The following is a 230,686-nucleotide window of genomic DNA, read 5'->3' on the forward strand; positions in this document are numbered from 1 at the left end:
ATGGATTTTACAAGTCGCCAGAAGTTTTAGCAGAGAAATATGCTGAAATTACAGGAGATAAAAATCCTGAAAATATAATTGTGCATTGCGGTTCAGGCGTTACAGCGTGTCATACTTTACTCGCGATGGATTATGCCGGACTTCCAATACCTAAACTTTATGTAGGTTCCTGGAGCGAATGGTCGAGAAACGATCGCGAATTGGCAACAAAAGAAATAGAATAAATTAAAAAACTTTCTATTTGCCACAGCTTAAAAAGATTAAAAGGATTCATCTTTTTAAGCTGTGGCAAAAAAATTATTAATCTGTCTACATAAATAATATTTTAAAATGCAACATTGGGATATCCTTTTATCAAATCACGTAAATAAAAAAGCTTTTATAGATACATTACTTTCTGGCGAAGCCAAAGGAGAATTAGCCATTTTTAACAATCAAAACGGCATTTTGTTTTCTGACATTGCCATTGAAAAATTCATCGAAAAAGAATATCAATACGATACTGTAGAAGCAGCTCCGGAATCCCACAGGCAATTAAGAACTTTTTCATCAGGAGAACGCAAAAAAGAGTTTCTGAAATACTGTATCAATCAAAAACCGGATTTTATCATTTTTGATAATCCTTTTGATCATTTAGATCAGGCTTCGCGTGTAATTTTAGCCGACTCCTTAAAAGATTTAACGCAAGATATAGCCATAATTCAAATTGTAAACCGTGTGGTCGATGTTTTAGCTTTTGTTCCCAACAAAGCACAGATTAAAGACAATACGTTTGAATTACATCCTCTTTCACAAACCCAAAATCATTTTAAAACCCTCAATACAGCAGCAATTCCAAAAGCGATTGAGCCACATTCCTTTCACGAAAGTGTATTAATAAAAATGGAAAATGTATCTGTTAGTTATGATGATCGCAAAATTGTGGACAACATTTCCTGGACAATAAAACAAGGTGAATTCTGGCAATTGATTGGCCCGAATGGTTCCGGAAAAAGCACCATTTTATCTTTGATTACAGGAGACAATTCAAAAGGTTTTGGGCAGAACTTACATTTGTTTGGAAGAAAAAAAGGAACCGGCGAAAGTGTTTGGGACATCAAAAAACAAATTGGAATCTTCACGACTTCTATGACTGATTTATTTCAGAAAGGACATACTTTAGAAGAAATGATCCTTTCCGGTTTTTTCGATTCTATCGGGCTTTATATTGAGCCAACAACGCATCAAAAACAAATCGTTACACAATGGCTCGAAGTAATTGAAATGACAAGTTTAAGAAAAAAACGTTTTATAGATCTCTCAATTGGTCAGCAAAGAGTTGCTTTGATTGTTCGCGCCGTTTTAAAACATCCGCCATTATTAATTTTAGACGAACCAGTAGAAGGCTTAGACGACGAAAATGTCGATTTGGTCATTCAGCTTATCAATACCATTAAACAAGAAACGAATGTTAGCATTTTGTACGTATCACATCGTATCGAAAGTGGCCTTGCTCCTACTTCGGTTTTTGAGCTTTTACCAAATTCAACAGGCTCAATTGGTAAAATAAAATACCATTCTGAGCTAAACTAAAACACAAAAATGAAAATTAAATATATCTTATTATTAGTATTATCACTAATAATCACTTCTTGTTGCGGAACAATTTCTACCGCAAAGAAAGAATATAATATAGACAAAACCACAACATTAAAATCAGAATGGAACTCAAATCCCAAAGAATGGTTTCTGGAAAAAGACACCTTAACAGGAACTGGCGGACCAATGCATTGGGGCGTAATAGAATCTAAGAAAAAACTCCCTGAAAATTATGAAATCGATTTTAAAGTAAACATGACAAGAGAATCTCTTTTTGAAGTAATGCTCAACATCGATAAAGAAAATTACATCAGAACATACCTTTATCAAATAGATCAAAATATTGTGATAGGCCGAGGTGTTTATAACAAAAATAGCGATGAATACGGCAAACGTGGCGGACCTACTTTGTTTAAAAAACCCATGAAATTAGAAAATAACAAATGGTATGCTGTAAAAATAAGAGTTACAAATAATCAACTATACTTTTCCGTCAATAACGAAACTTTCTTAGAATGTTCTCTTGAAAAAAGCAATCTCAGCCAACAAGGCAAACTAGGTTTCTTAACCAATGGCGAAGCAAAAGTTATAGATCTAAACATTAAAACTTTTCAATAAAAATTATTTGAACCATTAAGAAATTAAGAAAAATTAAGCTAAAATCTTAACTGACTTAATATCTTAATGGTAAAAAAGATAACACCAAATAGTAAACAAAAAAAGCTCCAAATTGGAGCTTTTTTATACGAGAAAATCTTTTTTCTATTCTCTTTATTCTAAAATCTAATTTCTAAAATTAGTTCTCCTCATCTTCCATATTATGCGTTTTTCCATAATTACGCCATTTCTCGATACAATCCTGAAAATCCTGAGGTAATTCAGTATCAAAACGCATCATTTCGCCCGTGTTAGGATGTACAAAACCAAGAGTCTTAGCATGAAGCGCCTGACGTGGCAAAGCTTTAAAACAATTGTCTATAAACTGTTTGTATTTTGTAAACGTAGTTCCTTTCAAAATCAAATGACCACCATAACGTTCATCATTAAAAAGCGGATGCCCAATATGTTTCATATGCGCACGAATCTGGTGTGTTCTTCCCGTTTCTAGTTTACAGGAAATCAGGGTCACATAACCAAAACGTTCCAAAACTTTATAATGTGTAATCGCAGGTTTCCCAATTTCAGGATCTGCAAAAACAGCCATTTGCATGCGGTCTTTTAAGTGTCTGGCAAGGTTTCCTTCGATTGTTCCTTCCTCTTCGGCAACATTACCCCAAACAAGGGCAATATACTCACGCTCAGAAGTTTTAGCTTCAAATTGTTTTGCCAAATGAGTCATTGCAGCTTCTGTTTTCGCCACAACCAAAAGTCCGGACGTATCCTTATCAATTCTATGAACCAATCCAGGGCGTTCGCTGCTGTTCATTGGCAAATTATCAAAATGATGTGCCAAAGCATTCACCAAAGTTCCGGTATAATTACCATGACCAGGATGCACCACCATTCCGGGTTCTTTATTAATCAGCAACAAGGCATCATCTTCATAAACGATATTCAACGGAAGATCTTCCGGAAGAATATGATTCTCAAAAGGCGGATGCGTTAACATAACCGTCACTACATCAAACGGTTTAACTTTATAATTTGATTTTACCGGAATATCATTTACGAAGATATTGCCTTCAGTTGCGGCGTTTTGAATTTTGTTTCGCGTCGCATTCTGAATCAAATTCATTAAATACTTGTCAATACGCAAAAGCGCTTGACCTTTAGGGACTTCAAATCTAAAATGTTCGAATAATTCGTCTTCCAGATCTAAATTTTCATTATTATTGTTCATCTTTTGGGGTTTCAGTAGTTGGCGCAGCTAAACTGTCTGTCGCCTGACTTTCATCTACATACGTTGCTTTTCCGTCTCCTAAAACCAAGTCGATTTTAGAAGCTTTAAGCACGCGGTCTCCTACTTTTAAGTTTCTACCTTTATAACGCATCTCCAGAACCATATCTTTTCCAAGATTTGGGATATAAGTAATCGTTCCCTGTTCAAGCCCTAAAGCCTTTAAAGTAGGAACAGCCTCACGATATGTTTTCTCGATTAAATCCGGAATTTTAACAGACGAAAATCCAGATGCATTAATTTTAATATATATTTTTCTTCCCACTTTTACCATGGTTCCCGGCAACGGATCTTGCTCAACAACACTGTATTTAGGAAATTCACTTCGGTAATCAACACTATCCAAAAGGACGTAATCCAAGTCTAATTCGTCCAATTTTGATTCTACCTGCTCCTCAGTTAATTTAGATAAATTAGGAACGGCAATTTCGTGTCCATGATCAGTTGTAAAAGTCAGCCAATGCATAAACAAATAACCTAAAACTGCAATGATAGCAGCCGCGATTAGTATTTGTACAAAAAATACACGGCTCGTTAAATACTTACGTAAACTCATAAATTTATTTTTAGTTGTGGCAAAGATAAAGCTATTTCGTTTCAAAAAAAATGATAATTTTGTTTTAAACAAGAAAGTCGCATGATTGTCATCCTGAGCGAAGTCGAAGGATAATTTTCAGGAGCTGTTTCCTGCTGTCCGCTGTATCTTTTATGCCGAACCCCGGCAAAAAAGGATGCCGCTCCCATCAGGGCTAGAAATTTAGGTTTCATGAAGATATTTTAAAACTCTCTTCACAATTTTGTCAGACTGAGCGAAGTCGAAGTCCCGCAAAGTGATTCAGCATAAGTAACTTCGACTCCGCTCAGTCTGACAAACAAAACGAATAAAAAACAAGTAATAAAACTTCATGGAATTCAAGGCAAAAACCCTGAAACCTGAAACAAAATAAAACTTTAAACAAAAATATAGAATGAAAAACATAGCCATTATCATGGGCGGATATTCAAGCGAATATAAAATTTCTCTTATCAGCGGAAACGTCGTTCACCAATATCTTGACAAAACAAAATACAACGGATTCCGTATTCATATTTTTAAAGAAAAATGGGTTTATGTAGACGAAAACAATGCTGAATATGCTATTGATAAAAATGATTTTTCTGTAACTGTAAACGATCAGAAAATTACTTTCAACTGTGTTTTCAACGCTATTCACGGAACTCCTGGCGAAGATGGATTAATGCAGGCTTATTTTGAATTATTAGGCATTCCGCAATCGTCTTGCGATTATTATCAGGCGGCACTTACCTTTAACAAACGTGATTTGTTATCGGTTTTAAAACCATACGGAATAAAAACAGCAATCTCTTATTACTTAAATAAAGGAGATGTTATCAATACAGCCGAAATAGTAAAAAAAGTAGGATTGCCGTGTTTCGTAAAACCAAATAAAGCCGGATCAAGTTTCGGAATCTCAAAAGTAAAATCTGAAGCCGAATTGCCAATCGCCATCGAAGTAGCGTATAAAGAAGATAATGAAATTATCATAGAAAGTTTCCTTGACGGAACCGAAGTTTCTGTTGGAGTAATCAACTATCAGGGAGAAATTAAGGTTTTACCAATCACTGAAATTGTTTCTGATAATGATTTCTTTGATTATGAAGCTAAATACGAAGGAAAATCACAAGAAATTACACCAGCCAGAATTTCAGACGAACTAACACAAAAAGTAGGAGAAACTGCCAAACGTGCTTACGAAGTCCTGAAAATGAAAGGCTTTTCAAGAAGCGAATTCATAATCGTAGACAACGAACCGTATATGCTGGAAATGAACACAATTCCGGGTTTAACTACAGAAAGTTTGATCCCGCAACAAGCAAAAGCAGCCGGAATATCTCTCGAAGATTTATTTACCAACGCAATTGAGTTAGCTTTAGTTTAAAGTTACTAAGGTTCTGAGATTCTAAGTTACTGAGATCTCAGAACCTTATTTTTTAACCCAATATTGTCAGACTGAGCGATCCCGAGTCTTCGGGAGAAAAGCCGCAAAGTGAGCAAACCACAAATGATCCTTACTCGACCAAACTAAAAAACTTAGCAACTCAGAACCTTAGAACCTTAGAACCTCAAAAAAAATGAAAGAAATCTTTGAATGGAATAGAGTATTTTACAACGATCTTCCGCAAAATTTTGCTCTGGAAGTAATATTTCGTTCTACAGTTATGTTTATTATTTTACTGCTAACCTTAAAACTGGCAGGAAAACGAGGTGTAAAACAATTATCAATTTTCGAAACCGTAATTATCATAGCTTTAGGATCTGCAGCAGGAGACCCTATGTTTTATGAAGATGTTGGGATTGTACCGGCAGCAATCGTGTTTACGGTAATTATTATTTTATATCGTTCCGTAACGTGGCTTACCGGAAAAAGCAAAAAATTTGAAGAATTTATCGAAGGTAAAACCGAATGTTTAATCAATAATGGTAAATTTTCGATTGCAACTTTCAAAAAGGAAAGCCTTGCGCAAGATGAGTTTTTCTCTGAACTTCGCATAAAATCTATTGAACATCTGGGACAAATAAAACATGCTTTTATAGAAACCAGCGGAGAAATAAGCGTCTTTTTTTATGAAGATCAGGAAGTAAAATACGGATTACCAATTCTACCCGGAGCATTCAATAAAAAAAGCAAAATCATCGAAAATGATGGTATTCACGCCTGTACTTTCTGCGGACATACCGAAGAACAAAAATCAGGAACTGCAAAATGCGAAGTCTGCCAAAAAGAAGAATGGGTTCCGGCTATAAATACAAAAAGGATTACTTAAAAATCAAATTCAAAAAAAAAGCTTTTGAATCTTAAAAGAAAAAAAATGAGAAAAGCCATATTTCCTGGATCATTTGACCCAATTACACTTGGACACGAAGACATTATAAAAAGAGGAATTTCTCTTTTTGATGAAATTGTAATCGCCATTGGTGTAAATGCCGAAAAAAAATACATGTTTTCACTGGAAGAAAGAAAACGTTTTATTGAAGAAACATTCAAAGACGAACCAAAGATTTCGGTTATTACTTACGAAGGTTTAACTATTGATTTGGCAAAAAAGCAAAAAGCCAATTTCATTTTAAGAGGTTTGCGTAATCCTGCTGATTTTGAGTTCGAAAAAGCCATTGCACATACCAACAGAAAACTTTCTAAAATCGAAACTGTATTTTTATTAACCGCTGCAAGTACATCTTATATAAGTTCAAGCATTGTTCGTGATGTATTGCGAAATGGGGGCGAATACGAAATGTTGGTTCCGGATGCGGTTAGGGTGAAGAAATAATAAACATACACATTGCGAGGAACGAAGCAAAAACACTACTCTATTTTGTTCTAATTAAAACCTAGCAAATGAGATTTCTTCGTTCCCCGCAATGAAAAAATCTGTTTCAATCCGTAAAATCCGTGGCCCAAACCACTTCAAAACATAAACTTGCCAGCGAAGCAAATTATAAGTAATTTCGCATTTTAAAATAAACACCAAATAATGAGCATCGAAAGAGAATTAAACAAACGCAGCGGATCTAAATGTGAACTTTGTGGAGCCGAAGAAAACCTAAAAGTATATCAGGTATTACCAACTCAAAAAGGCGGTCTTGATGAAAGCATAATGGCATGTAGTACGTGTATTGATCAAATTGAAAACCCGGATAATGTCGATTTAAATCACTGGAGATGTCTTAACGACAGTATGTGGAATGAAAACGTTGCTGTACAAGTTGTTGCCTGGAGAATGTTAAGCCGTATGCGTGCTGCCGGTTGGCCTCAGGAATTATTAGACATGATGTATTTAGACGAGGATACTCTGGCCTGGGCGCAAGCAACTGGAGAAGGTGAAGACGACGAAAACAAAATCATTCACCGCGATAGTAACGGCGTAATTTTAGAACACGGAGATTCTGTAGTTTTAATCAAAGATCTTAAAGTAAAAGGATCAAGTATGGTTGCCAAACAAGGAACTGCTGTTCGTAACATTCGTTTAGACCACGAAAATGCGGAATATATTGAAGGAAAAGTAGACGGTCAGCAAATTGTAATTATTACACAATACGTGAAGAAAATATAAGTTTTCAGTCGCAGTATTCAGTTTTCAGTCGCAGTTGTCGCAACAAACTGAAAACTGTGACCGGAAACTGTAAACTAAAAAAAAGGCTATTCAAGATTTGAATAGCCTTTTTTAATATTATTTAATGTTTCATGACAAAGATATAACTTGAAACAAATTAAACCTGAAACCTGAAACTAAAAAATTTATTTTTGAAATAATTTATTAATCTGATCTTTTACAAATGGCTCAGAAACACTGCTTGTAGCAGAAGAAGCTTCTTTAGAAGAAACCATAAACTGAACTGTAGCTTTCTCAGGAATAACACTTCCTGTGTAATGCAACCAAATATAGTTATTAGGTAATTCTAATTTAATATCATATAAAGGGCTTGCAGTAAAACCGTTTACAATAATACTATAAAGGCTATTATAATCATTATTTACATTTTTAAATGTAAACTTTCTTAAGCTTGAAGATTCGTCATCATTTTGAATACTAGTATAATAAACAGTATACTCATCTCCTATTTTTTGAATATAGTTGTTATTTACTTTTCCTAATCTTTCAACTGGAACGGTTTCAAGAACTTTGATTTGTGCAAAAGACACAAAACTAAACATCAAAATAGCAATCGTAATAATTCTTTTCATAATTAATTTGGGGTTTATTATTTACGGGCACAAGAAACGCAGAAAATATGATAAATTAAAGTCTTAGTCGTTAATTTATTAACAATAGATTAAGAAGTTATTTTAAAACCGTTTTACGACTATAACAACCTATAATTAAATTACTGAATTTCAATAATTTAAAACTTAATTCAAAACATAAAAAGTATAACCAAAATAATTCAAAATCATAAATTTAAAGTCTCAAAAACGTCATAAAATCCTGATTTTTGCACTACAATACTCGCTTTTAAACTATATAAAAGCGCATGTATGATAAAGATTTGCGACAAAAAAATTGAAAGCTTATTCTAAACGTAAATAAAATTTAAAAAAATATTATTTCTCTTCTTCCTTTTTTACCACTTTGCGGGCAACTTCAATTTTAAATTTCTTGCCTTTCATTTTCTCATCTTTAATATTATGAAGCAAGTCTTTTACTTTATTGAATTTTACCGCTGCAAACGAAATAAAGTCTTTTACCTCGATTAAACCTAAATCGCCTTTCTCCAGTTTTCCTTTTTGAGAAAAGAAACCAACAATATCAATTTTATTCAGTTTTGTTTTCTTTCCGCCACTAATATAAATAGTTTGATATTCTGGTGGTTTTGGTAAAGTTGTTGCGTTTTCAACCTTTAAAACTTCCATTCCATAGTCGATATAATCTAATTGTTTTTCACTTTCATGAATGATAATATACGCCGTTCCAGAAGCTTGCATACGTGCTGTACGACCGTTACGATGTGTAAATTCATCTTCTTTAAGCGGTAAATGATAATGAATTACGTGTTTCATCTCCGGAATATCCAGTCCACGAGCCGCTAAATCAGTTGTGATTAAGTAGCTCATACTACCGTTTCTAAACTGGATCAAAGCACGTTCGCGTTCATCCTGATCCATTCCGCCATGATAATAAGTAGCGTAAATTCCTTTTTCGTTCAAAGTATCACTAATACGTTCTGCCGCATCACGATGATTACAGAATATAATAGCCGATTGCGATTTCAACGAACAAATCAAATTAAACAAACTTCCTAATTTGTCTTTAGAAGGCGAAACAATCATTTTCATCGAAAGATTCGTTTTCTCTTCCTGCTCCGGAATAAAATCCAAAACCGTAGGATTTACGACTCTTGTATATCTTGGAATCTCAATATCTGAAGTTGCCGAAACCAAAACACGTTTGTTCAGTTTCGTCAATTTACCAATGATATAAGACATTTGCTCATGGAAACCCAATTGCAATGATTTATCAAATTCGTCCAGAATTAAAGTCTGAATTTTATCTGTTCTAAAAGTATCTCTGTCAATATGATCTGCAATTCTTCCCGGCGTTCCTATTAAAACTGCTGGTGGATTGCTAAGGTTTTTAATTTCAGTATCAATCGAATGTCCGCCATAACAAATGTTTACTTTGTATTGCGTTCCCATTTTTTTCCAAACCTGCTCGATCTGCAAACCCAATTCGCGCGAAGGCACTAAAATCAAGCACTGAACCGAAAGTATCTCAGGTTGTAATAACTCTAAAACAGGCAGTAAAAAAGCCAGTGTTTTTCCTGATCCTGTAGGCGAAAGTAGTAATACATTGTTATCGTTTAAAATTGCGTCTTGAGCAACTTCCTGCATTTCGTTTAGGCTTTCGATTCCTAAATTCAAAAGTATGTTGTTGGAATGGTGATTTTTATTCATTTTGCAAAAGTAGGTAAAAAAAGTTGTTTCAGGTTTTTCTGTTTTCAAGTTTCATGTTTATATACAAATAGTAAAAATGTTTCCCGTAGATTTTGCAGATCTGGCAGATTAATTTTTAATAAATAAAAAATCCACTCAATCTGCAAAATTTGCGAGAGAAAAAAACTCAAAGCATTTCAACCTGAAACCTGAAACAAATAAAACCTGAAACAAAATTTCTATATTTGATTTCTATTTAAAACCAAAATCATGAGATTTTTCACCATTATCATTTCACTTTTTACGCTTACCATTTTCGCTCAAAACAATAAAAAATACGATACTTTTTTTGAGAAAGGAAACGGAAATCAATCTGCTTCTTATGCAGAAACCATTGCTTATTTTAAACTTTTGGCAAATGATTTCCCTACGATTCAAATGAAAGAAATGGGCTTAACAGATTCTGGAGAACCTTTGCACATGATTGTTTACAATCCCGACAAGGAATTTGATTTTGAAAAAATCCAAAAAAACAAAGCAGTTCTTTTTATCAATAACGGAATCCACGCCGGAGAACCTGACGGAATCGACGCCACAATGCAATTTTATAGAGATCTTGCAACTGGGAAACTAAAAGCACCCAAAAATACGGTTCTGGTTACGATTCCGGTTTATAATATTGGCGGAGCTTTAAATAGAAATTCGACTACAAGAGCGAATCAGGACGGACCGGAAATTTATGGATTTAGAGGAAACGCCAGAAACTATGATTTAAATCGCGATTTAATGAAATCTGACACTCGAAATACAAAGAGTTTTGTCGAAATTTTCCAGAAAATAAATGCCGATGTTTTTATTGATAATCACGTGAGTAATGGCTCAGATTATCAATACAAACTGACTTATATTATGACGCAACATAATAAGTTAGGAACTGTTTTGGGTGATTTCCTGAATAACGAAATGATGCCGGCACTAGTAAAAGATTTACAACAAAAAAAGATTGAAACTACGCCATATGTAGATTCTTTTAAAGATACACCGGACAAAGGTTTTGGTCAGTTTGTTGATAGTCCGCGATATACAACCGGTTATACTTCGTTGTTTAATACAATTGGTTTTGTAGTAGAAACACATATGCTTAAAAAATATGCCGAACGTGTAAAAATGACGTACGAATACACCAAATCGACTTTGGATTTTACAGATGCTAATTATCAAAAAATCAAAGCGCTTCGTGTGAAAAATTTAGAGCAATATCAGCCTAAAAAGCCCTATACTTTAAAATGGGAATTAGACAGTACAAAAGCAACCACATTTTCGTTTTTAGGATATGAAGCAAGCTACAAAAAAAGCGAAGCCACAACAGGAAATCGCTTGTATTATGACCGAAGCAAACCATACAAAAAAGATGTTCCGTATATCAAGGAATTCAAATCAGTAAAAGATGTTGTTATTCCGTCTGCTTATATCATTCCGCGTGGTTATTGGAATATTATTGATCTCCTGAAGAATAACAATATCAGTTATTCTCAGCTTAAAAACGATACAATTATAGCAGTCGAAAGCTATAAAATTGCTGATTTTAAAACGGTTCAAAATGCTTACGAAGGACATTATTTGCATTACAATACAACCTTAAATTCTAAAGTTATAAAAATGGCTTTCGCCAAAGGTGACTATGTAGTTTCAACAAACCAAAAAGGGGTAAAATATTTAGTTGAAGCTTTTGAGCCAGAAGGTGTTGATTCGTTCTTTAACTGGAATTTCTTCGATCCTATTTTACAGCAAAAAGAACATTACTCAGAATATATTTTTGAAGATACGGCTGCAAAACTTCTAAAAGAAAATCCAGTCCTAAAAGCCGAATTAGAAACTAAAAAACAAAACGACCGCGAATTTGCTAAAAATGCTGAAGCACAATTAAGCTGGATTTATAAAAATTCTGTCCATTATGAAAAAGCGCATTTGCAATATCCTGTTTATCGTGTTTTGTAGGTTTTTGCAACCGGTAAGATTTTTTAATTTTTGATTGTGTTGAAAAACACAAAGCTTTATGTTTAGAGCTTTTAAAGTTTTAAACTTTGACAAAGATGGATGAGAAAAATTAAATTTAATTGTATTTCGGTTTATTACTGTGCGAAGTCTCCCGACTTTGTACACGTTCCTATATTCCATTCCGATCTTTTTATTGTACGAATATTGAAGTTCATTTAACGACATAGCCCCCACAAAAATAAGCTAATAGTAATCGGTAATATAGATGAAGTTTTTATTCATACAAAAAAATATCCAAACTTGGATATTCTTACTTGTTTACTTTTTTGCGTAATTGAATAATGTGTAATCTATTCCTTTGATTTTTACTGTATTTACTACATTTGTATTGTCTAAAATTATTCTGTCAATTTTTTCCTGTTCAAAGTCAGAATCTTTAATAATAACATTAAACTCATTCAATTTAGCTTGTTCCAACAATTCCAAATTATCAGCATTTACAAAATTATACTTCCAAACGTCCTCAATTATAAAATATTTTAATATAAAAGTGTTTGACTTATTAATAACTTCCAAATCATTTATTGAGTGAAGTTGTATCTTAGAAGCATTAAGATCATAAAAAAAGGCATCAATACCATCAATCAGCAAATAGTTACTGTCTTGTAGATTTAATATTTTAGTATTATTATCAATTATTTTAAACCCAGTCAATTCCAATTCACTAAGATGAGGTATTATTAAATTGTGTAATTTGATTTTAATTTTATCGATACTTGCAGGCGTATTACTCATCGTTTTCTTTTTTTAATTAGTTTTTACAAAATTACATTATTTTCAGTAAATTCAGACAACCCCATTCAATTGATATTTCTGTATTTGATAACAAACACCCTTCCACGAATTGTTCGCAATTGCTGTGCGAAGCCTCCTGACTTCGTACACGTTCCTATATTCCATTCCGTTTTTTTTGATCCTCTTTGTGAATTATTGTAGTGGGTACGAAGTCAGGAGACTTCGCAAAGCAATCAGCAAAGTGAACATTTTGTAGATCTGGGTGTTTAGAAACGCTTTGCTCGAAATGAAACTTTCGCCCTTACAGGGCTAAACAATAATCGTAATTTTATCATAGTGCTTTGCACCATGCTATTGCTAAAGCTCTTTCAGAGCAAAAAAATCTGATAGTTATTTTTAAGTACGATGGAGAAAACATAGTTTTAAATAATAACATTAAACTAAATAGCATAAAAAGCCCGATGAATACAAATTCATCAGGCTTTTTAAATTCTACAAAGAATAAAAAAACTTTTTATCCTTCAATATATTTTGTAAAAACTCATCCGATAGCGATAACCAAAACGTTGAGCCAAATAGCACAAAAAAAGCCTAATAAACGTAAACTCTTATTAGGCTTTTTTTTAAATTCTACAAAGAATAAAAAACTATTTATCCTTCAATATATTTTGCAAAAACTCAACTTTCTCTTTTTCAGCCTGAACTAAACGTTCGTACAATTTTTTATTTTCTTCATAAGCTTCAACTAACTTATCGAGTGGATTAAAATTACAAGTATTATTGGTTCCGAAATTAGTTCCATGACTTCCACTATTATCGTAGAAATTATTAAAAAAATTAATTGCAGCTTCGTCTGAAAAATTTTTAAGCGCTTCAACACTTACTCCCAAGGCTTTTGCTACTTCTGCAAGTCTTTCGTCATCGATGGTTTCGCTGTTTTCAAGAGCCGATATAGTTTGTTGGCTAGTTCCTAAAGCTTGTGCCAAAGCTTCTTGCTTCATGTCACGAAGTTCACGAATTCGGCTAATTTTTCGCCCTATATGATTTTGTTTTGTTAGTGTGCTCATAATTCAAAGATACTGTTAAGGGTAATAATAGGCAATAGATAAAAAACAAATTTTGTGATGTACGATACCAACAAAATGATTTGTATACTAACAATGTATTACTTATTGTACTAAACAAAAATACGATTTTTGAGACATGAAATAGTTAAAATGAGAAATTATAAAACGCTTGACTTCTAGCAAAAAAACCTAAAACGTGAAACTTTAAACAAATTTTCTACTCAAAGTGCAGCTTTGCGTGAGGGATAGAGCTAAGCTACCGAAGTAGCAGCGAAAGCCCGACAGCAATTAAAAAAAGACCTAATGAACGCAAAGTTCATTAGGTCTTTTTTTAATTGGTGGCACGCCCAAACTATGCTTCTAAGTCGCTAAGTCACTAAGATTAGAAAATCTGTATTCTATTTTTTATAATCTTGCTTCTTGATTCTTTCTTCTTCTTCTAAGAAACTGTATTCTCTTCTTCAAACAATAATTTAATGTTTTCGTAGGAGTTTTTTAAGGCTTCCTTGATTTGCTCGGGGTTTAACCAGGCTACTTTTTCGATGCCTTCTTCGGCTTGACCATGAGGAATTCCGTCAAAATCTGATTGCATTTCGAACCAATGTGTGATTTTGAGTTTGTATTTTCCGTTGCGTTTAAAAACGTGGTAGGTTTTTTCGAGTTTATTGGTGATTCTAAGCTTGCCTACTCCGGTTTCTTCTTCGACTTCACGCATTGCGGTGTCTTCAATTTCTTCTCCTTTTTCGATTCCGCCCTTTGGTAAATCCCATTTTCCGTTCCTGAAAATAAAAAGAACCTCGCCTTTTTTATTGTATACAAGTCCTCCACCCGCTTTGTTTACAGGGATTTTGGCCTTGAGCGTCTTCATAATTTCCTTTTCGTCAGGATAATACAAATAAGCCTTTTGAATTTTATTTTGAAACATTTTGACTATAAGATGCTCGATATCAATACTCTCTAACAAGAATAATTGAAAATCAGTCTCTCTCGAGATCTCATTTGTCAAAAAAAGTGGTTTGTCGTTCACAAAAACTTTATACATTTGTACTATGATTTTTAATAAAGATACTGCCGAAAAAACAGCCGAATTGCTTTTGCAAATAAATGCAATTAAATTGAATCCCGAAAATCCTTTTACATGGGCTTCTGGTTGGAAATCTCCTATTTATTGCGATAATAGGTTAATTCTTTCATTTCCTAGCATCCGAAACTATGTTCGTGATGAGTTTGCGAAAAATATTGAAAAACAATTTGGGAAACCAGATGTGATTGCCGGTGTTGCCACTGGTGCTATTGGAGTTGGGATTCTTGTTGCTGAAAGCCTTGGATTGCCATTTGTATATGTGCGTCCGGAAGCCAAAAAACACGGAAGGCAAAATCAAGTGGAAGGTTTTTTACAAAAAGGTCAAAATGTTGTTGTTGTCGAAGATTTAATAAGCACAGGAAACAGCAGTTTGATGGCTGTAGAAGCTTTACGTAACGAAGGCGCCAATATAAAAGGAATGGCAGCAATTTTTACTTATGGCTTTAATGTTGCCGAAGAGAATTTTAAAAATGCTAATATCGATTTGTATACGCTAAGTAATTACGAAAACTTACTGGACTTAGCGGTTCAAAAACAATACATTACAGAAGATCAGCAATCGACTCTTTTAGAATGGAACGAGAGTCCATCTACCTGGGGACAAGAAGAAGAGTAATTTTAGATTTTAATTAAACATAAAGCTTTCAGTCCCGATTGGGATTACGGTTAAAAAACAATAAAAGTTAAATAAAAAAAATATGAACTTAGAAAGTCCAAAAGTTACTGTTCAGAAATCAGCTCAAGATTTATTTGATTTATTGACTGATGTTAGGAATTATGAAAAATTAATGCCGGATAATATCGCTAAATTTGAAGTGATTGGCGAAGATGCATTTATCTTTGGATTAAAAGGCATGCCGGAAATAAAACTTAAAATGAAGGATAAAACAGCACCAAACAAAATTGTTCTGGGAGCTGCAAGTGATAAACTTCCTTTTACTTTGGTTTCGAATATCGATAGTATTTCAGATAACGAAAGTGCTGTACAACTACAATTCGATGGCGAATTTAATGCGATGATGGCTATGATGATCAAAGGGCCAATTAGTAAATTCATTGAGACTCTGGCCAATAACATGACAAAACTATAATTAATTATTAATGGTAAATTGTTAATTGTTAATTCTCGAATTACATAAAATTTAAAAGCCTGATTTTACAATCAGGCTTTTTTTATGATCGATTTTTTTTTAACGTAACAATTGTCATTTCGAAGAATGAGAGATGGAGGCGTTATTTGACTTTAATAGTAAAGGAAAAACCTTTGAACCTTAGTCACTTTCCCCCTTTGAACCTTTGAATGAACCTTCCTCTAATAAAGCATCTGAACTTCCTTGATTTCAAACTCTGAAATAGAATCATCTTCCAGTAAAATTTGAATTTTTCCAACGCTCGAAACGCCTTGAATCATTCCCATAAAGTTTTGCCCGTCTGAGTCTGGATGAAGGTTTTTGAATGGCATTGGAACTCCTTTTTTAAATAAAGTATTAAAATATTCTTTCCAGAAATCTGCCGAATTATTTTTCCAGGATTCAATTTTGTCTTGTATTTTTTCGACAATTAAAAAAGGCAAAGCATCTTTGTCAAAATCTTTTTTACAAATTGCTTTTAAAGATGTCGCAAGTGGCAAATGCTCATAATTTATCTGATTTACATTGAGCCCAATTCCGACAACTGACACGATCCTGCCATCACTTTTGATGGTATTTTCGATAAGTATGCCACCAATCTTTTTGTTGTATGACATAATGTCGTTAGGCCATTTTATACATAAATCAGGAATATTCAATGATTTTAAAGCATCGATTACACTTAAGGAAACTATAATACTTAGATTAAAAACCTGTTCGTTATCATACAGAAAATCCTTTACCAAGACACTCATAATTAAGTTTTTACCTGATTCTGACTGCCATTTAGAACCCATCTGTCCTTTTCCTTTTGTCTGATTTTCAGCAGTTACAACGGTAAAATTATCGAGTTCATCCTGACTTGCCAATGATTTAAGGAAGTCATTTGTAGAATCTATGGCATCGAGTTTGATTAGTTTCATTAAAGTAATTTAATTAACTTAATTTAATATTTTGTTAAGGTTCAAAAATAATCACAAAATTTGGTAACTTTACAAAATCATATAAAATAATTCATGGCGAAAAAGACTATTAATAATGATGTTCTATTGGCGAACATAATCAAAGGGATTGAAGAAGTAAAAGGAAATGATATCGATATTCTTGATTTACGAGATATAGATACGGCAGTTTGTGACTATTTTGTCATTTGTAACGGAAACTCAAATACCCAAGTTAACGCCATTGTAAACTCAATACAAAAAACAGTATCTAAAGACTTAAAAGATAAACCGTGGCACGTAGAAGGAACCGATAATGCAGAATGGGTTCTTATGGATTATGTGCACATCGTTGTACATGTTTTCCAGAAACACATTCGTGAATACTACAATATCGAGAGCCTTTGGGGTGACGCCAAAATAACTACAATCGAAAACAAATACTAAAAGAAACTTTCTCTAATGGCTAAAGATAATAATCCAAATCCGAGTAAATTTAAAATAAGTCCTTGGTTAATATACACCGCAATACTTCTAGTTTTTTTATTTATAAGTTTTGCAACCGGAGGATCTAACTTAAGCGAACCAGCTCAATTAACCTCTTCTAAATTTAATGTTTTATTAGAAAAAGGTCAGATTGAAAAAGTTATTGTTTACAATAAAGCTGAAGCTGAGGTATATTTAAATGCTGCTGCGCTTAAAGATGCAGCTAATAAAAAAGTAGCTAAAGATATATTCGAAAGACCAAATAAAGGTCCTCACTATACTTTGGAAATAGGTAACGACCAGATTTTTCAAACTAAATTAGAAAAAGCAGTTGGCGAAGGCAAACTGAAAGATTTTAATTTTCTTCAAAAAAATAACTGGAGCGATATTCTAATTAGCTTACTTCCTATCATCATCATTATTGGTGTTTGGATTTTTATTATGCGTAAAATGTCAGGTGGCGCTGGTGGCGGTGGCGGACAAATTTTTAACATTGGAAAATCTAAAGCTAAATTGTTTGATGAGAAAACTGACATCAAAACTACATTTAAAGATGTTGCAGGTTTAGAAGGTGCTAAAGAAGAAATACAAGAAATTGTAGAATTCCTTAAAAATCCTGAAAAATATACCAACTTAGGAGGTAAAATCCCTAAAGGTGCATTACTTGTAGGACCTCCGGGAACTGGTAAAACCTTATTGGCAAAAGCAGTTGCAGGAGAAGCTCAGGTACCTTTTTTCTCGCTATCAGGTTCTGATTTCGTAGAAATGTTCGTAGGAGTTGGTGCTTCACGTGTTCGTGACTTATTTAAACAAGCAAAAGAAAAATCTCCTGCTATTATCTTCATCGACGAGATTGATGCTGTTGGTAGAGCAAGAGGAAAAAGCAATATGTCAGGCGGAAACGACGAAAGAGAAAACACATTGAACCAATTACTGACAGAAATGGATGGTTTTGGTACAAACTCAAACGTAATCGTTTTGGCTGCAACCAACAGAGCTGATGTTCTTGATAAAGCTTTAATGCGTGCGGGTCGTTTTGACAGACAAATTTTTGTTGACTTACCAGACATTCGCGAAAGAGCTGAAATCTTCAAAGTTCACTTAGCTCCTATTAAAAAAGTAGAAGGTCTTGACCTTGATTTCTTAGCAAAACAAACTCCGGGATTCTCTGGTGCTGATATTGCAAATGTTTGTAACGAAGCTGCCTTAATTGCTGCCCGTAACAACAAAACTGCTGTAGACAGACAAGATTTCTTAGATGCTGTTGACAGAATCATTGGTGGTCTTGAAAAGAAAAATAAAATCATTACTCCAGAAGAAAAAAGAGCAATCGCTATTCACGAAGCTGGTCACGCAACTGTAAGCTGGATGTTAGAGCACGCTGCACCACTTATAAAAGTAACTATTGTACCTCGAGGACAAAGTTTAGGAGCTGCATGGTACTTACCAGAAGAAAGACAAATCGTAAGAACAGATCAAATGTTAGACGAAATGTGTGCAACTATGGGCGGAAGAGCTGCTGAAAAGGTAACTTTTGACAGAATTTCGACTGGTGCATTAAGCGATTTAGAAAAAGTGACACGTCAGGCTCGTGCAATGGTAACAATTTACGGTTTGAATGAAAAAATTGGAAATGTTACGTATTACGATTCAACAGGACAAAGTGAATACAATTTCTCTAAACCATATTCTGACGAAACTGCTAAAGTAATTGACAAAGAAATTTCAGAATTAATTGAAGGTCAATACCAAAGAGCTATTCATATTCTTGAAGAAAACAAAGACAAGCTAAATCAATTAGCTGACATATTAATTGAAAAAGAAGTTATTTTTAAAGATGACTTGGAAACTATTTTCGGAAAACGAACTTTTGATAAAAATTTAGAAGAAGTGGTTTCGTAAATATTCAATAAATATGTAATATTTTTTAAAATCTTAATTCAAAATAGCCTTTTGAATTAAGATTTTTTTATCTTTGAACGTTTTCAATTAACATGTAAAGTATTTCATATAAAAATGAATTTTTTCAAAAAAATATTTGGTTCAAGCGACACCTCTTCTGATGAAGAAAATGAAAGCGAGTATGGAGGGAATCACGCTCCGGACAGTCATTTATCTATAGATGAAAGATTCATTTTCAATTTCAAGAAAAATGGCGGTAAATTTTTGTATTGTGAAAACAAACAAGAAGTTGCAGAGCAATTTGAAAATATCTTAGAAGAAAATGACTGGTTCGAAAATGAAGTTTTATGTTATGAACCAGCTTTGTTTAGTTTATTAGAAGAAAATAAACTAACATATATTTCCCCTAGAAATCCTAAATTTTTACTGGCCACTTGCGAAAACCTAATTGCTGATGAAGGTTCTATCTTATTTTCATCAAAACAAATCAGGCAAGATAAACCAAACGAATTACCTGCAAATATTGTAATTATTGCTACGACAAGTCAATTGCAATTGATTAAAAGTGACGGCCTGAGCGCTATCAAAAGAAAATACGAAAGGGACTACCCTACTAATATTACCACCATAAAATATTTCGAAAAAGCAAAAGAGGAGGATTTTACACAATACGGAAGTGTTGCCAAAAATTTATATTTATTGCTCCTAGAAGATCTTTAAGATGAATGAAACACTTAAGAGAACCATTTCTGGTGCTGTTTATATCGCTTTACTATTAACTTCAATTTTGTTTTCTACAGAAAGCTTTATTATCCTTTTTGGTGTTTTTCTAGTGATTGCAACTTATGAATTTTCTAACTTGGCAGGAATCAATAAAGTTCTTTCTATTTTATTTGTTTCTTTATTTTATTCTACCGTTTCCTTGATTAGTTTTTACAGGATCGAAACCGAAAATTATCTTAATAAATTTTTAAAAGATAATATTGTATTTACTGTCGATACAGATCGATTATTTAGCATATTACTTATTATTACTTTATTTGTATCTATAAAATGTATTTTCTTTTTATTTGATGATACACAAACTATAAGCAGAGTATCTAAATACATTTATCTGATAGGATATATTATGCTTCCTTTTCTTTTTATCACTAAAATTTCTTTTGGTATAAAAGATTATAACCCAAAAATTATTATTGGCTTATTCATTTTAATCTGGACCAATGATACATTTGCCTATCTAGTTGGTAAATCGATTGGAAAACATAAGTTATTTGAACGCATTTCTCCTAAAAAAACAATAGAAGGATTTCTTGGCGGAGTCGTTTTTGCTGCTTTAGCAGGATTTTTAATTTCGAAATTTTATATTCAGCCAAATCCGGATTTCAGCAGCAAATCAATTTTAATCTGGACAATAATTGCTTTGATTGTAAGCATTTTTGGAACTATTGGAGATTTGATTGAATCAAAATTCAAAAGGATTGCCGGCGTAAAAGACAGCGGCGCAATAATGCCTGGTCACGGAGGTGTATTAGATCGATTAGATAGTGTTATATTTGTAGCACCAATTATATTTTTATTTTATCAAATTTTATATTATGTTTCATAAAGAAGGAGGCCCATCCATTTTATTAGGTACTGTTTTTGCAGTAGCTGTACTTTTAATTGCTGACAAATTCATTGATATTACATGGCTAAGAATGCTTGTTCAGATTGCCGGCGTAATAGTTTTGATTATTATTTTACAATTTTTTAGAAACCCTAAAAGAATTGCAATTAGAAACAGCGATCAGATTCTTGCTCCCGTTGATGGAAAAGTTGTAGTTATCGAAGAAGTTTATGAAGGAGAATATTTTAAAGATAAACGTTTACAGGTTTCTATCTTTATGTCTCCAATAAATGTTCACGTAACTCGTTATGCTATGGACGGAATTATAAAATTCAGCAAATACCATCCTGGTAAATTTTTAGTAGCCTGGCATCCAAAAGCAAGCGAAGAAAATGAAAGAACCACTGTGGTAATCGAAAATGAAACTTTTGGACAAATATTATACAGGCAAATTGCAGGTGCATTAGCACGAAGAATTGTAAATTATGCTCAGGAAGGCATGCAAGTTGTACAAGGTACAGATGCAGGTTTTATAAAATTTGGTTCAAGAGTAGATTTATTTTTACCTTTAGGTACACCTATTAATGTGGTATTAAACCAAAAAGCAATTGGCGGAAAAACTATTATTGCTACAAAAGCTTAATGATAGAAAAGGATTTAGATACTCGTTTTTCTGAGGCTGTAGAAACTGCATTAAAAATGACTCAGGCCTCACTGCCACAAGATGTGCAGTTACGCCTTTATGCCTATTACAAACAGGCAACTTTTGGAACTGCAGTCTACAATCAATCTGAAAATTTTGATTTAAGAGATGCTTTCAAAACAAATGCATGGATGCAAATTAGCCATATATCGATCGATGAAGCTAAAGAAAGCTATATTGAAATCATAAATTCACTAACAACAAAATAACTAACACTATGAAGAAAAACATTGTTCATTTCAGCATTTTGGCTTCATTTTCACTATTATTTTCTTGTAATGATAACAAGCTCACCGAAGTTGTAGAAGTTCCTTTACCAACCAAAGAAGAAAAGATAACGATAGGATCACCAAATGATGTCAAAGCAGATCCTGGTTCTTTTGAGATGACAAAGTTATCGTACTCTTATGATGGTTTAGCACCTGCAATTAGAACACTTACTTTAGAAACACATTATTCTAAACACTATTTAACGTATACAAACAATTTTAATAAAGAAATTGTAAATACTGAATTTGAAAATATGCCTATTGAAGATATCCTTAAAAAAATGGATCTCAGCAATGCAAAACTTCGTCAGAACGCTGGTGGCTATTATAATCATACTTTGTATTTCAATATTTTAACTCCTAAACAAGAAACTCCAAAAGATACTTTGGCAGGTTCTATCAATAAAGAGTTTGGTTCTTTTGCTAACCTTACAAATCAATTTAAGGGTCAGGCTACAAAGCAATTTGGTTCTGGATGGGTTTGGCTGGTTGTAGATAAAACAGGTAAACTACAGGTAACAACTACTGACAATCAAGATAATCCTTTAATGAAAAATGCCTTAATTCCCGGAACGCCAATTCTAGGAATCGATTTATGGGAACATGCATATTATCTGGATTACCAAAATAGAAAAGGAAGTTATATTGATGCTTTTTACGAACATATTAATTGGGAAAAAGTAAACGAAAATTACATAGAGGCTTTAAAGAAAGTCAAAAAAGTATATTTAAAGAGAAGCTGATACAAAACAAGTATCAGCTTTTTTTTGCTAAAGTTGCAAAAAATCATCATTATTAAACAAGCCATTATATTTTTATTTTCGTAATAAAAATCATACATTACAATTATTATATAAACACACAAAATTTTCTTTTCTAAAAATTTATGTGTTTAGTAAAATTGTAAAAAGCTTTGAAAACTAAAATTCTTCTCCTCTCATTTGTGATTCTTTTACTATTAGGATGCAAAAACAAAGAGAAATCTTTACCCGATTATTCGCTGGTAAATAAATCCCCGCAAAAGATACATTCTAATCCTTTTCTAGAATTTGATGTAAACGCAACTGCTGAATATTCATCTGAACAATTAGACAATGCAAATGGATTATCAAACAGTTCTGTAAATACTATTTTTCAGGATTCAGAAAATTTACTCTGGATTGGAACCTGGGATGGTTTAAACCGATATGATGGAAGTGATTTCAAAATATTCAGACCAGAATTAAATAATAAAAACAGCTTAACAAATCAGGTTATTGCTAAAATAGCAGAAGATGATGAAAACCAAATTTGGATCGTAACAATTCACGGAATAAATCGATACAATAAAAAAACAAATACGTTTAAGCAATATTATTTTGGAAGGGAAAATACTCCTCCCCTATCCGAATCTGAATTTAATATCGCTCTTAACTCTTCTAAAAAAGTATTTTGTGCTGTAAAAGATTGGGGAATTGGTTATTTTGATGGAAATAAATTTCAATTACTAAACTCGAATAAAATACCCAGCAAAGCTGTCGTTAAAATGGAATTCACGCAAACTGGTGATTTACTGGTTTTATTCGAAAATAATGAACTCTACGCTTTAAATTTTGAAAATGATAAAAAAGAAAAGAACAAAATTTCGTCTGTAAAATTGATTTCAGGCAAAATAAAATCATTTGAAATAATATCAAACCAAAAATTATTTGTTGTATCAATAACTGAAAATGCACATTTATATTCATCAGAAAACTATCAAATTGAAATATCGCTTAAAGAAAATGTAGAAAAAATTATTGGTAAATTTCCTGAAGGTATTGTAGCCTTAAATAAAACCGGCTATTTTATAATTGATTCTAAAGCGAATATCATAAATAACAATTGGCTTAAACATTTAAACCATCATAAAACAACCACATTAATTGCAGGAAACGAAAACATTATCTGGACTGGAACTGATGGTGATGGAATTTTTAAAATAAGTCAACATCAAAAAACATTTAACTTAATCTCTAAAACTCAGGTTCCAGAATTGAATGGCGCGATTGTCAGATCGTTTTTAGAGGCAAAAGACAACTCTTTTTGGATTGGCACTAAAGGAAAAGGTTTGTTTAGATTTTCTCCAAAATTTTATCTCAGTCGTGAAAAATTATTAGAATATAAAAATTTTAATGAAAGTAACAGTATTGTCAATAATGCTGTTTACTCATTGTGCGAAGGGCAAAGTAACTTGATTTTTATTGGTACAGACGGAAATGGCATAACCGTTTTTGATTTAGAAAAATCAGAAATAATTAGTTGGGCAACAATTATTGGGAGTGAAAATTGTGATGTTTTTAAATCGGTTTATTCTATTTATCAGGATAAAAATGGATTCATCTGGATTGGCACTAATGGTTACGGCATGATTAAGTGCAAGATTAACCGTTCAGGAGAAAAATTAAAAATCACTGAATTCAAAAAATATCTCACTACTAATAAAACAAATACATTAAGCAGCAATAATGTTTTTACAATTATTCCTAAAAATGAAAATCAATTGTGGATTGGTACACGATTGGGCGGATTAAATTTATTTGATAAAAAAACCGAGTCTTTCAGTACTTATAAAAATATTGAAAATGACCCGGAAAGCTTGTCAAACAATGATATTTTATGTTTAAAAACTGATGCTAAAAACAGACTTTGGGTTGGAACAAGCTTTGGCTTAAATCTACTGAAAAACATACATAAGGACGGACGGGCTGTATTCAAAAAATATACAACTGTTGATGGCCTTTCCAATAATACGATACACGGAATAATTTCTGATCAAAAAAATAATCTTTGGTTAAGTACTAATTTTGGTCTTTCGAAATTTAATTTAAGTGAATCGAAATTTACTAATTATACCAAAAATGACGGTCTTCAAAATAATGAATTTGCTGATGGGGCATTTTACAAAAATTTAAAATCTGAATTTATTTTTATGGGCGGAATAAAAGGTTTTAATTATTTTCTGCCACAAAAAATAAAAGAATCTACCATAATTCCCGATCTTTTTATTGATGAAATTAGTGGTCAGAACCAACCAATTCCTTATTATCAGGGATTAGTAATAAGACCTGATTCTAATACTTATCCTTCGATTGTTTTAAACCACAATCAGAACTTTTTTGACATCAAGCTGAGCGCTTTAACCTATATCAATACCGAAAAATGCCAATATGCTTATCAATTAATGAATTTTGATAAAAGCTGGAATACTATTAATAACCGACGAATTATTTCTTTTACAAATGTGCCTAAAGGAAATTATTCTTTATGGATAAAATGGTCGAATAGTGATGGCGTCTGGAGTAAACCCGTTCATGCTATTGATATTTGTGTTAAACCAGTATTCTGGCAATCAAATCTTGCTTTTATAATTTATTCTTTGTTGTTCTTAAGTTTTGCATTATTTGTACTTAGCTATTACAAAAAACGTCAATCGCTGACCCAGAATATTCTTTTTAGACAAAGAGAAAAAGAGCTTCATGAAAACAGACTTACCTTTTTTACCGATATTGCCCATGAATTTCAAACACCGCTAACATTAATTGTTGGACCTATTCAGAAACTTTCTGAAGCAACAAACCTCAACGAAAAAAATCAGAAGTTCATACAAATGATTCAACGAAATTCTTCTCGTTTATTATTCTTAACCCAACAATTACTTGAATTTAGAAAAGCTGAATATGATTATCTGGAAGTAACGGTGAAAAAATTTGATTTGGTCAATCTAATCGAACAAATTGCCGAATTGTTTGATGAATGGGCTTTAGATAAGAATATAGAATATAACCTCAACATCCCTCCTTCTTTACCGGGATGGTTTGACAAGGATAAGATTGAAAAAATAGTATTTAATATAATGTCGAATGCTTTTAAATATACGCCTGTAAATGGAAAAATAAATCTTAAGTTTTATATTAACAAGACTTCAAAAAAACTAAATATAACGATCACAAATACCGGAAAAGGAATTCCAAAAGAAGAATTAAACTCGTTGTTTACTCCATTTTTCTTAGCCGATACAAATACGAAGGAAACCGATAACAACATGTTCAGAACCGGAATTGGCCTGGCTTATGTAAAAAAACTAGTTGATGTTTTAAAGGGCGAAATACAGGTTACAAGTACGCTAAATAAAGAAACAACCTTTACGATATTATTGCCTTGCAGCAAAGATGCTTTTAGTCAAAAAGAATTAGATACTACAATAAGTCCTATTTTAATATCAAATCATTTAAAAAACATTCTTGAAGATAACCCAATTAATCTGGAACACATTCCAAATAAAGTTTTATCTCTGCAAGAGCTTGCTGATAATCGAAAAATAATATTGATTGTTGAGGACGAAAAAGACATTCATATACTCCTTGACCAGTTACTGAGCGAAAAGTATAAACTTATTGTAGCCTATAATGGTCTGGAAGCAATGCAAATCATAAAAGACGTATTACCGGACATCATTATTAGCGATGTAATGATGCCTTTTATGGATGGCGTTGAACTTTGCAAGAAAATCAAAACCAATCTTAGAACCTGCCATATTCCCTTTATTATGCTAACGGCAAAAAATTCTGTGATACATAGAATTGAAGGTATAGAAAGCGGTGCTAATTCATACATTCCAAAACCTTTTTACCCGGATCATCTCCTGATACGAATACAAAAGCTATTAGAAGAAAAAGAATTGATTGCAAAGTATTTTAAACAAGATACACTTACCGAAAATCTACCGAATCTTACTATAAATAACGAGGAAAAAGATTTTATAAAAAAAGTAATTGAACTGATTCGCCAAAATATCGACAATGAAAACCTCCAAAGTTTATTTATCGAAAAAGAATTAGGAATCAGCAACTCTCAATTGTATCGAAAAACGAAGCAACTTTTTGGTTTTACACCTGGCGATTTAATTCGTACTATTCGCTTAAAATATGCTGCCGAATTGTTAAGAAAAAATAAAGTAACAGTTTCAGAAGTATGTTATCAATCCGGCTTTAATAACCGATCTTATTTTTATCGTGAGTTTAAAAAACTATACGCTTTAACCCCAAAAAATTATCAGCTTAAATACAAATCAAAGAGCTGATAAATCACTAAACACCTGAATAACAATACCAAAAACAGCAGTGTACACTTTTGAAGAAATAGTGTACACACTTTCTTATACCTGCAAGTTAATTTTATAAACGATAATTAATTCAAACGTTATCGTAAAACCACAAAACAGAATTAACCTTAAAAAACTACACTAACTAGTAATTCAATTAACACTTCTTTATGATGATGAAAAAATTTATATTCAAATTATTCCTATTCGGAACAATTATGCTGGGCAGCTTTATGCATGCTCAAACTGTTAAAGGAACAGTCACTGATCTCGACGGTTTGATGCCACAAGTAAATGTAAACGAAAAAGGAACTTCAAATTACGCCATAACAGATTTTGACGGTAATTATACCATTAAAACTGCAAGCACAAATGCTATATTGATTTTCAGTTATATAGGATATCAAACTCAGGAAGTACCTGTAGCAGGTAAAAAAGAACTAAACGTTACGCTAACAACAGATACCAATACCTTAAACGAAGTTGTAATTGTAGGATATACAAGCGAAAAAAAATCTGCCATTACAAGCGCTGTTACCACAGTAGATATGGGCGAATTATCTAAAACAAAAGTTGCAGATGTGGGTCAGGCATTACAAGGTCAGGTTGCCGGTGTATCTGTTAGTTCCAGTTCAGGACAACCTGGCGATGGTATGGAAATTCGAATTAGAGGTGTAGGAACTTTAGGAAATAATGAGGTTCTTTATGTAGTTGACGGTGTTGCTACTCGTGATATCAATTTTTTAAACCAGTCAGATGTTAAGTCTATGACGGTTTTAAAAGATGCTGCTGCAACTGCTATTTATGGCTCACGTGCTGCTGGTGGCGTTATCCTTATCACAACCAAAAATGGATCAAAAGGAAAAACAAGTATTAATGCCGAATATTATACGGGAGTAAATTATGCAACAAACCTTCCTAAGGTTTTAAATAGCCATCAATATTTAAGTGTTTTAGATAAAGCATGGCATAATAGTACTGGGAATGCTTCTAGTGCAATAAGTCCATATCAAAAAGCAAAAAATGATGGATCTGTAAACGGAATTCCATTGGCGAATACGGATTGGCTGGATCAATTATTTACAACTGGACAAACAACAAATTTTCAACTTTCGGCCAGTGGCGGAAATGAAACTACTCAATATTTAATTTCCGGTGGTTATTTTGCCCAAAAAGGAATTATTGTTGGAGACAATAACAAATACGAGCGTATTAATTTTAGAACCAATGTCAATTCTACCCTTTCTGAACGTTTAAAAGTTGGAACAAATATCCAGATTACAAATAGCACAAAAGATAAATTATCATCAAGCGGTGATGAAATGGGTGTAATTCGTTTTGCCATGTTTCGACCTTCAATTTTTGGAGTTTATAAAGACATAAACGATCCTACTTATTCGGCAGCAAATCCCTATACAGATTTACCTTTTTATTTAAGTAAAGATGGCACAAACGGATGGAGTCATGATTATGACACAGCTATGAACCCAATTGCAATTGCCAACCTTATAGATAACAAACAGACTGCTTTTAGGGTTTTTGGAAATCTATACGCTGAATATGCTCTTTTAAGCGACAAATCATTAAAATTCAGAAGTAGTTTTGGAGCTGACATCATTTTTACCCATGACAAAAAATTCAGTCAGAATTTTGGTGATGATGATGGCGGAGATTCACTATATCCGGGACAAGGAAGAATAAACAGACCTTCGACGCTTACGGATGATATGGCGCAGGAAATGACTTTTACTTTTAGCAATACTTTGAATTATGTAAAAACACTTAACGAAAAACATAGTATTAATGCATTATTAGGGACTGAAAATATTATGAATAATCGTGATAATGTAGGAGGTTCAAGAAATAATTATGATAATACTACAGATGCTTTTCGTTATTTGGATTACGGAGGATTAAATGTAAATAACAATGCAAGCGGTACTAACTCTAGTTGGTCATTAGTTTCTTTCTTCGCTTCTGGTACATATGGGTATGACAACAAATATTATGCTTCAGGAACTATTAGAGCCGATGGTTCTTCTCGTTTTGGCCCAAGTAATAAATGGGGTTATTTTCCATCCGTTTCAGGAGGATGGGTTATATCTAAAGAGAAATTCATGGAAAAAGCAGATTGGATTACCAACTTAAAATTAAGAGCGAGCTGGGGACAATCCGGTAATCAGGAAATACCAAATAACACTTATCAAACACTGGTTTCTCAGGCAAATGATAATGTCAAAATTATCCGTTATGGAAATCCCGATATAAAATGGGAAACCACAACTCAAACAGATTTTGGTTTAGATTTAAGTATCTTAAAAAATAAATTATCTATAACCACTGATTATTTTGATAAAACAACCAAAGATATTCTATTAACCGTGGGCTTGCCCGCTGTGACTGTAGGAGTTATTGAATCTACCTATGTAAATGCGGGAGTAGTTAGTAATAAAGGATTTGAATTTGGAGCTAATTTCCAAAATAATGACAACGCTTTTAAATACAGCTTAAGCGGAAATTTCACGACACTAACCAATAGAGTTGAAGCTTTACAACAATATATCAAGAATATTGAAGACCTGAAAATGGGTACAAGAACCGTTGTTGGACAACCAATAAACTCTTATTACGGGTATGTATTTGATGGAATTTACCAAAACTCAGCAGAAATAAATTCCCAATTATACAGCAATACAAATGGTGTGGTTCCTGGAGATATGAAGTTTAAGGACTTAAATGGTGACGGTCAGATAAATGCTGACGATAAAACTTTTATAGGAAACCCTATTCCAAAATTTACTTATGGTTTTGCATTAAATGCCAGTTATAAAAACTTTGACATTTCTGCACTTTTTCAAGGTGTAGAAGGTATTGATCGCTATAATAATTCAAGACAAGTTACAACTTACAGCACAAAGTTACCACTTAACTCCAGTGCTGAGATACTAAATGCCTGGGACGGAGAAGGAAGTACTAATACAATACCAAGAGTAACTTTTAATTCGAATGGAGGCGGGCAAATGTCCAGTGCTTTTATAGAAGATGCTTCTTATTTGAGACTAAAAAATATTGAGATTGGATATACTTTCAATCCGGAAATAATGGGAACTGCCAATCTTCGCATTTACATGTCAGGACAAAACATCTTTACGGTTACAAAATATACCGGTTTTGATCCGGAATCTACTTCTTTGATTGACATGGGAACTTACCCGCAATCGAAATCATTTATTCTTGGGCTGAAATTAAATTTATAAAAAAATAATCATGAAATATTTAAAAATAGCAACACTGTTTCTTGGATTTGCAGCCTTAACGAGTTGTGATGACGAATTAACGATAGATCCTGTGGGATTACAAACGGATGAACAAATCAATACAACTCCTACTGTTAGAGCCGTAGAAAATTCCGTAAGTTCCTCTTATTTAATGTTATCCAATACATTGAACATAATGGGAAATTGGGATTGGATCAACGGACTTGTAACCAATAATGATATTATCCTGCAAGACGTAGCATCTGATGATATGCAAAAAACCTGGATTTCTAACTCTGACCAGCCCTGGATGGATGAATTGGATAATTTTACTTATACTTCTAGTAATGGCGGATTAAACGGAGCGTGGAAATACAATTATGAAGGGATAAAAAGAGTAAATATTGCGCTTGATTTTCTCCTAAATCCAAACATTGAAACCATTACAGGAATAAGTACAGAGAGAAAAAACCAATTATTAGGAGAAGCTTATTTTTTACGTTCTTTTTACTATTTCACCTTAGTGAATGATTTTGGAGATGTTCCTTTAATTCTGGAAACTGTAAAAACATATCAGGAAGCATTTGATAAAGCTGTTAGGGCTCCCAAAGCAGAAATATGGAAACAAATTGATACCGATTTGGCATTGGCAAAAGCATTATTACCTAACGAAAAGTATATTACAGACAGTGAAAAATGGAGAGTAACAAAAGGAGCTGTGATAACCTTACAGGCAAAATCAGCATTGTACAACCAGAAATGGACAGAAGTAATTGCAACTGTAAATGAACTGCAAGGACTTGGATTTTATTCTTTGAATGCTAACTACTTTGACAACTTTAGTACCGAAACAGAATTTAAAGATAATGAAGTTATTTTTTCTTTTGACCATCAAAGCTATGTAATTCCAGCAAGAGGAAACGGATATTGCGCATTATTAAATTGGGGATTTTTTGCCCCAACAACCAATTTCTTAAATTCATTTGAACCTAATGACCCCAGAAAAGCATACACAGTAAATGCAGATCAAAAATGGGTAAACAAAATACTAGGAACAATAAACGGAGATAATAGAGGAAATGATCAGTCACCTAGTAATAAAGTCTTCTTTCGTATGGCTGATGTGTTGCTTTGGAAAGCCGAAGCGCTGAATGAAACCGGAGACTATTCCGGAGCAATAGCAATAATCAATCAAATAAGAACAAGAGCGAGAACGACCATTACGGTATCAGGCACAATTCCTCCTGCAGGAACTTTGCCAAACCGACCATCATCATCAGATAAAAACACGATAAAAGACTGGCTAATATCTGAAAGAAGAGCCGAATTAGGTTTTGAAAACCAAAGAATGATGGATTTAAAAAGATGGGGAATCGTAAAAGAGGTTATGAAAGCAAATGGAAAAAATTTCCAGGATAAGAATATGCTGTATCCAATCCCGCAATCAGAAATCGATAAAACAGCAGGTAAACTAACACAGAATCCAGGATATTAATTTAAATAAAAGTTAACTTCTGTTCTTACAAAAGAAAATTGTGTTACCTTTTTATTTACAACAACTTAGCACTAAAAAAAATGAAAGATATAGCAAAACGTTTTACAGATAACCCCTTATTATCACCTAAAGATATTCCTGCAAGCACAGAAGGATTAGAAATTACCTGTTTATTGAATCCGGGTGTATTTCAATATCAAAATAAAACCTGGTTAGTGGTACGTGTAGCCGAAAGACCAAAGCAAAAAGACGGTATCATTTCTTTTCCTATATTAACAGAAACTGGTGCTATCAAAATCATTGAAATCCAAAAAGAAGATCCAGAATTAATAGCTACAGACGCAAGAGTAATTAATTATAAAGGTGTTGATTACTTAACGACACTTTCTCACTTGCGCCTATTGTGCAGCGAAGACGGACATAATTTTTATGAACCTGAAAATTACCCTTCTTTAGTGGGTGAAGGTATGCTGGAAACTTTTGGAATAGAAGATTGTCGTGTTGCTTTAGTCGAAGGAACGTATTATTTGACCTTTTCTTCTGTATCAGATAATGGTGTTGGTGTTGGTTTACGCACAACCACCAATTGGAAAGACTTTACAAAACACGGCATGATATTACCGGCGCATAATAAGGATTGTGCCATTTTTGAAGAAAAAATAAACGGATTATTTTATGCTTTACATCGCCCAAGCAGCGTAGATATAGGTGGAAATTATATCTGGTTGGCTTCGTCTCCTGATGGTATTCATTGGGGAAATCACCATTGTATTATTAAAACAAGAAAAGGACTTTGGGACAGTAAAAGGGTTGGTGCCGGAGCTGCTCCTATAAAAACAGATAAAGGCTGGTTAGAAATTTATCATGGAGCCAATGAAAATCATCAATATTGTTTAGGTGCTTTTTTAATGGATTTAAAAGATCCGTCGAAAGTAATTGCAAGAACGGAGCAGCCTATAATGGTTCCTACTACAGAATATGAATTAAGCGGATTTTTTGGAAACGTAGTATTCACCAACGGTCATGTTGTAGAACCAGACGGAGATACACTTACCATTTATTACGGAGCTTCGGATGAATTTGTTTGTGGTGCTCAATTTTCTATTAAAGAAATCCTTTTACTTCTAAAAACCAGCTAATGTTTAAAAAACTTATATCAGAAATTGACCATTTTAAAAGCCAAACCCATAATTTTCGTATCCTAATTTTCACCAATCTGGTTTATGCACTGGTATTACCTGTAATCGATATTTTTGTTGCCGCCTATATTATGAGGAATTCAAATGATACCTCAAAAGTTGTTATTTATCAACTCGCCATTTATACCGGGATTCCACTTACGTTTTTATTAAATGGTTTCTTATTGAAGCACTTTAATATTCGAAAACTATATTCAATAGGGATGATGCTTAGTGGTGTTTCCATGATTATCATGATGTCATTAAAAACATTAGATCTCACCGGTATTGGCATAGCAGGAATCACAATGGGACTTTCGTTTGGTTTGTATTGGTCTAATCGTGATTATCTGGCTTTAGCAATTACAAACGATGAAAATCGTAATTATTACTATGGTTTAGAAACTTTTATTTACACCATTATTGCCATTGCAATACCAGCAACAATTGGTTGGTTTATTCAGTCTAAAACGGGCGAAGACCAAAAACATCAGGCCTATGTTATAATCACCGGAATTGTTTTTCTGATTACGATCATGGCCTCAATAGTTTGTTATAGAGGGAAATTTGAAAATCCGATGCAAAAAAAGTACATCTTTTTTAAGTTTCATCCTTTATGGTATAAATTACTATCTCTGGCAACTTTTAAAGGTTTAGCACAAGGTTTTCTGGTGACGGCTCCTGCAATGCTTATTTTTAAAATTCTGGGAGAAGAAGGCGCATTAGGACAAGCCCAATCTATTGGAGCCATTTTGGCTGCCATTATTATTTATTTTATTGGCCGTTTTTCTAAACCGTCAGATCGAATCAAGACCTTTTCAGTGGGATTAATTCTATTTGCTTTAGGGGCTTGCATCAACGGAATATTGTTTGACAAAACAGGAGTTATCATCTTTTTATTGCTTTTACTTATCGCAAAACCTCTAATGGATTTAGCCTACTTCCCTATTCAGCTTAAAGTAATTGATATTGTATCTCGTATCGAAAAAAGAGGTGAGTTTACTTATATCCTGAATCACGAAGCTGGTTTATACATTGGAAGACTTCTAGGTGCAGGAACCTTTTTAACTTTATATTATGCCGTTTCTGAAGATTTTGCCCTAAGATATGCCATCGGAATTATTGCTTTGCTACAATTATGTTCCATTTTTATTAGCAAAAAAATTATCAAACAAGGAATCGAGCTTTCACCGGAAGAAAAGACAGAGCCAAAAGTTTTGGATGAGGTGGCAGTAAAATTACTTTAAAACAAAAAATCAATAAAATGAATACGTTTATAAAAATTATAACTTCGTTTCTGTTAGTATTTAGTTTAAATGCAACAGCACAAGTACAACAACAAAACATTCCTCGCGTAGACCAAATGCCGAATCTACCCCAGCCTTTAAAAATCATCGATTATAAAAAACTGGCTTTAGACTTTGATAAAACCATTTATGATTTTAATGCCAAAGGTAAATTTTGGCCAATGGTATGGATGGATGAGACCCAGAAAAATTTCCCGCAAAAAGTTGTGGGATTGTATACAGCTGTAGCCGATGTAAGACAAGGACCTGATCATAACAACGGAATGTTTCATGAAGCGCTCGCAACAATGGGAGCAACTTTAGGGGCAACATTGGTTGGAATCGACAAAAACCAGCCAAACCTTAACTATGTTGGAATGCTTAAAAACTATTTCAACAAAGAAACCAACTGGAATATTATGATGAATAATACTTGCCCGGAAGTTGCTTTGTTAGGCGGCGGTTATGGTCGTGATTGGTGGTATGACGTATATCCTAATCTTTTGTTCTTTGCCGTTTATGACCAATATCCTAACGAACCTGGATTTGCTGAAATTGCCCGAACTATTGCTGATAAATTTTATGAAGCTGATGTAATTTTAAATGGGAATTATGATTATTCTTATTTTGATTATAATAAAATGACGCCAATGACCAACCATATCTGTACGCAACCTGACGCAGCAGCGGGACATGCCTGGGTATTGTATATGGCGTATAAGAAATTTGGAGATGCTAAGTATTTAAAGGGAGCAAAAAGTGCATTAGCCGCTTTAGAATCGCAATCAAAAAATCCTACTTATGAAGTTTTAATGCCTTTTGGAGCTTATTTAGCCGCAAGAATTAATGCCGAAGAAGGCGCAAAATACAACACAAACAAAATGCTCGACTGGACATTTGACGGAACACCTATTTGTCGTGAAGGTTGGGGAGCTTTAGTAGGGAATTGGAATGGTTATGATATATCAGGAACTTTTGGAAGTACAGTAGATCACGGTGGTTATGGCTTCCTGATGAATACTTATGATGCTGCCTGGCCATTAGTGCCAATGGTAAGATACGATCAATCGTATGCAACTGCTATAGGAAAATGGATGTTGAACGCTGCAAATGCTTCTCGTTTTTTCTACCCACAATACATGCCAAAAGAACACCAGACTATTCCTGAACTTGCCGAAGTTACCAAAGGCGTAATTGGTTACGAAGGTATCATTAAACAATCTAGTTATAAAGAATATGAAAATCTAAAAGGCCCTGTTGCTCAAGGTGACGGTCCGCTTTGGGTATTGGGCGAAAATCCAAAAGAATCTCAATTTAGCGTTTATGGAAGTGGTCATGTTGGCATCTTCGGAAGCATTATTCAGGCTACAAATGTTACAGGAATTTTGCAACTTGATTTATTAGTAACAGATTTCTATCATGATAAAGCTTATCCTTCATACTTATACTATAATCCATATACAACAAGTAAAACTGTTACTATAAAAACTGAAAAGGGCAAAAAAGTAGATTTATACAACACCGTTTCCGGAGCTTTTATAGCCCGAAATGTTTCATCTTCCTCTAAAATAAAAATTGATCCATTAAATGCTGCTGTAATTGTAGTTATTCCGTCAAGTGGAAAAATAACATATGAAGGCGAAAAAATGCTAGTTGATGGCATTATCATAGATTATAAATCACAACAAAAAAAGTAGTTTATTGCTAAATTCTCGCGCAAAGACGCAGAGTCGCTAAATCAAGCATTACAAGCTATTTTCTTTGTGACTCTGCGTCTTTGCGCGAATAAACAATGCTATTATAACCTAACAAGACAATAAGTATTATGAAATATAAGCTATTCAATTGTACCTTCTTTTTTCTGCTAATGCTGAATATAAACACAATAAATGCCCAAAAAAAAGCAGACCAAAAATGGTGGAAAGAAACTGTTTTTTATCAAATCTATATGCCCAGTTATGCAGATAGCAATGGCGACGGATATGGCGATTTTAAAGGAATGACACAAAAACTGGATTACTTAGAAAATCTGGGTATAAAAGGTATTTGGCTTACTCCTTTTCTCAAGTCTCCAAAAGTGGATAACGGTTATGATGTTGCTGATTATTATGAAGTTGATCCTACATACGGAAACAAAGCTGACTTTGATACTTTTCTGAATGAAGCACACAAACGAGACATTAAAGTAATTATAGATATGGTTTTTAATCATACTTCTACAGATAGCAAATGGTTTCAGGAATCCAGAAAATCAAAGGATAATCCGTATCGTGATTATTATATTTGGAAAGACGAACCTAATAACTGGGAATCTTTTTTTGGAGGAACAGCCTGGGAAAAAGACACTCTTACCAATCAATATTATTATCATAAATTTGATAAAAGAATGGCTGATCTTAACTGGTCGAATCCAAAAGTAGTTACCGAAATTCAGAATGTTTTGCGTTTTTGGCTTGATGCCGGTGTAGACGGTTTCCGATTAGATGTAATTAACTTTTTGACCACCAACGGAATCACACAAGATAATCCGATGAAAGACGGAAAACAAGATCACATTAATGATATTGATCAGGAAGGCGTAAAAAATGCCATGCGCATTATAAAATCTACCGTAAGCGAATATGACAATCGTTTTATTGTGGGTGAAATAGGAAGCGATAAAATCGAAGTTTTAAAACAATACCAATCACAGGATTTATTAGATGTCGTTTTTAATTTTAATTTTGGAAGCATAAAAGAATTTTCGACACAACGCATTTTCGATGAATTGCAAAGCATGGAAAAAAACATGAACAATTATCCAACTCTGTTTTTTGGAAGTCACGATATGCCAAGAATGATCGATCGATTAGCAAATGGTAATGTGGACAAAGCAACAGCATTGACCGCTTTGATTCTTACTGCAAAAGGAGTTCCGTTTATTTACTATGGCGAAGAAATTGGCATGCACAATATTATCGCCCAAAACATTGGCGAAATGGTCGATATACAAGGAAGAACGCATTATCAATTGGCAATTGCAGCAGGCAAAAATGATAAAGAAGCACTTCTTGAAGGCAATGAACACAATCGCGATAAATCACGCAGTCCAATGCAATGGAATTCAGATGCTTTTGCTGGATTTTCTAAAGAAAAAGCCTGGATTAAAACCAACCCGGATTATAAAAAAATAAATGTTGCCGTTTTAGGACTCCAAAAAAATTCTATTCTTAACAGTTATAAAAAACTTATCGCTTTAAGAAATAAGGAAAAAGTTTTACAATATGGAACTTATGAAAGCCTTGAATCTTCAAAAGATCAAATTTCATTTACAAGATCTTTCAAAGGTGAAAAAATTACCGTTATTATCAACTTTGGTTTAAAAAAGGAAGTCCAAATACCCAAGAATGCTAAAATAGTAATGGGAAGTAAACTTCTAAAATCAAATAGCTTTATTATTTATAAAAATTAGCTCTTCGAAACCTTGTAAGACTAGAATTCACAAAGCAAAACCGACAGGTTTTAAAAACCTGTCGGGTTTAATCATTAATAGATACACTATTTCACTTCATAAATAAATGATTCTGAAGGCGCTATATCAACGATAACAGTTCCTTCTCCATTGTTTACAACCAAAACATTTTTCTTATTCAAATACAATTGATCTGTAAGCACATATTCACTATCTTTTAAATTCCATTTTAAAATAACATCAGATGGAATCTTCAAATTAAACGCACTTGTTTTTTCAGAAGAAAAATTCGCAACTACAATCAGTTTTTGATTTTCAGACCAACGAACATAAGAATAAAGTAATTCGTCATATTCCGCATTATTCTGGCGATTTACAGATTGGATTTCCTGAAAATCTCCCATTAAAGCCGAACTGTTAATCGAAAAATTTAGCAATCGTTTGTAAAAATCACGAAGACCTTTTTCGGAATCCGATAATTTTCCTCCATCAAATTTTCCGTCATTCATCCAGCGTTGGTGATTGGGAACCCCAATATAATCAAAAATTGAAGTTCTGGAATGCGTTCCAAAACCTGCATTTTCGTTTCCTGCCTCACCTACTTCCTGTCCAAAATAAACCATTGTTGGCGACGTACTAATTGTTGTTGAAACCACCATTAAAGGCTTTCCTCTTTCCGGTGTTCCAGCAAATTCAGGACTTGCTAAACGCTGTTCATCGTGATTATCTAAAAAGTGAAGCATATTGTGTTCAATATCAAACATTCCTCTCTGAATATCAGACAATCCATCAGGATTTGATTTTCCACGAATAATCTCTTTCAATTTATCATACGTTTCGACCTTATCATACAAATAGTCCATTTTTCCTAAACGAATATAATTTCGATATTCATTCGGGTTATATACTTCTGCCAATAAAAAAGCATTTGGATTTTTCATTTTTATAGCCGAGTTCATGTAGCTCCAAAACTCATACGGAACCATTTCGGCCATATCATAACGAAAACCATCAACACCTTTTGCGGTCCAGTACAAAGCAATAGATTTAAATTTTTTCCAGGAATCCGGTACATCTTTATCTTCCCAAAAAGCAAAATGTTCGCGATACGATTTCTGATCAAATCCTGCCGGGAGTTCCGGAAAATCTTTAGATCCGTCAGGGCGAATTCCATAATTTACTTTTACCGTTTCGTACCAATCATTTTGATCCGGTTTTACTTTACGCGAGCCGTTTCCTGTCCATTTTGCAGGATTTTCATCAAATACACCATCAACAAGCGGATTTTTTTCTCCGTTTAACGGAATATCATTGTCCGGAATTTCAAAATGCTGATTCGGGATATAATAAAAATTATTATTTCTATTATATTCAACATTCACATCGTCATTGGCGCCAAAATCCTTAATACCTTCAGGATTATTTTTTCCTTCATACTTTCGGGCAATATGATTGGGCACAATATCTATTATTAATTTTAAACCTGCTTTATGCGTACGCCCGATCAAATCTTCAAATTCCTGTAATCTATTAGCTGGATTCACTGCCAGATCAGGATTTACATTATAATAATCCTTAACTGCATATGGCGATCCTGCACGACCTTTTACCACTTCAGGATCATCATCAGAGATTCCGTAAGCTTTATAATCTCTTACCAAAGCGTGGTGCGGAACGCCGGTATACCAAATATAAGTAACGCCCAAATCTTTTATTTCGTGAAGTGCTTTATCTGTAAAATCATTAAATTTACCAACACCATTTTCCTCAATTGTTCCCCAGGGTTTATTGGTTGTATTTTTATTTCCAAACAAACGGGTAAAAACCTGATATACTACAATTTTCCTATCAGTAGAAGCTTCTTCTTTTGCTGTATTCATTTTAAAATCTTTGGTTTTACATGCAGAAAACAGCATGCTTGCAGCCAATCCCGTAATAAAAACTTTTTTGTTGATCATATTCATTTAAACTAATTTTTCCTGATTAAAGATTCTACCAATAATCCTTAAACTATTCTCTAAATTTAGACTTATTTTTATATTGGAAAGAACCTAAAATCAATTTTAACCCTATTTCAATTTAAAAAGCTAAACTACAACGAAAGAGTCCCTTATTTTGTTGATAAATTAAACATCAGCAGAATCACTTATCGCTACACATATTTTCATTTATAAATTAATCTTAATATCACTAAAGGTTGTAACCTTTTTCATAAATTTGACAAAAATTTAATCAATTGAAGAAATCACTCTTTTTCATATCCTCTTGTTTGCTTTTGTTAAGCGTTCAATTCATTTTTGCTCAAGCACCAAAGCCAAAAGTAATTAATATTGAAAATTCAGATTTAGTAGAAGTAAATCAGGATTTAGTACCTGACGGGGTTTTACTAACCGGAAATGTAAAAGTAAATCATGACGGAGTTGTATTAACCTGTAATAAAGCCTACTTTTTTCAGAAGGAAAATTATCTTAAGGCTTTTGGAAATGTACAATTAGTTCAAGGTGATACGCTATTCCTAAACAGTAAATATGCTGAATATAGTGGAAATCTTAAAAAAGCTTTCGCAACCGGAGATGCAGTAATGAGTTCTCCAGATGCTACTTTAAGAACAGATACAATTAATTTTGACCGAAATATTCAACAGGTTTTTTACAATACAAAAGGTACAATTGTAAATAAAGACAATACATTAGTGAGTAAATCGGGAAGGTATTTTGTATCCGAAAAGAAATTTCAATTCCTTACAGAAGTTACCATTACCAATCCTAAATATGTTATAAAGTCAAATCATCTGGATTATTACAGTAATTCCGGACATACTTATTTATTTGGCCCTTCGACCATTACCAGTAAATCGAATTATATTTATACTGAAAAAGGATTTTATGACACCAAGAAGAATCTTGCACATTTTTTAAGGAAATCATACATTAAATATGACGATCGACGAATAGAAGGAGATAGTTTATATTATAATCGAAATATTGAATTTGCCTCTGCAACACGAAATGTAAAAATTACAGATTCAATAAATCGAGGAATTGTAAAAGGTCATTATGCTGAAATTTACAAACTGAAAGATTCTATGTTTGTAACCAAAAGAGCCGTTGCAGTGAATCTTGTCGAAAATGATTCGGTTTATATTCACGGAAAAAAATTAATGGTTACAGGAAAAGAAGGCGAACGAATTTTGAGAGCGTATAATAATGTTCGTTTTTATAAAGTAGACATGAGCGGAAAATGCGATTCGATACATTCGAACTCAAAAACTGCTTTGACAAAACTAATTGGAAATCCAATTTTATGGAATGGTGAAAATCAAATCACCGGAGATGTTATGCACTTAATAGGTGATAATAATACCAAGAAATTAGACTCCTTAAAAGTGCTTAATAATACTTTTATAGTCTCGCGGGACACCCTTGGAACCGGCTTTAATCAGGTCAAGGGACTCAATTTGTTTGGCAAGTTTCTGGATGGTAAATTACATGATGTTGATGTTATCAAAAATACTGAGGTCATTTATTATATGCGTAATGACGCCAATGAACTTATTGGAATCAATAAAAATGTAAGTAGTAAAATCAATCTTATCTTAGAAAATAATGCGGTAGAAACCATCACATTTTTTAATAAAGTTGATGGTGATGTTTACCCTGAAGCAGATTTGCCGGAAAATGCACGTAAACTAAAAGGTCTTCGCTGGCGTGGAGACGAACGAATAAAATCGAAAGATGACATTTTTACCGCCGAAGACAATGAACTAAACGACAAATTAGTACAGGAAGGAAAAGACGAAGAAGCCAAGGATAAAAATACCCCAATGAAAGTTAGGAAAGAAACCCTGGATTATGACAAAAAGAAGCCTGCTGCGAAACCAAGCACCACGAAAGCAAACACTAAGACTAAGAAATAGTTTTCAGTCGCAGTTTTCAGTTTCTTATCTTTACCTAAAATTAGTTACAGTAGCAGTTTCCAGTTTAGAAACTTTGCCAACTTTGCATTTTAATAATATAAACTTGACTCCAGCTTTGCAACCATTGCGTAAAACTTTGCGATCTTTGGGGTTAAATTCAGTCACAGTATTTAGTCGCAGTATCTAGTCACAGTTTTCAGTTTCATACTGAAACCGAAAACCGAGACTGAGACTAAACTTGAAACCTGAAACTTTTAAAATAAACAACAAGTGAATCCAGATTTTATAAAATACCAGGCACAAACTTCTCCTTATCCGTTAGGAATGGAAGTTTCACATGCCATTGGTTCCTATATTTACGATACAACAGATAAAAAATATTTAGATTTTGTTGCCGGTGTTTCCGCTTGCACACTTGGACATCAGCACCCAAGAGTAAATCAGGCGATCAAAGATCAGCTGGACAAATATTCGCATGTTATGGTCTACGGCGAATATTCGCAAAGTCCTGCCGTTCAATATTGCAAATTACTGGCTTCACTCCTACCGGAATCTCTAAATAAAACCTACTTAGTCAATTCAGGTACAGAAGCAATTGAAGGCGCACTAAAATTAGCCAAACGCACCACAGGTCGCAGTCAGCTTATCTCTTGTCACAATGCCTATCACGGTAATACGATGGGATCTATGAGTGTTATGGGATTTGAAGAGCGCAAACAAGCTTTTCGTCCTTTGCTTCCGGATGTTGATTTTGTTACCTTCAATAACATAGAAGATTTACAAAAAATAACTACCAAAACAGCCGCCATACTTTTAGAAACTATTCAGGGAGGTGCCGGATTTATTCAGCCGGAGAATGATTATCTTCAAAAAGTCCGCAAACGTTGCGATGAGGTTGGAGCGATGATGATTGTAGACGAAATTCAGCCAGGTTTTGGAAGAACCGGTAAACTATTTGGTTTTCAAAACTATGACGTAGTTCCTGACATTGTAGTTATGGGAAAAGGAATGGGTGGCGGAATGCCGGTTGGAGCTTTTACGGCTTCGGCAGAAAAAATGGATCTCCTCACCGAAAATCCTAAACTGGGACATATAACAACCTTTGGAGGTCATCCTGTCATTGCGTCAGCTTGTCTGGCTACTTTGCAGGAATTAACTGAGACAAACTTGATGCAAGATGCCTTAGACAAAGAAAAACTCTTCAGATCACTTTTGGTACATCCTTTGATAAAGGAAGTTAGAGGAAAAGGATTAATGCTCGCCGCCATGACTGAAACTGCCGAAATAACCAATCAGGTTATTTTAAACTGTCAGGATAAAGGCCTCATCTTATTCTGGTTGCTGTTTGAAGGATGTGCAATTAGAATAACACCGCCATTAACCATTTCTGAAGAAGAAATAAAATCAGGTTGTGCCATAATCTTAAATGTTATGGATGAAATATTGAAAAAAGAACAAGTAGTTTAATTAGGAGCTATTTCCTGCTCCCGAAGTTTCGGGACGCTAAATCTTTTGTCCGCCGCGGCGGAAACAAAAGGATATCGCTGCCATCAGGGCTAGAACTCCGGATTAAAAACAAAATATAGAATAATAATTAAATTTAATCTTTTAAATATCAAAAGATTATAACTTAAAACAGAATAGGAATTCTGTCCATATTGTTAATTAAATTGTTCACAACAATTAATTCTCATTCCTCACAACAATAATATGGTTGCCTAAATTTATAACAGGCTAATTTCAAATAAAGACAAGTATGCAATTAAGCAACGAAGAAGAAGATTATAACCTATCCTTATCCAAATTTGAGTCGATGTTAAAAACTAACAAAGTACTCTTTTTTGATTCTGAAGAATTTGAAGAAATTATTCTTCATTATTTAGATATAGGCAAGGCTAATTTAGCAAAGAAGGCCTTGAAACTTGCATTAGACCAACACCCAAAATCTACGGGCTTAAAATTAGTACAAGTAGAAATGTTGGTTTACGACGACAAACTGGAGATCGCCGAGAAACTCTTAAATGAGTTATATGCAATCGAACCTAACAACGAGGAAATTTACATCCAGAAAGCGAATATCTGTTCTAAAAGAGATCAACACGAAAAAGCGGTAGAATTACTTAAAATTGCCCTGCAATATACTGACGACTACGCTGATGTGTACAACTTGATTGGAATGGAATATCTTTTCATGGATAACCTTGAAATGGCAAAAGATAGTTTTATCAAATGTCTTGAAGAAGATTTAGAAGATCAATCTGCCTTATATAACGTGGTATATTGTTTTGAATTTTTAGATCAAAATCAGGAAGCCATTGTATATTTAAACGAGTATATCAATAAAAATCCTTACAGCGAAATCGCATGGCACCAACTTGGCCGCCTGCATTATGGTGTAAAAGAATATGAAAATGCTATTCGTGCTTTTGATTATGCAACCCTGATCGACGATGAGTTTTTGGGTGCTTTCATGGAAAAAGCAAAAGCCTATGAGCGTTTGAAAAAATATGCTGAAGCGATCGAAAGTTACAACCGTACAATCGAACTGGACGACGCGACATCTTATGCGTTATTGCGTATTGGTAAATGTTACGAAAAATTAGGCAACGCCGTAAAAGCGCTTCAATATTATAATCAAACAGTACATGAAGATCCGCTTTTAGACAAAGGATGGATTGCCATTACTGATTTTTATGTTCGTCAGAAAAATTTTCAAAAAGCATTATTTTTCGTCAATAAAGCATTAGCAATCGACAATCAAAATAAGCTTTACTGGAAACGTTATGCGACGATCAACAAACAAATGAATTTCTTTGAAGAAGCAGAGTTTGGCTATAGGAAAGCAGTAGAATTTGGAGATTATGCTCTGGACACCTGGTTGTTCTGGGTTGATATTCTTCAGTTTTTAGGTGAATTCGAAAGTGCAATTCAAACTTTATTACAGGCTTCTGAATATTTTCCTGAGGAAAATGAAGTAGAATATCGTTTAGCAGGATTGTATTTCATGATTCAGGAAAATACAAAAGCAAAGTTCCATTTAAGCAATGGTTTACGTTTAAACTTTGATAATTACATCTTGATCGAAGACTTATTTCCGGTAGTATGGTCAAAAAAAATGGTTAAAAATTATATCGAAAAACATAGAAAACAATAATGATTGATATTTTAAGAAGACGTTTTGGCTTGTTAGGCCGTAATATTAGTTACTCATTTTCAAAAGGATATTTTACAGAAAAATTTAGTGATGAAGTTTTTGCCGGCAACAGCTACGAGAATTTTGACATCTCTGAAATTAATGATTTTACTGAATTAGTAAAAAACAATCCCGATTTAAAAGGGTTAAATGTTACAATTCCCTATAAAGAACAAGTTATCCCATTCTTAAATAAACTGTCAAAAAAGGCCGCTTTAATAGGCGCCGTAAATACCATTAAATTTACCAAAAACGGAAAATTAAAAGGATACAACACAGACTATTATGGTTTCAAAAAATCATTAGAACCATTATTAGAGCCACATCATAAAAAAGCACTTATTCTAGGCACAGGCGGCGCTTCAAAAGGTGTCGCTTTTGCTCTGGATGAACTTGGAATACCGTATACGTTTGTCTCAAGAGAAGCTAAAGAAAATATTATCGATTATAATTTAATAAATGCTACTACTTTTGACAATTTTCAAATTATAATTAACTGCACTCCTGTTGGAACAAGCCCTAACATTGAAGCATGTCCTGATCTACCTTATGAGTTTTTTACTGACAAACATATTGCATATGATTTAATATATAATCCTGCAGAGACTCAGTTCCTTAAAAACGCTAAAGAAAAGGGCGCAGTAATAAAAAATGGTTACGATATGCTTATTTTTCAGGCAGAAAAAGCCTGGAAAATCTGGAATAAGTAAAAAAGAATACTATAAATAAAAAACAATCTGGTTTTATTTGTAATTTAGACTACTCATTAATAAGTAGTTATGAATAAATTATACTTTTTTTATTTATCATTCTTTTTAATTACTTTTTCGATAAAAGCTCAGGATACTTTAGAACGAAAAAAAAATCCTTACACAGAGGCACGTTATCATTATTATCTAAAAACTATTTTATTTTTTAATGAATATCTCGATACCGATTCCGGATCATATAATACTACACAGCTTCGGTTTTTGCACCCTATTGCAAACCAAGCCTGGAATTTAAGAGTAGATCTGCCTCTTATATCTACAAACACTTCATCTGTAAATAAAACCGGAATTGGTGATATTGGTATTGGCATCAGTTATATCCCTTATTTAGATCACAGCAAAGGTATTGCCTTCAGAACGAGGGTAATTTCAAATTCTGCTGTAGATCCCGCATTTGGTACAGGAAAATGGGTTTTCGCCCCCGCATTATTTTATGGTACATATTTCATAGAAAAAAAGATGCTCTGGATTGCTTCGTTAGAAAACCAATTGAGTTTTGCCGGATCTGAGAATCGACAAAATATAACTACAACGGCATTCGAAAACTACTTTATGTACATCATTGGAAAAAACTGGATTGCTGCTGACGTTGCTTTTCGATATAATGCAACCAACAAAGGATATCCCAATAATGCTTTTGTAGAATTTGGTCGAAAATTCACTTCAAATAACATGTTTTACATTCATCCCAGCATTGCATTTGGTGGTCAGAAAACATACAATTATGGTATTGAAGTTGGATTTCTAACGTTGTTTTAGTTATAAAAATTTAAAATTCTATATTAGTTTTTGAAAAATTAAATACTTTAAAATTTAAATTAAATTCAAAAAAAACAGCAAAAAAATTCATATCATATTTGTAAAATTGTATAAAAAATAAGAATTTAATCGAAAAATAGTGTATAAACAAACGAATTATTTTGTATTTAGAAACACCTTTACTATCTTTCGCTCTGTTTAAAATAAAAACCTTATACATTTAAAATGTTAGAAGAAAAGAATGATAACCTGCAGGAAGCAGACGGAAAAGTAGAAATCGAAATTAACGATTCTGTACAAGAGAATGCAATTGAAAAATTGGAGCCTGAAACAGTTGCCGAAAATCCAGTTTCTGAAACTGAAAATGAAGTAGAAAATACAACTGAACCAACTGAATCCAACCATCAGACTGCATTAGACGCGATAACAAACTCGAATGCCGAAGAAAGTGAAGATGAAACGCTAAAAGAGCGTCATGATATTCCTATGCAGGATTATGATACTTTCTCTTTGGATGCACTTGTTGATGAGCTTAAAAAACTGATCAATACAGATAAAGTAATGTCTGTAAAAGATCATATCGAAGAAATTAAAAAGTCATTTTTATTACAATACAATCATCTTCTGGAGGAGAAAAAAGAAGAATTTAACGCTTCTAAACAAGATCCTAATGAAGAATTTGAATATCACTCTCCGTTAAAAAATAAATTTGACGAATATTACAATGTTTTCAGAGAAAAAAGAAATGCTCATTTCAAGCATTTACAAACCAATCTAAAAACAAATTTAGAAAACAGGCTTGCGATAGTTGAAGAGCTTAAAGAACTTATTAATCCGCAGGAAAACATCAAAGACACTCTTAAACATTTTAATGATTTAAGAGAAAGATGGAAAAATGCCGGAGCAATCCCAAAAGACAAATACAATCACGTTTGGAATAATTATCATTTTCACGTTGAAAATTTTTACGATTACCTGCATTTAGACCGTGAAGCAAGAGACTTGGATTTTAAATACAATCTTGAGCAAAAGCAAAAAATAATTACTCGTGTCGAAGAATTAGTAAATGAAACTGATATCAGTAAATCATTTAGAGAGCTACAAGATTTACACCGAATCTGGAAAGAAGATATTGGACCAGTTTCTAAAGAACACCGCGATACAATATGGAATAAATTTAGTGAACTAACTAAAAAAATCCATGACAAAAGAGAAGTTTTGTTTGAAAGCCAAAGAGCAAACGAACAAAAAAATCTTGAAGTTAAAAAAGAAATTATTGCCAAAATTGAGGTTTTAGGTACTGAAAAAGTAAACTCCCACTCACAATGGCTAGTACAGATTCAGAAAGTAGAAGCGCTTAGAAATGAGTTTTTTGCTGCCGGAAAAGTACCTTCTGAAGTTAATGAAGAAACATGGGCTGCTTTTAAAACTGCCGTTAGAAACTTTAATTCTTTTAAAAATTCATTTTACAAAGACATTAAAAAGGATCAAAACGACAATTTGAATAAAAAAATGGCTCTTGTTGCAAAAGCCAAAGAATTGCAGGAAAGTACAGATTTTGCTGCCACTACTCCAATCATGAAACAAATTCAGGAAGAGTGGAAACAAATTGGACACGTTCCTAAAAAATATTCAGATAAAATCTGGAAAGAATTCAAAGATGCATGCAATCATTATTTTGATAAATTAAAAGAGCACAAATCAGAAGAAAACGTTGATGAAGTTGCTGCTTTCGATAATAAAAAAGCATACTTAGACATTTTAAGAGCTTACCAATTAACAGGCGATCACAAAACCGATCTTGATGCTATTAAAGCGCATATCGAAATCTGGAAAGGCTACGGAAAAGTTCCTTTTTCAAGACGTCATATCGAAGGAAAATTCAATAAAATATTAGATGCACTTTTTGAAAAATTAAGTTTGAGTAAAAAAGAAACTGAAATGATGCGTTTCTCTAATAGAATCGATTCTTTATCTGACAGTAATGATACTCGTAAATTAGATAATGAAAAGATTTTCTTAATGCGTAAAATTGAAGAAGTTCAAAATGAAATTTTCCAATTAGAGAACAATATTCAGTTTTTTACGAATACAAAAAATGCCAAAAAAGAAAATTCTATCGTTCTTGAAGTACGCAAAAACATCGCTATTCATAAAGAAAGCCTTGAACTTTGGAAAGATAAATTGAAACAATTACGTAACCTGGGTCAGGAATAACGTTTTTAAGTTTCTAGAATAAATAAAAAGGTGTAATGATATATTTCGTTACACCTTTTTTATGTTAAAACGTTTTTTTTTACCGCAAAGAACACAAAGGTTTACGCAAAGTTAGCAAAGCTAAATACACATACAGCTTTGCGAACTTTGTGTTTTCATAACCGCAATGCAAAATAAAACCTTAGCGTTCTTTGCGGTAAAACTCACTCCAACATTTATCTCATTTCAACCTGAAACCTGAAACCTGAAATCTGAAACATAAAAATAAACCCCAAACCTTAACATTGCCAATTCAACTTCATAAAACTATTCTGTAAAATATTTATTATATTTGATAACCACATCATCTTTTGATGATCAATAAGATGAACAAATTCAATTATTAATCCTAATAACGACGAAAAATGAAATTTACAAGAAAAGCAAATGCCAACTGGAAAGGAACCGGTATGGAAGGAACCGGAAAAATCAGTACTCAAAGTACCACATTAGATAATGCACAATTATCATTTAAAACCAGGTTTGCAGACGGAGTTGGAACTAATCCTGAAGAATTGGTTGCTGCAGCGCATTCAGGCTGTTTTACAATGCAATTAAGCTTTTTACTTAATGAAGGCGGCTTTACTGCAGATGATTTAAATACAGAAGCTACAGTAACTTTTGAAGACGGAACAATAACTTTGATACATTTAGACTTAAAAGGCAAAGTTCCTAACATTTCAGCTGAAGAGTTTGAAAAAACAGCAGCAAAAGCAAAAGAAATCTGCCCGATTTCTAAACTTCTAAATACTACGATTACGCTTTCTGTTACTTTACTATAAGTTACTTAAATAAATTATGAGCATAAAAAAAACCATTCACCGCGGTGAATGGTTTTTTTTATTTTATAAAATCCTTTTAGAATTACATTGTAGCTTTTAAAGCTTTTGCTTCAGCAGTCATTTCTAACGCTTTATAAACACCTAATAATGTTTTAGAAACATCTTCGTTTTTAGGATCTAATTCATTTGCTTTTTTAAGGTAAGGAATAACTCCTTTAAAAACATTTTCTCTTTGTGCTTTCAACACATCGTAACGTTTCATATCTTTTGCAGAAGTACCCAATTTATTCATCTCATCAATAATTGGTTTTTCAGCTTCTAATTTCAAAGCTGCCAGGTTAAGATAAGCATTTGCATAGTTTGGATTAATCTCGATAGCTTTCAAATAATATTTCTCAGCATCAGCATTATTCTTCGAATTTGCACTAATAACTCCTAAATTAAATACTAAATCAGCATTGTTTGGTTCTTTTTGCAAAGCTTCACCAACTAATTTTTTGTAAGTTTCAAAATCTTTAGATTCTAAGTATAAGTTAGCTTCTGTAAGAATTAAAGAAGCATCATCCGGATTTGCTTTTCTTGCATCAGCGATAGCTTTTTTAGCATCTTCGCTACGTCCTTTTTGAACTAAAATTAAAGCTAAGTTTTTATAAATTTCACCTCTTTTAGAAGGAATAGCTTCAGTTTTAGGCTTTTCGTGAGTTCCTAATTTTACCGCTAAATCTCTGTCTTTAGCACTATTAAAACCGTCCTCGTTACCTGAAATTTTATTTACAGCAGTATAACTAGTTCCTTTTCCTGAATAGTTTAATTTTTTTAATTCTTCGTACATTGGTAATGCAAGATCAAAATCCTGAGCATTTACTGCTGTTGAAGCTGCGTAATATAAATTGATTGTATCATTTTTATCTAACAAATAAGCATCATACAATTTTTTTGCTCCTTCAGCATGTTTGGTAGCCTGAGAATCTGCAATAGCTGAGTTAATCAGTTTTCCTTTAATCTCAGTGATTGAAGCTGCAGCCTGAGTTGAATATTTCACTTTTCCAGATGCTTTTTCAACGTCGATTAGTTTTTTATAGCTTTCAGCTGCAAGAGACAAGTTTTTACTTTCTTCAACTTTTTTATTTGCTAATTCTAAGTAAGCATTTCCTTTTACAAAATAGTATTGTGCCTGCTCAACATCTTTGGCATTTACAACCAGGTTTTCAGCATCTTTCAAAATAGCAATCGCTCCTTGTGCGTCTCCTCCTTTTAATGCTTTTTCAGCACTTTTTATCTGATCTTTTTGAGCAAAAGTAGCTACTGAAATCAATAATGCTGACGCAAGTATTACATATTTACTTTTCATAGTATTCAATTTGTGGTTTTTAATTTTAATTTTCGTAATTGTTATTTTTATTCTTCAGATTCTTCTTCTTCAGAATCATCTTCATCTTCTACATCTTCTTCAGAATCATCATCCTCATCATCTTCTACAGTTCCGTCATCTTCAAGAACTTCTAAATCCGGTTTTACTCTTTCGATAGCAGATTCAATAACATTTCCATCTTCATCAACAACAACTTCTGCAACATCGTCTTTCATAACTTTTGTTACAGCAGCGATAGAATCTTTACCTTTTAAGTTAATCAATCGAACACCTTGCGTTGCACGACCCATTACACGTAAATCTTCAATTGCCATTCTGATTGTCAATCCGGATTTATTAATGATCATTAAATCATCAGCATCAGTTACGTTGCTAATAGAAATTAATTTTCCAGTTTTTTCTGTGATATTAAGCGTCTTAACACCTTTACCACCACGGTTTGTGATTCTGTAAACATCTTCTCCATCGTCATCAACTAATTTAGTACGTTTACCGTATCCGTTTTCAGTTACAACTAAAATCTGTGTATCGTTTACATTTTCTTTATCAACCGTAACCATACCAATTACTTCATCGGTATCGTCTTTTAAGGTAATTCCGCGAACTCCGGAAGCTGTTCTTCCCATCGGACGCGTTTTGGTTTCTTCAAAACGAACTAATTTACCGGATTTAACAGCCAGGATAATTTGGCTTTCTCCGTTAGTTAATTTTGCTTCAAGTAACTCATCACCTTCTTTAATAGTAATTGCAGCAACACCATTTACCCTTGGTTTAGAATACTTCTCTAAAGATGTTTTCTTAACCTGACCTTGTTTTGTCACCATTACAAGATTATGACTGTTGATATAATCTTTGTCTTTTAAGTCTTGTGTACAAATGAAAGCTTTTACTTTATCATCACTTTCAATGTTTACTAAGTTCTGGATTGCTCTACCTTTTGCAGTTTTGCTTCCTTCAGGAATTTCGTAAACACGCATCCAGAAACATTTTCCTTTTTGCGTAAAGAACATCATATATTGGTGATTGGTTGCAACGAACATATGCTCAAGAAAATCCTGATCTCTTGTTCCTGCGCTTTTTTGACCAACTCCACCTCTATTTTGAGTTTTGTATTCTGTTAAGTTAGTACGTTTGATGTAGCCAGCGTGAGAAATTGTAATTACTACATTTTCATCTGCAATTAAATCTTCGATACTTACATCTCCACCAGAATATTCGATTTGAGAACGACGCTCATCTCCGTATTTGTCACGAATTTCTTCAAGCTCTTCTTTGATTAAGTTTGTTCTTAAATCCACATCTGCCAATAACGCTTTCAAATGCTCGATTAACTTCATTAATTCGTCATATTCAGCTCTTAACTTATCTTGCTCCAGACCTGTTAACTGACGCAAACGCATCTCAACAATTGCACGAGCCTGAATATCTGATAAATTGAATCTTTCGATTAATTTCTCACGAGCTTCTTCAGTATTTTTAGAACCTCTGATGATCGCAATTACTTCATCAATATTATCAGAAGCGATAATTAAACCTTCTAAAATGTGAGCTCTTTCTTCTGCTTTACGCAATTCAAAACGAGTTCTACGAACCACTACATCATGACGGTGCTCGATAAAATAGTGAATCATATCTTTTAGATTCAACATTTGTGGGCGACCTTTTACTAATGCAATATTATTTACACTAAAAGAAGATTGTAATGATGTAAATTTATATAAGGTATTCAAAACTACGTTTGGCGTAGCGTCACGTTTCAGGATATAAACGATACGCATACCATTTCTGTCTGATTCGTCACGAATGTTCGCAATACCTTCAATTTTTTTATCGTTAACTAAATCAGCCGTACGTTTGATCATTTCAGCTTTGTTCACCTGATACGGAATCTCCGTTACGATGATACATTCTCTTCCGTCAACTTCTTCAAAACCAACTTTTGCACGCATTACAATACGTCCTCTACCGGTTTTAAAAGCTTCACGAACTCCTTCATAACCATATATTACACCACCGGTTGGAAAATCGGGAGCTTTAATATGTGTCATTAATTCGTCAACTTCAATATCGTTATTATCAAGGTACGCTAAAGTACCATTGATAACTTCAGTTAAATTGTGTGGAGGCATATTTGTTGCCATACCAACTGCAATACCTGTTGCTCCGTTTACTAATAAAGTAGGAACTCTTGTAGGCATTACTTTTGGCTCATATAATGTATCGTCAAAGTTCAATTGAAAATCAACTGTTTCTTTTTCGATATCTGCCATAATATCTTCAGAGATTTTACGCATTCTGGCCTCAGTATAACGCATCGCTGCAGGACTGTCACCATCAACAGAACCAAAGTTACCCTGACCATCCACTAATAAATAACGCATACTCCATTCCTGAGCCATACGAACCATTGCATCATAAACAGAAGTATCCCCGTGTGGGTGATACTTACCCAGAACCTCTCCTACGATTCTTGCAGACTTTTTGTGGGCAGATCTTGAAGTTACACCTAAATCATACATTCCGTAAAGAACTCTTCGATGCACTGGTTTCAAGCCATCTCTAACATCAGGAAGCGCTCTCGATACAATTACTGACATCGAATAATCGATGTAAGCTGATTTCATTTCATCTTCAATGTTAATAGGAATTAACTTTTCTCCTTCAGACATAAGTTGTTATGTTTAAATAATTATATTAGTTTCAAAGCGTGCCAAGATACGTTTTTTTGGAATTTTTTCAGCTATTTACTTACACTTATTTCAATGATTTATTAACAACTTTATTTTAGCTTTTAGTTAATAAATTAAGCACATTTTAACGCTTTTATTGCTATTTTTTTTGTCTCTTAGCTGTCAGGAGTTCCTTAAGGGTATGGTTTTTGTTTTTCAAACACTAATTCACTAAATTTACAATACCAATTATATATTATGGATGATAATTTTTCACCAAGAGTAAAAGATGTTATTACCTACAGTAAAGAGGAAGCCTTACGTTTGGGCCACGACTTTATTGGTACTGAACATCTAATGCTAGGCATTTTAAGGGATGGAAACGGAAAAGCTATTCATATACTTAATAACCTAGCAGTCGATTTAGATCATTTACGCAGGAAGGTAGAAATACTGAGTCCGGCCAATCAGAGCGTTGAAGTAAATGCCGAAAAGAAAAATCTTCATCTTACGCGTCAGGCGGAAAGAGCACTGAAGACAACTTTCCTTGAAGCTAAAGTATTTCAGAGCTCGTCTATCAGTACGGCGCACTTGCTATTATGTATCTTACGAAACGAAAACGATCCAACAACCAAGCTGTTGAATAAGCTAAAAATAGATTATGACATAGCTAAAGAACAATATTTAAATATGACTCCAAACGAAGAAGAATTCTTAGAAAACTTGCCAAGAAACGAATCGTATAATGATGATTCAGGACAAGATGACAGTCTTAAAGAAAGTAGTTTTAATAATCCAGCCAATAAGTCAAACAAAAAATCCAAGACTCCGGTTTTAGATAATTTTGGGAGAGATTTAACAGAAATGGCCGAGGAAGGAAAACTAGATCCGGTTGTAGGACGCGAGAAAGAAATCGAACGTGTTTCTCAAATTCTAAGCCGTAGAAAAAAGAACAATCCGCTTTTAATTGGAGAGCCTGGAGTTGGTAAATCTGCTATTGCAGAAGGACTTGCACTACGTATTATCCAAAAGAAAGTATCTCGTATTCTTTTCAACAAACGTGTGGTTACACTTGATCTTGCCAGTTTAGTAGCAGGAACAAAATACCGTGGTCAGTTTGAAGAAAGAATGAAAGCCGTAATGAACGAGCTGGAGAAAAATGATGATATCATTCTTTTCATTGACGAAATCCATACTATTGTAGGTGCTGGCGGAGCAACTGGTTCACTTGATGCTTCGAACATGTTCAAACCTGCTTTGGCAAGAGGAGAAATTCAATGTATTGGTGCTACTACTCTTGATGAGTACAGACAATATATCGAGAAAGACGGTGCTCTTGAAAGACGTTTTCAGAAAGTAATTGTAGAACCAACATCTGTTGAGGAAACTATTGCAATTTTGAACAATATTAAAGACAAATACGAAGATCACCACAATGTTACCTATACCCAGGAAGCTATTGAGGCTTGCGTTAAATTAACAAACAGATATATGTCTGAGCGTTTTTTACCGGACAAAGCTATTGATGCTCTTGACGAAGCCGGATCTCGCGTACACATTACTAATATTGATGTTCCTAAACAAATTCTTGATTTAGAGCGTCAGTTAGAAGAAGTTCGTGAAATGAAAAACATGGTAGTCAAAAAACAAAAATACGAAGAGGCTGCCAAACTTCGCGATGATGAAAAACGCATTGAAAAAGATCTTGCTGTTGCACAAGAACAATGGGAAGAAGATTCTAAAAACAACAGAATTGAAGTTACAGAAGACAATGTAGCCGATGTTGTTTCTATGATGACTGGAATTCCTGTAAACAGAATTGCACAAACAGAAAGCAACAAACTGGCTAAATTACCTGAATTGATTCAGAACAAAGTAATTGGCCAAAACGAAGCGGTTCTTAAAATTGCCCGTTCTATTCAGCGTAACAGAGCCGGACTTAAAGATCCTAACAAACCAATTGGTTCGTTTATTTTCTTAGGTCAGACTGGAGTTGGTAAAACTCAATTGGCAAAAGTTCTTGCAAAAGAATTATTCGATTCTGAAGATGCGTTAGTTCGTATTGATATGAGTGAATACATGGAGAAATTTGCTATTTCTCGTTTAGTTGGAGCGCCTCCGGGATACGTAGGATATGAAGAAGGTGGTCAATTGACTGAAAAAGTTCGTAGAAAACCATATTGTGTGGTACTTTTAGACGAGATCGAAAAAGCGCATCCGGATGTGTTTAATATGATGCTTCAGGTTTTAGATGACGGATATTTAACGGATAGTTTAGGTCGCAAAATCGACTTTAAAAATACTATCATTATCATGACATCAAATGTTGGAGCACGTCAGTTAAAAGATTTTGGACAAGGTGTAGGATTCGGAACTGCTGCGAAAGTAGCTCAGGCAGATGAAAACTCTAAAAGCATTATCGAAAACGCATTGAAAAAAACTTTTGCACCAGAATTCTTAAACAGAATTGACGACGTAATCGTATTTAATGCATTAGAAAAAGGCGATATTGATTTGATTATCGAAATTGAGCTTGCTAAACTTTATTCTCGTATTGCAGAGTTAGGATACAAGCTTAATCTTACTGATAAAGCCAAAGCATTTATTGCTGAAAAAGGTTTTGACAGGCAGTTTGGAGCACGACCTCTAAAAAGAGCCATCCAGAAATATGTTGAAGATTTGTTAGCAGAAGAAATCATAACTTCTAAAATACATTCAGGTGATGAAATCTTAATGGATTTAAAAGATGATTCTCAGGAACTTTCAGTAGAAATACACAAAGCTGAAGAACCTACAAATTTGTAAATAATTTAAATTTTATAACAAATATAATTTACCCGTTACGTTTTCATAACATAACGGGTATTTTTTTTAGAAAAATTACTATCTTTAGTAAAAGCAAATAGCTATTTTTGGCTATTAAATTCTATAAAAAACAAATAATAACGTATGCTTCAAAACAAAGTCATTTTAGGTAGCGAAGAATGGTGCTCATTTCCAGAACTAGGAATCCCAACAATAAAAGCTCGTGTGGATTCCGGTGCTAAAACTTCGGCAATGCACGCTATAAACATAGCTCCTTTTATTAAAAATGATGCCAATTGGGTGAAATTTGATATTAATCCAATTCAGAATAATATTAAAACCATCATTCATTGCGAAGCTCCGTTGGTTGACAAAAGAATAGTAAAAAGTTCAAGCGGTTTCAGAGAACATCGTTATGTTATTCAGACCAGTATAAAACTTGGCGATATAAAATGGCCAATAGAAATGACATTGACCAACAGGGATTCAATGGGTTTTCGTATGCTTTTAGGCCGCGAAGCGATGAGCGGACGTGTATTGGTTGATCCGCAGGAAAAATATTTATTAGGACAACCTTCTACTGAAACATTAAAAGAATTATATCAAAATTCAGAAAAAGCGACTTCAGGTTTACGAATTGGACTTTTAGCCAGTAATCCGGAATTGTACAGCAATAAAAGAATCATGGAAGCAGGCGAAATGCGTGGCCATGAAATGCATTTTTTAAACATCAAAGAATGTTACATGAAACTGGACGCTAAAACTCCGGAAATTCATTACCGTGGCGGAAAAATATTAAATCAATTTGATGCTATTATTCCAAGAATTCGACCAAGTATTACTTTTTATGGTTGTGCATTAACACGTCAGTTCGAAGCATTAAAAGTTTTTGTTTTAAACTCAGCTACAGCGATTACACAATCACGTGATAAATTATACTCTTTGCAATTGCTTTTGAATAGCGGAATCGATATACCAACAACAGGATTTGCCAATTCTCCTCTTGATACTGACAACTTGATCAAAATGGTTGGAGGTTCGCCTTTAATTGTAAAATTATTAGAAGGCACACAAGGAAAAGGAGTTGTTCTTGCAGAAACTAAAAAAGCAGCAGAAAGTGTTATCAATGCCTTTAAAAGCTTAAATGCCAATATACTTGTTCAGGAATTCATCAAGGAAGCAAACGGAAAAGATATTCGTTGTTTTGTAATTGATGGTAAAGTGGTTGCTGCCATTCAGCGTGAAGCGATGCCAGGAGAATTCAGGGCAAATATTCACCTTGGAGGAACTGCATCAGTTATCAAAGTAACTGCTGAAGAAAAACGAATTGCTATAAAAGCTGCAAAAGCTATGGACTTAAAAGTAGCAGGAGTTGATATTATTCGTTCTTCAAAAGGACCATTATTACTGGAAGTAAACTCTTCTCCGGGACTTGAAGGAATCGAAGGCGCAACAAATAAAGATATTGCAGGAGAAATGATCAGAGCGATAGAGAAAAATTTCAAAATAGTTCATTAGTTCATTCGAGCTTAATATCCTTTAATTATTTTAGCAGCTTTGTCAGAGTTTAAACTTTGACAAAGCTTTTTTTAATTCAAATTCTAAAAAAATGTTTGTATTTCCTTACTTAGATATTATTTTCAGAAGTGCTGCCGTTTATTTTTTCATGACAATTGCATTGCGCATTTTTGGTAAAAAAGAACTTTCGCAATTGAATACTGCCGATATTATTTTGATTTTATTGATTAGTAATTCTGTTCAAAATGCAATGGTTGGCCCAGACACAAGTCTTTGGGGAGGTTTGGTTGCTGCATTGGTTTTGTTCATTATCAACTTTATCATTAAAAAACTAACTCACAAATACAAAATACTAAACGATTTACTTTTAGATAAACCGGAAATCTTAATTCATGACGGAAAACTTGATTTTGATGCTTTAAGTAAATTAGATATTTCTCACGACGAATTAAAAGAAGCCATGCGCGAACATGGTTTAGAACACTTTACAGATGTCAAACTTTGTATGCTAGAAATCGACGGAACGATTAGTGTAATCTCTGAAGATAAAAAGAATCTTAAGCAAACTAACTACAAACGAAAACACAATCGCAAGAATCTGCAAAAACAATTTTAAAATTAAACGACTAAAAATCAGTTAGTTAATTATTTATATTAAAAAAACTTAGCTACATACTTTGTTATACTATGTATTTTGTTATACATTAGCATTATGAATGAAACTTTTGTAACAAACTGGAAATCACAGGTAAAAAAAGGCACTTTGACTTTTATTATCCTGAATGTACTCAAAAATCACGAGTACTATGGCTATGAGCTTATTGAACAAATAAGAAGACATACCGAAATAGAAATAGCAGAAGGAACATTATATCCTTTAATGAATCGATTAAAAACCGAAGAATTAGTAGATTCTAAATGGGTGGAACAGGAAACCGGAATTCCACGAAAATATTATTCATTAACCGAAGCCGGAATAGAAACTTTAAGTCAGATGAATATTTACTGGGAGAATCTGGAAAAATCAATTAAAAAAATCATTCAATGAGAATAGAAGACATCAAATTCGAACAAAAAGCTTCGCAACGAATTTATAATGATTACATGAAACGTATCAGGAAAGCAACAGTTTCATTATCAAAAATAAATCAGGATGACATTTATATGGAATTTAACAGCCATATTTTTGAAGCGATTCAACAAAAAAACGAGCAGAATGAATTAGATTCTCTTTTAGACATTATAGAAAAACTAGGTTTTCCTGAAGAAGTTTTAAAACCTCTTATTGCTGACAAAAAACTAGAACAGGCAACAAAAACTTTTAATCCTGTTCATGTGTTTAAAGCTTTGATATTAAACTTTACCAATGGCATTTCGTACATCTTTTTCTTTGTTTTATATCTTTTTCTATTTGGTTTCGTCTTCTTGATTTTTGCAAAAATATTTTATCCGTCCCTTGTTGGTCTTTATATGAAAAAAGATTCTTTTTCTGTTTTTGTACTGGGAATAATCAACTCCGAAGATCAAATTAAAAACCAGACTTACGAAGTTCTGGGCAACTGGTTTATCCCGGTAATGTTATTATCAATCGTATTTTTTTATTTTCTTATAACCCTATTACTAAAGTTCAAAAAATCAATCAATCAAAAAACGCTATTATGAAAAAAATTATTACTTGTTTATGCGCTCTTATAGTTACGAGCACTTTCTCACAAACTTTCAATACCAAAAGACTGGACAGTTTATTTGCTTTGCTGGAGAAAAATAATAAATTCATGGGAAGCATTGCTATTGCTGAAAATGGAAAAACAATTTACACCAAATCAATTGGTTTTGATGATATTGCCAGTTCGAAAAAATCCAGTATAAATACAAAATACCGAATTGGTTCTATCTCAAAAACATTTACTGCATCTCTTATTTTTAAAGCTGTCGAGGAGAAAAAAATCGATTTAAACCAAACTATCGACAAATATTTCCCGACTATAAAAAATGCAAAAACCATTACGATTTCCAATTTATTAAATCACCGAAGTGGTATTTATGATTTTACCAGTAATCCGGATTATTTAAAATGGAATACACAACCTCAATCCAGGGCTAAAATGACAGAACGAATAGCCGCAGGAGATGTTGTTTTTGAACCCAATACAAAAGGAAAATACAGTAACTCAAACTATATTTTATTATCTTATATTCTGGAAGATATTTACAAGAAATCGTATGGCGAAATTCTAAACTTGAAAATTATCAAACCTTTAAAATTAAAAAATACTTATTTGGGAGGAAAAATAAATTTAGAAAACAACGAAGCTTATTCTTATACTTTGTCAGGAAAATGGGAAAAAGAAACTGAGACAGATATGTCGATTCCACTTGGAGCCGGAGCAATCGTATCTAATCCTACAGATTTAAACCAATTCATTGAAGGTCTTTTTGCCGGAAAAATTGTTTCAATCGAACATTTAAATGAAATGAAAACTATAAAAGACAAATACGGAATGGGAATTATGGAGCTTCCCTACTTCGAAAGAAAAAGTTACGGTCATAATGGAGCAATCGATGGATTTAGATCTCTTTTGGATTATTTTCCGGAAGAAAAACTAGCATTAGCCATAACTTCAAACGGAGCAATGGGTTACGACAATAATAGTGTTTTATTATGCGCTTTAAGTTCTTATTTTAACAAACCGTTTACAATGCCGGTTTTTACCAGCATTACTGTCACTGCAGAAACTCTTGATCCTTATTTGGGAACTTATGGCAGTGCGCAAATTCCGTTAAAAATAGACATTACTAAAAAAGACAACATATTAGTCGCACAAGCAACCGGACAACCTTCTTTTCCTCTTGAGGCAACTGCCGCCAACATTTTTAAATTTGATGCCGCAGGAATTATTTTAGAATTTAATCCTGATAAAAAAGAAATGATCTTAAAACAAGGCGGAAAAGAATTTACATTTAATAAACAATAAACAGAAAATTTAAATGATAAAAAAAGCTGGTTTCTAAATATAGAACCAGCTTTTTTTATTTCTAAAGACGAACACATTCTTGTTTTAGGAATCTGTTTTAATCTTCTTAATCGTTTTATTATTTAAACCAAAAGGCTTTAATCTATGATTGAGATTTGCTAAAATATAATCTTGTTCTACAGGGAATTTTTCAGCTATAACTTTGTAATGCTTTAAAAGTTTTTTATCTTCTACTCCATTTAATGCCTGCAAAGTGGTATGAATTACTCTATTCGAACTATCATTAAGACCCGCAATAAAAGTATCCATATAATCACTTTTATTTTTCAATCCTCCCAACGAATAAAAAGCACTAATCCTGATACTTTCGTTTTCATTGCTCACAAACGGAACAATAATTTTACCATAATCAAGATTCATTTCTTTTAATAAATAAGTACAAAAAAGAAAAGTCTCATCGTCATTAATATTTTTAATATTTGATTTTATGGTATCCAGCCAATCTAAACTTTTATCTTTTGCATACCAGAATACTAATTGAAAAACATCTAATAAGCTTTTGTTTGCAAAATCCACCAAATAAGAATACGCTCTGTTATAATCAAATTTTACAAGAACCTGAAGTATTTTTTTCTGAATCTCATCAGAACTTAATTTATATTGTTCTTCTAAAACATCAAGATCACCTGACTCAATTGTTTCTTTTTTTAAGATTCCGGTCAGGCATTCCATTTTCGTTTCATAATCATCCGAAGAAAAATATACTTCCAAAATATAACTTACACTTCCTCCCAACGTGTATTGAAACAAATCTGGTTTATCTGTTATTTCATTTTCAGGGATAATTTCATCAAGCCATCTTTCGTACCAATCTAAAAAATTTGATTCAAAAGCAAAAAAAGGCTTTTGCCTGTCAAGATCCACATTAACAATTTTTCCTTTAAATTTACCATTTAAAACAAGCGCAGAACAATACGAACAACCTTGTGAACCAATTGGTAATAATCCTGAAAATATTTTACCTAACTCAATATTAAAATCTTCATTAGAGATATCCTCATCTTCTTCGATATTTTTATTTAAATCATCCCAAAATTCATTGGTCATATCCGGAAAAATTTTACAATCTTCCCTTAAATATACTTTGGTATTTTCATCGATAAACTCATCTGTGTTTTTTCCAAGAGGATAAATTCCATATGAAGGTCCTGCGGCAGAATCTGCATATGAAATACCTCCATTACCAATATGAAGTAAAAAAGCTTTATAACTCTCCGGAAGCTTTATATCATATTCATTTTCAAAACTTAAAATTTGGTTTGGAGTTACGGTATCTCCTAAAATATATTTATGGCTTTCAGCACCAAATACTTTTAAATTTTTATCTGTATTTTTTGCAATAAGCAACTTACTTTTAATTCTCTCTATTTGATTTAATTCATTCATTATAATTGTAAATCTTCCTTTAATATCCCGTAAATGTAAATACATTATATTTTTAAAACAATTAAAGATATCAAACAAAAAAGCCAGTTTCAAATAAAGAAACTGGCTTTTTTTATATGTTTAAAATATGATTTTTTACCTCTCACATTTTACAAAAATCATTTAACTATCCTATAAATATGCTTAAAATATAGTAAACCAAACCAGCTAATATAGCCGAAATAGGAATTGTCAATATCCAGGCCCAAATTAAGCTCACGGTAACTCCCCAACGAACGGCAGAAACACGTTTTGTCAATCCAACCCCAATGATAGAACCTGTAATGGTGTGTGTTGTACTTACCGGAATTTTTAAATGTTCAGTAAAATAAAGCGTTAAAGCTCCAGCAGTTTCAGCAGCAACACCTTCAAACGAAGTTACTTTTGTGATTTTAGAACCCATTGTTTTTACAATTTTCCATCCACCACTTAAAGTTCCCGCAGCAATTGCAGAATAACACGCTAACGGAATCCATCCCGGCATTACTCCTTTTATTCCTAAATCATCATTTGGCAATACAACATCTAACCACGAATCCATATGAACACCCGGATTTGTATTGATATAAACTGCTACAGCAGCAGCGATAATCCCCATTACTTTTTGCGAATCATTTCCTCCGTGTCCTAAACTAAAAGCAGCAGAAGAAAGTAATTGCATTTTTTTCAAAGCAGCATCTGCCTGATGTAAGTTTAAACTACTAAAGATCAAACAAAATGCACTTACTGTTAAAATAATAAAAGCAACTAAAAACCATTTAATATTGTGCGGATCGAAAGCTACACTCCAAAAATGAGAAGCGAATCTAGGCTTTTCAATATCAGCATAAGGAACCATTAAACTGCTAACCAACCAAACGGTAGCAATCATTAAAGCCACTGTAAATATCTTAGGACCAATAACTTTACGAGAAGCATTTAGCAACCAGATCGATATTAAATAAGAAGCAAGCGCTCCTAATAAGGGTGCCAGAACAATAAACGCAATAATAATAAGAACTCCTGAAGGCATTCCGCCATCTTTTCCTGCCTTATACCAGCTTACGATTTGATACCAATAATGCGTAGTTCCATCTGCGTCTACATAACCTGAAAAACCATGTACAGCAATAGCATGAGCAACTGCAGCTCCGGCAAAACCACCAATTAAGGTATGAGATGAACTTGAAGGAATTCCTAACCACCAAGTCAATAAATTCCAACAAATTGCTGCAATAACACCGGCAAGGATAACAACAAGATTAATCTCCATGGTGTGCGCTGTTTTTGCGACAGTATCTGCAACACCAAATCCGAAAACCCAATAAGCCAAAAAGTTAAAAAATGCTGCCCAAAGAACCGCCTGAAAAGGCGTTAAAACCTTTGTAGCAACAACTGTTGCAATAGCATTTGCCGCATCATGAAAACCGTTGATGTAATCAAAAATTAAGGCTAATACTATAATAATTATAAGTAGCGTCATAAATTATAACTTCAGAATGAAATAAATTGAATTTAAGAATGTTTTACAGAAATAGATTCCAGTATATTCGCAACGCTCTTACATTTATCTGTTGCTGATTCTAAAACAGACAATACTTCTTTATATTTAATAATATTTTTAGCATCTGTTTCGTTTTCAAAAATTTCAAAAACTGCTTTGTTATAAACGTTATCTGACTTGTTTTCCAGTTTATTGATTCTGGCGCAAGCATCTTTTATGACTTTGAAATTCTTTAAATTTCTTAATTCTTTTACGGCACTATCAATGTTTTGACAAGCTTCAAGATTAATTTCTGTCATCTTTCTGATTGATTTTGTAATCTTATCAACCTGATACAATCTCATTCTGCTTGCTGCTCCGTGCAAATAATCTGCTACGTTATCAATAGAAGTAATTAATGTATGAATATCCTCTCTATCAAACGGAGTAATAAAGTTTCTACTCAATTCCAGATTGGTTTGACGCGTAATGTCTTCTCCTTTTTGCTCTAATTCATCAATTCTTTGAAAAAGGACTTCTCTTTCTTTTAATGGAAGATTTACAGCTTCGTGTAAATTAGAAGCTAATTCAATTAAATTGCTTGAAGCTTCTTCAAAAAGTGGAAAGAATTTTTTGTCTTTCGGCACTAAAAATTGGAAAATACTGTTTATTGACATTTTTATATTTTTGATAGTGCAAAATTACTTCATTAATACTTTACAATGTTAAGCCATTGTTAACAAATCGTTTTCAATTTGGAAACTGTCCAGGAATTCCACAGTCTTTTTAATGTCGTAATGTAAGATTCTATCTTCCTTTACAAGAGGAACTACCTCCCTGTAACTGCTTAAAAACATCTCTATAAAATCACTTGATTTCAATGGTTCTCTATAAGCAATTGCCTGTGAAGCATTCAACAATTCAATTGCCAGAATACGCTCTAAATTCTCTAAAACACGCAATGCTTTTGTTGCTCCGTTTGCTCCCATACTTACGTGATCTTCCTGCCCGTTACTTGACACAATACTATCTACGCTTGACGGAGTTGCCAATTGCTTGTTTTGACTTGCAATACTTGCTGCAGTATATTGCGGAATCATAAATCCTGAATTTAATCCCGGATTATCTACTAAAAATGCCGGAAGATTACGCAATCCGGAAATTAACTGATAAGTTCTTCTTTCAGAAATACTTCCTAACTCTGCCAATGCTATTGCCATAAAATCTAAAGCTAAAGCCAAAGGCTGACCGTGAAAATTTCCTCCGGAGATTATCTGATCTGCTTCTATAAATATATTTGGATTATCAGTTACTGAGTTAATTTCGGTTTTAAATACTTTTCGAACATAATCGATTGCATCTTTTGAAGCTCCGTGAACCTGCGGCATACAACGGAAAGAATACGGATCTTGTACGTGTTTTTTCTCCTGAGCAATAATTTCGCTTCCTTCAAGAAATTCATTAATACGTTGTGCCGTAACAATTTGCCCTTTATGCGGACGTATATAATGTATCAATTCATTAAATGGTTCGCTTCTTCCGTCAAAACCTTCAAGCGAAATCGTCCCGATTAAATCAGCCAGATACGAATATTTATACGCTTTTATTAAAATATAAGCTCCGTAAGCACTCATAAATTGTGTTCCGTTTAATAATGCCAAGCCTTCTTTTGACTGTAAAACAATTGGTTCCCAACCAAAATGTTTCAAAACTTCGGCTGAAGCCACTTTTTTACCTTCAAATAAAACTTCACCTTCTCCTAATAAAGGCAAAGATAAATGTGCTAATGGTGCTAAATCTCCTGAAGCTCCTAAAGAACCCTGCGTATAAATAACAGGTAAAATATCATTGTTGTAAAAATCAACCAAACGATTTACAGTTTGCAACTGAATTCCCGAATGTCCGTAACTTAAAGATTGAATTTTAAGCAAAAGCATCAATTTCACAATTTCGGCAGGAACTTCTTCTCCGGTTCCGCATGCATGTGATTTTACCAGATTTTCCTGAAGCTGAGATAAATTTTCATTCGATATTTTTACATTACAAAGTGATCCAAATCCCGTATTGATACCATAAATAGGTTCAGAATGTGAAGCCATTTTTTTATCTAAATAATCACGGCACTTCTGAACATTAACTTTAGCTTCTTCTGATAATTCAAGCGTTTTTTGATTTACTATAATTTCTTGTAGCGCTTCTAAATTTAAGGTTTCAGTACTTATGTAATGGATTTCTCTCATGATGTTTGTATTTTAAGAGACCAAAATTCAACAAATCAATATTAAAAAGCAACATTTGTTCATAATAATTAAAATTTAGCCATTTTGGCTTCCTCTCCGTTACTTATTCCATAATCCTTATCAGGCAAAAAATCAGCTTATTATTTGTAAAAAATGAATATTAAATTTTATTGTAAAAACCAAAACATTTTTCCTACTTAACATATAGGATAAAATCTGTTATTTTTAATCGCTTTTACCATCAATCAAGGCTTTATTGAATTTAGTCATTTCATGAAACAGCCTTAAATATATGAATAAGTCAGATTTAGAGTTTTAATTTTAACAAATACTCAATATTAATTTTCTTATATTTAAAATATTAAAATATTCGTAAAAAGGTCTTTAGGTTTTTTAGCTTTTATAAAAAACTGTACTTTTGAAAAATCAAAATGAAAAGTAACAGCGCAAAATATCAATCTTCAATGACAGCTCAAACCAGAGTTGCAATTGCTGCTGCAACAATTTCTACTACTACAACAACTACTACCCCTTAGGGGTATACATTTTACATATAAATCCTGGTTATCTATACTTTTTTCTTTAAAAGAAGAGAGTTATTGGATACATAAAAAACATTCACAAAGAAAAAAAATAGTCGCAGTTTTCAGTTTCAGTTCACAGTTGATAACGTTTGAACCTTTGTTACTCAAAATCTTTGCACCTTATTAAAAAACACAAAAATGAAAGTATTAAAATTTGGCGGAACTTCGGTTGCCAATGCTCAAAATATAAAACTCGTTCTCGACATTATAAGCCAGAATTCTAAACAAGATAAACTAGTAGTAGTTGTGTCCGCTTTAAGCAAAGTCACTGATTTATTGCAGTTGGCAGCAGCAAAAGCAGCGGCAAACGATGAAAGCTTTAGAGATATCGTTGCCGAAATCGAGAAAAAACACCTCGATACCTTAAAAGATTTAATTCCGGTAAGCGAACAAAGCAGTTTGTTAAGTCACGTAAAAAGAATTATCAATCACTTAGAAACTTTATTGGATGGTTGCTTTTTATTAGGCGAATTATCTCCAAGAACCGCTGATACAATTTTAAGTTTTGGCGAATTACTTTCCTCTTATATCATAGCGCAGGCTTATAAACAGGTTGATAATAATGTTTCTTATAAAGACAGTCGCGAATTAATAAAAACCAATAACAATTTTGGTAAAGCAGTTGTAAACTTTGAAGTTTCGAATAATTTGATTCAGGAATACTTTGCAGAGAATCAATCAAAAATTAATATTTTACCAGGATTTATAGCCTTAACTCTTGACGGAATTACCACTACTTTAGGTCGTGGAGGATCTGATTATACTGCAGCAATAATTGCAGGAGCGCTGGATGCGGAACAACTTGAAATCTGGACTGACGTAAACGGAATGTTTACTGCAAACCCTAAAATTGTAAAACAAGCGCAGCCTATTGCAACAATTTCGTATCAGGAAGCGATGGAATTATCGCATTTTGGAGCAAAAGTGTTGTATCCGCCAACGATTCAACCCGTTTTAAGAAAAAATATTCCAATTTTAATCAAAAATACTTTTGAACCGGAAGCTGAAGGAACTTTAATTTCCAGTCAGGTTTCATCTACAGATACTGTCGTAAAAGGAATCAGCCATATCGATAATATTTCGTTAGTAACGCTCGAAGGTCCCGGAATGATTGGAGTTGCCGGTTCGTCAAGACGTTTGTTTGAAGTATTGTCTCAGGAAAAAATCAATGTTATTTTTATTACTCAGGCTTCTTCTGAGCATTCGATTTGTATCGGAATTTTAAATTCTGACGCTGAAAATGCCGAAGCTGCGATCAACAAAGCTTTTGAAGTAGAGATTTTACAAAACAAAATCGATCCGTGTATTGTCGAAAAAGACCTTTGCATAATTGCTTTGGTTGGTGAAAACATGAAAAATCACCAGGGTTTAAGCGGAAGAATGTTTAGTACTTTGGGTAAAAACAACGTAAATATCCGTGCTATTGCGCAAGGAGCTTCTGAACGTAATATTTCGACTGTAATAAACGAAAGAGACGTTAAAAAAGCATTGAATACATTGCACGAAAACTTCTTTGAAGAAAACACCAAACAGCTGAATTTATTTGTAATGGGAGTTGGAAATGTGGGCGAAAAATTCATCGAACAAATTCACAATCAAAGAAAGTTTTTAAAAGAAAATCTAAAAATTAATGTTCGTGTAATTGCTTTGTCAAACTCAAGAAAAATGCTTTTTGATGAAGACGGAATTTCACTAAAAGACTGGCAATCGGCTTTAGACAAAGGCGAACACGCGATTCCAACAGAATTTATCGCACGCGCCAGAGAACTGAACTTACGTAACAGTATTTTTGTTGATATTACAGCAAATGCAAGCGTTTCTGAAATGTATGAGAAGTTCTTAAAAGAAAGTATTGCCGTTGTAACTTGTAATAAAATTGCCTGTTCATCTGCTTACGATAATTATAAAAAACTTAAAAGTTTATCTCGTCAATACAACGCTCCGTTTTTATTTGAAACGAATGTTGGTGCGGGATTACCTATTATAGATACGGTAAAAAACTTAATTGCTTCTGGCGATAAAGTGCATAAAATTCAGGCGGTTTTATCAGGAAGTTTAAACTTCATTTTCAACAATTTTGATAAGAATAATTCTTTTCATGATGTTGTAAAAGAAGCCGGAGTTCAGGGATTCACAGAACCGGACCCGAAAATTGACTTAAGCGGAATCGACGTTGCGCGTAAAATCTTAATCTTAATTCGCGAAAGCGGTTACGAAATGGATATTGATGCCATCGCAAACGAATCGTTTTTACCAGCGGATTGTTTAGAAACCACTAATAACGAAGACTTTTTTGCATCTTTAATCAAACACGCCGCTCATTTTGAAGGAATTTATGAAGAAGCATTAGCCAAAGATTCAAGATTGAAATACGTTGCTCAATTCGAAAACGGAAAAGCAAGCGTAGGCCTTCAATTCATTGCAAAAGATCATCCTTTCTATAACTTAGAAGGAAAAGACAATATCGTACTTTTCTACACAGATCGTTACGTAGATCAGCCGTTATTGATCAAAGGCGCAGGCGCCGGAGCAGCCGTAACCGCTTCAGGAATTTTTGCGGATGTAATTAGAATTGGAAATAATTAAAAAAAGGTACAAAGGCTCAAAGGTGCAAAGGGACAAAGTTAAAAACCTTTGAACCTATGAACCTTTCTCGCTTAGAACCTTAAAATAAAAAATATCGAGCAGCAAAGCCTTTGTTCCTTTGAACCTTTGTCACTCTGAACCTATAACAAAAATGACACAAATAAAACTATTTTGCCCGGCTACAATTGCGAATCTTTCGTGCGGATTTGACGTACTTGGACTTTGCTTAGACAATGCGGGTGATGAAATGATTGTTCGAAAAACAGATCAAAAAGGAGTTCGTATTACTAAAATTGTGGGTGCCGATTTACCTTTAGAAACCGAGAAAAACGTTTCGGGTGTTGCGGCTTTAGCGATGTTAGAAGCTTATGAAAGAGATTTTGAATCGATAAATTTTGGGTTTGAAATCGAAATCTACAAAAATATCAAAGCCGGAAGCGGAATTGGAAGCAGCGCTGCAAGTTCTGCCGGAGCCGTTTTTGGGATCAATGAATTATTAGGACAACCTTATTCCCGTAAAGATTTAGTACAATTTGCCATGCAAGGCGAAAAATTAGCCAGCGGAAACGCTCATGCTGACAACGTTGCTCCCGCCCTTTTGGGTGGTTTTACGTTGGTAAGAAGTTATGCTCCGCTTGACATTATCAGGATTGATAGTCCGGAGGAATTATTTGCAACGGTGGTTCATCCTCAAATTGAGTTGAAAACATCTGATGCGCGTTCGGTATTAAAACAAACCGTTTCCCTAAAAAGTGCCATCATGCAATGGGGAAATGTGGGCGGATTAATCGCAGGTTTATACACCAAAGATTATGATTTGATAGGAAGATCGCTTCATGACGAAATCGTTGAACCTCTAAGAAGCGTTTTGATTCCGGGTTTTGATTTAATCAAAAAAACGGCTCTTGAAAATGGCGCTTTAGGTTCCGGAATTTCAGGTTCAGGTCCGTCGATTTTTGCTTTAAGCAGAGGAAAAAATACCGCAGACCAAATCGCAAAAGCGATGAGCGATGTTTACGAAAATATGAATTTGCCGTATGAAATTCACGTTTCGAAAATTAATCCGGATGGCGTAAGAATTTTGTAACACTAATTTCACGAATTTACACAAATTGGCTTGTGGAATAAATCGAAAAAAAGAATTAATTAAACGAATTTACAAGTCGCAATTGTCAGACTGAGCGAAGTCGAAGTCCCGCATAGTATGGCAAATAAAATTTGTCATTTCGACCGGAGGGAGAAATCACACTCGTAAATCGACAAAGATTGGCGACTTTCTGTGCGGCATTTCTAGTGCGATTTCTCCCTCTGGTCGAAATGACAAAAAAGCCGAATAATAATAATAATAATAATAATAGACATCACCACAAAGCCTTGCGATCTCTGCGTTTTCAAAAGAAACAATTTCCTTGCGCGCTCTGCGGTTAAATAAAAACAAACTATTGGAATTTAAAAAATTGAAAAATGATTACAGAAAAGTCTATTCTCTATACTCTATTCTCTTTTTTCTAAAATTTAAAATCTAAAGTCTAAAATCTAAAATAAACCATGAAATACTACAGTTTAAACCATAATGCACCAGAAGTTTCGTTTAAAGAAGCTGTGATACAAGGATTAGCGAGTGATAAAGGATTGTATTTCCCTCAGACTATTACGCCTTTAAATCCTGCATTTTTTAACGTAATCGAAAATCTAAGCCACAACGATATTGCATTTGATGTGATTCAGCAATTTGTAGGCGATGAAATTCCAGAAGAAAATTTAAGAGAAATTATCGCCGAAACTCTAAGCTTTGATTTTCCGGTGGTAGAAGTCGAAAAAGGGATTTATTCACTTGAATTATTTCACGGACCTACAATGGCTTTTAAAGATGTTGGCGCGCGATTTATGTCACGTTGTCTGGCGTATTTTAATAAAGACAAAAAAGACAGTAAAAATATCGTTTTGGTAGCGACTTCGGGAGATACTGGCGGAGCTGTTGCAAGCGGATTTCTTGGCGTCGACGGTGTTGATGTTGTGATTTTATATCCATCAGGAAAAGTGAGCGATATTCAGGAAAAACAATTGACGACATTAGGAAAAAACATAAAAGCACTTGAAGTTGACGGTGTTTTTGATGATTGCCAGGATATGGTAAAAAAAGCGTTTCTGGACGAGACTTTAGCGCATAAAAACCTCACATCGGCAAATTCTATTAATATTGCGCGTTGGTTGCCACAAATGTTCTATTTCTTCTTTGCTTACAAAGCTCTTAAAAGCCAAAATAAACCGTTGATTTTCTCTTGTCCAAGCGGAAACTTCGGGAATATCTGCGCCGGAATTATGGCAAAGAAATTAGGTTTGCCAATTGAACATTTCGTTGCTTCTACAAACGTAAATGATACGGTACCAAGATTTTTAGAAAACGGAAAATACGACCCAAAACCTTCTAAAGCCACAATCTCAAACGCCATGGACGTTGGAAACCCAAGTAACTTTATTAGGATTCAGGAATTGTACAACAATGATTTAAAGGCTTTCGAAAAAGACTTCTCTTCGTACAGTTATACTGATGAAGAAACACTGGAAGCTCTAAAAAATATTTATAACACAAACGGTTATATTGCAGAACCTCACGGCGCTGTTGGTTATTTAGGTTTGAAAAAAGAATTACAAAAACACGAAAATGCGATTGGTGTTTTCTTAGAAACGGCGCATCCTATTAAATTTCTTGATGTAGTTGAACCTGCTTTAGGAATTACACTTCCGATTCCAGAACAAATTGAAAGTGTTATTAATGAGGAGAAAGTTAGTGTGAAGATTTCTAGTTATAAGGAATTGAAGAGTTTCTTGGGCTAAACAATTTGTTTTATAAAAATTTAAAGTCACCGATTAAACAAATTACTTTGTATAATCGGTGCTTTTATAATTAAATTCCCCTCATTTTATAAATCATAATATTTTATTCTATCTGTTTTATTTTATAGTTCAATTGCATTAAAATCACAAAACAAACAATTATGCCTCTATTTAAAAACGACATAACGGATTATCTTAAAATGCATGAAATAAATTTTGAATATATTTCACATCTTCAAGATAAGACAATAACTTTTAAATGCCCTATTTGCAATATACGATTTTGTAATAAATGGAATAGCTTTAAAAAGAAGAGCAACTACAATTGTGAAAATTGTAAAAAAATTGCTGATTTTAATAATCTAAATTTAGGAACATTAATTAAACTCTATTCATTAGAAGGAACAGATGGTCGAACCAGGCCACATATCGATTTTAATTGTTTCAAATTAAATCATTTGAATGAAAAAGTTCGTTTGGAAAATCTATTTTCAAGAAAAGTTTGTCCAAAATGTAATTATGCGGTTATTACATGGACTCAAGATGAAATAATCAAATTAATATTTGATCACAAATATGAATTAATTGAAGAACTCATCCCTTCAACAAATGCAAATACTACAATCATAATACAAGATAAAAGCAATTATTATTACATTACAACTCCACACCAATTAAATCAAAACATAAAGAACAATATTCATTTAAGTCCATTTACACCAAACAAGTTTAAAGCTGAAAATATTAAAAATTGGATAAAACTAAACAAACCGGAATATATTATCTTAAATGATGATACAACACTTTTAAAATCAAAAGCAAATACAAAACTAAGATTTAAATATATTGGAGATCAAATTCCATTAGATATAGATCCTGAATTTGAATGTATGTTTAGTAAATTTAAATCTGGTCAGGTGCATCCATATTTTAGTGAAAGAAGCAGTGGAGAAAGATCTATCAAAAAAACATTGGAAGATTTAAAAATTAACTTTCAGTATCAATATCCTATTTATTATAAGAACCAAAATTTTAAATTTGACTTTGCAATTTTAAATGGAAAAAAAGAGCCTACTTATTTTATTGAATATCATGGTAAACAACATTTTAGACCTGTAGATTATTTTGGTGGAGAAAATACATTTATAAAACAACAAAAAAGTGATTCTTTAAAAAAAGAATATGCAAATTCAATTAAAGTTAAGTTTATAGAAATCAAAAAAGAAACATTAAATGAATTTCATACAATATTAGAAAATGAAGGTATACTACTAATTAAAATCGAAATTCTCCCCTGATATAAATTCAAAAACCACTTGGGATGCTCTCGATAGCAAGGGAAAGTTTTTTTAACTTATAATAATGATTAAAACAAAAAGGATATCTTGACTTTAGATATCCCTTTGTTTTAATAATTATTCCAAAGTCAAATCTTCTTTATCAACCGAAAAAATATCCATTAAATAATTTTCAATACTTGGAGCAAGGATTTTATAAAGCGGTAACTTTTCTTTAGGTATGTCGTTTTCTGAAATACTTAAAAAATGTATTACTGCTACTGGTACATTTAAAACTTCGCTAAGTTTTTCTAGTGTCTCTGATTGAGGCTTAAAAGTACCACTAATAATCTGTGATAACGCAGTAGGGCTTTTGCCAATTAATTTAGCAACTTCTACTTGTTTCATATTTCGTCTTTTGATTAAAAGTTTAATTACTTTACCTATTTCCATAATAAAATTATTTTCATTGAAACATGGATGCAATAGCTACACCTGTAGTTATTACGTCCAATAATTTAAACGCTATCTGAAGCTTTTCTTCCTTTGTTTTTGCTTTTGGAATTTCTTCTTTTAACAATATTAACAATTCTCTTGTAACATCATTCATCTCAACATTTAATAGAGCATTATCTATTTGAGATATAATCTCTTCATTACTATTTTTCATTTCTTTAATATTTTAATTTAAAAATCTAAAATATTAAGGTCTAGAAAACCATTCAAACCTTAATTCGCCTAAGCTGCTAAAGAAAATGAATGATATTCGTCATCTAAGTTTTTGAAATGAAAACTATTTATTTTTCTAAAAAAATCTCTTTTATTTAATGCACACTTTTTAAAACAATTGGATATAGAAATTATTATCTTGTTTAAGATTTTTAATTCAAAAACAGTGCGATTAATTGTCTCCTCTAATTCTTCAATTCTCGTGAAATGAGTCCAAAGTAAATCCTCTAAACCAATAGTATATTTGAAATCGAAATCACCATTTATAATATAGTTCTTCAGATTTTCTAAACTCTGTTTACGCTGTGAATAGTCACGGTCTACTACCTCTCTTGTAGATCTATAAATACTATCATAAATATCATTATAACAAACACTTCCGTTTATAATTCTTTCAACTTCATTACTTATTTCATCCTTGAGAATACGACTTTTTGCTACATCATATTCGGCAAAAGATTGCAAGGTTTCATAATGTTCTAAATTTTTAAAACTTTTATAAAATTTAAAATTATCAAATTCACTCTTTCTTGATTTTGGAACAAAATGATCCACATCCCAAGACTTTGATACCCCTAATTCCTTATATTTTGGAGTAAGTGGTAAATAAAATGAAGAATTAATCTTCTCGAAATATTTTTGTGAACGAACAAACTCTTGTAATTCATTCCAACTATTAGACATTCCGCTACTATTGACTGACGGAGAAAGTTTTAATGATTTTTCATTAATATTAAAATCGATAACTGTAGCCAAATTTTGCCATTTAGAAAACAAGTTATTTGATTCCTCAATTTTTGAACTTATTGAATTGTATTTCTTACATTCTACAGAGGTTTTACTAAATTGAGATTGAATTTTTATTGTATTAGAAAATTTCTCAGCTACTTTTAATTGAGCAGTAAGTCCAGAAGAGAAATTGATAATATTTTTAAATAAATTATTCATGCAGCAAATTTAAGTCAAACTTAAATAAAAAACAAATTTATTTAAGTTTATTTGTTTTAAGTAAAAAAAAAAACATCCAAATGTGAATATAACATTTAATAACGCGAGCGTCCCGGTCGTAAATACAAAGAAATTCAAAAACCAATTAGAACGGGCACGAGCGAGACGCTCATTATAGCAATAGAATACAAAAAAAAGAGACCTCAGCAAAGGTCTCTTCTCAATTTAATATATTTTCAAAAAAATTATTTCTTATCAAGTAATTTTTCCAAATACTCAACTTTATCTTTTTCAGCTTGCACCAAACGTTCGTAAAGTTCAACTACTTTATCTAAAGGATTAAAAGTACAATTGAAATTACCTGTCGTAGTCGAAAGCGTACCATTATCTTGAATGGTATTTCCAATAATATTAAAAACCGCTTCTTCCGAAAAGCTCTTAATTGCTTCAGCAGATACTCCAAGAACTTTTGCTATCTCAATTAATCTTTGTTCTTCTACAGTTTCGCTGTTTTCAATAGCCGAAATAGTCTGCTGACTTATTCCTAAAGCTTGTGCCAGTGCTTCCTGTTTCATATCTTTAAGCTCTCTGATACGGCTTATATTTCTGCCGATATGTTTTGGTTTTATTGCTGTACTCATAATTCAAAGATATTTAAAATTCTCAAACGAAAATTAGTTTAGGTAAAAAACAAACCCTTTTTGTAAGATACTCTTTTCATAATTTATATAAATTGACAAATTCAGCTTTATCCCAAAACACAAAAGATTAGGCTAAAGCTATTTTCTAATGTAATTTTACATTTTACAATTTACATTTTTCAAAAATATATGATTACAAAAGCAACATTACAAGACATTCCATCATTAACAACCTTAATAAACTCTGCATATAGAGGAGAAACTTCTAAAAAAGGCTGGACTACAGAAGCGCATTTATTAGAAGGAAAAAGAACCACCGAAGATGAATTAAAGGAAATCATTTTAGACTCTAAAAATACATTTCTGAAATTTACAGACGACGACAAAATTATTGGATCGGTTTTATTGGTCGAGAAAGAGCATCAATTATATGTGGGAATGTTAACGGTTTCTCCTGAATTACAAAATGCTGGAATCGGGAAAAAGATGTTGGCAGAAGCTGAAACTCATGCCAAAACTTTAGGATTGTTTACGCTTAGTATGACGGTTGTTTCGGTTCGTTCAGAACTTATTGCCTGGTACAAGCGTCACGGTTATGTGGAGACTGGCGAAAGAGAACCTTTTCCTTCAAGCGATATTCATATTAATATTTCTGATAAGCCTTTGGAATTTATCTTTTTAGAGAAGAAGATTTAAGCTTTTTTTTCAACCATATAAGTGATATAAGTTCATTTAAAAGCAGAAGTGAAAATGCATCAGGAAATTTGAAGTTATATTAAAATATTGAGTAAATGAACATAAGTCTTTTCACTAAAAAAAATACTACAGCCTCTATTTGGAGCGGCGGATTGACTTATGAATATATGATCTTTCCGGAAACAGCAAATTACATTGATAGAGATTTTCTATTTAGAATCAGCAGCGCTACAATAGAGAAAGTGCCTTCAGAATTTACCAAATTTATGGGTTATTATCGATATTTGGTTATGCTTGATAACAGCTTAGATATTGAGGTAAACAAAGAAAAAAAGATATATAAGAAATACGAAATCATGGAATTTAGTTCTAATGATGATGTGACTTCTTATACAAAAGGCATTGATTTTAATTGGATGGTTTCTGAAAAAATATCCCATCACAAACTGAAAATAGCCAATAGCAACCAGAATTGTAATGCTCAAATAATAATTTTATTCTCTATTGATACAACAGCTATTAAAATTAATGAGAAACCGTACAATCTAAAACGGTATGATTTATTAGTCATTGAAAATCCGGAAAAGAAAAATATAATGCTTGATTTGTCTAATAAATGTCTCTTTGGACTATTAGATTTTTAATCTACGCGAAGATTCGCTAAGTTTTTTTAATCTCGCAAAGTCGCAGAGTCGCAAAGAAAAATAAAACTTTGCGCCTTGGCGACTTTGCGAGATTGTTTAAATACTAAGTTTTAGACGCACGTTCTTTTAATCTTCGATAAAAATTCGTGCGAAACTCCAAGATAGGAAGATAAATTTCTGTTATTGATTTTATCCGCTTTTTGCGGGTGTTTCTCAATAAACTCCAGATATCTTTGTTTAGAAGTTTTGTTTAACACATCTATAAGTCTCTGTTGAATAGCAATGTTTGCTTTCTCGACCATGATGATGTGAAACTGGATTAACTTGGGTACTTGTTCAAATAATAATGTTTTGTTTGTTTTGCTTATTACCAGGATTTCGCTGTCTTCAATTGCCTTTATATTGTAGGTTGTTGGCTTTTGATGATAGAAACTTTCGAGGTCACACATCCATTCGTTTTCAAACGAAAAGAAAATTACACTTTCGGTGCCGTTATCATTCAAAATGTAGGTTTTGAAAGCACCTTTTAAAATAAAGCCTTCATAAGAACTGTTTGAATCCTGAATTTGCAGGTATTCATTTTTTTTGAGTTTGATAAACTCGGCTTTTTCAACAACAAATTTCCATTCTTTATCTGTTAACGGAATTTTGCGTTCAATACTTGATCTGAGGGTGTTGTACATGTGTTTTTACTTTTATTCTTACTCGGGGGCGTAAGTTTTGAATTAATTAAAAAATAATGTAATCGATTACGTAAAAGTACCCTTTTTATGCGTTTTTGTAAATTAACAACTGTTAAAAAAAGACTTTTAATCAATTTATTTTCAAATTATTGAACTTGTTCAACTTTTTAAAGTTTTTTTATAGTCAGTTTTGCACTGTTAAATTAATATAAACCCCCAATTTATTATTATGAAAATTAAATCAACACTTTCAATGTTCCTACTAACATTGATTTTAGGTTTTACAGCGTGTAACACCGAAGAAGTTGCTTCGTCAAACAACGAAAATGCTATTACTGAAACAACTACACCAACTTCTGGTAGTTCAACAGCAAAAATTGGAAACTGTTCTGAAGTTCCGGGATGGGCTTCACAAAACGGAAGTGTAACCGGTGGAGGATCTGCTGCTGAAACAACTGTTACTACTTACGCTCAGTTGAAATCTGCAATCGAAAGCAGTTCTGTAAAAGTTATCAAAGTTAGCGGTACTATTACTGTTACTACAAGATTATCATTGCAAGACCAGACTGGTAAAACTATTTATGGTGCAAATGGCGCTAAATTAGTTTCGACTAACCAAACGAAAGATGCGTCTGGTATTATCAACATCAAAAGATGTAAAAACTTAATCATCAGAAATCTTATTTTTGAAGGACCTGGTGCTTATGACACTGACGGATGGGATAATGCAATCTTAGACGAATGTACAAATGTATGGGTGGATCACTGCGAATTTAGAGATGGTGTTGATGGAAACTTTGACATTAAAAACAAATCTGATTATATCTCAGTTACTTATTCTAAATTTCATTATCTAAAACCGCCAAAAGCAGGAGGTTCTGGAGGATCAGACGATCATAGATATTCTAACTTAATTGGTTCAAGCGATGGTGCAACTGCAGATCGCGGAAAATTAAGAATTACTTTTGCTCGTTGCTGGTGGGCTCCCGGATGTAAGGAAAGAATGCCAAGAGTACGTTTTGGAAAAGTGCATTTAGTAAACAATTTCTTTAACAGTACAGTTAGCAACAAATGTATTGCTGCTGGTTTTGAAGCTGATCTTCGTGTTGAAGCAAACGTTTTTGAAGGTGTAAAAACACCAATCGATTTAATGACAGGTTATACAGCGGTAACTGCTGTTGATAACATTTTTACAAATACAACAGGAAACCAGGCAGGAAGCAAAACTGCTTTTACTCCTCCTTATTCAATTGTAAAACTTAGTAATACTGCTGTGAAAGCTGATGTTTCGGCTAATGCCGGAGCTACTTTAGGTGGTAATATTTGCGGATCATTTTAATGAATGACGAGCAGAAAAAAAACATGAGTTAGTTTAGTTTTTTTTTATTTAACCATATAAGTTATATAAGAAAATTTAAGTCATTGGGCTTATGATTTCTTAAATTACTTATATGGTTGTTTTTTTATTGGTGATTTTTTTGCCATAAAGACACAAAGACGCTAATTTTTTTACATATGTTAGACGCACTGCTGTGCGTCTCTACGGAAAAAACCTTTGTTGCTTTGAACCTTTCTTACTTTGCCCCTATTTTAAAGAACTAATTCTTCAAACAATCTTTGAATCGTTTTTTCTAAATCCTGAGATAATCCTGAATGTGGTCTGGAAGTTTGAATCGCCGAACTTCGAATCGCGGTTAACCAGCGAAAACGTTCGGGAATATCCATTTCGCCAATTGGTCCTCCATCTTTTGCCCCTTTTACAATTTTTTCTAGTGCGGTGATATTGCAATGCAATTGTTCTAGATCAAAATCGTTTGATAATGCCTCGATTTTAGCATCGTTTATGTGGTATAATACTTTTATAAATTTGGCTTTTTTGCAAAATAAAATGATTCCGATATTCAGGAATTCTTCGCGCTCTACTCTTGGTACCACACGAATTACGGCATACTCATATAAGTGACTATCTTGCATTTTGCGCTTGGTTTACAAAGATTTCTGAATTGTTTAATCTTGTTTGCAAAAACTGTAAATATACATTTCGCAATGCTTCGGGCGTTTCATCGGTATCTTCCCATTGCAGCCATTCGAGCGGAATAGTATTTACAATTTCTTCCAGAATTTCTGGTGTTAAAAGTGCTTTATATTCGGCATCGACTTCTTTTAATAATGAGGCTTGTGGCAATAAAACGTGATCTTTTATCAATGCAAAAGGACTTTTGGAGTGTTGCTCCCAATTGTTCCATGAATGGTGAAAATACAAACACGCACCATGATCTATAAGCCACAATTCTTTATGCCAAATCAACATATTGGTATTTCTAAAAGTACGATCTACATTGGTAATATAGGCATCTAACCATACAATTTGCGAAGCTAGTTTGGCATCTACTGTTGTAACTACCGGATCAAAAGTAATAGCGCCGGATAAAAAATGCAGTGCTAAGTTTAATCCCTGACTTCCTTGCAGTAAATCCTGAATTTCTTCGTCGGCTTCGCTTCTTCCAAAGGCTTCATCGAGATTGGCAAAAACCAATTCCGGTAATTGTAGCTTTAGAGCTTTGGCTATTTGTCCGCCAACTAATTCGGCTATCAGGGCTTTTACGCCGTGACCGGCTCCTTTGAATTTTAATACATATTTAAAATCGTCGTCGGCTTCTGCCAAAGCGGGTAAAGAACCGCCTTCGCGCAAAGGTGTTATGTAACGCGTAACGTTTACGGTTCTAAGATCGAAATTGTTTTTCATAAGCAGTATTTACTGGAATACAAACTTACTAATTTAGATTGTTAGATTTTTAGACTTGCTTAGACTTCTTAGATTTTTGTTTTTTTACCGCAAAGGGTGCTGAGGATGATTTTTCTTTAAGGTTAATTGTTGTGAAGGGATTGTAGAAAAGTACGCGGATGAAACGGGTTCGCTAAAGCGAAGACGCAGATTAACGCGGATTTTTATTTTAGTTTGTGTTTTAGCTTTTAGTTTGTGTTTTTTTGTCACCCTGAGCGATCCCGATCCCGAAGCTTCGGGACGGGAGAAGGGCGCGCCTATTGGAACGTGGGCTTCGACTCCGCTCAGCCTGACATTTGATGGTCGATAAAATTATAAAGCTTTCTTTGTCATCCCGAGGAACGAATCACACTAGAAACTCAACAAAGATTCGCAAATTTCTATACGGAGCTTCTAGTGTGATTTCTCCTTTCGTCGAAATGACAAAAAAATTCCTCGAAATGACAAAAAAACCTTGTAAACTTAGCATATAAACAAACTGCGTTAACCTGAAACAAAGAAAACATGAAACCTGAAACAATTATCTAATTATCTAATTGTCACATTTTCTAATTCAAGAAACGCTTTTCCCAGATTCTCAGTAATATCTGACGCTATAAACGATTGATAACCTGTTTTAGGCAAGGCAATATCAGCGGTTAATCCGTGGATGTAGACACCAAGTTTTGCGGCATATTTAGGTTCATAACCTTGCGCGAGGAAACTGGTGATGATTCCGGTTAGGGTATCGCCGCTTCCTGCGGTGGCTAAGGCAGCATTTCCTGTGGTGTTTTCGTAGATTTCGGTTTTATTGATGATGTAAGTTGGTGCGCCTTTCATGACGATTATTACTTTGTATTTTTCGGAAAAAGCGGTTGTTTTTTGAAATTTTTCAGATTCTGAATTCCATTTGCCTATTAAGCGTTCGAGTTCTTTAGGATGTGGAGTTAAGATGGTATTTTCAGGAACTAATTCAAGCCAGGATTGATTTTGGGATAAAATATTCAGAGCATCTGCATCAAGAACTAAAGGTGCTTTGTTTACTCTTAAAAATTCGAATACCGCTTTTTGTGTGCCTAACTCCTGCCCTATTCCGGGACCAATTGCGATTGCTTGTGGAATTATTGGAAAATGAATATTGGTTATGAAATTATTATTTTCATCTGTAATAACCATCACTTCGGGAATTGAGATTTGAAGGATTTGGTATCCGCATTTTGGTGTAAAAGTGGTTACGAGTCCGCAGCCAGATTTTAGGCAGGATTTTGATGCCAGAACTGCTGCTCCTATTTTGCCATAACTTCCGGCAATAATCACGGCGTGTCCCTGAAGTCCTTTGTGTGTATGAGGATTTATGGGTTTATAGAATTTTAAAATTTCTTGTTTGGTGATTAAAAGAGGATCTTTCATTTGGTTTATTTTATTTTAAATTTTTAATCACTTTGTTTTTTAGGCTGATGCTTTTTGACGCGGATGAAACGGATTTACTTTGTAAAAACGTGGATAAAAACGGATTTTTTAATTGGCTTATTTTATTAATTTTTTAATCACTTCTGTATTTTGGTCTGATATTTTTTTGACGCGGATGAAACGGATTTACTTTGTAAAAACGCGGATAAAAACGGATTTTTTAATTGACTAATATCTGTCTGTTTTATCTTAATTGTATTAATTATAAAATTTAGGTTATTAAAGTTACTAAAAAAATTGAAGAAGAAAGTGTTTCTAGTTATCTTAAATTCCTAGCCCTGATAGGAGCGATATCCTTTTTGTTTTTTCTTTAAAAACAAAAAGATATAGCGGATAGCAGGAAATAGCTCCTAATCATTGCGAAATTTATAATTTAGACTATCATTTTTAGATATTTTTTGAATAAATTTGCGACACAATTTTATAAAACAACACAATGAAAAATACTGCGCTTACGCACATACATGAGAGTTTGGGAGCGAAAATGCTTCCGTTTGCGGGTTATAACATGCCTATTACTTATGAGGGAATTAACGCTGAACACGAAACGGTTCGTACTGGTGTGGGCGTTTTTGACGTTTCGCATATGGGCGAATTTTTGTTGACAGGTCCAAATGCTTTGGCTTTGATCCAGAAAGTGACTTCGAATGATGCGTCGACTTTGACAATTGGAAGAGCGCAATATTCTTGTTTGCCAAACAATGATGGCGGAATCGTAGATGATTTGATTGTTTATAAAATGAAAGATGAGCAGTATTTACTGGTTGTAAATGCTTCGAATATTGAAAAAGACTGGAACTGGATTTCTCTTCAAAATGATATGGGAGTTGAGATGAAAAACCTTTCTGATGATTATTCTTTATTGGCAATTCAGGGGCCAAAAGCGGTTGAAGCTATGCAGGCTTTATCGTCTATAGATTTATCTGCAATTCCTTACTATCATTTTGAGGTAGCGGATTTTGCAGGAATCGAGCATGTTATTATTTCTGCTACCGGTTATACGGGTTCTGGCGGATTTGAAATTTATTGCAAAAATAGTGAGGTAGAACAGGTTTGGAATAAAGTTTTTGAGGCTGGTGCAGCTTTCGGAATTAAACCTATTGGTCTTGCGGCACGTGATACTTTGCGTCTTGAAATGGGATTTTGTTTGTACGGAAACGATATTAATGATAATACTTCTCCTCTTGAAGCTGGATTGGGATGGATCACAAAATTTACTAAAGATTTTACTAATTCTGAAGGTTTGAAAAAACAAAAAGAAGAAGGTGTTACTAAAAAATTAGTGGCTTTTGAAATGCAGGAACGTGCGGTGCCAAGACATGATTATGAAATTGTTGATGCAAATGGCGGTATTATTGGCGTTGTAACTTCTGGAACAATGTCGCCTTCTATGAATAAAGGTATTGGTTTAGGATATGTTACGGTAGATAATAGTGCTGTTGACAGTGATATTTTTATCAGAATCAGAAAAAATGATGTTCCGGCTAAAGTGGTTAAATTACCGTTTTATAAGAAATAATTTAAAGACATAAAATATTTTAAAAAATGCGTTGCTTAAATAAGTAACGCATTTTTTTTGCAACAAAAATTCATTTATAAATTCCTTATACTAAGCAGCTGATATTTTTTTTAATATGTAAAAATTCTTACCAAATTAATTCATTTATGTGTAAGATTTTTTAGAAAAAATATAACTTTAAATCAAAAAATTAAACGTAATTTTAATCTAAACGAAGATTTTCGATTCTATGAAAAAAATATTATTAGTATTATTGTTGGTTACGAACGTTCTATTTAGTCAAAATAGTAACTCGACATGCGAAATACTAAACAAAATAAATGCAGTTATTCAGGAAGAACATATTAGACCAAAACCGGTGGACGATAGTTTATCGGTTTTTGTTTTTGACAATTTAATTAATGAGTTAGATCCATCAAGAAATATATTATTTAAATCAGAATATACAGAACTGGTTGATAAATATCGTACTAATCTGGATGATCTCATCCTGAGTAATGATTGTAGTTTTTTAGCTGATATTACCGCAAAATATAGAAATGGCCTTTTGAGAACTAAAGCCGTTCTGGAAAAAATTCAAAAAGAACCAATTGATTATAATAAAAAAGATACGATTAGGTTTTATAAAAAATCCTTTGCTTTTTATCTTAAAAAAGAAGACCTGGAGAAAGTATGGTCTAAGAAAATACGCTATCAGATTCTGGACGAAATTGCCGAAACAAGTGACAATCTTGATTCGCTTAAAGCTAATTTTAATTCGATTGAATTAAAGTCTAAGAATTTAATTGTATCAAATGAAATCTGCCGAATAAATACTCTTTTAGAAACTAATACCAAACAAGAAGAAAAGCTCTATAATTTTTTCTGTACTTATTTTGATCCGCATACGGCTTATTTTAGTGATGATTCTAAAACAAGTTTCGTGGCTTCATTATCAAAAGAACATTTGTCTCTGGGAATGACTGTGAACCTGAATGAAAAAAATGAAATTATTATAGCCGAAATTGATCCAAATGGTCCTGCGTATCAAACAGGGCAAATTAAAAAGGGAGATCAGATTCTTTCGATATCCAATCAAAAAGAGACATTGCAGGTTTCATGTGCTTCATTAGAATCTATTTCGATAATGATTTTATCAGAATCTAATAAAAGTATTACGCTTACTCTTAAACGAAATTCAGGCAAAAGCTTCGATGTTTATATCGAAAAGCAGGTCATGAAAGATGAAGATAATTCTGTTTTTAGTTTCATTATTGGTAAAGACAGCAAAATTGGGTACATAAAAATTCCGAGTTTCTACGCTGATTTAGACGGAAACAGCCGTAAAGGTTGTGCTGATGATGTCGCACGTGAGGTCATGAAACTAGAAAGAGATAATATAAAAGGTCTTGTAATTGACCTAATCGATAATGGTGGCGGATCTATGGAAGAAGCCATAAAACTTGCCGGAATGTTTATTGATTATGGTCCGCTTTCTATTGTTGTAGATAATAAACAAGCTAAATCGATTATCAATGATCCGTACAGAGGTTTGATATACAAAGGTCCAATTGTAATTTTGGTGAATAGTAATACAGCATCTGCAAGTGAATTTTTCTCTTCTATACTCCAAGATTATAATCGCGCATTATTATTAGGCAGCAATACGTTGGGAAAAGCAACAATGCAAACTATTCTTTCGCTGGATGAAACTAAAAACACCGATTTTTTAAAAATTACGATTAATAAATTCTACAGGGTCACCGGTAAAAGCCACCAATATATTGGCGTAAAACCAGATGTAATTCTTCCTGAATTTTATGAAGGTGTGTATCAAAAAGAAAGTGATTTTCCTACTGCTATTAAAAATGACAGTATTGAACCACTGCAAAAATTTAAACCTTATGTAAAGAGGGCTTTGATCGATAAACTGGCTAAAAACAGCTCTGTAAGACTTGCTGATAATTACTTTTTTAACAATATAAAAAAGATCAATCTAAAAATAGACCAGCTTGTAAATACGCCAAAAGCGGAGATTCCGATGACATTGGATGCTATTTTCAAACAGAAAAAAATTGTAAATTCTCTTTGGACAGAAATCAACACCTTTAATGATGAAAACAATCCGTTAGATGTTTATAATTCTACTGTAAATCAGTTTTTATTAGGTGCTTATCCTAATGATAAAACGATAAACCAATACCAGATAGACAATCTAAAAACAAATCCGTACCTGAATGAAGCGGTGAATGTTATAAATGAGTTTAATGCGATGAAATAGTTTTTTTGTTTCAGGTTTCAGGTTTCAGGTTTCAGGTTTCAGGTTTCAGGTTTCAGGTTTCAATAAAAAGTTCAATTCATAACGAATTGAACTTTTTATTTTATCGATTTTCTAATCTCTCCAAAAAAACCTGAAACCTGAAACTTGAAACAAATAAAAAAAGAGTAGAATTGATTTTGCAAAAATAAGGAATAACCGTATTTTTGCATCTCAAAACTAAAAATTAGAAATGGGAAGAGCGTTCGAATTTAGAAAAGGAAGAAAAATGAAACGTTGGTCAGCAATGGCCAAAACATTTACCCGAATTGGTAAAGATATCGTTATGGCTGTTAAAGAAGGTGGTCCTAACCCAGATGCCAATTCTAGATTAAGAGCTGTAATACAAAATGCAAAAGCCGCTAACATGCCTAAGGACAATGTAGAGCGCGCGATAAAAAATGCAAGTAATAAAGATACTGCCAACTATAAAGAGATTTTGTTTGAAGGATATGCTCCTCACGGAATTGCTATTTTGATCGAAACAGCATCTGACAACAATAATAGAACGGTAGCAAATATTCGAAGCTATTTTAATAAATGTAACGGAACAATGGGAACTCAGGGTTCTGTTGAGTTTATGTTTGATCATACGTGTAATTTTAGAATTGCAAAAGGAAATCTGGATCCGGAAGAATTAGAACTTGAACTAATTGATTTTGGTGCCGAAGAGGTTTTTGAAGACGAAGACGGAATCTTAATCTATGCTCCTTTTGGAAGTTTTGGTGCTTTGCAAAAAGAACTTGAAAACAGAGGCCTTGAAATTTTATCTTCAGGTTTTGAGCGCATTCCGCAAATTACCAAGGAACTAAACGAAGCTCAAATTGCTGACGTTGAAAAATTAATCGAAAAAATTGAAGAAGATGATGACGTAATGAACGTTTATCATACGATGCAGGAAGCATAAAATTTCTTTTTATATTAATATCAAAAGCTCTGATTTTTTCAGGGCTTTTTTTTTGAGGAAATGTGGAAAACCGTAAAGAATAGAAATATAGATTCTTTATGTTTGGCAAAAAATTAATAAAATTAACAATTAAGACTAATTGGTTTTTAAAAATTACTTATTTCAATTTTAAATAAGCATTTTCTTACATAAAATAATAACTACAGAAAGTTATAGAAAATTTTATATCAATTATTTTCTTATTAAGAATTATATAATTTAGCTCAGCTTAAATTATATGTTCATTCAGTTATATAGTTAATATATTATATTTTTTTTATCAAATCAAACCTACTATAAATTGAAAAAAATTACTCCGAAGTTTCCCTCTTTCATATTAAGTTTAGTTTTATTACTTATAAGTTTTACTAGTTTCTCTAATACTACTCTGGATACGATTAGTAATACTAAAAAAAATAATCTCATAATTACTAAAGGTTCTCAAAAAGGATTAAGCACTTTTTCTCATTATCCGCAAAATGAAGAAAATCAATTTACGGAATCTTATATTAAAAAAAACTTTCCTGTTGCAGATCCAACGAATAAAGATTTGAACAAAGCAATGGAGCTTTTCAAGTCAATTGATATTAATAACAGTATTATAGATTTTTTAGAACCAAAAAATCTTGCAAGCTTACCTATAGGAGTAAAAAAAAATATTAATGGTGTACAATACATGTTGGGTATTAGTAATGCCAAATTTACACCTGAGTATACTGAACTAACAGCATTTATAAGAATAATACTTCCTCAAATAGATGCTACAGGTAAACAAAAAGAATTATTTTTTGGTGCAAATAATATTAAACTTTCTCATAAAGGAGGTTTAATGGGTGATAGTAATTTAGTACTATTAGGTGATGTTGCGATACCTATATTGGGAAAACAATCACTATTGATTTTAAAAGGTGGCATGAATATGTCCACCGGCAAAATCGAAAATAAAACCTATGTAACAATCGATTGTAGTGGATTTAAAGAACTTGGAATAGCAGCAGATGTTCAATTTTCACAAAACATTATAAAACCTGTAGATGAAAACAATAAAGTAATCCCGGAAAAGTTTGTAATGGGATCTTTTCAGACTAGTGCTTCTAACTGGAATGACATTTTAATAGAACTTTCTTTGCCTAAATTTCAAATTAGTTCATTTAACGGATTAATTTTTGAAGTCAAAAATGCTAAAATTGATTTAAGCGATGTTAGAAATCCTGATAAAATAAATTGGCCAGTAAATTACCAAACAGATTATTTGGTTCCTGGCAACGAACAATTATGGAGAGGTTTATATGCTGGTTCTGTCGATATAACTTTACCTGAAGAATTTCAAATAAAGGAAAACACGAAAAGAATCACTTTTTCTGCAAAGGATTTACTAATTGACGGAATGGGAGTTTCGGGTACTTTTTCTGGAAATAACATCTTAGATTTAAACGAAGGTAGTGCTAGCGGATGGTCATTTTCTGTTAGCAATATTAATTTAGGTTTTAAAGCTAATACCTTAGTTTCAGGTGGTTTTGGAGGATCAATCGTATTGCCAATTTCTGATCCGGATAAAAAATGTAAGGATGGAGCTAATATTGCACTTGCTTACACTGCCAGCATTAATCCTATAGATCATGAATATCTTTTAAGAGCCGATGTAAATAAAAATCTTTGCTTTCCGGTTTTTAAAGCAACTGCAAATATTGAAAAAGGTTCATATATTGAATTGAAGGTCAAAAATGGAAATTTTTTACCTAAAGCATTATTAAATGGAAATCTTACTATAGCTGCTGGTATTGTAGAACAGAGCGAAGTTGAATCAGAAAAAGATGCTAATGCTCCAAAAACCACTTTCATGTATGAAAATGGTGCAACTTCAGGAGCACTTTATGATATGAAGAACGTCACATCTGATACGGATAATAAAGAAACTCCGAAAACAGAAACTGATGACACAAAAAAAACGATACTTTTTGATGGAATTATATTTCAAAATTTACAATTACAAACTGTAACTCCTATTATTAAAGCTGATTATTTTGGTTACAAAAATAATTTTGATGAAGGTCCTAAATCTTCAAAAGTTGCAAATTTCCCAATTACCATTCATGAAATTGCATTAATTGCAGATGATAATTCTGCAGCCCTAAGAGTAGATTTGTCTATTAATTTAATGCAGGATCAATTTAATGGAAGAACAAAATTTGATCTTGTTGGAAGGTTTAATGAAAAAAGCGGGATTCAAAAATGGAAATTTGATTACGTAAAATTTCAAAGAATAGATTTGGCAGCTGATATTGGAGGGGCCAAATTTGAAGGAAGTATTACCATAATGGATAACGATCCTATATATGGTAAAGGCTTTAAAGGAAATTTGAAAGCAGAATTTAAAGGAGGAATAATTGTAGAAGCAAATGCAATTTTTGGAAAAATGACAACTTTCAGGTATTGGTATGTAGATGCCATGGTTGATGGTCTAAATATTCCTTGTAGTGCTTTTGTTATCAAAGGTTTTGGTGGTGGTGCATACTACAATATGAAAAAAGAAGGCTTTAGTTCTTCTTTTACAGCATCTGGTGTTCAATATGTTCCAGATGAAGAGTCATCATTAGGAATAAAAGCCATGATTCATTTTGCTAATGCCGCAAGTCCAAATGCTTTTTGGGGAGGTGCAGGATTTGAAATTGCCTTTAATGATCACGGAGGTATAAATAGAATAAGTATTTACGGTGAAGGACATGTGATGCAAGAATTTGGCTTTAAAGCTCCTCTAAGTTCTTTAAAAAAGAATCTTCAGCAAGTAAGCTTAAAAGAAGGTACTTATTCTAAGGAAGCTTTAGACAAATTAAAAGAAAGTAATTTAATTGAAGCTTCAAAAGAAGTCTACCCGGACAGAGTATCCGGTCAAGCAGGACTTAATGCATATGCTGCAATAGAATATGATTTTAGATCTAAGACATTACACGGATCATTTGATTTATATGTAGATGTTGCAGGCGGCATTATAAAAGGAAGATCCTCAAAAAATAGAGCTGGATGGGCAGTACTGCATTTTGCCCCGGACAAATGGTATGTACGAATGGGAACTCCTACTGATAGATTAGGCCTTAAGATGACTATTGGACCTGTGGAGGTTGAAGCTGGAGGATATTTTATGGTTGGAGACGATATTCCTACCAGTCCGCCGCCTCCTGATATTGTAGCGCAAATTCTTGGTTTAGATGTTGCGCAATTAGATTATATGCGAGATGAGAATAGTGTTGCATCAGGAAAAGGTTTTGCTTTTGGTTCAGATTTTAGTATAAAAACCGGAGATATGACTTTTCTACTTTTCTATGCAAATTTTCAAGCAGGATTTGGATTTGATATAATGGTAAAAGATTATGGAGAAGCTCAATGTAAAGGATCCGGACAGATTGGTATTGATGGTTGGTATGCTAATGGTCAATCTTATGCATATCTTCAAGGAGAATTAGGAATTAAGATTAAAATTTTTTCTATAAAAAAGAAAATCACCATTATAAAAGGTGGAGGAGCTGTTCTCTTACAAGCCAAATTACCTAATCCAGTATGGATTAGGGGATATTTAGGTGGATATTTTAATTTATTAGGAGGCGCAGTCAAAGGTAGTTTTAGATTTAAATTAGAATTTGGTAAACAATGCGAATTCGTTAATGATACCCCATTAGGCGGTATGAAAACTATTGCTGATATAACTCCGGCAGATGGAACGAAAGACGTGAGTGTATTTGTATTATCTCAAGTTGGATTTAATATGCCTATTGAAAAAAACTTTAATATTGAAGATGATAAAGGGGTTAAAACTTATAAATTGAAACTTGAAGAGTATACAATTAAAAAAGATGGAGTACCAATTGTAGCTGAAATATCATGGAATCAGACTAAAGATTTAGCAAGTTTTACATCTCATGACATATTACCTCCAAGTTCTAATCTAACACTAACGGTAAAAGTAAGTTTCTTAGAATATGTAAACGGATCATGGAAAGCCGTATATGACGATGGACAATTAGCAGTAGAAACCGAAACTAGAAACTTTACTACAGGTCTTGCTCCTAACAATATTCCAGTGAGTAATATTGCTTATTCTTATCCGGTATTCGATCAAAAGTATGTATACCAAAACGAATCAAAGCAGGCATATGTTGCTTTAAAAGTGGGACAACCTTATTTATTTGATTTAAAAGATGGACAATCTCAAAAAGCATATTATAAGACAGGTGATAATATAAGTACAGGATCTATAAGTTATGATAGTGCTCGCAAAAAAGTTAGCGTTAGCCTGCCTTCCCTTCAAACCCTAAAGCAATATAATATTTCTTTGATGACTCTGGAAGCAAAAAATGATGCCAATAGTAATCTAACAGAAAATTTCGAAAATCAGGATTTAGGTACAGATTCAAATTTAGAAGTTAAAAGCAATAAATTAACCGAAACAATTACTGGTGGTCAAGGTATTGAGCTATTGCAATATAATTTCAACACTAGTCAATACAATACTTTTCAGGAAAAAATGGCAGCTAAAAAAGCAAGGAAAATACATATAGAAATCATAGAGCCAGATGTTCATGCGATTTATTCAGAAAATGTACCAACAGAACCTTTTGATGAAATCGAAATAGTAGGTAATTCGAAAACTATGAATATACCATTAATAAATGCCGAAGCAATATTAGATGATAGTTACTATATAAATGATATATATCCATTGGTTTATAAAGGATATCCGTTAGAAGCTGATTTAATATTAAACAGAGATCTAAACATATTAGGAAATCCACCTGTAAAAGGAATTGAGCTTCTTACAATGTACCTTTCTGAATTAACATATAATCCGAAAAGTGCTTATTTACGGGAGAGACTCCCTTATCGTTATAATCAACCTTTTTATTACAAAGAAGATTTTGTAAAGATTCAATATAAGGTAATCAATAAATATTTGAATACACAAAATCAAAGCATGATCAATAAATATAATTATATCATTCGTGGAGTATTTCCTATGATAAAAGATGGTGCCTACAATATGAAGTTAAACTACGTTCTCCCAGGTGGACAATCAGGAACTAGTTCTATTTTCACATTCAATAAAACAAATTAACATGAAGTCTAGATTTTTAATTCTACTTTCTTTTATTATAATTAGTAAAAGTTATGCGCAAGAAAAAAAGAGTGCAGAAGATAATACCATAAACGATATAAAAACGGAAATACAAGTCATAGCCAGAGTACAAAAAGACAAAATTTTATTACGCTGGGCTGTTACAAATGCTATGGCCTGGAAAAAATTAAATACTTACGGATATTCATTAGAGAGGTACACTATAATAAAGGATAATAAAACTTTAGCAAATCCTGAAAAAGTAATTTTAGCTAAAGTTATTAAACCTGAACCCGCAGAAGCTTGGGAGACATTAATAGAGAGTAATGACAATGCTGCAATAGTTGCACAGGCAATTTATGGGGAAGACTTTTCAGTTACCGGAACAGATAAATTAGAAAATATTGTCAACCTTTCTGAAGAAAATGAACAAAGATTTACGTTTGCCTTATTTACTGTCGACAAAGATTTTGAAATTGCTAAAAAAGCGGGATTAGGATTTGAAGATACAACTGCAAAACTCAATGAAAAATATGCTTATAGAATTTCTTCAAATGTACCTCAAAATGAAATAAATATTGAATATGGCGGAGTATTTACTGGCTTAAAAGAATATCAACCTTTACCAAAGCCAATGGATTTTACAGCATATTTTACCGATAATAGTACAATGCTAAGCTGGAACTTTAAAATTTTATCTCATTCTTATGGCAGCTATTATGTAGAGCGATCAACAGATAAAAAAAATTTTCAACGACTAACAGATAAACCATATACCAATTTAAATCAACAGAACACTAATAACAACCAAATTTTTTATGTAGATTCTATAACCAATAATAAACCTTACAGTTATAGAATTCAAGGTATATCATCGTTTGGAGAATTAGGTCCTTACTCAGAAATTATTACCGGAAAAGGTAAATCTATACTAAAATTTGTGCCACATCTTACTGTTAAAGATTTTAAAGATGAGAATACTGTTACTTTATCTTGGGAATTCCCTGAAGAAGCAAATGGAGAAATATCAGGATTCGAACTTAATCGTTCTGATAATGATGATGAAAAATATACTACAGTAATAAAAAACATACCCGCCAAAAACCGTTCTGTAACATATAATAAACTTTCTGCAACAAACTACTTTACCATTACAGCTATAGGAAAACAAGGAAATAACAGAGCTTCTTTTCCTATGCTTGTGCAACCAGTTGACTCTATTCCTCCATCTAAACCTTTAGGTTTAAAAGGAGTTATTGATAGTTTAGGAATTGTTAAAATTACTTGGGATCGTAACAAAGAAAAAGACTTAATGGGATATCGTATTTATAAAGGACATACTGCAGAAGAAGAATTTAGTCAAATAACTGTAAGTCCTCATGAGTTAAATAATTACGAAGATAAAGTAATTATAAAAAGTTTAAATAGCAAGGTATATTATAAAATTATTGCTGTTGATACTCATTATAATATGTCTCCATCCTCAGATATACTAATTGTAAAGAAACCAGATGTTGTTCCTCCAACCTCGCCAGTTTTTACTAAATACGAAATAAAAGATGGCATTATTTTTTTAGAATGGATTAATAGTCAAAGTGAAGATTTGGCTTCTCATCAATTATATCGTAAAGAAAACGACCAGGAAAAATGGCAATTAATTTTTAATGATGCAACTAAACTAGAAACTTATCAAGATAAAAAAACAATAGAAGGTTCAACGTACAGATATGCCATTTTTGCGAAAGATGAAAGTGGTTTAACTTCTAATGCATCTCCTGAACTAGCTATATTTATACCTAAATACACTGTAAAACCAGCAGTAAAAGGATTTTATGCGCAAGCAAATATTGCAAAAAACGCCATAGAATTATCCTGGGATTATAAAGAATCCGATGTGGATAATTTTGAAATTTACAAGGCAACAAATCAGGAATCACTGCAATTAATACAAGTGGTAAAAGCAGAATCAAGAAAACTATCAGATCCAACACTTACTATAAATACAACTTATAAATATGGAATAAGAGCTGTATTTAAAGATGGAAGAATTTCTAAAATGGATTTTTACACAGTTAAATTTTAAAAATGAGACTAGAAATATAAATAGTATTAAAAAAACCTAAAAAACAATTTACAAACCAATTTACAATACAAATATCTAACGATGAAATCATACTGCTCCAGATAAAATAATTGTATTAATAAATAAATCGATGAAGAAAAAACTACTATTTTTTATATTTTTTTTAGGAAGCCTTTTAGCAAATGCCCAAACTGAGTATGCTGTATTAATTAAATCTCAGGTTAATCCACGTTCTGTTTGGCCACCGGACGACAATGAGGGATTTCATTATGCTTTCGCCGGTGCGAATGGCTGTACTATAGATCTTTACGGAAGAGTTGACAAAGTACCTAAATATTGCTTTTTTTATGTTATTGGTGACCCAACACAATTACTTTTTACCGAAGGTATGGGAGCATCTCAAATATGTGGAACAATACGAAAAACTGTTGCATACAATAAAGATACTTTTTCATACTACTACTTCAATGGATGTCTCGCAGATTCTGAAATAATGGCAATACATATACCCGAACTTCCACCAGGAGAAACAAATGGAAAATGTAGTGAAGAAATTATAACCTTGAAAAATGGATGGAACTGGCGCTATCAATTAGATAATGGAGGATGGGTAAATTTTCCTTTACAATTTCAGGAAAAGACATCAATTTCCTTTAAAATAAAAGATTTACCTGGTTATTCCAACCAGTCTCAAATTCATTTTCAAGCCGGCTATCAAACACAATTTACTAATATAAGAACTTATAATATTATTGGTTGCTCTCCTGAATTGCAGGAAAAAAAGCCAACTACTACAAATGTTAAATGTGATAATGAATCTTCAGGAAGTGCTACTTTAAAGTTTAAGACAGATCTAAATGATAACGATAAATTTCTTTTTAATTTATATGTGTATAATATAAATCTGAATAGTTTCGAGTTTCTAAGTAGTGAATTTGCAGAGAAAAATCAAATTTACAATAAGACATTTACATGGAACAACATTGCATATGGAACTTATTTTATAAAATATCAGGCTCAAAGTACCTCTGATAATAACAATCGAACCGGATCCAATGCAATAAGTACTGACCCTTTTATTATAGAAAATGTAGCGCCATTAACTTATACCGCAACAGGTGTGCAACCAAAATGCAGCACTGATACAGGTGGAATACTTATTCGGGCTGCTGGAGGAACACCTCCATATTATTATATTTTGAACAATCAAGCAAAAAAAGAACTTACTACAAATCCCTTTTTGATACCAATATCGAATGATGGAGATCATAAAGTCATAATTCTTGATAGTAATAATTGCCTAGAAAAATAAACTCAAAAATAAAGATATAGATTATGAAAAAACATTACATAATATTAGTGTTCTTTATGAGTTTAGCTGGCTATTGTCAAAAAGATCCTCAACAAGTTGATTCTAATGGAGCAAGAACTATTAAAATAAAAACACCTCCTATAATTAAAATTTCAGGTAATGAATTTCCTGCCAGTGGAGCTGGAGAAACAAACGGACGAATTGATAATTTTAAAATTGAAGGGGGGATGCCTTCTAGCCCTGACGTTTATGAAACTTCATGGACAAAAAATGGAATCACATTAAATTCAATCGATATTAATAATCTTGGTGCAGGTACATATATTGTGAGTGCAACAGATGCTAACAGTTGTTCAATAATTAAAACATTTAATGTAACAGAACCTGACAAACTTCTAGTAACTGTATCCGGAAATAATAATATAACTTGTTTTGGCGGAAAAGGAAGTCTTATAGCAGCAGTAAGTGGCGGAACTAAAAAAACAAATTATTCATATGTCTGGGAAATAAAAAATGGAGTAACATATGATATTCTTTTTGGTAAAAATGATAATAATCCATCTGGGTTGTCGAAAGGAATATATAGAGTTAAGGTTAGTGATAATGCGATACCTGTAAATACTACTATTTCTGAAGATATACTATTAGACGAAAATAAACAGATAATAGTTAATAATCCAATAATTAAAAATGTCCTTTGTAAAGGCGACTTTACTGGAGAAATCGATTTGAAAATTTCTGGTGGCTCTGGATCGTATTTAGTAACATGGAACGATAATAACACTATTACAGCACAAAAAAGAATTGGTCTAAAAGCAGGTAATTATTATTATAAAATTACTGATACAAATGGTTGTGTCAACTCAAATACAACTACATTAATTACAATTACAGAACCGAATGCATCACTGGTAATAAATACAACATCTCAAAAACAACCTACAGGACCAGCTATTAATGATGGACAAATCACTATAGATGCAAGCGGAGGAAAAACTAATTATACTTATGTTGTAACAAAAGATAATGGTATTCCTATTGAATATACTTCAAATATAATTAATGGATTAGGCAATGGAACTTATGATGTTTATGTAAAGGATGCTAATGGTTGTATTAGTAATGCAAAACAATTTAAGCTGGAAGCTTTGGGAATAAAACTTGTTAACCAGGAAAATGTTAAGTGCTATGGAGCAAAAACCGGTGTAATAACTATTGAATCTATTGGTGGTACAACCCCGTACTCATACCGTTGGTTTAAAATAGAAAATGGTATAGAAACTGAAATTTCCGGACAAACTTCATCTAGTATAACTGCTCTTTTTGCCGGAAAGTATAGAGTTGGACTTATCGACGATTACAGAAAAGAAATTTATGCTGATTTTGATATTTCTCAGCCAGCAGCGCCTATAACAGTAACCCATTCATCTACAAACGTAAGTTGTTTTGGTGGTGATAATGGAACAATTACATTAGATATTAAAGGTGGAACCGGTATTTACAAAGTAAATTATAAAGATGTAAACGATAATGCAAAAATAATAGATCCAACAAAATTAATTGCCGGAAATTATTCTTATAGCGTGACAGACGATAATAACTGTATTTACAATAGTCCTCAAAATATTATAATTGGTCAGAATTTGTCTGTACAAATAATAAATATTACCTCAACGCAGCCTACCATTAATACAGCAAATGATGGTAAAATAGAAATTAATGCAAATGGAGGTACTGAAAATTATACCTATACTCTAAAAAAAGATGGTTTTAGTACTGGTATTGAATATCAAAGTAATATTATTAACGGTTTAGGAGACGGAGTTTATGAAGTAACAGTTAAAGATAGTAATGGTTGTACAAAAAGTCAAATAGTTACTCTAAAAGCATTAACAATTGTCTTTGTAAATAAACTAGATGTAACCTGTAATGGGGCTAATAGTGGTAATATAGAAGTTTTTGCAAGCGGAGGAACTCCAATACCATCAAACCAATACAATTATAAATGGTATTACAAACAAAAGGACGTAGATAATTATACAATCATTAGTGATGGAACAGCAAATAAAGTCGAAAATTTATATGCTGGTTTTTATAAAGTAATTGTAACAGACAATGCTAATATTTCACGAGAATTAATAATTGCAGAACTAACTGAAAGACCTGCAATAACTTGCACTTTTACTCAAACTAATGTCAATTGTTTTAATGGGAGTGACGCAACTATTACCTTAAATATTCAGGGAGGAACAGGAGATTATCATGTTGTTTGGAGCGATGGTGTTATTACAAAAGACAGATCAGGAATTCCAATGGGTGAATATTCGTTTACGATCACTGATGATAACGGATGTTCTTACTTGGCAATTCCTGTTTTAGTTAAAATTACACAACCTTTAAAACCATTAATTATAAGTTCTGCCAACAAAATAAATGCAAGCGGATATAGTTTAAAAAATGGTAGCATTGATATCATTCCATCAGATGGAACATTTCCTTATACGTATCAATGGTATGAAGGCAATAACAAAACATTAATGCCAGGTAAAAACAATGCATTATTAAACGGAATTGGTGAAGGCAGTTATACTGTTATTGTTACTGATAGAAATCTATGTGAAACAGAAGCTACATATACTATTCTTCAGCCAGATGAACTCTTAATAACTTCTATTATTGAAACTGAATCAATAAAATGTTTTGGCAATAAACAAGCTGTTTTAAAAGCGATAATATCAGGAGGAGCACCAATTGGCGTCACTGATACAGATAAAGATTATAAATATAAATGGTATAATCAATTAACACCAACTGTAATTGCATCTACCACAAATCCTTCAGGGACGCTAGTAGCAGGTAATTATATTTTAGAAGTTTCTGATGGATATGGTAATAGCTATACTTCTACACCTGTTGCTGTAATAGAACCAAAACTTTTAAAAATCAACTACACTCAAAAAAATGTTTCTTGTAATGGTAATAATGATGCAGAGATTGCTATTACAGTTACCGGAGGCACAGGCCCCTATAAAATTGTATGGAGTACTGGTAAAAATACGGACGAAAATACAATTACAGATCTTTACGCATCAACCTATAATGTCACTGTAACCGATGCTAATTTATGTGAAGATACTCAGATAATTATAATTACAGAACCAAAAGTAATGGCAATAAAAGTAGAAAAAACTCCCCCATCAGCTTTAGGACTAGATGATGCAAGTATTAAAGTTACTGTTGTTGGAGGAACTCCTAATTATGATTTTGTATGGTACGATAAAGACGGAAAATCAATTTATACTGATAGTGACAAAGAATCTAATAGTATTTATAATATTTATGTAGGACAATATTTTATCACTATAATTGATGCAAATGGATGCAGGATAGAAAAAAGAGACTTAGATGAAGTTGACCCATTATTTATAAAATTAACTCAAATTAACGTAGTTAAATGTCATGGAGATGCAACAGCAAGTGTAAAAGCAATTACTTCAGGAGGCCTTCCTGACTATTACTACAAGTGGTATGATATAACTAATCCTTCGATAGTAATAAGCCAAGAAGAAACTTTAATGAATGTTAAAGCAGGAACTTATTTTGTTATCGCAACAGACTATTTTGGAAAATCAATTCAAAGTAAAAATATTACAATAACAGAACCATTAGTTCTAGAAAATTCTCTTTCCTCTCAATATACCCGTTGTGGAGATGGACACGATTGGACTATTACTTCTGCTGCATTACAAGGTACTGCACCTTATTCTTACTTATGGAGTACCGGTCAAAAAACTCCAAATTTAGTCGATGTATTACCTGGAAATTATTCTTTATTAGTTACAGATCATAACGGTTGTACAATTACAAAAACAATTACCGTGACTGCCCCCGCACATTTAGATGCAACCGAAATTACAAAAATCCCAACCTGTTATGGTGGTTCTGATGCAACGATTACTGTTAGTACTGTAGACGGTATTGCTCCTTATACTTACCTATGGAGCACAGGTGAAAAATCTAATATTTTAAGTAATGCTTCGGCTGGAGATTATACTATCCAAATAACAGATAGTAAGGGCTGCATTATTAGTCGTACCTATACTATCAAAAATCCACCTAAAGATATTATTAATATTGGCGAGGATGTAACATTATGTTTTGATCAAACCTTGACGATTAATGCCACTATCAATGATGATAAAGCAACATATTTATGGACATCAGACAAAGGATTTAAAAGCAACAAACCTATAATTACCGTTTCTGATCCAGCAAACTATACTGTAATTGTAACTAACAAATTAGGCTGTGAAGCTACAGATACAATCACGATATCAAGTCAAAATACTGCAATTAGCGCTGAATTTGCCGTTTCCAGTCAGGTATTCAAAAATGAAAAATTTATAATTGTAGATATTAGTAATCCTGATGCTGACCAAATCGAATGGATATTACCGAGTAATGCAACTATTGTCTCTAAAAACAAAGATTTTGCAGAGGTAAGTTTTAGCGAAGCTGGTGAATACGATATTACAATGAATACTAAAAAAGGAAATTGTACGGCGTATCAAACTAAAACAATTTTAGTTACTGAAGGCGAATTCGAAGAAAATAATCCAGATGATATTTCGAAAAAATTTGATTTAAAAGTTTATCCTAATCCATCAAAAGGAACCTTTACAGTAGATGTACTTCTTGATAAAGTGATGACCGCAAATGTTAAAGTTTATAATTTGACTAACAATTTACTTATTGATTCAAAAACAAAGGACGGTAAGGATAATTATCTATTCAACTTTAGTTTTAACGGACTTCCTTCGGGGGTTTATTTCGTTCTGTTTGAGTCGCAACAAGGAAGTAAATTGAGAAAAATTATCATTCAATAAACTTTAATTTATCAAGTAAGTAAAATTTATCAATTTCAAATAATAATAGAAATCAAAGAAAACTAATCTTTGATTTCTATAGTATATCAGAATGATTTTAAAAAAAATAATTTTAATCACAATTCTACTTTTTATAAGTGCTTTTGGTTTTTCGCAAAATTTTAATGTGCAGGAAGTAGGCAAAGCCAAATTAATAAATGTTAGTGGTGGTGCATCAGCCAATACTGTTTTCTATTCTGGTAATGCTTCAAGAGAACCTTTTAGTTACTTTTTGAATGGAAATATAAATTTTAACATTGCTAATTTATACAATGTTCCGCTTTCATTTTCTTATACCAATCAAAAATTTGGTTATAACAAGCCTGTTTTAATGAATAGATTGAGTATTCATCCCTCTTATAAATGGATTACTGCACATATTGGAGATGTTAGCATGACATTTTCCCCCTATACACTAAGCGGGCATCAGTTTTCAGGTTTTGGAGTTGATTTAACTCCTCAGGGAAAATTTAAAATTAGTGCTATGTATGGTCGACTATTAAAAAGTAACGAGTTTGATTCTGCTTATCCTGATATCCTTCCTAACTATAAAAGGTTTGGATACGGTTTTAAAACGTATTATGCTTTAGAGAAAATAAATCTTGGTCTTACTTTATTCAAGGCAAGAGACCAGATCAATTCATTGAATAATCCTGTTCCGTTTGAATTGGATGTAACTCCAAAGGAAAATGCAGCTATAAGTTTTGAAACTACTTTTAAACTTTTTCAAAAATTACAAGTTTACACAGAATATGCAAACAGCAGTATAACTGAAGATGTAAGAGTTAATGAAAGTGGAAAAGCACAAGGAATTTCCTCTTTTCTGTTAGGTCGAAATAGTACTACAACAAGTTATGATGCCTTTAAAAGTCAATTTACCTATCCTGCCGGAAAAGGAACTTTAGGAGTAGGATATGAAAGGATAGATCCAAACTATAGAACTTTTGGAGGGTATTATTTTAATAATGACTTAGAAAACATTACTGTTAATGCAACACAAAACTTGTATAAAGACAAAGTTACGCTTGCTTTAAATCTTGGGCTTCAAAAAGACAATTTAGAAAAACAAAAAGAAAGTCAGATGAAGCGATTAGTAACTTCTATAAATGCTGATTTTAGACCTAATCAAAAATTAAACTTAAATTTTAATTATTCTAATTTTCAATCATATACCAACAGTCGCAATCAATTTGATTATATCAATCAGGTTTCTAATTACGAATATTTAGATACTTTAAATTTTAGACAGGTTAATCAAAATATTGGTCTGACCGCAAATTATTTACTTAAAAATGATAAGAAAATAAAGAAAGCAATAAGTGCCAATTTCTCTATGCAAGATGCCGAAAATCAACAACAAGGTAGAACAATTGAAGGCGGAGCTTCTACATATTATAACTCAGCACTTACCTACTCTGTTGGTTATCCTGAAAAAGATTTAAGTTTTAATGCATCTCTAAATAATACCTACGGAAAAATTGATTCTGGTAAAAATCTAATTATTGGTCCTACAATAGGCGCTTCAAAATTATTTTTTGATAAAAAACTAAATACCAGTGCTTCTACAAGTTACAATACAAGTTATAGTAATGGAGACAAGCAAAATGATATTTTTAATTTTAGACTAAACGGATCTTATATTTATCTTGAAAAACACAATTTTAACATGAGTGTGATTTCATTATTTAGTAATTCGACAGGACGAAAAAACAACGATTTAACCGCTACTCTATCGTACTCCTATTCTTTTGATAAAATAAAAATGCGTCCAAAAAGAGAACTAAGAACGGAGGAAGATATGAAATTAAATGCAGCAAATCCTGTTTTAAAAATTAACCTTAACGGAAAAACTTTTGAAGCAACACGTGATCAGATTACATCTCAGCTAAAAGATATGCAACTTGCATTAAATCCTTTACCGGAAAAAGAAAATATCAATTTAGAACATTTATTAACATTGGCAACACTCGCCAATGATGATAAAAATTTTAAGGAGAAAGTTTTAGATTATCTCGAAGTTTATAATGTAGAAGCAGAAACGCTCAAACAATATAATGAATACCTTTTTGAAGCTGCTCAAAAACTGGAAAAAGAAATGAAGAATAAAGACGAAAGTCTTGAAAGTGCTTATGTAACAGCAATAGGAAGAGTAAACAGCCATAAATTAAACGGCATAATCGAGTCTGATGTGACTGATAAAGCAGCCTACAAATCATATTTAAAACTAGTTGAAAGAAGCGACAACAACCGTGATCAGTTAATGCATCATAGATGGATGTTGAAAGAAATTTCGGCATTGATTAAAATACCTGCGACTGAAATACAACAAAATCAATATATAACTGATTTTAATAAGCAAGAAATCGAAGAAGCTTTTAAATTAATAAAAGACAAAAAAACAGCTACTGAAATAACAGATGCTATCGAATTAAAAATGATTCCGTTTTATCATGAATTAGCCATTGAAAATGCAACAATTGATGAAATAGATCTAAAACATATTCAAAAATAAAATAGGACATAAGATACTAACCTAAAAAAATGGATAAAACTCAATTACCCAAAATGCTAAAAAAATTACATTTATACTTACTGTTGTTATGTTCCTTAATAGGATCTGGTAGCTATGCGCAAACCTTTCCTATATCGATCACAACTCAAATTACACAGCCCTCTCCTATTTATTTAACTAAATATGCAGATGCAACTACTATAAACAGTCCCCTAAAAATTCAGCTAGTACTAAACGATTTGACCATTTCAAACCGTCAGGTAAGGCTAAAAATTTATTTTCAGGGTAACGGAATAGCATTTAATACAAATGATTTTGTTGTAGGTGCAAAATCATTATATCTCGAAGGAGGATTTCCGCTTCAACTAACCAATGTTGATTTGGCACCTTATTTTGAGTATCAGAACTTGTTAGGATTAAATCAAAATCAATATGCACAACCTTTACCAGAAGGTATCTACAATATTTATGTAGAAGTATATGACTTTGCTACAGGAAAAAAACTGTCTAAAAAAACAGGTTCAACCACTATTATATTTCAAAATGAACCACCATTTTTAAATCTGCCTCTGAATAATGCTTCGATCATGCAACAAAATATTCAAAATATTGTGTTTAGCTGGACACCACGAAGCATTAATGTCAGTAATGTCGAATACGAGTTTTCATTAGTAGAAATTTGGGATAATTACACTCCCGTTCAAAATGCATTTGCTTATTCGCCGCCATTATATACAACAACAACAAAAATGACAACGCTGCAATATGGTATGAGCGAACCTCAACTTATTCCGGGTAAAAAATATGCCTGGCGCATAAAAGCAAAGGCAATTTTAGGCGCCGAAGAAATAGGTGTTTTTAAAAACAACGGTTATACTGAAATTTTTGCTTTTACATACGAAGTATTCTGTACCTCTCCATTGGCGATTACAACTTCTGGAGTAAGTCAGGATCAGGCTAAAATAACATGGAGTGGTAATATAGAAAACTATGATTATCAGGTAAATTACCGAGAAAAAAATGCCAATTCAGAATGGTATAAAGTAGTTACTCCAAGAGAAAACATTACGCTTACCAATTTAAAACCAAACACAACTTATGAGTATACAGTAGGGGCTTCTTGCGATTTGGGTAAATATGTTCACGGTACCATTAACGAATTTACAACCATTGCCAAAGACGAAATTGCCTTTGTAGGTTGTGGTATAAAACCTGACCCAAATGACTTGGCTAACAAAACTCCGTTGCCTAATCTTTACCCAAATGATGTAGTCTCAGCCGGAGATTTTCCTATAGTGGTATTACACGCTACAGGAAGCAATGGCAATTTTTCAGGTGATGGTTATGTAACCCTTCCATTCTTAGAAAAATTCAGAAAACTGATTGATGCAGCCGATGCCTTTGCAGGAAAAGACGAAGACGGAAAATCGAAAAGTAACATTGGTAAATATACCAGAATCCGAATCACATTTAATAACATTGGTCTTAATACTGATTTTAAATTAATTTCTGGGGAAATTATAGCCAGTTATGATACCGAAAACTGGGATAAGTTTCTCGATGTTGATAAATTGATGAATGATATTTCAGAAGAATACGATCCAATTATGGAATCTATTTTTGGCCCTAAACCAACACAAGAAGAGATCGATGCTGACATATTAGGAGAAAAGGAAAATGTTAAACCAGAGAATTCAATACTGCCTTCAGAAACTCCAATAGAATATAATCCTATCACTGTTGTCGCAGTCGATGAACCTACGTCTACGCCTCCACCAATTGTAAATGAGGTACCAACTGAAAAAAATAATACTAAAGAAGAGACAACGACAGTACCTAGTAATGGTGAAGTAACAGAAAATGGTTATTTTATAGAATACAAAGGACAAAAATATTATAATGGTGGAAGAATAAAAATACCTTATAGACGTTTCATGTTAGAAACTTTTGAAATGAAAACTGTACCAAGTGGTGCAGTGGTTAGTTATAGTATTCATAAACCCGGAGAAAAAGAAATGGTACGCGGATATGATAGTAGTACCAGCAAAAGTACTATTCCAATTGAAGATAATACTATAGCATATAATTTACTAAAACAAGATTTACAAGCTGAAGCAAATAGTCTTGAAGGTACTCCAAAAGTACGAGTAGAGGTCGAAAAAGTTGTTGAAAAATTTACACAAAATAAATTAACGGCTACTTATATTCCTAATTCTGTAACTATAGCTAAAACTAGGATTGCAAATGCCGGACAAACATTATATTATGTAAATAAACCAGGAAAAACAGATTATAGAAATACTGAAATAAAAGCTATTTTAAGCCAAACCGAACTTACCAAAATTCCAGAGAATTACATCAAATGGAAAATTAATGATATTGATGATGAAAATAAAAATGGAACAACACAAATAAAAATTCGTCTTGCAGATGATAATAAAGTTTTAAATTCTAAATTCACGAATATTTCAGGTTTTCCTAATATAACAACAAAAGAGGTAAGTGTAAAATGGGTTGATGAAGACGTTACAAAATATGCCTTAACAACATCAACTGAAAATTTTAAGGTACTTGAAAAGTTCTTAGAACTTAAAAAAACTATGGACAAGACTGGAAAAGTTCTCGAAAAAATTCCAGGAATTAGAAAAATCAAAAAAAATGAAAACTCAAGTGGTAGTATCAATTTTTATGCGGACGTTGCAATTGGAGAATTTGTACTAAAAAATGTCGAAGATAAAGACTCACGTTTATATTATAGAGAAAAAAGCATAAAATCTGGTCTTGAGGTAGGATTAAAGGGTACCGCAACATTAATGTTATGGAGTGGAAATCCAGCTTCATATTTTCCTGGAGCTCCTAACTGGGCTACGGACTTAGTCAAATGTGAAGTAAAAATAGAAGGATCAGCCTCAGTTGCTGCAGAAATAAAATACGAAGGAGTTCAAAAGAAATATATTGAAACTAATAAAATAGTAAAATCAGAAGGTATTAATCCGGCACTTGTAAAAGTAGGAATGGAAGTTAAGGCAAGTGGCGAAATTGGACTGGGAGCAAAAAATGAATATCTTTCTGTTGGAGGAACAGTTTCTGGAAAAGCTACTGCAGAAGTTTTTAGGGTTGGATATTCCGATGGAGATTGGAATTATGGTTTTTTTAAAGAAGGAGTTAAAATGACATTTACTGTAAATGGGTATCTTAAATTGCCCTTAGGATTAAAATTTGACACAACAAAAGAATACGAAATACAAGTTATACAACCACTAAAAGAATAATCTAATGAAAAAATTTTTTGCATATACTATTATAATATTTTCATCCCTAATGTTGATTATAGAAATGATTAATGATTTCTCTGTGCTCAAAACTGGGTATACAGTTGTGTTTTGTGAAAATGGTTTTGTAAAAGATACCCTCGTTGTTAAAGAATATGGTTCAGCAACCGGTACAGGAAGAAACTCATCCTCTAATTTTTTAAATGTTTATCATGGTTTTTTAATGTCTAATAATAAAAAAGCCTCAATAACAATGAGTAATTACATTGATCCATTCTCAAATGGTTTTAAAGATAAAAGGATAATAGTTTATCATTCTAAATTTACATCCTTCAATTTATTTTTTTCAAAACCTAATAGTATTTTTGAACTAAATTTAAAATATTTATTAGAACCATTTTTCTTTCTATTCTCTATCTTTTCAATATTTTATCTATTATTTAAAAAAAACTAAATGAAAAAAATCATTGTTTTAACAATACTTTTGGCTTACAATATTTTTTATAGTCAAAATGAAAATTCAAACGGATATGTATTAGAGTACAATTCATTAAAAAATTTCAAATATCAAATATTAAAGCCTGTAAAAATCAAATTAGTTGACAATAAAAATGAAATAGACTATAGTAAGATTGAAGGCTTACTACAATCTTATTTCTCTGCAAATAACATTATATGGGCAAAAAGTGACTATATAGATTCTAGTGTCGTTATAAGTAGAGATAAGGAACATTTTGAAAAAATAAAAACATTAGATAAAAATGAAAACTACATTGAGCTAGAAAACATTTATAATTTTAATTATGACAATAATGACATGGCATATGTTAAATTTAGTTTTACTTTTTCTGAAATTCCATTTCAGATATTAAATTTTCTTTCCTTAATAAAAAAAGATGAGAGATGGTATATATACAATCTACCTAATCAAATCAAAATAAGTATGTGTCTTACAAATTTAAATAACTTATTTTTAGGTGATATTCTCAATCCCAAATCTTCTAATCTTTTAAAAAATAAATCTTCTAGATATCAATATATTGATTTTGATTTACTGTACGATAATTATCAGGCATTAAATCAAAATGAAAAAAGAAAAATTGAAGATGAAAGAATCTGGAATCAAAATGTAGGATTTAATTATAATAAAGAAACAATTAATGTAACTATATCAAACAAAACTGTACAAACTTTTGCTTTTAACAGTTCGCTCTTTTTTAAATATGGAAAAAAAGACAAACTTTATAATGATCTAAAAGTTAAAGAAAAATATAAAAATGAACTTATTAGTTCCATAATTCCAAACAATAACGATACAATTAAACTTGTGCATAAGCTTGCTTTTCAATTAAGGAATTCAAAAATCGAGATCGTAAAGTATCAACTGAACAATAAATTCTATTCGAAATTACTAACAGATTCTCAACAACTTGATATTGCGAACATTGATAATTTATCTGAATTTATTAGAATAATTAAAAGTGAAAACCTTCAAGATATTTTAAGTAGAAATTCAGGAAAAGACTTCGAAAATATTATAGCTAAGTCTCTAGGAAATACAAATGGTTTAAATATTTCAAACTTATCGGATTTAGTAATTAAAGACAAAACTAAACTATCAAAATATTTAGATAATTAAAAACTATAAAAACAAAGGCAAGACAAAAACTTTCTAAAGTAAAACTTCAGAAGGTTTTTTAATATTAAAATCTTTTACGAAAAAAAAACATACATTACCAAGACTTTACAATAGCAGACTATAAATAAAATATAATTATTTTATATTGAATTATAAAAAGTAAACAAGGAAAAAATTGCAGCTTTACATATTTAATTACGTCACGCAAAACGAAAGAAATACCACTTAAAAAATAATATTATGATTGCTGTAGATATTTCTTTATTAATCTAAATTATGAGGGATTAAAGAATTTTCTGTCCCTGCTGATATTAAATTTACCCGACGAGTCTGATTTAAAAAAAGGGAATCTAGTTAAAAATTAATAATCAAAATCAGATCTATGTTTTTGTTATTACCCTAATTGCAAACGGATATTTGGAAATAAAAAAATATCCGTTTTGACATAATTTTTTCCAGAAAAAAACAACGAATTTTGTAGAATATTCTGCTATTTTGAATTATGTAAATGTATTCCTTCGTACGAAATTGACTATTTACCAGGCGAACATTCACGACTTTGTTTGCTTGAATTTCCTGACGGCAAAACTGACATTCTGAAAAATCTAGGATATTATCGATCAAAAGATCATGCCATCAACCAAGAGGAGTCGGAGAAGATAGTTGAAGGAGAAGATGTTACCTACGTTCATAGTATTTGGGAAGATCCACTTTTGACAGATGAAATTAGAGTAAAAATTAAAGGTAATAGCTAATAAAAATCATGATAAACTTTACGAACACTGTAAATCCAAACAACAGAATCTCTCTTTAATCGTATCATACCACTCTAAATCTGTTTTTTACATTTCGTATACTATTTTACTTAGTTATTCTTATCTTTGAATTATGAGCACACTTACAAAACCAAATCATATAGGGCGAAAAATTAGCCGTATTCGTGAACTTCGAGATATGAAACAGGAAGCTTTGGCGCAAGCCATGGGAATAAGCCAACAAACGATATCTGCCATTGAAAATAGTGAAACCATAGACGAAGAAAAACTGGCAGAAGTAGCAAAAGCACTTGGTGTAACGGTTGAAGCCATTAAGAATTTTTCTGACGAAGCTGCAATTAATTATTTCAATAATATTTATGACAATGATATTAGTGGTACAATTCTTAATGCTCCACAGTCAAATCATTGTTCATTTAATCCTCTGGATAAAGTAATGGAACTTGTAGACGAAAACAAAAAACTTTACGAACGTTTGCTCCAAGCTGAAAAAGATAAACTCGAGTATCTTGAAAAATTACTCAAAGAAAAATAGACTTTATAAAAACTTATATTAACACATAACCATTAAAAATGCAATCATCAAAATACACAAAATACGTTGTAATAGTTCTCGTAATTCTATTTGTAGTTCTTAGTGTTATAAACTAAAAATAGTTTCAACTATCAAATCAAAAAGCCTTCTTAAGTGTAACATTAAGAAGGCTTTTTTTTTATTTCTAATAAATAGTTCTATTCTATAAAAAATTGTTCAAACCTATTTTAATACAAATTAATTTAAAGGTTTAAAATGAAGATAAATAATGAATTGACTAAAATAACTCTGACTGTTTATATGTGCTCTAAATAGCCTGTATAGCTTTTAAAACAGACATTATGACCTATATTTGTAAATTCCAAAAACAAAAAAATAAATATAATTTTATGAATAAATCCAGATATACAAAAGTTGCCGTAATTATTATGGTAATTCTATTTGTTGCTATTAGTGTTTTAAGCTGCAGTACACATGTTCATAGTGGCCCAAGTGGTAACAGCAGCCAAAGCAGCAATAAAAAGATTCCTCCAGGGCAGGCAAAAAAAATGTCCGGAAGCAAAAGCGCTAAAGCTTATGCACCTGGACAACAGAAAAAACAATAACAAAAAAAAGCCTTCTAAAAATTATATTTTAGAAGGCTTTACCATTTAGAAATTGTAATATATAAATAAAATTGGAAGTTATTTTTTTGCGGAGTTATTGCTTACTTTCAACAAATAAGTCCCTTCTGGTAAATCACCAATATTAGAGGCATTCGCTCCTACTACTTTTGTCCCTTGCGAGAAAACCTCAACAATTTTTGAACCCGAATTTGTATCAGATCCAGTTCCTGTTTTTACTGGCGTTGGTACTTTTGCAACCGTAACCGTTTTTACTGGTGCAGCCGCTACTGTTTTTTTAACCGGACTTGAAGGCTGAACAGTTTCTGTTACAGCTACACCAGTTGGTTTCGAACTGTTATAGGATTCCATAACCTGTTCGTCTGTCATTGCTACATTATATATTTTAAGATCGTCTACATCTGCATTGATCCCAAGTGTGCCGTTTAATGCTCCTAATCTAAGAATATAACCTTTTGTCAAGCGTGAAATTCCGTCAGCAGATTTTAATAATTCTCCGTTACGATACACTTTTGAGTGTGTGCCATCATAAGTCACACTATATTGATACCAAACTTCTTTTGAAAGTGGCACTGAAGCTATAACATTGTTTGTATCTCCCCAACCCACCAAACTTAAGTCTGAATTACCTGCAGATGCAGCTTGTTGTAATAAACCAAAATACTGCGCATTTACAGCCCCACCATATCCCAAAATATAATTTACTGAAGTAATAGCATTAAACTTAACCCATATCGATATTGATCTTGGTTTATTATCCTGCGGAAGATCTCCAACCATACCTTGCAAAACTTTATTTGTGAGACGCTGAGCGCCTTTTGCAACTCCCATTCTGTCATTTACAAAATTAGGTGTACCTAAAAGTGAAATCGAATTATCGGTATTATTTAAAGTCCCGTTGAAATTGAATTCCTGAACTGGATTTTGGGCATTAGTAACTAAAAAACTTACAAACATTAATGTCAGTAATAATTTTTTCATATGGACAGATTTTAGGGTATTTAGAAAAGCGCATTTAAAAACACTAATCTATATTATTATATGTGTGAGCAAAAATTTATTCGGTAACAAACCTAAATAATCGTCAAATAACCAAAATTGATGATTAATTCCTCTTAATTAAATTTAGTTATACTTTTATAAATTTTGTTAAAACTATAAATTTAATTCAATACTACAAAAAATTTATTACTTATAAATACATTATTCTTACCAAAATCAAGAATAAACGCACTCAGTAAATTTTATTACTAAAATTTGTAAAAACATTTTTACAAAAAAAAACTCCATTCGTAAAACGAATGGAGTTGTATATCTAAAAGTAACTTAAATTTACTTTACAAATTCTATTTTTTGAACCTCTTCTTCATTGACACTGTCAAAGAAACCTTGTTCGTTCATCCAGTCATCGCTAAATACTTTACTCATATAACGCGATCCATGATCCGGGAAAATTGCGATAATATTACTTTCTTTAGTAAACTCTCCTTCTTCTGCATATTGTTTGATTGCCTGCATTACTGCTCCGGAAGTATATCCTACAAACAAACCTTCTTTTCTGGTAATCTCTCTGGCAGAGTGAGCACTTTCTTCATCCGTTACTTTGATGAATTTATCGATAATATCGAAATCTGTAGCAGACGGGATCAGGTTTTTACCTAAACCTTCTATTCGATACGGATAAATTTCTTTGTTATCGAATTCTCTTGTTTCGTGGTATTTTTTTAATACGGACCCAAAAGCATCGACACCTAGAATTCTAATATTTGGATTTTGCTCTTTTAAGAATTTTGCAGTTCCGGAAATTGTTCCTCCAGTTCCGCTACAAGCCACAAGATGTGTGATTTGTCCTTTTGTCTGTTCCCAAATTTCAGGACCTGTAGTGTTATAGTGTGCATCAATATTTAATTGATTAAAATACTGATTGATGTAAACTGAGCCTTTTGTTTCTTCGTGCAATCGTTTGGCGACATTGTAGTAAGATCTCTCGTCATCTGCAGACACGTGGGCAGGGCAAACATATACCTTTGCTCCTAAACTTCTCAGCATGTCAATTTTATCTTTAGATGATTTTGAGCTTACGGCCAAAATACAGTTGTACCCTTTTATAATACTTACCATTGCCAAACTAAAACCCGTATTACCGGATGTAGTTTCAATGATAGTATCACCTGGTGTTAAGATTCCTTTTTTCTCAGCTTCTTCAATAATATATAACGCTATTCTATCTTTCGAGGAATGTCCCGGATTAAAAGCTTCTACCTTTGCGTAGAAATTACCTTCTAACTCTTCGGTAATTTTATTTAGTTTAATAAGTGGGGTATTACCTATTAACTCTAAAACATTATTATAAGCGTTTATTTCTTCTTTCATAAAAAAATAGTTAATCGAAGGCATTTTTAAATAACCTTGATAGGTTGCAAATTTAACAAAAAATTTCTAATTAGCTTTTAATTTTTTCTAAATCTAATAAAAAACTAAATTCCTTTGCTAAGTCTTTTAAAGCCTCAAAACGTCCAGAAGCTCCACCATGTCCTGCATCCATATTGGTATCTAAAAATAAAAGATTATTATTTGTTTTTAGATTCCTCAATTTCGCTACCCATTTAGCTGGCTCCCAATACTGTACCTGCGAATCATGTAATCCTGTAGAAACATACATGTTAGGATAGTTTTGCGCTTTTACATTATCATACGGTGAGTAGGATAACATATAATCGTAATATTTTTTATTATTTGGGTTTCCCCATTCGTCATATTCTCCGGTTGTCAACGGAATACTGTCGTCCAGCATAGTTGTAATGACATCTACAAAAGGCACCTGAGCAATAACTCCTCTATATAATTCTGGCGCTTCATTTACGATAACTCCCATTAAAAGTCCTCCTGCAGATCCTCCTTCAGCATATAAATGTTCAGGAGATGTGTAATTTTCGTTTATTACAAATTTAGAGCAATCGATGAAATCTGTAAAGGTATTTTTCTTTTTTAACAGTTTTCCATCTTCATACCATTGTCTTCCCAGGTCTTCTCCTCCTCTAATATGGGCGATTGCATAAATAAATCCGCGATCTAAAAGCGAAAGTCGTGTCGATGAAAAATAAGTATCCATTGTGATTCCGTACGAACCATAAGCGTAAAGTAATAACGGATTTTTACCATCTTTATTTAATCCCTTATGGTAAATCATCGAAACTGGCACCTTTACTCCATCTCTGGCTGTAGCCCAAACGCGTTCTTCGATATAATTTTCTTTATCAAACTTTCCTCCTAAAACCTGTTGCTCTTTTAAGATTTCTTTGGTTTTAGTTTTCATGTTAAAATCAATTACAGACGAAGGTGTTGCAAGCGATTGATAACTATAACGCAAAACATCAGTGTCAAAATCAATATTTGTTGTCGTATAAGCATTGTAAGTTTCGCTTCCAAAAGGTAAGTAATAATCAGCATCGCCGCTCCATGGCATAATACGAATATGATTTAAACCGTTTGAGCGCTCTTCAACAACTAAATAGTTTTTGAAAATTTCGATATCTTCTAATAATACATCTTCCCTGTGCGGGATAAGATCTGTCCAGTTCTTTTTTCCTGTTTTATTTTCAGGCGTTTTCATCAATTTAAAATTGGTAGCCTTGTCTTTATTGGTTAAAATATAAAAAGAGTCCTCAAAATGAGAAATACTATACTCTAAACCACGAACGCGGGGCTGAAAAACTTCAAACTCACCATCAGGATTATCAGAATTCAGAATTCTATATTCAGTTGTCAAGGTACTTCCTGAACCAATTACAATATATTTTCTTGATTTTTCTTTGCTTACCGAAACATTAAAAGTATCATCAGTTTCATTAAAAACCAATTCATCAGCAGTCGAATCTGAATTTAGTTTATGTCTAAAAACTTTATCCGCTCTTAAAGTAACTTCGTCCTGCTTGGTATAAAAAACAGTTTTATTATCATTTGCCCAAACAGATCCTCCTGTAGCATTTTCGATTTTATCAGATAAAATTTCACCTGTTTCTAAGTTTTTAAACTGAATGGTATAAATTCTTCTTCCCACAATATCAACTCCAAAACTAGCAAATTTGTTATCCGGACTCACACTTAAACCGCCAAGTTTAAAATAAGCATGTCCTTTTGCCAATTCATTACAGTTAAACATAATTTCTTCATCTGCCGAAAGACTTCCTTTTTTTCTGGAAAAAATTGGATAATCCTGACCCGTTTCAAAACGAGTGATATAATAGTAACCATTATAAAAATAAGGTACAGATGAATCATCTTCTTTAATTCTGCCTTTCATTTCCTCATACAAATTTTCCTGAAGACCTTTTGTATGCGACGTCATGTCCTGATAATATGAATTTTCCTGATTTAAATAATTGATAACTTCAGGATTTTCGCGATCGTTAAGCCAAAAATAATTATCGACCCTGGTTTCTTTATGTTTTTTTAATGATTTTGGAATTTCTTTGGCTTGTGGAGCCATTATATCGTTTTGCATTGATTGAGCATTAGTTTTTAAATACGAAGGAGCAAAAATACTACAAAGACAACAGAACCAAATTAATTTTTTCATAAAATATTCTATTGTTATCAAACAGCAATATACTAATTTTGTATGAAATAATTTAAAATCAACAAAAATGGATTTAATGGGAATGATGGGTAAACTTAAAGAAACCCAACAAAAAATTGAAGATACAAAAAAGCGTCTGGATACTGTTTTGATTGATGAACAAAGCGCTGACGGATTATTAAAAGTAACACTAACTGCAAATAGAAAGGTAAAATCAATCTCTATCGACGACTCTTTACTTGAAGATAAAGAGCAATTGGAAGATTATTTAATCGTAACGTTAAATAAAGCAATAGAAAAAGCTACAAGCGTTAATGAACAAGAACTAGATGCTGTTGCAAAAATGGATATGCCGATGATTCCTGGAATGGATAATTTGTTTAAATAAGGTACAAAGGCTTAAAATAGGTTCAAAGGGACAAAGGTTTTTTCGCCTGACGCATAAACTTTGAATCCTTCTCAATCAAAAAAGAAAGACACACTAAAGATAGTGCGTCTTTCTTTTTTAACCTTTGTCCCTCTGAACCTTTGTAACTTTGAACCTTCTTCTTAAAACTTCTGCAACGTTTCAATCACATAAGTATGCATTACTTCCTTATAATCTAAATGCGTTACAAGTCTAAGCTTATTATGTCCCATAGAACTTATCAGGATATTTTTTTGTTTTAATTTTTCAATCAAAAGCTGATCACTGTAGCCTTCTGCAAGTGAAAAGATTAAAATATTAGTCTCGACAGGTTCTATTGCTGAAACCCACGGTTTTGTACTTAAAACTGCTGCAATTTCTTTTGCACGTCTATGATCTTCGGCTAATCTTTCTATATTATTTGCTAAAGCATACAATCCGGCTGCAGCCAAATAACCAACCTGACGCATTCCCCCACCAAGTATCTTTCTGATTCTCAACGCTCTATGAATATCAGCTTTTGTACCTAATAAAACAGAACCTATTGGAGCGCCCAATCCTTTTGATAAACAAACCGAAATTGTATCGAAAATAGCTCCAAACTCTTTAGGATTTTGCCTTTTTGCCACTAATGCATTCCAAATTCTGGCTCCATCAAGATGGAATTTCAAATTATTCGCATCGCAAACTTTTTTTATTTCTCTTAAATCATCTAATTCATAACACGCACCACCACCTTTGTTAGTAGTGTTTTCTACACAAACCAAACTCGTTAACGGACTATGATAAAACTCCGGATCATTAATTGCGGCGGCAACCTGACTTGCAGTTATCATACCTCGGTCTCCGTCTAATAAACAGCAGGAAACACCGCTATTAAAAGAAACTCCTCCTCCTTCATAATTATAAACATGCGCATATTTATCAGCAATTAATTGCTCTCCGGGCTGCGTGTGTAATTTAATCGCTGTTTGGTTAGCCATAGTTCCTGATGGAAAAAAAAGTCCTGCTTCCATACCAAAAAACTCAGCCACTCTGGTCTCTAATTCGATAACCGTAGGATCCTGCCTGTATACATCATCGCCAACATGTGCATTAAACATATACTGCAACATTTCGTATGTAGGTTTGGTAATAGTATCGCTAATTAAATTTATTTCCATATTCTAAAAACTATATCTTATTTTTGTGCAGCAAAATTACGTATTACTGTTTGTTAATTTTTGCAAGTTTCATTAAATTTTAACTTGTGAATTACAATACAACCAAATTAACGTAATATTTATAAAAATCATATAAAAAACTATTATTAATTTATGACAACTACCGAACAAATAAAAGGTATTGTGGAGCGCCTTGGTGCGTTGAGGAGGTATCTTTGACGTTGATGCCAAGCTAATCGAAATTGCCAACGAAGAAGAAAAAACCTTTGCTCCAGACTTTTGGAACAATGCAAAAGAAGCCGAAGTCATTGTAAAAAACCTCCGAAACAAGAAAAAATGGATCGAAGATTATAATAAAGCAATCGAACTTACGGATGAATTACAGCTTGCCTACGATTTTTATAAAGAAGGGGAACTTTCTGCAGAAGAATTAGACGGGCATTATAATACAACGCAAACTCATATTGAAAATATTGAGTTCAAAAACATGCTTTCTGACGAAGGAGACAGCTTAAGTGCCGTAGTACAAATTACTGCAGGAGCCGGCGGAACCGAGAGTTGTGATTGGGCAGGAATGTTAATGCGTATGTATATGATGTGGGGAGAAAGTTATGGCTACAAAATAAAAGAACTAAACTTTCAGGCCGGTGAGGTTGCAGGAATCAAAACTGTTACCCTGGAGTTTGAAGGTGATTATTCTTTTGGGTATCTAAAAGGAGAAAACGGTGTACATCGCTTAGTTAGAATCTCTCCTTTTGATAGTAATGCAAAACGCCATACTTCATTCGCATCTGTTTATGTTTATCCGCTTGTTGATGACAGTATCGAAATTGACATCAATCCTGCAGATATCGAAATTACCACTTCTCGTTCAAGTGGAGCCGGAGGACAAAATGTGAATAAGGTTGAGACAAAAGTACAATTAGTACACAAGCCAACCGGAATCCAGATCCAGTGTTCTGAAACGCGATCTCAACAAGACAACAGGCAACGTGCCATGCAAATGTTACGTTCGCAATTGTATGAAATCGAGCTGAAAAAACAGCAGGCACAACGCGCAGACATTGAAGCCGGAAAAATGAAAATCGAATGGGGATCGCAAATACGTAATTACGTAATGCAGCCTTATAAATTAGTAAAAGACGTTCGTACTGGTTATGAAACCAGCGATGTCGATGGCGTTATGAACGGGAATATTGATCCTTTCCTAAAAGCATTTTTAATGATGATGGGACAAAAAGAGGAAGAATAAATGAATAAATATATCAAAGGTTGTTTAGTTTTAATAGGTGTTATTATTACTATAATAGCAATAATAGCAGGTCTGTTTTTTTGGTCATCAAATAGTCGAAGAAAACAAGCTGAAATTGATGGAATTAAATTCTCTAAAGAATGCGATTTAGCCAAGTTTATTACTGAACAACCTGAGATTCAATTCGCAAATTTCAAAAAAAACGAAATCAATACCCTAAAGTTTCAGATCCTCAGAAAAGGGAAATTCATTCATGATACATTGATTAAAAATGGATTCGACAAGAAAACCAATTCCAGCGAATACAAATCTATTACTATTCCGTACAAAGAATTTTTAAAAACCGATACAATTGTAGTAATCACACAAAACAAACTACATTATTACATTTCAGGTTATCATCATTATGCTTACCTGCATTATGGCATGAATGGTTATTTGGGAAGCCATGAATGTAGATTTTCTGATTATACTACAATTAATAATGAAGTTTTTGCAAGACCTATTCTATTCAGGAAATATGGCTGGATTAATCCTGAAATATCCAAACATATTCATAAAATTAGCGTATCTGATAGTGTAGCCTATTATAGTTTTGCCAAAAAATGCAAAATAAAAATACAAGATGCCGAGCGTATCCTGAAAGAAAAAAGAAAAAATCAGGTTTTTAGATCTACCACAACTGACGGAATTGAAGTTGGTCCAAAAAATAGTTATTACATATATGGAGAAGAAACTGAATCCGGAACACTTCCTAATAATGTAGTTCCAAGAAATCTTCAAGAGTATGTAGTTAAAATAAATTGCGAAACAGGAGAATATAAGCGCTACAAAAATTATCCTTTTGACGACTAATTGTTTACTTTTAATAGTAATTGTAATTAAACTTATTGCTTTTTCCTTATCAGAAAGAATAGTAACTTTACAAAACAAGCTAATTTCAATCTTTTTTAAATTAAAAATACAGTTATGATAAAGTGGGCAGATATAATTCGATATACAAATAAAGGAAATCCGGTACCAGATAAAAGAGTCGACAAAACACCAGAAGAATGGAAACAACTTCTAACGCCGGAAGAATTTCAGGTAACACGCTTAAAAGGGACTGAAAGATCGTTTAGTTCTGAGCTTTGCAGTTTATTCGATCCCGGAATTTATGAATGTAAATGCTGCGGCACTTTACTTTTTGATGCCAGCGAGAAATTTGAATCAGGAACAGGCTGGCCTTCTTTTACGCAACCTTTAAAAGAAAATGCCATTGCTTACCACGCTGACAAATCATACGGAATGATTCGCGTTGAAGTTGTCTGTAATACTTGTGATGCTCATTTAGGACACGTTTTTCCTGATGGTCCTGAACCAAGTGGTTTACGCTACTGCATTAATGCAATTTCTCTTTCTAAAATAAAAGAATAAATATTAAAAGCGATTCAATTAATAGGAATCGCTTTTTTTTATCTCTAAACTTTAAACAATTACAAAAACAAAGCAAGTAAGATTTAACGCACTAATTAAAACATTTTTTAAAGTTAAAATACAAATTGAATTAAAAAATAAAAATACCCTCTTACATTTTTAATTATTTGAGCTGAAGAATTAGCAAAAAAATAAAAAAGAAATAATTCAAAAAATATGACCTTGATAAACCTACAAAATTCAACACTATAATTACAATCAATTACATGACCTTATATTATTATATACTTCTTTAAAATTATTTGATTTATAATAAGATACACATAAAACAATCTACTTGTAATTATCAATATAAAAGGAAATAGAAAGGCATTCAAAAACTTACAAATACGTAATTAAAAAATTAACAGAGGCCGAAGCAATCTCAAAACAAGCAAAAAATTAATAGATTTAATGTTAAAATTGTAATATTTAAACTATTATTTAAAAAAATATTTAAAAAACTTCAAAATAACATTAGGTAATTTAAATCTAATTGAGTTTATTTGGTGCGAAATAACCCCTAAATCATTAAATTCATTTCAATGAAATCCTATTCAATTCAAGAAATTAATGAAGTTATCAATGGCGTAATTTACGGCACAACTTCGCAATGCATAACAGCAACAGAACAATTAGAAAAAGCGTCAATTTCTGAAATTTCATTTATAGGAAATAAAAAATATGAAAAATTCTGGGAAGGTTCAAAAGCTTCAGTTGCAGTTGTTAACGAAGATATTTCAATTGAACCTGGAGACAATCGTGCTTTTATAAAAGTGAAAAATGCCGATTTGGCAATGTCACAAATTTTAGCTCTTTTTGCTCCTCCTCCTCCAATATTCAGAAATAACATTCATAAATCAGCAAATGTTGACGAAACAGCTGTTATTGGTGAAGGTGCAAGAATTGGTGCAGGTTGTTATATAGGTCCAAAAGTTGAAATTGGTGCAAATGTTACTATTTATCCAAATGTTACTATTTTAGATGAATGTACTATTGGCAAAAATACTATCATTTGGTCAGGAGCTGTAGTTCGAGAACGTTGTCATATAGGTAACGACTGTATCATTCATCCAAACGCCACTATTGGTGCTGATGGTTTTGGTTTTCGTCCTTGCAGCGAAAAAGGTTTAGTAAAAATTCCACAAATTGGAAATGTAATCATTGGAAACGGAGTTGAAATTGGTGCTAATACATGCGTTGACCGCGGAAAATTCAGCTCAACTGTTCTTGGTGACGGATGTAAAATTGATAATTTAGTTCAGATAGGACATAATAGTAAATTAGGTAAATTTTGTATTATGGCCGGAAATAGCGGTTTAGCCGGTTCTGTAACATTAGGAAATGGCGTTATTATTGGCGGAAGTGCTTCTATAAAAGACCATACGACAATTGGCGATGGCGCTATCGTTGGTGCAGGTTCTGGTGTAGTTGGCGACATTCCTGCCGGAAAAACAATGCTGGGATATCCTGCAGTTGAAGCTCGTGACGCTTTGAAACAATGGGCAATTCTAAAACGAATGGTTTGCGATTCTAAAAAATAAAAGACAATGATATATATTATAAAAAAAACAGAAGCTAGCTAGCTTCTGTTTTTTTTTGTTTTATAACACTTCGCACTCAAAGCCAATGACTTCCATTAAAAAAATTACTTTTTCGATAATATTATCATTACATTCAAATCTCAGGATATTATCACAATCTTCCAGGTCAAAATTCCATTTTGAATGAGGAAAAAGCTGATTCAGTTTAGGCGGAATCTTTTTTACTTTTGATAGACTATCAATATTTGTTTTAAATACAAAATCATAGCAATTACTGGTTTTTAATTTTACTCAAAATTTTAGAATCAATATAAAAAGTTCCAAACGGAATAACACATGCCAAAAGTACTTTCCAGGTTGTGTCTTTAAATTTCCAGTTCTCTTCTACTCCAACACTCAACGTATTAAAAATAAAAAGCAGAAATAAAGCACCGTGAACCGTTCCAACTGGTCGTGTTAAAAAAGGCATTGCAAATAAATATTTCATTGGCATTGCTATAAAAAGTAAAATCAAGAGAGAAGTTCCTTCAAGAAATCCAATGATTCGTAATCGTCCGGTATTGGTTTGTAATAAGTTTTTCATAATTATCTAAAATAAGGTCGGTTTGCTAGAAATGAGAATGGCCACGGAATCGCTATAAAAATGAGTATTAAAGCAATAGAAAACCAAACTAACATGGTTTTAAATTTATCGCGATCACTTTCTTTTCTTTTTGCCAAAGCTGAACCAATTGTTATTAAAACAATCGAAACCAACATGGATAAAATGTGAATCAATCCAAAAAAAGCGGCATCAATATTTTGAATAGCTGTCGCAAAATTTGCCCAGAGGTACTTTACAATCGGACTTTGCACATAAATTAATATTCCAAAAATTAGTTGAATATGGGCAATAGTTGCGGTCCAGTGTCGTAATAAATTATCTTTTTTGGTAAATGCCAATTGCAAAGAATATCCGCGATAGGCTATAAAAATAGAGTACAATAAACTTCCCAAAACAAACCATCGTAGCATCGAATGGCAAAATAATAGCGTAGTATACATTGTTTAAAAAATTAAGACAATGCAAATATATTTAAAAAACATACTAGTTAGTATGTTTTTGATTTTAAAATTTACTTCAAATTATCCAGATAACTTCTAAGTTCTTTTAAATAAACAATATAGCAGAAATTATTATCCTGAACTTTTCCGAAATTTCGTATTCCCCAATATCCTGACATCATAAAAAAGGCAACTTGTTCTCCATTAACCTCTTTTTTGATCAAGCCAGATTTTTGCGCATTTGAAATCGCTTTTTCGATGGTTTGCTTCCATTTGTTAATCAATTCTAACAAAGCCTCACTAAACTGATTATTCCAAGGCGTCATTTCCTGAGTTAAATTTCCAACCGGACAGCCATATTTTACTTGTAAAAAAGGATCTTCAAGTAGTAAATACGAGATCATATTGTACAAATCATCAACAGGATTTAGCGAGTTTTCCATAGGTTTTATAAAAGTTTCCAACATTGTAGGCTTTAAGATTTCTTCAATAATAGCAACTCCCATTTCATCTTTGGTCTTAAAATGGTAATAAAATGCACCTTTTGTAACTTTTGTCGTCGCTATAATATCATCAATACTTGTTGTTTGATATCCTTTAGAATAAATTAATTCAAATGCTTTCTGAAGAATAGTGAGTCGTGTATTGGCAGCTTTAGACATAAAAAATACTAATTGGTATGAACAAACAAATTAAAGCAAAAAATATCATTTAATATCAAACTTGTCGTTAGTTCATCCTCCAATAAGAGTTGAAGTAAGAAATATATAAATTCATTATTTCTCATTAAACCTATATTATTTTTAAAAGATTATTAATTACTTTTTATGATATCTAAGAAAACATTTTATTATGTGGGTTTCAATTGATTTTGTAAATTAGCCAACACTATTTTATAAAAACCACAATATATCATGGATTTAAACTTCAATAAAAACGAAGATCACAATAAACTATTACTTTCTGACTTAAAACAAAGATTTGCCAAAGTAAAACTAGGCGGAGGCGAAAAAAGAATTGAAAAATTACATGCCGAAGGCAAAATGACAGCTCGCGAACGTATCGCTTATTTGCTGGATGAAGGCTCAAAAAGTATTGAGATTGGAGGATTTGTAGGAGACGGAATGTATGCTGAACATGGCGGATGCCCATCTGGTGGAGTTGTTATTAAAATAGGATACATAAGAGGTAAACAATGTATTGTTGTTGCCAATGATGCTACGGTAAAAGCCGGTGCTTGGTTCCCTATTACCGGCAAAAAAAATCTTCGCGCTCAGGAAATTGCAATGGAAAACAGATTGCCAATTATTTATCTGGTTGATAGTGCAGGTGTTTACTTGCCACTTCAGGACGAAATTTTTCCGGATAAAGAACACTTTGGCCGAATCTTTAGAAACAATGCACAAATGAGTAGTATGGGTATTACCCAAATTGCGGCCGTTATGGGTAGTTGTGTTGCCGGTGGCGCTTATTTACCTATTATGAGCGACGAAGCTTTAATTGTTGATAAAACAGGAAGCATTTTTCTGGCAGGAAGTTATCTGGTAAAAGCAGCAATTGGGGAAACAATTGATAATGAAACCCTTGGCGGTGCTACAACACATTGTGAAATTTCAGGTGTAACAGATTATAAGGCTAAAGATGATAAAGATGCTTTAGATAAAATAAAAAATATTGTAGACAAAATAGGTGATTATGATAAAGCGGGCTACAGCCGAATCAAATCTGAAAAACCTGCCTTAGAACCCAAAGACATTTACGGGATTTTACCAAAAGCGAGAAACGAACAATATGATATGATGGAAATCATCAATCGTTTGGTTGATAATTCTGAGTTTGAAGCTTATAAAGATGGTTACGGTCAAACTATTATTACCGGTTATGCCAGAATCGATGGCTGGGCCGTAGGAATTGTAGCCAACCAAAGAAAAGTGGTTAAAACCAAAAAAGGCGAAATGCAGTTTGGCGGTGTTATTTACTCTGATAGTGCTGATAAAGCAACCCGATTTATTGCCAATTGCAACCAGAAAAAAATTCCATTAGTCTTTGTACAGGACGTTACCGGTTTCATGGTTGGATCAAAATCTGAACATGGCGGAATCATAAAAGACGGTGCCAAAATGGTGAATGCTGTCAGCAACTCAGTTGTTCCTAAATTCACCGTAATTGTTGGAAACTCTTATGGAGCAGGAAACTATGCCATGTGTGGAAAAGCCTATGATCCAAGATTAATTTTTGCCTGGCCTAGCGCAGAACTTGCTGTTATGGGTGGAACTCAGGCCGCAAAAGTTTTAGCACAGATCGAAGCTTCTTCGCTTAAGGCAAAAGGAGAAATTGTAGATGAAGCAAAAGAAGCTGAATTGTTCAATAAAATAAAAGCCCGATATGATGAACAGACTTCACCTTATTATGCTGCTTCAAGATTATGGACAGATGCTATTATTGATCCTCTGGACACTCGTACCTGGATTTCTATGGGGATCGAAGCTGCCAATCATGCTCCCATTCAAAAAGCTTTTAATTTAGGTGTAATACAGGTTTAAGATTTAAAAACTTTTAAAATACGTTAAATAAATATAAAAAACTTATATTCAGGCACTTAAAACTAAATTTATCATTAAAATTTACTAACTTTATATGTAATTTTTAATCACGTAGTATCATGGAAAATGTAAAAAGCTTAAATAAATGGGCAAATTCGCACACTTATTTACCTGTAGATTTAGTACGTATTGTTTTAGGTGTTTTTTTATTTATGAAGGGAGTTTCATTTGTTACAAACGTTCAGTATTTACATGATTTAATCTCTCCAATTGATCAATTTGGCGGCGGAATGTTTCTTTTGCATTACATCGCACCAGCGCATATGATTGGAGGAATTATGATTGTTTTCGGATTACTTACTCGTTGGGCAATTGCTGCTCAATTACCCATACTATTTGGGGCAATTCTCATCAACTTTATGGGACATATGCATTCTGAAAGTTTAATTTTGGCAATAGTAATTCTATTGGTTTGCGTATTCTTTTTATTTTATGGAAGTGGAAAACATTCAGCTGATTATTATTTCAAAATGCAACAATAATACACTTCTTTATCCTCAATAAATCTTACCTGAATATTGAGGATAAAGAATACCAGTCTTTTAAAAGTTAATTAATTCTTTAAAATTTCTTTAATTGTATTTTATGAACTAAATTCGCCACCATGAATTGGATTCGTAAAACTGTTATTTTTGTATCACTTTTGATAATTGCTTTTTTTGCTGTTCAGGCAAACGATTCTGTTATTCAAGTAACTGATACTCAAAAAACAGATACTAATTTCTCTATCGATCATGCCGATTCATTAGCTTTTATTCAACCACAAGCAAGTTATCAATTTGCAGCCAATATAAAAACCAACCCATCTATATTAATTAAATGGTTTGATTCTTTATTAATGGTTTTACCTCAACATAAAGCTGTAAAATCAACTTCAAATTTTGCAAATCAATTTGCAGCACAGAGCAAAAAAGTCCTTTTGATGCTCTACCCCTTTCATTTTTTTTGGTAGACAATTTATGAATGTTTAATGAGGAAAATACTTTTTTCCTAAACAAGACGATCCGTTTTCTACACTGGAAATGACGTCACATTTCATAATTTATCAAATTTTAAAAAACACAATGGAAACAAGTGTAACCATAATTGGTATTGTGATCACAATCATAGTAGCAATTCCAATCTATTTTTCAGCAAGAACGAGCGCTGCAAACAAATCAAAAATTTTAAACATAAAAAAGAAATTCAGTCCAACACATCCGGAGGATTTTGATTTAACTGAATCTCAAAGCAATAAAACGCTTACGATAGATCAAAAAAACCGAAGATTTATTTTGATGAATTTCAATCCAAATCAACAAGAATCTACTTATCTAGATTTAAAAAGTGTCACATCTTGCAAATTAGTTCCAATAACAGAGGGAACTTCAGACACAATTGTGAAAATTGATTTTGAATTTCAGGAGAAAGAAACTTCTAAAAAAATTATAATTCCATTCTATGATTTTGATGATGACCGCATTAAACAAATAAGTGTCTATCAAGATCATCAGTTTGCTAAAAAATGGCTTAAAATCATCCAAGATTCTATTTCACGTTAGTTATTTAATTCAGAAAAGAGGCTCCTAGTGAGTCTCTTTTTTTTTGGTCAATACATGATATTTGTCATTTTATATGCAGTTAGTAAATTCTAATTTTGAAATAAACAAAATCCGACTTTATGAAAATCTCACTGACTCAAAAGTACAATGTCCCAGGTCCCAGATACACGAGTTATCCAACAGTTCCTTATTGGAACGAGACCGATTTCACAAATCAAAAATGGATAAAGTCTTTTCAGAAAGCATTTTCAGAAAGCAATTCTCAAAACGGAATTAGTTTATATATTCATTTACCATTTTGCGAAAGCATGTGTACTTTTTGCGGATGCAACAAACGAATAACAAAAAATCATTCAGTTGAAGAAACCTACATAACAGCTCTTCTTAAAGAATGGAATCTTTATTGCAATTTATTATCTGAAAAACCAATAATAAAAGAGATACATTTAGGCGGAGGAACTCCTACTTTTTTCTCTGTAAACAATTTGGAAATGCTCATAAATGGCATCCTTTCTAAAGCGGATAAAGCTGCTAATTATGAATTTAGTTTTGAAGGTCATCCTAATAACACCACATACGAACAGCTTAAAAAACTTTATGATTTGGGCTTTCGCCGAGTAAGCTTTGGAGTTCAGGATTATGCAGAAAAAGTTCAAAAAGCTATTCACAGGATCCAACCATTCCATAATGTTGCAAAAGTAACTTTTTGGGCAAAAGAAATTGGATATACCTCTATTGGCCATGATATTATATTTGGCTTGCCTTTTCAAACAATTGAAAACGTAATTGATACCGTCGAAAAAACTAATTCTTTAAAACCGGATCGTCTGGCGTTTTACAGTTATGCACATGTACCATGGATAAAAGGAAACGGCCAACGCGGCTTTCATGAAGAAAACCTTCCTAAAGACGCCGAAAAACGAAAACTATATGAAACCGGAAAACAAATGCTTTCTAAAAATGGTTATCAGGAAATAGGAATGGATCATTTTGCATTAGTATCTGACAGTTTATATAAAGCAACAGCGAACAAAGAATTACATCGAAATTTCATGGGATATAGTGCCTCAAAAACTCAGCTGATGATTGGTTTGGGCGTTTCTTCTATTAGCGATAGCTGGTATAGCTTTGCTCAAAACACAAAAAGTATCGAAGAATATTATCAATTGTTAGAAGAAGACAAATTACCTGTCGTAAAAGGTCATATTCTTACCGTTGAGGATTTAATTATTAGAAAACACATATTAAACTTAACATGTGAATTTGAAACTTCCTGGAATAATGAATTATATTTTGAAGAAATTACAGACGTCTTAGAAAATTTAAAAGAAATAGAAAAAGACAAATTGATTGTGATTGAAGAAAACAAAATCAAAATTACCGATGCCGGAAGACCTTTTGTTCGAAATATTTGTATGGCTTTTGATTTACATCTAAAAAGAAAATCACCAGAAACCAACTTATTCTCGATGACCGTTTAATGACAATTTGGAGTTTCTTGTACAAACAAACTCATGTTTGATGGAGAAATATAAGGAATTCCTAAACCAAGTCCTCTAAGGATAAATAATACACCAATCACTACAGCAACATACGGAATTGCCTTTTGGATTTTATTTCTGAAAGGTAATTTTATTAATGAATGTATGTAAACAACGATTGTCATTAATGGCACAGTTCCTAATCCGAAAAGCATCATGTATAAAATTCCATATCCTGCACTTTGCATGGCAATTGCACCAAATAAAGCGACATAAACCATTCCGCAAGGCAAAAAACCATTCAATAATCCTATTGTAAAAAGTGATTTGTAGGTTTTCTTTTTAAACTGACTTCCTAAACTTGATTTTACTTTTGAAATAATTTTATAAACCGGCTTAGAAAAATTGTATTTAGAAAAAACTTGTTCAGGTATTAAAACTACAATAATCATTGCTACACCAATAAAAATAGACATTTTTTGTTGTAATCCAGCCAGAAAAAAACCTCTTCCCAATAATCCAAAAATGAGTCCTATAGTTGCATATGCAGTCAATCTTCCTAAATGATAGGTAATAATCTGGCTAACTTTCTTAGCTTCATTTTGATGATCTACAGGTAACATCATAGCAATTGGACCACACATTCCAATACAGTGTAAACTACTAATCAAACCTAATATAAAAGCGGAGTATAACATCATGTTTTTTTATTTTTGCCACAGATTAAATTAAATGATTTAAAAAAATGGCTTTAAAAAATCCCTATAATCTGTGGCATAAAAATATTTTTGACGCAGAATTTAATTTACGTAAATAACCTCTTTTGAAAGATATTTTGTTCCTTTATATTCCCATTCCATATTAACATCCCAACGCCCTTTAATCAGTTTCTTTTGTGGAATAAGTAAAGATGAATTCGTTAAAGTAATTTGCGTATCAAAATCAAATTTCTTGTTTGAAGGTCGGTATAATGATACATTTCCTTTTATTTTATCATTTTCAAAAGTTGCAGGAAAAGCTATTTTTACACCATTTTGAGTATAAATTATTGAAGGTCCTTGCTTTAAATCATGAGCGTTCTGAATTCGGACCATTTCATCCTGAAAATGCGAATCATGTTTATAGTATTCTTCAACAACTAAGTCATTGTCGTATTTACTATTTGATTGTACTTGAAAAACAAAATATAAAATAAAAGTCATAAACAATGCAAATGCAATGACAATTCCGGTTCCCCAATTTATTTTCATAATATTCTATTTTTTAATTAAAACTTCGCGGCCCTAAAAAATTAGTTGTGGTAGTTTCCAGCAATTCTTTACCATTATAAACTCCAATTTCAACTTTTGTTTTATCACTTTCAAGAAGGGCCTGATCTATTTCTATAAATAACGTTCCTTGTGAAATTCCTTCTTTTAAAACTTTAAAATGTTGTTTTCCAACATTTCTAATATTCCCTTTTTGATCAATTAATTCAAAATGAATATCATGATAATCTTTTATTGTTTTGTTGACAATCTTATACGTATAAACATTACTGATCATATCTCCTTTATGCTGAAACAACTGTCCGGGTAAACGTAAAACGACAGCCTGAACTTCGGTTCGCAAAAACAACATTCCAACAAAAACACTTAACAAAATGAACAGAACAGCTGTATAGCCTTTCATTCTGGCTGTAAATTTAAAAGGTGCTTTCTTTACGATTTCATCTTCAGATGCATATCGAATAAGACCTTTAGATAAACCTACACTTTCCATAATGGTATCGCATTCATCAATACAGGCGGTACAATTGGTACATTCTAACTGCGTTCCGTTTCTAATATCAATTCCCATTGGACAAACATGAACACATTGATGACAATCAATACAATCTCCTTTTCCAGTTGTTGCTCTTTGTTCTTTTTTATTAAATTTTGCACGACCTGCTTCTTTTTCCCCGCGAACAAAATCATAGGCTACATTGATAGATTTATCATCTAAAAGCACGCCTTGTAACCTTCCATAAGGACAAGCAATGATACAAACCTGTTCACGAAACCAAACAAAAACAAAATAAAAAACTCCGGTAAAAATTAATAAGGCAATAAAATTACTTGATTGCTGAATTGGTCCTTGTTCCACAATTAAAAACAATTGATCACTTCCTACCAGATAAGCCAGAAAGACATTTGCAATACCAAATGAAATCAGGAAAAAGATGGTCCACTTGATCAGCCTCTTTCTTATTTTTTCTGTATTCCATTCCTGTCTTGCTAATCTTGACTGCGCTCCACGATCTCCATCAATCCAATATTCTATACGACGAAAAACCATTTCTAAAAAGATCGTCTGTGGGCAAATCCATCCGCAAAAAATCCTGCCAAATACAACGGTAAATAAAATTATAAAAACAATGCCCACGAGCATTGAGATTACAAAAAGATAGAAATCCTGTGGCCAAAATGGAAATCCGAAAATATTAAAACGGCGTTCCATAACATTAAATAGCATGAATTGATTTCCGTTTACCTTTATAAATGGATTTGCAATTAAAATAGCCAATAATATATAGCTAACTATTTTTCGATATTCATAGAACTTACCAGACGGTTTTTTAGGAAAAATAAATTTTCTGTTACCTCCTTCATCAATAGTTCCAATGGTATCTCTAAAAGCTTCGTCTGGTAAATTTGACATGTTTTTTTTGTAATTATTTTTTAACTTCAGTACTATCTGCTGATGTACTTGCTGTGGCATCTTTTGTTGGAACACTTTCATCTACCCAAATTTCTCCTTCTGGTTCTTTTGGATCTTTTGGATTACTTCCTTGTAAGGATAGAATATAACTTGCTACTTTTTGAATTTCCTTAGGTTTTAAAGTTCCTTTCCAGGCAATCATTCCTTTTCCGTCTCTACCTCCATTTGTGATGGTATGGAAAAGATTTTTGATTCCTCCACCCAAAATCCAGCGGTTATCAGTAAGATTAGGACCAATTTGCCCGCCGGCATCAGCGCGGTGACAAGCCGCACAATTGGTTGTGAATATTTCTTTACCAGCAGCTAAGTTTTCAGGATCATTTAATAAAACAACCGTTTTTTCATCCATCAGATCAGGTGCTGTTTTAAGGTATTCATCGACATCAATTTTTGCCTGGGCCATTTCTTTTTTAAGCTCCATTTCCTGATCATCTCCACCAAAAACTTCATAACGTGCAAAATAAATCACTCCAAACACAATACAGATATAGAATAAATACACCCACCATGGCGGTAAATTATTATCCAGCTCCTTGATTCCGTCATAATCGTGATCCATTAACAAGTCGCCTTCTCTTTCTATAGGTTCTGTTTTTGTCAGCTTGTGCATTAAATCCTTATACCAGGTACTTTCTGTTAAACTCAAACTATTTTCATATTCGAGTTTTGCTTTTTCTTCCGGTGACATCAATTGGTACATAATGCGATTAACGGCACTTAATGTAATTTCGATGGCAATCAAAATAAACAGAAAAACAAACAAGAATACTGACACCATTGGGTACTTTATAAAAGCAGCTCTGTCACCTGAATCTATAAAATATTCCATTAAACCAAATACGATGAAGAAAATCAGCGGTACTCTTACATATACTGGGAAAAACTTTTTCATTTTAATTATCTTTTGAAATTATACTATGCCCTTCATCTAAAGGTATTTCACTCATTTCCTTAATCTTTTCTTTTCTATATGTAAATACCCAAAAACCTAATCCTACAAAAAAGAAAAAGAATATTAAGAGAGAAAGTATCGGGTATACTTCAATACCCGAAATAGTCTCCATATTGTGTTTTATCTGTTCAAACATAATGTTGTTATTTAGAAGTCTCTTTTACTTTAATATCAGTTCCAAGTCTTTGTATATAAGCGATCAAAGCAACAATCTCTCTTTCGTTCATTGGGGTAAATTTTTCACCTTTGGCAACTGCTTTTTTCTTGCTTTCCTCATAACTTTTCACAAAATCAGGATCGTTTTCTAAATTCTTTTCGATTGCGATAGCCTGAGCTCTTAACGCTTTTTGAGCATTTGCCACTTCAGCTTCTGTATAAGGAACTCCAAGAGTAACCATGGCTTGCATTTTCTTTTGAGTCAATGAGATATCCATTGGTTCATTATCAAACAACCATTTATATCCCGGCATAATCGAACCTGCAGAAATACTTTGCGGATTCCAGAAGTGGTTAAAATGCCAATTGTCATTATACTTCCCGCCTACTCTTAATAAATCCGGTCCAGTACGTTTTGATCCCCATAGAAACGGGTGATCATAAACAAACTCACCTGCTTTTGCTTGTGGTCCGTAACGTTCTACCTCACTTCTAAAAGGACGAACGGATTGCGAGTGACAACCAACACAACCTTCTCTAATATATAAATCACGTCCTTCAAGTTCTAAAGGTGTATATGGTTTTACACTGGAGATTGTTGGAATATTTGATTTAACCATAATAGTTGGCACAATTTGAATAACCCCACCAATTAAAATAGCTATTGTGGCTAAAATGGTCAGTTGAATTGGTCTTCTTTCTAACCAGGTATGAAATTTTTCTCCTTTTAATCTTCCGGTGCTTATTCTTTGTAAAGCTGGAGCTTGTGCTAACTCATCTTCAATAGTCTCACCCGCTCTAACAGTCATTATAATATTATAAACCAACGTAAACATCCCTATTAAATAGAAAGTACCTCCAATTGCTCTCATCCAGTATAATGGCATAATTGCAGTTACTGTTTCAAGAAAGTTACCATAAGTTAATGTACCATCCGGATTAAATTGTTTCCACATTGATGCTTGCTGAAAACCTGCTACATACATTGGTACAGTATATAAAATGATTCCTAACGTACCAATCCAGAAGTGGAAATTTGCTAACTTTTTAGAAAATAAAGCACTCTTTGTCATTCTTGGAATCAACCAGTAAATAATACCAAAAGACATAAATCCGTTCCAGGCTAAAGCTCCCACGTGAACGTGTGCAATAATCCAGTCTGTATAATGCGCAATAGCATTTACGTTTTTTAAAGAAAGCATTGGACCTTCAAAAGTCGCCATTCCATAACCTGTAATGGCTACCACAAAGAATTTTAAAACCGGTTCTTCACGAACTTTGTCCCAGGCTCCTCTTAAAGTAAGAAGTCCGTTAATCATACCTCCCCAAGATGGAGCAATAAGCATTACCGAAAATGCAACACCTAAATTTTGAGCCCAGTTTGGCAAAGCTGAATATAATAAATGGTGTGGTCCTGCCCAGATATAAATAAATATTAAAGACCAAAAGTGAATGATTGATAATCTATAAGAATAAACAGGACGGTTAGCAACCTTTGGAATAAAATAATACATTAATCCTAAAAATGGAGTTGTCAGGAAAAATGCAACTGCATTATGTCCGTACCACCATTGTACTAAAGCATCCTGAACACCTGCATAAACAGAGTAACTTTTTAAGGCAGATACCGGAATTTCAATATTATTAAAAATATGCAAAACAGCAACTGTAACAAATGTGGCTAAATAAAACCAAATCGCTACATATAAATGTCGTTCTCTACGGCGCAACATTGTTCCTATCATATTGATACCCATAACTACCCAAATAAGTGCAATAGCAATATCAATAGGCCATTCAAGCTCAGCATATTCTTTTGATGAAGTGTATCCTAAAGGCAATGTAATTGCTGCGGCAACAATAATAAGCTGCCAGCCCCAAAAATGTAAATTACTTAAGAAATCACTATACATTCTGGCTTTTAGCAATCGCTGGAGAGAATAATACATTCCCGCAAAAAAGGCATTACCAACAAAGGCAAAAATTACAGCATTCGTATGCAAAGGTCGTAATCGACCGTAGCTAAGCCACGAAATACCATCTGTGATGTTGGGGAAAAGGTACATAACCGCGAGGGTCAGACCTACTAACATACCTACTACTCCAAAGAGAATAGTGGCGTAAATGAACTTTTTTACAATTTTGTTGTCGTAATAAAACTGTTCCATTTCCATAATTATAGTTGTTTTTCTTCTGTTGTTGATTTATTATTGTGGGGAGTAATTTTTGTTTCATCATCAAAAAGCATTCTGACGGAGGGAGTATAATCATCATCGTACTGTCCGGATTTGACAGCAATAATGAAAGCAATAAAAAAACAAATTGCGACGAAAATACTTACTGAAATCAATAGATAAATGACACTCATACCTTAAATTTATGTTAACAAAATTAGAATGTTACAGGCTTTTAAAATATGATAATTATCATGATTGAGGATATTTATTAAATATATAAAAAAATTCCTTCAAAATTATTCATAATCATTATAAACTACTCTTACTGAAATAGTTAGACATTAAAGTAACGAAACTCACTATTGTGATGGTACTTAAAGGCATAATAATCGCTGCTACCAAGGGAAGCAGGTTACCAGTGACGGCAAATGAAAGTCCTATTATGTTATACAGGAGTGATAAAACAAAGCTCATTTTGATTATTAAAATTGATTTCTGAGATAATTTTAGAAAATAATCTAATCGTGAAAACTCTGAGGCATCTAAAATTGCGTCACATGCAGGAGAAAAAACGTTGACATTTTCTGAGATAGAAATTCCAACATTACTTTGCGCAAGAGCACCTGCATCGTTTAATCCATCACCTACCATCATTACATTTTTACCTTGCTCCTGCAAATATCTAATAAAATCAAGTTTTTGCTCAGGCTTTTGATTAAAAATCAATTCTGTTCCTTTTGGTAATATGGCTTCAAGATTTTCTCTTTCTCCGTCATTATCTCCGGAAAGTACTTTTATAGTATATCTATTACTAAGCGTTACAAACAACTTTTCGAGACCTTCTCTATATTGATTCTGAAAAATGAACTTACCTAAATATTCATTATCAATCTTAACATGGAGTGCAGTTCTCTCAATTTCAGATTGCTCTAAAACAGGATTATCCACAAACGCCGCTGATCCTATTTTAATAATCGTATTTTCAACTGATGCCTGAATCCCTTTTCCTGTTATCTCCTGAAAATCATCAATTTTTATTCTTTTGGATTCCTCTAAAAAATCATATAACATTCGGCTTAACGGATGATTGGATCCGCGCAATACATTCTTTATCAGAATATAGTTTTGATCAGAAATTATATCTCCTTCATAGGTAATATTCGATTTTTTATTGGTAGTAATGGTTCCGGTTTTATCAAAAACTATAGTGTCAACTTTTGCTAATTGTTCTATTACCAATGCATTTTTCAGATACATTTTTTGTTTACCCATTATTCTTAAAATATTTCCAAAAGTAAACGGAGCTGTAAGCGCCAGTGCGCATGGACAAGCGACTATCAGAACAGCTGTAAAAACATTAAATGCTGTATTAGCGTCTATAAATATCCAATATCCGAAACCTGCAAACGCAATCAGTAATAATATAGGAGTGAAATAACGACTTATGGCATCAGTAATTGTTTTATGTTTTTGAAGTACTTTTTTCTGAAAGATCTCATTACTCCACAATTGTGTCAGATAGCTTTGTGAAACCGAGTGCAGTACTTCCATTTCAATAACTTTACCTATTTGCTTTCCGCCTGCAAAAACTTTATCTCCTGATTTCTTAGTAATAGGAACTGCTTCGCCAGTTACAAAACTATAATCAATTTCAGCTTTTTCACTTATCAAAATACCATCTACAGGAATCAGCTCCTGATTTCGAATCAATAATCTGTTTCCTTTTAAAACATCATAAATAGGAACACTTTCTTCTGATGTGTCTGAATTTATTCTGGTAACAGCAATTGGAAAATAGGATTTAAAATCTCTCTCAAAACTTAAAAAGCTATACGTTTTAATTTGGAACATTTTTCCGAGCAGCATAAAGAAAACTAAACCTGTTAAACTGTCAAAAAATCCTGATCCATAATTCATTACAATATCAAAAGTACTGCGAACAAACATTACGATTATTCCTAAAGCAATTGGTATATCAATATTAAGCATCTTTGATTTGATACTTTTATAAGCAGAAACATAGTAACCGCTTGCTGAATATAAAAAGCTTGGCAGTGCTAAAACAAGAATTAAAATCCTAAAAAATGGCTTGTAATTATCCAACCAGAATTCTTTGATTTCGAAATATTCAGGAAAAGATAACAGCATAATATTTCCAAAACAAAAAAATGCAACTCCTAACTTATAAGTCAAAGTTCTGTCTACGTTTGTTTTACCAGTTTCATAGTTTTCTAAACTAATATAAGGTTCATAACCTATTGAGCTTAATAAGTATACAATAGTTTTTAATGAAACAAGATCTGAGTTAAAGGTAATCCTAACTCGCTTTTCCGGAAAATTAACCTGGGAAATGCTTATTCCGGATTGAATTCTATTTAGATTTTCAAGGATCCAAATACAAGAGCTACAATGAATATGAGGAATATTCAATGAAACTATCGAAGTATTTTCTTCCTGAAATTCTAACAATTTCGACAAGATTGCCTCATTATCCAGAAAGTCATATTTACCCTGAATATCTTGCGGAGTAGCACCTGGCGATTTTTCAAAATCATAGTAGCACGTTAAATCATGAAGACTAAAAATTTCGTAAACGGTTTTACATCCGGTACAACAAAACTTTTTTTCATCAAAATTGATTTCTTCATTTTTATCAATGGTTAACCCACAATGAAAACAATTCTGCTCATTCATAAATTTGTTTTTTTGATACCGCAAATGTTAAAAAAACGAGAGATTATAAAAATGATATTTATCATATTATAATGAAATCGGATTCTAAATTTAGTCAAATAAAAATCGGCAAACAGAAATAATAGTTTTTTTGTGTGTTTTTTCCAATGATAATAGCGCCTATGAATTGAATAATGGTTAATTTTGCACCAAATATTTTTGCCATGAATAAATGTGATCAATGTATCGTACGACAACTTTCATCTCTTAAAGCTCTTAATAAAGACGAAGTTGTAAAATTGGCTAATAGTAAAACTACCTATAAAATAAAAAAAGGCGAAGCTATTTTTGAAGAAGGCGAAATCACTAATGGTGTTTTTTGTATAAAAGATGGCGTTGGAAAACTCTCTAAATTAAGCGCCAACGGAAAAGATCAGATAGTAAAACTGGTGCAGTCAGGAGAACTTTTAGGACAGCGTTCTATGATTAGCAATGAACCAGCAAATTTATCTGCAAAAGCTGTTGCTGATATGGAAGTTTGTTTTATTCCTAAAACCGAAATTTTACATTTTTTCAATAACAACAATCAATTCTCCATGAATTTGATGCAATCTGTCTGTGAGGATTTAAAGGAATCTGAAAATGATAAAATTGCTTTAGTCCAAAAAACTGTAAAACAACGTTTAGCCGAAACATTATTGCATTTACACGACGCTTTTGGTGAAAACGATGATAAAACTTTGAAAGTTCAACTCACAAGAGAAGAATTAGCCGGAATCATTGGTACTGCTACAGAAAGCTGTATTAGATTATTATCAGATTTTAATAAACTGGATTTAATTGAATTAGTAGGTAAAAAAATAATGCTTAAAAACGTTAAGGCATTAAAAAAAATGGCTGAATAATTACAGTTTTTTAGCTTCGTTCCAAAACACATCCATTTCTGCCAGAGTCATATCCATTAATGGTTTACCCAATTCGCCTGCTTTACTTTCCAGGTATTGAAAACGTTTAATAAATTTTTTATTCGTGCGTTCTAAAGCATCTTCAGGATTTACATTTAAAAAACGGGCGTAATTTATCATCGAAAATAAAACATCTCCAAATTCAGCTTCAATTTTATCCTGATCTCCAGATTTTACTTCGACTTGTAACTCTTCGAGTTCTTCCTGTACTTTATCCCAAACCTGATGTGGTTCTTCCCAATCAAACCCAACACCTTTTACTTTATCCTGAATTCGGCTTGCTTTAACAAGTGCCGGCAAACTTCTAGGCACGCCTTCAAGAACTGATTTTTTACCTTCTTTCAGTTTTAGTTTTTCCCAATTTTGTTTTACTTCTTCTTCATCTTTAACTACAGTATCACTATAAATATGTGGATGACGATGAATTAACTTATCGCAGATTTCATTACAAACATCGGCAATATCAAAATCATTGGTTTCAGAACCTATTTTTGCATAAAAAACAATATGCAGCAATAAATCACCAAGCTCTTTTTTTACTTCATTCAAATCATTATCTAATATAGCATCTCCTAATTCGTAAGTTTCTTCGATTGTAAGATGTCTTAAAGTTTGAAGAGTCTGCTTTTTATCCCAAGGGCATTGCTCACGAAGTTCATCCATGATAATTAATAACCTTTCGAATGCCTTAAGTTGAAGTTCTTTGCTCATTATTTTATTTTATGAGATCAAAAATAATTTATTTTATTGATTTAAATCTATATAAATTAAAAAAGGAAGGTTGTTAAACCTCCCTTTCTAAAATAAATTATATTGACTCCTTAATTATTCGTCCGTTTAATTGCTGGATATTCCTAAAATTATTAACTGGCATTATTTTTCTTAGGTCTTCAATCATTTTTAAAGAGACATCAACAGAATTTTTAAAAATAAACCATTGAACTCCTTCTGTACATGGTGGTGTTGTAAGTGAGCCAGTATATGTGTAATAGGTTTGATTTTCTGGCAGAACGTTATTTAAATTAAAAACATCTTTTACTTCAATACTCTCATTTACTTTTATTGGTAAAAATTTATCAAGAAAGTCAAAAGTTTCATTATTATCCTTGCTCTCTTTTGCCATTATTGCAACTACTGCAAACTTTCCTTCCTTATTCATATGCACCATATGAATCACTAATGGGTATCGAACTCCTCGAATAGTATGTTCTGCAGGTTCATGAAAATGAAATTGTACCAGATTATATTTTTCTTCATTCAGAATAATATAATCACCTTCTTCAAAATCAAACTGAATAGAATGCCCATTATTGACAACATCATGTATTTTAGTTTCCTGACTGTAATGAAAATCAATAGGCTTCAGAGTTTCATCTTTTTCAGTTTCTACAATATCTACAGGTGATTGCGCGCTTCCTCCACAATCGTTCTGATCAATTTCTGACCAATGTTCCGGTCCTGTTTCCCCATCGTAATTCCAGTGCTTTTTGGGTTCGTCATTTGCTTTTTTATCAGATTTGCTGTTATCGCATCCCATAAGAATAATAATTGTGCAACCAAGCAAAATTTTTGTGATAATCTTTTTCATTTTTTTGTTTAAATTAATTTTTATGAAAAATATCCATATATACTCTTTGCGTAACTAAAAGAAGCATACAAGAAATAAAATTCTTGCAAACAATATAATAAATATTTTCTTACAAAATTAATTTTTAATTTAATTTCACGACTAAAAAAAATCATAAAAGATTACAAACGGGTAAAAAAAAATCCTGTCAAGAAAAATCTTAACAGGATTAATATATTTAAAGGTAGTAACTACTATTCTTCTTTTTTAGCTTTTGCTTTTTTAGCAGCTGGAGCTTTTTTTGGTTTTTCTTCAACAACCGGAGCTTCTTCAGTAGCTTCAGCAGCAGCTGGAGCTAAATCTGTAACTAAACCTTTTGCCTGAAGTGTATTGTACCAGTTTAATACTTTTTTAATATCAGAAGGATAAACTCTTTCCTCATCATAATCAGGAAGAATTTCTTTGAAATATGCTGCTAATGTAGCATTATCTTCTTTATGAGAAATTGCCTGACCTTTGTTTTCTTTCGCAGCAATACGCTGCATTACTTCAGTCAATGGTTTTTCTCCATCGTAAGTATAAATAGAAATCTCTGATAATAAACTTACGTTACTTTTTAAGTTAACAGTAATTTTTTTCCCGTCTGTCAATGATTCTGCCACAAAGCCTGTACGAGTTTGCACTTTCAATACATATAAACCCGGTTTCCCGGAAATGGCTAAAATTTTCTCTAAATTCATGTTTATTAAAATTAGTATTAAGAATTTGATTTATTATATTTTTATTGATCGCAATGTCTCAGATCAATTATCTCCCTTTTTTAGCAGCAGCAAATTTCATTCTATATTCCTGAAATGTTTTGCCTTCGGTAATGTTTTTTAATTTCTTTTGAATCAAACGTTTTTTCAAAGAAGATATTTTATCTGTAAATAAAACTCCTTCGATATGATCGTATTCGTGTTGAATAACCCTTGCGATTAAACCATCAAAAACCTCTGTTTTCATTACAAAATCTTCTTCACAATATTCGATTGTCACGGTTGGTTTTCTATAAACATCTTCGCGAACATCCGGAATACTCAAGCAACCTTCGTTAAAACTCCACTCTTCTCCTTCTTCTTTCAAAATCTTAGCATTGATAAAAGTTTTTTTGAAACCTTTTAAATCTTTTTGTTCTTCTGAAGGCAGATCATCATCATCGCTAAAAGGAGTCGTATCAATAACAAACAAACGTATTGGTATGCCCACTTGCGGTGCGGCCAATCCAACTCCGAAAGCGTTGTACATGGTTTCATACATGTTTGCTATTGTTTCTTTTAAGTTTGGATATTCTGGCACAATTGCCTCACCCACTTTCCTTAAAACAGGATCACCATATCCTACAATTGGTAAAATCATTTGTATTATTTTAATGTATTATCTACTGAAACTCCTGAATTTAGTTCTCATAATTCAGCTGGCAAAAATAGTAAAAAATAGTCAATGAATAATTCTAAAGATATATTATATCGCATTTTTTGCTTAGTCTTTAAAATCTCATCCATAATTATGCCAAATTAATTCGTACAATTCGTACTTTTGTTTGTAAACCTTACAATATGTTCGATCGTATCTCTAAATTTACTAACAGTACCTCTTTTTTAAACGCCTCTAAAGTAACTATTGCTTCTGTTGTTCCTGTTATAGTATTGAATTTCCTGGGACATTTTGAAATAGGTTTTACAATAGCATTAGGTGCTTTTTTTACTTATCCCAGTGATGTTCCCAGTTCGTTAAGCCATAAAATAAAAGGACTAATCGTTGCCTCATTTATTGTATCAGGAGTAAACTTACTGGTAAATCTGGCTTATCCATATCCGTATTTATTTTATCCGTTTTTATTCTTTTTGCTTTTTATATGTTCTATGATTTCAGTTTACGGACAACGCGCTACTCTGGTTTCATTTTCTGCTTTACTTTCTATTTCATTATCATTTGGACATCTACACCAAGGTTGGGAAGCGTTTGAGTATTCCGGATTCATTTTTATCGGAGGTATTTTATATTTAATCGTATCTCTGGTATTTCATTTTGTACAACCTTATAAATATGTCGAATTGCAAATTGCTGAAGGCATAAAATTAACGGCAAAATATTTAAAATTAAGAGGTGATTTATGGAGTCCTGAAGCCAACAGAAAAGCCATCATCGAGAAACAATTAAGTGTTCAGGTTGATCTTAATTTAATTCATGAAGACTTAAGAAAAATGCTTATTGGTAATCAAAATGCATCCGGAACCACAAGTCAAAACCGCAAAATGCTTCTTGTATTTATTACATTAGTAGAGATTCAGGAACTTGCCTTATACACATCGTTTGATCACAGTAAACTTCATGAAAAATTTGCTAAACATCCTGATGTTCTGAGAACGTATCAAAATGTAGCATATAAACTGGCTTCGACATTAAAAAAACTTTCTAAAAACGTACATCATATTAGTGTATATGTTGACAAGAATGATTTAAAAAATGAACTTGACGCTCTGGAGTTTGCTATTTTTGACTATGAAAAAAACTTAGGCAAAGACGAAGCTGCTGAAGGTGTGTTGATGTTGACCAATATGCTGAAATACGCTAAAAATCAGGTTGGAAAAATTAAAATTATTCAACGTGCTTTTTCGCTTGCCATGCAATCTTTTAAACTAAAGGATAAAGATAAAGAGCTGGAGAAATTTCTAACTCCTCAATATTATCCCTTACGTACTTTAATAGAAAATTTAAGTTATTCGTCTTCTATTTTCAGACATTCGTTACGATTAACGATTACAATCCTGATTGGATTAATTATAGGCGGATTATTAAATGTTCAAAACACGTATTGGATTCTACTAACAATTGTTGTTATAATGCGTCCTGGTTATGGCTTAACAAAAGAACGGTCTTATCACAGAATTTTCGGGACTATTTTAGGAGGAGTAATTGCGTTTGGAATTGTTTTGGTTATTCAAAACCACTTTGCACTTAGCATATTATCAATCGTCTGTATGTTACTTGGGATATCTTTTACACAAATCAATTATAAAATCAGTGCAACTTTTGTTACCATGTATGTGGTTTTTATTTATGGAATCCTCGTTCCTAATATTGTCGAGGTGATCCAGTACAGGGTTATAGATACACTTGCAGGAGCGACATTGGCTTTTTTGGCTAATCAGTTTTTATGGCCGGCCTGGGAATTTATAAATACGCCTATTCATATCGAAAATGCAATTCGTGCCAACAGAAATTATCTGAGAGAAATTGCTGATTTTTATAATAAAAAAGGAGAAATCCCAACATCATATCGATTAGCGCGAAAAAATGCTTTTGTTGAAATAGGTAATTTGATGACTTCTTTTCAACGTATGATGCAAGAGCCAAAATCGAAGCAAAAAACACTGCCATTGGTTAATAAACTAGTAGTTTTAAACCATTCGATCTTATCCGCATTAGCTTCTTTATCGACTTATATTCAATCACACCAGACAACATCAGCTTCAGAATCGTTTAATTACATTATAAAAACGATACTTTCAAATTTAGATCATTCGATTTCTGTTTTACGAAATGAAGTTATTCTAACTGATACTTTTTTTGATAAAGAAGATGTCACTTTACAATTTGAAGAACTCAAACGCATTAATTTTACCCGTTTGATTAAAGATGATGAACTGGATAAAGAAACGCGTCAGGCCAAAATGCAGGAAGCTCAAATGGTGATCGAACAATTGATATGGATGAGCAATCTGGCTGAAAAGATTTTAAAAATTACGGAAGAATTTAAAGCAACAAATCCAGATTAATTCATCTGGATTTGTGTTATTCTGTATGTAAATTGAGCTTAATTATTTAGTTTTAAAACTTCAGATGTATGTTTTCTAAGTTCTGCTAAAAGCTCTGGTTTGTCATTTAAAGTTTGACCGTAAGAAGGAATCATCGCTTTCATTTTTGCTTCCCATTCCGGTGTTTTAATCTGATTTGTAAAACATCTGCTAATCAAGTCAACCATAATGGCAACTGCAGTCGAAGCTCCTGGAGAAGCCCCTAATAAAACCGCCAAAGATCCGTCATGTGTATTGATAACTTCAGTACCAAATTCTAAAACACCACCACCTTTTTCATCTTTTTTAATAACCTGAACACGCTGTCCTGCTTTTTCCAGTTTCCAGTCTTTAGAACGTGCAGTTGGCAAGTATTCACGAAGTGCATTCATTCTGTCTTTTGGAGACTGACGAACCTGCTCAATTAAATATTTAGTTAATGGAATATTGTGAAATCCCGCTGATAACATCGGAATCAAATTATTTGCTTTTATAGATAGAGGCAAGTCTAAATACGATCCGTTTTTTAGAAAACGAGTCGAAAATCCTGCAAAAGGTCCAAAAAGTAATGCTTTTTCTCCATCAATAACGCGAGTATCAATATGCGGAACTGACATTGGCGGTGCACCAACACTTGCTTTACCGTATACTTTTGCCTGATGTTTAGCAATTACTTCAGGATTTGTACATTTTAACCATTGTCCGCTTACCGGGAAACCTCCATAACCTTTTCCTTCCGGAACATTTGCTTTTTCAAGCAATGGCAATGAACCTCCACCAGCACCAATAAATACAAATTTAGTATAGGCTTTTCTGGTTTGACCTGTTGTTAAATCGGTAATTTTTATACGCCATGATTTATCCTCACGTTGTCTTAACTTTTTAACTTCATGATTAAAGAATAAAGAAACACCATCCAGTTTTTCTAAATAATTAAACATACTTCTGGTCAGAGCTCCAAAATTCACATCAGTACCAATTTCCATGTGAGTTGCAGCTAATTGTTCATTATTTTCTCTGCCTTCCATAACAAGTGGCATCCATTCTTTCAGTTTTTCAAAATCAGAACTAAATTCCATTTGAGAAAAAATAGGATTGCTTTGCAAAGCTTCGAATCTCTTTTTAAGATATTCTACATTTTTATCACCCCATACGAAACTCATGTGAGGAACACTTTTAATAAAATTATCTGGAGACGGTACTTTCTTTTGTTCTACTAAATACGACCAAAACTGTCTTGAAATCTCAAAAGATTCAGCAATACTTATTGCTTTTTTGGGATCAATACTTCCGTCAGCCTTTTCTGGGGTGTAATTTAGCTCACAAAAAGCTGAATGTCCTGTTCCTGCGTTATTCCAAGCATCAGAGCTTTCGGCTGCAGCAACATCTAATCTTTCGTAAATTTCAATTTTTATATCTGGTTGCAGCTCTTTTAAAATTAATCCGAGAGTTGCACTCATAATTCCAGCTCCAATAAGCACTACTTCACTATTGGAACGTATTGTATTGTCAGGCATAACAGTAATTTGTTTTTAAAGTGCAAAGGTACTTTTTATAATTGCAAAAAAAAACTAAAATTACATGATAAAAGTTATGTTTTTATAAAAAATAACAGACAATGAGTATGTCACACCTTAAAATTAAAAACGTTTTGAAGAAAGATAATCCTGAAGCATAATCGTCGCTGAGATTTCATCAATTAAGCCTTTGTTTTGACGTTGTTTTTTGCTTAATCCGCTATCGATCATCGTTTTAAATGCCATTTTCGAAGTAAAGCGTTCATCCATACGAACTACTTTCATATCCGGAAAAATATTAGAGAAGTGTGTAACAAAACCTTTAATTATCGAAGCACTTTCTGATGGCTGACCATTCATTTGTTTAGGTTCTCCAATTAAAACAGCCTCTACTTTTTCTTTAGCAAAATAATCTTTCAAAAAATCGATTAAAGTAGCGGTAGGAATCGTCGTTAATCCTGATGCTATAATTTGCATTTCGTCTGTAACTGCAATTCCGGTGCGTTTTTGTCCGTAATCTAAAGAAAGTATTCTTGGCATTTTCTAATTTTTATTCAAAGATAGGAAGGAAATTTCAGAAATCTAAGTAGAATTTTTTCATAATAATTAAGGTATAACCAAAAAAAAAAAATCCCAAACTATTTTCTGAGAATACTTTACAGATTAAAGTATGTCTTATTTTATTATAAAAATGACTTTTGTAAGATTTTTATGTAAAATAAACACACTTCCTTTACAAGGAATTTTACCCTTTAGTATACATAGATCACTGCTGATTTAGAACATTACACTCCTAATTTAAAAAACCATATTACATTAAATTCTAATGAATAACTACAAAGAATGTATTGTTTTGTTTTTAAAAAGATTTCTTTTAATCTTTCTTACGTATCAATTTAGCAGATTTTTTTTCTACTTAATTAATCTAAATTATTTCGATTCTTTTACGTTCCAAAATTTTCTTGGAGGGGTGTTTTTTGATTTTTCTGCGATTAGTTATGTAAATATTATATTTTTAATCGCTCACTTAGTCCCAGGCAATTTCAAGTACAATCTACTTTATCAAACTATTTTAAAAATTACTTTTTATATCGTTAATCTGTTATTCATTGCTACTAATTTTATCGATATAATTTATTATCGTTTCACAGGAAGACGCAGCACTTTTGCAATGATAACAGCAAAAGGTATGGAACATGAAGCTATAGGATTAATTCCTTCTTTTTTAAAAGAATTTTGGTACATCTGTGTTATTTTTATGATAATGATTTTTTTATTATGGAAAGCACTTCCTGATTTCAACAAAAAAACAGTTCGTGAACATTTAAAAATAAAAGACTATTTAAAAAAATACAGTTATTTTATAATCTCACTAATGATAATAATTATTTTAGGCCGTGGTGGATTACAAGCAAAACCCTTAAAAATTGTTGATGGAATTAAATATGGATCATCAACCAATAGTTCACTGGTTTTAAACACCCCTTTTACTATTATAAAGACATTGACAAAAAAAGATGATATTAAAAAAGTAAATTATTACAATCAAAAGGAACTAAATGCTATTTATAACCCAATTATATCATTATTACCACAACAAGATGCAGTCAAAAAAAATGTGGTTATTTTAATCCTGGAAAGTTTTGGAAATGAAAACATTGGACGCGGGCAAACTCCGTTTATTGATTCCCTTATTACAAAATCTTACTATTATAAAAATGGATTTGCAAACGGAAAGGTTTCTATTGATGCTGTACCTTCTATATTTTCAAGTATCCCAAGCTTAATGAACAATTCTTTTATCTCATCAAGCTATTCATTGAATAAAATAAATGGTTTACCTAAAATTTTAAAGAAAGAAGGTTATCATACTTCATTTTTTCATGGTGCTTTTAATGGAAGTCAAAACTTTGAAGAATATTCCAAAATTGCAGGTTTTGATCAATATTTTGGAAAAGATCAATATAAAGGCAAGGAAGCGTTTGACGGAAAATGGGGGATTTTTGATGAGGATTTTTTACAATTTTATGCTTACAGACTAAACACTTTCAAACAGCCATTTTTTAGTTCGTTGTTTACTATTTCATCTCACAATCCTTACACAATACCGGAAAGATATAAAGGAAAATTTCCAAAAGGAACTACAGTTATTCAGGAGAGCATTGCTTATACCGATTTTGCATTGAAAGAATTTTTTAAAACTGCCAAAAAGCAAGATTGGTACAATCATACTCTTTTTATAATTACTGCTGATCATACTTCATCTGAAGGAGATAAGGATATTGATAAAACAAATATTGGAAAGTTCAGAATTCCAATTTTATTTTTCGATCCATCCAATCCGGAACTTATTGGTATTGATGAAAAAAACTTTCAGCAAATTGACATTATGCCCAGTATTTTGGATTATCTAAATATAAAAACCAAAATGGTTAGTTTTGGAAAAAGCTACAAATCCTCAGAAAATTTTGTTGTTTATTATCTTGAAGGAACCTACCATTATATTGAGGATGATTACTATTTAGCTTTTGCAAATGATCAGGCTATTGGATTGTATAATTGGAAAAAAGACGTTTTACTGAAAAACAATTTATTACAACAGGAAAAATTAAGAGTAAAAAAATATGAGAAATTTTTAAAAGCTTACATACAAACATTTAACCAAAGAACCATCAACAACAAACTAACAATTTAATACAAAAAATCCGTTCCGAAAATTCGAAACGGACTTATCCAAATATTCAAAACCTAAAAAAATCTATCTATTAAATAACCTTCTAAAAAAACCTCTTTCTTCTTCCTCTTCTTCCTCTACTACTTCTCTTTCTTCATATTGAGCAAATTTTGCCTGCCCTTTTTCATGTTCAAAAATCAAATCCTTAATATATTCAACATACGTTTTCTTTTTTTCTTCTAAGAATCCAATAAGATATTTTTCGCTAAATTCCATTCCGCTTGCGGCTTCAATCTGCAACAGTTTTTTATACAAAGGCTCAATATGCAATGCTATTACTTCTTGAGGAACTGCCTGACGTCTTCCAAAATAATTTACAATAACATCGTTCTCATCTCTCGAAATTTCAAAATCAGTAATTACCCAATAGTATCTGCCTGATTTAGCTAAGTTTTTTACAATAGCATGAAAATTTTTACCATTTTTAAGATTCTCCCATAATACTTTAAAAATTACTTTTGGCATATCCGGATGACGAATAATATTATGTGGCTGTCCCATTAATTCATAATCTTCATAACCTGAAACGTCTACAAAAACTTCATTGGCATATTCGATAATACCAAAAGCGTTTGTTTTACTCATAATTACCTGAGTTTTGTCCCATGAGACTTCTTTATCAATAATAGTTCTTTGTCCGTGAGGTTGATTTTCCTGATTCATATCTTGCTTATGTAATTTGTTTTGGAATGGTATTTTTAATTCCTGGATATTCCCAGAAATTAATGGCGCAAAACTAATTAGAAGAAAAAACCAAAAACCTGATTTTTGTCATATTTTGATAGTTAAAAAACTTTTAGAGGACTTTTGGGTAAATAAAATTCGGTAAGGCGATTAAATTTATTTATCAAATTATAAACAAAAAGTTAAATATGTAACATTTTCAAAAGCGTTTACCTTTTTGCATTTGCCCAAATACGCTATCTTTGCAAAAAATTAAAACTTATGAATTCTTTACAGACTATAATTGAACAAGCTTGGGAAAACAGAGCTTTATTACAAGAAACTACTACAACTGATGCTATTAGAGAAGTTATCGAATTGGTTGATGCAGGAAAATTGCGTTGTGCTGAACCAGTTGGTGACAAATGGCAAGTAAACGAATGGGTTAAGAAAGCGGTTGTAATGTATTTCCCGATTCAAAAAATGGAAACATGGGAATCAGGTATTTTCGAATATCACGATAAAATGTTGCTGAAAAGAGGTTATGCTGAAAAAGGAATTCGCGTAGTACCAAATGCTGTTGCACGTTACGGAGCCTATATTTCAAGTGGCGTAATTTTGATGCCAAGTTATGTAAATATTGGTGCTTATGTAGACGAAGGAACTATGGTTGATACCTGGGCAACTGTTGGTAGTTGTGCACAAATTGGTAAAAATGTACACTTAAGCGGTGGTGTTGGTATTGGTGGTGTTTTAGAACCTTTGCAAGCTGCTCCGGTAATTATTGAAGATGGTGCTTTTATAGGTTCTCGTTGTATTGTTGTAGAAGGAGTTCACGTAGGTAAAGAAGCTGTTCTTGGTGCTAATGTTTGTTTGACGGCTTCAACAAAAATTATCGATGTTACTGGTGATGAACCTGTTGAAATGAAAGGTTTTGTTCCTGCTCGTTCAGTAGTGATTCCTGGAAGCTATACTAAAAAATTCGCTGCAGGTGAATTTCAGGTTCCATGTGCTTTAATTATTGGTACTCGTAAACCATCTACAGATTTAAAAACTTCATTAAACAATGCACTTCGTGAATATGATGTAGCAGTTTAATTAGAACTTTTATACTTTACAAAAAAAAAGGAATGACATTACTCATTCCTTTTTTTTGTTCTATATTTTTATTTATTCTTTTTTTGAAGTTTTAAAAGTTTGGCATATTTCATATATGAAAAGAAACTCTGAATCATGGCTATCGATAATCCGTCTACGCCGTTAAAAATACCTTTCTTAAAAAAATAACAACGTATAAAAGCAACTGTTCCGTTAAGAATTGGCTTAAAAGCATTCACTCTTTTTCCCTGATCAAATAATTGTTGCGCATGCCAACCTGAATACTGGTTCTTTTTTGCAATAATCTGATCTAAAGATTCCCAGCCATAATGCAATATATGTACAGCAACTTTTTTCTCGTTTTGAGTAATTATTTTCTGATGCACTATTGAATCTGAAGGATGTGCGGTTTGTTTATTAAAAAAACGAACTTTATGATCCGGATACCATCCTGAAAAATCAATTAGTTTATCTGCCAGAAAGTTTTTTACCCTGAAACTAAAAGCATCATGGTTTCCTTCTAAATATTTTTTCTTTAAAATAAAATCCTCAGCATCTTTATCCAGAAATTCGTCAGCATCAAGATTCAAAATCCAGTCATTTTTACAGTAAGGCAAACCGTGTGTTCTTTGCGGTCCATCTCCTAAAAAAGCCTGTTGGATCACTATAGCGCCTTTTTCTTTGGCAATTTCAACTGTACGATCTTTACTAAAAGAATCTACTATGATTACTTCGTCACAAACTTTTAATAAAGCATCGATGCATTTCCCTATGTTTTTCTCTTCATTGAAAGTAATAACCAGACCACTAATTTCCATTGTAAAATTTAATTTATTAGCCACAAAAATATAACTTTTTTATTTTAGTTTAATCTTAATATCATCATACGGTTGCACACTTGATAAAATAGTTTGTAATTTAGCCTTTAAATTGAACTTAAGATAAATGAGGATATTAGTCATTCAGCAAAAAAGAATTGGAGATGTATTAACAAGTACAATAATTTGTAACAACTTAAAAACAAAGTTTCCGGATGCCGTGATAGATTACATGTGCTATCCAAATTCTGTTGATGTACTAAAAGAGAATCCAAATATTGACAATATAATTCCGTTATCTAATAAGGTAAGAAAATCAATCCCTTCATTATTTAAATTTATTTTTCAGATTCGAAGAAAAAAGTACAATGCCGTTATTGATGTATATTCGAAATTAGAAACTAATCTTATTACAGCATTTTCGGGAGCAAAATATAAAGTTTCGTATCATAAATGGTATACTAAAATATTCTACAATTATACTTATGAGCGCTTTGATGCCATAGCATCTAAACACGGATTGGCCATCGAGAACAGATTACTGCTTCTTAAACCCTTTATATCTGAAAAAATTACAGATGTAAAACCGAAGATTTTTTTAAAAGAATCTGAAATCAATGAAGCCAGACAACTTCTAAAAAGCCACAATATCGACAGTGAAAAACCACTAATTATGTTTGGAATTTTAGGAAGTGAAGGCTACAAAACATATCCTTTAGAAGGAATGGCAAAAATTATAGATTTTACCGTTGCAAAAACTAACGCTACAATTATCTTCAATTATATACCGGACCAGAAAGAACAAGCTCTCGAAGTATATAATTATTGTACTGAAGAAACAAAAAAACATATTGCATTTGATTTGTATTGCACTGAATTACGACCTTTTTTAGCATTACTTTCTCAATGCGAAATGCTGATTGGTAATGAAGGCGGCGCGGTAAATATGGCAAAAGCACTTGAGATCCCAACTTTCTCGATATTTACGCCTTCTGTCAGAAAAGAAACCTGGCAATTATTTGAAAATGAAGCAAAAAATGCTTCGATTCACTTAAAAGATTTAAAACCTGAAATATACGAGCAACATACAGAACAATATATTAAGGAACATACATTTGAATATTATGCTGAATATCCTTTGCCTCTAATGCTTGAAAAATTAGAAACTTATTTTCAGGAATATAAAAATTAACTGATACGATATTATAAAAAAAGGACAGATAATTTATCTGTCCTTTTTTTTGTTACTTATCAATATTTAATTCGGTTTTGCATCTAATGACGCAAAAGAAATATTTAAAAAAATTATTTCTTCCAGAATTTAAGTTTCTTTTTGAGACGTTTTTTTCTATAAAACTGTTCCTGAAAATCAGCGGTATATTTCCACAGCGTATCAAATGTTTTTTGCTCAGATTCAGGGTATAATTTGGCATATTCATTACTCATTACAGCAACCATTTCTTTTAAGGGAGTTAAACGGCACAAATTTTTCATTCGCATTTCGAAAGTCATTGATTCATGAAATTCCATTCGGTTTAAATCAACCAGAAAAAAGGAATAATTCCCATCTAAATTCTTCCTGATCAACGTATTTCCGGGTGAATGATCCAGGAATTCTATTCCTTTTTCATGTAAATCAAAACTAAATCTGGTAAACTGTCGCAATATATTTTCACGATCCGGATAATCCGGAATTTCTACCAGTTCTCTAAAAGTAAGTTCTGTAACTAAATGCTCGCTTACATAATAACTGTCTCTTAATCCAAGCCAGTTAAAATTTTCAAGAAAAGCAATTGGCTGCGGTGTTCCTACACCTTTATTTAATAAAATTGTAGCGTACTCAAAAGAACGCCTTGCTTTTGATTTTCGAAAATATTTATAAGCGATTTTATTTATCAGATTAGGTATTTTAAACGACTTAATATTAATTGTTTTATCCTTTAAATCAAATAATTTTATGATATTGCGCTGTCCATTACCAAAAAGAATTCCTTTGTTGCTAAATGCATTAATTGTATCAAGTATTGATGTAGTCTCTGTAGTAAAAATGGGATTTACTTTAAAATTCATGGGAATATCTTTATGAACAACAAAAATACACATACAATTTAAGACTTCAAATTAATATTGTATTTTCGTGAAAAATTAAATCAAATGGCATATCAAAAAAGTGTTTTTTTAGAAACTCATAATATCAACAACAGAGCTGGCGGTTTGGGAACTTTTAATTATGAACTAATTAAAGGTTTATCTGAATTGGAATTTGATGATCTTAAACTAACATTGAATGCCTCTGATATAAAACTTCTTGAAAGTGAATTTGGCAAAAAATTCAACTACAATAAATACAGCAGTTTATCGAGAATGAAGTTTTTTAGAATTCGTAAAAAATACGACTTATGGCATTCTGTAAATCAAAATATAAAGGTTGAACCTTATACGTGTAAAAAATACCTATTGACGATTCATGATGTAAATTTTACTGAAGAAGTATCTGCAGATATAAACCATAAAAGGAATAAACTTTTTTTAGAAAAACTGAATAAAGCAACTGCAATTACTTATATATCAGAATTTTCAAAAAAACAAACACATCAATATTTTGATGTTCCAAATGTTCCGGAATATGTTATCTACAACGGAAATCCGATTACAAACTTAATCGACACATCTTCATATGTGGCAGATGTTCCGGTTGATAAGCCATTTTTTTATACTATAGGTGATTTTATCGAGAGAAAAAATTATGAATCTATTATTAATATGATGAAATTAATAAAAGACTACAATTTGATTATCTCCGGTAATAATAACAAAAAATATGGTGAAGAAATAAAAAAGCTAATAAGCGATAACGGATTAACAAATCAGGTTTTTTTAACCGGAAAAGTGACAAATGAAGGCAAACAATTTTTCATGAAAAACTGTACTGCATTTCTTTTTCCATCTATTAGAGAAGGATTTGGTTTACCGCCAATTGAAGCAATGAGCTTTGGAAAACCAACTTTTTTGTCTGATAAAACTTCATTACCGGAAATTGGTGGAAGCGCCGCTAAATACTGGTCTAATTTTGACCCTGAATATATGAAAACGGTATTATTTGATGGATTAAACAATTTTGAAAATAATAAACAGGAACTGGAAACAATATTTAAAGAAAGAGCTGCAAGTTTTAATTGGAAAACTGCTGCTAGTGAGTATTTGGAAGTCTATAGAAATATTTTACAATAATATTTCATATTCGTAATCAAACTAAACTGGCATCAAGTATTTAGATCACTAAAATACCGTTTAATGATCTTCAAATCATTACAATACAATACAAATTATGCATATAACCCTGGTAAGTCTCGATAATTTAGGCATGAATGCCTATATTGCCACAACTCTTGAAAAACAAGGACATATTGTACATCATATTAATTTTAGAGATTATAAGTACAAATATCCTTCTGTATTTCACAAAGCCTATAATTTTATTTTAAAAGCTTTTTTTAAAACAAATTTAAAGCACCAGCATCACGGGAAAGAAATCATAAAAGAATTACAAAAAAACAATCAAATTCAAGATGTAATCCTAACCATCAAAGGTGATTTTATAGATCCAAAAAGCATCTTGGAATTTAGAAAATATGCTAAAAAAACAATCGGTTTTTTTAATGATAACATCTATCGCTGTCCTAACATAAAACGAGTTATTCCTTCTTTTGATGAAGTTTATTCATTTGAGAAAGAAGATTGCGAAAAATTTGATCTTAAGTTTGCTCCCAATTGGATTTATACGAGCAATAATGAAATCGCTGACAAAAGCAATTTTGAATATGATGTTTTTACCATTGGTTCAATCGATAATCGATTACCAATCCTGGAACGAATAGCGGAAGAATTAAAATCGAAACAAATCAATTTTAAGTTTATTACCTATTCAAAAAAACATAAACCTACAGATGGCGCTATAACTTACATCAATAAGTTTATACCATTATCAGAAGTAGATCAATATATAAGCCGTTCAAAAGTTTTATTAGACATTAACAGAGCCGGGCAAATTGGTTTGACTTTTAGGGTTTTTGAAAGTTTAGGTTTAGAAAAAAAGCTTATTACAACAAACTCTGATATTAAAAATTATGACTTCTACAATCCTAAGAATATTTTAATAATCGACGAAAAAAATCCTGTTATTCCTGTAGCTTTTTTCCAAAACGACTACGAAAAAATACCGGATTCCATTTTTAATAAATACACTTTAAAAGGCTGGATCGACAATGTTATATTCAAAAAATAACATTTAAAAAGCGTTATCAAATAAGTAAAATCTTCAAAAAAATCAAAAGTTATCTGATTTTTTTGAGGATTTTTTTTATGATATATCAACCTAAAAATGACAATGCATTGATTAAAAGACACTTACAACTTGTTAATGTTCTTAATGAAATTTTCAGGATAAGAAATATCAATTTTACACTATTATTCTTTCAATTATAATACATCATTCAGTATGTTTGCAAAAAAATAAATACCACCTGCTTACTTTTACAAACACTGTACTTTGGTGCTATTCAATATTGTATTCAATGAATTTCACCATTACGGCTTTTTTGCTTCCTATAGTAGTTGTTCTAATTGTATCAGTTTTGCTTGTAAATAAAATTGTAAAAACAGATTTAACTGAGATCCGTTATCCCGAAATTGATGGATTAAGAGGTTATTTAGCATTTTTTGTTTTCCTGCATCATAGTTATATCTGGCAGGCATTTTTAAAAACTGAAAATTGGGAGGATCCAAAATCTAATTTGTTCAATCAATTTGGAGAAACAACAGTTGTATTCTTTTTTATTATTACAGCTTTCTTATTTATCTCTAAATTAATCCATAATAAAACTGGAGAAATCGATTGGTCAGATTATCTTAAATCGAGGTTTTTCAGGCTTTTCCCGATGTATATATTCTCAGTAATTATCATTTTTATTTTAGTTGCCTGTTTAACTCAATTTACAATACGAGTACCTTTTATTGAAAACCTAAAAAGTATATTTTCATGGATATTTTTTAACGTAAGCAAGAACAACTCAAATTTAAACGGATTAGAAGATACTTTTATATTAAATTCAGGAATAACCTGGACATTACCTTATGAATGGACTTTTTATTTTTTATTACCACTTATTGCATTGTGGTTTAAAATAAAAGTAAACTTAAAAGCCGTATTAGGTTTTACTGCAGCAGCAGCCATAATCATGATTATAAACAAATCATCTTTAAGACATTTTATGCCATTCGTGGGTGGTATTGTTGTTGCTTTCTTAGTTAATACCAAAAAATTTGAAGCCGTTTTAAAACAAAAAAAGTATACCGTTTTAGCCATTGTATTATTAGCATTATCTGTTTATTTCTTTAATGGCGGCAGAAAACCAATTCAGATTGTTATATCGTCTATTGTATTTTTGATCATTGCATCAGGAAACAACTTTTTTGGCATTTTATCAAGCGGATTTTCACGTAAATTTGGGCAAATAACATATAGTTTATATTTGTTACACGGTATTTTACTATTTATTATATTCTATTTTATCATAGGTTTTGAAAGAGCAAAAATGCTAACCAATGCAGAGTTTTGGCTGATAATTACAGCATCGGTTTTTCCTCTTACACTTATTTGCCAACTTACTTTTAAGTATATCGAATTGCCTTTAATGGCACTTTCGAAGAAAGAAAAAATCAATAAAATCATAGCAATTAATTATTCTGCTAAGTCTGAAAAATAATTCATCATCTTTTATTTATACCTTTGCACCATAATTTAGCATGCAAAAACAAGTATATAATTTACAGAATGAACGAAGAAATAATAAAAGCATACGAGGTCATCAAAGAAGGCGGAATCATTCTTTATCCTACTGATACTGTTTGGGGAATTGGTTGTGACGCTACAAATCCTGAAGCTGTGGCCAAAATATACAAACTTAAGCAGCGCGCAGAAACGCAAAGTATGATTGTATTGATGAATGGGGAGAAAATGATGTATAATGTGTTTAAAAACATCCCGGAAGTAGCCTGGCAAATTTTAGATTTATCCGAAAAACCAACAACTTTAATTCTGGATGAACCTAGAAATGTGGCGCCAAATATTATTGCTGCAGATAATTCATTAGGAATTCGCCTGGTAAAGGAGCCTTTTTGCTTTAAATTATTAGAACGAATGAAAAAACCTTTAGTTTCTACATCTGCAAATATTTCAGGACAGCCTACTCCTATTGCTTTTAAAGATATTAGTCCTGAAATCGTTAAGGGAGTTGATTATGTAGTTAATCTGTATCACGATAAAGTAGCCGGAAAACCATCAACTATTATAAAACTGACAAAAGATTCACAGGTAAAAGTGATTCGAAAATAATTTTAGATTTGCAGATTTTAGATTTTATATTATTTAAAATCTGCAAAAAAAACTTTGAAACTCAGAAACTTTAGATAGCTTTCAAACTCTCAATCAGCCAGTCAATATCTTCTTTTGTATTGTAATGACTAAATGAGATTCTAAGATTTGGAAGTTTTAAATCTGTTTCAGAGAGCATTTCTTTCAAAACATGCGAAGGTTTAATGCTTCCTGATTGACATGCACTTCCTCTTGAAACAGCAATTCCTTTCATATCCAGACTAAACAAAAGCATCGAAGTTTTATCTGCAGAAAAAGGTAAAATGATATTGATAATATTATAAAAATCATCTTTTTTTCCATTGATCCTAAAGCCTGAAAAATGTTTTTCTAACTGATCAATCAAATACATTTTCAACTCAGCTATATAGGCTCTTTCCTGATCTAAATTTTCATAAGATAGCGATAACGCTTTTGCCATTCCTGCAATTTGATGCACCGCCTCAGTTCCTGCACGAAGTCCTTTTTCCTGTTCTCCACCAAAAATAAGAGGCTGTAAACCTGAGTTTTTTCGAATAAAAACGAATCCAACTCCTTTTGGACCATGAAATTTATGTGCGCTTGCCACTATAAAATCAACCGGAATCTTTTGCAAATCGATCTCTGTTTTACCAACAGACTGTACCGTATCTGAGTGAAATAAAACATTATATTGCTTGCAAATAACACCAACCCTATCCAGATCAAGAATAGTTCCTGTTTCGTTGTTTACATGCATTAAGCTTACAATAGTCTTTTTTTCCTGAGCCAATAAATTAGACAAATGCGTTAAATCAATACTTCCGTCCGCATGTATATTGACATAATCTACCTGAATATTATACTCAGATTCTAATACTAATACCGTATGCAAAACGGCATGATGTTCTATTCTGGAGGTAATTATGCGTTCTATTTTAAGGTCTTCAACTGCAGAACGCAGAATCCAGTTATCAGCTTCAGTTCCTCCTGAAGTAAAAATAATTTCTTGTGCAGAACAATTTAAATGTTTGGCAATACTTTTTCTGGAAAGTTCTAAAATAGTCTTTCCGTTTCTTCCAAAACTGTGAGTAGAAGAGGGATTACCAAAATCTTCTGCCATAACTTTAGTCATTTCCTGAATCACTTCAGGACGCATAGCAGTTGTAGAGGCGTTATCGAGGTATACTTTTTTCATTGATGCAAAGTTATGAAATATCAATTGTCTAATCTTAAATATCATTTGCGAAATTTTTCACTATTTTTGACGTCAAATAAAATTACGATGAAAAAATATGCAAGCCTTCTATTATTCGCGCTATTACTAAACGGCTGCGATGACGGTGATTTAAAAGTAGACACGATTGATTTTGATGATACGAGCATTGTATCTCAAAGCTGTGATCCGCTGACCAATAATCTAATATACAGACTAAAATCTCAGGAATCTTTGCTGATTCAATTACCAAACGATAAAATTATCAATGATCCTACACCAACAAATACACCATTAATCTATAACATTGACAATACAACTTATCGTGTTGTGTACAGAGCTTATGATGGTACTGTCGCTACGGCAAATATTTGTGGTGCAATACCGCCAACATCGCCTAAAGTAACAGAAGAATGGCAGGCAACTGCAGGACAGATCGTGATCGTAACTACGCAGCAAGCTACTACTGCAGATGACGGTAGCACTAAAATTACAGGATATGCTCATAACATCTCTTTTAAAAATATCACTTTTTTAAAACCTTCAGGGCCACAAGTTGAGGAAGAATTTAGTTTTGGTACTTTTAATACAACAGTTACTCCGGTAGTCGTAAGTTTTAGCGATGAAAATGCAGATTATTGTCCGGATACAAAGAAAATTTACAACGATAATACGGTATCTTCTTTAGTTCTTGAAAACTTAGCCGATGGTTTGATTGTAAATGAGGCTACTCCTACAGGTACACCAAGAACTAGTTTAATCAATGCAAACGGTGCAAATAAACTTTATTACAGAACTTATAGCGGTGCTTTGCCAGCTGATACAAAAAGTTATTTTTGTATAGAAAAAACACCAACAACACCTGCAATATTAGATACATGGTTTGGTCAGGACGGACAAGTAAATGTAAGTGGAATAATTGAAGTTACGACGACAAACGACCTTAAAGTTTTCAGACATAAAGTGGTGCTTAGAAATGCAACTCTTCAAAAAGGAAACAGTACTTTTAAACTTGCAACTACATTTTTATTAGGAACGGTAACTACAATAGCACCATAATATTTTAAAATTTCCAATTTATTTCCACTTGTAAAGAAAGGAATTTATTCTTACAAAAAACGTCCGTTTTTCGAGCTGATTTTAATGTGAAATCAGGATGAAAAACGGACGTTTTTTTATGCTTTAAAATAAACAAATCAAGCCTTGAAAAAATATTTTATTTATTGTTTTGCCTAAAATAAACTTCGGTGGCACCTAAGCCATATTTTTGATAATTGGCATCCTGAAAATCTATTCCGTCATAACGGCCTAATAAAAAATCAAGTTCAGCTTTTAGAATTCCTTCACCAACACCATGAATAAAAACAATTTTTGGAATCCTGTTTCTGATCGCGAATTCAATGTGTCTTTTTGCTGTTTCAGTCTGCAGAGTCAGGATATCATAATTTGACATTCCGCGTTTATTGGGAACTAGTTTTTCGATGTGCAAATCAAATTCCGGAGCCGCTATTTCACGTTTATCCTTCTTTTCCTTGACAAAACTTCTTGGTTTTGGCTCGGTTTTCTCTTTTGTAACTTCATCTAAATCAATTCTTTTAATAGAATTCATTAAATTACTGGAATCCTGTATTTTAATCAATTCGTTGACAAAAAATGTCATCGTAAATCCGTCTTCAGTTTCAATCAAAACTTCCTTATCTTTCACAGAAACTACTGTTCCGTTTATGGCTTCGTCCAGGACGGAAACCTTATCTCCTTTAGTCAACATCTTGTTCTTCTTTTTCTTGATTTTTACTTGGTGTTTTTGCACTCAACTGCATCATTCCATACATGAAAACTGCAATTGCAATTACCATTATATAGATATTTTTTTCTGCTGAAACCTGCTCGTATAACGCAACCGAAATCGCAAGAATCATTATTAAAATTTTAAAAGCTTTCATATTTAAATAGATCAGGATTCAAAAGTATGAAACTTTAAAATAGTAGTTCTACTCTCTTGAAATCATAACACGTTTTTTTTTATTGCTTTAAATAAAAACGAACTTCTAAAATTCAGAAAAACACAGCAATTTACTTGTCTCAAAAAAACTTAAAAAGATGAAATTCAAAAGCCTGTTTTTACACTTTTTAATTCTTACTTTTTACACCACTTTTTTATAGTGCTAAAATTTTAAATTCTGAATTAAAATTTTAATACTTTCAATACTAAATTTATTTACGATTACAGTACAAATAAAAAAAACCTCTTCAAAATCCTGTTCCCTAAAAATATCCTTATTGATATTGGGAACAAAATTTAAAACAGGTTTTAAATGCTATTTTTGTAAGAATTTATTTTTTAATCTGATTCAGAATATCATTCATCATTTCGATTTGTACTTTCTGGATTTCAATTAATTCTTGTTGCTGATGCATAATCAAATGATCAATTTTATCATGGATCATTCTAATTTCTAATTCGGATTTCAGGTTAATCATATAATCCTTTTTAGCACGGTTTCGATCTTTTTCTTCCTGACGATTTTGGCTCATCATAATTACCGGAGCCTGCAATGCAGCAATACAGGACAAAATCAAATTCAGCAAAATAAACGGATAAGGATCAAAACCTTTATTAACCAAAATATAAACATTGGCACCAATCCAGACGATGATAAAAAGCAAAAATGAAATAATAAAAGTCCAGCTTCCGCCAAAGTCAGCAACCTTATCGGCTATTTTTTGACCAAAGCTTCTTTTCTCTTCTTCATCCTCAACAATGCTGACTATAGACTTATCTTCTTTAAGTGATGTTATCACACTTTTTTCAAGATCAGAAAGTGTTCCAATTTCTGTAGACAAATAGTTCGATACGTATTTTTGGCGGTATTCATTCAGCTCTTTTACTGCAATACAATCGCTATCATTAAAAGCGGGATAATCTTTAATGATAAGCCCTAAAATGGGATCATGAATAGATTTTCCCCAAATTTTCTCACTTTCAGGAAAAGAAAGATTAGAAATAGCACTTTTAAAAGTTGAATTATTTTTCATTTTATAATTTTTACCGGCTAAATTACGCATTTAACTTCTTAAGAATCATATAAAAAATACTGCCGCATATTTCTTTTATTTATCACAAATACAATTCTCACAACAAAATTTCTTTAGATAAATCGTATCCTTATTTACAAAAAACGCATTACTTTTAACGTTTTAAATTATCCACTCAATTTTACAATTGTGACAAAAGAAATTATCATACAAAATATAAAAGCTTTAAAAAGCCATTCTAATATAAACTACGGGATCAAGACCAAAACAGAAGATTTTACCGAGAAGCTTTTTTATACCCTTTTTGATTCGAATGCAGATTTAGACAAAAGTATAAATGAACTTGAAATTTGCTTTAAAGAAATTGCCGTTTTAGCCTGCAAAAAACCAGAAAACTTATGCGAATCGATCTGGGACAGATTTCTGGAAAAATTACCCGGTGTACTCGAAAAATTAAATAACGATGCAGCGTATATTTTAGAAAATGATCCGGCATCAAATAGTATCGATGAAGTTTATTTGGGGTATCCCGGTTTTTATGCCATTGCAATTTACAGACTGAGTCACGAATTATACCATCTCGATTTATTGCTGTTTTCGAGATTGATGAGCGAATACGCACACAGGATTACCGGAACAGATATTCACGCCGGTGCTCATATCGCTTCTCCGTTTTTTATCGATCATGCAACCGGAATTGTTATTGGAGAAACGACCGTAATAAAAAAACATGTAAAAATTTATCAGGGAGTTACTCTGGGCGCTTTAAGTGTAAGTAAGGAAATGAAAAACGCCAAAAGGCACCCTACCGTAGAAGCTAATGTTTGTATTTATGCGAATGCTACAATTTTAGGAGGCGAAACTATTATTGGAAAAAACAGTATTGTGGGAGGAAATGCCTGGGTCACGAAATCGATTCCCGAAGGTTCTATTGTAACCAACACAACTACAACTGAAGTTAAAATAAAAGAAATAAAATGAATACACAGAAATTGCTTAACCTGATTGGAAATACTCCTTTGATGGAAACTGTCAATCTGGTTAAAAATAAAAATGTAAAGCTTTTACTGAAATTAGAAGGAAATAATCCCGGCGGAAGCGTAAAAGACAGAGCTGCCTATAATATGATTGCTGCTGCCCTTGAAAGAGGCGATATAAAAAAAGGTGATAAACTAATTGAAGCAACAAGCGGTAACACAGGAATCGCGCTGGCGATGATCGCACAATTATTTCAAATCGAGATTGAATTGATCTTGCCGGAAGATTCGACAAAAGAAAGAACTCAAACAATGCGTGCTTATGGCGCTACAGTGATTTTAACGCCTGCTAGCGAAGGAATTATTGGTTCAAGGGACTACGCCGACAAAAAAGTGGCAAAAGGCGGTTATATCATGCTAAATCAATTTGCAAATGATGATAACTGGAAAGCACACTATAAAACTACAGGTCCTGAAATCTGGAATGATACTGATGGTACTGTAACCCATTTTGTATCTGCAATGGGAACAACGGGAACAATCATAGGAACATCGACTTATTTAAAAGAAAAAAATCCGGCAATTCAAATTGTTGGCGCGCAACCAAGCGACGGATCCCAGATTCCCGGAATCCGTAAATGGCCTCAGGAATACTTGCCTAAAATATTTGATGCCTCAAAAGTAGACTCTGTTATAGATGTCAGCGAAGAAGAAGCACGTCAAATGACCAAACGATTAGCTCTTGAAGAAGGTATTTTTGCAGGAATGAGCAGCGGAGGTTCTGTTGCCGTTGCCCTGAAAATTGCCGAAAAATTAGAATCAGGTGTAATTGTTGCCGTTATCTGCGATCGCGGCGATCGTTATTTGTCTTCGGATTTATTTGATTAAGGAAAGGTTCAAAGACGCAAAGGTTCAGAGGTACAAAGTTTTTTTAAATTAATACCAGAATCTTTGCGTTTTAAAAAAATCACCGGATATAAAAAAGACGCACTGCTGTGCGCCTCTACAGAAAAACGTTTGAACAAAAAAACTGCGATTATAAAAAAGACGCACTGCTGTGCGTCTCTACAGAAAACCTTTGAATCTTTGCCACTCTGAACCTTTGAAACTTAAAAGAAATGCTCTACAGAAAACTAGGAAAAACAAACTTCAATATATCTGAAATTTCACTTGGCACATGGCAAGTTGGAGGAAAATGGGGATCTGCTTTTGACAATAAAACGGCAGATGAGCTTTTGAATACTGCAATTGACAATGGCGTGAATTTTATTGATACTGCAGATGTTTATGAAAACGGATTAAGCGAAACAGCCGTTGGTAGAGTTGTCCGTTCCCGCTCTGAAAGAATTTATGTGGCAACAAAATGCGGGCGTCATATTAATCCGCATGTCAGTGAAGGATATCAGCCAAAAGTGCTTCAAAAATTTGTTGAAGACAGCTTAAAAAGAATGGGATTAGAAACACTGGATTTAATTCAGCTGCACTGTCCTCCTACTGAAGTTTTTTACCGACCTGAAATTTTTGAGCTTTTTGATCGCTTAAAAGATCAGGGTAAAATTTTGAATCTTGGTGTTAGCGTAGAAAAAGTCGAAGAAGCCCTGAAAGCTATTGAATATTCGAATATAACAACAGTTCAGATTATTTTTAATTTATTTCGTCAACGTCCTTCTCAATTATTTTTCTCTGAAGCCAGAAAGAAAGATATTGGGATTATTGCGAGGGTTCCTTTAGCAAGCGGACTTTTGACAGGTAAGTTTGATGCTAAAACTACTTTTGATGTTCAGGATCATCGAAATTTTAATCGAAATGGAGATGCTTTTGATAAAGGAGAAACTTTTTCAGGAATAGATTATGAATTAGGACTAAAAGCTGTTGAAAAACTTAAAGCATTATTTCCTGAAACCACAAATCTTGCGCCTATCGCTTTACAGTGGATTCTTAGCTTTAAAGATATTAGCTGTATTATTCCGGGAGCTTCGACTGCCAATCACGTAACGTCTAATTTATCAGTTTATGATTTACCGGGATTAACTCCTGAGAAAATTGCCGCAATGAACAACATTTACGAAGAATATATAAAACCTTCTGTACACCAGCTCTGGTAGTTTTTAAAAAGACTGATTGTATAAGATAACGGTTATTTGGCTTTTAGCACGCAACCATTTCTAAATCAAATCATCTAATAATAAAACTAACTATAAATCACTACCATGAAAAAATTAAGTTTTATATTATTTGCCATTTGCGTAACATTTGCATCATGTTCCAACGATGATAGTAACATTCAGGAAAAAGATGCTCAGGAATTAGAAAAAATGCATCAGGAGATTATCACACTTTCTTTAGTGAATTCAGAACCTTGTACTGATTCAAAAAACTGGGATTTTACCGCTCTTGGCACTAAATCATGTGGAGGTGTTGCCACTTTTATTGTCTATTCTAAAAAAATAGACAAAAATGCATTTATTGCTAAAGTAAAAGCATATACAGATGCAAAAACTGCATTTGATAAAAAATACAACATATCATCGACCTGTGAAATTATATTGCCGCCAAGTAGTATTGAATGTATGGATGGCAAACCCAAACTAATCTACGGAAGATAGTATACAAAATATTTTAAATAAAAAACCTCGTTTTAATTCATATAAACTAAAACGAGGTTTTTTATTTTTTATTCCGTATTACATTTCAAACTCAATCCTAAACTCAGCACCTTTATTTTTGCCTTCGCTGGTTGCACTAAGTTTTCCTTTGTTTTTTTCGATGATCTTTTTACATAAATACAAACCAATTCCTGTCGAAGATTCGTTTGCAGTTCCCAATCGGCTCATTTTAGTAAATTTCTTGAACAATTCATCAATCTGATGTTTATCAAAACCAATTCCTTTATCAGCAACAGTAATTATTAGTTTAGAGTTTTCATTAAAAATCCGAACCTTAACTTCGCTGTCAAAATAAGAAAATTTAATGGCGTTACTAATTAAATTTACCAATACCTGAATCAGCAAACCTTCATCAAGCCTTAGTTTAGCTTCGACAAGTTCTAAACTCAAATTCAGTTTTATATTTTTATCTATCAAACGCTGTTCAACCTGTTCATTTATAAAAGGCAAAATTCCCGGAAATAAAATCGTTCTGATTTCCTGATTTCCTTTTACAACACGATCTTGTTCCTGCAACAATTTGATAAAATTCTCGATGTATCGAAATTGTAAATTTGTCGATTCACAAATTAGCTCTGCCAATTGACGGATTGAATCAGAAGGGTTTTCGCTAATAATTAAGTTTGCCAAACCTTGCGGATTTCCTGCAAAATTTTTTAAATCATGCGAAAGCATATATATCAAATCCTGTTTCTCGTTTATAAAACTTTCGGCTTCATAAATAGATTCCTGAATATTACACAACAACAATCCGGCTTCATCAGTATATTCTGTTGGTAAAATCGATAGTTTTCTATTATTCCTGTAATCATCTAATGCTTTTGAAGCAATTGAAATTGGTTTAATAAGCTGATTTAAAACCAAAAGTGTTATTAAAGTAGCCAACAAAGTCATCATTAGGGAAAAAACCAGAATTGAAGTAGGCGAAACACTATGATTATAATAAAGGACAAAAAACAAAATCCCGATAAGGGGAATATGTATTCCTATAAAAGCAACAAATAAAAATTTGAACGCATAACTTTTTTTCAAAAAGCTAATTTGTGAAAGATTATGATACAACTTCATAAAAATATAACAATCTATAAATTAAAAATAGCAGATTTGGGCTAATTGCTAAAAACAAAGTTAACTTTTAAAGTCAATTAAAATAATAAATTAGACAATTTGATAAAATATTTGAAAAATTAAATTTGAAAAAGTTTACAAACCCTTATTTTTGCGCTATGGGAAGAAAAAATACAGACAAAGTTGTCTTTCATCAAATTCAGGTTCTGGATGCCGGAGCAAAAGGAGTATCAGTAGCAAAAGCTCCTGACGGAAAAGTAATCTTTATCCCGAACGTAGTTCCGGGTGATGTAGTTGACGTGCAGACTTTCAAAAAAAGAAAAGCCTATTATGAAGGTAAAGCCGTAAAATTTCATGAATTATCAGAACATCGCATTGAACCTATTTGCGATCATTTTGGAATTTGTGGTGGATGTAAATGGCAAAATATGAAATACAGCCAACAGTTGTATTACAAACAAAACGAGGTAAAAAATCATTTACAGCGCATAGGAAAAGTTGAACTTCCTGAGTTCGAAACTATTTTGGGTTCAGAAAAACAGTTTTTTTACAGAAATAAAATGGAATTTTCGTTTTCTAACGCTCGTTGGTTAACCGAAAAAGAAATAGAAAGTACCGAAGATTTAGGAAACAGAAATGCATTAGGATTTCATATCCCAAAAATGTGGGATAAAATTCTTGATATTCAAAAATGTTATTTACAGGAAGATCCTTCTAATGCCATTAGAAACGAAATCAGGGATTTTGCAAACGAACATAATTTAGCTTTCTTTAATCCAAGAGAACAATCTGGTTTATTGAGAACTTTTATGATTCGTACGGCTTCGACTGGTGAAATCATGGTTTTGATTCAGTTCTACGAAAATGACAAAAAAAATCGTGAGCTACTTTTAGATCATCTTTACGAAAAATTCCCTCAGATTACCTCTTTGCAATATGTCGTAAACTCGAAACAAAACGATACAATTTACGATCAGGATATCAAACTATATAAAGGTAGAGATTATATCCTTGAAGAAATGGAAGGTTTGAAATTTAGTATTAATGCTAAATCTTTTTACCAGACCAACTCTGATCAGGCATATGAATTATACAAAATAACACGTGATTTCGCCGGACTTTCAGGTAACGAAACCGTTTATGATTTATATACAGGAACAGGAACTATTGCTCAGTTTGTCTCTAAAAAAGCAAAAAAAGTAATTGGTGTAGAAAGTGTTCCTGAAGCAATTTTAGATGCTAAAGCTAATGCGGAACGCAATAATATAACGAATTGTGAGTTTTTTGTAGGTGATATGAAAGTCGTGTTTAACGAAAGTTTCATTGCACAACACGGCAAACCGGATGTTATTATTACAGATCCGCCAAGAGATGGTATGCACAAAGATGTTATTGATCAAATCTTAAAAATTGCTCCTCAAAAAGTAGTTTATGTAAGTTGTAATTCAGCAACACAAGCACGTGATTTAGCTTTAATGGATGAAAAGTATAAAGTTACACGCGTTAGACCGGTTGATATGTTTCCGCAAACGCATCATGTCGAAAATGTTGTACTTTTAGAACTTCGATAACAAAATTTAAATGAAAAAAATAATCTCTCTTTTATTAGTCTTTACTTTTGGTTTATCCAGTTGTGAGAAAGATGATATTTGTGATGCAAATACACCCACTACTCCCAGGTTAGTGATTTCGTTTTTTGATATTACAGCTCCAACAGTGGCAAAAAATCTAACTAATTTAAAGGTAATTGGCGAAGGACAAACTAATGGAATTATTTTTAACGAAAGCGGTACAGATATTACTAAATATTTAACCAGCGGCAATACCGTTTCAATTCCGTTAAAAACTGATGCAGATACCGTTACTTATACTTTTATTTTAGACTCGGGGAATGCTAATCCGGCTGCAATAAATACAGATGTGATTAAATTTAATTATACACGTCAAAATGTATATGTATCCAGAGCTTGTGGTTTTAAAACAATTTTCACATTAAACCCGGCAATTACTGAGCCGCCATCAGCACCATTTGAGCAAACAGATCCAGGTAATGATGGACTTTGGATGCAAAGAGTTATTGTTCTACAATCTAACGTCGAATCTGAAAATGAAACACATATTAAAGTATTATTTTAGTTTTTTCTTATTGTTTACAATGTTTTTGGGTCAGGCCCAGGAAACATCAAAAAAAACAGTAACAAAAGAAGTTGTTAAGGAAAAACCAAAACCTGAAACTGCGAAACCTGCTATCCAGGAAGTACAAAAAGACAGCATCAAAACAGATCGCTATGGTCTTCGCGTGGGAGTTGATTTATACAAACTGACTCGTGGTTTATATGATAAAGATTATAAAGGAATTGAGGTTGTAGGTGATTTTCGTTTAACGAAAAAATACTATATCGCAGCTGAACTTGGTTTTGAAGATAAAACTACAGATGATGACAGATTAAACTCTACAGCAACCGGAACCTATATTAAAGGTGGTTTTGATTACAATACGTACCAAAACTGGCTGGACATGGAGAATTTAATCACAATAGGTTTACGAGGTGGTTTTAGTACATTTAGCCAACAATTAAACAGCTATAAAATTTACAACCCAAATCCGTATTGGGGAGAACAGCCGGCAATTGCAGCCGGTCAAAAATATAACGGACTTACGGCGGGATGGCTTGAATTTGCCGCAGGATTAAAAGCAAAAGTTTTTAATAATGTCTTTGTAGGATTTGGCGTTCAGCTAAAACTTTTGGTAGCAAATTCTAAACCTTCCGGTTTTGATAATTTGTATATTCCAGGCTTTAACAGAACTTACGACGGAAGTTTTGGAGTAGGTTTCAATTATACTGTTTCTTATTTTATTCCTCTTTACAAGAAAAAAACCATCATTCCTGCCATTATAACGAAGGACGCCCCTAAAAAGTAATTTTTACTAAATGAAAAAATTCATCTTTCTGTTACTCATTAGTCAAATTACTTTTGCGCAAAAAACAATCGTCAAGACGATTTTACATTTCTCCGGAAAAATAGACAAATATCCTATAGAAATGACCGTTGAATTTATTCAGGGAAAAGATTCTGTTTCAGGAAGCTATTATTATGTAAAAAGCGGTAAAGACAGATCTATTTTTACAAATGGTATTTTAAAAAATGGGGAGATCAAACTGGAGGAAACTGCATATACATCAACCAAAACAGGAAATGTCGCTAAAAAAACAGGCTCTTTTTTATTACAGCTTAATAAGCAATATGGATTAAGCGGTATTTGGGAAAATGATAAAAAAGACAAAAAATTTGATGTCATCCTTACCTGTCTGGAAGATTTGTCGTCATTTAATCCTAAAAACTACAGCTACAAACTAAACCAGTATAAAGGAAAAGCCGAAAACACAAATGGTGAATTAGCCGATAATTTCCTGATCAGCAAACTGGATATTTACAATTCTAAAAAAGAAATAGTACAAACGCTTTCCCGTTTTAATAAAGTGATTTACGAAAAAGACGGACAAGTAGAATTAGAAGACCTGAATTTTGATGGCCTTTTAGACATCAAAATTCCAATCTATTTCCCGGACCGAATAAAGTATGATGGTGGTTTTCTTTATTATATTTATGATAAAACGAAAAAGCAATTTATCAGAAACATAAAACTTGAAGAATTAGAATATTTATTCTTCGATCAAAAAAATAAGGAGTTTATTAAATATGAAGCTGATGGAAGCGGAAACGAAACTGATAACCACTATAAATGGTCAAATAACAATTTCTATTTGATTAAAAAGGTTCAAAGTTTCGAAGACAATGACAAAACTACCTATACTGAATACGAGATAAAAAACAATAAATCAGTAAAAGTCAAAGAGTATCAAAAATAAAAAAAGCCATGAATTTATTCCTTTAAATTCATGGCTTTTAATTTATATCTTAATTTTTTTTATGACAACTGAAATTCAATAGCTGCATTTGAATGTATTAAAGCAGTATCAAAAACAGGAACAGTTAAATCTTCTGGTTTTATTACCAAAGGAATCTCTGTACATCCTAAAATTATTCCCTCTGCTCCTTCTTTTATCAATTGATTTGCAATTTCTAAATAACGTTTCTTAGTTTCGTGTGTTACAAGTCCTTTTCCTAACTCTTCAAAAATTGTTGTGTGAATAAAATCCTTATCACTTTCGCTTTGCGGTATTATAGCTTCAATTCCCTGATCGATTAGTTTGTCTTTAAAAAAATCAAGTTCCATTGTGAATTTAGTGCCTAACAAACCTACTTTCTTCAATCCTTGTTTCTTAATTGCTGTAGCCGTTGCAGAAGCGATATGAATAATAGGTAAATCAATTTCCTTTTCGAGTCTGTCAGCAATAAAATGCATTGTATTGGCACATAAAACTATCGCTGTTGCACCGCCTTGTTTAAGAAACTGGCAGCCTTTTAAAAGCATCCTGAAAGTAGCATCCCAATCGTTGGCTTCATTATTCTTTTTTATATCAGCATAATTAAAAGAGTAAATCAAACATTCTGAAAAGTTAAGACCTCCCAGTTTATCATTTATCCCCTCATTTATAAGTTTGTAATAATCAGCAGTAGAAACCCAGCTAATTCCGCCTATAAGTCCAATTATCTTCATAAAAAATCAAATTAATTATCCTATTTCCCTAATTCCTTTTATAAAAATCCATTTCATAAACAGCTTTTCACCGTCTTTGGTTTTCACTGCCTGAAATTTAGGCGAAATCAAAGTTGCTACGATAAAAGCCGTCATAGGAATCCAAAATCCCGTTAATCCTGTATACATAGCCACCAAATATCTCCCTAAAATAAATAGAATAGCGAAACATCCTAATTGGTATAAAAAAGCTCTTACTTGTAATTTTGACATCGTCTTAAAGTTGCTAAGGTTCTGAGAATCTAAGTTCCTAAGTTTTTATTTAGAAGCTTATTTTTACTGAACCCGAATTATTATTATTTGTTATTACTATTGAATGCAAAGCTAAAAAACTTAGCAACTCAGTATCTTAGTAACTTAGAACCTTATTCATTAACCTGAAACTTCGTTCTTTTACTTCCTTCGTACATTTCGTATTTTACCAAACGTGCCTCAAGACTTGCGTTAAAGAGTTTGATTTTTCTTGAAGGTTTTAATCCCACAAATTTCAATGCTTCAAGATTTGCAGTAATAAACCAGGCATTTGTTCCCGGATAGCTTTTCTTTAAAGTATCTCCAATGTTTTTGTAGAATTCTTCCATATGAATGTCCAGACGTTCATCATAAGGCGGATTAAAAACCATATGCAACTTTCCTTCAACTGCTTTTTCAGTGTCAAAAAAGTTTTCTTCCTGAATGGTAACATAATCTTCTAAATTGGCATTTTTAATATTGTCTTTTGCTTTGTTTACAGCACTTGGCGCTTTATCAAAACCTTTAATCGTATAATGAAACTCCTTTGTTTTTTTCATTAAACTGTTTATAATCTGTTCAAACAAATCATTATCCCAGTCTTTCCATTTTTCAAAAGCAAATTCTTTACGGTTAATATTAGCCGGAATATTACAGGCAATCATAGCCGCCTCAGCCAGGAAAGTTCCTGAACCACACATTGGATCTAAAAAGTGACTTTGACCTTCCCAACCTGACAACAATAAAATCCCTGCTGCCAAAACCTCGTTGATAGGTGCAATATTTGTAGCTGTTCTGTAACCACGCTGATGTAATGAATTTCCGGAGGTATCTAATGCAACCGAAACCTGATCTTTATCGATATGTATATTAATCCTTAAATCAGGAAAAGCTTTATCAATACTTGGGCGCTGACCGGTTCTTTCTCTAAACTGATCTACAATCGCATCTTTACATTTTTGAGAAACAAACTCAGAGTGGTTAAAATAGGTAGAATGCACCGTTGCATCAATAACAAAAGTTTGATTGGCATTTAGCAATTTAGACCAGTTCACGCCCGAAATCCCTTTATATAATGCTTGTTCATTATTAGCCCTGAACGAGTAAATAGGTTTTAAAACCTTAAGTGCAGTACGCAACGATAAATTAGCTTTATACATAAAACCTTTATCGCCTTTAAAGCTTACCATTCGCACTCCTTTTTCGACATCCTGAGCACCAAGATCACGCAATTCTTTTTCTAATATCTCTTCAAAACCAAAAAAACATTTGGCAATCATTCTAAAATTTTCTTCCATCTTTATTTTTGTATTAAAAAACAACTCCAATCGCAGACGCAATCTGATTATTCAGGTATCGTAACGAAATAGTTATTTTTCGGCAAAAATACACTAAATTTGCGGGACTTTGAATTAATTGAAATAGAATAAATGTCTGAAGCACCAAACTCATCAACACCAAATCAGGAGCGTAACACCGAAAATTGGTTTACTTCATGGTTTGATACTCCTTATTATCACATACTATATAAAGATAGAAACTACCGCGAAGCACAGATTTTCATGGATAATCTAACGCATTACCTTAATCTGCCTGAAAAAGCAAAAGTTCTTGATTTAGCTTGCGGAAAAGGACGTCATTCTATTTATTTAAATCAATTAGGGTTCAATGTCTTAGGCGCAGATTTATCCGAAAACAGTATTGCCGAAGCCAGTAAAAACAGCAACGAAACCCTGCATTTTAAAGTGCACGATATGCGCGAGCCTTTTGAAGAAAAGTTTGATGCTATTTTTAATTTGTTTACCAGTTTTGGCTATTTTGAAAGTGACGAAGATAACCTGACAACGCTAAAAGCCATAAAAGACAGTTTAACTGAATATGGTTTTGCTGTAATCGATTTTATGAACGTGGCGAATGTTATCGAAACCCTTGTTCCTGAAGAAGTAAAAACTGTTGACGGGATTGATTTTAAAATCAAAAGATACGTTCAGGACGGACATATCTTTAAAGAAATAGATTTTGAAGACCAGGGACATCAATATCATTTTACCGAAAAAGTAAAAGCTTTAACCCTTAAAGACTTTGAAGAATTAATGGCCGAAGCCGGAATTTTTCTTCTAGATATTTTTGGTGATTATAAACTAAAAAAGTTTCACAAAACCGAAAGCGAACGATTAATCATGATTTTTAAGTAACTGTTTAATTGTTGAACTGTTAATTTGTTTAATCGTTTTTTAAACAACTAACAAAGCCGATTAAACAATTAAACAAATTAACGATTGAACTAAAAAATGAACTATTTATTACCCTTATTTTCTGTACTTTTAGGTTATGGTGTGGCTTTGTTTTTAAAACCAAAAAGCAAAACCAATCTAAAATTATTGCTGGCCTTTAGCGGTTCATTTTTATTGTCGTTAACTGTAATGCATTTATTGCCCGAAGTTTACGAAACACACAATCACAATATTGGTGTTTTTATCATGGTCGGGATTTTGTTCCAGATTATACTCGAATTTTTCTCAAAAGGCGCAGAACACGGTCATGTTCACGGACATGCCCAAATGAGCCAGATTCCGTGGCTACTTTTTATCAGTTTGTGTATTCACGCTTTTTTAGAAGGTTTTCCGGTAAGTCATCATCATGGTTTGGCACTTGGGATCGCCATTCATCACTTGCCAATTGCGGTAATTCTGACCACTTTTTTCATTAATGCAAACCTTAATAAAAAAGCCATTTTTGCCTTCATGCTTACCTTTGCCCTTATGACGCCACTTGGTACAATTGCATCTGAATATCTTGCTTTTTTAAATGACTATTATACAGAGATCACCGCTATTGTTATCGGGATTTTATTTCATATTTCGTCTACGATTATTTTCGAAAGCAGCGAAGGACATAAATTTAACGTTGCCAAAGTTTCCATGATTGTTCTGGGAATTTTATTGGCATTTATGTTATAATCAGGGCGTGACCCTATCCCGTAAGCGGGCCAACTTTATTTACGGTTATTCGCCCTCTTATCGGGATACGGTCGGGCTATCCGCACTACTTCGGTAGTTTACTCCTATCCCTCACGCAACAGCACTTTAAGTAAAAATCATTTTCAGGAGATTCAAAAAACTTTGTAACTTTGAGACTTTGCAACTTACAACCTAAAAAACAAAAATGACATTTACTAAAACCACAGAACAAGCCTCAAAATACGAACATTTAGAAAAAATGTCTGTTCATGATTTGCTTACCAATATTAATAATGAAGACAAAACCGTTCCTAACGCAGTCGAAAAAGCCATACCACAAATTGAAGCTTTGGTTGCAGAAGTTGTCGCTAAATTAAAATTAGGCGGACGAATTTTTTATATCGGAGCCGGAACTTCAGGACGTTTAGGCGTTGTTGACGCCTCAGAATGTCCTCCTACTTTTGGCGTTCCTTTTGATTTAGTAAACGGAATCATTGCCGGTGGAGACACAGCGATTCGTCGTGCCGTAGAAAATGCCGAAGATAATCCAACACAAGCCTGGATCGATTTGCAAAACAATAATATTGGTGCAAATGATGTAGTAATTGGTATTGCAGCTTCAGGAACAACTCCTTATGTTATTGGCGGTCTGGAAACTTGTAATCAAAATAATATTCTTACGGGTTGCATAACCTGCAATGCAGGAAGTCCATTGGCACTTACAGCTCAATTTCCTGTAGAAGTTGTTGTAGGTCCTGAATTCGTTACCGGAAGCTCCAGAATGAAAGCCGGAACAGCTCAAAAATTAGTGCTTAACATGATTTCGACCGCCGCTATGATCCAGCTTGGTAAAGTAAAAGGCAACAAAATGGTTGATATGCAATTAAGCAATATAAAACTGGTAGATCGAGGTGTAAAAATGATTATGGAAGAAATTCCCGTTTCATACGAAGAAGCTTCTGAATTATTGAAAAAATACGGCAGCGTGAGAAATGCTGTCGATAATTATAATAAGTAAAAGGTTTTCTGTAAAATGTAAAATGTGGTTTAACCGTAAAGAACGGTACGTTTTACGCAGGATTAGCAAGGTTCGCAAAGGTTTTTCATTTCGAAGAATGAGAAATCACACTTGTAAATCGACAAGATTGCGATAAACCTGAAACTAAAAAAACCTGAAACTAAAAAAACTTGAAACCTGAAACCTTTCAAACCTGAAACAAAAAAATTATGGCAACAAATAAAGAATTACTAGGAAAAGGAATTAAATATTTATCAGGTTCGTTGCCTTTATTATTTATTGGACCTACTTTGATTTATAATGCTTTTATGAATCAGCATACCAACTGGCATTATTTAGTTCTGGGAATTGGAATTGTGGCTTGCTTAAGTTCTATGTTTTTAATTTTTTACGGATTAAAAACTATTATGAAAGGTTTGTTTAATGACTAAATTAGACGCTAAGCAAACCCGACAGGTTTTAAAAACCTGTCCGGTTTAATTCAATCTTTAAATTAAAAACTCTTATTTATTTGATACAATATGGAAAGTCTAATTCACATTCAAAAAACCTTCGAGAAAGTCGTTTATATCGACAAAAAAATAAACAATCGTGAGTTTGAAGATTGTGTTTTTAAAAACTGTGACTTTTCTAATAGTAATTTCGCTTACAACACTTTTTTAGACTGTGAATTTATCGATTGCAATTTATCGATGACCAGTTTGTTTGGGACGAATTTAAAAAATGTGACTTTTAAAAACTGTAAACTTCTGGGAATTGCTTTCAATGAATGTGACGATTTTTTATTTCAGGTTTATTTTGAAGAAAGCACTTTAGATTATGCTGTTTTTTCCAATAAAAAAATGCCTAAAACTAAGTTTATCAATTGTTCCGTAAGAGAAGTTACTTTTATTGGATGCAATTTAACAAGCTCACTATTTGATAATTGTAACCTTGAAGGTGCCATTTTTAATGATACACAATTAGCTTCAGTAAATTTTAAAACAGCCTATAATTATAAAATAGATCCGGAATTTAACCCCATGAGAAAAGCACAATTTTCGAATGACGGAATTGTAGGTCTTTTAGATAAATACGATATTAAAATTGTATAAAAGCAAGCATTAGATAAAAAACACTGCCACGAATTTCACGAATGTACACTAATTTTTCAGACATTAAAACATAATTTTAATTCTTGAATATTCGCGAGATTCGTGCAAAAAAACACAAATATGAAGGCAACTGAATCTTATTTAGAAAGCGTTAAAAAGCAATTTTTATATTATAAAATGCTGGGCGAAAAAGCCATAGACCAGTTAGAACCCAATCAGCTTTTTGTTGCTGTAAACGAAGACACAAATAGTATTGCAGCCATAATCAAACATATTTCAGGCAATATGCTTTCGCGTTGGACAGATTTCCTGACTTCAGATGGAGAAAAAGAATGGCGCAATCGCGATGCCGAATTTGAAAATGATTTGCAATCTAAAGAAGAAGTTTTACTAGTTTGGAACAAAGGCTGGGATTGTTTTCTAAGTACTTTAAACAACTTAAAACCAGAACAACTTTCAGACATTATATACATTCGTAATGAAGGTCATACTGTTATTGAAGCCATAAATCGTCAATTGGCACATTATCCTTATCATATTGGGCAGATTGTTTTTTATGCGAAACAATTAAAGAACGGCAGTTGGAACAGTTTATCGATTCCCAGAAATAAATCCGGAAATTATAATGCTGAAAAGTTTGCCAAAGAAAAAGAAATCAAGAACTTTACCGATGATGAATTAAAGAGATTAAAATAACAATTTTAGTCTGAGCCAAAGTCTAGAGCTTATGACATTTATTATATTTATTTTGGAACTATAAATATGAAAAAAAACAACAACGAAACACATCATTTCCTGCCAAGTGGAGAATGGGAAGGATTTTATTGTTATTCTAATTCACCTCAGCAACATAAAATGTCTATTGAACTGAATTTTGCAAACTCTATTGTTTCAGGCTCAGGAAGTGACGATGTAAACTCGTTTCGATGGAATGGCATTTATAATTTAGAGCATTTTAAAATTAAAATGGTTAAAAAATATCCCACACATATCATTAATTATAATGGAGATATTGACGAAAATGGTATTTGGGGCGTTTGGGATAATCCCGAAGATTTGAGTGGATTTGATGAATTTGGCCCTGCCCTTTTACAAAATATAAAAGCAATGACTCACGGAGGTTTTCATATCTGGCCTAAAGCATCCAACAGTGAATCTAAAGAAGAAATCAGAGAGGAAGTACAAGAATCTAAAAAATTAAAAGAATTTTATATCCGAAAAATCTAAACATAAATATACCAGCCCTGATTGTCCTGAAGTACCTGGAGATATAAGAAATTAGAATAAAAAGCAGGAAAGAGCCCAAAAAACAAAACAGTTAAAATGAAAAAAATTATATTCTTATTACCTTTATTAGCCTTAGTATCCTGTTATGATGCAGAACACAATTGTAAAGATTTTAAAAACGGAAAATTCAAATTTGAATTTGATGTAAATGGCGTAAAAAAAACAACTGTTTTTGAACGTAAAGATGGTATCGAAATCGAAACTTTTGAAGGAAAAACAGATACCTCAACAGTTCGCTGGGTTAGTGATTGTGAATATGTGCTGCAAAAGAAACATCCTAAAAATATGGCTGAAGAAAAAGCAATCAGCATGAAGATTTTAACGACCTCTAAAAATTCATATACGTTTGAGTTTGGAATGGTAGGTTCTGATCAAAAACAACGCGGTACGGTTGTAAAGTTAGACTAACACCTGTTTATTATAAAAAAAGAAGTCCTGTTTGGGACTCTTTTTATGAGTTTTGCCATAAAGGCTCAAAGACGCAAAGAAATAAGTACTTTGTGCCTTTGAGCCTTTGTCGCAAATAATTAAAAGTTTCTTTTACATTTCTATTTTAAATCTTACATTAGGACCTAAATCTTACGCATGAAAAATACCATTTCGCATAGAGTTGCCGACTTTTTAAAGGGCTTCCCTCCTTTTAGCTTTTTACATCAAAAGGATTTAGAAAAACTATCTGAACAAATTTCTATTGTTTATAAAGATAAAGATGCCGTAATCTTTGCAGAAAATGAGCAAACACATGATTCTTTTTATGTGGTTCATAAAGGAGCGGTTGCGCTTAAAAAAAGCTCAAAGAGCACGGTTTTAGACATGTGTGACGAAGGGGATATTTTTGGATTGCGTCCGCTTTTGGCACAGGAAAATTATATAATGGAAGCCGTAGCGCATGAAGAAACCATTTTATACGCCATTCCTATTGCGGTTTTTAAACCTTATGCGCTTGAAAACAGAACCGTTGGTAATTTCCTGATCGAAAGTTATGCCTCTAATACCCGAAATCCGTATTCAGACATTCATAAGGATAAATTATATGGTGATGATTTGCTTCATGAAAATCATCATGCCGCAAAAGATTCCTTTGATTTACAGCCCATCAAATATTCGAAGAAAATTGTGACTTGCGAGCCATCGACAACTGCGAGAGATATTGCAAAAATCATGACAAAGAAAAAAGTCGGAGCGATATTAATCGTAGATGAAATGCTGCCAATAGGTATTATTACTGACAAAGATTTGCGCAATAAAATTGTTACTGGAGATTATTCGATCCTTACTACTGCAGAAACCATAATGACCAAACCTGTTGTTACTTATCCTAAAAAAATGACGGTTACAGAGGCGCAAATGGCAATGATGAAAAGCAACATTAGTTATTTATGTTTGACAAAAGACGGAACAACAAACACTAAAGCTGTCGGGATTTTATCTAAACATGACGTAATGGTGGCTTTAGGGAATAATCCTGCCGTTTTAATAAAAGCGCTTAAAAGAGCTAAAAAAACGAAAGAAATTAAACCTATCCGTGCGCGAATCATGCAATTGCTTCAGGGATATTTAGACCAAAATATTCCGATGACTTTGATTTCTAAAATCATAACAGAGTTAAACGAAGCCTGCACAACACGCGTCATCGAAATTTCATTAGAAAAAATGAGCAGTCCGCCACCTGTAAAATTTGCATGGCTGGCTTTGGGAAGTCAGGGACGAAGCGAGCAAATGCTGCATACAGATCAGGATAATGCGATTGTTTATGAAAATGTTTCTGATGTTTTTAAGGATGAAACCAGAGTTTACTTTTTAAAATTTGCAGCTCTTGTCAATAAAGGCCTTTTTGAAATTGGTTATGATTATTGTCCTGCCGAAATGATGGCTTCGAACCCAAAATGGTGTATGAGCCTGGACGAATGGAAAAATCAGGTAAAACACTGGATTACCAATCCGGGGAAAAATGAAGTTTTATTGTCGTTTATATTCTTTGACTACAGCCTTACTTACGGTGATGCAGCCATTGTTGACGAGTTATCAGAATCTATTTTTGAGAGTGTAAAAGCAAATCCGGTTTTTTATGTTCATTTGGTAAGTGGTGCTTTGCAAAGCCCGTCTCCAACGGGGTTTTTCAGGCAGTTTCTGGTAGAACAAGACGGAGCCAATAAAGATCATTTTGATATTAAAAGAAGGGCTTTAATGCCTTTGACAGATGCTGCCAGAGTTTTGATCTTATCACACTCTGTTAAATCAATCAGTAATACGGCAGAACGATTTGAAAAACTTGCTGAGCTGGAACCTAATAATAGAGAATTGTATTTGTCATGTTCCTACTCTTTTAAAGCGTTATTAAAATTCAGAACCAAGCAAGGTCTTTTGCATCATGATTCCGGACAATTTATTGCATTGGAATCCTTATCAAAAATGGAAAAAATAAAACTAAAAAGAACTTTTAAAACCATTAAGGAACTTCAGGAATTAATTTCGGTTCGTTTTAATATTTCAAATCTGGTTTAACTATGAGTTTATTTAATTTTTGGAAAAAAGAAGAAAATCTCTTTGATGAAACCATTTCGATTGAAGAAACCCGATTTGTCGTTTTAGATACTGAAACAACGGGTTTTGATTACGAGAACGACCGCATATTATGTATTGGCGCTCTTGCGCTGCAAAACGGAATAATCGCCATTCAGGATAGTTTTGAAGTTTATATAGAACAGGATCATTACGACAAAGCCACTGCTCAGATTCATGGCATACTAAAAGCATTCGTAATTCAGCGCCCTACAGAGTTAGCAGCTTTACAGCAATTTTTAGCTTTTTTAGGAGATTCCATTATTATCGCACATCATACTATTTTTGATGTCACAATGATCAATAAAGCCCTGGAACGAAACGGATTACCAGAATTAACGAATAAACGCTTAGATACCGCGATATTATATAAAAAGACTTTAATAAAATCACATTTATTCGAACGAAAAGACCATTACACGCTCGACGATCTTGCTGATAAATTCGATATTTCTAAAAAAGACCGCCATACTGCTTTAGGGGATGCTTACATAACCGCAATTGCTTTTTTGAAGATCGTAAAAAAACTAAAAGAGAAAAAACATATTAATTTGAATTCTTTGTTTAAGTAAAAAGGATGTTACTTAAATTTTATCCATTACATTATTTAATCTAACATTTAAAGTTTCTTTCCACTCTACACTAGGACAATTTTTAATTAAATCTTGATATTTATTATTATCTATCTTTCCAAATAATGATTCTACTAAATGTAATAATGTCCATTGTAAGTCATAAAATGAATTCTCAGGAAAAATTTTAATTAATACCTCTCCTTCTTGTAATGAAATTGGCTTTACTATTGATTGTAAGAGTTCATCATATTGTTCTATTTGCTTATCTATAGATGCGTCATCATTCAAACTTTCATTTGGCATTCTGCCCATTTTTTCTATTTTTTTTATTTCCTCTCTAATCATACTATTTTTTATTTAGACATTACTATTATAACCTGTTTAAATTACTTGTTCTTTGGATGTAGATTATATATTTCAATTTAAACCTACATTACATTTTAAATTAAATCAACTAATTCACCTTCGGTTTCTAATAAATTCCCATACGGTAAAACACCTTTCTTATATTCTAACCATAGAGAATTTAGCCAAAAATCATTTTGTTTCGTTTCTAGTGATTGTACGATCATTCCAAAATCATCTGATAAATAAGAGGATAAATCAGAATTATTTGTAATAGAATAAACTAGTTTGAAAACTTTTTCTCTTAAACTATCACTTATATTTTCTATTTTACTTTTTTCAACTTTTTCTTTTAAAGTATTAAATATTTCCATCCACCTTTCAGAGAAATCATCGTTATCTCTTTCATCTAAAATAATATCAAAATCATCTTCTGTATAATTTGACAGGGTTATTGGCAAATTATTTTCAATGAAAAAGTTTAGTTTATTTAAAATTTGCTCCATTTTATTGTTTAACATCTAAAATTATATTAATCGAGTTCTGCCCTTGAAAACAAATCAAGTATCAATGTTTTGTTTTCACAAGCTTCTTTAAACGCTATAATAAATGTCTTTAATGCAGCTGTATCTGAAGAATAAGCACAAAACATACTGCTTTCAGGATCAAACTTAACGACATTGATAAATTCAGGCTTTTGTTCCTCTAAAAAAACTTGCGCTAAAGATGCCCAATCATATCCATTACCTTCAAAACCTTCATCTTCTCTTGTTTCGAAAATCTCTGTTTTATATTCTCCTACATTCAAACATACCGAAGCGCTTTTCTCATGTTCTGTCCAAAAAAAAGGGGCAATTAATTTATTAATGTCCATATTGCTGTAACTCATCAAAAAGTTCATCACCATTAGCTTTTATCCCATCTCGATATTTTGCTGGTATTTTACCTCCACATCTCTCAAACCATTCGTTAAAAACTGATTTCCAATATTGAACCTTATCTTTTTTAATTAACAAGTTAGCATCAGTTGGATACTTTTTAGAAATCATTATTAATAAATCTATATTTGCCAATAAGGGTTGAGCTACTTTATCATTTTGTTTCATCCAATCACATACACTTTCTATTAAAGAAATGGAAAATTTGATATAATCTACACCAACATATTGGGCTATATCATTGCCTTCTGGCTTTGTACTAAATATTTTCATAATTATAAATTTATTTACATTTTACCTTTTTAGGTTTTTTATGCATTTTATCTGCTAAATCATCTAAAGGATTATCTGACAACCAACGTTCTTTAACTCTTCCTCCATTTTTATTTGCTAAACCAGCTTTATCTAATTGTTCTTCGATCGACAAATTCATACGATCCATTAATGTTAATCTTTCGTCCATTCTTTTTCTAATTAAAGCACCTTCAATGGATCTTGCTTCATCGTGGGAAAGATTGTCTGCTAAAACCTCCATGTTTTCGAAAATTTTACCATTACTAGTATGTTCTCCCATACGCGTTAAAGCATCTCTGCTTGTAATTCCATAATAGTTTACGTTTCCGCTTTCGTCTAACAATTGATAAACTAATTCTCCACTAAGTCCAAATATATCTACCCAACTATTACTATCAAATACATAAGCATATAAATTGGGTTCATGACTTAATAGACCAATTGGATCTTGAGATAAATAAGCACCAGTATCAGGATTATAATATCTAAACCTATTATAATACAAACCTGTCTCTACATCTTCATATTGACCAAGTTGCCTAAATGGAATGAAATTTCTATCGCCTTTTAGATTTCTTAAACCTCCATAAATATCATAATCAGTTTCCCATACTAACTCGCCAAGCTCATTATAAGCTTGTACAGGACGACCAATATAATCATTTACAATACTAAATTTATGCTCACCAATTATTTTAGCACTTGGTACAAAAGAACCTCCCTCATAAACCCATGTTATTAAATTGTCAATTTGGCTCTGGTTTATCATAAACCAAATCATCACCATCAACAACTAGTTTTGGTCTCTCTTTTAGATTATACTTCCATTAGTGAAAAAGAACATTACTTCTCAAACATAATGATTTTTTTCTATAAAGCATTAAAAAAAATAGTATAAATATTACAATTTTATTTAAAGATTTTTAAACTCCATTAAAATAAAAAAGCAGAGAATAATTCCCTGCTTTTAGCTTTTCATTTATAATCTCAAACTAATACTACTTTGCTATATTAAATAGATATTTATCATATTAGGCGTAATTGATATCCAACGAATTATATTCTTTTTCAAAAAAAGCATTCTTCCCAATTTGTTTAAATGGATTATTACATGCTTTAATCAATATTTTATTTATTTTCTTGTGTTCTAATATTTTTTCAACATTAATAACATTTTTAATGTTTAATAAATTTAACTCCTCTAGTTCTTCTAAATCCAGTAAGATAGCGCAATCAAAAACAACAGAAATATTATTTATATACAAACTTTTTAGACTTTTAAATCCAATTATTTTTTCAATCGGAAAATTTTTACCGATACATGCAAATAGTTCTAAAGTCTCAATTTTATGATCGAAAAAAAAAGGAAAAATATCTAAATTTTTCGCATGGCCAAATATAAGATGTTTTAGATTATTTAATTTTGACAATTCATTAACTCTATTAGTATTTTTTTCTGGAGCTAAATCATAATCTATCCATTCTATATTTGGAAAGTTTAAAACATTAAACAAATATGGCTTTACAAGTTCAGGGATAACTAAATATTTTAAATTTTTAAAAATTAAATCACTTGGCCATTTATGCTGACCATCAAAATTAGATACTGGAGAAGTTAATTTTAAGACTTCAATATTCAGCGGTATTTCAATTTTATCTAACCAATCTATTGGAATAGTTAATGATTTTAAATTTAAAAGTTTCCCAATAAAATTTGGATATTCTTTTATCTTATCTTCATCACTTGAAGTAATTGAGAAGGTGATTGATTTAATATCTAAATACTCATTTTCATTTGGGAAATCTAAATATTGTCTATATTCAACATTACCTCCAAAATCTTGTTTTTCAATTGAAAAATACCAATTTGTACTATCTGCATTTATAATTACTTTTTTAATCTGTGTATACATATTAATTAATTACACTTTATTTTTATTCCTTTTGAAGCTTTTTTATCTTTTACAATACCAGCATTTCTAGTTTTTTTTAACTGATGCCTCTGGATTATTTGAATTTAACATATCAAACTGTCCTGTATTTTTAACACTTTCATACTCTTGTTGTTCAAAATGTCTTAAAATTCTATTTTGATTTTTCCAATCTTTCGCATCTCCTAAATCTACTGGGGTAAACTGAACTTTTGTATCAGGATGAGACAACATTGATTGCGCTTTTGTATGACTAGTCTCAGACATTCTACTATTAGCATTTAAACCAGAACCTACGTATGCTTCCCCAGTCGTTGTATTTGTCAAAGTATAGACTCCTGAAGAATTTGGAACTGTAATTGGTGCTTTCACTAAACCAAAGGGATCAATCCAACCGTTACTGTCATTGACATATGCATAAAATGCAGCTCCTCCATCTAGTCCAATTGGGTCTTGAGATAAATACGTCCCAGTCTCAGGCGAGTAATAACGATGTCTATTATAATATAAACCTGTCTCTACATCTTCATATTGACCAAGTTGTCTAAAAGGAATAAATGATTTATCACCTTTTAATTCTCGTAAACCGCCATAAATATCGTAATCAGTTTCCCAAACAACATCTCCAACTTCATTATAAACTTGTATAGGACGACCAATATAATCATTTACGATACTAAATTTATGCTCACCAATTATTTTAGCACTTGGTACGAAAGAACCTCCCTCATAAACCCATGTAATTAAATTCTCAATTGGTTCTGGTTTATCATAAACCAAATCATTACCATCAACAACTAGTTTTGGGTTCTCTTTTAGATCATACATCCACTCATGTATAAGAACATTACCATCCCAAACATAACGATTTATTTCTATAAAGCATTAAAAAAAATAGTATAAATATTACAATTTTAATTTAAACATTTTTAAACTCCATTAAAATAAAAAAGCAGAGAATAATTCCCTGCTTTTAGCTTTTCATTTATAATCTCAAAACTAATACTGTCCGAAAATAATTATCAAGCAGTCTATTTATTATTATCTTTTAATATCTAAATTATATTAATCTAATTCTGCTCTTGAAAACAAATCAAGTATCAATGTTTTGTTTTCACAAGCTTCTTTAAACGCTATAATAAATGTCTTTAATGCAGCTGCATTAGAAGAATAGGCACAGAACATACTTCCTTCGGGATCAAATTTAACCATATCTATAAATTCAGGCTTTTGTTCCTGTAAAAAAACTTGCGCTAAAGATGCCCAATCATATCCATTACCTTCAAAACCTTCATCTTCTCTTGTTTCGAAAATCTCTGTTTTATATTCTCCTACGTTCAAACATACCGAAGCGCTTTTCTCATGTTCTATCCAAAAAAAAGGGGTAATTAATTTATCAATGTCCATATTGCTCTAACTCATCAAAAAGTTCATCACCATTAGCTTTTATTCCATCTCGATATTTTGCTGGTATTTTTCCTCCACACCTCTCAAACCATTCGTTAAAAACTGCTTTCCACTCTTGAACTTTATTCTTCTCAATTGAAAGGTTAGCATCAATTCTAAATTTTCTTGAAAGCATTAATAAGATGTCTATATGAGCCAAAACAGCTTGAGTTGGCTTATTTGTCGTTTTTAACCATTCTATATTTTCTTCAATCTGTCTTAAGGATAAATTGATATATCTTGCATTTGCAAGTTCTGCCATCTCATTTCCCTCAGGAGCTGTACTAAATATTTTCATAGTATATAAATTATTTACATTTTACCTTTTTAGGTTTTTTATGCATTTTATCCGCTAAATCATCAAGTGGATTTCAAAGAACTATTTATGCTACTAAATAAAACCCGCTAAATCAACGGGTTTAATTTTTTTTATTCTGTTATAATAAACTAAAAACTGAAGCAAATAAATTATCTAAAATAAGTATTTAATATACTTTCTTTTTTTTCAGCATTACCTCCTGCCGACATAATATCTATGGCTACATTATATTCTTCAGGGATTTCTCTATTGAAAACTAAATCTTTATAAGGATCTACATTTTTATCTAACTTATAACATAAATAAAGTCTTTCATTTAATGAAGGATAAACTGCTAAATTAGTTAAATCATGTGCATCAATAATATCATTTGCATTTAATGGAATATCTTCCAATACTAAAGCATCAATGACACCGCTTGGATGAGGTCTTGTTGTGTTGCCAGGTGTTGGCGACCACCATAGATTTTTTTTAACTAAACTACCTCCAGCTTCTTTTCCTAAAATTATAAATTCTTTTTCTTTCTCTGTGTTTTCCCATACTCTAACAGTTCTAGTTCCTTTATTTTGATCAATCCAAGTATCTGGATCTTCTCTAAGTATATCTGGTATTGCTCCTTTTATTTCTGTTATATTACTTGATTTCAAGAATTGTCCTGTTACTGCACTAACAGTTAATGTATCAAATATACCTGTATCGACTTTTCCCCAATTTTCATCTTCTCTAAACACTTTATAAAATCGTAAAAAAGGATCTTTTAACATTTGAGCTAATGTAAATATTCCTTTTCTTGTTTCTACACTAACAATTTTACCTTCTTTCCAAGGTGTTGCTCTTTTTGACATATTAAATTTAAATTAATGACACTTTATTTTTGTTCCCAAATGCTCATCGGCAGCATCTAAATATTTTTGCCTGTTTGCATTATTAGGTCCAACAGGATTTTGAGCATTGGATGTACCTTTTAATCCTCCATCCGCTTCAAATCCTCTTTGTTCTAGTCCCCTCGCAGTTTGTTTTCCTTTTTTACCTTCTCCTGAATAATCTACACTGGGAGCAACGTCAAAATCATCAAAATTACCTCCATATCTTCTGGAAACTATTTGATCTGGTGTTAATCCATCACTTGTTGGTGCGCTTGCATAACCATGATAAGGTTTTCCATCTTTTACTCCCGAATATTTTACATGTGATCTCCCTTCTCCGGTACTTATATTATTTAACCCAAAAATGTCAATCCAATTATTTGTATCTTTTACATATGCATATATATTTGGATTATTCCCTGCGATTCCTATTGGGTCTTGGCTTATGTACAGTCCTATATCAGCACTATAATATCTGAATCTATTATAATATAACGAGGTTTCTACATCTTCATATTGTCCAAGTTGTCTAAACGGAATAAATGATTTATCACCTTTTAATTCTCGTAAACCTCCATATATATCGTAATCAGTTTCCCAAACAACATCTCCAACTTCATTATAAACTTGGATAGGGCGACCAATATAATCATTTACGATACTAAATTTATACTCACCAATTATTTTAGCACTTGGTACAAAAGAGCCTCCTTCATAAACCCATGTTATTAAATTGTCTATTAGTTCTGGTTTATCATAAATCAAATGATCACCATCAACAACAAGTTTAGGTCTTTCTTTTAGATCGTATTTCCATTCGTGAATAAGAACGTTAGCATCCCAAAAGTACCTAAAAATTTCTTTGTTTGCAATTTTTGCGGTACGTCTTCCAAGTGCGTCATATTCAAAACGTACTTTTTTCCCATCAGGGTTTGTTACACTTTTTAGCATTCCGTTAGCCAGCCATGAATATGCCGTATCCCCTTGCTGCCATTGTTCGTGTTCGTATTGTAAACTTTTTTCTTCGGCTTTATTGCCTATCAATTTATCAAAAAAATTGGTTGGTTTTTCAAAAACAAGCGGTTTAGTAATATCACGCGGGCTTTTGTGCACCAAATTCCCCAAGTCGTCGTATTTGTAATAGTATTTTTCGTCCTTAAGCAGTTTACCGCCTTTGCCGTATTTGCGATCACTACGGTCTGCGGTTTTGTATAAATTACCTACTGCATCAGGGGTTTTATACAAATCTTCTTTTCCGTCATAACTGGCTTTGGCAAGGTTACCAAAATCATCATAATCAAAATAGGTCAAACTTTGGGTCATTTGGTTTACCGCGCTTCGCAACTGCTGGTTGGTATCCCAGTTATAGTAGCGGGATCCCGTGCGTTTACCATTAGCAAATACTTCCTGCTCTTTTTGTTTTCCGTTGTTGTTATAACTCGTTTTTATATGCAGTCCGCCTGTGGCAAAACGCTCTATTTCACGCCCTAGCTCATCTCTTTTTAATGTAGTTTCCCAAGCTTTGTGCTGTTCTTTTAGTTCGTTACTCTGCGCTTCTATACGTTCCAGTTGTCCTTTCTGGTTGAAATGTGTATTGATATCAGCTCCAAGACTTGTACTTATGTTGGTCCGTTGCCCTAAGGTATTATAGGTCGATATAAGTGTTATACCATTTTCGTTGGCATCAAGCTGTTGTTTTTGGGTTTCTTTTATAATACGTCCTACAGCATCACGCTCCAGATAAATGCTTACGTTTTGGTTGGTAGCTTCTACGAGCTGTCCGTTTTTGTTATAGGTATAGATTTCCCAGGTGCCATCATGATAATCGGCTCTGGTAATGCGCCCTAAGGCATCCTGCTCATAATCTGTATATTTTCCGCCTCCGTGGTCTATACGGGTCACTTCTCCGGCAAGGTTGCGGTTGTATTTTTTTACGATTCCGTCAAAAGCCGTTTCACGAATGATATGTCCGGCTTTGTTTCTGGTAAAATAATAAGCTTCGTGGTATTCGTTTTTAATCCCTACGAGCTGCTCCATCTTATCATAATCAAAACGCACTTTTACGCCGTTTTGTTCCCGCGTAGAAAGGCTTCCTAATGGGGTATACGTAAACTTAATGTTGTTTTTATTGTCTTTTAAAGCTATTACATCATCATAATTATCATAGTCAAATTCGATGATATTACTGTCTTTTTCAATAATTTGCTGTACCCTGTCAAGCGCATCATAACTAAAATAATCTGCCATTTGCATTGGGGTATAAACAGCCTTCACGCGTCCTCGATAATCGTAATCCCAGGATTTTAGTTTTTGGTCATTCTCCCGCCATTCTATCAGGTTGTATTGCTGATCATAGACCAGTTCGAGTTCGTTTTTATTTTTGGCCACGCTCGCCAATAATCCGTTTGCATAATAAGTAAAGTGCGTACTGGTTTTATCAGGCGCTATAATGGTTTTAAGCTGGTGTGGCTTTTGGTCTTTGTATAGATAGATGGTTTTATGTCCCTCCGGATCTATGGCAATCGATGGGCGGTTTTCGTCATCGTAAAGCATCATTTCCTCGTTACCGTCAGGATAAGTGGTGCTTATTTTATTGCCCTTATCGTCATAATTAAAACCCAGAATGCGTCCTTCCTGATCGATCTCACGATACAGTTCCATAAACTCCGTGTAGTCATAAAATACACTGTTGCCCATAGGATCTTTTACCTGTGTTACGAGCTGGCTTGGTTCATAATAGTAGGTGGTTACGGCTCCGTTGGCATCTGTTACCAGATTATAGCCTTCATAAGTATGGTATTCGATCCAGCCTTCCTGCCAGCCTCCATCGCCCCAGGTGTGTACACAACGGTTCTCTGAGTCGTATTCCCAATAAAAAGCCTGACCGTTACGATCTGTTTTTTTTACCATCAGGTGGTTTTGATATTCGATCACGGTTGGTTTGCCTAAAGCATCTATAATGGCAGTCATGTTCTGATTTTCGTCATAATGATACATGATCAAAAGTTCGTTCTGTTCAGGACCTACCAATTCTAAATTGTGTATGAAGCCGTCTTTGGTATTTACCATGATGGTTCTGCCCGCGGCATCGATGATACTGTTTAGGGTATAACCGGTAAATTTAAAAACTATGGATATTCCGTCATGATTGGATATTTTTGTCAGCTGGTATTTTTTACCGTTAAAAAGGGTAAAATCATAAAAAAGCCTGCTTTTATGATCGTAAGCCTGATATCCGTCTTCGGTTCTTTTCAGGGTTGTTTTTTCCTGACGCAGGTAAAATTCTTCCTCTGGCATCAGCGCAGGAAAAGCTACAATTCTTCCATCGTCCATGCGAAGTCCTAGCGCATCATCTTCCGGATATAACTCTACAGCCCTATCATATACGCAATGTACGCCATGACCCAGCCAGCCCACATATTGTGAGTCTGAGTACCAGCGGCGCTCCCAGTTAAGTGTGATGGGACTTGCGATATCAAAATCGCTGCCTTCGTATATCACGGCTCCGTTAATAAGGTTTACAGGTTCGAAACCTGCCTTACACAACAATTTACTAAGCCAGTTGGGACCAACGGATCCTTTTAGAAGTTTATTGAATGCTTTTTTTCCATATTTCATCAGGGTACTAAATCCTATACTGGCGAGTAATCCGGTTAGCATACCTCCCCAATCAGGCGGATATGGACCTCCAACCATAACAGGTTTTCCAGTAGGAATAGGCAAGGAAAATGATGTTGGGGCAAAAAGGGTTGGGGCAAACGGTAACATTTTCTTGCCTATTTTGGTTTTACCAATGGACATGGATAACGGAATCCCAATATCATTACAAGTCATCAGCATATGTCCTTTGGGACTCATTCTGGTACTGTCTGAGAAAACGGTCTGGGATGCAAAAAAGTTCATGCTTTCATGACCAATAATTGGGGTCATAAGCCAGGGCGGTGTAAAAAGCGGAATATGTACCAGTGGAATTATAATTCCGCCGGTGTCTGAGTTGCCTCTCTTAAAGCCATTTACATGCACGCTGGTGCCTAAAAACGGAATATAATCGGCTGGATCAATAACAATACCTATATAAGGATGAAACGGATTAAATGGCGGTAAGGTCGTAAAATGGATATCTATACCCACGACCATAGTCAAATGATTATCGGTCAATAACATAATTAATAGGTGTTGTTTAATTGATATTCCTTCTCTATTTGTTTTGCAATCTGTTTTGGATTGTCTTTCCAGTTTTCTCCAAAAATGGCTACCATCCTATTGCCAATAGCTTCTTTTTCTGCATACGTTATTTTAGGGTCGTTCTCTAAATAGCTGTTGGCTATAAACGTAAAATTGATTATTTTCAGGCTTTCATCTGTTAAAGCATATCCATACTCAAAAGCATCGTTTAAAATTTCGGTATATTGGTCATTACGTTTTTTTGCTGCCAGTAATAACGCATAATTATAACCATTTATAACTTGCATTTCCTGCCCTATTTCTTTAGCAATTGCTACTTGTTTTAAAAAATACTGTATTGCTAAATCCGAATTTCCGGTAATGCTGTAATGAGAACCTTTATAGGATAATAATTGTATTAAGATCCCGGCAATATCTTCTTTCTCTTTATAGAAAGGTGTCGTTATCTTTATTCCCTTATCCAATAGTTCCTGAATAAGTTCTTTTTCGTCTTTAAACTGAAATAAAAAACTGGCATAAATAAGAAACGATGAGGCCCAAAAACTGGTTTCTCCTGTACTCTTGCTAATATCAATAAGTTCATTGCCCAGTTTTTTTACTTTCTCTTTTTTTTTGTCTTTTGCAGCTTCACCAATTTCAAACAGGCATTTTCTATAGCGCACCTGTGGATCATTTGGGTTGCCTTGTGTGGCTATTTCTTTGTATGCTTTGTTTATTTCCTGATTGGGGATTTCTATTATGATTCCTTTTTGTTTTACAGAATCAATTAGTTTATTATATAGTTTTCTTTCCTGATAATCCAGAAACAAAAACCCTATATTTTCCGGCAGTAAGACTGCAAGCTCTTTTATACTTTCTAGTAATAAATCAGGATCACTGGCTTTTTTTATTAAAAAACTAACGATTAAAAGGTTGTCGGTTTTTGCCTCAAACTCTTTAAAACTTACCAGCATTTTAATATAAAAATCTTTAAGGTTTTGGATGTTTAGCTTCTTTATTTCAGGTAATATTTGTTTAAAAAAGTCAAAGTCTTCCCATTTCCAACTGGGATTTTTTTTGAGGTCTTCTTCAAAAGTCAATATCCATTGTTCTATAATGGTGATGTAAAAATCTTTTTTATCATAAAAATCAATCATAAAGGCAACAAATGAATCCTCTGATTTGCCATATGCAGAAGATTCCAAGCGAATAAAGCCATCCAGTAAAGGAAAATCTTCTGTAGAACAAACCATACTGAATATTTGTGCTTTTGGTTTCTCTCTTCTGGTTTTATTCCAAATCTTTTGAATGTTTTCGACCCTTACAGCAATAGGATTATGAGCATTATTCATTTTTGATTTTAATTTAAATTTACAACTCCACCTTTGACATTAGTCATTGTTTTACCATCTATATCAACGACCGTTCCTTCTGCCAAAATGGTATTTTTCCCTTTTATATTAATACTTGGTGCTTCATCTGTAATTTGTGTGTCACTTTTAACCGTCACCTCATCTGTGCCTGAAACGAGTACTTTTTTACTATCAACACTTACTTCATTTACGCCGCTGATGCTTACTTTTTCATCTGCAATTAGATTTATTTCTTTTGATTGTATGTCGACCTTATTTGGTGCATAAATAGTCATTGTTCCGTCTCCGTTAAGCATTATCATATTACCACTAGGATCTGTAGCTGTAAAGGTGTTTTTTTCTTCGTCGAGAACAAGTGAAGTTCCTCCTCTGGTGGCAAAGCTTCTTTTATTATTGTCTTTTCCGCCGCCTCCGCCGCTTTTACCGTGAAAAACACTACCCAAAATAAAAGGCCTGTTAGGATCGCCATAACGAAAGTGCACCATTACATGATCTCCAACATCCGGAATAAAGACCATTCCTCTATTGGTTCCTACTTTATCACTACTACCGGCATCAGGGGTCATGACACGCAGCCAGGCAGTTTTCATTTGAGTTCCTTGCTGCCAAAGCATTTGTACTCTGATTCGTCCTTTATTTTGAGGATCGGTATTACTTTCTACTAAAGCTTGCTGTGTTTGCGCAATTGGATATGCTACATCCGGTTCCGGCAAGCTCAATACTTTTGAAGGTATAGCTCTGAAATTATTTTCATACTCTCCTAAATGTGTAGCATAATGACTAATTTCTGTAATTATAAAAGAACCTACTTCTTGTGTTATCAAACTTTTATTTTCTAAAACACTCGATTGTATAGTTACAATACTTCCTATTCTTAATTTGGAATTTTTTGTTGTTGCTGAAACAAAATTAGTATCGGCAGCTGCACTTTCCTGTTTCTTTTTTAAGAAAGATTCTAAAACCAGATCATCACCTGTACTCACTATACCGTGTGTATACGCAGGCGTTGCAAATACCTCTTTTGAACTCGCAAAAGCTTCATTACCTAATTTTGGCAAACCTCCTACTGTATCTTTCGATTTTGCAGTATAGCGTTTATCAGCACTTTCGTTGTAGGTGAAAGCGCTAAATTTATTAGGCACTGCCTGAACCGATATTTTTAGTTTAGAAATCTCACTATTATAAGTTAACGATATAGGACTATCAAAGCTTTTAGGCTTACCAAAAATTAACTTTTCACCATCATAATAAAGCCATTCGTTGAATTGTTTTGCCAATCTCTGAATAAACTGAAAATCTGTTTCAAGGTATTGATTCTGATAATCCATCTTACTGGTATACTCAGGGTTAATCTCGTTTTGCAATTGCTCCCCTGCCCCATTTTTTACCACTTCTTTTACAATATCTTTTAAAGTCAGTTCTTCCCAGGAATGTAATTTTTCACCGGACTCTAATAATATGGTTTTAGAATATCCTGACACTATAATTTGATTGCCTGAATGTCCCATTTCCTGATCGAAATCAATATTGGTAACCACACCCAGAAAATTATTCTTTTCTTCCAGCACTATATGTACGACTTTGCCCAGCCATGCCTGTGCATTTTCCAGTGTATATGCCAATGGACTTTCGACTGCAGCATGTGGAACAAGAATTTCAAATCGGTGATGGTCATTTATTACTTGTACTAACTCAATACTGGTAAAGTGACTTATTTTTTTAGAATCTATTCCAAAAATTATTGTTGGTGGTGTCATAGTTTATTTTTTTTGTATTAGTAGCTGTTCTTAAGGAATATTATTATTGTCTGCATTCAAAAACTTCGAGAGCACTTCATTACTTTCAAGCATCTCAGGAGTTAAATCTAATTCTTTAGTCCCTTCATGTTTTATTAGGCTTTTACCAATTTTATAATAATGAACAGTTGTTTTTCCTTCATAATTCAAGCTGTTTGTGCTTACAATTATGTTGGTTTTTTCATTAAAATAAAAAGCATTTATAGCGGTTGTAATTATATCTGATGTGTCATTAAATTGATAGCCAATTATCTTTTTAATTTTTAAATCGATTGCAAATAAATTTATTCTATTATTCACCTCGTTTAAGGGTAATAAAAGGATCTGATTGTCTGTGATATAACAATCTGCAGATTTATCATTTACAATAAGACCATTTACAGGAAATGGATTATCTAACCGATTTAAATACCCTATTTTTACGATATTTTTTTTACCCTGATCTACATAAATAGTATCATTAAAATACTTTATGGTATATAAAACCCCTTTTTTGTCTTTAACTTCTAAACTGTCAATTTCAAATTTTTCCTGTTTATTTTTGATTACAGTATTTGAAACCGCATTTTCTTTGTTTTTTGTATTACATGCAAGGCATATAAAAACAATTAAAATTATTTTGAGTTTAAAAAAGTTAGTTAATTTCATTTGAAATAGAATTGAATTTTTCGTTTTGACTAATAAGTAACCTTTTTTCATCCTCTAGTTTAATTTTTCCCGGATCTGTAAATAAAATGGAATTGTTTGTTAACAGTCCGTTTATTTCCTTTAACCTCTCTTTATTAACTTCAATTTGATACTCTAAACTTTTTTTGAAACGTTTTTTAAAATCACCTATCTGTTTTAATAAATGTTCTCCATAATGATTCTTTCCCGCACTATCCTTATCAGCATTATAGGTATATTTACCAGCATGTCTTTCTTTGTCTGTTGGATAATATTTTCCTGTGTTAAAAGCTTTGTCAATATCGTCTGATGTTATAGTATCCTGAGTTATTATGGTTGAAAAATAGCTCCAGTTTTTATTTATTTTATTAAAATAATCCGTTAATGCGGCCTGATATCCTCCCAATCCTGAATAGTCTTTAACAGAACCATGTGAAGTACTTCTTTTAGAAGGTTTTCCCATTACTCCAAATAAATTATAATCATCATTTTTTATTGCAGATACTCCATATCCACTTTCTAAACTTGCCTGTGCTAATACAAGCAATGCTCCCTTTGCAGATGCTCCTTTTGCTTTTGCAAAATCATAAATATCAATGGCAATTGTTGTCAAAAATTGATGGTGAACAGGTTTTTCTTTTTTAACTGACGAGATTATATTTTTAGATTTAGCATCTTCTGCAACACGATAGCTTTGCACGCTTCTTCGTTGCATCATTGCGTCCAGCTTATCTGTATTTTCCCATTGACCAGTTTGCCGATTGTATTGAGGGCCTTTGACTCCCAACGAACTGGCATTTTTATGTTTTCCTGAAGATGAAGATTTAGCCATGGTATTTATTAATTTGGTATAAGTCAATACCCTTAAAATAAGATCTCTTTTTAAGGTCTGTGCTGAAAATTATTTTTAGTGGTATCATCGAAGACTATTGCTTTTATTTGATTGTAGATATATCTAAAAATTCCTTAATTGAAATTATTTTTTAATATAAATCCTGTATAAAAAGTATGTTTAGGACATACTTAATTTCTATATGAAGAAGAAGAAAAACTGACCAAACCATTGTAGTAATAAATCCTGAAGCTTAAATAAGCAAAACTGCTTAAATCAATGGTGCAAAGCATAATCTCTTTTACTTTTAAAAGAAATAAATACAAGTTCAATATTATTCAATAATTAATATCACAAACAACATTAAAATATAATATATAGAAAACAAGAAGCGGTAAAATACCGCTTCCTGCTTAAATGGGAAAAATTAGATTTTAGCCCAATTGTTATCTAATGTTGCATTACCTAATGTAATTTTTTCTGCTGAGAAAGTGATCTCAGTAGTCATTGGAGTTTCTGCCATAGCGTCAAGTTGCTCGCTGAAGAAAACAATAAAAGCATTTTCAAAAGAAAGTTCTTTCATTACTTGTTCAGAATCAGCTTTGAAAAACTTTACTTTTCCGCTTACTGGTTTGTGTTGGCTGTTTACTGCCTGCTCAATAACAGTAGTATTGTCTGTAGATTTTAATCTTAGGTTTAATCTACCTCCTTTAATTTCAGATGAAACTGCTCCTTTACCGTCAGTATGTCTTAACATATCAACTTTTGAGAATAATACTTGGTACTCGTTTCCTTCGAATTCTAAAATTGCTTTAAATGCCATAATAAAAATAATTAAGTTGTTAAAAAAATGTTTTTTTAGAATCCTCTTTTATTTTGTATGACTAGTATAAACAAAAAAAAGAGGTATTCTACATGATTTTAGAATACCTCTTTTTTGTACTAATGTACTTTTTTTTAATTGCTTCTTGTAGGAAGATGAGGGTGATTCGCAATCAATTTGTTTGTACGAATATACAAATATAAACGAAACAAACAAGTCTATTCGTAATCTTTTTCATCAAAAAAAGCAAAATATATTTTTTAATATAAATGCAAATATGTAAGAATACAGGATTTACTGGGCTTGCAGAGAATTTTTATGATTTTAATATTTAAATAAAATCATAAAATTTTTATTTAATAATTCTGTAGTGATATACTAGCTTTTAACAAAATCGCTTTATACTCTCTAAAGCTATCTATTTACAATTACAAAAAATACAAGTCCTGCAAATAAGAAAGGACCAAAAAAAAGTAAATTAGATAAGATTATTTCTTTTGTAGATACAATATAAGTATAATCTTGATTTTCTTGTCTCCATTTACTACCCTTTGACGCAAATAAAAGGCTTGGTTTCTTATAGGACTTATCAAAATCTTTATAAAATAAAAACAGCAAAATTCGAAAATAAAGAACATAACACAATGGAAATACTGTAACTATAAAATCAAAAAAATTACTTTTTGCTGTAATCAATAAAATAGTATTTAAAAAATAATCAGCAGCCCAAATAAAGCAAATTGCTTAAATTGATTTTTGTTAATCATTTGTTGCGAATTCATATAAAATACAATCCAGCAAAATCCTACTATACAAAATGAAAACATCCTAAAATCAAAGAGCCAACTTTTATAAAAGGATATAAGATTATACCATAAATTGCAAATTTTGAATTTATAAGTTTTTTTAGATTGTTCCCTATTCTTGAATTATCCTTGCATATAGTATATTCAAAATTTAAATTTGTTTTCACGTTAGTTTCTTTACAGGATAACTCTTCTTCTACTATATTGAAAATATTTTGTTTAATACAATCAAACCGTATAAAATTTTATATTTTAACAAGATAAATAGGTAATATTAGTTTTACTTTCTGCTAGAATATTTTTTGCTTTTAATTAATTTTCCTTCTTTATTGTAATATTTCCATTCCCCTATAGAATCTAATTCATTTTCATACAAGATGTAATTATTATATCTTTCAATAGATTTAATTGTTCCATTATTGTAAAATCTTTTTTTCTCAATGAAATCTTTTCCATATACAGAATTGTTATAATAAATAGTTGAATCTAAATTTTTATTAATATCATAATAAAACCATGTTTCTAATGACGCTCCAGTACTTATTTCTTTATTACTAATATTTCCTTGTAATCCTTTGTATTTTAAATTGTTATTTTCATAAAATGATAGGTGTAATTCTTTACTTCCTAAACTATCCTTAGCAAGTATTAGATCTTTAATCATACCATTTTTATATAATGTTTTTGATAGAGTGTCCTTTTTTTTACCTAAAACATCTTTTGCTTTATCTAAAGTATCAATATTTGACTGTTCAATTATTTCCTTTTTACTATCGATTTCAGATTTACTTTTAATCTCTTTGTTCTTACATTGAATAAAAAATATAAACACTAAAATTATATATAGGTATTTCATTTTTAAAAATTTTTATTTATATTTTTCACTAGTCCATCATATAATTGCTGGGCAATTTGGTTAATATTCGTAAACAAAGCTTTTGAATCTTTTGGAGTTGTGACAAATCCTAGTTCAACTAATACTTTTCTTTTGATTGTATTACTTTTTTGACTTAATACTTGTAAACCTCTAACATCAGATTTTGGAGATGTAGATTCGACTTCTACAATATTATAGGAACTGAATATATCGGTTGCTAACTCTACACATTCGCTATTATCACTTGAAGGGTATATAACGTGAGAACCCGAAGAAGTGTAACCAGTAGCACCATCTGCATGAATAGATATAAAATAGTCAGCTTTATTTTCAATTGCCAAATCAATTCTTGCCTTTCTTGTTGTGGGGTCATCAGCTCCTGCTATAGGTCCTCTCTCTCTTGTTATTAAAGTTGTATAGCCATTATTTTCCAGAAGTTGCTTCAATTTATTTGAAACATCATAAACTAGAAATCTTTCAGATCTATTAGGATCTTCCTTAGTGCTTATTATCCACTCAGTTGGACTATCAATAACATATTGTGGCAGTTGTTCTACATTGTTCTTTTCAGTTTTTGGTTGTTTTTTATCATCTAATATTATTTTTCCCTCTTTATCTTTTAATTTATAAGTGTAAATCCAACTTACAGCTCCTGTATTCCCTTTTGTATATCCATGTCCTGGATCAACAACAATTGTTGGATTTTTTCTTCTTAACTCAAACCATTTTCCCTGAATATCCAACCAATAATTAGATTTTTCTGATTTTTCAGAAGTTTTATCATTATTGGAATTTTTTCCATTATATGTTATATTTAAATTGGGATTTTGTTTACCTGCATCAACCAAAATACACAAATAAGCTTTTTTATCTGCAGAAACCGCTATTTTATTTCTCCATTCATCAATCTCTTTATCATTCTTTGAAGGTTTTAATTGCAACTTAAATACTGCCAGATTATTTGAATCAACTACAGCACTAAATTTTCCTTTTTTATCTGAATCATCTTGTAAAAAAGGAATAATTCCATATTTCTCATTTGTTATTATTCCATCTTTATCTTTTAAATTTATTTCAATTACCTTTCCAATTAATCCAATTGTTTTAACAACAATATATACTTCATCATTAATACCTGACCATGAAATTTTCTTATAATTATTATCAATTTTTTTTGCAAAATAAGCATCCGTTACCATGGCTTCTAAATTTGGTACAGGCGCCCCTGTAGTATCAATCTTTTCAACCTCATTGCGTTGTGCAGAATCTGTGATTTTAACATCAACTCCTCCATATTCGCATTTTATGGTACTTTTAAGAAGCAGCGGAAATTTGTCCTGAAAGTATACTGTCCCTACATCTTTCCAGTCAGCAAGTTTCATTACTGAAGCACATGGACTGGCACTATTGGGACTTTTTTTGCAATTGCCTTTAAAGATCAAACTCTTTTTGTCTTTCTCAACAACTGTAGCTACTTTTTTATCTTGTATGGTTGGTGTATCAAAATTTACTTTTAAGTCGCCTTCCGGAACGGTACATAAGTCACATTTGAGTTTGGCTCCGTTAATTACAAATTTCAAGCCATCCTCAGCATCTTCTTCTTTTTTATTTTCTTTTCGGGCTTCTTCAATTCGAGATTTACCTGCTTCAAGATGTTTGTCAATAAGAATTTTTTGTTCGATTGATGAAACATCAACAACTTTTCCCTCGTCGCCACCCATTAAAAAATTATCCAGCCAATCGCTTATCCTACCCATGATAGATTATATTTTATGTTTGTTTCTTTACTTTCAACTTCTATAAAACCTACTAACAATTGATTGTATTCTGTTTTATAGATCGCCTTATATTTTTCTGTTTTTTGTTCTTCACTTTTTTCCTTTACTGTAAAAGTGTAGTTGTTATTATTCTCTTCAAATATTATTTCTTCCTGAATTTCAAGTTGACCAAAATCATCTAATACTCTTGGTTTTACGATTAGATTTGGTATAGATTCCTGAAACCTTTTGCGCAATCCATTAAAATACAATCCAAACATTTTAAAAGATTGTAAAAATGCAATTACCTTTTTTTCGTCTTGCAATAATGCATCAATGCCATTTAAAAAATGTAAAAATACTTCGCCATAATGATCCTTTTCTAAATGACTTTTTATCTCTTGCATTCGCAATTTTAAATCATGAAGGTTAAAAATTTTCTTTATAAACCCTTTATCAGTTACCCCCACTTCTATATTATCAAAAACATATCCTATTTTTATTAATAATGCTTTGTTAGGAAATGCTTTATTTGATGTCAAAATAATTTTAGTTGTCAATATTTGATAAAAACGAAAGTCTTCTTTTTTGCCTAGATAAGTAATCTCTACTTTTCGTTCTGTCTTTTGCCAGTCTTTCTCTACTTTTTTCAAATTACTGGTTTCTGTACTAAAATGATACTGGCATATTTTACCAGGTATGGGTAAATATTTCGCTACTTGTTCTGCAAAATTTGAGGATGTTATCTCCATTATCTAACTTTTAAGCATTTAATGAAATTCTCTTTTACGATTTTCTGTAGGACTGGAAAAGAAACCTCCATTTGGATCCATACCAAACCAATCCCTGGTTGATGACCAATGGCAATAATCATGTCTCAGTGTGCGTAATGCTTTCTGAACATCATAACCATATACTATAACTTCCTCCAGTAAAGTTGGTTCTGGTTCTGTAGGTTCAATTTTAATCTTCGGAATTATTTTATCTATTGTAGGCCTATAATCCATAGGATTTAAATTATCATAGGATGGTTTATTATAACTTTCGATTTCTTCATTCCTTTCAAATTCTTTTAGTTTTACATCAAGCTTTTCTCTTTCTTCCCGTTCGCGCGCTAATTGTGCATCTGATTTAAATTCCCATTCTTTACCATCTTCAAAAACATAACGATGCAGCTGCTCTTCTACATTTCCTAAAAAAGAATCTTTTGCTATTGGATATTTATCTTCTGTTTTTAAGTTAAAATATTGTTCCATGGTAGTGGTCCTACAAAACTCTTCCATAAAATGAACAAAAATCCAACTATAATCTTTTCTTACCATCTTTTTTGTTCCTGTAAGTTTTTTATAAGATAAAGCTTCTGCTACTATTCTTGTAATAGGATTATAAAGATGTGGTATATATTGCTTCGTTATTGCTAATTCTTCTGGTCTATACCAATATTGTTCTACAAGTGATTCTTTGAGTTCCTCAAGTCCTGTTTTTGTAAACAGCATAACAATTGGTGCAATAGGTCCCCATTTTAAATCTTTCTTAAAATTAGTATCTTTTAAACTTGTCCCAATTTCGTCAATAACTTCAGGACCATGTTCATAAGCACCGCCAATATCACAATGTACTCCGGGAAAATTTTTTTCGATCGCTTTTTGCGATTTGTGAATGCGGGTGAGCGCAAAATTTGTGCGGTGCTCATCTTTAGCCGTAAAATGAACCATTTTTTGAAAGCTCCCTGAATTCAAATGCAATTCGCTAACATCATTATCAAAATCGTAACTTAAAATCCAACCTTCTTCATCATAAGACGAAACCGTATCATATACCCCAACAAAGCGTATGATAACTTCGATATCTTTTAATTCTTTTGGTGTAATAATTTTTTGTTCGAGTAAATAATAGCCCAAATACCCGTATTTGGGCAACTGTCCCTCTATGAGCAAATCGGGGCTTATTTCTATAAGATCATCATCTGCAGCTACTTTTTTGTATTTTTTTCTAGGCAAACTTTCTCTATATGGATTTATAGGATAATAACCGTCCTCAACTTTTTTCTCTTTTGGGTCATACGCCCATTTGGTTACCTCATAAATAAAATTTCGAGCCGAGGCAGCACCACGGCTAAAACCAAAAACATCGACAGTAATTTGAGAAATTATCTTCTTTTTATTTTCTTTTTTGTCCTTCTCTATTTTTATTTTTTCAGCTACCCTTTTACATGCTTCCCGTACCCTGCCACGTATACCTGTTGGTCCTTTGCCAAACATAAAGCCATCATCGTCATCATGCATCAAATCTATAGAACCCATACCTTCTACATAAATTTTATACTCTTCTTTGCAGCACATCCACATTCGGGCAACATTGGTATAATCGTTACTGTAACTGTTATCAGTACCTAATTGTTCCGTAAAGGTTCTATGAACTCCTTTTAAGTATTTGGTATAATCTTTAGGATTTTCCAGTCTTTTATCTTCTAAAATTGCTCCGTCCAGAACGGCTTTATGCTGTAAAGCCTCTTGTTTTAGATTATCTTTATAATGCTTAGAGTCTCCATCAATAATAACATGTTCATCAGTCTCGCCACGTACTATTTTGCGTATTTTGGTATTTTCTTTATTATTGAGCGTACCATCTATAAAAACACCAAATTCTAAACGTAATTCATCTGTCTTTATATCATCGTTTGATATGCCGTCGTTATATACAAATGATTTTCCCATGGGTTACTTTTTTTCAATTGTTAATTTTCGGGATTTAATAACTTCTACCTTTGTTTTGGGCAGTCTTATTTTTTTATCTGCACATTTAAGCATTACGGTTACATAATTGTTAGCATGGTTTATGGTAAAATAAAGTTCCATTTGGACTTCCGGATTGTCTTTATGCATCTCCTTAAAAGCATCCATTATCTCTTTCTCATCAAAATAAACATCAGCACCATAACCTTGTCCTTCACTATCTCGCCAGCCTATGCTAATTCCTGAAGGAACGGCTCTTTCTTCAAATTTATTTTCAAGTAAGGCTTTACCAAATAAGCCCTCATTTTCTCCATTAAACATTCCTAAAGACACATCAATTACTACTGCATCATCTTGCACTTCTAAAACAGGTTTCCAAGTATATCGGGTTCTGTAGCTATCCCACAAGCCATAGGGAATGGGCTTTGGGTTGTTTTGCATTTCTATAGGAACGATATTGGGCGAGGTCATAATCATTTTCCTGAACTTTGGGTCAAAAATGGTGTAACCACTGGCATCCAATCCGGCTATTTCTTCTTTTGGTACCTCGTATTTTTCTCCTTTATAACGACCTATTTCTACTTGTCTGCCTGCACCTGATGCCCAGATTACAACCACGCCACCTGGTGCAAAACCTACTATAATGGAGTTGTAAGTTGTTTTTTTATATTCACCATTTCCATTAAAATAAAACCCCCAGTCCTGATATCCTTCTTGAAAAACTTTCAAAAGTCTATTGTAGTCTATAGGGCAATCTATTTTGTACACACAATCCTCAGCATAAGATACCCATATACAGTTAATATGACCGGGCAATTCTTTTGGACCATGGCTACTTCCACTTCCCGTTGCTCCCCAGCCGCCATTATTACCTGCCGAGAGCCCATTAGCAAGTCCTGCGCCTGTAATGCCTCCTTTGTATACTTCTATAGGATAACCAAGTGGAGCGTTGCACATTTCTTCCCATTCAAATTCCGGTCTCTTTTCATCATCCATTATTGAATATTTTTTCATATCTTCTTTTTTGTTTTGGCACGCAGAACTTAGAGTGAGTAACAGTATTACAGCCAGAGTTTGTATTTTTTTCATATCTTATTTTTAAGCGTAACGTCTACAAAACACCAAATTCTAAACGTAATTCATCTGTCTTTATAATTAATCTTTATAGATTGATTCTGTATATTCTACTATAATATTTTGAACTTCTTCTAAACTTTTTACCTCTGATTTAACTATTTTATTTTCATGGTAAATGTTATATATGCCATTTTTATCGTCTTTTTTAGTCCAAATTATTCCATTTTTAATTTCACTTACTTCATTCGTTTGCACAAAGCTTATAAATAGAGGAATGGTCTCTTCTTTATGTTTTTCCTGATACTCTTTAGCGTATTGCTGGGCATATTTTGAAGAATAAATTTTCAATAGAGCATCTTCTTTTGAGAAAAAATCAGCAAATGAGTTAAAAATCAACTCAATGGTCGTTGGTTTATAAGATATATCCAGCCTTCCAAAGAGTTTAAAGCTTTTCTCAAAATCCCTATTATCGTCGTATGCTATGCTTTCTAAATCAGATTTAGAAACATAACTTTCTACGACATTATTTGATAATTTGCTTATAATTGAACTACTTGGAGGTAAATTATTAAGATCAAAATCAATGCTTCCCACATAAAGTAGTTGCTTTTTTTTATAAATCAGCTCACGGGTTTCCTTATTGTTTTTGACAAATACTTTAATTATAGCATTAGATTCATCAGCATTTTTAATAAATATGGTGTCATTTATTTTTGAGAAACTCAATACATTACCATAATTCATAGCATACATTTCTACATCAAAACTTTCAATTTTTTTGTTAACAAATTTTTTAATGGTTTTTCCACTTTCTATTTTCTCTACCACCAATGAATCTGGTTCTTGCCCAATGGAAAATGAACTTTTTAATAATATTACAAATAAAATAAGTATCTGTTTATATCTCATTTTGTATCTTTCACAAGATTGCCAGTAACATTTTGATTTTAGCAGGCTGTGCTTAGAATTAGTAATTGGATATTTTTTTTTCATAATTTTCGTATGTTTATCTCCTGTTCTTTTTAGGATATTTTTTACTTTGTTACAATATAAATTAGATATTGTGTAAGAGGCAGGGTGATAAGCAGTAACAAAAAGAAGCAAATTAGTAATTGATCATTTGTTAGTTTTTTAGTTCGTATTGAATTAATCAATAAAAGCGCACTTATTGTTGCAAATGGATAGCCAAGCATACATAATGCAAAAAAAAGATATAGACCATAGCCTAAATTATCAGCATTATTTATTGACCAAATAGAATTTATTAGTCCTATAAAAAAAGAAAGGAGTATTATCTTTAAAATCATTTTCCAATTAAACTCAGTTGTTTTTTTTGACATCTTATTTTTATTATTGTTGCTTTCACCCGTTTCCAGGCACAAAAAAATTATAAAAAGGAATAAAAATATAAACACAAGGTTTGTTGATATCTCTCATTCTCCTCATTCCTGCAAGAATATATGATAGCATAAATATACAACCAAGATAATATAGATAATCATCGTATAAAGCTTCTGTATCAAAAAAGCTAAAAATCAAGACGATTATTAAATTGATTGAATAAGTAATACCGATAAATATCCAAAAGCTCTTTTTACACAAAGGTTGGCCTATGGCAAATATTAAACGCCAAGTCGTTAAATATTCTTTTAGCATTTTACCCTTTATTTACTTTAGCATCAACAGCTCCCAATACTTTTGAAATTCCGGAACTTTTTATCAAAATATCTCCTCCTATGGCTTTGTGTGTTGTTGTAGATGTGGTTTTATTTAAATCACCATTTATCTTTACAGTTTTATCTCCTGATACTTTTTGCTCATACATATTTGTAATAAGCTTATGTAATTCTGTTATGTCAACCGTATTGTCTTTTCCAACTTTTAAGTTGTTATTGCCATCAACAGTTGTTTTTTTGTTACCACCTACACCTACAGTCATATTTTTTCCAACCGTAATATCCAGATTATCTCCTACGTTTATCGTCATATTTTTAGGTGCATTTACGGTAATATTTCCTTCACCGTCTAAGTAAATACTATTGTCTGATGGGTCTTTAATCAGGATACTTTTCTGTTTATCATCAAAAGTGATAGTTGAGCCGCAACGGGTAAAAAAACTTTTAATATGGTTATCCAGTTTACCGCCTTCTCCTGTTTTTCCGTTAAAGATACTTCCTATTACATAAGGCCTGTTTGGATCATTATACCGAAAACTAACCATTACATGATCTCCTACTTCCGGTATGGTAACCCAGCCACGGTTTTTATTTACAATATCACTTGTTCCTGCGTTAGGTGTTAATACATACAACCATGGTGTACGGGATTGTTGTTTTTTCTGCCATAGTAATTCTACCCGAATCCTTCCATTTCCACTAGGATCATCATTTGCAACCACTACAGCTCTCTGTTCTTGTGCTGCTGGCATGTTTACTTCAGGTTCAGGAAGTTTTTTTATTTTGGCAGGAAGTGCTTTAAAATTATTCTCATACTCCCCAATTTCAGTAGCTTTATGTGTAATTTCGGTAATAATATAGGTACCAATTTCATTAGAATCATAATGAACTTTTTTACTATCTAATCCTTTTTTAAAAACATCTGATTTATCTAATATTTGCTGAGATTCTATATTAATAATGGAGCCTATTCGAAGTTTTGGATTACCGCTTGTTGCTAAGATGTAATTACCATCAGAGGCTGCACTTTCTTGTTTCTTTTTTAAAATAGTTTCAAAATATACATCATCTCCAGTACTAAACTGACCATATTCATACGAAGATGTTTTATATAATTTTCTTGAAGCCTCAAAAGCATCTTTACCTAATTTTGGTAATCCTTCGACTACGCTGTCATCTGTCTGAGCCTGATATAGTTGATCACTATTTTCATTATAGGTAAAACCACTATATTGGTTGGGTTTTGCTTCTACTGATATACTTAAATTAAATAAATCTTTGTTATAAATTAATTTTATGGGGCTACTTTCCTGCTTTGGTTTCCCTATAAATAATTTTTCTCCATCATAAAATAACCATTCATTATATTGTTTCGCCAATCGTTGAATATATCTAAAATCCGATTCAAGATATTGCGTTTGATATTCTATTTTTGAAGTAAATTCAGGGTCAATTTCATATTGCAATTGCTCACCTGCAGCAGTTTGTATTACATCATGAACCATGTCTTTCAAATTAAAATCTTCCCAGGAGTTCAATTTTTGACCTGCTTCTAATAAAATAGTTTTAGAATATCCGGAAATAACAATTTGACTGCCCACATGTCCTAATTCTTGCTGGTATCGTACGTTTGTGATAATTCCTAAGAAATTATTATTAGCATCCAGTCTAATATGAACCACTTTTCCAAGAGCTTCTTGTGCACTTTCCATGGTGTAAGCTCTGGGTCTTTCTATAACAGAGTGCGGAATACTAATTTTAAACTCGTGATGAGTATTGATGGTTTGTTTTAAATCGATTTTAGTAAAGTGAGAAATTTCTTTGCCGCCTATACCAAAGATTATTTTAGGAATGACCATAATATATATACTTTTAAGTTTAATTCTTTTTTAAATTTTAACTTAAATAGAGTATAGTCTAAAGTTCTTCTTCCTAAAGTTCTTTACGCCGAATTCGATTTTAAGCTAAAAAAATATCAAGTCCTGAAAACAGAACAATACTATTCAATGTTTTTTTGAAGAAATTGTATAAAAAAACAAGAAGCGGAACATTACCGCTTCTTGTTTAAGAAAGGGAAAAAATTAAATTTTAGCCCAATTATTGTCTAATGTTGCATTACCTAATGTAATTTTCTCTGCTGAGAAAGTGATCTCAGTAGTCATTGGAGTTTCAGCCAAAGCATCTAGTTGCTCGCTAAAGAATACAATAAAAGCATTTTCAAAAGAAAGTTCTTTCATTACTTGCTCAGAGTCAGCTTTGAAAAATTTTACTTTTCCACTAACTGGTTTGTGCTGACTGTTTACTGCCTGCTCAATAACAGTAGTATTGTCAGTAGATTTTAGTCTTAAATTTAATCTGCCTCCTTTAATTTCAGAAGAAACAGCTCCTTTACCATCAGTATGTCTTAACATTTCTACTTTTGAAAATAATACTTGGTACTCGTTTCCTTCGAATTCTAAAATTGATTTAAATGCCATAATAAAATAATTAAGTTGTTAAAAATTGTTTTTTTTAGAATCCCCTTTATTTTGTCTGACTAGTATAAACAAAAAAAGAGGTATTCTATGATTTTAGAATACCTCTTTTTTGTACTAATGTACTTTTTTGATTTGCTTCTTTTAGGAAGGTGAGGAGGATTCGCAATCAATTATGTACGAATATACAAATATATTCTGAATAAAAAACATTAATTAATAATATTTTTCATAAAAAACAATAAAATAAACCCTAAAAGCACAACTGTAATATGTAAGATGATAGAGTTTACCTGAGGTTGCAATGAATTTATCTGAGTTTTAATATCCAAAGTTGCATTCGTATGGATTTCGTTTATTTTATTTACTTGTTTCTGTAAAGAATCAATTGTTTTATTCAGATATAAAATGTTTTGGTGCTGGTTAGAAAACAAGCGCTTTACTTCCTTGTCTGATAAGGCTGCTTTTTTCTTAATTACTCCAGTACGCGGTTCTTTAAGCGTTAACTCACTTACATCTTCTATTTTATTGTTATTGATTTCAAAACTGTTATTTAGCTTGTTTACCAAAAAAAAGATAAAAACAATATAGGATAGCAAAAATGTTGGCAAAATATACTGAACAATTATCTCTATTGGTTTTGGCCTCGCCGCGCTATGAATGTTATTTATAGTACTATAATTGGTAAAAAAAATAGGTTCTTGTTTTTTTTCTTTATTCAATCTTTCATTTTTAAATTTTTCTTCTAAATCTATCAGTTCAAAGCGATCTAAGGAATAAACCCCCAAGCTTTCAGTTAATTTTTTATGATGCACCATCCAATTAAGTACTTCTTCTATTTGATATTCGGTAATACCCGGATCTTTAAGCCTCCATAAAATTTCTTTTTTTGTTAGTTCACAAGGTTTCCCCTTACTTTCAAAATAAAATATCTCTAAAATTATTTCATGTAAAGGTTTTGCCATTTCTATTGTATTCATAATCTCCATAATCGTTATTTTATAATAGAAGTTTTTTTGATATGTAATAATATTTAACCTGAGATTCATCGTCAAAAACCTCAAAAGTATTATTGCGCTGCATTTTTTCTAAAACTTCAACCTTAGTATTTAAAGCTGTAAAAATTGCTCTGAATTCATCAGGTTTTTTCTTAAACTTCCTAATATCCTTAATTCTTATTTCATGCAACTCAGCACTATTTACAAATACTCTTGTTTTGTAATAAAGTAAATCTGCTAAAGAACTTCTGTTTTTTATATACTCTGTTTGTCTAATTTTACTGGCAAACATTTTACATCTGTCCCTAAAGCTCAAAATCTCGACCTTGTCAATATTTGCATTTGTATATTCTTTGCTTATTAATTCTCTGTAGTTTTCGATAAGCTGTCTGATTTCATCCTCAGTGAGTAAAATGTTTACCTTGTTTTCTAAAGTACTGCTCAGTGTATCTTTTGCATTGATTATGAACGTTTCGCCTTTATAGTTTTTAGGTATATCTGTGCCTATACTATCTTTTCGTGGATTATTTTGAATAAGGCTATTAATTGTTCCGCTTGGCTGGCTTCTTAAAAAGCTGAATTCGTTTTTGTATTGCGTTAATGATTTTAATAAAGCATTATTCGTTTTTATAGTTTTACTAATAACGCTGTCAATGGCCTTATTGATAGTTTCCGGAGTTAACTCACCATTTAATTTAGGAAAGATAATACCTCCGTTAAAATTACTTTTTAAGGGAGCATTGTAGATATAATCATTATCAACATCTCCGTTATAGGTAAACTCATCATTCTTTGCAACTAGCTTTGGATCTACATAATAGTTCTGAATATTTCTTTTATTTGCATTGCTGGCCTCGCTTAAATACATTTTACTTTGAAGAATAAAATCCTGATTATCGGAGTTATTTTCATTTTTAAAAATTATGTATAGTATTTTAGCATTGTTTTTTGCCAAAATACTAAAACTATCCGGTAACACATTATTAATAGTGCCTTCTAACCCAGTGAGAATAAAAAAGTTATTTTCGAAATTTGTATCTGAATTCAGAAATTGGCTAATACTTGTATTGTTATTAGGTAAAATATTCTCTTTCAAAATTTCATCCGGTGTCTTGATACTTTTCTCTATTAAATCAAACCACTTCGAAAAAGATTGCGATTTTATCAAATAATAACTTTTAGACTTTCCCTTTGCTATAAATGAATATGTAAAATTATAATTCGCATACAATTCACTATTTGTCGTTAGTTTAAGATTTTGTAATGCCGAGAGTGTTTTTTTTAAGTATTGCTTACTTGAATTGTTGTTCTCAAAAACGTAATAAAAATTAATATTCTTACTTTCTAAAGCGATTTGTTCAATCGTTTTAATCGATATATCATCCCCTTTTAGATTTGTAATTTTGTTTTTGTCGTGATTCCAAACATTAATTGGCAGCGAAATACTAGTTGCGTTTTCGAACTTAATTGGATCACTTGACTGGTTTTCATTTACAAAAAAAGTATTCTTGTACAATTCATTGGCCAGAAAATTAATTTTTCCTGAAGAAAATTGCAGTGTATCTGCAGGATTAAGTTTTACAACCATATTATCTTCAATAGGATTCAGATATTGCAAAGGAACCCATCCATATTTAAGATTGGTTGTATCTTTTGGCATGACGTCATCAAAATTAGATACAAAAGCAGAATTGGTTGTTTTGTTTATTTTATATACATATACAAAATCATTAAGCTTAATATTTTTTTTAGATACTGACTCTAAATTGGGATCATTCTTTAATAAAAGCGCACTCTTTTTGACATTTTTACCACTAGAAAACAAGTTGTCTAAGGTATTGGAAGCTACAAAATATTTTACATATTTTAAATTGACCTGGTTTTGCATTGCCCTGCTGTATTCAATCACATTATCTTTTTTAATCCAACCCAGATATTGTACTTCTTTTGCATTAGAAAAGTGATTTTTTTTACTGCGTAAAACTGCAAATGTTCCTTTAGGTTTTCCTATAAGTTTTTTGTCCGCAACTACTACTTCATAATAATTTTTATCTTCATTGATTACATACATTGGAGACAAAATTTTCGCTTTATTTTTTACTCTGGCGCCATAAGGTTCTTCATAGATATTATTATCGTTTCGATCTGAAAAAACCAATTTTAACTCTGATTTTTCATTTTCTTTTTGTTTTTCGTTATCATAAGTATTTACTGTTTTTTCTGTTTTTTGGATAACGCTTGTACTATTTTTAACCTGCGAAAAAACAGCACTTGTAATCAATAAGCACATCAAAGAGGTATAGCGAAGTAAAATGCTAATTTTCATTTATTTACTTTGTTTTTTAGTTTTTTGGGTAATATTCATTTGCTTAAAGCATTTTATGGTATCTAATTTTACTTCCTGAATTATAGTAGAATTTCCATCTAAATAATGAAGCCCCTGACAATAACTTAAAAAATCATTGTATTTTTCTTCGTTTACCACTACTACCACATCAGACAGATCATTGCAGATGTATTTATTTTTCAAGTAATTAACCTGTTCTTTATACATTCTGGTGTCCTTGGCTCCAAGATTGGCAATAATCTGCAATCGCTTTTTTATATCTGTCAATACAATACCAGCAGAATCTACAACTTCTGGCTCTTTGAATGGTTCATACAACTGAAGTATCTCTATTTCTTTTGTTATAGGATATCTGGTTTTATCTGTTTCCAGTTTTACAGTATAAATACCAGGTTGGGTAAAAATATAGATAGCTTGTTTCTCATAAGAATCGATCGTTCCGGTTTCACCAAATTCCCAATACCAGTTGTTTGAACTGGGAGAATATCCTGTAAAAACTACTTCTTCGCCTACATAACCAAACTCCGGACAAAATATTTTAGGAATAGAATCTTTTGCCGTTAATGCTCTTCCGTTAACAATATTGATTTGTTTTGAAAAATCGAATTTGTTATCAATTTTTAAGGTTACTAAATATTTACCAACTCTGTCGTAAGTATACTCTACGCTTCCTTTGCTAACAATTGAGTCGCCATTACCAAAATACCAAACTGCTTTTTTATCTGATATTAAAGTGCTGTCATTTATTTTAAAAGATAATTTCTCATTTAATTCATATTGATGATTGTCGTTATCATCTAATATCGAAAAATCAAGACTGCTCAATCTTTTATTATAAGGAAATAATAATGCCACTATCACTAAAATTACCGTAATACAGAACAAAACGATAACTACTGTTTTACTTTTAATGTTCATTTTTAAAATTTGCTTTACATTCGTTAAGACTTGTTTGTACAAGAGTATCGTTTTTCTTGACGGTACTTTCTTCAAGGTTTATCTCTAAAAAAACATTTAATAAGTTCCCGCCAATTAGGCAAAAATTATATGACGAATGAAATTCGTTGTCCTTATACAATTGTTTGTACTCAGATATCTTTCTTTTTACTTCATCTATACGCTGCACTTGGTTGATGTCATACTTAATTGTATCAATTGTCTTGAAAATTTGTCTCGATTTATTAGCATAATCTACTTTAATCTTTTGCATTTTTTCATATTCATCGATTCTGTTGAGCATATCTGCATTATTAAAATTGGGTGTCTTTAATAAAAACTTGGTCACAACAATAAATATAACGCAAGCACTTATGACAAATAATAAATTGAATTTTACTTTTTTCCAATATGTTTCATCAAATTCTATTGCCTTCTTCATAATATGGGATTATTTTTTTTTATTTTCCTGATCGTGTTTATCAATACACTTTTTAAGCTGCGTTTTATTGATGTCGTAATTTGTTTCTGCTTCTTTCAAAACATCAATTTTAGTCTGGATACGTTGCAGTTCAACTAAAAACTCCTCGTACAGACCAAATGAATTCGTCAAATTGGTTTTTGATTTTTGAATCTCATTATTGATCGCAAATCTTTTCTCATTGATCAGGGACTGAAGGTTTTTTCGCTCGTTTAAGGTTCTGTCTTTAAATCTTAAATCGTTGATTTCAATTAATATTTCGTCTAAAAGCAGGTTCATTTCACCTTGCTTTACTGCAATATCATTGTAGTATTTATGTTTTTGCTCCAACTCGGCAACACCTTTATTGGCAGTTATAAGCGTAATATACAGGCATCCAAAAATAAAAGCGAATGTTATAAAAAACACGATAAAAAACTTGCGCTTTTCACCCTTTATGTCGGCATGATTAGTTGGTTTCATAGTTGTATGTTTAATCTAGTATTGACCACGTATTACTTTTTGGCGCTGACACTTTGGTTTCTTCGCTAATAACAATATTTTCTTTTCTGATTCCTATATATTCTAATTCGCTTAATTTTTGCCATAAGCGTTTTAAAATTCCCAGGAACTGATTTAGTTTTTCAAGTGTTTGCGCGATATCATTATGGTCGTAAACAGCACTTTTTGCTTCAAACAATACACTAAGCAATTCTGATGGTTTTACATCAATCCATTCATAATAATATTGTAAAAGCATTTCCTTCTCTTTGTCATCCATCAAGGTTAATGTAGAAATGAGGTGATTGGCCAACACAATTATTTTATCAAACGCGTACACCGGAGATTCTTCAAAAGCAATGTTTTTAAGATAAAAACAGTGTTCTGCATAATAATCAATTATTTTAGTACACAAACTAAATGTGTTCGATACTAGTTTGTTATTACTGGAACTATGTGCGTTTTTTTTGTGGATTTTTATCGAAAAATCGTTTAACTGATATAATTCAGTATTTACTTTTGCTACGAATTGATTTAAAATTTCATTGTTTTTTGTTTTTACAACCGGAGCTATGTAGTTACTATCCTCAATAAATGTCCCATTTTGAAAAGCTATTTTTTTGACAATTAAAAAGTAACCTGATAGAAAATTATCATTTACCGCATTTTTTTTGATAATATGCAGCTTTATCTCAGGAAGTACATGAGGATGATGTAACGGAATTATCTCAGGATCAGGAATACCTACAGGAATTAGATTATAAGGATTTATAGAAACAATAACATAATAATACTCAAAAGAATTCCTGTCTAAATCATTTGCATTGATACTTGCTTCCGGATGTTTTGTGCCATAAATATCCTGATTATAAGAAATCACATATCCATTTTTTGCAATTACATCGCATTTTTTTAGATAGGCAACTAATTGTCCTCCTTCGATTTTTATTTCAATGTCTATAGATTTATTACCGGCCGGTTCTATAGAGCCATAATTAAAATCGTTGAGCTGAACTTTATTATAATCGCTGACAATTGTAATAAAGTTGAAATAATTATTGATAAAATGGTCTTTAGTCAGTTTTACACCATCTGTCCAGTTAATTGGTAAATGTATGTTTGATTTCATAATTGGATGTTGTTATAGTCTAGTATTAGTTATTTTTTTATTCTTCTAAAACAAAGATTTAAAGAAAAATATTAATCTTAATTATTGCGCACTTTCATTTAGCTTTTTCAAAGTGACTCTTTTAGCAAAAATGGTTTGTTTATTTTTCAGTTTACTTTCAGAGATGGTTTCATGAGGACTCAGATTCCTGATAAATAAAGGAAAACTAAAATATTTTGCGGTGTAAAAAGTCCACCCCGTATCTTCAAGCTGAGCACCGGATTCGATAGCATCATTAGGAAATCTGTGATTTTGGTCTTCAATAAACTTATCAAACCAATTACCCAATTTGATATCCTGGGCAATTTTTACATCAAATTTTGAAAAAATATCAGAATCCTCTTTTTTCTTAATATTTATAGATACCTGCATTAAACGAAACTTATCAATATTGTCCCAATATTCAATGTCATTACGTTCTTTGCCTACAAGCCAGTGTTCATAAAATGCTTCTTGAATTTGTAAATATTTTTTCTTTGATTCCTGAAAAAATATGGGTACAAATAACCATAGAATATTAAGCATGCTAATATGTGCATAACTGGATATCGCGATATAATTAAACGCCAGATAATAAATCCAGGAGGAGAGAATGGCTACAATTAAAAAAACAAATATTTTTGCCGGAGCACTATTTTTTATTTCTATCTTTTGAAATAAGGCACCATCCATAAAATAGACCAGTATAACGCCAAGTATTAAGTAGTATAAGACTGAAAACAATAAGCCAAACCAAATAAACTCATTGTTAAAAAAAGCAGATAAACAAGGTGCAGCTGCTATTAAAGAAAAGCATAAAATAAATATTATGGCCGCTTTTGTTTTGATTTTTATACTTGATAACTGACTCATGATAAGCGTTATTATAAGTATTAAAAACGGCGCTAACAGGTATTTTAAAAAAAATGGTAGTAATGTATTCATAGCTGAATGTTATCTCTTTTATTATGGTTTAAAAATTATAAAATGGTATTTATACCTAAATAGTTTTCGTTTAGTTTTATCCCCAGTTGATAGTTGTTAAAAAACACGATATCAACTTTTCGATTACTGATTAGAAAAAACTCCAATACTTTTCTTGTAAGTTCCATCTTGTGTTCTAAAATGGGATAATCAATATTTCCTTCAAAATATAAAGTCACCTCTACATCATCGATCTCACTTTCTACAGCTCCGCTAAGCCCTAGATCAAAGCCTAAAATTCCCTGGCTTAATTTTAGAAAAGGAGATGTGGTAAATACATGTTTTTTATATTTTAGCTTTACTACATTGCCCAATAACATTTCTAAAACTTTTTCCAGCTCCGGAAGATTTTCTTTTAACTTTTCGGCTTCACATAAATAAATAAAGAGATTCTTCTTTTGCGTTTTGGTCAAATCAAATTCAATACCCACTAATTCATCTACTATATTTAGAAACAAATCAATTTTATCCTGAAACAAGTGCAGACTTCTAATCGCATAATTTGCATTTGCAGAAAAAATCTCATTGTCAAAAGGCATAAAGAAATCCAAAGCATTATTCTCTGTTTCTTTATTCTCTTTTACAGCTTCTACAATCTCTTTGTTTGACATTGTAGAATTACTAACAGACAAGGGATGAAAAAGTAATTCAGGTAAATTATGATAAATACTGTTTTTCGCTAAATGCAAAACAAGTGCTTCCTTGGTAAATCTTGAATCTTCCTGATACAACATCGACGAGATATCAATAGCATCTCTGGAATTGTTTCTCTTTGAAAGTCCTTTATGCCTGACAAAAACTTCGGTATCATCTTTTAGAATATTCTGCAATTCATAAAAAAGAATTTCGCCTCTTAAATTAAAATTAAGCTGTTGTTTTAAAACTGAAATATCTTGCTCCATAACTTACTTTTTTTCCCAAATAAACTCATCTTCTTTTATATCTAAAACAATAGCTTCATTCTCAAGAATGGCTTCTGATATAATTAATTTTGAAATTGTTTTTTTAAGATATGTCCTTACGATTCCCGCAATAGGTCTCGCCCCATATTTTTTAGAAAATCCTTTATTTGTGAGGTATTCTAAAGCACCATCTGACAGATCAAATGAAATATTTTTAATACTTATCAATTGTTCTTGCAGGCGATGTAAGTGTAATTTAAAAATAGCTTTGGCAATTTCTATGTCTATAGGAGCAAATGGAACAACCTCAGTCAAACGGCCTAAAAATTCAGGTCTGAAGTGCTGGCTCATAATCTCAATCAATTGATTAGAAGTTGGTAAATGACCGCTTTCTATTTGTTCCTGAATCCATTGACTTCCTATGTTTGATGTAAAAATGATAATTGCATTAGAAAAATCACCTTCACGGCCTAATTTATCATGAATTTTACCTTCATCCATAATTTGTAAAAACACATCATAAACAGAGCTGTGAGCTTTTTCAATTTCGTCAAAAAGTACAACTGAATACGGTTTTTGTCTAATTTTATTAACCAGCATCCCTCCTTCTTCATATCCTACATATCCGGGAGGAGCACCATATAATAAAGCTGCCGAATGTTCTTCTTTAAATTCTGACATGTCAAATCGAATCATCGCATTTTCATCATCAAACAACAATTCAGCCAGTGTTTTTGTTAATTCTGTCTTTCCTGTTCCTGTTGGTCCTAAGAAAAAGAAGGATCCAATGGGTTGTTTAGGATTGCTTAATCCGCTTCTGGATTCGATAATAGCTTCGGACAGCGTTTTTATAGCATGAGCTTGTCCTTTTACCCTTTCTTGCAATTTGTCTTCGATCGTTAAAAGCTTCTCTTTTTCACCCGCACTTATTTTACCAAGCGGTATTCCCGTTGCATTAGAAACAACTGCCAGAATCTCTGATTTTGTTACAACCGTAATTTTTTCTTTTGCTATATTTTCAATATTCAATGCTAATTTCTCAATATCTTCAAAAGTTACCGGCTCATTTTTTTGTCTTTTCGAATTTTCAGTAACATCAATTTTACTGGTTACAACACAGCTTATTCTATTGTATATTTCTTTTTCAAGCAAACTCATTTTTGATTCATCAGCGGGATCAGATTCTTTTATCTGCTCTTTTATTTTTACAATTTCCACTAATGAATTTGCATTAGAAACAATGACTGATGAAGCTGTTCTGTCTAACAAGTCAATTGCTCCGTAAGGCAGTTTTTTTTCTTTATAAAATCGTTTAGACAAATGAATTGCTTCCTGTATTACCTCTTCATTAATCGCTATTTTATAATGCTTTTCTAATTTATTTTTATAAATATTCAAACATTCAATCAATAGAGAATAGTCTAACTCCTCGATAAAAATATTTTCAAATTTTCCGTTTATTGTTGTTCCCTCAATCGATTTTCTATAAGAATCAGCATCAATAGAAGCAATAATATTAATACTTCCCTGAGTTAATTGTGTATTAATAATATTGATTACAGCGTTTGATTTAGAGTTTGACGAGTTTAATAATACCTGTATGTCATCAATAAAAAGTATACTTTTTCCGTTTTTGGATAATTTTTCAAAAATTTCAATCAGCTTTTTTGAAATCTCATTTTCATTACTGCAGTTTGCAACGAGTTTAGATACATTTAAAGATAAAACAAGTGTTTCTTCAAAGAAATTAGGATCTGTTTCGTGCAAGTTATGAATGAGGTTCTTTATAATACTTGTTTTTCCAATACCAGATTCCCCAATCAATAAAATACCATGATTTTCATATCGTTCTATGTTTTCAAGTATTAATCGAACTTCTCTGTTTCTGCCAATTATACTGCTTCCTTCTTCAATAATATTTTTTTTATATAAAGTGTCGCAATAGTTAATATCGATTGTTTCCTGCTCATCAGCATTATCAGCCAGACTAAAACTTTTTTGAGTATTTCTTAGCCCAAAGTGCTTTAAAAGTTCTTTATCACTTAGATTTAATCCATCAATTTGTTTGTCGCTATAAACTAATCCAGGTTTAATAATGGCTATAAAAACACAAAATGCATCGATGGCATCTGCTCCTAGCCTGATTTTATTGAAATTTGATTCTGTAAAAACATTCTCAACTTCACTATCACTTGTTACACTATTATCGTTGTTTTGTGAAGAAGTATATACCTCTTTTCTCACATCAAACCATTCTTTTATGTAATCTATATCTTTAGACAGCGATCTTAATACCTCTACTAATCCTGTTGGTTCAAATAATAATGCATAAGCCAAATGAGCCACTCCATAAGTGCTGTGACCATCCTGAATTGCTAATGATTTAGCAGATTTAATTGCAGATAATAAGCTTGGACTATAATCTAATTCGTTCATAAGTTTAGTTAATTGTAATTTGAAATGGAATGTTCATAACAGATTGTTTTTCTAAAGTTTCTTTTAAAAACATTTCTATTTTTTTCTTATTATCTATCTGCAAAGCATATTTTTCCTGTAAAACAACTTTTACATCAATGGTTCTGAATACTCCTTGTTTTCTATTGCTGCTTATCCCAACTCCATCTGTAATTAAAACATCTTTAGTAATATTTCTTAAATGATAATGTACTGCTGATTTTATATCTTGTTTTGTAACTAAGCGCTCTTTAGACAAAAAACCGTATCGTAGATTGATTAGCTTTTCGATTTTATTATTCCTGTAAATTCCCCCAACTGAGTTTGCCTGAAAAATGGTAGAATCCTGAGCTAACTCAGATAAAGATGTTTGTTTTAAAATAGTGCCTTTTTTCAAATTGTTGGCTACCTGCCCATTAGAAGTCCAATAAGAGTAATATAAAATTTTAGATTTCTCCGTTTCATGAATTAACGCATACACTTCTTCTTCATTAACCTGACTGTAACTGCTATTAATTTTGTTTTCAATCGAATTAAGTTCTTCGTTGATTCTGGTCATTGTAGCATCTATATAATCCGCATTTATATTAGAAAAAGAGCTAATATCTTCTCGCAATGCCCTTGCTAACTTCTTAAGAAAAAATTTTGCATTTCGTGAATCATAATTTTCTAATCCGCCATAAAAAATAGTAAATGTATTTGAGGTAAGAGAATTAGCTTGCTTTATACCATTTGTAAATTCAATATTTTTTTCGTTGAAGATTTTCATTACATCAAGAAAGTGGGTGTTTTTTTCTGCTTTCATCGGGAAAAGACGTCCTTCTATCTGAGCATTATGCACTCTGTTGTTCAACTTTCTATTGACAATTGGAAATGTATTTATTTTTATTTGAATTTTATCAAGCTCGGATTTAGTAAAAATTTCAGGAAATATAAATTCCAACCAAATTAACCTAGTATCTTTTTTACCGGATTTTAGCTCTTCTTTCTCTATTTCAAATTTGTCTAATATCGATTCGTATACCAGATTTTCTAAGTCTAGTTTTAATTTGTAAATAGAATTTTTATAGAATGACTTTATATTCTCGGCATAATGTTTATTGTCCTGAACTTCATCAAAAGTTTCGTTTTCAATTTCAATACTATTTCCTAAAGAATCTTTTACTGTTATAAATTGCAAAAAGGCATCTAATGATGAATTCTCTGTTATAAATGTAAATTTCAACGAATTAAGTTTCTCCAGATTTTCTTTTGTAACATCTAACCCAACCCAAACACGATGATCTAAAACCTTATGTTGTACAGGTAAATGCTTTATATTTTTTGAAGAATCTATCAAAAATGAGTCATACATTTGAAAACTAATCTCTCCTTCTACAATACTTTCATTAGTGAAAGGTGTAAAATAAATATCATAATCAACATTAGTTGCCATTCCTGATTTTACCACAAATTCGGTATCATTATTTAGCATCACAATACCTTTAGTGGCAGTTGTACTTGCTAAAGTGTGGGCTGGCATTGGTAAATTCCATTGGCTTGGTACAATTTCCTGTGCAATGCGTTCAATAATTTTATTATCAGATTCTACTCCTTCCTGATACAAATAGTAAAGTTCATGAACAAAAACATCTAATAACATCATCACTAAAGGATCTGCCATATTGATATCTTCAATTCCCCAAATTTCCAGGCATTTTTTTTGTATCCTGTTCTTTATTTCGATAAACTTAACGTCTTTCATATTTTATTTTATTGCGAAATTGGGCTTATATTCAACTTTGTGTGGAAATTAAACGGTATTAAACTTTCGATAATCGAACCTTTTACGACTATATTCGCTTTTCTTCTAATACTTGATCCTAATTCTTTATCATTAATTTCATCTAAAGAGATCGAAACTTCGCTTAGAATTAATCTTTTTTCGAATGCATTAATTGAATCATATAATGATTTTCTGACCAAATCTTCCCAGTCTCTTTTTTTAATATGTTGATTAAATTCTAAATCCCAAATAATCGTCCCATAGCTTGGTGTCTCTGGAATCTCTCCAAAAGAAGTTGTAATTATCATCATGATATTGTACGCAATCGACTCGTCAATCTTACAAAAATTCTCTTGCGATCCTCTTAGCAAAGATTTAAAATTAACGGGGTATTTCAGATATTTCATCTTAAAAAAAATATTACGTTGTTTTTTAACAAAAATAGGCTCTTATTGATTTTTTAACATACTGCAACAAAAATCCAAATAAAATACTTACAAATCAATATTATTTAGAACTTTTTTTTTATTAGTTTTACAAAATTAACTAAAAATCTTATAAAATTATGAGCATGTTCAATTATGGTATTGGTGGCAATGAAGTGAAGGTTGATGCCAATGAGTCAATTTTAGAAATTCCTTCAAACAGAACATTACTAATTCAAAAACTTACAAATGAGCAGCCGGTAGGACCCGAAGCTGTGTATGATTTGCAGACAGTAGAAGCAGTGTTTGAAAAGTACAAACCAAGTGTAGATTTTGAATTTACTACTGAAGAAGGTTCAGATTTAAATGAATCTATGGTATTTCAAAACTTGGGAGATTTTGGAGCAAAATCAATTAAAGAAAATAGTCCTTTTTTGAATAAATTAAACACCGAAAAAGAACAAGCTTATAAAATTGTGCGCCAACTTTCCAGTAATAGAGGATTAATTAAAGCCATACAGGACCCCGCTGTTAAAGAGGCTATAATCGAATTACTTGAAAACGCTAAGAATGAAATTAATAATAATAAACAATAAATATGGCAACTCAAACCAAAGAACAAAAAAGTCATGGTTCTTCAACCGAACAATTGCTGCAAGAACAAGGTAGCAGCAAAATAAATTTATTAAATGAATATGGCGGTTTTGCCTTTTTAGAAAATGTAATTGACGGATTGTCAAACTTAAACCCTACCAGAAAAGCGAGAAAAAATATTTTTCTTAATGACGCGCAATGGGAAAATGAAAGAACAACGCTAACCAATAGACTCGAACTATGGTTGGATTTACTAAAAGGCAATGATTCTGTTGAATCGATGATTGAAGTGGCAAATACAAAAGCTACATCTGCAGATTCTACATTAAACAGAAATTTAAAATATGCTTTGAATGTTTCCAGAGAGTTAGAAACATCTTACCGAAGCGTTGCATTATTCTATAAAAATGCAGAAAGCGATAAAATTAAAAATGTAACGATCGTAAATGCAGATATATCTCAATTGAAAGATTTAGATAATACTTTGTTTATTGATTACGTTTCAAATGAATTAAAACAAAATTTTGACAGATTAGATTTGAGAAAAAACTACTCAATCCTTTCAGTACCTGGGTATTTAGGTTCTAACGCCGTTTTAGACAAATGGTCTAAAATAGCACACGAAAACAAAACAGTATTATTAACTGATTTTCAAGATCTTGAAACTCCGGATGATGTTATAGATATTTTCTTTAATGCAAATCACACAGGTGGTGATGTATTTAAATCGAATACAATCATGACTTGTAACTATTTACTGGGAAGAAGTAAATATGACGAAGTTGGAGAAGAAGACAATTTATATATACCACCATCAACTTCTTTAGCCGGTAAAATATACAAAACATTAATGTCTCAGGTTGTTGCCGGTAAAAAATTTGGAGGTCTAAACGAAGTAGAAAGCGTTCGTTTTGATTTGAAAAAAAGCGAAATTTCAGAACTAGAAAAAATGGGTCTTGTACCAATGGTGAATGAATATAGTAAAATTATGGCTTTCTCTGCTAAAACGTTATTTAACGGAGATAACTTAGGTTTACAAACTTATTCTGTAGTACGCGTATTTGATCACATTACAAAAGTACTTTTTGACTTTTTAAACAGAAGAGCTTTTGAAAACTGGACAACAAGAACAGAAGCTGATTTAAGAAGCCAAATCATTAAGTTTTTAGATGGAATTAAAGGGCCAACTAATCTTATTGAAAAATTTACAGTAATGAAAATTGAACAGGATAAAACTCAAAAGGACAGAATTTTATTAGATATCCATATCACACCATATTTTCCAGCTAAAAGTTTTGTAATTCAATTAGATGGACACAAAGGAGATGGTCCTGAAGAGGCTGTTTGGCATAGTGATTATAAACAAGTATAATTCTTCCAAATACCAGGTTTTATCCTAAAATCAATTACTTTAGGACAAATTTTAATTCTGGCAGATTAATTATACCATTGCATTTTAATGATTTTAAAATGCAATAATTAGTTACAAAAAAACGCTAAGATTATCTTAGCGTTTTTTGTTTTTATATTAATCCAGTACAAGACCAATCTGGCCGTCATCATCTAATTCTGTTTCAACCGAATCATCTTCTTCTAATTCCGGTTTTTCAGGAACTTCTTCGACAGGTTCTTCATAAGGTAACGGATCCAATAAATTAACTTGTTTTAATTTATCTGTTGTCAATTGATTTCCTAATGCTTTAAAGCCTTTTACAGCAATAAAATCTTCGACATCGATATGTAGATCTTCTTTTTGAACTCCTTTTACTTTTGCAAAAATTAATTGCGCCACCGGACGATAATCTGTTGACACGATTTCTAATTGCGAATTTGGATGGTCTGTAATAAAACTTTCTTCTTTTCCTTCATTTTCTACAAGGAAACGTTTCAGATAATAACGTTCTTTTTCTCCATCATAATAAATTGCCGAAATTGGTTTTTTAGGTTTAAATTTCTCTAAAACGATCATATCTTCATCAAAATGAGTCGATAATTCCGGAATTATAACCTTTAGTTTACCACTTTGACTAATGACTAAGATTTTATCACTTGGTTTAAATTCACCTAATAATTCGCCTCTGGCATCAACATTTAAACGTTTTACAGTATCATCAAACCAAACTTTTCTTGGTAATAAAGTCGAAATTCCTTTTTCTTTAAGTTCGATTTTCTTGATTGGATATTTGGTAACCAAATTTCCTTTTGAAGCCCTGCCTTTAATAGCTAATTTGGCAAAATCAATATCAAATTTCAATTTTTTGATCGTTCCTACCTGACGTAATAAAATAGTAATTACTTCTGCTTCTCCGTTTGGATTATGCGAAAAATAAACAACTTGCGAACCTGCAGTTTCATTTGTTAAATCATAAGGTTTATCACGTGTAACACCAGAAACATTGAAACGTTTGATATAAGATGGTCCGGATTTTCCGTCACGATACATCATGTTGTAAATCGTTCGTTTATCACTCTTATCAAAAATAGCAACATGAATAATATCTTTACCCACAAATGTTTTGGCATCTACTTTTGTTACGAGCATTTTTCCGTCACGTAAAAACACAATTACATCATCGATATCAGAACAATCCGTAAGATATTCATCTTTTTTAAGGCTGGTTCCAACAAAACCTTCTTCTCGGTTTACGTAAAGTTTAGTATTACGTAAAACTACTTTTGTAGCTTCAACATTATCAAAAACACGAAGTTCTGTCTGACGTTCGCGGCCTTTACCGTATTTCTCTTTTAATCTGGTAAAGTAAGCAATTGCAAAATCGGTTAGATTTTCTAAATTATGCTCTACTTCTTTCATTTCATCTTCTAACTTCGAGATAAAATCATCGGCTTTATCAGAGTCAAAACGAGTAATACGAATCATTGGGATTTGAGTTAATCGTTGTAAATCATCATCGTTGATTTCTCTGACAAATGATTTTTTGAAAGGCTCAAACCGATCGTATAAATATTTATACAGCGATTCTCTATCTGAATATAATTTGAAATCAATGTACATTTCTTCACGAATGAAGATTTTTTCTAAAGTAGAAAAATGCCATTTGTTTTTTAATTCTTCTAACTGGATTTCTAATTCCTGACGAAGTAAATCTTCGGTTCTGTGTGTCGAAATCCTCAACATTTCAGAAACTCCAATGAACAGCGGTTTATTATCCTCAATTACACAACCTAAAGGTGCTACAGAAGTTTCGCAAGCTGTAAAAGCAAACAAAGCATCAATTGTTTTATCAGGAGAAACACCAGGAAAAAGATGTATTAAAATCTCTACATCAGCAGCTGTATTGTCTTCGATTTTCTTGATTTTGATTTTACCTTTATCGTTGGCTTTCAAAATACTGTCAATCAAAGTTGTGGTATTGGTCGAAAACGGAATTTGCGTAATCACCAAAGTATTTTTGTCTAATTGCGCAATTTTAGCACGTACACGAACACGTCCGCCACGAAGTCCGTCATTATAATTCGACACGTCGGCGATACCTTGTGTCATGAAATCAGGATATAACGTAAAAGGTTTTCCTTTTAGAATCTTAATCGAAGCATCAATTAACTCATTGAAGTTATGAGGCAGAACTTTAGTCGAAAGACCAACCGCAATTCCTTCTGCTCCTTGTGCCAATAGTAACGGAAACTTTACCGGAAGATTGTTTGGCTCTGCACGACGGCCATCATACGAAACACCCCAATCGGTAATTTTTGGAGAATATAAAACCTCTAAAGCAAATTTAGATAAACGTGCCTCGATATAACGAGAAGCCGCAGCTCCATCGCCAGTTAAGATATTTCCCCAGTTTCCCTGACAGTCAATCAATAAATCTTTTTGACCTATTTGTACCATAGCATCACCAATACTCGCATCTCCGTGTGGGTGATACTGCATAGTGTGACCTACAACATTGGCAACTTTATTATAACGGCCATCGTCCAACTCTTTCAAAGAGTGCATAATACGACGTTGAACAGGTTTAAAACCATCTTCAATCGCCGGAACTGCACGTTCCAGAATTACGTATGAAGCATAATCCAGAAACCAGTCTTTGTACATGCCCGTTACTTTGGTAATAACGTCCTCTCCTTCTTCTTCCTGATTTTCGTAAAAATGCTGTCCTTCAAAATTCTTAGCATTTACGCTTATAATTTCTTCAGAATCATCACCTTCCTGATTGTCATCAAGCTGGTTTTCCTCAGAATTATTCTCGTCGTCGTTTGGAATGATGTTATCGTCTTCTTCGTCTTTCATTTATTTATATTCGAAAATTATAAATTTGTATTTTAATTCTGAAAACCTGATTGTCTAATTAAATCAAAGTTAGTATATTCTTAATCCTAATTATAGTTATCCAGAATCGTGTTTTTTAAAATATACGGTTTTAATTCTTCATAACTGAAAAAAATCTCAGGTTCTCCACCTGCAAAACCAACAAGTTCATATGGAGCATAAGAAAAAGTAATACCTGTTGGCAAAATATAAAAAGTATTGGCCATTTCTATTTTATCTGATAATCCATCACCATACTCTGACTTAATTCTATTTTCATAAAAATCAATAAAATTTTGATTTTTTGTATTTAGAAGATGTTCTATTTCTATTTTTCTTCCGGTACTTACTTCATAATTATCGTATGATGTGCGGTACAAACCGTGTGCTCCGCCCATATAGTTGTACCAATAATGATAAACTACATAAATATTTGAATCAATAAAAATAGGCCAACTGACAAATAAGCTTTCTGACGCATAATTATCCTCATCCTTTACAGCCTTTTTACTATCAAAATTATGTTTCCATTTATCATGATTTTTTATGCTGAGTGAATCGCTAGACAAATACTTTACATTCGAACTTAAAGCTTCAAAGTTTTTATCATTTGATAAAATTTCTCCCAGAAAAGTATAATCCCTTGATGGAGTATAATCTCTTCCTTGTCCTTTTTTATAAGCTTCTCTGGTATCAAATAATGTATAATCTATTTTATCAAAACATTTATAAGATGGAAATTTTTTACTTGGATAAATTTTATATGCTTTTTTATTATAGATGCACTCTATAAACATTTCATCAGTAAATAGATTGTATAATTTGAGTTTACAAGTAGTTTTCCCGTTATCATTCTCATCAGAAGATACTTCTCCTGTGTAGAAATCCTCTTTCTCCTTTTTTACTAATCCAAAACCGAAAATTTGATCTTCTCCATCAATATAAAGACGCCCTGATTTCCAATATCCCCCATATTCTTCAGTTAATGCATTAGAAATATGAATTTGAATTTTTTTATTATCATCAAGTGTTCCATCAAAAGAATAAATAAAAGGAGCTTCTATTTTTAATGTATCACCGCCTATTACAACAGTATTTTCATCTATCTTGTAAATTAAACTATCATTGTTTTTTTCGATTTTAATTTCACTTACAGGCTTAGGTAGAACAACTGATTTTTTCTCGTTATTTTTTGACTGACAGGAAATAAATACCACAATTAATAAACACAGAATACTTTTTTTCATAAATTTAAACTTCAGCTTCAACAGCATCCAATTCCACTTTCAAATTTTTGATAATAAATTCTTGTCTGTCCGGAGTATTTTTTCCCATATAAAATGACAATAATTGCTCAATCGAAGTATTTTTATCCATCATAATTGGGTCAAGACGAATGGTTTCTCCAATAAAATTTTTGAACTCATCAGGAGAAATCTCTCCCAAACCTTTAAATCGGGTAATTTCCGGTTTTGGTTTTAATTTTTCGATGGCATCTTTTCTTTCTTCTTCCGAATAGCAATAGATCGTTTCTTTTTTATTACGAACCCTGAAAAGCGGTGTTTGTAAAATGTATAAATGTCCTTCTTTAATTAATTCCGGGAAAAACTGAAGAAAGAATGTAATCAACAACAAACGGATGTGCATACCATCGACATCGGCATCAGTTGCGATTACGATGTTATTGTAACGCAATTTTTCCAGTCCGTCTTCGATATCTAAAGCTGCTTGCAATAGATTGAATTCTTCGTTTTCGTACACAATTTTCTTGGTCATTCCGTACGAGTTCAAAGGCTTACCACGCAAACTAAATACTGCCTGAGTATTTACGTCACGTGACTTTGTGATCGATCCGGAAGCCGAATCTCCCTCGGTAATAAAAAGCGTACTTTCTAAGTTTCTTGGGTTTTTTGTATCAGGAAGATGCGCACGACAATCTCTTAATTTTTTATTATGAAGATTGGCTTTCTTAGCACGATCTGTAGCCAGTTTTCTAATTCCTGATAATTCTTTACGCTCTCTTTCAGCTTGCAAAATCTTGCGTAATAAAGCTTCTGCCGTTGGAGGATTTTTATGTAAATAATTGTCTAATTTCGTTTTAATAAAGTCGTTTACAAAAGTACGAACAGATACCGGCGGTGTTCCGTCATCAGAACCCATATCCATAGAACCTAATTTGGTTTTGGTCTGAGATTCAAAAACCGGTTCCATTACCTTGATACTAATCGCACTAACAATAGATTTACGAACATCAGATGCTTCGAAATTTTTATTGTAAAACTCACGAATGGTTTTTACAATCGCTTCTCTGTAAGCTGCTAAGTGTGTTCCTCCTTGTGTGGTATTCTGACCGTTGACAAATGAGTGATATTCTTCGCTGTATTGTGTTTTACTATGCGTTAAAGCGATCTCAATATCATGTTCTTTTAAGTGAATAATTGGATATTCAAGATCTTCTTCGCTGATTGTTTCTTCTAATAAATCTCGAAGACCATTTTCTGAAAGGTATTTTTCGCCATTAAATATAATAGTCAAACCATTGTTTAGATAACAATAGTTTTTCACCATTTTAATAACATATTCTAAACGGAATTTATAGTTTTTAAAGATGGATTCATCCGGCGTAAAGGTCACTTTTGTCCCTTTTCGTTTTGTTGTATCGATTACATCTTCTTCAAGAATCAGATTTCCTGCAGAAAATTCGGCAGCCTTTTGTTTATCATCACGAACAGATTCTACACGAAAAGCACTCGAAAGTGCATTTACAGCTTTTGTTCCGACACCATTTAAACCTACGGATTTCTGGAAAGCTTTAGAATCGTACTTTCCTCCGGTATTCATTTTCGAAACTACATCGACTACTTTTCCTAACGGAATTCCACGTCCGTAATCACGAACCGAAACCGTTTTATCCTTGATAGTCACCTCAATAGTTTTCCCCGACCCCATCACGAACTCATCGATACAGTTGTCTAAAACCTCTTTTAAAAGAATATAAATACCATCATCCGGTGAAGAACCATCTCCTAATTTCCCGATATACATTCCGGGACGCATACGAATATGTTCTTTCCAATCGAGTGATCGAATATTATCTTCGGTATATTGATTTTGCTCTAGCATAAAGTGAATTGGATTTTTGGCTAATGTACCATTTATAGCTAAAAAATAAAAGCGTATTTCCTTTTTGTTATGATTAATAACAGCTTTGAATTCTATTTAAATTGATTTTAAAATAATAGGACCGCTAAAAATATTAAAAATCAGCTTTTAAACAAAAAAAACACTATTTAATTCCCAGTACTTCTTTCGCCAAAGCAATCATTTGGGGCGTTCCCGTATTTTTATTTTTTTCGTCAGAAAGTTTTACAACACCTTGCCAATGTGTGTTATCAAGTTTAACTTCGGTTAATTTTATAACCATATTCATAGGTGGCAAGCCTACATCATTGGTGAAATTGGTACCAATACCAAATGACATTTTTATTTTATCTTTACAAAAATCAGTAATACTTTTTACTTTATCATAATTTAAGGAATCCGAGAAAACAATGACTTTCGATTTTGGGTCAATTCCCATTTTGGTGTAATGCGAAATTACTTTTTGGGCAAACTCAATTGGATCGCCGCTATCATGACGAACGCCATCAAAAAGTTTGGAATATTTTTTATCAAATTGTTCAAAGAAAACGTCTGTTGTATAAGTATCCGTCAAAGCAATTCCCAGGTCACCTCCATATACTTGTGTCCAGTTTTCAAGACTAATTAAATTTGCCATTTTAAACCCAAATTGCGCCGCATGAAACATAAACCATTCGTGAGCATGTGTTCCTAAAGGTCTTTTATTATTGACCATTGCAAAATGCACATTACTGGTCCCGATAAAACTATCTGACCCAAAACTCTGCAATGTTTCATTTATCAAAGAGTGAACATCATAAGAATGACGCCTTCTTGTACCGAATTCTAAAATTGAAACTCCCAACTTATTATAGTTATCAATCTTATCTTTAGTAACATTTTTTATAGATTCATCGTTTAAACGAATCAAATGATTTGACTTATAAAAAAGTTCTGAAATCAATGCCATCAAAGGAACTTCCCATAAAATTGTACGGTACCAGAAGCCTTCTATCACGACTTTTATTTCTGAGCCTTCCTGCGTTATCTGCACTTCTGAAGGATCATAAGTATAGCCTTGCAAAAAATCTAAATAAGTAGGATCAAGATAAGGACAATGATGTGATAAATATTTTTTTTCTTCTTTGGTCAACCGCAAATCTGCCATGGCATCTACTGATCGTCGAAGTAAATCAGCGAAACCGGGAGGAAAAATATGTTTTCCTCTATTTATAAAACCGTAACATACTTTTGCCTTCGGAAAAAGTCTTATTACTGCATGTTGCATCGTAAATTTATAGAAATCATTATCTAAAATTGATTTCAGGAAAGTTGTCTCCATACTCATAGTTCCATTTTAATAGTTCAGTCAACTATTATCATTAAATCTCATCTCTTGATGGCTAAGATACGGCAATTCGATAAAAGAAGGAAATTCTTTAAACAAACATCCAAATTTGCTTATTTCGAAATTATTTTAAAAGAAACAATACTAAAAGTATCCAGATAAATAGTGAGATAATCTCCTATGCTTTTATCATAAGTGATTTGAAATTCTAAATCACCTCGTTTTTCTTTTGAATTCTGAATTTTAACAGCCTGATTATATTTATTCAAATAAAAAACAAGATCAGACTTTGATACGTTCTTAATTTCAAACGTAATTTTATCGCCATGCCTTGCTTCAATTATTTCCGTTTCAGGTGATTTAATTTTATAATCGCCTTCTATGGTCTTATTATAAATTAAAGGACCGTTTAGAAAATCTTCTTTGTTTAATTTATTTCCTAAATAAGAACCGGAATCCGGAAAGTGTTTGGCAAAAAAATAATCAGGATCAGTATCAAAATAAATAGACGCAAAGTCATTAACCATTCTTCCTTTACTGCTGTCATAATAGCCCTGACCCCAAGTAACATCTATAAGTCTCCATTTTTTATCAACCATCACAATATTCCACGCATGATCTGAAGAGGTGCTTTTTCGGCCAATATCTGCTAATCTCGTTTTTGAAGTTCCTCTGATTATTTCACATTTCAAACCTGTTAATACTGCCAAATGCTGATATAAAGCTGTAAAACCTTCACAAACTCCTTTTTGGGAATTAAAGGTTTTCTGAATCAATTTATCATTGATTTCTTTAATTTTTCGTTGTTTTTCTGCCTCTGTAGAATAACTGAAACCCTGTACTCCGGGCGGATTTAAAAAAACTTTATAATCATATTTTATATTAAAAGCAATCCAGCTGTAAATAGCGCGCGCCTTATCGTGTTCTGAAGTAAAATCTTTTTGAATCCTTTCTGCTAAATCTTCTATAGCATTAAAATGTTTTGGGTATTTTAAAACTATTTTATCTACATCACTATACTTTTGAGAGTAAGAGCAATGCAGAAAAATAAAATTCAGGAAGAAAAATATAAGGGTAATCTTTTTTATTATCATGGATTAAAAAGTAGACTTTATTATGTCTTTTAATTCTTTATCTAACTCTGCATTTGAGATTTTATTTTTTTCCAAATCAAAATTAGCATTAAATGTTGGTAATGAAAAAGTAGCTTTTATTTGCGCACCGTATCGTGGCAAAGCATTATTAGCGATTTCTAAAACTGATGCTCCTCCTCTTGGTCCTGGCGAAGTTGCTAATAACAACATTGGCTTTTGTTGAAAAACTTCTTTGGTTATTCTGGAACTCCAATCAAAAACATTCTTGAATGCTACTGAATAATTTCCGTTATTTTCAGCCAGAGAAACGACAAGAATATCTGCACCTTTTATCTTTTCAAGAAATACTTTTGCAATTTCGTGCTGCCCTATTTTTTTTTCGAGATCAACACTAAATAAAGGCATTTCAAAATCATTCAGATCTAAAATTTCAACTTCGGCATTTTCAAATAAACCTGCCGCATAGGTTGCTAAATGTTTATTGATCGATTGTGTACTATTACTTCCTCCAAAGGCTATGATTTTCATAATTGTTCTTGTTTTGCTGGTTCTTTTTGTTTGGGATTGTCGATTTCATAAATCTCCTTCTGAATTTCTACTGAGTATTCATTTGGATAAATTTTACCTCCGTATGATTTCGCATATACTTTAGTAAATTCTGCTCCAAAATACAGAATAATTGCTGAATAATATACCCAAACTAAAATAATTATTACAGAACCTGCTGCTCCATAAACAGAAGCAACTGTAGAACTGCCTAAATAAAAACCTATCGCAAATTTACCAATCATAAATAATATGGCAGTTACTGTTGAACCTATAAAAGCATCTTTCCATCTTATCTTTCCGTCAGGTAATGTTCTAAAAATAATAGCAAAAAGAAGTGTAATACTCGCTAGTACAATTACGATATTCACGATATAGAATAAATAAACGGTACTTTCAGGAAAATATATTTTTAAACGTGCACTAACTAAATCTAATGTCGTACTTATAAAAAGGCTGACCAGCATTAAAAAACCAACTGAAGCGATCATTGAAAATGACATTAAGCGATTTTGAATGAATTTCTTAATTCCTTTATCCGGTTTTGCGCGTAATCCCCAAATGAAATTTATAGAACTTTGTATTTCTGCAAAAACTCCCGATGCTCCAATTAGCAGCATCGCAATTCCAAATATTGTGGCAAAAACATTATCTCCGGATAATTGCACATTTTTTATCGCTTCCTGAATTTGAACTGCTGCGCCATTACCAACCAATCCGTTAATTTGTCCGTAAAGCTGACCCGTTACAGCATCTTCACCAAAGAAAAATCCGCAGATCGTGATGATGATAATTAATAAAGGAGGAAGTGCAAATATGGTATAATAGGATAATGCTGCACTAAGTTTAATAGCATTGTCGTCATTAAATTCTAAAAAGGTATTCTTTAGCAGAAACCATGACTTGGAGAATATATTTTTTATTTTCACGATACTTCTGGTTTTTAGATATACTCTCAAATTTAATGAATAATTAAAAAAATAGGATTCTTGCTTTTTAGGTGAATTTTACATTTTTCCCATGTCAAAAAATTCAATTTTGATTATAAATGTGTAGTCCCATACGGGACATTTTGCATGGGTATAATTCTTTTTTCTACCAATATTTAACTCCTAAAGGAGTTTTTAATATTAGGTTGTCTAAAAAAAATCATATAGATTTCTTTAAATTATTAATGCTTACTATCTAGTAGAGATTAAATATTGGCAGCACAATATTCATTATTATTTTTTTTGTCCCGTAGGAACTACAAATTTCTATCCAGAATCTCTATAAAAAATTTTTATTCATAATGGCAAAAAATACCTTTATCATAAACCGTCCACAAACTTGCTTTTTGATTAGCGGCTTTTAAGGCACAATTTGCCCAGGTGTTACAAGTATAAAACAAACTATAACTTCCTTTAGCTTCATAAAAAGCATCTTTCCTTCCGTAGCTATACCCTTCAATCCATTGTGGATGGTTTGCATCCAGAAAGCTTTCAGAAATAAAAGTGACTAACTTTTGGTAATTCTCTTTTGAAATTATAATGCGTTTGCAATCATCTCCTTCTTTAAGTTGTTTGAAAAATGTGGTGTGCATGGCTGATGAACTTACTCCA

The 230,686-nt window shown here is 32.3% G+C and carries 196 protein-coding genes (2 of these 196 cut by a window edge); 97 read left to right on the forward strand and 99 right to left on the reverse strand.

Annotation, left to right across the window (positions count from 1 at the left end; all coding sequences use genetic code 11):
* The 3 genes from BXU01_RS02365 to BXU01_RS02375 all read left to right on the forward strand — a co-directional run.
* Positions 1 to 224: the final stretch of a sulfurtransferase gene (locus tag BXU01_RS02365; protein ID WP_083691528.1), read on the forward strand. 631 nt of this gene lie to the left of the window's left edge; the window shows 224 of its 855 coding nt (coding positions 632-855); its start codon lies beyond the left edge, outside the window; its stop codon occupies positions 222 to 224.
* A 106-nt stretch (positions 225 to 330) separates the two neighbouring features.
* The gene (locus tag BXU01_RS02370) at positions 331 to 1,572 is read left to right on the forward strand and encodes an ATP-binding cassette domain-containing protein (protein ID WP_083691529.1); all 1,242 of its coding nucleotides are present in this window, start codon (positions 331 to 333) and stop codon (positions 1,570 to 1,572) included.
* 9 nt (positions 1,573 to 1,581) lie between these two features.
* Positions 1,582 to 2,196 carry a hypothetical protein gene (locus BXU01_RS02375; protein ID WP_083691530.1) on the forward strand — a complete coding sequence of 205 codons (615 nt, stop codon included), beginning with the start codon at positions 1,582 to 1,584 and terminating at the stop codon, positions 2,194 to 2,196.
* A gap of 178 nt (positions 2,197 to 2,374) precedes the next feature.
* Here the strand turns inward: BXU01_RS02375 and BXU01_RS02380 are convergent, their stop codons facing one another.
* Together BXU01_RS02380 and BXU01_RS02385 are read right to left on the reverse strand one after the other, a co-directional pair.
* Positions 2,375 to 3,418 carry an RluA family pseudouridine synthase gene (locus tag BXU01_RS02380; protein WP_083691531.1) on the reverse strand — a complete coding sequence of 348 codons (1,044 nt, stop codon included), beginning with the start codon at positions 3,416 to 3,418 and terminating at the stop codon, positions 2,375 to 2,377.
* Complete coding sequence (locus tag BXU01_RS02385) at positions 3,408 to 4,031, reverse strand: PASTA domain-containing protein (RefSeq protein WP_055098038.1); 624 nt, start codon at positions 4,029 to 4,031, stop codon at positions 3,408 to 3,410. The genes BXU01_RS02380 and BXU01_RS02385 overlap by 11 nt, the downstream gene beginning before the upstream one ends.
* 412 nt (positions 4,032 to 4,443) lie before the next feature.
* Between BXU01_RS02385 and BXU01_RS02390 the strand changes: the two genes are divergently transcribed.
* From BXU01_RS02390 to BXU01_RS02405, 4 genes are all read left to right on the forward strand, one after another.
* Positions 4,444 to 5,415, forward strand: coding sequence for a D-alanine--D-alanine ligase (locus BXU01_RS02390; RefSeq protein ID WP_083691532.1), 972 nt, complete (start codon positions 4,444 to 4,446; stop codon positions 5,413 to 5,415).
* Between the two features lie 193 nt (positions 5,416 to 5,608).
* Complete coding sequence (locus tag BXU01_RS02395) at positions 5,609 to 6,301, forward strand: DUF421 domain-containing protein (protein ID WP_083691533.1); 693 nt, start codon at positions 5,609 to 5,611, stop codon at positions 6,299 to 6,301.
* 45 nt (positions 6,302 to 6,346) lie between these two features.
* On the forward strand, positions 6,347 to 6,805 hold the full coding sequence (gene coaD, locus BXU01_RS02400) for a pantetheine-phosphate adenylyltransferase (protein ID WP_083691534.1): 459 nt from the start codon (positions 6,347 to 6,349) through the stop codon (positions 6,803 to 6,805).
* A 204-nt stretch (positions 6,806 to 7,009) separates the two neighbouring features.
* Positions 7,010 to 7,588 (forward strand): alkylphosphonate utilization protein, encoded by a 579-nt coding sequence (locus tag BXU01_RS02405; RefSeq protein ID WP_083691535.1) that lies wholly within the window; start codon positions 7,010 to 7,012, stop codon positions 7,586 to 7,588.
* Positions 7,589 to 7,773: 185 nt separating this feature from the next.
* Here the strand turns inward: BXU01_RS02405 and BXU01_RS02410 are convergent, their stop codons facing one another.
* Positions 7,774 to 8,220, reverse strand: a complete 447-nt coding sequence (locus BXU01_RS02410; protein ID WP_055098046.1) for a hypothetical protein — start codon at positions 8,218 to 8,220, stop codon at positions 7,774 to 7,776.
* A 357-nt stretch (positions 8,221 to 8,577) separates the two neighbouring features.
* On the reverse strand, positions 8,578 to 9,927 hold the full coding sequence (locus BXU01_RS02415) for a DEAD/DEAH box helicase (protein WP_083691864.1): 1,350 nt from the start codon (positions 9,925 to 9,927) through the stop codon (positions 8,578 to 8,580).
* Between the two features lie 249 nt (positions 9,928 to 10,176).
* Here BXU01_RS02415 and BXU01_RS02420 point away from each other — a divergent pair, with 249 nt between their 5' ends.
* Complete coding sequence (locus tag BXU01_RS02420; RefSeq protein ID WP_083691536.1) at positions 10,177 to 11,904, forward strand: M14 family metallopeptidase; 1,728 nt, start codon at positions 10,177 to 10,179, stop codon at positions 11,902 to 11,904.
* A 318-nt stretch (positions 11,905 to 12,222) separates the two neighbouring features.
* On the opposite strand, the gene BXU01_RS02425 is transcribed toward BXU01_RS02420, so the two are convergent.
* From BXU01_RS02425 to BXU01_RS02435, 3 genes are all read right to left on the reverse strand, one after another.
* A complete protein-coding gene (locus BXU01_RS02425) occupies positions 12,223 to 12,699 on the reverse strand; it encodes a hypothetical protein (protein ID WP_083691537.1) in 477 nt (158 codons plus the stop codon).
* 647 nt (positions 12,700 to 13,346) lie between these two features.
* Positions 13,347 to 13,766: a helix-turn-helix domain-containing protein gene (locus BXU01_RS02430; RefSeq protein ID WP_083691538.1), complete on the reverse strand. Its 420-nt coding sequence runs from the start codon at positions 13,764 to 13,766 to the stop codon at positions 13,347 to 13,349.
* Positions 13,767 to 14,205: 439 nt separating this feature from the next.
* Positions 14,206 to 14,808 carry an NUDIX hydrolase gene (locus BXU01_RS02435; protein WP_055098052.1) on the reverse strand — a complete coding sequence of 201 codons (603 nt, stop codon included), beginning with the start codon at positions 14,806 to 14,808 and terminating at the stop codon, positions 14,206 to 14,208.
* Positions 14,809 to 14,815: 7 nt separating this feature from the next.
* Between BXU01_RS02435 and pyrE the strand changes: the two genes are divergently transcribed.
* Together pyrE and BXU01_RS02445 are read left to right on the forward strand one after the other, a co-directional pair.
* Complete coding sequence (pyrE, locus tag BXU01_RS02440) at positions 14,816 to 15,466, forward strand: orotate phosphoribosyltransferase (RefSeq protein WP_055098053.1); 651 nt, start codon at positions 14,816 to 14,818, stop codon at positions 15,464 to 15,466.
* 82 nt (positions 15,467 to 15,548) lie between these two features.
* Positions 15,549 to 15,941 carry an orotate phosphoribosyltransferase gene (locus BXU01_RS02445; RefSeq protein ID WP_083691539.1) on the forward strand — a complete coding sequence of 131 codons (393 nt, stop codon included), beginning with the start codon at positions 15,549 to 15,551 and terminating at the stop codon, positions 15,939 to 15,941.
* 221 nt (positions 15,942 to 16,162) lie between these two features.
* Here BXU01_RS02445 and BXU01_RS02450 read toward each other — a convergent pair whose 3' ends face one another.
* Positions 16,163 to 16,903, reverse strand: coding sequence for a biotin--[acetyl-CoA-carboxylase] ligase (locus tag BXU01_RS02450; RefSeq protein ID WP_083691540.1), 741 nt, complete (start codon positions 16,901 to 16,903; stop codon positions 16,163 to 16,165).
* Between the two features lie 93 nt (positions 16,904 to 16,996).
* Here BXU01_RS02450 and rsfS point away from each other — a divergent pair, with 93 nt between their 5' ends.
* From rsfS to BXU01_RS02520, 14 genes are all read left to right on the forward strand, one after another.
* A complete protein-coding gene (rsfS, locus tag BXU01_RS02455; protein WP_055098058.1) occupies positions 16,997 to 17,368 on the forward strand; it encodes a ribosome silencing factor in 372 nt (123 codons plus the stop codon).
* Positions 17,369 to 17,383: 15 nt separating this feature from the next.
* The gene (ftsH, locus tag BXU01_RS02460; protein ID WP_055098060.1) at positions 17,384 to 19,309 is read left to right on the forward strand and encodes an ATP-dependent zinc metalloprotease FtsH; all 1,926 of its coding nucleotides are present in this window, start codon (positions 17,384 to 17,386) and stop codon (positions 19,307 to 19,309) included.
* 114 nt (positions 19,310 to 19,423) lie between these two features.
* Positions 19,424 to 20,029 (forward strand): hypothetical protein, encoded by a 606-nt coding sequence (locus BXU01_RS02465; protein WP_055098061.1) that lies wholly within the window; start codon positions 19,424 to 19,426, stop codon positions 20,027 to 20,029.
* A 1-nt stretch (position 20,030) separates the two neighbouring features.
* A complete protein-coding gene (locus BXU01_RS02470) occupies positions 20,031 to 20,918 on the forward strand; it encodes a phosphatidate cytidylyltransferase (RefSeq protein ID WP_083691541.1) in 888 nt (295 codons plus the stop codon).
* Positions 20,908 to 21,561, forward strand: a complete 654-nt coding sequence (locus BXU01_RS02475; RefSeq protein WP_055098064.1) for a phosphatidylserine decarboxylase family protein — start codon at positions 20,908 to 20,910, stop codon at positions 21,559 to 21,561. The genes BXU01_RS02470 and BXU01_RS02475 overlap by 11 nt, the downstream gene beginning before the upstream one ends.
* A complete protein-coding gene (locus BXU01_RS02480) occupies positions 21,561 to 21,830 on the forward strand; it encodes an acyl-CoA-binding protein (RefSeq protein WP_083691542.1) in 270 nt (89 codons plus the stop codon). The genes BXU01_RS02475 and BXU01_RS02480 overlap by 1 nt, the downstream gene beginning before the upstream one ends.
* An 8-nt stretch (positions 21,831 to 21,838) precedes the next feature.
* A complete protein-coding gene (locus BXU01_RS02485) occupies positions 21,839 to 22,633 on the forward strand; it encodes a superoxide dismutase (RefSeq protein ID WP_083691543.1) in 795 nt (264 codons plus the stop codon).
* Positions 22,634 to 22,803: 170 nt separating this feature from the next.
* Positions 22,804 to 26,991, forward strand: a complete 4,188-nt coding sequence (locus tag BXU01_RS02490; protein WP_083691544.1) for a hybrid sensor histidine kinase/response regulator transcription factor — start codon at positions 22,804 to 22,806, stop codon at positions 26,989 to 26,991.
* A 191-nt stretch (positions 26,992 to 27,182) separates the two neighbouring features.
* Entirely contained in the window at positions 27,183 to 30,269 is a 3,087-nt protein-coding gene (locus BXU01_RS02495) for a TonB-dependent receptor (protein WP_083691545.1), read from the forward strand.
* A gap of 10 nt (positions 30,270 to 30,279) precedes the next feature.
* The gene (locus tag BXU01_RS02500; protein ID WP_083691546.1) at positions 30,280 to 31,764 is read left to right on the forward strand and encodes a RagB/SusD family nutrient uptake outer membrane protein; all 1,485 of its coding nucleotides are present in this window, start codon (positions 30,280 to 30,282) and stop codon (positions 31,762 to 31,764) included.
* Between the two features lie 80 nt (positions 31,765 to 31,844).
* Positions 31,845 to 32,903 (forward strand): glycoside hydrolase family 130 protein, encoded by a 1,059-nt coding sequence (locus tag BXU01_RS02505; protein ID WP_083691547.1) that lies wholly within the window; start codon positions 31,845 to 31,847, stop codon positions 32,901 to 32,903.
* Positions 32,903 to 34,189, forward strand: coding sequence for an MFS transporter (locus tag BXU01_RS02510; protein WP_083691548.1), 1,287 nt, complete (start codon positions 32,903 to 32,905; stop codon positions 34,187 to 34,189). Before BXU01_RS02505 ends, BXU01_RS02510 begins: the two co-directional genes overlap by 1 nt.
* A 17-nt stretch (positions 34,190 to 34,206) precedes the next feature.
* Positions 34,207 to 35,925, forward strand: coding sequence for a hypothetical protein (locus BXU01_RS02515; protein ID WP_083691549.1), 1,719 nt, complete (start codon positions 34,207 to 34,209; stop codon positions 35,923 to 35,925).
* Between the two features lie 128 nt (positions 35,926 to 36,053).
* Positions 36,054 to 37,679 carry an alpha-glucosidase gene (locus BXU01_RS02520; RefSeq protein ID WP_255373690.1) on the forward strand — a complete coding sequence of 542 codons (1,626 nt, stop codon included), beginning with the start codon at positions 36,054 to 36,056 and terminating at the stop codon, positions 37,677 to 37,679.
* A gap of 86 nt (positions 37,680 to 37,765) precedes the next feature.
* Here BXU01_RS02520 and BXU01_RS02525 read toward each other — a convergent pair whose 3' ends face one another.
* On the reverse strand, positions 37,766 to 39,637 hold the full coding sequence (locus BXU01_RS02525) for an alpha-amylase family glycosyl hydrolase (protein ID WP_083691550.1): 1,872 nt from the start codon (positions 39,635 to 39,637) through the stop codon (positions 37,766 to 37,768).
* 278 nt (positions 39,638 to 39,915) lie between these two features.
* Between BXU01_RS02525 and BXU01_RS02530 the strand changes: the two genes are divergently transcribed.
* From BXU01_RS02530 to BXU01_RS02565, 7 genes are all read left to right on the forward strand, one after another.
* Positions 39,916 to 41,595 (forward strand): OstA-like protein, encoded by a 1,680-nt coding sequence (locus BXU01_RS02530; protein WP_369819519.1) that lies wholly within the window; start codon positions 39,916 to 39,918, stop codon positions 41,593 to 41,595.
* A 270-nt stretch (positions 41,596 to 41,865) separates the two neighbouring features.
* Entirely contained in the window at positions 41,866 to 43,062 is a 1,197-nt protein-coding gene (locus BXU01_RS02535) for an aspartate aminotransferase family protein (protein WP_083691552.1), read from the forward strand.
* Between the two features lie 289 nt (positions 43,063 to 43,351).
* The gene (locus tag BXU01_RS02540; RefSeq protein ID WP_083691553.1) at positions 43,352 to 44,749 is read left to right on the forward strand and encodes a tetratricopeptide repeat protein; all 1,398 of its coding nucleotides are present in this window, start codon (positions 43,352 to 43,354) and stop codon (positions 44,747 to 44,749) included.
* Positions 44,749 to 45,498, forward strand: coding sequence for a shikimate dehydrogenase (locus BXU01_RS02545; protein WP_083691554.1), 750 nt, complete (start codon positions 44,749 to 44,751; stop codon positions 45,496 to 45,498). Before BXU01_RS02540 ends, BXU01_RS02545 begins: the two co-directional genes overlap by 1 nt.
* A gap of 69 nt (positions 45,499 to 45,567) precedes the next feature.
* A complete protein-coding gene (locus BXU01_RS02550) occupies positions 45,568 to 46,317 on the forward strand; it encodes a lipid A phosphoethanolamine transferase (RefSeq protein ID WP_083691555.1) in 750 nt (249 codons plus the stop codon).
* A 225-nt stretch (positions 46,318 to 46,542) separates the two neighbouring features.
* Positions 46,543 to 48,534, forward strand: coding sequence for a DUF349 domain-containing protein (locus BXU01_RS02560; protein ID WP_083691557.1), 1,992 nt, complete (start codon positions 46,543 to 46,545; stop codon positions 48,532 to 48,534).
* A 404-nt stretch (positions 48,535 to 48,938) separates the two neighbouring features.
* Positions 48,939 to 49,355: an OsmC family protein gene (locus tag BXU01_RS02565; protein ID WP_055098073.1), complete on the forward strand. Its 417-nt coding sequence runs from the start codon at positions 48,939 to 48,941 to the stop codon at positions 49,353 to 49,355.
* Positions 49,356 to 49,437: 82 nt separating this feature from the next.
* On the opposite strand, the gene BXU01_RS02570 is transcribed toward BXU01_RS02565, so the two are convergent.
* Together BXU01_RS02570 and gyrA are read right to left on the reverse strand one after the other, a co-directional pair.
* Positions 49,438 to 50,706, reverse strand: a complete 1,269-nt coding sequence (locus tag BXU01_RS02570) for a tetratricopeptide repeat protein (protein ID WP_083691558.1) — start codon at positions 50,704 to 50,706, stop codon at positions 49,438 to 49,440.
* Positions 50,707 to 50,753: 47 nt separating this feature from the next.
* Positions 50,754 to 53,396, reverse strand: coding sequence for a DNA gyrase subunit A (gene gyrA, locus BXU01_RS02575; protein WP_083691559.1), 2,643 nt, complete (start codon positions 53,394 to 53,396; stop codon positions 50,754 to 50,756).
* Positions 53,397 to 53,654: 258 nt separating this feature from the next.
* Between gyrA and BXU01_RS02580 the strand changes: the two genes are divergently transcribed.
* From BXU01_RS02580 to BXU01_RS02605, 6 genes are all read left to right on the forward strand, one after another.
* Complete coding sequence (locus BXU01_RS02580) at positions 53,655 to 56,201, forward strand: ATP-dependent Clp protease ATP-binding subunit (protein ID WP_055098076.1); 2,547 nt, start codon at positions 53,655 to 53,657, stop codon at positions 56,199 to 56,201.
* Positions 56,202 to 56,345: 144 nt separating this feature from the next.
* Complete coding sequence (gene rimK / locus BXU01_RS02585; protein ID WP_083691560.1) at positions 56,346 to 57,719, forward strand: 30S ribosomal protein S6--L-glutamate ligase; 1,374 nt, start codon at positions 56,346 to 56,348, stop codon at positions 57,717 to 57,719.
* A 91-nt stretch (positions 57,720 to 57,810) separates the two neighbouring features.
* The gene (locus tag BXU01_RS02590) at positions 57,811 to 58,335 is read left to right on the forward strand and encodes a DUF421 domain-containing protein (RefSeq protein WP_083691561.1); all 525 of its coding nucleotides are present in this window, start codon (positions 57,811 to 57,813) and stop codon (positions 58,333 to 58,335) included.
* Between the two features lie 96 nt (positions 58,336 to 58,431).
* Positions 58,432 to 58,767, forward strand: coding sequence for a PadR family transcriptional regulator (locus BXU01_RS02595; RefSeq protein ID WP_083691562.1), 336 nt, complete (start codon positions 58,432 to 58,434; stop codon positions 58,765 to 58,767).
* Positions 58,764 to 59,381, forward strand: coding sequence for a hypothetical protein (locus tag BXU01_RS02600; protein WP_083691563.1), 618 nt, complete (start codon positions 58,764 to 58,766; stop codon positions 59,379 to 59,381). Before BXU01_RS02595 ends, BXU01_RS02600 begins: the two co-directional genes overlap by 4 nt.
* Positions 59,378 to 60,694, forward strand: a complete 1,317-nt coding sequence (locus tag BXU01_RS02605; protein ID WP_123773914.1) for a serine hydrolase — start codon at positions 59,378 to 59,380, stop codon at positions 60,692 to 60,694. The genes BXU01_RS02600 and BXU01_RS02605 overlap by 4 nt, the downstream gene beginning before the upstream one ends.
* An 84-nt stretch (positions 60,695 to 60,778) precedes the next feature.
* On the opposite strand, the gene BXU01_RS02610 is transcribed toward BXU01_RS02605, so the two are convergent.
* From BXU01_RS02610 to hutH, 4 genes are all read right to left on the reverse strand, one after another.
* Positions 60,779 to 62,185 (reverse strand): SMI1/KNR4 family protein, encoded by a 1,407-nt coding sequence (locus BXU01_RS02610; RefSeq protein ID WP_255373691.1) that lies wholly within the window; start codon positions 62,183 to 62,185, stop codon positions 60,779 to 60,781.
* Between the two features lie 121 nt (positions 62,186 to 62,306).
* Entirely contained in the window at positions 62,307 to 63,641 is a 1,335-nt protein-coding gene (locus BXU01_RS02615; protein ID WP_083691566.1) for an inorganic phosphate transporter, read from the reverse strand.
* 32 nt (positions 63,642 to 63,673) lie between these two features.
* The gene (locus tag BXU01_RS02620) at positions 63,674 to 64,318 is read right to left on the reverse strand and encodes a DUF47 domain-containing protein (protein ID WP_055098081.1); all 645 of its coding nucleotides are present in this window, start codon (positions 64,316 to 64,318) and stop codon (positions 63,674 to 63,676) included.
* A 48-nt stretch (positions 64,319 to 64,366) separates the two neighbouring features.
* Positions 64,367 to 65,881, reverse strand: coding sequence for a histidine ammonia-lyase (gene hutH / locus BXU01_RS02625; RefSeq protein WP_083691567.1), 1,515 nt, complete (start codon positions 65,879 to 65,881; stop codon positions 64,367 to 64,369).
* 722 nt (positions 65,882 to 66,603) lie between these two features.
* Here hutH and thrA point away from each other — a divergent pair.
* From thrA to BXU01_RS02645, 4 genes are all read left to right on the forward strand, one after another.
* Entirely contained in the window at positions 66,604 to 69,051 is a 2,448-nt protein-coding gene (thrA, locus tag BXU01_RS02630) for a bifunctional aspartate kinase/homoserine dehydrogenase I (protein ID WP_083691568.1), read from the forward strand.
* 151 nt (positions 69,052 to 69,202) lie between these two features.
* On the forward strand, positions 69,203 to 70,138 hold the full coding sequence (locus tag BXU01_RS02635; protein ID WP_083691569.1) for a homoserine kinase: 936 nt from the start codon (positions 69,203 to 69,205) through the stop codon (positions 70,136 to 70,138).
* 461 nt (positions 70,139 to 70,599) lie between these two features.
* A complete protein-coding gene (gene thrC / locus BXU01_RS02640; protein ID WP_083691570.1) occupies positions 70,600 to 71,889 on the forward strand; it encodes a threonine synthase in 1,290 nt (429 codons plus the stop codon).
* A 161-nt stretch (positions 71,890 to 72,050) separates the two neighbouring features.
* Entirely contained in the window at positions 72,051 to 73,187 is a 1,137-nt protein-coding gene (locus BXU01_RS02645; protein ID WP_083691571.1) for a hypothetical protein, read from the forward strand.
* Positions 73,188 to 73,304: 117 nt separating this feature from the next.
* Here the strand turns inward: BXU01_RS02645 and BXU01_RS02650 are convergent, their stop codons facing one another.
* The 4 genes from BXU01_RS02650 to BXU01_RS02665 form a co-directional block, all read right to left on the reverse strand.
* A complete protein-coding gene (locus BXU01_RS02650) occupies positions 73,305 to 73,619 on the reverse strand; it encodes a helix-turn-helix domain-containing protein (RefSeq protein WP_083691572.1) in 315 nt (104 codons plus the stop codon).
* 13 nt (positions 73,620 to 73,632) lie between these two features.
* On the reverse strand, positions 73,633 to 73,836 hold the full coding sequence (locus tag BXU01_RS02655) for a hypothetical protein (RefSeq protein ID WP_083691573.1): 204 nt from the start codon (positions 73,834 to 73,836) through the stop codon (positions 73,633 to 73,635).
* Positions 73,837 to 73,904: 68 nt separating this feature from the next.
* Positions 73,905 to 74,843 (reverse strand): hypothetical protein, encoded by a 939-nt coding sequence (locus BXU01_RS02660; RefSeq protein WP_083691574.1) that lies wholly within the window; start codon positions 74,841 to 74,843, stop codon positions 73,905 to 73,907.
* Between the two features lie 245 nt (positions 74,844 to 75,088).
* The gene (locus tag BXU01_RS02665) at positions 75,089 to 75,484 is read right to left on the reverse strand and encodes a helix-turn-helix transcriptional regulator (RefSeq protein WP_083691575.1); all 396 of its coding nucleotides are present in this window, start codon (positions 75,482 to 75,484) and stop codon (positions 75,089 to 75,091) included.
* 189 nt (positions 75,485 to 75,673) lie between these two features.
* Here BXU01_RS02665 and BXU01_RS02670 point away from each other — a divergent pair, with 189 nt between their 5' ends.
* The gene (locus BXU01_RS02670; RefSeq protein WP_083691576.1) at positions 75,674 to 76,180 is read left to right on the forward strand and encodes a GNAT family N-acetyltransferase; all 507 of its coding nucleotides are present in this window, start codon (positions 75,674 to 75,676) and stop codon (positions 76,178 to 76,180) included.
* Between the two features lie 95 nt (positions 76,181 to 76,275).
* Complete coding sequence (locus tag BXU01_RS02675; protein ID WP_083691577.1) at positions 76,276 to 76,824, forward strand: HutD family protein; 549 nt, start codon at positions 76,276 to 76,278, stop codon at positions 76,822 to 76,824.
* 110 nt (positions 76,825 to 76,934) lie between these two features.
* On the opposite strand, the gene BXU01_RS02680 is transcribed toward BXU01_RS02675, so the two are convergent.
* The gene (locus tag BXU01_RS02680) at positions 76,935 to 77,507 is read right to left on the reverse strand and encodes a Crp/Fnr family transcriptional regulator (RefSeq protein WP_083691578.1); all 573 of its coding nucleotides are present in this window, start codon (positions 77,505 to 77,507) and stop codon (positions 76,935 to 76,937) included.
* Positions 77,508 to 77,736: 229 nt separating this feature from the next.
* Here BXU01_RS02680 and BXU01_RS02685 point away from each other — a divergent pair, with 229 nt between their 5' ends.
* Entirely contained in the window at positions 77,737 to 78,846 is a 1,110-nt protein-coding gene (locus BXU01_RS02685) for a polysaccharide lyase family 1 protein (protein ID WP_083691579.1), read from the forward strand.
* A gap of 251 nt (positions 78,847 to 79,097) precedes the next feature.
* Here the strand turns inward: BXU01_RS02685 and BXU01_RS02690 are convergent, their stop codons facing one another.
* From BXU01_RS02690 to BXU01_RS02700, 3 genes are all read right to left on the reverse strand, one after another.
* Positions 79,098 to 79,481 carry a DUF3037 domain-containing protein gene (locus BXU01_RS02690; RefSeq protein ID WP_083691580.1) on the reverse strand — a complete coding sequence of 128 codons (384 nt, stop codon included), beginning with the start codon at positions 79,479 to 79,481 and terminating at the stop codon, positions 79,098 to 79,100.
* The gene (locus BXU01_RS02695) at positions 79,471 to 80,253 is read right to left on the reverse strand and encodes a HipA family kinase (RefSeq protein WP_083691581.1); all 783 of its coding nucleotides are present in this window, start codon (positions 80,251 to 80,253) and stop codon (positions 79,471 to 79,473) included. The genes BXU01_RS02690 and BXU01_RS02695 overlap by 11 nt, the downstream gene beginning before the upstream one ends.
* A gap of 567 nt (positions 80,254 to 80,820) precedes the next feature.
* Complete coding sequence (locus tag BXU01_RS02700; protein WP_083691582.1) at positions 80,821 to 81,681, reverse strand: NAD(P)H-hydrate dehydratase; 861 nt, start codon at positions 81,679 to 81,681, stop codon at positions 80,821 to 80,823.
* 496 nt (positions 81,682 to 82,177) lie between these two features.
* On the opposite strand from BXU01_RS02700, the gene gcvT reads away from it, so the two are divergent.
* The 13 genes from gcvT to BXU01_RS02770 all read left to right on the forward strand — a co-directional run bounded on the left by gcvT (position 82,178) and on the right by BXU01_RS02770 (position 109,268).
* Positions 82,178 to 83,260 carry a glycine cleavage system aminomethyltransferase GcvT gene (gene gcvT, locus BXU01_RS02705; RefSeq protein ID WP_083691583.1) on the forward strand — a complete coding sequence of 361 codons (1,083 nt, stop codon included), beginning with the start codon at positions 82,178 to 82,180 and terminating at the stop codon, positions 83,258 to 83,260.
* Positions 83,261 to 83,489: 229 nt separating this feature from the next.
* Positions 83,490 to 85,520, forward strand: coding sequence for a S41 family peptidase (locus BXU01_RS02710; protein WP_083691584.1), 2,031 nt, complete (start codon positions 83,490 to 83,492; stop codon positions 85,518 to 85,520).
* A 229-nt stretch (positions 85,521 to 85,749) separates the two neighbouring features.
* Positions 85,750 to 86,463, forward strand: a complete 714-nt coding sequence (locus tag BXU01_RS02715; RefSeq protein ID WP_055098097.1) for a YebC/PmpR family DNA-binding transcriptional regulator — start codon at positions 85,750 to 85,752, stop codon at positions 86,461 to 86,463.
* A gap of 340 nt (positions 86,464 to 86,803) precedes the next feature.
* A complete protein-coding gene (locus tag BXU01_RS02720; protein ID WP_083691585.1) occupies positions 86,804 to 91,609 on the forward strand; it encodes a hypothetical protein in 4,806 nt (1,601 codons plus the stop codon).
* A gap of 1 nt (position 91,610) precedes the next feature.
* Positions 91,611 to 93,692, forward strand: coding sequence for a fibronectin type III domain-containing protein (locus BXU01_RS02725; RefSeq protein ID WP_083691586.1), 2,082 nt, complete (start codon positions 91,611 to 91,613; stop codon positions 93,690 to 93,692).
* A gap of 130 nt (positions 93,693 to 93,822) precedes the next feature.
* On the forward strand, positions 93,823 to 95,004 hold the full coding sequence (locus tag BXU01_RS02730; RefSeq protein WP_083691587.1) for a hypothetical protein: 1,182 nt from the start codon (positions 93,823 to 93,825) through the stop codon (positions 95,002 to 95,004).
* Positions 95,005 to 95,027: 23 nt separating this feature from the next.
* A complete protein-coding gene (locus BXU01_RS02735) occupies positions 95,028 to 99,890 on the forward strand; it encodes a T9SS type A sorting domain-containing protein (RefSeq protein ID WP_083691588.1) in 4,863 nt (1,620 codons plus the stop codon).
* A gap of 91 nt (positions 99,891 to 99,981) precedes the next feature.
* Complete coding sequence (locus BXU01_RS02740) at positions 99,982 to 102,441, forward strand: hypothetical protein (RefSeq protein WP_083691589.1); 2,460 nt, start codon at positions 99,982 to 99,984, stop codon at positions 102,439 to 102,441.
* Between the two features lie 29 nt (positions 102,442 to 102,470).
* Positions 102,471 to 105,713: a fibronectin type III domain-containing protein gene (locus tag BXU01_RS02745; RefSeq protein ID WP_083691590.1), complete on the forward strand. Its 3,243-nt coding sequence runs from the start codon at positions 102,471 to 102,473 to the stop codon at positions 105,711 to 105,713.
* A gap of 4 nt (positions 105,714 to 105,717) precedes the next feature.
* Positions 105,718 to 106,167 carry a hypothetical protein gene (locus BXU01_RS02750; protein WP_123773916.1) on the forward strand — a complete coding sequence of 150 codons (450 nt, stop codon included), beginning with the start codon at positions 105,718 to 105,720 and terminating at the stop codon, positions 106,165 to 106,167.
* Positions 106,168 to 107,352, forward strand: coding sequence for a hypothetical protein (locus BXU01_RS02755; RefSeq protein WP_083691592.1), 1,185 nt, complete (start codon positions 106,168 to 106,170; stop codon positions 107,350 to 107,352).
* A gap of 888 nt (positions 107,353 to 108,240) precedes the next feature.
* Positions 108,241 to 108,663, forward strand: a complete 423-nt coding sequence (locus BXU01_RS02765) for a helix-turn-helix domain-containing protein (RefSeq protein WP_083691594.1) — start codon at positions 108,241 to 108,243, stop codon at positions 108,661 to 108,663.
* 389 nt (positions 108,664 to 109,052) lie between these two features.
* Entirely contained in the window at positions 109,053 to 109,268 is a 216-nt protein-coding gene (locus tag BXU01_RS02770) for a hypothetical protein (RefSeq protein ID WP_083691595.1), read from the forward strand.
* A 78-nt stretch (positions 109,269 to 109,346) separates the two neighbouring features.
* Here BXU01_RS02770 and BXU01_RS02775 read toward each other — a convergent pair whose 3' ends face one another.
* From BXU01_RS02775 to BXU01_RS02785, 3 genes are all read right to left on the reverse strand, one after another.
* Complete coding sequence (locus BXU01_RS02775) at positions 109,347 to 110,267, reverse strand: LamG-like jellyroll fold domain-containing protein (RefSeq protein WP_083691596.1); 921 nt, start codon at positions 110,265 to 110,267, stop codon at positions 109,347 to 109,349.
* A gap of 351 nt (positions 110,268 to 110,618) precedes the next feature.
* Complete coding sequence (locus BXU01_RS02780; RefSeq protein ID WP_055098591.1) at positions 110,619 to 111,659, reverse strand: PLP-dependent cysteine synthase family protein; 1,041 nt, start codon at positions 111,657 to 111,659, stop codon at positions 110,619 to 110,621.
* A 70-nt stretch (positions 111,660 to 111,729) separates the two neighbouring features.
* Positions 111,730 to 113,865, reverse strand: a complete 2,136-nt coding sequence (locus BXU01_RS02785; RefSeq protein WP_083691597.1) for a S9 family peptidase — start codon at positions 113,863 to 113,865, stop codon at positions 111,730 to 111,732.
* A gap of 67 nt (positions 113,866 to 113,932) precedes the next feature.
* Between BXU01_RS02785 and BXU01_RS02790 the strand changes: the two genes are divergently transcribed.
* Positions 113,933 to 114,253, forward strand: coding sequence for a YbaB/EbfC family nucleoid-associated protein (locus BXU01_RS02790; RefSeq protein ID WP_055098103.1), 321 nt, complete (start codon positions 113,933 to 113,935; stop codon positions 114,251 to 114,253).
* Positions 114,254 to 114,414: 161 nt separating this feature from the next.
* On the opposite strand, the gene BXU01_RS02795 is transcribed toward BXU01_RS02790, so the two are convergent.
* Entirely contained in the window at positions 114,415 to 115,434 is a 1,020-nt protein-coding gene (locus BXU01_RS02795; protein WP_056250826.1) for a low specificity L-threonine aldolase, read from the reverse strand.
* Positions 115,435 to 115,587: 153 nt separating this feature from the next.
* Here BXU01_RS02795 and prfB point away from each other — a divergent pair.
* The 4 genes from prfB (at position 115,588) to lpxD (ending at position 119,685) form a co-directional block, all read left to right on the forward strand.
* A protein-coding gene (prfB, locus tag BXU01_RS02800) for a peptide chain release factor 2 (RefSeq protein ID WP_123773919.1) occupies positions 115,588 to 116,686 on the forward strand; the annotation gives its coding sequence in 2 pieces (ribosomal slippage) (positions 115,588 to 115,650 and positions 115,652 to 116,686; 1,098 coding nt in all).
* Positions 116,687 to 117,541, forward strand: a complete 855-nt coding sequence (locus BXU01_RS02805) for a hypothetical protein (protein WP_083691598.1) — start codon at positions 116,687 to 116,689, stop codon at positions 117,539 to 117,541.
* A gap of 114 nt (positions 117,542 to 117,655) precedes the next feature.
* On the forward strand, positions 117,656 to 118,102 hold the full coding sequence (msrB, locus tag BXU01_RS02810) for a peptide-methionine (R)-S-oxide reductase MsrB (protein ID WP_083691599.1): 447 nt from the start codon (positions 117,656 to 117,658) through the stop codon (positions 118,100 to 118,102).
* A 584-nt stretch (positions 118,103 to 118,686) separates the two neighbouring features.
* On the forward strand, positions 118,687 to 119,685 hold the full coding sequence (gene lpxD, locus BXU01_RS02815) for a UDP-3-O-(3-hydroxymyristoyl)glucosamine N-acyltransferase (protein ID WP_083691600.1): 999 nt from the start codon (positions 118,687 to 118,689) through the stop codon (positions 119,683 to 119,685).
* A 271-nt stretch (positions 119,686 to 119,956) separates the two neighbouring features.
* On the opposite strand, the gene BXU01_RS02825 is transcribed toward lpxD, so the two are convergent.
* From BXU01_RS02825 to BXU01_RS02835, 3 genes are all read right to left on the reverse strand, one after another.
* On the reverse strand, positions 119,957 to 120,268 hold the full coding sequence (locus BXU01_RS02825) for a DUF3817 domain-containing protein (RefSeq protein ID WP_083691601.1): 312 nt from the start codon (positions 120,266 to 120,268) through the stop codon (positions 119,957 to 119,959).
* Between the two features lie 2 nt (positions 120,269 to 120,270).
* Complete coding sequence (locus tag BXU01_RS02830) at positions 120,271 to 120,729, reverse strand: hypothetical protein (RefSeq protein ID WP_083691602.1); 459 nt, start codon at positions 120,727 to 120,729, stop codon at positions 120,271 to 120,273.
* Between the two features lie 71 nt (positions 120,730 to 120,800).
* Positions 120,801 to 121,391, reverse strand: coding sequence for a TetR/AcrR family transcriptional regulator (locus tag BXU01_RS02835; protein ID WP_083691603.1), 591 nt, complete (start codon positions 121,389 to 121,391; stop codon positions 120,801 to 120,803).
* A 252-nt stretch (positions 121,392 to 121,643) separates the two neighbouring features.
* Here BXU01_RS02835 and BXU01_RS02840 point away from each other — a divergent pair, with 252 nt between their 5' ends.
* The 5 genes from BXU01_RS02840 to hemN all read left to right on the forward strand — a co-directional run bounded on the left by BXU01_RS02840 (position 121,644) and on the right by hemN (position 126,354).
* A complete protein-coding gene (locus BXU01_RS02840; protein ID WP_083691604.1) occupies positions 121,644 to 123,272 on the forward strand; it encodes an acyl-CoA carboxylase subunit beta in 1,629 nt (542 codons plus the stop codon).
* A 119-nt stretch (positions 123,273 to 123,391) separates the two neighbouring features.
* Positions 123,392 to 123,814: a DoxX family protein gene (locus BXU01_RS02845; protein WP_055098113.1), complete on the forward strand. Its 423-nt coding sequence runs from the start codon at positions 123,392 to 123,394 to the stop codon at positions 123,812 to 123,814.
* Positions 123,815 to 123,936: 122 nt separating this feature from the next.
* Positions 123,937 to 124,284 (forward strand): hypothetical protein, encoded by a 348-nt coding sequence (locus tag BXU01_RS02850; protein WP_083691605.1) that lies wholly within the window; start codon positions 123,937 to 123,939, stop codon positions 124,282 to 124,284.
* A gap of 112 nt (positions 124,285 to 124,396) precedes the next feature.
* Complete coding sequence (locus BXU01_RS02855; protein ID WP_083691867.1) at positions 124,397 to 124,873, forward strand: hypothetical protein; 477 nt, start codon at positions 124,397 to 124,399, stop codon at positions 124,871 to 124,873.
* 119 nt (positions 124,874 to 124,992) lie between these two features.
* On the forward strand, positions 124,993 to 126,354 hold the full coding sequence (gene hemN / locus BXU01_RS02860; protein ID WP_083691606.1) for an oxygen-independent coproporphyrinogen III oxidase: 1,362 nt from the start codon (positions 124,993 to 124,995) through the stop codon (positions 126,352 to 126,354).
* Here hemN and BXU01_RS02865 read toward each other — a convergent pair.
* The 8 genes from BXU01_RS02865 to BXU01_RS02900 form a co-directional block, all read right to left on the reverse strand.
* Positions 126,351 to 127,052 carry a sulfite exporter TauE/SafE family protein gene (locus BXU01_RS02865; RefSeq protein WP_083691607.1) on the reverse strand — a complete coding sequence of 234 codons (702 nt, stop codon included), beginning with the start codon at positions 127,050 to 127,052 and terminating at the stop codon, positions 126,351 to 126,353. The two genes, hemN and BXU01_RS02865, sit on opposite strands and share 4 nt — an antisense overlap.
* Before the next feature lie 102 nt (positions 127,053 to 127,154).
* Complete coding sequence (locus tag BXU01_RS02870) at positions 127,155 to 127,604, reverse strand: FixH family protein (RefSeq protein ID WP_083691608.1); 450 nt, start codon at positions 127,602 to 127,604, stop codon at positions 127,155 to 127,157.
* Between the two features lie 13 nt (positions 127,605 to 127,617).
* Entirely contained in the window at positions 127,618 to 129,036 is a 1,419-nt protein-coding gene (gene ccoG / locus BXU01_RS02875) for a cytochrome c oxidase accessory protein CcoG (RefSeq protein WP_083691868.1), read from the reverse strand.
* 13 nt (positions 129,037 to 129,049) lie between these two features.
* Positions 129,050 to 129,988, reverse strand: coding sequence for a cbb3-type cytochrome c oxidase N-terminal domain-containing protein (locus tag BXU01_RS02880; protein WP_083691609.1), 939 nt, complete (start codon positions 129,986 to 129,988; stop codon positions 129,050 to 129,052).
* Between the two features lies 1 nt (position 129,989).
* On the reverse strand, positions 129,990 to 130,184 hold the full coding sequence (locus tag BXU01_RS02885) for a cytochrome c oxidase subunit IV (RefSeq protein WP_055098120.1): 195 nt from the start codon (positions 130,182 to 130,184) through the stop codon (positions 129,990 to 129,992).
* A gap of 7 nt (positions 130,185 to 130,191) precedes the next feature.
* Complete coding sequence (ccoN, locus tag BXU01_RS02890) at positions 130,192 to 132,378, reverse strand: cytochrome-c oxidase, cbb3-type subunit I (protein WP_083691610.1); 2,187 nt, start codon at positions 132,376 to 132,378, stop codon at positions 130,192 to 130,194.
* Positions 132,379 to 132,380: 2 nt separating this feature from the next.
* The gene (ccoS, locus tag BXU01_RS02895) at positions 132,381 to 132,572 is read right to left on the reverse strand and encodes a cbb3-type cytochrome oxidase assembly protein CcoS (RefSeq protein WP_083691611.1); all 192 of its coding nucleotides are present in this window, start codon (positions 132,570 to 132,572) and stop codon (positions 132,381 to 132,383) included.
* A gap of 118 nt (positions 132,573 to 132,690) precedes the next feature.
* A complete protein-coding gene (locus tag BXU01_RS02900; RefSeq protein WP_083691612.1) occupies positions 132,691 to 135,075 on the reverse strand; it encodes a heavy metal translocating P-type ATPase metal-binding domain-containing protein in 2,385 nt (794 codons plus the stop codon).
* Positions 135,076 to 135,278: 203 nt separating this feature from the next.
* Between BXU01_RS02900 and BXU01_RS02905 the strand changes: the two genes are divergently transcribed.
* Complete coding sequence (locus BXU01_RS02905) at positions 135,279 to 135,959, forward strand: Crp/Fnr family transcriptional regulator (protein ID WP_083691613.1); 681 nt, start codon at positions 135,279 to 135,281, stop codon at positions 135,957 to 135,959.
* On the opposite strand, the gene mazG is transcribed toward BXU01_RS02905, so the two are convergent.
* From mazG to def, 4 genes are all read right to left on the reverse strand, one after another.
* Positions 135,960 to 136,730, reverse strand: a complete 771-nt coding sequence (gene mazG / locus BXU01_RS02910) for a nucleoside triphosphate pyrophosphohydrolase (protein ID WP_065447987.1) — start codon at positions 136,728 to 136,730, stop codon at positions 135,960 to 135,962.
* 97 nt (positions 136,731 to 136,827) lie between these two features.
* Positions 136,828 to 137,607, reverse strand: coding sequence for a carbonic anhydrase (locus BXU01_RS02915; RefSeq protein WP_083691614.1), 780 nt, complete (start codon positions 137,605 to 137,607; stop codon positions 136,828 to 136,830).
* Between the two features lie 233 nt (positions 137,608 to 137,840).
* The gene (locus BXU01_RS02920) at positions 137,841 to 138,326 is read right to left on the reverse strand and encodes a DUF5606 domain-containing protein (RefSeq protein ID WP_083691615.1); all 486 of its coding nucleotides are present in this window, start codon (positions 138,324 to 138,326) and stop codon (positions 137,841 to 137,843) included.
* Between the two features lie 67 nt (positions 138,327 to 138,393).
* Positions 138,394 to 138,984, reverse strand: coding sequence for a peptide deformylase (gene def / locus BXU01_RS02925; protein ID WP_083691616.1), 591 nt, complete (start codon positions 138,982 to 138,984; stop codon positions 138,394 to 138,396).
* A 200-nt stretch (positions 138,985 to 139,184) separates the two neighbouring features.
* Between def and BXU01_RS02930 the strand changes: the two genes are divergently transcribed.
* Positions 139,185 to 141,407, forward strand: coding sequence for an FUSC family membrane protein (locus tag BXU01_RS02930; RefSeq protein ID WP_083691617.1), 2,223 nt, complete (start codon positions 139,185 to 139,187; stop codon positions 141,405 to 141,407).
* Positions 141,408 to 141,445: 38 nt separating this feature from the next.
* Here BXU01_RS02930 and BXU01_RS02935 read toward each other — a convergent pair whose 3' ends face one another.
* A complete protein-coding gene (locus tag BXU01_RS02935) occupies positions 141,446 to 142,942 on the reverse strand; it encodes a malate:quinone oxidoreductase (protein WP_083691618.1) in 1,497 nt (498 codons plus the stop codon).
* 123 nt (positions 142,943 to 143,065) lie between these two features.
* Complete coding sequence (ruvX, locus tag BXU01_RS02940; RefSeq protein ID WP_083691619.1) at positions 143,066 to 143,482, reverse strand: Holliday junction resolvase RuvX; 417 nt, start codon at positions 143,480 to 143,482, stop codon at positions 143,066 to 143,068.
* 631 nt (positions 143,483 to 144,113) lie between these two features.
* Here ruvX and BXU01_RS02945 point away from each other — a divergent pair.
* Positions 144,114 to 145,637, forward strand: coding sequence for an LTA synthase family protein (locus BXU01_RS02945; protein ID WP_255373693.1), 1,524 nt, complete (start codon positions 144,114 to 144,116; stop codon positions 145,635 to 145,637).
* Positions 145,638 to 145,700: 63 nt separating this feature from the next.
* Here BXU01_RS02945 and BXU01_RS02950 read toward each other — a convergent pair whose 3' ends face one another.
* Positions 145,701 to 146,339 (reverse strand): PAS domain-containing protein, encoded by a 639-nt coding sequence (locus BXU01_RS02950; protein ID WP_083691621.1) that lies wholly within the window; start codon positions 146,337 to 146,339, stop codon positions 145,701 to 145,703.
* Positions 146,340 to 146,621: 282 nt separating this feature from the next.
* Here BXU01_RS02950 and BXU01_RS02955 point away from each other — a divergent pair, with 282 nt between their 5' ends.
* On the forward strand, positions 146,622 to 147,437 hold the full coding sequence (locus BXU01_RS02955) for a 2,3,4,5-tetrahydropyridine-2,6-dicarboxylate N-succinyltransferase (RefSeq protein WP_026982140.1): 816 nt from the start codon (positions 146,622 to 146,624) through the stop codon (positions 147,435 to 147,437).
* Between the two features lie 68 nt (positions 147,438 to 147,505).
* Here the strand turns inward: BXU01_RS02955 and BXU01_RS02960 are convergent, their stop codons facing one another.
* Entirely contained in the window at positions 147,506 to 148,255 is a 750-nt protein-coding gene (locus BXU01_RS02960) for a glycosyltransferase family 2 protein (RefSeq protein ID WP_083691622.1), read from the reverse strand.
* Between the two features lie 127 nt (positions 148,256 to 148,382).
* Between BXU01_RS02960 and BXU01_RS02965 the strand changes: the two genes are divergently transcribed.
* On the forward strand, positions 148,383 to 149,447 hold the full coding sequence (locus BXU01_RS02965; protein WP_083691623.1) for a glycosyltransferase family 9 protein: 1,065 nt from the start codon (positions 148,383 to 148,385) through the stop codon (positions 149,445 to 149,447).
* A gap of 113 nt (positions 149,448 to 149,560) precedes the next feature.
* Here BXU01_RS02965 and BXU01_RS02970 read toward each other — a convergent pair whose 3' ends face one another.
* Positions 149,561 to 150,325, reverse strand: a complete 765-nt coding sequence (locus BXU01_RS02970; protein WP_083691869.1) for a lipopolysaccharide kinase InaA family protein — start codon at positions 150,323 to 150,325, stop codon at positions 149,561 to 149,563.
* An 84-nt stretch (positions 150,326 to 150,409) separates the two neighbouring features.
* Between BXU01_RS02970 and BXU01_RS02975 the strand changes: the two genes are divergently transcribed.
* The 4 genes from BXU01_RS02975 to BXU01_RS02990 all read left to right on the forward strand — a co-directional run bounded on the left by BXU01_RS02975 (position 150,410) and on the right by BXU01_RS02990 (position 154,649).
* Positions 150,410 to 151,486 carry a glycosyltransferase family 1 protein gene (locus tag BXU01_RS02975; protein WP_083691624.1) on the forward strand — a complete coding sequence of 359 codons (1,077 nt, stop codon included), beginning with the start codon at positions 150,410 to 150,412 and terminating at the stop codon, positions 151,484 to 151,486.
* 97 nt (positions 151,487 to 151,583) lie between these two features.
* Complete coding sequence (locus tag BXU01_RS02980) at positions 151,584 to 152,540, forward strand: hypothetical protein (RefSeq protein WP_083691625.1); 957 nt, start codon at positions 151,584 to 151,586, stop codon at positions 152,538 to 152,540.
* 289 nt (positions 152,541 to 152,829) lie between these two features.
* Positions 152,830 to 154,020, forward strand: a complete 1,191-nt coding sequence (locus BXU01_RS02985; RefSeq protein ID WP_083691626.1) for an acyltransferase — start codon at positions 152,830 to 152,832, stop codon at positions 154,018 to 154,020.
* A gap of 68 nt (positions 154,021 to 154,088) precedes the next feature.
* Complete coding sequence (locus BXU01_RS02990; protein ID WP_083691627.1) at positions 154,089 to 154,649, forward strand: L-threonylcarbamoyladenylate synthase; 561 nt, start codon at positions 154,089 to 154,091, stop codon at positions 154,647 to 154,649.
* Between the two features lie 70 nt (positions 154,650 to 154,719).
* Here BXU01_RS02990 and BXU01_RS02995 read toward each other — a convergent pair whose 3' ends face one another.
* Complete coding sequence (locus BXU01_RS02995) at positions 154,720 to 155,844, reverse strand: cysteine desulfurase family protein (RefSeq protein WP_083691628.1); 1,125 nt, start codon at positions 155,842 to 155,844, stop codon at positions 154,720 to 154,722.
* 87 nt (positions 155,845 to 155,931) lie between these two features.
* Here BXU01_RS02995 and BXU01_RS03000 point away from each other — a divergent pair, with 87 nt between their 5' ends.
* The gene (locus BXU01_RS03000) at positions 155,932 to 156,921 is read left to right on the forward strand and encodes a hypothetical protein (protein WP_083691629.1); all 990 of its coding nucleotides are present in this window, start codon (positions 155,932 to 155,934) and stop codon (positions 156,919 to 156,921) included.
* A gap of 157 nt (positions 156,922 to 157,078) precedes the next feature.
* On the opposite strand, the gene BXU01_RS03005 is transcribed toward BXU01_RS03000, so the two are convergent.
* From BXU01_RS03005 to BXU01_RS03015, 3 genes are all read right to left on the reverse strand, one after another.
* Positions 157,079 to 157,630 (reverse strand): Smr/MutS family protein, encoded by a 552-nt coding sequence (locus BXU01_RS03005; RefSeq protein ID WP_055098144.1) that lies wholly within the window; start codon positions 157,628 to 157,630, stop codon positions 157,079 to 157,081.
* Complete coding sequence (locus BXU01_RS03010) at positions 157,620 to 157,805, reverse strand: hypothetical protein (RefSeq protein WP_055098145.1); 186 nt, start codon at positions 157,803 to 157,805, stop codon at positions 157,620 to 157,622. Before BXU01_RS03010 ends, BXU01_RS03005 begins: the two co-directional genes overlap by 11 nt.
* 391 nt (positions 157,806 to 158,196) lie before the next feature.
* Positions 158,197 to 158,898 (reverse strand): DUF1003 domain-containing protein, encoded by a 702-nt coding sequence (locus BXU01_RS03015; protein WP_056252186.1) that lies wholly within the window; start codon positions 158,896 to 158,898, stop codon positions 158,197 to 158,199.
* Positions 158,899 to 159,087: 189 nt separating this feature from the next.
* Here BXU01_RS03015 and BXU01_RS03020 point away from each other — a divergent pair, with 189 nt between their 5' ends.
* The 4 genes from BXU01_RS03020 to BXU01_RS03035 all read left to right on the forward strand — a co-directional run bounded on the left by BXU01_RS03020 (position 159,088) and on the right by BXU01_RS03035 (position 162,481).
* Positions 159,088 to 159,879, forward strand: coding sequence for a serine O-acetyltransferase (locus tag BXU01_RS03020; RefSeq protein ID WP_083691630.1), 792 nt, complete (start codon positions 159,088 to 159,090; stop codon positions 159,877 to 159,879).
* A complete protein-coding gene (gene cysM, locus BXU01_RS03025) occupies positions 159,876 to 160,763 on the forward strand; it encodes a cysteine synthase CysM (protein ID WP_083691631.1) in 888 nt (295 codons plus the stop codon). The genes BXU01_RS03020 and cysM overlap by 4 nt, the downstream gene beginning before the upstream one ends.
* A 230-nt stretch (positions 160,764 to 160,993) precedes the next feature.
* Positions 160,994 to 161,980, forward strand: coding sequence for an aldo/keto reductase (locus BXU01_RS03030; RefSeq protein WP_083691632.1), 987 nt, complete (start codon positions 160,994 to 160,996; stop codon positions 161,978 to 161,980).
* Positions 161,981 to 162,085: 105 nt separating this feature from the next.
* Positions 162,086 to 162,481, forward strand: coding sequence for a hypothetical protein (locus BXU01_RS03035; protein ID WP_055098149.1), 396 nt, complete (start codon positions 162,086 to 162,088; stop codon positions 162,479 to 162,481).
* A 78-nt stretch (positions 162,482 to 162,559) separates the two neighbouring features.
* Here the strand turns inward: BXU01_RS03035 and BXU01_RS03040 are convergent, their stop codons facing one another.
* Positions 162,560 to 163,573 (reverse strand): sensor histidine kinase KdpD, encoded by a 1,014-nt coding sequence (locus BXU01_RS03040; protein WP_255373694.1) that lies wholly within the window; start codon positions 163,571 to 163,573, stop codon positions 162,560 to 162,562.
* A gap of 194 nt (positions 163,574 to 163,767) precedes the next feature.
* Here BXU01_RS03040 and rlmD point away from each other — a divergent pair, with 194 nt between their 5' ends.
* The 4 genes from rlmD to BXU01_RS03060 are packed head-to-tail and all read left to right on the forward strand — an operon-like array spanning position 163,768 to position 167,481.
* On the forward strand, positions 163,768 to 165,180 hold the full coding sequence (rlmD, locus tag BXU01_RS03045; RefSeq protein ID WP_083691634.1) for a 23S rRNA (uracil(1939)-C(5))-methyltransferase RlmD: 1,413 nt from the start codon (positions 163,768 to 163,770) through the stop codon (positions 165,178 to 165,180).
* 10 nt (positions 165,181 to 165,190) lie between these two features.
* Positions 165,191 to 165,745: a DUF6452 family protein gene (locus BXU01_RS03050; RefSeq protein WP_083691635.1), complete on the forward strand. Its 555-nt coding sequence runs from the start codon at positions 165,191 to 165,193 to the stop codon at positions 165,743 to 165,745.
* Positions 165,717 to 166,532, forward strand: coding sequence for a DUF6048 family protein (locus BXU01_RS03055; protein ID WP_083691636.1), 816 nt, complete (start codon positions 165,717 to 165,719; stop codon positions 166,530 to 166,532). Before BXU01_RS03050 ends, BXU01_RS03055 begins: the two co-directional genes overlap by 29 nt.
* Positions 166,533 to 166,542: 10 nt before the next feature.
* Entirely contained in the window at positions 166,543 to 167,481 is a 939-nt protein-coding gene (locus BXU01_RS03060; protein ID WP_083691637.1) for a hypothetical protein, read from the forward strand.
* 59 nt (positions 167,482 to 167,540) lie between these two features.
* On the opposite strand, the gene BXU01_RS03065 is transcribed toward BXU01_RS03060, so the two are convergent.
* From BXU01_RS03065 to BXU01_RS03075, 3 genes are all read right to left on the reverse strand, one after another.
* Complete coding sequence (locus tag BXU01_RS03065; RefSeq protein ID WP_083691638.1) at positions 167,541 to 168,233, reverse strand: aspartate/glutamate racemase family protein; 693 nt, start codon at positions 168,231 to 168,233, stop codon at positions 167,541 to 167,543.
* Positions 168,234 to 168,248: 15 nt separating this feature from the next.
* A complete protein-coding gene (locus tag BXU01_RS03070; protein ID WP_055098156.1) occupies positions 168,249 to 168,485 on the reverse strand; it encodes a hypothetical protein in 237 nt (78 codons plus the stop codon).
* Positions 168,486 to 168,637: 152 nt separating this feature from the next.
* Entirely contained in the window at positions 168,638 to 169,801 is a 1,164-nt protein-coding gene (locus tag BXU01_RS03075; protein WP_083691639.1) for a class I SAM-dependent RNA methyltransferase, read from the reverse strand.
* Between the two features lie 132 nt (positions 169,802 to 169,933).
* On the opposite strand from BXU01_RS03075, the gene BXU01_RS03080 reads away from it, so the two are divergent.
* The 10 genes from BXU01_RS03080 (at position 169,934) to BXU01_RS03125 (ending at position 177,996) form a co-directional block, all read left to right on the forward strand.
* Positions 169,934 to 170,698, forward strand: coding sequence for a bifunctional 2-polyprenyl-6-hydroxyphenol methylase/3-demethylubiquinol 3-O-methyltransferase UbiG (locus BXU01_RS03080; RefSeq protein ID WP_083691640.1), 765 nt, complete (start codon positions 169,934 to 169,936; stop codon positions 170,696 to 170,698).
* 96 nt (positions 170,699 to 170,794) lie between these two features.
* Positions 170,795 to 171,463: a ZIP family metal transporter gene (locus BXU01_RS03085; protein ID WP_083691641.1), complete on the forward strand. Its 669-nt coding sequence runs from the start codon at positions 170,795 to 170,797 to the stop codon at positions 171,461 to 171,463.
* 205 nt (positions 171,464 to 171,668) lie between these two features.
* Positions 171,669 to 172,481: an N-acetylmuramic acid 6-phosphate etherase gene (gene murQ / locus BXU01_RS03090; RefSeq protein ID WP_083691642.1), complete on the forward strand. Its 813-nt coding sequence runs from the start codon at positions 171,669 to 171,671 to the stop codon at positions 172,479 to 172,481.
* Positions 172,482 to 172,690: 209 nt separating this feature from the next.
* Positions 172,691 to 172,912: a DUF6095 family protein gene (locus BXU01_RS03095; RefSeq protein ID WP_083691643.1), complete on the forward strand. Its 222-nt coding sequence runs from the start codon at positions 172,691 to 172,693 to the stop codon at positions 172,910 to 172,912.
* A gap of 90 nt (positions 172,913 to 173,002) precedes the next feature.
* A complete protein-coding gene (locus tag BXU01_RS03100; RefSeq protein WP_083691644.1) occupies positions 173,003 to 173,575 on the forward strand; it encodes a pentapeptide repeat-containing protein in 573 nt (190 codons plus the stop codon).
* Between the two features lie 120 nt (positions 173,576 to 173,695).
* Positions 173,696 to 174,271 (forward strand): DUF1572 family protein, encoded by a 576-nt coding sequence (locus tag BXU01_RS03105; RefSeq protein ID WP_083691645.1) that lies wholly within the window; start codon positions 173,696 to 173,698, stop codon positions 174,269 to 174,271.
* A gap of 66 nt (positions 174,272 to 174,337) precedes the next feature.
* Positions 174,338 to 174,802: a hypothetical protein gene (locus BXU01_RS03110; protein WP_083691646.1), complete on the forward strand. Its 465-nt coding sequence runs from the start codon at positions 174,338 to 174,340 to the stop codon at positions 174,800 to 174,802.
* 96 nt (positions 174,803 to 174,898) lie between these two features.
* Positions 174,899 to 175,270, forward strand: coding sequence for a DNA topoisomerase IV (locus tag BXU01_RS03115; protein WP_083691647.1), 372 nt, complete (start codon positions 174,899 to 174,901; stop codon positions 175,268 to 175,270).
* Between the two features lie 177 nt (positions 175,271 to 175,447).
* Positions 175,448 to 177,367, forward strand: a complete 1,920-nt coding sequence (locus tag BXU01_RS03120) for a DUF294 nucleotidyltransferase-like domain-containing protein (protein ID WP_083691648.1) — start codon at positions 175,448 to 175,450, stop codon at positions 177,365 to 177,367.
* 2 nt (positions 177,368 to 177,369) lie between these two features.
* Positions 177,370 to 177,996 (forward strand): PolC-type DNA polymerase III, encoded by a 627-nt coding sequence (locus tag BXU01_RS03125; protein WP_083691649.1) that lies wholly within the window; start codon positions 177,370 to 177,372, stop codon positions 177,994 to 177,996.
* Between the two features lie 12 nt (positions 177,997 to 178,008).
* On the opposite strand, the gene BXU01_RS03130 is transcribed toward BXU01_RS03125, so the two are convergent.
* The 36 genes from BXU01_RS03130 to BXU01_RS03310 form a co-directional block, all read right to left on the reverse strand.
* A complete protein-coding gene (locus tag BXU01_RS03130) occupies positions 178,009 to 178,344 on the reverse strand; it encodes a hypothetical protein (RefSeq protein WP_255373695.1) in 336 nt (111 codons plus the stop codon).
* A gap of 95 nt (positions 178,345 to 178,439) precedes the next feature.
* Entirely contained in the window at positions 178,440 to 178,865 is a 426-nt protein-coding gene (locus BXU01_RS03135) for a hypothetical protein (protein WP_083691650.1), read from the reverse strand.
* Between the two features lie 11 nt (positions 178,866 to 178,876).
* Positions 178,877 to 179,218 (reverse strand): immunity 51 family protein, encoded by a 342-nt coding sequence (locus BXU01_RS03140; RefSeq protein ID WP_083691651.1) that lies wholly within the window; start codon positions 179,216 to 179,218, stop codon positions 178,877 to 178,879.
* A complete protein-coding gene (locus BXU01_RS03145) occupies positions 179,208 to 179,555 on the reverse strand; it encodes a hypothetical protein (RefSeq protein WP_083691652.1) in 348 nt (115 codons plus the stop codon). Before BXU01_RS03145 ends, BXU01_RS03140 begins: the two co-directional genes overlap by 11 nt.
* Positions 179,556 to 179,565: 10 nt before the next feature.
* The gene (locus BXU01_RS03150; protein WP_165689751.1) at positions 179,566 to 180,363 is read right to left on the reverse strand and encodes an RHS repeat domain-containing protein; all 798 of its coding nucleotides are present in this window, start codon (positions 180,361 to 180,363) and stop codon (positions 179,566 to 179,568) included.
* Between the two features lie 244 nt (positions 180,364 to 180,607).
* The gene (locus BXU01_RS03155) at positions 180,608 to 181,489 is read right to left on the reverse strand and encodes a hypothetical protein (protein ID WP_083691653.1); all 882 of its coding nucleotides are present in this window, start codon (positions 181,487 to 181,489) and stop codon (positions 180,608 to 180,610) included.
* Between the two features lie 66 nt (positions 181,490 to 181,555).
* Positions 181,556 to 182,335, reverse strand: coding sequence for an RHS repeat-associated core domain-containing protein (locus BXU01_RS23935; protein ID WP_083691654.1), 780 nt, complete (start codon positions 182,333 to 182,335; stop codon positions 181,556 to 181,558).
* A gap of 237 nt (positions 182,336 to 182,572) precedes the next feature.
* A complete protein-coding gene (locus BXU01_RS03165; RefSeq protein ID WP_083691655.1) occupies positions 182,573 to 182,914 on the reverse strand; it encodes an immunity 51 family protein in 342 nt (113 codons plus the stop codon).
* Positions 182,904 to 183,251, reverse strand: a complete 348-nt coding sequence (locus BXU01_RS03170; RefSeq protein ID WP_083691656.1) for a hypothetical protein — start codon at positions 183,249 to 183,251, stop codon at positions 182,904 to 182,906. Before BXU01_RS03170 ends, BXU01_RS03165 begins: the two co-directional genes overlap by 11 nt.
* A gap of 170 nt (positions 183,252 to 183,421) precedes the next feature.
* Positions 183,422 to 184,117 carry a hypothetical protein gene (locus tag BXU01_RS03175; RefSeq protein WP_083691657.1) on the reverse strand — a complete coding sequence of 232 codons (696 nt, stop codon included), beginning with the start codon at positions 184,115 to 184,117 and terminating at the stop codon, positions 183,422 to 183,424.
* 12 nt (positions 184,118 to 184,129) lie between these two features.
* A complete protein-coding gene (locus tag BXU01_RS03180; protein ID WP_083691658.1) occupies positions 184,130 to 188,302 on the reverse strand; it encodes an RHS repeat-associated core domain-containing protein in 4,173 nt (1,390 codons plus the stop codon).
* A 2-nt stretch (positions 188,303 to 188,304) separates the two neighbouring features.
* A complete protein-coding gene (locus tag BXU01_RS03185; RefSeq protein WP_083691659.1) occupies positions 188,305 to 189,654 on the reverse strand; it encodes a hypothetical protein in 1,350 nt (449 codons plus the stop codon).
* A gap of 8 nt (positions 189,655 to 189,662) precedes the next feature.
* A complete protein-coding gene (locus BXU01_RS03190; RefSeq protein WP_083691660.1) occupies positions 189,663 to 191,432 on the reverse strand; it encodes a type VI secretion system Vgr family protein in 1,770 nt (589 codons plus the stop codon).
* A 30-nt stretch (positions 191,433 to 191,462) separates the two neighbouring features.
* Complete coding sequence (locus BXU01_RS03195; protein ID WP_123773923.1) at positions 191,463 to 192,119, reverse strand: hypothetical protein; 657 nt, start codon at positions 192,117 to 192,119, stop codon at positions 191,463 to 191,465.
* Positions 192,106 to 192,969 (reverse strand): glucosaminidase domain-containing protein, encoded by an 864-nt coding sequence (locus BXU01_RS03200; RefSeq protein WP_083691662.1) that lies wholly within the window; start codon positions 192,967 to 192,969, stop codon positions 192,106 to 192,108. Before BXU01_RS03200 ends, BXU01_RS03195 begins: the two co-directional genes overlap by 14 nt.
* A gap of 427 nt (positions 192,970 to 193,396) precedes the next feature.
* A complete protein-coding gene (gene tssD / locus BXU01_RS03205) occupies positions 193,397 to 193,792 on the reverse strand; it encodes a type VI secretion system tube protein TssD (protein ID WP_082421335.1) in 396 nt (131 codons plus the stop codon).
* Between the two features lie 1,086 nt (positions 193,793 to 194,878).
* Entirely contained in the window at positions 194,879 to 195,454 is a 576-nt protein-coding gene (locus tag BXU01_RS03215) for a hypothetical protein (RefSeq protein ID WP_083691664.1), read from the reverse strand.
* A 2-nt stretch (positions 195,455 to 195,456) separates the two neighbouring features.
* The gene (locus BXU01_RS03220) at positions 195,457 to 197,232 is read right to left on the reverse strand and encodes an N-acetylmuramoyl-L-alanine amidase (protein WP_083691665.1); all 1,776 of its coding nucleotides are present in this window, start codon (positions 197,230 to 197,232) and stop codon (positions 195,457 to 195,459) included.
* The gene (locus BXU01_RS03225; protein ID WP_083691666.1) at positions 197,220 to 197,984 is read right to left on the reverse strand and encodes a hypothetical protein; all 765 of its coding nucleotides are present in this window, start codon (positions 197,982 to 197,984) and stop codon (positions 197,220 to 197,222) included. The genes BXU01_RS03220 and BXU01_RS03225 overlap by 13 nt, the downstream gene beginning before the upstream one ends.
* Positions 197,985 to 198,002: 18 nt before the next feature.
* Positions 198,003 to 199,949 (reverse strand): DUF2235 domain-containing protein, encoded by a 1,947-nt coding sequence (locus BXU01_RS03230; RefSeq protein ID WP_083691667.1) that lies wholly within the window; start codon positions 199,947 to 199,949, stop codon positions 198,003 to 198,005.
* Positions 199,950 to 199,952: 3 nt separating this feature from the next.
* Entirely contained in the window at positions 199,953 to 201,056 is a 1,104-nt protein-coding gene (locus BXU01_RS03235; RefSeq protein WP_083691668.1) for a DUF2931 family protein, read from the reverse strand.
* 66 nt (positions 201,057 to 201,122) lie between these two features.
* On the reverse strand, positions 201,123 to 202,037 hold the full coding sequence (locus BXU01_RS03240) for a hypothetical protein (RefSeq protein WP_123773925.1): 915 nt from the start codon (positions 202,035 to 202,037) through the stop codon (positions 201,123 to 201,125).
* A gap of 369 nt (positions 202,038 to 202,406) precedes the next feature.
* On the reverse strand, positions 202,407 to 202,700 hold the full coding sequence (locus BXU01_RS23450; RefSeq protein WP_123773927.1) for a DUF805 domain-containing protein: 294 nt from the start codon (positions 202,698 to 202,700) through the stop codon (positions 202,407 to 202,409).
* Position 202,701: 1 nt separating this feature from the next.
* The gene (locus BXU01_RS03250) at positions 202,702 to 204,579 is read right to left on the reverse strand and encodes a type VI secretion system Vgr family protein (protein ID WP_083691671.1); all 1,878 of its coding nucleotides are present in this window, start codon (positions 204,577 to 204,579) and stop codon (positions 202,702 to 202,704) included.
* A gap of 222 nt (positions 204,580 to 204,801) precedes the next feature.
* Positions 204,802 to 205,197: a type VI secretion system tube protein TssD gene (tssD, locus tag BXU01_RS03255; protein ID WP_082421336.1), complete on the reverse strand. Its 396-nt coding sequence runs from the start codon at positions 205,195 to 205,197 to the stop codon at positions 204,802 to 204,804.
* Positions 205,198 to 205,406: 209 nt separating this feature from the next.
* Positions 205,407 to 206,174 carry a DUF5457 domain-containing protein gene (locus BXU01_RS03260; protein WP_123773929.1) on the reverse strand — a complete coding sequence of 256 codons (768 nt, stop codon included), beginning with the start codon at positions 206,172 to 206,174 and terminating at the stop codon, positions 205,407 to 205,409.
* Between the two features lie 19 nt (positions 206,175 to 206,193).
* A complete protein-coding gene (gene tssR, locus BXU01_RS03265; protein ID WP_123773931.1) occupies positions 206,194 to 208,518 on the reverse strand; it encodes a type VI secretion system protein TssR domain-containing protein in 2,325 nt (774 codons plus the stop codon).
* Positions 208,519 to 209,457 carry a PKD domain-containing protein gene (locus BXU01_RS03270; RefSeq protein WP_083691674.1) on the reverse strand — a complete coding sequence of 313 codons (939 nt, stop codon included), beginning with the start codon at positions 209,455 to 209,457 and terminating at the stop codon, positions 208,519 to 208,521.
* Positions 209,447 to 209,917, reverse strand: coding sequence for a type VI secretion system TssO (gene tssO / locus BXU01_RS03275; protein WP_083691675.1), 471 nt, complete (start codon positions 209,915 to 209,917; stop codon positions 209,447 to 209,449). Before tssO ends, BXU01_RS03270 begins: the two co-directional genes overlap by 11 nt.
* 9 nt (positions 209,918 to 209,926) lie before the next feature.
* The gene (locus tag BXU01_RS03280) at positions 209,927 to 210,418 is read right to left on the reverse strand and encodes a hypothetical protein (RefSeq protein WP_083691676.1); all 492 of its coding nucleotides are present in this window, start codon (positions 210,416 to 210,418) and stop codon (positions 209,927 to 209,929) included.
* A gap of 10 nt (positions 210,419 to 210,428) precedes the next feature.
* Positions 210,429 to 211,565 (reverse strand): hypothetical protein, encoded by a 1,137-nt coding sequence (locus tag BXU01_RS03285; protein WP_083691677.1) that lies wholly within the window; start codon positions 211,563 to 211,565, stop codon positions 210,429 to 210,431.
* Positions 211,566 to 211,646: 81 nt separating this feature from the next.
* Positions 211,647 to 212,528 carry a TssN family type VI secretion system protein gene (locus tag BXU01_RS03290; RefSeq protein ID WP_165689752.1) on the reverse strand — a complete coding sequence of 294 codons (882 nt, stop codon included), beginning with the start codon at positions 212,526 to 212,528 and terminating at the stop codon, positions 211,647 to 211,649.
* Between the two features lie 35 nt (positions 212,529 to 212,563).
* Positions 212,564 to 213,469 (reverse strand): hypothetical protein, encoded by a 906-nt coding sequence (locus BXU01_RS03295; protein ID WP_083691678.1) that lies wholly within the window; start codon positions 213,467 to 213,469, stop codon positions 212,564 to 212,566.
* 3 nt (positions 213,470 to 213,472) lie between these two features.
* Positions 213,473 to 215,905 carry an AAA family ATPase gene (locus tag BXU01_RS03300; protein WP_083691679.1) on the reverse strand — a complete coding sequence of 811 codons (2,433 nt, stop codon included), beginning with the start codon at positions 215,903 to 215,905 and terminating at the stop codon, positions 213,473 to 213,475.
* A gap of 4 nt (positions 215,906 to 215,909) precedes the next feature.
* The gene (locus tag BXU01_RS03305; protein ID WP_083691680.1) at positions 215,910 to 217,667 is read right to left on the reverse strand and encodes a hypothetical protein; all 1,758 of its coding nucleotides are present in this window, start codon (positions 217,665 to 217,667) and stop codon (positions 215,910 to 215,912) included.
* Positions 217,668 to 217,675: 8 nt separating this feature from the next.
* Entirely contained in the window at positions 217,676 to 218,095 is a 420-nt protein-coding gene (locus tag BXU01_RS03310; RefSeq protein ID WP_055098209.1) for a GPW/gp25 family protein, read from the reverse strand.
* A gap of 158 nt (positions 218,096 to 218,253) precedes the next feature.
* Between BXU01_RS03310 and BXU01_RS03315 the strand changes: the two genes are divergently transcribed.
* Positions 218,254 to 218,709: a hypothetical protein gene (locus BXU01_RS03315; RefSeq protein ID WP_083691681.1), complete on the forward strand. Its 456-nt coding sequence runs from the start codon at positions 218,254 to 218,256 to the stop codon at positions 218,707 to 218,709.
* Positions 218,710 to 218,711: 2 nt separating this feature from the next.
* Complete coding sequence (locus BXU01_RS03320) at positions 218,712 to 220,079, forward strand: DUF5458 family protein (RefSeq protein WP_083691682.1); 1,368 nt, start codon at positions 218,712 to 218,714, stop codon at positions 220,077 to 220,079.
* Between the two features lie 156 nt (positions 220,080 to 220,235).
* On the opposite strand, the gene BXU01_RS03325 is transcribed toward BXU01_RS03320, so the two are convergent.
* The 8 genes from BXU01_RS03325 to BXU01_RS03360 all read right to left on the reverse strand — a co-directional run.
* Positions 220,236 to 222,959 (reverse strand): DNA gyrase/topoisomerase IV subunit A, encoded by a 2,724-nt coding sequence (locus BXU01_RS03325; RefSeq protein WP_083691683.1) that lies wholly within the window; start codon positions 222,957 to 222,959, stop codon positions 220,236 to 220,238.
* A gap of 86 nt (positions 222,960 to 223,045) precedes the next feature.
* Complete coding sequence (locus tag BXU01_RS03330; RefSeq protein WP_165689753.1) at positions 223,046 to 224,224, reverse strand: DUF3298 domain-containing protein; 1,179 nt, start codon at positions 224,222 to 224,224, stop codon at positions 223,046 to 223,048.
* Between the two features lie 4 nt (positions 224,225 to 224,228).
* Positions 224,229 to 226,100, reverse strand: coding sequence for a DNA topoisomerase IV subunit B (locus tag BXU01_RS03335; RefSeq protein ID WP_083691685.1), 1,872 nt, complete (start codon positions 226,098 to 226,100; stop codon positions 224,229 to 224,231).
* Between the two features lie 163 nt (positions 226,101 to 226,263).
* Positions 226,264 to 227,439, reverse strand: coding sequence for a nicotinate phosphoribosyltransferase (gene pncB, locus BXU01_RS03340; protein ID WP_083691872.1), 1,176 nt, complete (start codon positions 227,437 to 227,439; stop codon positions 226,264 to 226,266).
* A gap of 119 nt (positions 227,440 to 227,558) precedes the next feature.
* Complete coding sequence (locus BXU01_RS03345) at positions 227,559 to 228,539, reverse strand: transglutaminase domain-containing protein (RefSeq protein ID WP_083691686.1); 981 nt, start codon at positions 228,537 to 228,539, stop codon at positions 227,559 to 227,561.
* A 3-nt stretch (positions 228,540 to 228,542) separates the two neighbouring features.
* A complete protein-coding gene (locus tag BXU01_RS03350; protein WP_083691687.1) occupies positions 228,543 to 229,067 on the reverse strand; it encodes an NADPH-dependent FMN reductase in 525 nt (174 codons plus the stop codon).
* Positions 229,064 to 230,014, reverse strand: a complete 951-nt coding sequence (locus BXU01_RS03355; protein ID WP_083691688.1) for a YihY/virulence factor BrkB family protein — start codon at positions 230,012 to 230,014, stop codon at positions 229,064 to 229,066. Before BXU01_RS03355 ends, BXU01_RS03350 begins: the two co-directional genes overlap by 4 nt.
* Before the next feature lie 353 nt (positions 230,015 to 230,367).
* On the reverse strand, positions 230,368 to 230,686 hold the end of the coding sequence (locus BXU01_RS03360) for a TIGR02117 family protein (RefSeq protein ID WP_083691689.1). It continues 359 nt past the right edge of the window; the window shows 319 of its 678 coding nt (coding positions 360-678); its start codon lies beyond the right edge, outside the window — the gene reads right to left on this strand; it ends in the stop codon at positions 230,368 to 230,370.

Source organism: [Flexibacter] sp. ATCC 35103 (assembly GCF_001975985.1).
Taxonomy (GTDB): Bacteria; Bacteroidota; Bacteroidia; order Flavobacteriales; family Flavobacteriaceae; genus Flavobacterium.

Excerpts from the sequence above, each read along its gene's own strand:
- BXU01_RS02370 (WP_083691529.1), top strand. The coding sequence starts at position 331 with ATGCAACATTGGGATATCCTTTTATCAAATCACGTAAATAAAAAAGCT.
- BXU01_RS02375 (WP_083691530.1), top strand. The coding sequence starts at position 1,582 with ATGAAAATTAAATATATCTTATTATTAGTATTATCACTAATAATCACT.
- BXU01_RS02380 (WP_083691531.1), bottom strand. The coding sequence starts at position 3,418 with ATGAACAATAATAATGAAAATTTAGATCTGGAAGACGAATTATTCGAA.
- BXU01_RS02385 (WP_055098038.1), bottom strand. The coding sequence starts at position 4,031 with ATGAGTTTACGTAAGTATTTAACGAGCCGTGTATTTTTTGTACAAATA.
- BXU01_RS02390 (WP_083691532.1), top strand. The coding sequence starts at position 4,444 with ATGAAAAACATAGCCATTATCATGGGCGGATATTCAAGCGAATATAAA.
- BXU01_RS02395 (WP_083691533.1), top strand. The coding sequence starts at position 5,609 with ATGAAAGAAATCTTTGAATGGAATAGAGTATTTTACAACGATCTTCCG.
- coaD (WP_083691534.1), top strand. The coding sequence starts at position 6,347 with ATGAGAAAAGCCATATTTCCTGGATCATTTGACCCAATTACACTTGGA.
- BXU01_RS02405 (WP_083691535.1), top strand. The coding sequence starts at position 7,010 with ATGAGCATCGAAAGAGAATTAAACAAACGCAGCGGATCTAAATGTGAA.
- BXU01_RS02410 (WP_055098046.1), bottom strand. The coding sequence starts at position 8,220 with ATGAAAAGAATTATTACGATTGCTATTTTGATGTTTAGTTTTGTGTCT.
- BXU01_RS02415 (WP_083691864.1), bottom strand. The coding sequence starts at position 9,927 with ATGAATAAAAATCACCATTCCAACAACATACTTTTGAATTTAGGAATC.
- BXU01_RS02420 (WP_083691536.1), top strand. The coding sequence starts at position 10,177 with ATGAGATTTTTCACCATTATCATTTCACTTTTTACGCTTACCATTTTC.
- BXU01_RS02425 (WP_083691537.1), bottom strand. The coding sequence starts at position 12,699 with ATGAGTAATACGCCTGCAAGTATCGATAAAATTAAAATCAAATTACAC.
- BXU01_RS02430 (WP_083691538.1), bottom strand. The coding sequence starts at position 13,766 with ATGAGCACACTAACAAAACAAAATCATATAGGGCGAAAAATTAGCCGA.
- BXU01_RS02435 (WP_055098052.1), bottom strand. The coding sequence starts at position 14,808 with ATGTATAAAGTTTTTGTGAACGACAAACCACTTTTTTTGACAAATGAG.
- pyrE (WP_055098053.1), top strand. The coding sequence starts at position 14,816 with ATGATTTTTAATAAAGATACTGCCGAAAAAACAGCCGAATTGCTTTTG.
- BXU01_RS02445 (WP_083691539.1), top strand. The coding sequence starts at position 15,549 with ATGAACTTAGAAAGTCCAAAAGTTACTGTTCAGAAATCAGCTCAAGAT.
- BXU01_RS02450 (WP_083691540.1), bottom strand. The coding sequence starts at position 16,903 with ATGAAACTAATCAAACTCGATGCCATAGATTCTACAAATGACTTCCTT.
- rsfS (WP_055098058.1), top strand. The coding sequence starts at position 16,997 with ATGGCGAAAAAGACTATTAATAATGATGTTCTATTGGCGAACATAATC.
- ftsH (WP_055098060.1), top strand. The coding sequence starts at position 17,384 with ATGGCTAAAGATAATAATCCAAATCCGAGTAAATTTAAAATAAGTCCT.
- BXU01_RS02465 (WP_055098061.1), top strand. The coding sequence starts at position 19,424 with ATGAATTTTTTCAAAAAAATATTTGGTTCAAGCGACACCTCTTCTGAT.
- BXU01_RS02470 (WP_083691541.1), top strand. The coding sequence starts at position 20,031 with ATGAATGAAACACTTAAGAGAACCATTTCTGGTGCTGTTTATATCGCT.
- BXU01_RS02475 (WP_055098064.1), top strand. The coding sequence starts at position 20,908 with ATGTTTCATAAAGAAGGAGGCCCATCCATTTTATTAGGTACTGTTTTT.
- BXU01_RS02480 (WP_083691542.1), top strand. The coding sequence starts at position 21,561 with ATGATAGAAAAGGATTTAGATACTCGTTTTTCTGAGGCTGTAGAAACT.
- BXU01_RS02485 (WP_083691543.1), top strand. The coding sequence starts at position 21,839 with ATGAAGAAAAACATTGTTCATTTCAGCATTTTGGCTTCATTTTCACTA.
- BXU01_RS02495 (WP_083691545.1), top strand. The coding sequence starts at position 27,183 with ATGATGATGAAAAAATTTATATTCAAATTATTCCTATTCGGAACAATT.
- BXU01_RS02500 (WP_083691546.1), top strand. The coding sequence starts at position 30,280 with ATGAAATATTTAAAAATAGCAACACTGTTTCTTGGATTTGCAGCCTTA.
- BXU01_RS02505 (WP_083691547.1), top strand. The coding sequence starts at position 31,845 with ATGAAAGATATAGCAAAACGTTTTACAGATAACCCCTTATTATCACCT.
- BXU01_RS02510 (WP_083691548.1), top strand. The coding sequence starts at position 32,903 with ATGTTTAAAAAACTTATATCAGAAATTGACCATTTTAAAAGCCAAACC.
- BXU01_RS02515 (WP_083691549.1), top strand. The coding sequence starts at position 34,207 with ATGAATACGTTTATAAAAATTATAACTTCGTTTCTGTTAGTATTTAGT.
- BXU01_RS02520 (WP_255373690.1), top strand. The coding sequence starts at position 36,054 with ATGAAATATAAGCTATTCAATTGTACCTTCTTTTTTCTGCTAATGCTG.
- BXU01_RS02525 (WP_083691550.1), bottom strand. The coding sequence starts at position 39,637 with ATGATCAACAAAAAAGTTTTTATTACGGGATTGGCTGCAAGCATGCTG.
- BXU01_RS02540 (WP_083691553.1), top strand. The coding sequence starts at position 43,352 with ATGCAATTAAGCAACGAAGAAGAAGATTATAACCTATCCTTATCCAAA.
- BXU01_RS02545 (WP_083691554.1), top strand. The coding sequence starts at position 44,749 with ATGATTGATATTTTAAGAAGACGTTTTGGCTTGTTAGGCCGTAATATT.
- BXU01_RS02550 (WP_083691555.1), top strand. The coding sequence starts at position 45,568 with ATGAATAAATTATACTTTTTTTATTTATCATTCTTTTTAATTACTTTT.
- BXU01_RS02560 (WP_083691557.1), top strand. The coding sequence starts at position 46,543 with ATGTTAGAAGAAAAGAATGATAACCTGCAGGAAGCAGACGGAAAAGTA.
- BXU01_RS02565 (WP_055098073.1), top strand. The coding sequence starts at position 48,939 with ATGAAATTTACAAGAAAAGCAAATGCCAACTGGAAAGGAACCGGTATG.
- BXU01_RS02570 (WP_083691558.1), bottom strand. The coding sequence starts at position 50,706 with ATGAAAAGTAAATATGTAATACTTGCGTCAGCATTATTGATTTCAGTA.
- gyrA (WP_083691559.1), bottom strand. The coding sequence starts at position 53,396 with ATGTCTGAAGGAGAAAAGTTAATTCCTATTAACATTGAAGATGAAATG.
- BXU01_RS02580 (WP_055098076.1), top strand. The coding sequence starts at position 53,655 with ATGGATGATAATTTTTCACCAAGAGTAAAAGATGTTATTACCTACAGT.
- rimK (WP_083691560.1), top strand. The coding sequence starts at position 56,346 with ATGCTTCAAAACAAAGTCATTTTAGGTAGCGAAGAATGGTGCTCATTT.
- BXU01_RS02590 (WP_083691561.1), top strand. The coding sequence starts at position 57,811 with ATGTTTGTATTTCCTTACTTAGATATTATTTTCAGAAGTGCTGCCGTT.
- BXU01_RS02595 (WP_083691562.1), top strand. The coding sequence starts at position 58,432 with ATGAATGAAACTTTTGTAACAAACTGGAAATCACAGGTAAAAAAAGGC.
- BXU01_RS02600 (WP_083691563.1), top strand. The coding sequence starts at position 58,764 with ATGAGAATAGAAGACATCAAATTCGAACAAAAAGCTTCGCAACGAATT.
- BXU01_RS02605 (WP_123773914.1), top strand. The coding sequence starts at position 59,378 with ATGAAAAAAATTATTACTTGTTTATGCGCTCTTATAGTTACGAGCACT.
- BXU01_RS02610 (WP_255373691.1), bottom strand. The coding sequence starts at position 62,185 with ATGTATTTACATTTACGGGATATTAAAGGAAGATTTACAATTATAATG.
- BXU01_RS02615 (WP_083691566.1), bottom strand. The coding sequence starts at position 63,641 with ATGACGCTACTTATAATTATTATAGTATTAGCCTTAATTTTTGATTAC.
- BXU01_RS02620 (WP_055098081.1), bottom strand. The coding sequence starts at position 64,318 with ATGTCAATAAACAGTATTTTCCAATTTTTAGTGCCGAAAGACAAAAAA.
- hutH (WP_083691567.1), bottom strand. The coding sequence starts at position 65,881 with ATGAGAGAAATCCATTACATAAGTACTGAAACCTTAAATTTAGAAGCG.
- thrA (WP_083691568.1), top strand. The coding sequence starts at position 66,604 with ATGAAAGTATTAAAATTTGGCGGAACTTCGGTTGCCAATGCTCAAAAT.
- BXU01_RS02635 (WP_083691569.1), top strand. The coding sequence starts at position 69,203 with ATGACACAAATAAAACTATTTTGCCCGGCTACAATTGCGAATCTTTCG.
- thrC (WP_083691570.1), top strand. The coding sequence starts at position 70,600 with ATGAAATACTACAGTTTAAACCATAATGCACCAGAAGTTTCGTTTAAA.
- BXU01_RS02645 (WP_083691571.1), top strand. The coding sequence starts at position 72,051 with ATGCCTCTATTTAAAAACGACATAACGGATTATCTTAAAATGCATGAA.
- BXU01_RS02650 (WP_083691572.1), bottom strand. The coding sequence starts at position 73,619 with ATGGAAATAGGTAAAGTAATTAAACTTTTAATCAAAAGACGAAATATG.
- BXU01_RS02655 (WP_083691573.1), bottom strand. The coding sequence starts at position 73,836 with ATGAAAAATAGTAATGAAGAGATTATATCTCAAATAGATAATGCTCTA.
- BXU01_RS02660 (WP_083691574.1), bottom strand. The coding sequence starts at position 74,843 with ATGAATAATTTATTTAAAAATATTATCAATTTCTCTTCTGGACTTACT.
- BXU01_RS02665 (WP_083691575.1), bottom strand. The coding sequence starts at position 75,484 with ATGAGTACAGCAATAAAACCAAAACATATCGGCAGAAATATAAGCCGT.
- BXU01_RS02670 (WP_083691576.1), top strand. The coding sequence starts at position 75,674 with ATGATTACAAAAGCAACATTACAAGACATTCCATCATTAACAACCTTA.
- BXU01_RS02675 (WP_083691577.1), top strand. The coding sequence starts at position 76,276 with ATGAACATAAGTCTTTTCACTAAAAAAAATACTACAGCCTCTATTTGG.
- BXU01_RS02680 (WP_083691578.1), bottom strand. The coding sequence starts at position 77,507 with ATGTACAACACCCTCAGATCAAGTATTGAACGCAAAATTCCGTTAACA.
- BXU01_RS02685 (WP_083691579.1), top strand. The coding sequence starts at position 77,737 with ATGAAAATTAAATCAACACTTTCAATGTTCCTACTAACATTGATTTTA.
- BXU01_RS02690 (WP_083691580.1), bottom strand. The coding sequence starts at position 79,481 with ATGCAAGATAGTCACTTATATGAGTATGCCGTAATTCGTGTGGTACCA.
- BXU01_RS02695 (WP_083691581.1), bottom strand. The coding sequence starts at position 80,253 with ATGAAAAACAATTTCGATCTTAGAACCGTAAACGTTACGCGTTACATA.
- BXU01_RS02700 (WP_083691582.1), bottom strand. The coding sequence starts at position 81,681 with ATGAAAGATCCTCTTTTAATCACCAAACAAGAAATTTTAAAATTCTAT.
- gcvT (WP_083691583.1), top strand. The coding sequence starts at position 82,178 with ATGAAAAATACTGCGCTTACGCACATACATGAGAGTTTGGGAGCGAAA.
- BXU01_RS02710 (WP_083691584.1), top strand. The coding sequence starts at position 83,490 with ATGAAAAAAATATTATTAGTATTATTGTTGGTTACGAACGTTCTATTT.
- BXU01_RS02715 (WP_055098097.1), top strand. The coding sequence starts at position 85,750 with ATGGGAAGAGCGTTCGAATTTAGAAAAGGAAGAAAAATGAAACGTTGG.
- BXU01_RS02725 (WP_083691586.1), top strand. The coding sequence starts at position 91,611 with ATGAAGTCTAGATTTTTAATTCTACTTTCTTTTATTATAATTAGTAAA.
- BXU01_RS02730 (WP_083691587.1), top strand. The coding sequence starts at position 93,823 with ATGAAGAAAAAACTACTATTTTTTATATTTTTTTTAGGAAGCCTTTTA.
- BXU01_RS02735 (WP_083691588.1), top strand. The coding sequence starts at position 95,028 with ATGAAAAAACATTACATAATATTAGTGTTCTTTATGAGTTTAGCTGGC.
- BXU01_RS02740 (WP_083691589.1), top strand. The coding sequence starts at position 99,982 with ATGATTTTAAAAAAAATAATTTTAATCACAATTCTACTTTTTATAAGT.
- BXU01_RS02745 (WP_083691590.1), top strand. The coding sequence starts at position 102,471 with ATGGATAAAACTCAATTACCCAAAATGCTAAAAAAATTACATTTATAC.
- BXU01_RS02750 (WP_123773916.1), top strand. The coding sequence starts at position 105,718 with ATGAAAAAATTTTTTGCATATACTATTATAATATTTTCATCCCTAATG.
- BXU01_RS02755 (WP_083691592.1), top strand. The coding sequence starts at position 106,168 with ATGAAAAAAATCATTGTTTTAACAATACTTTTGGCTTACAATATTTTT.
- BXU01_RS02765 (WP_083691594.1), top strand. The coding sequence starts at position 108,241 with ATGAGCACACTTACAAAACCAAATCATATAGGGCGAAAAATTAGCCGT.
- BXU01_RS02770 (WP_083691595.1), top strand. The coding sequence starts at position 109,053 with ATGAATAAATCCAGATATACAAAAGTTGCCGTAATTATTATGGTAATT.
- BXU01_RS02775 (WP_083691596.1), bottom strand. The coding sequence starts at position 110,267 with ATGAAAAAATTATTACTGACATTAATGTTTGTAAGTTTTTTAGTTACT.
- BXU01_RS02780 (WP_055098591.1), bottom strand. The coding sequence starts at position 111,659 with ATGAAAGAAGAAATAAACGCTTATAATAATGTTTTAGAGTTAATAGGT.
- BXU01_RS02785 (WP_083691597.1), bottom strand. The coding sequence starts at position 113,865 with ATGAAAAAATTAATTTGGTTCTGTTGTCTTTGTAGTATTTTTGCTCCT.
- BXU01_RS02790 (WP_055098103.1), top strand. The coding sequence starts at position 113,933 with ATGGATTTAATGGGAATGATGGGTAAACTTAAAGAAACCCAACAAAAA.
- BXU01_RS02795 (WP_056250826.1), bottom strand. The coding sequence starts at position 115,434 with ATGGAAATAAATTTAATTAGCGATACTATTACCAAACCTACATACGAA.
- BXU01_RS02805 (WP_083691598.1), top strand. The coding sequence starts at position 116,687 with ATGAATAAATATATCAAAGGTTGTTTAGTTTTAATAGGTGTTATTATT.
- msrB (WP_083691599.1), top strand. The coding sequence starts at position 117,656 with ATGATAAAGTGGGCAGATATAATTCGATATACAAATAAAGGAAATCCG.
- lpxD (WP_083691600.1), top strand. The coding sequence starts at position 118,687 with ATGAAATCCTATTCAATTCAAGAAATTAATGAAGTTATCAATGGCGTA.
- BXU01_RS02825 (WP_083691601.1), bottom strand. The coding sequence starts at position 120,268 with ATGAAAAACTTATTACAAACCAATACCGGACGATTACGAATCATTGGA.
- BXU01_RS02830 (WP_083691602.1), bottom strand. The coding sequence starts at position 120,729 with ATGTATACTACGCTATTATTTTGCCATTCGATGCTACGATGGTTTGTT.
- BXU01_RS02835 (WP_083691603.1), bottom strand. The coding sequence starts at position 121,391 with ATGTCTAAAGCTGCCAATACACGACTCACTATTCTTCAGAAAGCATTT.
- BXU01_RS02840 (WP_083691604.1), top strand. The coding sequence starts at position 121,644 with ATGGATTTAAACTTCAATAAAAACGAAGATCACAATAAACTATTACTT.
- BXU01_RS02845 (WP_055098113.1), top strand. The coding sequence starts at position 123,392 with ATGGAAAATGTAAAAAGCTTAAATAAATGGGCAAATTCGCACACTTAT.
- BXU01_RS02850 (WP_083691605.1), top strand. The coding sequence starts at position 123,937 with ATGAATTGGATTCGTAAAACTGTTATTTTTGTATCACTTTTGATAATT.
- BXU01_RS02855 (WP_083691867.1), top strand. The coding sequence starts at position 124,397 with ATGGAAACAAGTGTAACCATAATTGGTATTGTGATCACAATCATAGTA.
- hemN (WP_083691606.1), top strand. The coding sequence starts at position 124,993 with ATGAAAATCTCACTGACTCAAAAGTACAATGTCCCAGGTCCCAGATAC.
- BXU01_RS02865 (WP_083691607.1), bottom strand. The coding sequence starts at position 127,052 with ATGTTATACTCCGCTTTTATATTAGGTTTGATTAGTAGTTTACACTGT.
- BXU01_RS02870 (WP_083691608.1), bottom strand. The coding sequence starts at position 127,604 with ATGAAAATAAATTGGGGAACCGGAATTGTCATTGCATTTGCATTGTTT.
- ccoG (WP_083691868.1), bottom strand. The coding sequence starts at position 129,036 with ATGTCAAATTTACCAGACGAAGCTTTTAGAGATACCATTGGAACTATT.
- BXU01_RS02880 (WP_083691609.1), bottom strand. The coding sequence starts at position 129,988 with ATGAAAAAGTTTTTCCCAGTATATGTAAGAGTACCGCTGATTTTCTTC.
- BXU01_RS02885 (WP_055098120.1), bottom strand. The coding sequence starts at position 130,184 with ATGTTTGAACAGATAAAACACAATATGGAGACTATTTCGGGTATTGAA.
- ccoN (WP_083691610.1), bottom strand. The coding sequence starts at position 132,378 with ATGGAAATGGAACAGTTTTATTACGACAACAAAATTGTAAAAAAGTTC.
- ccoS (WP_083691611.1), bottom strand. The coding sequence starts at position 132,572 with ATGAGTGTCATTTATCTATTGATTTCAGTAAGTATTTTCGTCGCAATT.
- BXU01_RS02900 (WP_083691612.1), bottom strand. The coding sequence starts at position 135,075 with ATGAATGAGCAGAATTGTTTTCATTGTGGGTTAACCATTGATAAAAAT.
- BXU01_RS02905 (WP_083691613.1), top strand. The coding sequence starts at position 135,279 with ATGAATAAATGTGATCAATGTATCGTACGACAACTTTCATCTCTTAAA.
- mazG (WP_065447987.1), bottom strand. The coding sequence starts at position 136,730 with ATGAGCAAAGAACTTCAACTTAAGGCATTCGAAAGGTTATTAATTATC.
- BXU01_RS02915 (WP_083691614.1), bottom strand. The coding sequence starts at position 137,607 with ATGAAAAAGATTATCACAAAAATTTTGCTTGGTTGCACAATTATTATT.
- BXU01_RS02920 (WP_083691615.1), bottom strand. The coding sequence starts at position 138,326 with ATGAATTTAGAGAAAATTTTAGCCATTTCCGGGAAACCGGGTTTATAT.
- def (WP_083691616.1), bottom strand. The coding sequence starts at position 138,984 with ATGATTTTACCAATTGTAGGATATGGTGATCCTGTTTTAAGGAAAGTG.
- BXU01_RS02930 (WP_083691617.1), top strand. The coding sequence starts at position 139,185 with ATGTTCGATCGTATCTCTAAATTTACTAACAGTACCTCTTTTTTAAAC.
- BXU01_RS02935 (WP_083691618.1), bottom strand. The coding sequence starts at position 142,942 with ATGCCTGACAATACAATACGTTCCAATAGTGAAGTAGTGCTTATTGGA.
- ruvX (WP_083691619.1), bottom strand. The coding sequence starts at position 143,482 with ATGCCAAGAATACTTTCTTTAGATTACGGACAAAAACGCACCGGAATT.
- BXU01_RS02945 (WP_255373693.1), top strand. The coding sequence starts at position 144,114 with ATGATAACAGCAAAAGGTATGGAACATGAAGCTATAGGATTAATTCCT.
- BXU01_RS02950 (WP_083691621.1), bottom strand. The coding sequence starts at position 146,339 with ATGAATCAGGAAAATCAACCTCACGGACAAAGAACTATTATTGATAAA.
- BXU01_RS02955 (WP_026982140.1), top strand. The coding sequence starts at position 146,622 with ATGAATTCTTTACAGACTATAATTGAACAAGCTTGGGAAAACAGAGCT.
- BXU01_RS02960 (WP_083691622.1), bottom strand. The coding sequence starts at position 148,255 with ATGGAAATTAGTGGTCTGGTTATTACTTTCAATGAAGAGAAAAACATA.
- BXU01_RS02965 (WP_083691623.1), top strand. The coding sequence starts at position 148,383 with ATGAGGATATTAGTCATTCAGCAAAAAAGAATTGGAGATGTATTAACA.
- BXU01_RS02970 (WP_083691869.1), bottom strand. The coding sequence starts at position 150,325 with ATGAATTTTAAAGTAAATCCCATTTTTACTACAGAGACTACATCAATA.
- BXU01_RS02975 (WP_083691624.1), top strand. The coding sequence starts at position 150,410 with ATGGCATATCAAAAAAGTGTTTTTTTAGAAACTCATAATATCAACAAC.
- BXU01_RS02980 (WP_083691625.1), top strand. The coding sequence starts at position 151,584 with ATGCATATAACCCTGGTAAGTCTCGATAATTTAGGCATGAATGCCTAT.
- BXU01_RS02985 (WP_083691626.1), top strand. The coding sequence starts at position 152,830 with ATGAATTTCACCATTACGGCTTTTTTGCTTCCTATAGTAGTTGTTCTA.
- BXU01_RS02990 (WP_083691627.1), top strand. The coding sequence starts at position 154,089 with ATGAACGAAGAAATAATAAAAGCATACGAGGTCATCAAAGAAGGCGGA.
- BXU01_RS02995 (WP_083691628.1), bottom strand. The coding sequence starts at position 155,844 with ATGAAAAAAGTATACCTCGATAACGCCTCTACAACTGCTATGCGTCCT.
- BXU01_RS03000 (WP_083691629.1), top strand. The coding sequence starts at position 155,932 with ATGAAAAAATATGCAAGCCTTCTATTATTCGCGCTATTACTAAACGGC.
- BXU01_RS03005 (WP_055098144.1), bottom strand. The coding sequence starts at position 157,630 with ATGTTGACTAAAGGAGATAAGGTTTCCGTCCTGGACGAAGCCATAAAC.
- BXU01_RS03010 (WP_055098145.1), bottom strand. The coding sequence starts at position 157,805 with ATGAAAGCTTTTAAAATTTTAATAATGATTCTTGCGATTTCGGTTGCG.
- BXU01_RS03015 (WP_056252186.1), bottom strand. The coding sequence starts at position 158,898 with ATGAAAAATAATTCAACTTTTAAAAGTGCTATTTCTAATCTTTCTTTT.
- cysM (WP_083691631.1), top strand. The coding sequence starts at position 159,876 with ATGAATACACAGAAATTGCTTAACCTGATTGGAAATACTCCTTTGATG.
- BXU01_RS03030 (WP_083691632.1), top strand. The coding sequence starts at position 160,994 with ATGCTCTACAGAAAACTAGGAAAAACAAACTTCAATATATCTGAAATT.
- BXU01_RS03035 (WP_055098149.1), top strand. The coding sequence starts at position 162,086 with ATGAAAAAATTAAGTTTTATATTATTTGCCATTTGCGTAACATTTGCA.
- rlmD (WP_083691634.1), top strand. The coding sequence starts at position 163,768 with ATGGGAAGAAAAAATACAGACAAAGTTGTCTTTCATCAAATTCAGGTT.
- BXU01_RS03050 (WP_083691635.1), top strand. The coding sequence starts at position 165,191 with ATGAAAAAAATAATCTCTCTTTTATTAGTCTTTACTTTTGGTTTATCC.
- BXU01_RS03055 (WP_083691636.1), top strand. The coding sequence starts at position 165,717 with ATGAAACACATATTAAAGTATTATTTTAGTTTTTTCTTATTGTTTACA.
- BXU01_RS03060 (WP_083691637.1), top strand. The coding sequence starts at position 166,543 with ATGAAAAAATTCATCTTTCTGTTACTCATTAGTCAAATTACTTTTGCG.
- BXU01_RS03065 (WP_083691638.1), bottom strand. The coding sequence starts at position 168,233 with ATGAAGATAATTGGACTTATAGGCGGAATTAGCTGGGTTTCTACTGCT.
- BXU01_RS03070 (WP_055098156.1), bottom strand. The coding sequence starts at position 168,485 with ATGTCAAAATTACAAGTAAGAGCTTTTTTATACCAATTAGGATGTTTC.
- BXU01_RS03075 (WP_083691639.1), bottom strand. The coding sequence starts at position 169,801 with ATGGAAGAAAATTTTAGAATGATTGCCAAATGTTTTTTTGGTTTTGAA.
- BXU01_RS03080 (WP_083691640.1), top strand. The coding sequence starts at position 169,934 with ATGTCTGAAGCACCAAACTCATCAACACCAAATCAGGAGCGTAACACC.
- BXU01_RS03085 (WP_083691641.1), top strand. The coding sequence starts at position 170,795 with ATGAACTATTTATTACCCTTATTTTCTGTACTTTTAGGTTATGGTGTG.
- murQ (WP_083691642.1), top strand. The coding sequence starts at position 171,669 with ATGACATTTACTAAAACCACAGAACAAGCCTCAAAATACGAACATTTA.
- BXU01_RS03095 (WP_083691643.1), top strand. The coding sequence starts at position 172,691 with ATGGCAACAAATAAAGAATTACTAGGAAAAGGAATTAAATATTTATCA.
- BXU01_RS03100 (WP_083691644.1), top strand. The coding sequence starts at position 173,003 with ATGGAAAGTCTAATTCACATTCAAAAAACCTTCGAGAAAGTCGTTTAT.
- BXU01_RS03105 (WP_083691645.1), top strand. The coding sequence starts at position 173,696 with ATGAAGGCAACTGAATCTTATTTAGAAAGCGTTAAAAAGCAATTTTTA.
- BXU01_RS03110 (WP_083691646.1), top strand. The coding sequence starts at position 174,338 with ATGAAAAAAAACAACAACGAAACACATCATTTCCTGCCAAGTGGAGAA.
- BXU01_RS03115 (WP_083691647.1), top strand. The coding sequence starts at position 174,899 with ATGAAAAAAATTATATTCTTATTACCTTTATTAGCCTTAGTATCCTGT.
- BXU01_RS03120 (WP_083691648.1), top strand. The coding sequence starts at position 175,448 with ATGAAAAATACCATTTCGCATAGAGTTGCCGACTTTTTAAAGGGCTTC.
- BXU01_RS03125 (WP_083691649.1), top strand. The coding sequence starts at position 177,370 with ATGAGTTTATTTAATTTTTGGAAAAAAGAAGAAAATCTCTTTGATGAA.
- BXU01_RS03130 (WP_255373695.1), bottom strand. The coding sequence starts at position 178,344 with ATGATTAGAGAGGAAATAAAAAAAATAGAAAAAATGGGCAGAATGCCA.
- BXU01_RS03135 (WP_083691650.1), bottom strand. The coding sequence starts at position 178,865 with ATGTTAAACAATAAAATGGAGCAAATTTTAAATAAACTAAACTTTTTC.
- BXU01_RS03140 (WP_083691651.1), bottom strand. The coding sequence starts at position 179,218 with ATGGACATTAATAAATTAATTGCCCCTTTTTTTTGGACAGAACATGAG.
- BXU01_RS03145 (WP_083691652.1), bottom strand. The coding sequence starts at position 179,555 with ATGAAAATATTTAGTACAAAGCCAGAAGGCAATGATATAGCCCAATAT.
- BXU01_RS03150 (WP_165689751.1), bottom strand. The coding sequence starts at position 180,363 with ATGGTGATGATTTGGTTTATGATAAACCAGAGCCAAATTGACAATTTA.
- BXU01_RS03155 (WP_083691653.1), bottom strand. The coding sequence starts at position 181,489 with ATGTATACACAGATTAAAAAAGTAATTATAAATGCAGATAGTACAAAT.
- BXU01_RS23935 (WP_083691654.1), bottom strand. The coding sequence starts at position 182,335 with ATGTATGATCTAAAAGAGAACCCAAAACTAGTTGTTGATGGTAATGAT.
- BXU01_RS03165 (WP_083691655.1), bottom strand. The coding sequence starts at position 182,914 with ATGGACATTGATAAATTAATTACCCCTTTTTTTTGGATAGAACATGAG.
- BXU01_RS03170 (WP_083691656.1), bottom strand. The coding sequence starts at position 183,251 with ATGAAAATATTTAGTACAGCTCCTGAGGGAAATGAGATGGCAGAACTT.
- BXU01_RS03175 (WP_083691657.1), bottom strand. The coding sequence starts at position 184,117 with ATGTCAAAAAGAGCAACACCTTGGAAAGAAGGTAAAATTGTTAGTGTA.
- BXU01_RS03180 (WP_083691658.1), bottom strand. The coding sequence starts at position 188,302 with ATGTTATTGACCGATAATCATTTGACTATGGTCGTGGGTATAGATATC.
- BXU01_RS03185 (WP_083691659.1), bottom strand. The coding sequence starts at position 189,654 with ATGAATAATGCTCATAATCCTATTGCTGTAAGGGTCGAAAACATTCAA.
- BXU01_RS03190 (WP_083691660.1), bottom strand. The coding sequence starts at position 191,432 with ATGACACCACCAACAATAATTTTTGGAATAGATTCTAAAAAAATAAGT.
- BXU01_RS03195 (WP_123773923.1), bottom strand. The coding sequence starts at position 192,119 with ATGAAATTAACTAACTTTTTTAAACTCAAAATAATTTTAATTGTTTTT.
- BXU01_RS03200 (WP_083691662.1), bottom strand. The coding sequence starts at position 192,969 with ATGGCTAAATCTTCATCTTCAGGAAAACATAAAAATGCCAGTTCGTTG.
- tssD (WP_082421335.1), bottom strand. The coding sequence starts at position 193,792 with ATGGCATTTAAAGCAATTTTAGAATTCGAAGGAAACGAGTACCAAGTA.
- BXU01_RS03215 (WP_083691664.1), bottom strand. The coding sequence starts at position 195,454 with ATGAAATACCTATATATAATTTTAGTGTTTATATTTTTTATTCAATGT.
- BXU01_RS03220 (WP_083691665.1), bottom strand. The coding sequence starts at position 197,232 with ATGGGTAGGATAAGCGATTGGCTGGATAATTTTTTAATGGGTGGCGAC.
- BXU01_RS03225 (WP_083691666.1), bottom strand. The coding sequence starts at position 197,984 with ATGGAGATAACATCCTCAAATTTTGCAGAACAAGTAGCGAAATATTTA.
- BXU01_RS03230 (WP_083691667.1), bottom strand. The coding sequence starts at position 199,949 with ATGGGAAAATCATTTGTATATAACGACGGCATATCAAACGATGATATA.
- BXU01_RS03235 (WP_083691668.1), bottom strand. The coding sequence starts at position 201,056 with ATGAAAAAAATACAAACTCTGGCTGTAATACTGTTACTCACTCTAAGT.
- BXU01_RS03240 (WP_123773925.1), bottom strand. The coding sequence starts at position 202,037 with ATGAAAAAAAAATATCCAATTACTAATTCTAAGCACAGCCTGCTAAAA.
- BXU01_RS23450 (WP_123773927.1), bottom strand. The coding sequence starts at position 202,700 with ATGCTAAAAGAATATTTAACGACTTGGCGTTTAATATTTGCCATAGGC.
- BXU01_RS03250 (WP_083691671.1), bottom strand. The coding sequence starts at position 204,579 with ATGGTCATTCCTAAAATAATCTTTGGTATAGGCGGCAAAGAAATTTCT.
- tssD (WP_082421336.1), bottom strand. The coding sequence starts at position 205,197 with ATGGCATTTAAATCAATTTTAGAATTCGAAGGAAACGAGTACCAAGTA.
- BXU01_RS03260 (WP_123773929.1), bottom strand. The coding sequence starts at position 206,174 with ATGAATACAATAGAAATGGCAAAACCTTTACATGAAATAATTTTAGAG.
- tssR (WP_123773931.1), bottom strand. The coding sequence starts at position 208,518 with ATGAAAATTAGCATTTTACTTCGCTATACCTCTTTGATGTGCTTATTG.
- BXU01_RS03270 (WP_083691674.1), bottom strand. The coding sequence starts at position 209,457 with ATGAACATTAAAAGTAAAACAGTAGTTATCGTTTTGTTCTGTATTACG.
- tssO (WP_083691675.1), bottom strand. The coding sequence starts at position 209,917 with ATGAAGAAGGCAATAGAATTTGATGAAACATATTGGAAAAAAGTAAAA.
- BXU01_RS03280 (WP_083691676.1), bottom strand. The coding sequence starts at position 210,418 with ATGAAACCAACTAATCATGCCGACATAAAGGGTGAAAAGCGCAAGTTT.
- BXU01_RS03285 (WP_083691677.1), bottom strand. The coding sequence starts at position 211,565 with ATGAAATCAAACATACATTTACCAATTAACTGGACAGATGGTGTAAAA.
- BXU01_RS03290 (WP_165689752.1), bottom strand. The coding sequence starts at position 212,528 with ATGAATACATTACTACCATTTTTTTTAAAATACCTGTTAGCGCCGTTT.
- BXU01_RS03295 (WP_083691678.1), bottom strand. The coding sequence starts at position 213,469 with ATGGAGCAAGATATTTCAGTTTTAAAACAACAGCTTAATTTTAATTTA.
- BXU01_RS03300 (WP_083691679.1), bottom strand. The coding sequence starts at position 215,905 with ATGAACGAATTAGATTATAGTCCAAGCTTATTATCTGCAATTAAATCT.
- BXU01_RS03305 (WP_083691680.1), bottom strand. The coding sequence starts at position 217,667 with ATGAAAGACGTTAAGTTTATCGAAATAAAGAACAGGATACAAAAAAAA.
- BXU01_RS03310 (WP_055098209.1), bottom strand. The coding sequence starts at position 218,095 with ATGAAATATCTGAAATACCCCGTTAATTTTAAATCTTTGCTAAGAGGA.
- BXU01_RS03315 (WP_083691681.1), top strand. The coding sequence starts at position 218,254 with ATGAGCATGTTCAATTATGGTATTGGTGGCAATGAAGTGAAGGTTGAT.
- BXU01_RS03320 (WP_083691682.1), top strand. The coding sequence starts at position 218,712 with ATGGCAACTCAAACCAAAGAACAAAAAAGTCATGGTTCTTCAACCGAA.
- BXU01_RS03325 (WP_083691683.1), bottom strand. The coding sequence starts at position 222,959 with ATGAAAGACGAAGAAGACGATAACATCATTCCAAACGACGACGAGAAT.
- BXU01_RS03330 (WP_165689753.1), bottom strand. The coding sequence starts at position 224,224 with ATGAAAAAAAGTATTCTGTGTTTATTAATTGTGGTATTTATTTCCTGT.
- BXU01_RS03335 (WP_083691685.1), bottom strand. The coding sequence starts at position 226,100 with ATGCTAGAGCAAAATCAATATACCGAAGATAATATTCGATCACTCGAT.
- pncB (WP_083691872.1), bottom strand. The coding sequence starts at position 227,439 with ATGGAGACAACTTTCCTGAAATCAATTTTAGATAATGATTTCTATAAA.
- BXU01_RS03345 (WP_083691686.1), bottom strand. The coding sequence starts at position 228,539 with ATGATAATAAAAAAGATTACCCTTATATTTTTCTTCCTGAATTTTATT.
- BXU01_RS03350 (WP_083691687.1), bottom strand. The coding sequence starts at position 229,067 with ATGAAAATCATAGCCTTTGGAGGAAGTAATAGTACACAATCGATCAAT.